This is a genomic window from Neobacillus camarae, from assembly GCF_054950115.1.
The window spans coordinates 791029-1021714 of the sequence record NZ_JBUCKX010000001.1 but is presented as its reverse complement, the minus strand read 5'-3'; the positions used below and the strand labels follow the sequence as shown (position 1 = coordinate 1021714).

Here is a 230686-nt window from a genome sequence, read left to right as displayed (position 1 = left end):
TTTCTCAAATGTTGCTAAATAAGCTGGATGGATTGGGAAGAGGTTAACATACATTTCTAAATCTTCACTTAACCGGGTATATAATGAAGAAAAAAGGCTTAGATGCTCACGGATAAGCGCTTTTTGTTTTTCATCCTTCTTAAGTAATCTTTGTGATACAACAAATGCAATATCTTCACGGACTATACGCACTTGCTCAAAACGTTCTTTAACTCTTCGTAAAGAATCCGCTACGAATCCAAATTTAGGATTATCAAAAAGCATTTCTTGAATACCTGCAATAAAACGCAAGCGGGTTTTACTGCAAACTTCCCCTACTTCCCGTAAAAAGCCAAGGTCTAATGTAAGTTCCTGTTCTTTCCTGCTTCTTAAGTAGTCTAGTAACTCATCTACCACAAGCATAAGCCCTTCATCTGGAAATGCCTCATGGAAAAGCCCCATCATTTCCGTAAGTGCATTTTTATTATTTCGGACTTCATCTATAGATGGGAATTTAAAATCAACCCCCATATCATAAAGTCCCTCTTCTAATGCTTCACATAATATGTCTCTTAGTGAAGTCCGAACGCTGCCAATTTCAGTACGTATAACTTTAAATTGCCCTTCTATTTCTTTTGCTTTTTGTGCAACCCGCTCATTCTTAATATAATTACTTGCACCATCAATTTCGGCAATAGTTGAAATTACACTCATTAAGTGTGATTTACCTGTTCCGTAATTACCGACAATGAATAATCCTTTATTGTCTACTGGCCGGTGGAACTGTAATTGTTCAATGACTGCTTCATCTAGCTGCTCCGCCATTCTTTCCGAAATAACATATGTATCAATTAAGTGAAATGCTCGTTCCTTATCATTTGCATCTGTTAACTGGATTACCGATTCAATTGGTTCAAATTGAACTAGATCACGATATTTCATTTGTCTCTTCCCCCTTTTTTACATCACTACAATTCCGTCGTATTCTTTGCACTCATAATATTCAGGATGCCCAGGCACCGCATACACAAAACGTCTGCCGTCATATTTCCCTTTCCAAGAGACCACCAACGTATAATTCCTGCTGAAAGACTGCAGAAGCTGAATAGCATCTAGTTTTAATATTGGATCAAACAATACCTCAATATGTTCTATGCAAAGGGTATTGTTTCCACCATTTTTTAAAATTTCACTCAATAAAGTATGCACTCTTCCGGCCATTCGCTTTCGTGGATACTCTTTTAATTTTTGACTTAACAAAAAATTAATATTTAGGAGTGGTACACCTATACTTTCAGCCACATTTTTTACAATTGTTCCTTTTGAATGCTCACAAACTAGAATTATTCTATAATATTTTGAATTGATAATTTCTAGTCCCTGCTCAATCCTATTCACCAGATCGGCACTCATATCAACACCTACAAACGTTTAATTCTTTAGTACTATTTTAATTATAGTTTATATTGAGGACAAATCCCACAGTGTTTTTTATGTCAAACAAATTTGATGAAATTCAGTTTATCATAATATTTGTAATTTTATTTATTAATTTGTAGTATGAATATGGTATCAATTCCAATTGTTACAAATTGAGGAGATGAATAAAATGGCAGATTACAGAAATATTGTAGAATTCCAAGCAAAATTGGAAGGAACCAGGGCAACTATAAAATCTTTAGCTGATAATGGGATTCCTGATGCTAGAGCTCTAATTGCAAGAGGACTTGGTGCACATAACCTCCAAGGACATGATGCTAGCATCCTGCCTTTAGCAGTTCTGTATTCTCAATACAATCCATCATTATTAACTGATTTAAAGAATTTAACCTCGTTAAACAATGACATGGGTGACCGTAGCAATGGAGAAGCAAGAAACAATTTTGCCTGGAACCCAATAAAAAGAGATTTAGCTGCTTTTAAAGCTGTTCATGGGTCAGATATTATTGCCCAAGAATTAAGAAGCGGAATTCCTCAAACTGTTGACGATGTCCTAAGAACTTATCTCTCAGATAATTATTTAGGGGGACATACCACTGGAGGAGCAGGAGACACTGTTTTAAAAAGAACTTTAAAACTGCTGGGACATATTTTTTATTAAATGCTTATAGCTTTTACCTAAATATTTAGAACTCTTGTACCGTTATTTAGTAATTGCTTTAAAGTTTGAATTATAACCAAAAACTTTATGGATTTATAAAGACAAAAAAGCACCTGACCTGAGGTGACCCCTAAAAGTTAGAGTTTTTATATTAAGCAGCTAGTTGGCTGGTATGGATACGGTAATGAACCGGACTCATACCGGCCAATTTTTGCTTTATGCGTTTGTTATTATAATAATCGATATAATCTTCAATTCTCTTTTTTAATTCCTCAAATGAGCACAGTGCTTCACCGTAATACATTTCTTGTTTGAGTAATCCGAAAAAATTCTCCATGGGGGAATTATCTAAACAATTTTCTTTTCGTGACATACTTTGGAACACCTTGTTTTCTTTTAGCGTTTTTACCCACTTATTATGCTGATAATGCCATCCTTGATCAGAATGTATAGTGGTTCTGTACCTAGAATCTTTAACAATTTCTAAAGCTGCCTCAAGTGGGTCGAGTGCTAATTCTAAGGTCGGGCGCATTCCTATCCCATACGAAAGGATTTCACCGTTGAACATATCCATAATTGGACTCAAATACAGTTTTACTCCGTCTGAACACTTAAATTCCGTGATATCAGTTGTTAATTTTTGATGACACACATTTGTTTGAAAACGACGATTTATGCGGTTTTTGGCCACAGTTCCTGTAGTGCCTTTATAAGAACTGTATTTTCGTGATTTTCTATTAAACTTGTCTCCTTTGAGTCCGAATTTATTCATAATTCGCTGTACCTTTTTATGATTCACATTATTACCACGGTTTTTCAATTCTAGTTTGATACGACGATATCCATAATTGCCGTTATTTTCATCAAAAATGGCTTGAATACCTTCTTCTAGCTCTTGGTTTGGGTTTTCTTTCTTCATCACTTTTATATGATAATGATAGGAGGATTCAGGAATACCGACTATATGTAAAACATCCTTTAATTTGAAGTTTTCTTTGAGTTCGAATGATAACGCTGTTTGTGCTTTTCTAGATAGCTTTTCGGATCCATCTGAAAAGCTCACAACTTTTTTAAGTATTCTACCTCTAAACGGAGAAGTTCGTTTTCTCTTTCTAACTTTTGTTCGTACGTCATTTCTTTTTCTTCTGCCGTTTTTTTATTTTTTCTGTTCTTAGCTTTATCAGACATAGGTGGACGTCCTTTCGGTCTATCAAGGGCTTCAGTTCCCCCCTCCAAAAATGCCTTCTTCCAGGAACTAATTATAGGAGGGTTGGCTAATCCAAATTTAAGGGCAGTTTCCATCAATGAAGAACCTGTTCTTTTCATAAAACTTAATACATCCAGCTTAAATTGAACAGAATAAGTTTTCTTATAATTTTTCCTCTTTAACCCTTTCTCTCCCCATTTCTCATACACATCTATCCACCTTTGAACCTGTGCGTGCCCCTTTATGCCATACTTTTTGGCCAAAAGTTTATGACCTAATTTACCTTCTTTGTATTCTCTTACAACCATCAACTTAAACTCTTCACTATACTTAGCCATAAATAAACACCCCAAAAGTCAGATTTTACTCTAACTTTTGGGGTGCAGTACAACCGGTGCTTTTTCCTATTAATTAAGAGTAGTATGATATAACGAAAATTTACTTGAAGGTGATTTGACAAGTGTTCCTTCTTTAATTGACTCGATGATCTTGGTAATTTTCTCCTCATCGATTCCATCTAAATCATCTGTGGTTATAAGCTTATCAATTACACCAATTTTTTCATAATCTTGTTTGCGTTTCTGCCAGTTTTGATAATATGTTTTCGAGTCAAGCATTACAAGATGTTCCCAATAGAAGACAGTGCCATCTGCAAGCTTGATGGTGAAATCCGGTTTAATGTTAAATCTTTGATGCGGCAGTTCAAGCAACTGTTCATATTTGAATTGAAGTCCTCTTCTTTCTAATGCTTTATAGATGATATATTCAACTTTTGATCTAACAAAGACACCTTTTTGTGGCTGGAATTTCTCATGCTTATCTTCAGGTTTCGTAAAAATTGAAGTATTCCTATGTTGAATGGCAGACCGATTTTTGGCAGTTTGTAATAAACTCTCTTCTCCCAGATCTTGAATAAACAGGAATAGCTTTTTTCTTGCCCTTGTTAATGTGATATTTTTATGTTTCCTAATGAGCAAGAGTATTATTCCCAAAAGCTTTCAAGCGGGAAACTAGATGGTGGTGGTCTTTCTGCTACATCGGTCAAACACCAATAACGGTTAATTTCCAAGGCATTGAATGATGCAGTAAAGTGGCAATTTATCGTTCGAAATGTGGCCAAAGCTGTTTCTCCGCCAAAAACTAAAAAAGCTGAAATGCAGATATGGGATAATGAACAAGTAAAAACCTTTTTAAATTCAGCGAAAACATCTGTTTATTATTCCATTTATTTCACAGCCATCTATACAGGTATGCGTCGTGGTGAAGTCTTGGCAATCCGCTGGCAGGATGTTGATTTTGAGAACAAAGTGATCTATGTGCGACAATCGTTGCAGCCGATAAAAAGGATCGGGTTAACATTTAAGGAACCTAAATCAGGCAGAAGCAGGTCCATCTCAATAACTTCAAGTGTAATAAAGGAATTGAAAAAGGTTTATAAGCAGCAATTTGAAAACAAATTATTGCTTGGACAGGACTACCATGATTATGATTTAGTTTTCGCTCAAAAGAACGGTAACCCGATTCAGCCATCCGAATTAGCTAAAGAATATCGTAAGATTATAAGTCGAACCCATCTGCCTTATATCCGGTTTCACGATCTTAGACACACCCATGCAACCTTAATGCTGCAGCAAGGTGTTCACCCTAAAGTCGTTTCCGAACGATTAGGACATTCGACAATTGGGATTACAATGGACACATACACACACGTATTGCCGAACATGCAAAAAGAAGCTGCCCAGCAGTTTGAGCAGCTCATTAAGTAAATAATATGTATGTTTGACCTTGTGTCCAATCGGTGTCCACTTGTGTAATTTTTACGTATTCTTGGACCAAAAAACCTTCTATTCTCAACTTCTAAAATTGCCTCAGAAGCATTGCTATAACTAGGTTGGCGGGACTGTGTGGGAATCGAACCCACCTGACCTGGCACGCAGGTCACAAGCAGTTTTGAAGACTGTGGAGGACACCAGTACCCCATTCAGCCCCGTAAATATTATTTTGAACTAGCATTTCTGTACCACTATATTACAACGGAAAATAGTAATAATCAATAGAAACAGCCTTATTGTCACTTTTCCGACAACTTCTCCCTAAAAGGTTGCTCTTTCCTATTTAATCGAATTGTGACAATTACTTGTCTTGAAGCCAAAAAACCGTCTATAATAAAAGAAGTATAAATTGGTTGTAGGTGAATGAGTATGCAGCTTGAAGGTTGGTTTTTGTGGTTTATCCTGTTCTGGGTTGTATTTCTAGTCGTGATGATGGGGATCGGCGGATTTTTTATGTTCCGTAAGTTTCTAAAAAAAATGCCGAAAGAAGACGGCAAATCCGTCATGGATTGGGAAGAATATTATGTCAATGAATCGCGCCATTTATGGGGCGACGTGGAGAAGGCGCTGCTTGAGGATTTAGTCAGCCCTGTTCCGGAATTGTTCCGCGATGTGGCCCGTCATAAAATTGCCGGCAAAATCGGTGAGCTGGCCATCAAGGAAAAGGTACCACGCATCAGCGAGGAATTGGTCATCCGGGGCTATATCCAAGCGACGCCCAAACGCGACCATAAATTCTTGCGTAAAAAACTGTTCGATAATCAAATCGATGTCACTCCATATGAGCATCTATTCTAAACCGCCTTTTTAGGCGGTTTTTTATTTTCATATAAAAAACACTGACCAAACTAGGTCAGTGCTTTAGACTAAGTTAATTTTAAACCATTAAGTTCCTTGTGGAGTTTCATATAGTTTCGATACATGGCCACTCGCCATGGGACAATCATGCTGAACGCCAACAGGAAGAACATGCCGCTAAGCTGTCCCACATTGATTGTGGCACTTAACACAGATTTCAATGCCACTCGGATGATTAACAATCCAATCAAAATAAAAATAAAGGCTTTCGAACGTTTTAAATAGATATCTTCACCTTGGATTTCGAACTTAGACGTTTTAATTAAAAAGATGGAGAAAAACATACCCAGCAAAATCGCTTCAATGATTTCTGCCGGTGTTAATCGAAACTGCGGTATGAAATACATGAAAGCACCGGTAGACATAAAGAACGGTGGCATGATAATTTTTCTGGCGTTGGTTGGCTTTTTGGAAGCTTTCAACCGCACAAATATCACCGAAACGCCCATAAAAACTGCAATAATGGTAGATATAATAACATAACTCATGATTAATCTTCCCTTACCATTAAAATATTCGCTTTCCCATTATAACGCAAAAGAATCAATTTGAATAACGAAAACCACTGTAATAATCTTGCCAAATATATAAACTGCAAAACCCATCCATTATGAAAGGAAAAACCATTGTAGGGATCTCCTAAATGGTTTTAATGCCAAATGGTTATTTAAAATCCAGTAAACCCGCCAAATAATGGGGATAAAATCTGGATTATTTTTGTCATCCAGTCAAAGAATAGCACGACTCCCATGACAATCATAATATAGCCACCGATTTTCACAATCTTTTGACTATGAGTCTTAATCCATTTCATCCTTCCGATAAAGAACGATAATATGAAAAATGGAACTGCGAAACCTAAAGAATAAGCGGTCATATAGAGAACACCGGATCCCGGATTGGATGCGGCTAGCACGATGACAGATGACAAAATCGGACCGGTACACGGTGTCCAGCCCGCCGCAAACGCCATTCCAATCAGCAAAGAGCCAACGAACCCCGAAGGCCGATGTTTGAATTCAATGCGCCGGTCCCTCATCATAAACTTCGGCTGGAACACACCGACGATAATCAAACCAAACAGGACAATGAAGATCCCGCCCAGTTGTCGAATCAAATCCTTATATTCCTGAAAGAAACTTCCAAGAAACGAAGTGCTAAAGCCAATGGCAATGAAAATAAAGGAAAAGCCAATTAGAAAGAATAATGTATGGAGTAAACTGCGCTTTTGCAGCATCGCATTATCACTTTTTAATTCTCCCACAGACATACCAGTTATGTATGATAAAAACGCCGGATAAAGCGGCAAGCAGCATGGAGAAATAAAACTTAAAAAGCCTGCTCCAAGTGCCAAGAAGAAATTCACATCTGCCATAATAACACTCCCACCAATGTCGATACCCTTTCATTCTAACAAAACAAGCCCAGAAAGGATATTGATGTGCATGAATATTTTGTGTCACTAGGCAATAAATCACGACAATTTTGCTTTAACTGCTTGTCATTTTTTACATGAAATTCTGCCATGAATGCCTTTGAAATAATTGACATCTTAGGTTATACTAGTAAACAGTTCCCTGTTAGGAGAAACAAATTCTACCAGTAAGATACCGACTCTTAGGAGATTTTCCGGAAAGGATAGCGGCCGTGATCAAACAGGATCTACTAGCTTTAATTGAAAAAAAACGTACCGAATTAATTAAAGTCGCCACCAGTAACGGTTTTACCTCCTCTTTGGCCATTCGCTATAGCCAAGAGCTCGATCACCTGATCAATGAATATAACCGAAAATATACTGAAAGAGTGCTTTCTTAAATAAAAAAGCCTGGTGGTTTAACGCCAGGCTTTTTCCTATTAAAGAATCATATCTTCTACGTGTTGGGAGAGACCGTTTTGAAGCAGATACATCTTGTGATAAAGTCCCCGTTGTGAGAGAAGCTCTTGGTGCGTTCCACGTTCCACAATTTCACCTTGATGCAGGACCAGGATTAATTCGGCATCCTGAATGGTGGATAACCGGTGGGCAATCGCAATGGTCGTGCGTCCCTTGCGCATTTTTGCCAGAGCTGTTTGAATCGCCTCTTCTGTTTCCGTATCTATATTCGCGGTTGCTTCATCCAATACCAATACTTTGGGATTGGCCGCAATGGTTCGGGCAAACGCAATCAGCTGCCGTTGACCGCTAGAAAACGTCGCGCCTCTTTCCACCACTTTCTGGTTGTAGCCCTCCTCCAGCTTCTCAATAAACGTATCCGCTTGGACAAATTGGGCTGCCTCTTTGATTTGCTCATCCGTTATCTCCTTTTGATGGAGACGAATATTATCTTTAACGGTTCCATAAAACAAGAATGGATCCTGCAGAACCAGCCCTAATTTCTCTCTAAGCTCCTGTTTGGAGTAATTCCGAATGGACTGCCCGTCAATTAAAATTTCACCGCGTTCAAACTCATAAAAGCGCATCATTAAGTTGATGATAGAACTCTTCCCGCTTCCAGTATGGCCCACCAATGCGACCGTTTCCCCGGGGTTAGCGGTAAAGGAAATATTTTTTAACACCTCCCGTTTACCGTCATAGGAAAAGCTTACGTTTTTAAATTCGATTTTCCCGTCCCTGATTGCAAGACGCTCGTCTTTCTGTGCAGGTGCCAGCCCATCATTATCCAACAGTTTAAACACGCGGGACCCCGCCACAATCGCCTGCTGGTATAAAGAAAGCCGCATCATCATTTGGTTCACGGGTTCAAAAAATCGGTCGATATAATTGATAAACGCATAAATGACCCCAATCTTAACCGAAGTATCAAATGATGTAATCCCGAAATACATTAATACAATGATTAAACCGAAAATGTAAATCAAGTCAATCGCGGGCCTTAACAGCAATGCATCGATTTTAATGTTTTTCATGCCGGCATCGTAATGTTTTTCATTGATGGCGGCAAATTCCGCCCGAAGCCGTTTTTCCTGACGAAATACCTGAATGATGGACATTCCCTGAAGCGATTCACTCAGCTTGGCGTTTAACTGGCTAAGCCTTTCCCGCATATCCAGATAGTACTTGGAACTAAATTTACGGTATAAAACCATCACCAACACCAGGATCGGAAGTATCACCACACAAAACAAGCCCAGTTTTACATCCAATATAAACATACTGATAAAAATGCCTGCTATAAAAACGCCGCTTTGGATAAATGTCGAGATCACTGTCACAAACATATCCTTTATCGCTTCCGTATCATTGGTCACCCGGGATACAATGCTACCTGCCGGCGTTTTATCAAAGTATTTCAAACCAAGTGACTGCACTTTTGAAAACACATCAATCCGCAGCTGCTGGATGATATACAGGGCAATTTTTTGAAACGCCACCAGCTGATAAAATAAGAGAATAGCTTTAACAATTTGGATTCCCATATAGGTGGAGCCAAGAATGACCAACGGTGTGAATTCTAGCTTTCTTGGAGTCAAATAATCGTCTATGAAAATCTTAACCAATATCGGAAGAATGATATCTCCGATCGTCGTTAACAACAGTAGCAAAAAGGCAAAGCTAATCTCTTTTTTATGGGGTTTGGCGTAAGAAAGAAGCCGGAATAAAACCTTTCTTTGTTGGCTGCTTGACAGCTGTGCTTTTTCTTCCATGCTACTGTCCTCCATGTTCCACCAGCTCTTCCAGCTGCTGGTGCATATACATTTCTTTATACCATCCGTCCGTTCCCATTAGCGACTCATGTGTGCCCCGCTCGATAATCCGTCCTTCTTCTAGAACTAAAATCAGGTCGGCATGCTGAATGGCACTTAAGCGATGGGAGGTAATCATCGTGGTTTTCCCCTCGCGATTTCCCCTCAATGAAGATAAAATGGCTTCCTCGGTTTTTGCATCCACAGCAGATAACGAGTCATCCAGAATTAGGACCTCCGGATTCATCAGCAATGCCCTTGCAATCGAAATTCGCTGCTTTTGACCCCCGGAAAGAGCAACCCCGCGTTCCCCGACGACTGTTTGATACCCCTCGGTAAATTGGAGGATATCCTCATGAATGTTAGCCAGTTTGGCAGCATTCTCGATTTCCTGTTTGGTGGCAGACGGGTTGGTGAAAGCAATGTTCTCAGCAACCGTTGCTGAAAATAAGAAATGGTCCTGGGGAACATACCCTACTGCTTCCCGCAATCGATCCAGCTTATAGGCCTTTAGTGGCTGTTCGCCAAACAGGATCTGCCCGTCATAGCCTTCAAACTCCCGAATGAGCAGTTTTAGCAACGTGGTTTTCCCTGCTCCTGTTTTTCCTACAATCCCCAAAGTCTGGCCCCTTTTTAATGAAAATTGAATATCACTTAAGACCGGACGGGATTCACCAGGATAGTGATACTCCGCAATATGGTATTCAATATCTCCACAAGGTATCTTATCCATCGCATCGGCGGTGTCATAAATCTCCACTTCCTCCCTTAACAGGGCGGAAACACGATCATAGGAAGCGCTTCCCCGCTCCATAATGTTGAAAAGCCAGCCAAATGCCAGCATTGGCCAAATCAATAATCCTAGATAAGTAGTAAACGAGATTAGTTGGCCAATCGTCAACTCCCCGTTAAGGACATACTTCGCCCCGAAAATAATCGATAAAAAATAGGAAATGCCAACTATGATCGAAATGGTCGGATCATATAGGGAGTCGATTTTCGCGACCACGATATTTTTCTTGACTACATCTTCTGATTGTTTCCGGAAATCTTCAATATCCTCTTGTTCTTGGCCAAATGTTTTAATGACCTTGATCCCCATGATACTCTCCTGGGTTTTATCATTTAGGGAGGAAAAAGCTTCCTGCGCCTTATAAAAACTTTTATGCAGCATCGTTCCGAACCAGCTCGTCAATATCGCCATCAGCGGCATCGGAATGAGGCAAATCAACGTCAACTTCCAGCTGATCGTAAACGCCATCGCGAGAATGACAAAACCGCCTGTCGATAACGAATCAACCAGTGTCAGTACTCCTGATCCTGCCGTCTGCTGGATCGCCGACAGGTCGTTAGTGGCATGTGCCATTAAATCCCCTATCCGGTTTTTCTGATAAAACGAAGGAGACATTTTCGTAAAATGCTGATATAACTGATTCCGTAAGATTTGGCTAAGCTTGACGGCAGAACCAAATATCCGAATTCGCCAATAATACCGGAGGACATACATGGCCAGCCCCGCCACAACAAGCACCAGCATCCATTCTGCCAGCAATCCTTTTGTCAGAGTGCCATCATGAATATGGTCGGCTATAATACCAATGACCTTCGGCGGCACCAATTGCAGCAATGCAACAAATAACAAGATTAAAACACCAGATATATATGCCTTTTTTTCTTGTTTAAAAAACCATCCTAATTCCAAAAATACTTTCATTCACACGCCCCCGAACCCTATGAAGTCAACTGCCATCTTTATCCGTCAAATTTACATTTTAACAAATCTTTATAAAATAATAAACATTTTAAAAAATAAAAAAGACGCCCCGTCATGAGTGATCCACAGTTAAAACAAAAACCACCTTTCCGTTTACGAATAGGTGGTTTGAAAGAATAGAGTATAATAGCTGTCAATCAACAAAATAAACGATTACAAAATATGGCTTATTTTGATTGCTGTTTGTTCATCGCATTCATCATTTGATTGATTTTCTTTTGCGAAGGCTTCATGCCCATCTGCATCATCATTGTTTTTAGCATTTGCTCATTGATTGGCGGATTTTTCTTTAAATAGCTCATCATATAACGGCGAGCAATGAAAAATCCTAGCGCTATACCTGCAGCCAAGCAGAGTATACCAACTAGAATGTACATACCCATTAAAACTTCCTCCTTCATGTTGTCTAACATACATCAGTTTACTAAATAAAACACAATTAGACAATATTTCATTGTAATTAGACAAATTTTCTTTCTTTAATCGGTTTCAACCAGCCAAACCGCTCATGTTCCAAGTCAATCGCCAAGAACGAAGATTCGCATTTTCGGAGCACTTCGAAGAATGCGGTCTCCGCCTCAAATGACCCGTTCGCTTCGATCGTAATCATTTCTTGGAACACTTCTACTTTTGCTCTACTTATTTTTCCACTTAATTCTAGTGTATATGCACCATTGACTGCTTTAAATCCGGATAATTTTCCTAATTGGTTTTGAATCAATTGATGGATTTTCAAAACTTCCAATCGTTTGGTTATGTAATGTATTTGTTTGCTAACTATATATTCAAGTTCACCGCGCGCCTGTTGTTGCTCCTGAAATAGTTGAAAAAATATACGCTCTCGTCCGAAGTAATGGGTGGCAAATTCATCTTCTATTAAATAAAGCTGATATCTTCTCACACAGACCTCTCCTTCGCTGACATGCCCTTTTATCTATTATAAAAAATCGTTCAGGAAACATTTGTCTTATAGCGGCAAAAACTTTCACTTTTTTTGTCGATTGTCAAGATGTGAATCTGTCCTTTTTTATACTTATTCAATAGATAAACCTCTATATCCTTTTAAATATGAAGATTTTCATATTTTTTTAATATTTTTGGTCAAAAAAAAAGAGACGGAAGATTCCGTCCCCTAACTCTTATTATTGAAGCAATGCTTTCACTTTTGAAACTACATTTTCTACTGTAAAGCCGTATTCACTCATAATTTTTTCGCCAGGTGCGGAGGCGCCAAATCTGTCAATGGCTAAAACATCACCTTCATCACCGGTGTATTTATGCCAGCCTAAGGATGCACCTACTTCGATTCCCAAGCGCTTTTTCACATTTCTCGGAAGAACAGATTGTTTGTACTCCTGTGATTGTTCTTCAAATTTATCCCATGAAGGCATGCTGACAACGGACACTTCAATACCTTCTCCAGCCAGCGCTTGTTGCGCTTCAACCGCAAGGCTTACCTCAGACCCTGAGGCCAATAATAGCGCATCCGGAGTTTCTTTAGATGCCGGTGAAACGACATAAGCTCCACGTTTCACACCTTCATAGGCGTTTTGGTCCGTATCTTTTAAGGTCGGTAAGTTTTGACGAGTTAACACTAATGCTGTTGGTTTGTCAGTCGATTCAATGGCAAGTTTCCAAGCAGCTGCCGTTTCATTTCCGTCCGCAGGGCGAATGATGGAAAGATTCGGCATAGCTCTTAATGCAGCCAGCTGTTCGATTGGCTCATGGGTTGGTCCGTCTTCCCCAACGGCAATACTGTCATGGGTGAATACATAGGTAACCGGAAGTCCCATAAGAGCCGCTAAACGAATCGCCGGACGCAGATAATCTGAGAATACAAAGAATGTACCACCGAATACTTTCACCCCGCCGTGAAGGGCAATCCCATTCATAGCTGCTCCCATAGCAAATTCCCGGACACCGAACCAGATATTACGGCCTTCATAAGAACCAGGCATATAGTCTTTTGTTCCTTTAATCGTGGTTTTATTCGAACCAGCAAGGTCGGCAGAACCACCAATTAATATAGGCAGGTTTTTGGCAATCCCATTTAATGCTTCTGCAGAGGAAGCACGGGATGCTAAACTTTTTCCTTCAGCATACACAGGAATGTCTTGATCCCAGCCTTCAGGCAACTGGTTGTTTAGGGCTTGTTCCAACTGAGTGGCCAATTCAGGGTACTGATTTTTGTATTGGGCGAACTGATCATTCCACTCTTTTTCTTTTTTCTCACCGTTTTCGCCAATAAGCTTACTGAAGTTTTCATAAACCCCATCCGGAACGTGGAAGTCTTCTTCAAATGTCCATTGATAGGTCTCTTTGGTCAACTTCAATTCTTCGGCTCCAAGTGGTGCTCCGTGGACTCCTGAAGTGCCAGCGCGATTTGGTGAACCAAAGCCAATTGTAGTTCTTACTTCAATGATGGCAGGATGTTCAAGGTCAGTACGGGCCTCTTCTAAAGCTTTTGAAATTTCCTCTAGATTGTTGCCATCTTCAACGCGAAGATATTGCCACCCATAGGATAAGAAACGGTTTTGGACACTCTCGGAGAAGGACTTGTTTAAATCACCGTCTAAAGAAATGTCATTGGAATCGTAAAGAACGACCAAGCGTCCTAATTGTAAATGTCCCGCTAAGGAAGCTGCCTCAGCAGAAACACCTTCCATTAAGTCACCGTCGCCGCAAATGCTGTATGTAAAGTGATTTACAATTTCATAATTGTCTTTATTATATACGCTGGCAAGATGACGTTCAGCCATTGCCATTCCGACTGCCATGGCAATTCCTTGTCCCAGTGGACCTGTAGTGGCCTCAACGCCTTCTGTGTGTTTATACTCAGGATGGCCTGGAGTCTTGCTGCCCCATTGACGGAATTGTTTTAGGTCTTCAATAGAAAGATTGTATCCGGATAAATGCAGCATGCTGTATAGTAAAGCAGAACCATGTCCTGCGGATAAAACAAAGCGATCCCGGTTGAACCATTTTGGATTCTTAGGGTTATGGTTCATAAACCTTGTCCATAATGTATATGCCATTGGTGCAGCTCCCATTGGCATCCCCGGATGACCCGAGTTCGCTTTCTCAACCGCATCAATAGCCAATGTACGGATTGTGGTTACAGATAAATCATCAATCGTGTTAAACATTTCTTACATCCTCTCTTTTTCACAGGATAATTAACCCAACAACATTAATATTATAGTTCAGTGGTGATTTATTCAACTAATTGTGCATAAAATGGCCGATAAAGTCAGTTTGTTTGATAATTTCCCTCAAATTGTCTCAGGATATGTAAAAAGGAATACAAATTTGTATTCCTTTAATGTAGGTTTTGTTTTTTCCTTTGTTTTATCTTTTCCGGTGTTACATCGTTTCCCTCTGGATCGATGACGGTGGTATGTGTTAACGTATCTAACATATGGGAACGAAAAACTGCTAGATATTCGCTTCTTAATGAGGATTGCTCTTTAGCTTCTGCTTCTGATAGGCCTGTTGTTTTCGCTTTTTTAGCCAACTCATTGATTCTCGCCAGTTTTTCTTTGGATAGCATGCATGCACCTTCTTTCATTAAGTTCTACATGAGAACTGATTTTACTAAAAAAAACACCTTCTGACAAGGCAGAAGGTTTACTCGATTTGGCTTTCAATATATTCTTGATATCTCCTATGGACAGTGGCCTTTGATATCGGGTAGCCGAATCCTCTCAAAGTGGCGGCGATTTCAGCGAAGGTAAGACCATTGGATCTCAATCTGGCAATTTCCTCTACTGGTACAACAATTTTATCGCGGCCGGAATTCTCCCCAAGATTTTTCAAGTTTTTTTGAGGCTTATACCCCTGCTGAACTGCACGTTTCATGCCGCGCTTGATTTTTACATTATGTAGTTTGCGCTGGTATTCCTCCACCATGCTGACAATTTGCAATACCATGGAATCAGATTCGGACAGCTGCAATTCCCCGTTGTGAGCAATACTATAAATTCTTTTACCCTCTTTCATAATACAATGAAGGATGGCGATTTTGGCATTTCCCCTGCCAATTCTGGTTTCATCCTGGATGAGGACTGCTTGTACCTCGGGACTTTTGATTTCTTCTAAAAGTTCAAGAATACCATCTCTATCAAAATCATAACCGCTGGCCTTTTCCTTTATTACAGCGGCCACTTCAAAATCATACTGGGCAGCCAATCGGGTCAGTTCCTCCTCTTGACGTTTTAATGAAGTTTCCTGTGTTTCTTTATTGGTACTGACACGGCAATAGATAATGGCTTTCATCGTTTCCCTTCCTACTCTTCCACGGCTCCGGCGTATTCCGTTACCGTTCCAACTTCGCTGTTGACAGGAATGATAATTTCTTCGCCAGGATAAATGTTATCATCGATTTGTTTATTGTGCTTTTTCACCCAATTAACGAATTCTTTATTCGACATGGAGTGCTGACCTGCATAGGCTTGTGAAATCTTCCAAAGCGAATCTCCTTCGGAAACCGTAATCTTCGTGTACGGGTCTTGATTAGTGTCCGGACTGTGTTGAATGGTATAGATAAGGGCAAAAGCACAGCTGATAAATAGAAGAATGATAGCATATGAGTATTGGATCCATATTTTTTTCATCACAAACACCTCTTATAGAATATACGTTCGCACTTATTACCTTAAGTATAATCCGAACGTTTGTTTGTTGTCAACACATATTCGAACTTATGTTTGTATAAAAATAACGAACATGCTATAATAAAGACAACATTAACCAGGCGAGGTGCAATTTATCATGGTAAAAATATCAAAGCGGCAGCAGGATATTTTGAATTTTATAAAAGACGAGGTTAAAAGTAAGGGATACCCTCCTTCCGTTCGGGAAATCGGGGAAGCAGTCGGGCTTGCCTCCAGTTCAACCGTACATGGTCATCTTGCTAGATTAGAAAGCAAGGGATTGATCCGGCGCGACCCTACCAAGCCAAGAGCCATAGAAATATTAGAAGCGGATGAAGCGGCTCATATTCCTAGGAACCAAGCGGTAAACGTCCCTGTGGTAGGAAAGGTTACCGCCGGTTTGCCTATCACAGCCATTGAAAATATAGAAGAGTATTTTCCATTACCTGAAAGACTAGTACCCTCTGATGAACAAGTCTTCATGCTGGAAATTATGGGTGAAAGTATGATTGAGGCCGGCATTCTGGATGGTGACTATGTGATTGTAAAGCAGCAGCAGACGGCTAATAATGGGGATATTGTTGTTGCGATGACAGAAGATGATGAAGCGACTTGCAAAAGGTTCTTTAAAGAAAAAGATTATATCCGTCTCCAGCCTGAAAACTCCACTATGGATCCAATTATTTTAAAAAATGTGTCCATTCTTGGGAAGGTAATTGGAGTGTATAGACAAATTCATTAAAGTCAATTGTCCTTTCGGCTGCAGCGTGAACGTGCCGCCTGGTTTTAGACTGGAAATTGATCATATATACATAAAAATGCTGGCAGTAAAACTGCCGGCATTTTTCTTCGAAAAAACAAAACACCCAGTTGCATGAAACTGGGTGTCTTGCAGATATATCAAATTCTTTCCTCAGATTAATACATGCTCATGTATTGTTCGCGTTCCCAAGGGTGTACTACTGTGCGGAACATATCCCACTCAATTTCTTTAGCTTCCACAAAGTGTTCGAAGATATGCTCGCCAAGGCCAGAAACGATGACCTCGTCAGATTTTAAGCTATCCAAAGCGGCCGCTAATGTTGCAGGAAGATCAATGATGCCTTCTTCGATTCTTTCTTCCTTGCTCATCACATAAATATTACGGTCAACTGGTGCAGGAGGAGTTAATTTATTTTTAATTCCATCAAGACCTGCTTTTAAAAGCACTGCCATAGCAAGATATGGGTTAGCTGCTGGGTCAACACTGCGCACTTCAACACGAGTGCTCAATCCGCGGGATGCTGGGATACGAATTAATGGTGAACGGTTTCTAGCTGACCAAGCCACATAACAAGGTGCTTCATATCCAGGAACCAGACGCTTATATGAGTTTACAGTTGGGTTCGTAACTGCTGTAAAGTTTGGTGCATGCTTAAGGACACCTGCAATGAATTGACGAGCAGTATCACTCAACTGAAGATCACCAGTTGGTTCAAAGAATGCATTTTGACCATCTTTGAATAGAGACAGGTTGCAGTGCATTCCAGATCCGTTCACGCCAAACAATGGTTTTGGCATAAAGGTTGCATGCAAGCCATGCTTACGGGCAATCGTTTTTACAACCAGCTTGAACGTTTGGATTTGGTCGCAAGCAGTTAGCGCATCGGCATATTTGAAGTCAATTTCGTGCTGGCCAGGAGCAACCTCATGGTGAGATGCTTCGATTTCAAAGCCCATCTCTTCAAGTTCAAGCACGATGTCACGGCGGCAGTTTTCCCCAAGGTCAGTTGGAGCAAGGTCAAAGTATCCGCCTTGGTCGTTCAGTTCAAGGGTTGGTTCGCCATTCTGATCTAATTTGAATAAGAAGAATTCTGGTTCCGGTCCAAGATTGAAGTTGGTAAAACCAAGCTCTTCCATTTCTTTTAATACTCTTCTTAAGTTGTTGCGAGGGTCCCCATCAAATGGAGTGCCATCTGAATTATAGATATCACAAATTAAACGGGCCACTTTTCCTTTTTCAGCTGTCCATGGGAAGACGACCCATGTATCCAAGTCTGGAAATAAGTACATGTCAGACTCTTCAATCCGAACAAATCCTTCGATAGAGGAACCATCGAACATCATTTTGTTATCGAGCGCTTTTTCTAATTGGCTGATTGGAATCTCCACGTTTTTAATGGTTCCCAGGATGTCGGTGAATTGAAGACGGATAAATTTTACATTTTCTTCACTTGCCAAGCGTTGAATATCTTCACGTGTGTACTTTGCCATCTTATTTCCCCTGCTTTCTAAAAATTATTATTAATGGAAAAAGCGAGATAAATCGCCTTGCCGTAAGTTGGCTCGGTTGTGCCGCCCTGAATGAAGCAATTCATTCCGGAGCAGATTTCGCAACTGATCATCAGTTAGCTCGCGTTTAGCTTTTTCCGATTGCTGCTGTTCCATGTTATTTTCTTGTTGTTGCTGTTTGACAAGGAAAATTTGCTTAATCCCGGCCATATTAATGCCTTGATCGATTAAGTCCTTAATTTCTAATAATCTATCAATATCATTTAGGCTATATAACCGGCGATTTCCTTGATTCCTTGCCGGAGAAATTAACTGGTGTTCCTCATAATATCGGATTTGTCTAGCCGTCAGCTCCGTAAGCTGCATAACGGTACCGATCGGAAATAGCGGCATAGAACGACGTATTTCTTTCCCACTCACCAAATTTCTCCTCCTTTTCCTATTTCATATTGCTATTATATTTCTTGTAAGAAAAGATGTCAATTGAATGTTAGATTTTCTTACACGATTTTTTATAAGAAAAAGAACAGCGTATTTTCTATACTGTTCTTTTAGGTTTTCCTATCAGAATGCAATTAATTCTTTTACCGCTAAATGATCAAGCGCAAGACAAATGGCGATTTTTACGTGTTCGTAGGTTAATCCGCCTTGAACATAGGCCACATACGGAGGACGGATCGGCCCGTCCGCTGTCAGTTCCAGACTTGCGCCCTGGATAAAGGTCCCCGCCGCCATAATGACATCGTCTTCGTAACCTGGCATGTAGCTTGGATACGGTGTGACATATGAATTAATCGGTGATGCAAATTGTATGGCCTGGCAAAAAGCCACCATTTTGTCCCGATCGTCAAACTGTACCGACTGAATTAAGTCCGTCCGTTGGGAGTCCCATTTTGGCGAAGAATTCATTCCCAATTTTTCGAGCATCGCCGCTGTAAATACGGCTCCTTTTAATGCCTGGCCCACTACATGGGGTGCCAGGAAAAATCCTTGGTACATTTCTTGGAGGCTATAAAGGGAGGCCCCTGCTTCCGCCCCGATTCCCGGCGAGGTCATCCGATAGGAACATGCTTCCACCCATTGTTTTTTTCCTACTATATAGCCGCCCGTTTTGGCGATTCCGCCGCCAGGGTTCTTAATCAATGATCCTGCCATTAAATCTGCCCCTGCATGACACGGCTCGATTTCTTCCACAAATTCACCGTAACAGTTGTCCACAAACACAACAACATCCTGCTTGATTTCTTTCACAAATTTAATCATGTCACCGATTTCCGAAACCGTAAACGACGGTCTCGTCGCATACCCTTTCGACCGTTGGATCCCGATCATTTTGGTTTTTGGGGTTATTTTTCGGGCTGCTGCTTCCCAGTCAATCCCGCCTTCATCAGTCAAAGAAACGCTGTCATAAGAAATCCCGAATTCACGCAAGGAACCGACGCCGCTTCCGCGGATCCCCACAATCTCTTCCAATGTATCGTAAGGTTTCCCGGTAATATACAGCAGTTCATCACCGGGACGGAGGACTCCGAATAAAGCAATCGATATCGCATGTGTGCCGGATATGATTTGCGGCCTAACCAGACCCGCTTCGCCGCCAAATACGTCGGCATAGACGCGCTCCAGAGTATCCCGTCCGATATCATCATAACCATAACCCGTGGACGGGATAAAATGAGAATCACTCACCCTGTGTTTTTGGAAGCTTTCGAGCACACGAAATTGGTTGGTCTCCATTCTCTCCTCGATTTGTTTATGTACTTCAGCGATTTGTTGTTCCACTTCTCTTACCAAAGGCTGAAGCTTTTCCCCATTTTTTAACTGTTGAAACATGTTGATATACTCCTATCTATGCTTTGAATTTCTGCAGTTTTCCCGTGATTTGATGGTCTTGCAACGAGTATCCCCTGCAACGGTACAGCTGTTTTTCCTCATCAAACGATAGCTCCCTTAAAATGGTCTCGTTTTTTAATTGGGACAGCAGCTTTCCTTCCGTTGAAGGGACCTCCACTTTATACGGCTCCATCATTTCCATCATGACTTGCTCAATCTTTAACTTTAGGGATTGTCGGTCCTCTTGGTCAAACGCGCTGATAAACGCGGTCGGTGTATCAGATGTTGGCACAAAATCAGGATGCTGGATATCCCGTTTATTATATACCGTTAATTGCGGAATGTCTTTCACTTCCAAGTCTTCTAGGAGCTTTTGAACGGTTTTTTCATGCTGATAATAATCCGGGTTCGACATATCTACGACATGGAGGAGCAGATCAGCTTCCCTTACCTCTTCAAGAGTCGAGCGGAAAGCGGCTATCAAAGCAGTCGGCAAGTCCTGGATGAAACCAACGGTATCGGTAATCAAGGCCAAAAAGCCGCTCGGCAAGATTAACTTCCTTGTCATTGGATCCAGTGTGGCAAACAGTTGATTTTCCTCATAGGAATCCGCTTCAGACAGACGGTTAAACAAGGTGGATTTCCCCGCATTGGTATACCCGACAATTGCCACTTGGAAGGTTTTATTTTTCTTGCGCCGCTCCCGGTAGCGTTCACGGTGCTGAACAATGACCGACAGCTGGCTTTTGATGTCATCAATCCTGCGACGGATATGGCGGCGGTCTGATTCCAATTTGGTTTCACCTGGCCCCCTTGTTCCAATTCCCGCTCCGAGTCTCGATAAAGCCGTACCTTGTCCCGCGAGACGTGGCAGCAAATATTGGAGCTGGGCAAGTTCCACCTGTAATTTTCCCTCTTTGGACCGGGCACGAACCGCAAAAATATCAAGAATCAGCTGGGTCCGGTCAATAATCCGGGCTTCAATTTCTGAGGCTAGATTGCGCTTTTGGCTTGGTGATAACTCATCATTAAAAATCACTAAATCTGCTTCCAACTCTTCGACTAATGCCCGCAGTTCCTCCACTTTTCCCTTTCCAATGTAAGTGGCAGGGTGAATTCTTTCCCGTTTTTGAACCAACGTCGCCACAGTCTTGCCTTTAGCTGTATCGGTTAAGGATTGCAGCTCATCCATTGAATATCGGAACCGCAAATCATCATCATCTGTTTGGCAGCCAACTAGAATGGCTTTTTCCTTTGTTTCCTGTTGTTCCAAAGACCATCCATTCCTTTCGTTATATGCTTTTACCATCATATCAAAAACTTACGGGATACTCTAATTTTCCGGCAAAATATAAAAAAATCGGCTCCAATAATGGCTCGCCGATTTATTCTAAACCCGCCCAAATTTCAGTCAAAGACTAATCTTCCTCAAACACCAGATCATTACTCCTTAAGGTCATCAGTTCATGCTTATCATAGCTGTTTAACATTAATAGCCTCATTGCCTGGGCCCGGATTGATTTTTCAATGATGTTTCGGATATATCGTCCATTGGAAAAATGATTGGGGACCAAAACCGATTTTACCCAGATTAAATGCTCCTTTAACTTTTTTTCAGCTTCCCTGCTGAACGTGTACTCTCTTTCCGCCAGCATTTTGCTTGCGATTTCCATTAATTGATCAATAGTATAATCGGGAAAATCGATGACTAACGGGAATCGCGAATGGAGCCCGGGGTTCAGCGATAAAAAATAATCCATTTCCCTGGAATACCCTGCAAGAATAAGAATGAATTCGTGCTGTTTATCTTCCATATGCTTCACTAAAGTATCGATGGCTTCCTTGCCAAAATCCTTTTCCCCGCCTCTTCCCAATGAGTATGCTTCATCAATAAACAGAATTCCTCCTTGGGCTTTTTTGACCAGGTCTCTTGTTTTTTGGGCTGTATGGCCAATGTATTCACCAACCAGGTCGGCCCGTTCCGCTTCAATTAAATGCCCTTTGGAAAGGACGTTCATTTTTTGAAATAATTTGCCAATCAGTCTTGCGACCGTGGTTTTTCCAGTTCCCGGATTTCCTTTGAACATCATGTGCAGGGCCTGCCTTTTTGCTTTCAGCCCCATTTCTTCCCGCTTTTTATTGACATATATCCAGGCGTAAATTTCCTTTATGGTTCGTTTCATTTCCTCCATTCCAACCAATGCTCCAAGTTCCTCTTCAATATCCTTAAGAGCTGAATGCTCAGGGGAAATGATCTTTGGAGCAACATGAAAGTCTGGTAACTCTCTTGCTATTGGTTTTTTTTCTTGATTCTTAAGAACGACTCTTATTTGACCATTGCTCTTCGTACGAATGGGTTGATCCAAAGCTTTCACCTCTCATTCTGCAGACAATACCCGTATTGGTCGTTTATGATGGCCGTATAGTGGATGTCCATAAACCATGTACATTGGCGGTTAAATGTTGAAAGCATAATCTTTCATACTATGTGTATTCAAGATTTTAGTATTTCATTAAAGGTTTTATTCCCGATAAACGAAAAAAGAGCCCAAGAATGGGCTCTGTTTTTTCTGAATCGTTTATTGGTTATCCAAATCAAGTTGCACATTTCTTTGCGGGGCAAAGGTGGAAATGGCATGCTTGTAAACCAGCTGCTGTTTCCCCTCTGACTCAAAAAGAACCGTAAAGTTATCAAAGCCCTTGATTTGGCCTCTTAATTGGAATCCATTTAACAAGAATACGGTAACGTGGGTGCTGTCCTTGCGGCATTGGTTTAAAAATTGATCCTGAATGTTGATCGTCGTTTTCATTTTGGTAAATCCTCCTCTTTTATCTCTACTAATATGTATTCGATTTTACTTGAAGCTTTCCTTCAACATAATGTGAAATTTCATCTATTTTTTTTGAGAAGTTGTTCACATTTGTTGTATCAAACCATTTTACATCCATTTTGTTCCGAAACCAAGTAAGTTGCCTTTTGGCATACCTTCTGGAATTTTGCTTGAGGTTTTCCACCGCCTGTTCCCAAGAAACCTGGTCATCCAGATAGTCATAAATTTCTTTATACCCTATTGCTTGAATGGACTGGCAGTCACGCAGCCCTTGATTGTATAAACCTTCAACTTCCTTTAACAAACCTTCCGAGGCCATTAAGTCAACCCGTGTATTAATTCTCTCATAAAGTTTCTCGCGGTCCATCGTCAGTCCGATAATCGCCGTATTGTAAAGAAGGCTGGGCTGCCGATCTTGTGCTGACCTCTTTTGACTGTCATTTTCACCTGACAAATAGTGAATTTCCAGAGCACGAATCACTCTTCTCACATTATTGGGATGAATTTTTGCAGCACTTTCCGGGTCAATTTCGACTAATTGTCGGTGTAACGCCTCGTTTCCAATTTCTTTTGCCTTTTCCTCCAGTTTGCTGCGGAATTCTTGGTTTCCTGTGACATCTGAAAATTGATAGTCATAAATAACCGATTGAATATATAATCCGGTACCGCCTACCATCATGGGAAGTTTTCCTTTTTGGGAAATCTCCATTATTTTGGCCCGGACCAGTTGCTGAAACTCCGCAACCGAGAAGCTCTCATCCGGTTCCTTAATATCGATTAAATGATGGGGAATGCCTTCCATTTCCTCCGGTTTTATTTTGGCTGTACCAATATCCATGCCGCGGTAAATTTGCATAGAGTCACCGCTTATGATTTCACCATTAAAACGCTTCGCAAGTTCAATACTCAATTTTGTCTTTCCGACTGCGGTTGGTCCGATGATGACTAGTAATTTTTGGTTAGCATCCAAACTTTTCACACTGCCTTTTTCATAAAAAATTCACCTTCGCCGACCGGAAAAGATTCTTTCCAAGGAGCCTAACCCTCTGGCTTCCCCCGGCAGGATCCGCCAATCGCCAAGACCATCTTTATCGTACCACAACTTAAACGCAGTTGAACACCAATCAAGTATAGTCAAAAATTTTCTTTTCTATGCGCAGATTCCATAATGATTTTCGTCTTTCGCTTCATTACAAAAATAGGTAAATATTTCTTACATGTTTACAAAAAGATAACGGTTATTTTACAAACGGCTTTTCACCCCCATATTCGTGTTAAGCTTATTCGTAGGTTATTTTGTAGAAAAAACTCAGTTACTGTCACGTTTTTTATTACGAGAGCTTCGTTCGATGCTCTATCAAAACGGTACAAAGTAAAAATAGGGAATAAGGTGAATATATGTTTTCTTCATATGATATTGGCATTGATTTAGGTACAGCAAATACATTGGTTTATAGTAAACATAAAGGGATTGTGGTGAATGAACCATCTGTCGTAGCCATTGATACTGATACGAAAAAAATCGTGGCTGTCGGGAAAGAGGCCAAAGAAATGATCGGGAAAACTCCCGAAAAAATTATTGCGATCCGCCCCTTAAAGGATGGAGTAATTGCTGACTTTGATGTAACAACCGAAATGCTTAAACATATTATGCGCAAGGCGTCTAAGAAAGGCGGTGTGGCACTGCGCAAGCCGAATGTGATTGTCTGCATTCCTTCCGGTTCGACTAGCGTGGAAAGACGGGCGATTCATGATACGGTGAAAAATGCCGGTGCTAAAAAAATTACCTTAATTGAAGAACCAGTTGCGGCTGCTATTGGCGCCGGCCTTCCTGTCGATGAACCAATTGCGAACGTGGTGGTAGATATCGGCGGAGGAAATACAGAGGTGGCAATTATCTCCTTTGGCGGGGTAGTGGCTTGCCATTCGATTAAAGTCGGCGGAGACCGTCTGGATGAAGATATTATCCAGTATGTCCGCAAAGAGTACAATGTGCTGATTGGGGAAAGAACAGCTGAGAACATCAAAATGGAAATAGGTTATGCGTTGATTGACCATGAGGAAAAGTTTATGGATGTACGTGGGCGTGACCTTGTTACAGGGCTCCCTAAAACCATTAAGCTATCATCCTATGAAATCCGGAACGCTATTAAAGAGGCCTTGCTTCATATTTTAGAAGCGGTCCGGGCCACACTGGAGGATTGTCCGGCGGAGCTTAGCGGTGATATTGTCGACCGCGGGGTCATTTTGACTGGCGGCGGCGCCCTTCTGAATGGGATGAAGGATTGGCTGAGCAAAGAAATCTATGTACCTGTCCAATTGGCTGAGGAACCATTGGAGTCGGTAGCGATTGGCACCGGGAAAGCAGTTCCTTATATCGAGAAGCTGCCTGCGACCGTTAGTAAGTAGAGATAAGCTTGTCGCAGTATACACATCTCTTATGGGGAAACTGGCAATTGGGACACCTCCTATTTACCCTGATCCCTTTTTTCTTGGACTAACGGGCATTAGGAGCGCTCCCTATTTACCCTCTACCCCTTTTTTTTGGGTTTTTGGGCATTAGGGGTGCTCCCTATTTACCCTCAAGCCTGTTCTGTTGAGTTCACGAGTAATAGAAATTTCCTCCGTTTACCCCAAAATACAAATCTACCACGTAGAAGAGCAATCAGAATTGAAGAGGTTATCAAAAGCACAAAAGTGAAACAGCTCCTTTCCAGTGGGAAGGGGCGTTTTTGATTATGCCAATTTTATTTCAATCGCTTCAATTCGTTTGGATTCCCCTGTGGTACCGGCAATCTCTCCGTTCCTTTTCCAATCGGTCCAGCCCGTATCCTGAAGATGTACTCGGTAAAAAACGTTGTGTTTATCGCATGAGATTTTAATTGCCTCAAGGCGCAGCGATTCTCCTATAGTTCCTACGACTTCCCCATTTGATCGTGGAGGTAACCACCCTTTGCTCTCAACATGTCCCTCTATTGTAAGCCTTGCATCGGAGTTCTCTAGCCTCACAGTTAATGCCTCTAATCGTAAAGACTGCCCCGTAGTTCCGGCTGTTTGGCCATCTCTTTTTTCATCTTGCCATCCAATATTTTGAAGATGTGCAGCGTAGACAATCGATGGCGTTTTTTTCCTTCTTAATCCAAAAGCTTTTGCCAATCCTTCCACATGCCCTATCGCAAGCTGTGATAAGAACTGATCAGATTTTAATTTTTCAGCATCGGCTGCATTATCAATGAACAGGTTTTCTGTCAAAATGGAGGGCATGCTTGTCTGCCGTAACACAGCATAATTGGCACGTTTCTTCCCTCGGTCTGTTACACCCCCGATTGATTTCAAGACCTCGGGATGAATAACATTTTGATAGGCAACGGACTGGGAATTAGCATTTGTATGAATGTAGGATTCCCAACCTGTCCCCCCTCCTGCATTGATATGGATGGATAGGAAATAGTCAGCTTTCTCACGATTCGCCATTTCCGCACGCTCGGAAAGCGATATAAATCGGTCATCACTCCGAGTATAGGAAACCTCGACGCCTTCATATTCCCCAAGCAGAGCACCCATTTTCTTAGCGATGGTTAAAGTCAAATCCTTTTCCTGCAAGCCATTGCCAACCCCACCTGGGTCATTTCCGCCATGTCCTGGGTCAAGTTTGATTTTTACCATTTTATCCTCTCCTTTACTTTAGTTAATGAAAGATCAGTGCTTTTTGACAGGGACTAATGGGTAAAAATTGTTTTTTCAATATACATTAAGCTTGGGATAGAAATAGAAACAGGCCGTGGTCTTATTTATTGATAACTTTGAAAACCGTATAAAAAAACTCCCTTCCATTAGAAAGGGAGTCATCGTACGGGTGAGAGTATTTTTCTTACAAAATATTTTTGTTTTGTTCCTAGTCCTTCTACATCACGCGTTTAAACATCTTTTCCATTTCATAAATGGAATAATGGACAATAATCGGCCTGCCATGCGGACATGTGAACGGATCGGACGCTTTCCTTAAATCATCCAAAAGTGTTTGGATTTCATCGTTCCTTAGGTGGCGGTTTGCTTTGATTGACGCCTTACAGCTCATCATAATCGCTGCCTCTTCGCGAAGCTTTTTAATATCAACTTTCTTCATTAAAAGCAGCTGTTCAATCATTTCTTCGATAATCTCTTTTTCCTGCCCCTTTGGAAGCCATGTCGGATGGGAACGGACAATAAAACTGTTAATCCCAAACTCCTCCAAGAACACGCCAACCTTCTCCAATTCATGCATGTATTCGATGATTTTTAAATATTCATCCGATGCATACTCAAAGGTTAATGGCATCAACATATCCTGAAGCTCCGAATCCACCCGGCCGACTTTTTCACGAAAATACTCATATTTCAAACGTTCTTGGGCGGCATGCTGGTCGATGATATATAACCCGTTTTCATTCTGGGCAAATATATACGTTCCATGCATCTGACCAATCGGATACATCCTCGGTACACGGCTCTCGCCAGGCACTGCCTCCCGCTCAGGATTAGGCTCATTTTCCAGTCCTGTTTCCATTTCAGCAAAAGTGGTATCACTCTCAAAAGGAGGCTCTCCCCCTCTGACATGTTCCGGAAACGTAGGTTGGAAAGAAGAAAATGGATTGATTTGCTCCCATGAAAATCCTTCTTTCGGCCTTTCTTCAGGGGCTTCTGACGATTCCTCCGCATTTTCAGCAAAACCAGCTGGATCTTTTACCTGGTTATTAAAATCGGAATGAGTGACTGGTTTTGTTTGAAAAACCGGTGGCCTCTCATTATACACGCTAGAAGGCAGGGTCCCTTCATCAAGTGCCAGCGAAGTTTGTTCTGTTTTGGGCATTTCCGCTTTAGAGGGTGTGTATCCTGTCGGAATTAAGATCTTTGATTTAAACGTATTTTTAATGACCGTGCTCACCAGTTCGTTCAACTCGGATTCTTTACTAAAACGGACCTCCATTTTCGATGGATGGACGTTTACATCGACCAGCAGCGGATCCATTTCGATATCAAGAAGGACAATTGGAAACCTCCCAATTGGAAGCAAGGTATGGTACCCTTCCTGAATCGCCTTCACTAATGGATAATTTTTTATAAACCGGCCGTTAATCATCGTCGAAATATAGTTTCTCGAAGCACGGGTCACTTCCGGCATCGAGGCATATCCGGTAATTTTATAATCCAAGGATGTCCCCGATATCGGCACAAGCTGCTTGGCTATCGCCAGTCCATAGATGGAGGCCAGCACCTGGCGGACGTCTCCATTGCCGTTGGTCTGCAAAAGCTTCCGCTCATTATGGATTAACCGAAAAGCGACTTCCGGATGGGCCAAGGCAAGCCGGTTTACCACGTCGGTAATATTCCCGAGCTCAGTATGGATGGTCTTCATGTATTTCAACCGTGCCGGTGTATTGTAAAATAAATCGGTAATCGTGATATCCGTGCCGCGCCTGCTCGACGCCTTTTCAAACGTCACGACCTTCCCGCCTTCAATCACAACCACATTTCCGGCCCCTTCACCGGTGGAGGTCTTTAATTCCAGTCTAGAAACGGAGGCGATACTCGGCAAGGCTTCTCCCCGGAATCCAAGGGTACGGATGCGGAACAAATCGTTTTCATCCTTAATTTTGGACGTCGCATGGCGCTGAAAAGCGACTAACACATCTTCCTCTTCCAGCCCGCTGCCATTATCGGTAATCCTGATTTTCGCCAGTCCCGCTTCTTCGACTTCAATTTCAATCACGGTACTTCCGGCATCAATCGAATTTTCTACTAGTTCTTTAACGACGGAGGCAGGGCGTTCCACAACCTCTCCCGCCGCTATTTTATTTGAAAGAGCATCGTCTAATTGAATGATCTTCCCCATGATTCTGCCTCCCTGTTATGTCAGACTTTTAACTTTTTTTGCAAGTCGTAAAGCATGTTCATGGCTTGCAATGGTGTCATATCCAATATATCAAGCTGTTTTATTTTTTCTAATACTTTTCGTTCTTTTCCGGCCGGTTCCTGCTTTTTCGGCTGTTCCGGTTCATCAAAGAAGGATAATTGAGCAGCTTCCGCAACCGTCTTTGGTTCCACTGGCTGTTCTGCCGGTAGTTCAGCAGACTTTAACGGCACAGACCCTTCTGATGAATGCTCTAAGGCTGTTAAAATTTCATTGGCACGCTTAATTAATTCCGGCGGGAGTTCAGCCAGCTGGGCAACATGTATCCCGTAACTCTTATCCGCCGGACCTTCTTTGATTTTATGAAGGAACACGACTTTGCCATTATGTTCAATCGCGCTGACGTGTATGTTTTTTAATTTGGCCAGTTCTTCATCCAACACCGTTAACTCATGATAGTGAGTCGAGAACAGCGTTTTCGACCCAATCCGGTTGTGGATGTATTCAATGATGGCTTGGGCTAATGCCATGCCATCGTAGGTTGACGTTCCGCGGCCAATTTCATCAAAAAGAATTAAGCTGTTTTGGGTCGCATTGGCAATCGCATTTTTCGCTTCGAGCATTTCCACCATAAACGTGCTCTGGCCGGAAATCAAATCATCAGCGGCGCCAATTCGGGTAAATACTTGGTCAAAGATTGGCAGGACAGCTTCCGCTGCCGGCACATAACAGCCAATCTGCGCTAATATCGCGGTCAATGCAATTTGCCGCATGTAGGTGCTTTTACCGGACATATTCGGACCGGTAATTAACAGAACTTCCCGGTCACTGTCCATATTGCAGTCATTTGGCACATATTCTTGTGAGTTTAATACTTTTTCAACCACCGGATGGCGTCCGTCATTGATGACAATCTTGCGCTCTTGTGAGAATACCGGCTTCACATAATGGCGATCCTCACTTACCTTGGCAAAGCTTTGCAGCACATCCAGCTCACTGACCGTTTTGGCCAAAGCCTGAAGGCGGGGGATATATTCCTTCACAATTTCGCGTATTTCAGTGAACAAATCATATTCGAGTTCGCCGATTTTTTCTTCCGCTTGTAAAATCAACGCTTCTTTTTCCTTTAATTCCGGCGTGATAAACCGTTCCGCATTGGTCAAAGTCTGCTTCCGCTCATATCGTCCTTCTTCGAGCAGATGAAGATTGGCTCTGGTCACTTCAATATAGTAGCCAAATACCCGGTTGTAACCGACCTTCAATGATTTAATCCCCGTCTTTTCCCGTTCTTCGCGCTCTAGTTGGGCAATCCAGGTTTTGCCGTTCCGGCTGGCATCGCGGTATTGATCGAGCTGCTCATTGTACCCATCACGGATCATATTGCCTTCTTTTAACGATAGCGGCGGATTGTCCACAATCGATTGCTCCAACAAATCCGTCACTTCTTCGCAAGGATCCAGCAATTCGGCTAAAATGTTCATCTCTTCCTGATTCATGGAGAGCAGGATTTCTTTTAAAAAAGGAATCTGCATCAAGGATCGTTTCAACTGGACCAAATCGCGGGCATTCACGTTACCAAAGGCAACCCGTCCGGCCAGCCGCTCCAAATCGTACACTTCTTTCAATTTTTCTCGCAGGTCCTGCCTTTCAAAGTAGTGACCCATCAATACTTCCACCAGATTATGGCGGTGTTCAATCTCTTCCCGGTTAATCAGCGGGCGGTCAATCCAGTGCTTTAGCATCCTTCCGCCCATTGCGGTCATCGTCTCATCCAGCAGCCAAAGCAAGGATCCCTTTTTCCCTTTGGAGCGAATTGTCTCGGTCAGTTCCAAGTTCCGCTTCGAATAGTAATCAATTTTTAAAAACTGTTGGATTTGATAGGTGGTAACCGGCTGCAGGTGGTCGAGACTCCTCTTTTGGGAGCGGAATAAATAGTTAAATAGTCTGGCAGCCGTTTGCTTCAACTTATCTTGGTTCAGGTTTTCGAGCAGCGGTGAAAAGTTCATCTCTATGGAACTATTATCTTCGAATGAGATGGTCAAGATTTCGCGCTCGCGCATTTTCTTTTGCAACTCGGCTTCAAAATCGCTGGCAACGACCACTTCTTTTGCATTTAATACGGAGAGTTCATTCAACACTTCATCAAAATCTTTCGTCAGCAACGTAACCTTGCTTTCACCAGTTGAAATGTCGTTATAAGCAAATCCATAGGTTTGGTCGTCAAACGCGGTGACCGAAGCGATATAGTTATTTTCTTTGTCAGCAAGTCCCTTGCCTTCCATCATCGTCCCTGGGGTGATGACCTGAATCACTTCCCGCTTTACGACACCTTTTGCCAGCTTGGGATCTTCTACCTGTTCACATATTGCCACTTTATATCCTCTAGAAACCAATGTTTCAATATAATTGGCGGCAGAATGGTAAGGAACTCCGCACATGGGGATTCGTTCCTCCAGCCCGCCTTCTCGGCTTGTCAGGGTAATCTCTAGTTCCTGGGATGCTTTCACGGCATCATCAAAAAACATTTCATAAAAATCGCCTAAGCGAAAAAATAAAAAGGCATCTTGGTAATCTGCCTTGACTTGTAAGTATTGTTGTACCATCGGAGTGTATGCCATATTTTCCTCCATTGTTTCTCATTCTCTCGAGTATCTTCGACAAATTATTATATCATATATTCCTTGAACTTTAGCAGACAGAAAAATCCTATTCTCTTAAAACGCGCTAGAAAATCGGCCATTGGTCCAATGTTTATTTTCTTAGATGGATGAGAAAATAATTGTATGAAAGCTTACAAGTGCGGCGGCATAAAATAGTTTTAAGGATGTCTGACAATGTGGGGGTCCGTGAATGTGGTTTGGCGGCCAAGTCGAAGGTTATCGTTTTGAAATGTTTTCAGTCAGCCATATCGTGAGTATTGCTATTCTATTACTGGGTTCCGCGTTCCTATTTTTATGGAGAGAAAAATTAAAACCAATCCATTGGGGCAAGTTCGAATTGGGGTTGGCCGTTTTTCTGCTTGTCTTTGAGGCGGTTTACCATCTTTGGATGGTTGTGAATAACAACTGGTTAGTCAGTCATTCCCTTCCATTGGAATTATGCAATATCAGTTGGTTTTTGACGATCTTTTTGCTGTTTACCAAAAAGAGAATTTTCTATGAGATTCTGTTATTTACGGCCCTTTTAGGCGCTTCACAAGCCATTTTCACACCTGTTTTGCATTATGATTTTCCCCATTTCCGGTTTTTTCACTTTTTCTTGACGCATTTAATCATGATCTGGGTGGCGCTGTTTTTTACCTGGGTGAAAGGGTACCGTCCCACCATTTGGTCGATTGTCAAACTGTTCGTTTTTTTAAATATGTTACTTCCTTTTGTTTTATTGATTAACAAATGGGTCAACGGGAACTATATGTTCTTAAGCCATAAACCTGGCAGCGCGAGTTTGCTGGATTATTTGGGTCCCTATCCTGTCTATATTTTCTCGTTGGAAGCTTTGCTCATTGTCCTCAGTTCCATTGTATGGTTACTGTTTCGCGAAAAAGCAGGGAACAAAATCAAAGAGACAAAAGATCTTTCTATTCGATAACATTTTTATTGACCTTTGCTGATTTACTCTTTATAATAGAAAACGTTCCTAATAGAACAAGAATAAATTTTCTACAAGCTCAGCACGCCCGAATATGATCCTTAGAATTAACTTCAGCGTGTGTGCGAAATTAATATTTTTATCTTTTGTCCCAGTAGCTCAGCAGGATAGAGCAACAGTTTCCTAAACTGTAGGTCGGAGGTTCGAATCCTCTCTGGGACGTACAAAAGCCCTTGCGATAGCAAGGGCTTTTCTGTGTTATCCTTTGCTAAACTTGTAAAACAGCTAATATGCTGACAAATTAAAGGCATCATTAGAAAGATTCAAATAGACATACTAATAATTATCATCTTACATACAAAAAACAAAAGGAGTGGGTTATTTGCCTCTAGATAAAGATACCTTAAAACGAGAAATAATCGATGCGTTTTATTTTAGACATGCAACCAAGGAATTTGATCCAGAAAAACAAATCTCCGACGATGACTTTCATCTTATTTTAGAAGCTGGACGGTTATCTCCTAGCTCTTTTGGATTTGAACCATGGCGCTTCGTTGTTGTTCAAAACCCTGAACTTCGTGAGAAAATTAAGCACACATCATGGGGAGCGTTTAGCAAGCTTCCCGATGCAAGTCATTTTGTCATTATCTTGGCCAGAACAAAACTGGACACCATATATCATTCCGATTATTTAAAGGACCATTTAATGAATGTTTCCCAAATGCCGGAAGAATTTCTGGGGAGGTTTTTACATAGAGTGGAAGAGTTTCAAAGAGAGGATTTTAACATGCTCGAGGGCGATCGTCCCCTATACGATTGGGCATGTAAACAAACCTACATAGCTCTTGCTAATATGATGACTGCCGCTGCCCTAATCGGGATCGATTCTTGTCCTATTGAAGGATTTAATATTGAAAAAATGAATCGGCTGCTAGATGAAGAAGGATTATTAGAAAAAGGGCATTTCAGTATCTCTGTTATGGCAGCCTTTGGTTATCGTAAAAAAGACCCTCGGCCAAAAACGCGTAGACCTTTCGATGATGTTGTTAAGTTTATTTATTAATTTTTTATTAAAGTTGTGGCCTTATCCCAATAGAATACAGAGCTATGGCCACACGTAATATAGATTATTTAATTACAGTGTCCACTTGAACGCAGGCCATTCAAGACAATTGGTATATGCATTTTTACTATCATATACTGCCTTAATCTTTCAAGGCTTTCATTATGTAGAAGATTCAATTACCAATTCCCTTTTAGTTTAAATAAGCCAAGCAATTCACCGACCGTCACATTCGCGGATGGATTGAACTCATCACTCATGAGAAAATGGATCGTTTCATGGAAAAGAGACTCCACTTCAGGGCGCTTCAGGTTCTTTACGATATTAAACGTTGATACATACAGCTTGCCTTCCCCTACTTTTATTTCAAAGGAATAGGCTAAATGCTTTCCTCGGTTGTGGTTATCAATCACTTCCACAATCGGTTTAATTTGTGGAACCGATTCTAGATTGATGGCTGTCGCCCTGTCAACCAAATGGAACCAATTCCAGTTGGACCGGCCATCATGCGGGAAATTTTCCAGTGATGGATGATCATGAATGATCATGCCCATGGTGGTGCCAATTTGCGCTGGGAACCAGAGATAATTCCAAAAGATAGGGAGAAACCTAGTGTTTACTTCGTCAAATTGGTTTCCTTCCTCCGCCATAATCCAAGCTTTACCACCATCAAGCAGAAACTGCAAAAGCTCTGTTGACAGATGATTGGAGATGGCAAGATCGATGTCCTTTTCCTCTTTATAACTAAAGCCTTCAAACCCAATTTTCCCGGTATATTTTGCTCCATAAAGTGAATTTCCCAACTGAGGGACATCCGACCATATCCTGCTTGCATCCTTATGAAGTGCCGGTCTCCTATACGTCCAAAATTCCCATTGATTTTCGATGATTTTATCGGCCGCTTTAAGCTTAACCGTTAATAACAGTGACTGGCTGATATTTGCAGGTGTATCTACGTCAATCACACCAATTGGAGTGACATTGCCCGGTATGATTTCAGCCACGGGAATCGAGCCGGATTGCAGAACCAGTTGATTGGCTGATAACTCCCATGTTAACTCACTTTTCCGGAATAAATCATTACTGTAATTCGAAACATCGATGGACACCCAAAGCTTTTCTCCTGCATAGTGTGTTCGATTCAACGAGCGCATGAGGATGACCACCTCATCATTAAAAGAGCGGAATTTTTCCGGCGAAATGGTCCCTTTATTGTCCCAGAACACATCCAATACCCCTGTCGTTGCATGGCCTTGGCCAGGAAAATCGCGGATGTCCAAAAGTTGAATTCCTGATAGCCCTGATGTTCTTCTCGCTCTTTCGATATTTTCCTTATAGGCTCTTGCTTGCAGTGTTCCAGATGCTTCGATAAATTCCTCAATCCGCCCAAGCAGCTCTTTCTTTTCTAATGTTGCCATTGTTGTTTCTAGCCAATGCGGACGTAATACCCCTTTATACTTCTCTGCTTCCTGTGGCCGAACATACATGGTGAACTGGCCATGTTCATGTGCAAGGATTGGTTTTGCTTCTTGCATGGTGACGACATTGTAATCCTCAAATGTGTTGGGTGTTCCGGCAAAATTATTATTCAAAGGCGGATGCGCATTCAATGACGGAATGTAAAAGTCACCTTCGCGATCATGGGCAGGAAGACGGCCGAAGCCTGTATTATCTGTATATAATCTTGTTGAATCCAGTTCCCTGCAAAGCCGCACCACTTCATTTAATTGTTCGTGCCCCTGGGGACTGATTAATTCATTCCCGGGTGACAGCAAGACAAACGAAGGATGCTCATTTAGTGATCCAATTACACGGTAAAGCTCTCTAACCAGGAAGTCGTGGACATCCTGGTCCGGCTGCTTCGCTCTGTCTTTATATAATGGTGACCAATGCGGCAGCTCCGTTTGAACCAGCATCCCTTCCTCATCGGCCGCTTCCCAAAATGGCTTTGGCGGGGTCCAGCCATGCAATCTCACATGATTAAAACCGTATTGCTTCACGGTTTTAAATTGTTTGATATAATCTTCCTTCTTCCAGCTCGGATAACCCGTTTGCGGGAATATACAGCAATCCACATAGCCTCTTAAAAATTTAGGCATTCCATTTAATAAAATCTGTTTGCCTTCAGCCTTTATCGATCGAATCCCAAGCGTTTGTTTTTGATGGTCAACTTTTTTATTAGAGTCGATGATAGACACAAATAATTGGTATAAGTAAGGATTTCGATCATCCCAATAAATAACATCTTCCCAAATGTCAATTTTAAGTTCTAATTTATCATGCAAGGCGTCGATTGGAGTTTGCAATTCACATACTATTCCTCCATCCTTATTAAGAATCTGAATGGAAAGGTAGCTGCTTGAATTTAGTAATCGGCTATTTTGCAGAACGACTTCCACTTCGATGTACTGTTCCTCTGTCCTTGGATACACCCTTACTTCCTGAATATTTGTTTTCGGAAAAGCCTCCAAATAAATACCACCTGTAATTCCGCCCCAATTCGTGGCGGTATGGTAGGAATGGATATGGCTGTCCTGGAGAGGGTATTTCATTTCATTGTTGACAAAGATGACGATTTTATTGTTCTGGCCAATTTTAATAAATTCCGATACATCAAAAACATGATCGCTTACCAGACTTTCCCCTTCCCCGACAAACTGTTCATTCACCCATACTTTTGTTATCCAACGAACCCCGGATAGGACTAATTTCATTGATTGACTTTTCAAATCCTCTGGGATAAAAACTTCCCGTGAATACCATGCTGTTCCCACGTATTCATGCAGCTTCTTCCACGTCCCAATCGGATGATGCTTGGACGGCTCTCCAAAGCCTTGCTCCTCCCAAGAACCAGGCACGTTTATCGCAGTTTTCGCAGGAGAACTAGCAATCTCCTTTGCCGGATATTTTTCCTCTGGATCTAACGTAAAGAACCATTCACCATTCAATGAAATCTTTGTTCTTGTTTTTGCTTTTAGCGCATCAATCAAGCTGTTTCTCCTCCCGCTATATCTCTATTTCTAGTTCACGAATCGCCGTGGCCTTAATCGATTTAATTTCAGCAATTTGGTTATTGATCACCTCTGCTCTTGCTGCCATTGGTGAATCACTCTTGACAAAGCTTCCCTCTTTTAATGGGGAAATGTAAATATACATTCCCTTCTCTAACAGGTCTTGTTTATGATTTTGCAGGCCGATTTCCCATGTGCCGTTATTGCAAAAATTATCATGGATCAACTCGCCATCGATAAACGCATAGCCAATATCGCCGACATAATCAATTTGCAGGAGAAGATCTTTTGCATCGTCAAAAGCCTCGGGCCGGAAATCAATCACGGCTTTATTTTGGTTCACCATTTTAACCTCTATGCCTGCATGACTGTCACTGATCTTTTTCTTATATTCCTTGAATAGTCCATGGTTCAGGCAAGAGATTTCCTCCCCTGCTATGTTGATCGTATCATTAAATCCTGGGAATGATAGTAGTTTTACAGTCTCTTGACCTTCACTTTCCAGTCTTATTTTCTCTTCGTCCACAAGCAGGGTTGCATTGGTAATGGAAACCTGTTCTTTCCCCCGATAAGAATACTTCCAAAAGTTTAAGCTTTGTTCATGCGTTAATGTACAAACATGAAGCCTTCTGCCCGATTTCAAGGTGATATCGACCCGGCTAATCTTTTCATCACTTACTTGTACTAACGTATTTTCATCAGAAAGGATGGTCCCGTTATCTACACTTATCTCTTGGATCTTATCGCTTTCAAAACAATACTCCCCATTCATTCCTTTGGGAGTGAAGAAGAAAAAGTAGGTTTCCCCCTCATGCTCGATGCTTGTGAGTAATTGTGTCGTTGAATACGTAAGAGTTAGCCCTTGTAAATCCAAGTTAAACGGAAGGATGCAGCATTCATCCTTCGCTAACGACATGCTGCCGGATTTAGGAAGACGTACCTCCTGATTCCCAAGGTTAACGGTGATGGCAAAGTCTTTTTGGTCCTTTGTCTCGACATGATCTTGATAGTTATTGATAAAAACAAATCCTGATTCCCCATTGGCTCTTACCGCGAACCGCAATGTTTCAACATCATACGGGTCCATGTCTTTCGTATCATATGGAAGGAAGGTTTTGGTTTGGCAAAAGCTTTCCTCCACTGTTTTATAAAAATAATGTTGGCGCTTTAATCGCTTATATGACTCTCTGATTTGTCCAAACTCTCCAATTGGCGCTTGATAGTCGTAAGATATTTTCGGTGTGGCATTTTCATTCAAGAAGGGTGTTCTTTTCCCCTTCGGATTGGAACCACCATGGAACACATAGTAGCCAACAAAATTACACCCGCCCGCTACCTTCATTTCTGTCATGGCATCCACACTTTCATACGGCAGCTTGAATCTATATTTATAGAAAACGGTCATCCCGCCCCCCATTTCGCAGCAAGCGAATGGCAGGCTCTCGGAAGGATAAGCGGGAGTAAACCCATAGTTTTTCTGTTCATCGTTATGATAGTCTCTAAAAATAAATTCAGGCGTGGCAGGGTGCTCCTTCACATCTCCATAGAAAATCCATGGCCAAAACGCATAGCCTCCCCATAATGGCAAAACCTCTTCAACCGGTGCTGCAGCGCCTCCCCAGCCAGTACTCGTATAGATGGGAGTTTGAATGCCAGCTTGAATGGCCAACTCCTTCAGTTTCCTAATATGCGCATCCCCGTCCCTGCCTGCGGGTAACCACTCATTCCCGGTTCCATTTGTTATTTCCCACGGTGCCCCTGCATGTTCATACTCATTCTCAATCTGGGTTCCGATGATGGGGCCACCTTCTTTAAAGAGGAGGCCATGAACCTGCCTTCCAATTTCTTGATAAAACCTTTCCACATATGTCAAATACTCTTGATCATTTGACCGCAGATCAAAAGGTCTTCCGAAGAGCCAATCGGGAATCCCGCCATTTCTTGCCTCCCCATGGGCGAACGGGCCGATTCTCAAGATCACGGGCAGCCCATGCTTGCCGCAAATCCCGACAAATCTTCTGAGGTTTTTATTTCCCTGCCAATCAAATTTTCCTTGCTCCTCTTCGTGATGGTTCCAAAAAACATAAGTTGGGACGATATTAATTCCCGCCATTTTCATTTTGATGATTTCATCTTCCCATTTTTCGCTATGATATCTACTGAAATGAAACTCGCCACTTATGCCGAAAAACGGGAGGCCATTTTTCTCCAGATAATAGTTTGTAAAACTATAACTGTCTCCTGCTTCATTGAATCCACCAAGCTTTGTTGCCAGCGGGTAAATCTCTTTCTGCGCATTTTTTACGTCAATCCTATACGCTCTCATGCGGGATTGCCTCCTTCATCAGTGATTGATGAATCCTTGCTCCTTGGTGGCTTGGGTCAAGATGTAAAGCTTGATCAAATTGTTCCTGGGCCATCTTGAATTGATTTAGCCCCAAGAACCCAAGTCCCCGCATATAATGACAATGGATCCGGTTTCGTTTATTAAGGTCATCCTCAAAGACTAGGAAATCCGGTAACGATACAGCAAAATAATCAATGATGACGTCATCAAATAGGTGTTTTTCCGCATAATCAATAAGTTTATGAAATCTCCGTCTTGCTTCCCTCTCATTCTTCAGCTTAAGCCAGGACATGCCTTGATAGAAAATCATTTCGGGCGGCTGATCATTGTAGTACATCGCACTCGTAGGCTCTTCCAATCCCCTTGATGCCATCGTAAAACATTCAATCGATTGCTCCATTTGATTAAGATGTTCGTAAGCCATACCAAGATAATAATAGATATTATTTTCCTGCGCCCCTGCTAATTTACCTTCTCCAAGATTAGGAGGATAAACAAGCGCCTTGTTTAATAATTGAATTGCTTGTTCATGTTTTTGATTTGCTAAATATCTTTTGCCAAGCTCGACATGCGCCCATACGTATTGACCGGTTACTTTCCCTTCCCCGCCTTCCCATGGATGAAAAATACGCTCAGACAATAAACCAATTGCCTTTTCATAATTTCCTAATGTATTTAAAAGGGTAATGTATTCCAGCAATAAATCATCCCGCTCTTCTACCAAATCCAGATGTGATTGAAGCCGGCTCAGGCGCTTTTCGGGTGAGCAGCCCAGCTTTTTGTATAGTTGGTCCAATTCAAATAACACCCGGGCATCCGAACTATTACAAGCCAAGGCCGTTTCAAGAGCTGTTTGGGCTTTTTCATCATCCCCAAGAACGTTGAAATATGCCAAACCTAAATTACGGTGGACCGTCGCAAAATAGGGATTAATGGATCTTGCTGCTTCCCAATGCTTCACTGCCTCTTTTTGCCTTTTTTTATCATAGAACAGGTTTCCTAAGTAATAGTGCGCTTTATCATCCTGTGGATTCATTGTAATCACATGCTCTAATACGATTATTTCAAACAAGCTGTTTGGAAAACAATAATCACTTGGAGATGCTTTCCCTTTCTTCCTATGAAAATCAGCTTTATCTGCTTGATTTAGTTTTTCATATAAATAGGCTAAAGTGTAATGCACCATTGGGTACACTGTGTTATCCTCTGCTATTGCGACTCGCTGAAGAACCTGGACCGCTTCCTCAAATAGCCCACTCTCTGCATAATCTGCCGCCAGGTGCAAATGATTATGAGCATCCTCACGCATCAACTGTTGAAGCTCAGCCAATATTTTCGCTGCCTTTTCCGTTTCCCCCTGCTCTTTTAACACCAAGTAAAGCTCGTTATAAGAACCAAAATCGGCGATATCATATTGGAGCGTTTCTTCAGCAAAACCAATGGCTTCATGCAAGCGCCGGCTTTTTCGCAATAATGCCGTTTTGAGATGACGCGCTTTATAATTACGGGTATTGCGAATCAGCGATTTTTCAATAAGCTCTAGTCCTTCCTCATATGAGCCGTTTTCACAGGCAATCTGGGCCAGTGAAAAATAACCACTATCCTGCCATGCGGAAGACCACACCGATTTATAAAAGCTTGCATAGGCTTCCTTTAATTTTCCTTGAAGCTTGAGTGCCAGTCCAAGCTGATAATACGCCTCAGAATCATATGGATTTGGGTTGCGCCATGTTAACGCCCCAATGGCTTTTCGGAAATATCCTTCACTCTCTTTAAACAATCCGCGGCGTAATAACAAGGTCCCGTATGCGACATTCAACCGAATATCCTTAGAGGCCCGCCTTAAGCCTTCCAAATAATAATCTTCCGGTGCAAATGTTGCATGACGATACTGCTCTAAGTGCAATCCAGCAAGGTATAGCTCCTCGGTCGTTTTTAATTCCGCAGGAATTGGCAGGGGCTTTGCTGGATCAGGGAGTGCTTCCGCCTTTTTCTCTTCCATCTGATAAGAGATTAATAGCCGCCCTTTATTGTCCATAACAGATAGAATTAAATCTTGGGATTTCTCTACTTGTTGCAATTGTACCTCGCACTCAAATGTCTTGATTGGTGATAATGTAGCTGTTTCATGGATATATACCTTGCTTTTGCCCGTTAATTCGATTGTCGCTTCTTCGAACAAAGATGTTGCGTAAACGGATACCTTTGTACGTTTTAACGTGTCATCAACCTCTACATTAACCGCAGCATCTATTGAAGCGTTTTTCACGATTCCAATGTCTTTATACGGCATGAAATATTGTTTAAATGTTTTTTCCTCATAAGGGTGCAGCCATGAGAAATCCGGTTGGTTATCGGTATAGACACCGGTCATAAGTTCAATATAAGGTCCGTCTTCATCTGTTAAATTTCGGTCCCAAGCTTGCCCAAATTCACCATTTCCCCATGTCCATTGTTTTTTCCCTGGCGCGATGTGGTGGTTAGCCACATGCAGCAAACCGGCTTTCACCCCATGATCATATCCGCCAACAAAATTATAATCAGACTTGTAAGCCATATAAGATGTCGGGACAGGGATATTTTTATACCTTGAAATATCGACTCCTTCCGAATAGTCCATTTTATAATAGGTACCGGTTGCAATGGGAAACTTGGAAACATCACGTTTTCCATGATCGAGCACCGCATGGACATCCGGCGGAAACACGGATTGGGTATGGTCATTCACCGAAACAGCGGGATTGGCCCACCACAGAAAGGTTTGCGGTACTGGTGTCCTATTATATAGTTGCACCGATATTTCTAAATACGCTTTTCCGGGATGCAAGGTAAATCCTGCCGTCACCTTCGTGCCATACATCCTGTCTATTTCGCTCACCCATACCGCCGCGCTGCCATCCTCATTTTCACTAATTCGATATTCTACCGGGCCAAATGTATTGGGGCGATGATGCTGGGGCCAATTAAATTCGATTCCCCCAGAGATCCAAGGCCCTGCCAATCCAACAAGTGCGGGTTTTATGACACGATTATAGTAAACAAAATCATAGTTGTTGGTCTTATCCAAGGCCCGGTAAATTCTCCCGCCAATTTCCGGCATGACTTCGATGCGCACATATTCATTTTCCAAAATGACTAGTTGATAGGTGACTAGTTCTTTATCGTCCTGGATTTTATCAATAACGGGGTGTGGATATACCTTTCCTGAACTTCCTTGATATACTCTCTTTTCAAGGAACATGGGATTCTTATTCGGCTCTCCGACACCATAGGTGGGGATGTCCCGCTTTTCTTCCCATACACAAACAGAACGCATTACTTTTTCCATGTTTTACTCCTCGTTTCTGCCAATTTATACTTCCACTTTACCGCGATAAACGCTTTCAAACAATAAATGAAATTCTGTTTATGATGGACTATATTCTGATTTTTCAATAGAATAATATTTAAGAATACAACTATACTCCGCCTTATCATAAATGATTTTCTTATAGCATTTTATTAGTCTCTGTTAAATATGGCTGTTGATTTCCGTTCGAGTCACTCAGAATCCGCTGGCGTGCCGGGGGTCAAGCGGCCGCGGGGTCTTCCCCTGCCCTGTTCCAACGCCTTCCGCTCCAATCAACAAGGGCTTAAAAATCAACTATATCGTTTGACAGAGCGATTTATTAACTAAAGGTTGTGGAAAAGATGATAAAAAAACAGGATGGATTTGAGTCAGAAAAGCTTTTTGTGCTTCCGGAATATGTATTGAGGGATATTTGTAATCAACCGCTTATCCGTCCTTTTTTTGTCACGGATATCGGCTATTTCCCGCATGCAAAATTTCATTATCGTGAGCGTCCGGAAGCTTGCGATACTCATATTCTAATCTATTGTGCAGCTGGAGAAGGGTGGGTCGAAATAAATAAAGAAAAAACCTTTTCTCTAAAAAGCCATATGTTTATTGTCATACCAGCTGGCACTCCCCATCGTTATGGTGCAGATGAACATAATCCGTGGAGCATTTATTGGTTTCATCTAAAAGGTGAGGATGTTTTAGCTTTTATTAATAGTTTTGGGTTAAGTGAAGGACCTTTGCAAATTCCGTTAAGCAACTATGTAAAATTTATCGAGTTATTTGATCAATGTTTCGTATCTCTATCTGACAAGCCCTATTCACTGCTTCATCATATTAAAACTTCACAGACCATGAGATATCTGCTCAGCACACTCGGTTTAGCAAGCATACGTACTGAACAAGAGGAAAGAAAGGATCGTTACTTAGAAAAGACGATTCAGTATATGGCCGATAAGCTTGATGGTTCCCTCAAGCTTTCAGAACTTGCAATGGTTGCTGGATTATCGATTCAACATTTAACTCACCTATTTAAACAAGAAACAGGCTTCCCCCCCATTGATTATTTCCTGCGCATGAAAATCCAACGGGCTGGCCAACTGCTCGACCTTACCGATCATACCGTCAAGGAAATTTCCAGTTCACTGGGCATTGAGGATTCTTATTATTTTTCCAGGCTATTTAAGAAAATCAACGGCTGTTCTCCTACAGAATATCGGAAAAGAAAAAAGGGATAATTCCTTTAATAAGGAAATTATTTCTATATGAAATATGGCAGAGGAATTTTATCCTCTGCCATATGATTCAATCCTCAGTTTATTTAAGATTGTCTACTGCTGCTCTTTCAATCGCCAGTCCCTTGGTGTAACGCTTCATAAATTGTTCAAAGCCGTCCACATCCTTAGGGTCAGGATACATCGTCATGCCTGTTTTTTCCGCAAATACTTTCTGGCTTAGATACTCTTCAAGTGTTTCATGATCCGCTTTGTTCATCATATAGGAAGCGAGCAGGGCGATTCCCCATGCTCCCCCATCTCCTGCCGTTTCCATACAGGAAACAGGTACATTCAGCGCAGCAGCCATGATGCTTTGCCCGACACCTTTGGTCTTAAACAACCCGCCATGACCCAAGATTTCATCCAATTTCACTTGTTCTTGTCTCAGAAGAATATCCATGCCGATTTTCAACGCACCCAATGCCGTAAGTAAATGAACACGCATGAAATTCGCCAGGTTGAACCGGCTGTCCGATGTACGGACAAACAATGGCCGGCCTTCTTCGAAACGGGTCATATGTTCACCGGAATGATAGCCATATGCGAGTAAGCCGCCACAATCCGGATCTCCTTGGAGAGCTAAATTATATAGCGTTCCATACAACTTATCCTTGTCCACTTCGATCCCCATGGCCATGGAATATTCTTCAAACAATCCGATCCATGCATTCAAGTCTGTCGAACAGTTATTAGAATGAGCCATGGCGACCAGGTTTCCGGTCGGTGTGGTAACAAGGTCAATCTCGGAATATACTTTGGACAGTTCTTTTTCCAGTACCACCATGGCAAAAACAGAAGTTCCGGCAGAAACATTTCCCGTACGTTTCGCTACGCTGTTTGTTGCGACCATTCCAGTGCCCGCATCACCTTCCGGCGGACAAAGAGGAATACCGGCCTCGAGCTGTCCGTTTACATCCAACAGCTTCGCTCCTTCTTCTGTCAGGAAACCGGCATTCTCACCCGCCGTTAAAACCTCAGGCAGAATATCTTCCAGTTTCCATGGCAGATAATGAGATTCAATCAATTCATTAAATTGTTGTATCATGGTTTGATTATAATTTCTCGTGTTCAAGTCAATGGGAAATACACCGGATGCTTCACCAACTCCCAGCACCTTCTGCCCTGTCAGTTTCCAATGAATGTAACCAGCCAGCGTTGTCTGGAAACGAATGTCATCCATATGTTCCTCCTGATTCAAGATTGCTTGATATAGGTGGGCAATACTCCATCTTTGAGGAATCTGGTAGTTAAATAGTTCAGTCAGTGCAGTTGAAGCTTGTTCGGTTATGTTATTACGCCATGTGCGGAATGGGACTAATAGTTTACCGTCTTTGCCAAACACCATATAGCCATGCATCATCCCACTAAAACCGATGCTTCCTATCCTTTGCAGGTTGACTCCATATTGCTGCTTTACCTCGTTTGCCATCTTTTGATAGCTGTCTTGCACGCCCTTCCATATTTCCTCTAAACTATAGGTCCATACATTGTTCTCATAGCTATTTTCCCAATCATGACTGCCAGATGCGATGGGCACATGATTTTCGTCAATGAGGACGGCTTTAATGCGGGTTGAACCCAGTTCTATGCCAAGTGCTGTTTTGCCACTTTGAATCGTGTTTTTTATATCGAGACTCATGAGGTTTCCTCCAATAAAAGACATTTCCGACTACTCACGCTTGGACAACAATCCATCTTAATTCTTGGCTCTGTTAAATTTGGCTGTTGATTTCCGCTCCAGCCGCTCAAGGAACCCGCGGGCGTGCGCCTTCCGCTCCAATCAACAGAGTAAAAAAAATCAACAGTATCGTTTAACAGAGCCTCTTTTCTTAAAAGATAGGGCTATTATTTCTAATAGCCCTATCTGATTCTATCTGTCTTTGTTTTTAGCGATAAATCAGTTCGTTCCAACGCAATTCATTATTGAAGGCATGGGAATCCGTGCCATTATTAATAACGACCATTTCGATACCGGCCAATTCAGCGAAGTCTCTAAGTTGTTCAATTGTTACCTTATAGGAAAAGACCGTGTGATGGGCACCTCCAGCCTGAATCCAATTTTCTACTGCTTGGCTTAAGGAAGGCTGGGTTTTCCATAATACCCGTGCAACCGGAAGATTTGGCATCTCTTTTTCTGGTTGTATGGCATCCACTTCATTCACAACCAGACGGAAACGATGTCCCAGGTCCACTACCGTTGCATTCAGCGCAGAACCGCCTCTTCCATCGAATACAATTCTCGCGGGATCTTCTTTGCCGCCAATTCCAAGCGGGTGTACTTCAATTCTTGGACGGGTAGCCGAAATGGTTGGGCAAACCTCCAGCATATGGGCTCCAAGCACCATTTCATTGCCAGGTTCAAAATGATAAGTGTAATCTTCCATAAAGGAAGTACCCTCATTGCCGGCAATGATTTTCATCAATCTTGTAAGAGCGGCCGTTTTCCAGTCCCCTTCACCTGCGAATCCGTAGCCTTGTTCCATTAAACGCTGGGCAGCAAGACCTGGAAGCTGCTTCATGCCATGCAAATCTTCAAAAGTGGTGGTGAATGCTGAATAGCCCCCTTCCGTTAAGAACGCTTTCATTCCTAGTTCGATTCTGGCTTGATATCGGATTGCCTCTCTTACCGGGCCTTCTGTCAATCCCTCCGGGGTAATTTCATACCTTTCTTCATATTCAGCCATTAACTGGTCCACTTCTTGATCAGTCACTTCATTCATCCGCTGCACCAAGTCACCTACACCATAACCGTCAACTGACCAGCCAAATTTAATTTGCGCTTCCACCTTATCCCCTTCGGTTACAGCCACTTGGCGCATATTATCACCAAATCGGCAAACCTTTAAGTTTTGGCTTTCCTGGAAAGCCGCCGCTGTCTTCATCCAGCTGCCAATCCGTTCCCTTACTTCAGGATTTTCCCAATGGCCAACCACAACCTTGCGTTTTACTTTCAATCGTGCCGCAATGAAACCATGTTCACGGTCGCCGTGGGCTGCCTGATTTAAATTCATGAAATCCATATCAATTGTCTCCCATGGAATATCACGGTTAAATTGCGTTGCCAGGTGAAGATATGGCTTTTGCAGATGCGTTAAACCGGCAATCCACATCTTGGATGGAGAGAAGGTATGCATCCAAGTAATGATTCCGGCACAATTCTCATCTGAATTCGCTTCCATAATCACTTTACGGATGGCATTAGAATCTTTGACAACCGATTTAAAGACCAATTTATAAGGAACGGAAGAATCATCATCCAAACCGTTTACAATGGTTTTTGAATTTTCTTCCACTTGACGAAGAACATCTTCTCCGTATAATAATTGACTCCCAGTAATAAACCAAAACTCATATGCTTTTGTCGTTAGCATCGTAAATCCCCCTTAGGTAAGTGAAAATATATTCAATAGAATAGTAAATAGTAAACTAGCAATTTATATGGACAAGTTAGCCGGCATCATGCGTTAATATTTTGCTGCTTTTGCCCGTAATAGGCATTAGCTCCATGTTTTCGAAGATAATGTTTGTCTAATAAGAATTGATCAATCGGCTTGATTTGCGGATTTAGCAGGAACGTATTGAAGGCCATTTTGGCCACTTCCTCCAACACCACCGCATTGTGGACCGCTTGGGTGGCATCCTTCCCCCAGCTAAACGGGGCATGCCCTGCCAAAAGGATACCTGGCATCGCCACGGGATCGAGTCCCTCATTTTCAAAGGTTTCAATGATAGCATGGCCTGTTTCAAGTTCATAACCGCGCTCGATTTCTTCCTTTGCCAGCGGCCGGGTACAAGGAATTTCCCCGTAAAAATAATCCGCATGAGTGGTGCCAAGAGCCGGTATCGGACGATGGGCCTGAGCCCAGCTGGTTGCCCATGGTGAGTGGGTATGGACAATACCCCCTATTTGGGGAAAAGCACGATAGAGGGCAAGATGTGTCGGCGTATCGGAGGAAGGCCTTAATAAACCTTCGACCATTTCACCATTCAAGTTCACTACAACGAGATCTTCCATTTTTAATTCTTCATAGGGGACTCCGCTTGGTTTAATAACCACCAAGCCTTTCTCGCGGTCGATACCGCTTACATTTCCCCATGTAAAGGTGACCAATCCATGTTTGGGAAGCTGAAGATTCGCCTCCCAAACCTCTTTTTTCAACTGTTCTAACACACTCGTTTCCTCCTTTTTGCAAGAAACTCTTTGATCGTACTTTTCTTCAATTCTTAGCGCTTAATATAAGATTTTCATACACTCATTAGTTATCCTTACAACTTCTTAAGTCTTTCAACTTGTACGGATAACCTCAATGTAAAGTTTACCATCTATTTATTTTTTTTCAATGGACTTTTTATTACAAATCTAATTGTTTTGATAAACAACCCGTTGATTGACACATCACAGGACATTTCGTTGCTATCCACAGATTAGGCTTATGAAAATGGTGTTGTACGTATAAGTGAAAAATATTGCCACTTTATTAAGTGGACATGCACACATTTTCTTCTTTTTGGGACAAGTACCGTTGCTATGAATTCCAATTTACATAGAATGGCATTAGTTAAAGAGGAAAGGGGGGAAACTAACAATGGCATGTTTAAATCAAACCCGATCCGTGACAGTTTGTGCGACGTTTCAGTTCAATGTAAACACTGGAGCGGTTACAACTACTGTTAACTGTGGTGCTTGTACGGGCCCTGCATTTGAATTCAACCCTGCAACAGGTGTGGTCACTATTCGCAGAACCTTAACTTATAACTTTGACATAGACATTCAAAACAATCTCACAGCAACATGTACACTTACAAGCGTCACATCGACTTAGTTTAGTCTCAGCAATAACCCACTAATAAAAAATCAGGGAGATAGAATATCTATCTCCCTGATTTCTATCAATTTCTCCATCCCTTTATAGAGTGTGTAGTCATCGACATTTTTGAAGTCGCCCTCTTCTTCCGATCCGCAAGTCGCCATAAAACATTTAAAAGCAACGGCTCCCTCATTGGCCAGTTCTTCTAACTGGTCAATATTACCGGGAACAAGCCCGCCGTAAAGGGCATAGTCGACAAAAGTCTTGTCTTTAGCCGCTTCCAGCTTTAATTGAAGGGCTTTTTATTGGTTGTGGCAGGCAGGGCATTTAAAGGCATATCAATAAATGTGGTAGTTCCCCCTGCAGCCAACGCTTTCGTTCCCGTTTCAAAACCTTCCCAATTAGTGCGGCCTGGTTCTGAAATATGTACATGAGCATCAACCATTCCAGGCATAACATACTGGTTCATGGCATCGACAATTTTTAGTGCCTTTTCATGGATACAATCTGCAATTTTTGCAATCTTGCCGTCCTTCACCGCAATATCCGCCTGAACAACAGAATCTTCCAATACAACATTCCCATTCTGGATAATTAAATCGAACATTTTACAGTATGAGCTCCTCACTTTTGTTCATGGTCTATAGAAATGATAAGCAATACTACAATCTTTGAAATAAGGTTTATCATAGCAAAAGAAGTATATTTTAGACAATTACGATTCTTCCAAAAAGGAATGTCTTTCTTATTTAAGTTAAACAAAAACGCTGTGGCTCACTTTTAATCACAAAAGTAATCCACAGCGTTCTAAGTTTAAGCCGGATGATTGGCCCTTTTTCTGGCCCTCAAGAATTTGACGATGTTTAACACAATGGTTTTTGAAACAGCGTAGGTTGGGACTCCCAAGACCATTCCGAGTATGCCTGCCAAGTTTCCTGCCGCAAGTAAAATGATGATAATCGTTGCGGGATGTGTATCCAAGGTTTTTCCGAGAATCATTGGAGACAATAGATTTCCTTCAATTTGCTGGGCAATCAAGATGACGACGACAACGAGCAGCGCTTTTGTCGGCGAATCAAAAAGGGCAATCAGCACTGCCGGCGCACCGCCCAAAAATGGACCTACATATGGAATGATATTGGTGAGAGCCACAATGAGTGCAAGGACTAGCGCATAAGGCATATCAATAATCAAATAGCCGATAAACGATAATGTCCCTACCGCCAAAGCAACGGTCACTTGGCCTTGGATATAAGCGGAAAGTGTTTCCCCTGTTTCTTTTAAAATCGAAAGTCCTTCCTCCCTATACTCGGAAGGGATAAACTTGCTGACGGCTAACGGAAACTTCTTTCCATCCTTGAACATGTAAAAAAGCAAAAAGGGAACCGTGACAAGAATGACCGCAATGTTTGTGATGACACCAATGATATTTCCCAGGCCACGGGTAATATTGTCCGGCAGGGTATTGGCAAACTTTATCAGCCTTTGTTGGACCGTTTCAATTAAATCACTTTGCTGGGTCATGATTCGTTTGAACTCTGACGATTTTGACAAATCATTAACAAAACCTCTGGTTTTTTCCACATAGACTGGTATATCGTTCGCTAGTGCCGTGATTTGCTTCGTTATAGCTGGCACGAGGTTACCGATAGCCAGGACCAGAATCCCGGCGAATACTACGTATATAATCAATATCGCTACGATCCGCGGAATCTTGCGCCGTTCCAGGAAATTCACGATTGGATTCAGCATAAAAAACAGGAAACCAGTAATCAGAATTGGAAAAAAGATGGTAGAGAAAAAGATGCCAATCGGTTTAAATAAAAACGATATCTTACTTGAAACAAAAATGATTGATACCATTAATAAAATTTGAATCAGCCAATACTGCAATTTTGACTTTGCCAAGACATGTACCTCGTATTCTATGTATTTTTATAGTAAAAGTATATCAAACCCACTGATTCAGGTACAATCATTTCCTAAGGTTTTCCATCACCTTGAATTAGTCTATCATAGAAAAAAGCGACCCAATCAGGCCGCTTTTGCTATGATAGACTAACAAATTATTTACTTAACGCACTAACTGCATTGATTAAGCCATTTCCTGAATAGGCATCATAACCTGGTTTAAATACATCTTCAGCTGATGTTAAAATCTTTTGTTTTACTTGGGCCGGTGACAAGACATCTTTTCCGTATTTAGCGATAATGACACCCGCTAATGCTGCGGTTTTTGGCGCTGCCATCGAAGTGCCCCCATACCAAGCATAGCCATGCCCAGTAAGGACGCCATTTGCATCATACACTGGGACTGAGCTTAAACATAAGTAAGTACTGTCTCTGCCAGCTCCAGTCGCAGGATCATAATTCGGGCCTAAATCGCCGCCTGGCGCCATGACATCAATTTTTCCAACTCCATAATTGGAATAAAAAGTGAGATTCTTGTCTTTTCCGCCTGCAGAAACACGAATCATGGTTTGACTGCTAGGGCTGCGATGGACAGAACCAGGATCACTGCCGGAAAGCTGGCCTGGGCTGGTAATATTCACACCGTCATTACCTGCAGAACCCACTACTGTAACACCCTTTTTAATGGCATATTGAATGGCCCGATTAAATAGGCGGACATCGGCCACGACATCTTTTGTTGCATAAGCCGGATCCTGGAACCAGTCATAGCCGCCAAGTGACATATTCACGACATCCACATTATCATCCGCAGCCGTCATTAACGCTTCCGCAATATGACTAGTTTCCGCTCCGCCTGTCGGACCAAACACACGATAGGCAGCAACCTTTAAGTCCGGCCCAACACCGAGAATTCTCCCTTTGCCGGCAATTGATCCAGCCACATGGGTACCATGCCCATCCTGGTCAAACGCGTCAGGGTAGCCTGGTACAAACGATTTACCATAAGCGTAATTGCCCTTAATATCGGGATGATTGTAATCAATACCTGTATCAATGACAGCAACAACGATTGGATCACCGGAAACCGGTTTTCCCGTACCGCCTGGAAGATTCCAAGATGCTCCATTTTTGGTTACCTGCTTGATATCCCACTGGTATTGATTATAAAGAGTGGCACCTGCTGTTAAATCATCCATTGCAGCTGATTCTTGGAATGCAGGTTTCTCAGGATACAACGTATTTTCAATTCCAGCCTCCAAAACAAGACCAGATTTATTGACAGTGGTCAAAAAGTCCGGATTCGTGGAACTAACCTCTACAGCTCCCAATTTCTCTAGCTTGCCTTGGATTTTCCCCCCTGCATCTTTAATGAGTTTTTCATAGCCTGCTGGCAATTGGGATTGGTCGTTAAAAATCACTATGTAGCTTTTGTTTATCGGTGCAGCACTACTTTTTACGGCACCGCCACTAAAGGCTAGCGATGCACCCAGAATGAGTGCCATTGCCCCTCCAAATACCTTCTTTTTCGTCCCCATAACCTGTCCCCTTTCTTTTGTCTTAATGTTCATTATATTTAAAATAGCCAGTCCGTTAAATCATACTTCTTCCTCATCTTTCGGACACAAATTGACCATGCCCGACAATTACCTGTTTTTATTTCTAAATACTCATTTTTAGTCATCCGAACAATGCAAAAAGCCCTCCCATTTCTAATGAGAGAGCTTCATAAAAAACTTACAATTATAGAGCGGAAACCCCGCCGAACGTTCATGATTTTTATACTCTAGCAAGCAATGGACGATTGTTCTGCCATGTTACCCTGACAGGGATTCCGAAATATTCGCTAAGCCGTTCATCGTTGAGCAAGTCACTTGTTTCCCCCGACGCAATGACTTGTCCCTGTTTTAACAAGAGAGTTTTATTGAATTCCGGTAATATTTCCTCTACATGATGCGTTACATAAATGATGGATGGCGGAACTGGCTGCTTCATAACGCTTGAAATGGATTCGAGCAGTTTTTCGCGGGCAATAAAATCCAGGCCGTTTGTGGGCTCATCGAGAATAAGAAGGGCCGGGTCGGCCATTAACGCCCTTGCAATCAGCACGCGTTGCTTCTCCCCTTGGGACAATGTTTCATAGTTTTGGTTGGCATACTCAATACAACCCAAGTCTTCAAGCAGCCTTACAGCTTTTTGCCGCATTTCGTCTGTGGGGACTTCGTATAGGCCTATGGATGCAAAGGCGCCGCTTAAAACCACTTCAAAGGCATTGTCTCCCGAATGAAGTTTGGCTTGAAGCGAGGAAGAAACGAACCCTATTTTCCTGCGGAGTTTTTCACCCAGATAAGTTTTCCCGAATTCCATTTCCAACACCGATACTTTTCCCTTAGTTGGAAAGTAGTAGGCATTCAGCAAATTTAAAATCGCCGTCTTGCCAGAACCGTTTAAACCGAACAGCACCCAGTGTTCGCCCGGTTGGATTGTCCAATGAATATCCTGTAAAATAAATTTCCCATTTCTCACTAAAGAGACGTTTTCTAGATGTACAATCATACGCTTCTCCCTTACTCATTTTGATAGTATCATTTTATTATCGTATCAAAATTTTCAGAAAATACAAGTGATTAACAGGCGTTTAAGAGAACCTAAAAAGAGGCCCTTTCTACTCGCAGGCCTCTGATTATACTTCGATTTAGATTTCAAACACTTGTGGATTAATCAAGTTAGGCGGCCTGTTCCCCTGCAAACCGTTCACTAGATTTTCCACTGCGAGCATCGCCATCTTTAATCTTGTTTCATGGGTGGCCGAACCAATATGCGGGACCGCCACTACGTTATCCATTTTCAACAGCTTATTATCCGGGCTAACAGGTTCCTGCTCGAACACATCGAGTCCCGCTCCCGCTATTTCCCTTTGTTCAAGCGCACGGATAAGCGCCTGTTCATCAACGGTTGCTCCTCGGGATGCATTGATAAAAAAGGCAGTGTTTTTCATTAGTTTAAATTCCTTTTCCCCGATAAGCTTCACGGTTTGCGGGGTCAGCGGGGTCATCAGGCAAACAAAATCAGAGCGTTGGCATAGCTCTTCAAGGGAACAATAGGCAGCATTTACCGTTTGCTCTGCCTCTACATGACGGGAGCGATTATGATAAAGAATAGGCATATCAAACCCAAAATGAGCCCTTTTGGCGATGCTCGTACCAATTCCCCCCATTCCGATAATCCCGAGCGTTTTATGATGAACGTCCGATCCATAAAGATTGACACCGTCTTCCCCCTTCCAGCGTCCTGCCTTTACATAATTGTCCAATTCCGATATTCTCCTTGAAGCGGCTAGGATTAAACCCATTACCGTGTCAGCCACTGTTTCATTCAGAACCCCAGGCGTGTTGGTCGCCATGACGTTTCTTTTGGTCATTTCCGGAATATTGAAATTATCATACCCAACCGAAATATTGCTGACAATCTTTAAATGGGGCGCTTGGTCCAATAACTCTGAATCTATTTTTAAACCTGCTGTCAGCAATCCATGCGCCTCTTGCAATTCCTTATAAAAGCGTGGTAGATTTTCGGCATCCAGCTTGGCAAAATTGATTACTTCAAAGGATTCCTCGAGAAAATCCACCACTTTTTGACTGACCTTATTATAAGCGATTACCACTTTTGGTTTCATGTGCACCACAGCCTTTCGTCAATTTTCAACCATTTCAATAGTCGCTATGTACAAATTCTATTTTATAGCTGTCCTCTCGATAAATCAGCCATTTTTCCAAAAATAATTTTTTGATTATTTTCACTTTAGTTCCCTAAAGTGAGAAAAATGTGGTACTATTCTAATAAATAAAAATTGGGAGTGTTATCTCATGAATCAACTCGTTCACCGTGCATATAACTTTAACGCCGGTCCATCTGCCCTACCCCTTCCTGTTTTGGAAAAAGCCCAACAGGAGCTGATTGACTTCCGTGGTACCGGCATGTCCGTGATGGAACTTAGTCACCGCAGCGCTGCCTATGACGAAGTACATAATCAAGCCATCGCACTGCTAAAAGAATTGTTGTCAATTCCAGAGAATTATGAGGTACTGTTTGTGCAGGGCGGTGCTAGTCTTCAGTTTTCGATGGTTCCGATGAATTTCCTTAAACCGGGACAAAATGCAGGGTATATTATGACAGGTTCATGGTCAGAAAAGGCCTTTGCAGAAGCGAAATTATTCGGAAACCCTTATCACGCTGCCAGCACGAAAGAAGGAAACTATCGCCGCATCCCTTCTCTGGATGAACTGCAATACAACCAGGATGATGCTTTCATCCATTTAACATCCAATAATACGATATATGGTACAGAGTGGCACGATTTCCCTGATACAGGGGACGTTCCGTTGGTGGCCGACATGTCCAGCGATATTTTTTCCAAACCATTTGACGTCAGCAAATTTTCGTTAATTTATGCCGGAGCCCAAAAAAACCTTGGCCCTTCCGGAGTAACCGTTGTGATTATTCGTAAGGACTTGTTGGAGAAGGCGAATACCAATATTCCAACGATGTTAAAGTACAGCACTTTCTCGAAAAACAACTCCTTATATAATACTCCACCTACTTTTGGCATTTATATGCTTGGCGAAGTGTTAAACTGGGCTAAAAGCATTGGTGGAATTGACGAGATTGCCAGAAGAAACGAAGAGAAAGCCAAGCTCATCTATGATGTGATTGACCAAAGCAATGGGTATTTCATTGGTCATGCGGAAAAAGACAGCCGTTCCCTTATGAATATTACATTCCGTTTAAAGGATGAGGAATTAGAGAAGAAGTTCTTAGCCGAAGCGAAAAAAGAAGGGTTTATCGGAGTCAACGGCCACCGGTCTGTCGGCGGATGCCGCGCTTCCACCTACAATGCCGTGCCATATGAAGCATGCAAAGCGTTCAGCGATTTCATGCTTCAATTCCAACGTGTAAATGGATAAAATGGATTTTGTTAAAACAGCCAAGTCTCCTGAAGAGACTTGGCTGTTTTCCTATTTGGTTTCAATTGCTTTCCCAAGAGCGAGTCCCACTTGATTAAAAAGCAACATCAGAACTGCCCCTATCGGAATGCTCCACCAAATCATTTTCCAATCAATGAAATGCCCACTGAGCAAGAAATGAAAAAAATAAATCGAGAAAGGGATCACCAAGATGATGGATGTCACCACACCCGGGGTGTACTTTTTGAAGAGCAGGCACTGTCCAATATGGGTAAAAGAGTGGATAAACAAAATCGTGACAACGGATAGAATCCCCAAGAAGGTCCAACCCTCTCCGTGACCATAGCTGGCCAAGAAGGTGACTTGCAATATCCCGATATATTCCACTAAAACGGCAACTGAAAATCCTGCTGTTCCATGCGGAAACACACGATTGATGTAAGGATGAAACCTTTTAGGAACCACTTTTAGTACGTCCTTTTCATTTTTCTTTAGCCAGCCCTCCACAGTAATGATTTCCTCGAAATCATGCAAAATAAATACGCTGGCCACCAACCAAATAAGCACTGTGATTGTCATTTTATTCTCCTCCTTTTTTGAGTATTTACTCAATTTTATTTTAAAAAAAGAAAGGCATAGCAGCCTTAACCAAGTTATCTAGCGTTCAATCCTTTCAAAAGTATGTCTACTGTTTCTTTAATGAAATCATCATGTTCAGCCATTGAGGAGTTTTTCATTCTGTCTCCCAAAAGCCCATAAGTCATGAGGCTGGAAAGAAACATCGATGCTGCTGTTTCTATTCTTGTACGGCCTATTTCCCGATCAATGGAATGGTTTAGGAGCCTAGCCGCCTGATGAGTCATGGTCTCAATAAGGCTGGAAACCTCTTCACTAACCTCCCGATTTTGGGTCATTTCAGGCGACCAAATAAAGGAAAGAAAAGATTTATTTTGCGATAAAAAGTTAAGGTACAGATGACCAAATTGTATTAACGCTTCATTAGGTTCCTTTTCATTAATTGGTTGGATTTCTTTTTTTATCGATTCGATAAAGGAAAATTGACGCGTCAACTCCTTTAAAAGTCCATTTTTATCTTTAAAGTAATAGAATAGTAATCCTTCTGCAACCCCGCTCCTGCCTGCAATTTCTTTTGTGGTAGTGGCACTAAAACCTTTTTCGCTGAATAGCTCTAGTGCGGCTTGCAGAATTTTCTCTTTCTTCGCTGTCACAAGGCCAACTCCTGGTTCATTTTTGAGTGTATACTCAAATTATATGCGGTTCCCATAAAATGTCAAGTTCGTTTTTAAAAAGCCCATATAAGCGAGATTATGTCCTTTTTCTTTTCTTGGCTATCCTTCTATACAATCGGTACCCTTTTCTAATCCCGTCCACCACAAAGAAAGGAATGGGTGGGTGATACTTATAAATCAATGGCCGGTACACCTTATAATACGCTTTTTTTAGGTCATCCCACTTTTTGTCATGTCCTTGCTTGTAAAAATCTGAAACATCCACGATATAGCCTCTGCCCTTATGCACAACCACATTTTTGCCATGAACATCATATGGATTAAGACCTTTGGTGCGGGCGTATTCCAATCCTTGATCAACGTCCTTAATCACGTTCTCCGGAATCTGCTGACCTTTTATCACGGCATCGAATAAAGTGATACCGGGTATCATTTTTAAGACAAGATAATGGTCACCATGGGTATATAGGAAAGAGAAAGCCGGATGGCTGCCCAACTTTTTATATACTTCGATTTCCTTGTAAATTTCTTCGTGGTTTCTCCCGTATACCTTCACCACATAGTCCGGATAGGAGGGATGGGCAAAGACTCCCGCGTAATTGCCCTTTCCAATGGTTTTCCAATGGTTGGATTGGTTTCTTACCTGGATGGGTTCAAAAGGGTTTTCTGTTGATAAATGAATGTGAGGCAGTAATTCTTGCTCGATTAGTTTGATAAACTGGTCCATTTGCAAATGCACACCTTCGTTATGATAACTAGTAAAATAGTAGCCGATGTTTTTTTTAAAAAAGTCAAGTTTCTCGTCCGAACGTACCTTTTCCTCAAATTATGGCTGTTCTTTGAAATTTAACTCTTTATTATTCTACCTTCTGATTATAAACTATTTAATAAGATATCAATTGAAAAAGGTGATCGTATGCATTTCCCTACTTTAGAAACAGAGAGGCTGAAACTAATTGAACTCACCCACCGGCATGTTGACAGTATTTTTGAAATCCTATCATTTGAACAAGTAACGCAATATTATGGTACGGAACGATTTGTCTTGCAGGCAGAGGCAGCAAAATTGATTGATATGTTCCGCAAAAATTATGTAGAAAAACGTGGGATCCGCTGGGGAATCAAACTGAAAGAAAATCAAAGGATTATCGGTTCTCTAGGCCTTAATGCACTTCAATTAAAAAATAAACGGGCTGAGATTGGCTACGAACTGCATCCCGCCTATTGGCGAAATGGATATACTTCCGAGGCAATTGAAAAGGTATTGCGATATAGTTTTGAAGAACTCGATTTATATCGAATCGGTGCAGTTGTCTATCCTGAAAATATCCCCTCCCTTCATTTACTGCAAAAATTAGGGTTTACTAAGGAAGGCTTGTTGAGGGGCTATTTCAAACAACAGGATCAATTTCACGATACCTATGTTTTATCGTTATTAAAACCTGAATGGGAACGAAGAGGATGACTCAAGAGGTTCAACTTCGACCTGAGCCATCCCGGCTTCCTTACTCTTCAAAATAATCCTTAAATTCTTTTAAATTTTTGGTTTCTCCTTCTTCATAGTAAGGATTTTCTTCTGTCGGTTCTTTAGGGTCTAAATTGGTTTTAATGACTAACATCGGGCTGGATGGACGATCTGCAATCATTCTGTCCGTTAGTTCATGAAAATCAGGCAGTTTTTTATTACCAGGCTGTTTTGGTTCCACATTCACACCTCCTGGTATTTAGGTTGCTGATTTCAACTTTAATTCATTCATTTGCCAGGCTAGCCCTAAATTGCAGAAGAAAAAAACTAGGAAGTAAATACCTCCTAGTTCATTTTATTCTTCTTCCCCGCCGACTAAGAAATCGGGATTCAATTCCTCAAATTCTTCGTCGTCGACATCCATGCCCCAATCTTCTTCATCGTCTTTGCAGCCGTCTGGATTAATGCGGACACAAACTTTTGTTTCTCCAATTACCTCCACAAGGAATTCCCTTTCCACGTGGACGATAATCCGATTGCCGTTCGGGGAGATGACTGCTTCTGTGCAATTAGGCTGTTGCAGTACACGTGCAACAATTTCATTGTCATCGAGGCAATCCTGGTCACGATACTTTAACTTTATAACATCGGTATATTGGACACGTTCGGTAACTACTTCCGTTTTGGTGTTTTCGTTATAGGAATACCAAACGTTGATGTCATAGGAGCCATGTATCTCTACGGTTTTGCCAACTTTTTTTGCGCTGTATTTATGGTTGATAATCCAGCACCCAAGAATACTTGTTGGATTATGCGCCGGGCTTATTGTATGATTGGACTGGGTAAATTTACGTCCTTTCGCTACTACGGCCTTGGTTATTATCTCTCTGTATTCTCCCATTTCGCGCGTACCCTCCTCATTTCTAATTCAATTCATCCTATGCGAATGTCTAGACTAGTGTGATATCTAATCTTTAATTCCTGGATAAATGTTAATTCATGATTCATAGTATGCTTAAAATTTAGGTATGTGCCTTATCAGAGTTTAATTACACCAGCCTAATCCACAAAAAAAAGGCTATTTCCACAGTGGGAAACAGCCTCATTCTTAATGATTGTGATGATGGTCATCGTGATCGCAGGCTCCAGAGCCATTTTGTAAACTGGCACCCGTTTCTCCGCGCAACAGGTCACCGCCTGTTGAAGTTATAATCTCATCTGTTACGGTATTGGATATGGTTGAAGCAATGATTTGAAGCAATTCATTCACTTCAAGCTGGGATTGCTTAAATTCTTGCACCACTGGGATATCATCTAATTCCTGTTCAATGGAAGCAATTTTTTCCTCTACTTTTTTCAAGGCTTCATGTTTTCCATAATGTTGAAGGTTTACCGCTTGTTTTTGTAATCCTTTAATGTCAGCGATTAATGTGCGGACTTTGGGATTATCATGAATATGTGCTTCAGCACGCTTAAAAAAGTCCACTTCGTCCGTTCCTGAAATCATGCGGGCCAATTGCCGCGCTGATGCGACAATATCATCTTTTGTATACTTCGCCACTTATTTCACCTCTACTGGTTGTAATTCTTCCACCATTTCCCCGTTTAACGACCATGTTTTTGCTTCTGTAATTTTCACCTTGACAATTTTGCCAATTGCTGTTTTCGGGCCTTTGAAGTTTACCAGTTTGCTCTTACTGGTATAACCAGCTAAAACATCCGGGTTATTTTTGCTTTCCCCTTCAACCAAAACTTCCACAATTTGACCCTTATATTTTTTCAATGCTTCGGCAGAAAGTTCATTAACAAGGCTATTTAAGCGCTGCAGGCGGTCTTTTTTCACTTGCAAAGGCACATTGTCCACCATTTTGGCTGCCGGTGTGCCTTCCCTTGGCGAGTAGATAAACGTATAGGCGGATTCGTAACCCACTTCACGGTATAGTGACATGGTTTCTTCAAATTGTTCTTCTGTTTCGTTTGGATATCCGACAATAATATCCGTTGTTAAGGCCACATCCGGAATGGCCGCTTTGATTTTCCTTACAAGCTCTAAATATTGTTCTCTTGTATACTTACGTGCCATTATTTTTAATACATCGGTAGAACCGGATTGGACTGGAAGATGAATATGATTCATCAAATTGCCGCCCTTAGCAAGAACTTCAATTAAATGATCGTCAAAATCACGCGGATGACTCGTCGTAAAACGAATTCTTGGAATATCGATTTTACGCAATTCATCCATTAAGTCGCCAAGTCCATATTTAAGATCCTCAAAGTCTTTCCCGTAGGCATTCACGTTTTGCCCTAGAAGAGTAACTTCCTGATAACCTTGTGCTGCAAGATGACGAACTTCTTGTATGATCTCATCCGGACGGCGGCTCCGCTCTTTACCGCGTGTAAATGGCACGATACAATACGTACAGAATTTATCACAGCCATACATAATGTTTACCCATGCCTTAATATTGCCGCGCCGTACCTTCGGTAAATTCTCGATGACATCGCCTTCTTTGGACCATACCTCAACGACCATCTCTTTTGACAAATAGGCTTCATTAAGGATGTGTGGCAAACGGTGAATATTATGCGTACCGAAAATCATATCGACATGATGGTAGGTTTTTAATATTTTATTGACTACGGATTCTTCTTGTGACATACAGCCGCAAACGCCCAGCAACAGATCCGGATTTTCCATTTTTAATGATTTAAGGTGACCAAGCTCACCAAATACCTTGTTTTCGGCATTTTCCCGAATGGCGCAAGTATTGAGAAGGATAACATTAGCGTCCTCTGTGCTGTCCGTTGCCTCGTATCCGAGAGCTTCGAAAATACCTGCCATTACTTCTGTATCATGCTCGTTCATTTGGCAGCCATAAGTGCGGATGTAAAACTTACGTCCTTCCCCCATCCCTCTGAATTCCTCTGGGATCGAAAAATCATGGTGATATTGAACTTCTTCTTTGCCGCGTTTCTTTGCATCTTTTAATGAAGGTGCGGTAATGACTCTTTCAAAATACTTGCTGTAATCCTTCTCGGATTTTTTGTCCGAAGAATTTGCAGCAGCTTGCCCTTCTAATCGTTGTTTTTCATTCATTTAGTTAACTCCTTTCCAACTATGTTCTAAAGTCGTAAAATCATATTATTTTTTCTTAGGTAATAAAGCTTTTTGCTTTATCTGCACATTATTATAGTATAAAGGTTTTACCGACTTGAAAACAATAGAAATTAAAAGGGCTGGACAGGTACAGATCCCTATTCACATCAAGGCTTTGAAACAAAAAATCCCAGGATAATCCTGGGAGTTTTTTTCATATTATTATACAAATTCTGCAACTAATTTATCAAAATAGGCTTGGTCAAGAGAAAGGTCGGCTTGTGTCAACGGAGCCTCGGAGTAGCCGTGCACCAATTCTTGATAAGATTTCTGCTCGGTGTTTTGATAAATAAGACCAGTTAATAAGCCTTTGTGCTTCATTAATGTTTGCATAGCCAATTCACGATTGCTAGGGTCGTAACCTTCAACATCGCTTAATTTTGTAAGGTTTTCTTTAAACCAGTCATATGTGTTGACCTTGTTGTACGTTACACAAGGACTGAACACGTTGATTAAAGAAAATCCTTCATGCTTAATTCCAGCTTCAATTAAAGCAGTCAGATCTTTTAAATCTGTTGAGAAGCTTTGCGCTACGAATGTTGCACCTGCAGTCAGTGCCAATTCCATTGGTGAAATGGCTTGTTCAATGGAACCAGCCGGTGTAGATTTTGTTTTAAATCCTGCTGCTGAACGTGGAGAAGTTTGGCCTTTCGTTAAACCATAAATTTGGTTATCCATAACGATATAAGTAATATTAATATTACGGCGAATCGCATGAACCGTATGTCCCATACCGATGGCAAAACCGTCACCGTCACCGCCTGAAGCGATAACCGTTAGATCACGATTAGCCATTTTGACACCTTGTGCAATTGGAAGGGAACGGCCATGGATTCCGTGGAAACCGTAAGAATTAATATAACCGGAAATACGTCCAGAACAGCCGATACCTGAAATGACCGCTAAATTTTCTGGTTCTAAACCAACGTTTGCAGCAGCACGTTGAATTGCCGCTTGTACAGAGAAGTCACCACAGCCAGGGCACCAGTTCGGTTTCACATCGTTTCGAAAGTCTTTAAAAGTGGCCATTTAGAACAACTCCTTACATTTTGTATAGACTTCATGAGGTAAGAATGGATTACCATCATATTTTGTATGATTAACGATTTTATCAGCATGTCCTACATTCATTTTAAGGATATTTGCTAATTGTCCAGTTGCATTGTTCTCCAACACAACAACCTTTTTGGCTGCTTGAACAAGCGGAAGAACTTCTTCAGCAGGGAATGGATGAATTAAACGAATATGAGCGTGGTTTACTTTCAACCCATCTTGTTCAAGACGGCTCGTCGCTTCTTCAATTACCCCACGAGTAGAGTTAAATCCAACAAATAATACATCAGGACTTTCGTGTTTCACATTTTTATAAACAGGGGTGTTAAAACGAATATTATTAAGTTTGCGCATCCGCTTATCCATTTGAGCTTGACGATTGGCTGTTGTTTCAGAAGGTTTACCAGTCTCAGCGTGTTCTACACCGGTTACATGGTGAATACCATTTTTCATACCAGGAATAACACGTGGTGAAACGCCATCTTCTGTTACCTCATAACGCTTGAAATAACCTTTAGCGCCAATGTCAGGCAGCTCACCTGTTACCAGCTTGCCGCGTCTAATTTCTACTTTTGAGAAATCAAGCGGTTCCACTGTCTGCTTGCCTAGTGATAATTGAAGGTCTGATAACACAATGACCGGACATTGATATTCTTCCGCAAGGTTAAAGGCTTCCGCAGTATCATAGAAGGCCTCTTCAACAGTACTTGGTGCCATAACGATTTTTGGAATCTCACCGTGTGTACCATAAATCATGGCCATTAGATCGGATTGTTCCTGTTTAGTTGGAAGACCAGTTGATGGACCACCACGCTGTGTATCGACGATAACAAGCGGAGTTTCCGTCATGCCTGATAAACCAATAGCTTCCATTTTCAAAGAAAGTCCAGGTCCGGCAGATGCGGTAATGGTACGAACACCGGCATAGTTGGCTCCAATAGCCATTGTTGCTGCAGCAATTTCGTCTTCCGTTTGGATAACCGTTCCCCCAAGATCCGGAAGCTTTTTAATCAAATATTCCATAATTTCTGAAGCTGGTGTAATTGGGTAGGCAGCCATGAATCGGCATCCTCCGGCAATCGCCCCAAGTGCAATCGCGTCGTTCCCGATCATAAACATCCGCTTTTTGCCATCCGCTTTTTCCAAATGCATTGGCTGGATTCCAGAATCAAGATTTGACTTCATATTGTCAAAGCCTGCTTGGATCGCATCCATATTTTTAGCTACAACCTGGTCGCCTTTTTTGCCGAAGATTTCACGAACTACTTCTTCGAACACGTGAATGTCCAAATCAAGAACAGCGGCAGTTGCTCCGATGGCAACCATGTTCTTCATTAATGATGTGCCAAGTTCAGTTGCAATTTCTGTAAATGGTACCGCATACATCGATGCTTGTGCATCTTCTGGCTTAACTGGGTTAAATTTGGAATCTGCTAGGATTAATCCTTGGCTATGAAGCTCTTTGTAATTTAAATCGATAGTTTCTTGGTCAAACGCCACCAGGATATCAAGATCATCCGAAATCGAACGGACCTGTGTTGTGCTTACCCGTATTTTATTATTGGTGTGTCCGCCTTTAATACGTGATGAAAAGTGACGATATCCATACAAGTAATATCCAAGGCGATTCAATGCAATAGCAAAGATCTCCCCAGTACTTTCTATACCTTCCCCTTGTTGTCCGCCAACTTTCCACGAAAGTTGATTGATCATGTCTTACACCCCTTTGGATATGTAAAAAGTTAATTGAATCATGATAAGTGTAGTACATTCCATAATTAATCACTAGAATTATGGCTTTTCCAAAAAGTCAAAAAACTAGATTAATGGATGGGTACTAAACGCTTTCAATTCTAGACCTATGGACAGAAAATTGCAACCCTTTCACACAAAATATTGTCTAAAATATGAATATTTTTTTATTATTTAAAAATCGAGCTTTTTCCACAACTAAATCAAGCCGAAAATTCATGAAAAACTGTTTATTTTTGTCAAAATTAAAGCGTTTTCTTCCAATTATCCCAGATTGATTGGATATATATAATACCTTTTTTCCTTTATTCCAGTATAATAATTTTATATTTCTAGTATTCTTGTTTCGTCTAAAATATACATAAAATGGCAAATAACACAAAAACACCTGCTTGTATTAAACAACCAGGTTCGAAAGTGTATTTCCTTTTGCCGCGATGGATGTCTGGACCGTTTTTTATCGCGGTTCTACAATTAATTTTATAGCTGTGCGTTCTTCTCCGTCGATCAGGATGTCGGTAAACGCAGGGATACAGATTAAATCCACTCCGCTAGGCGCTACAAATCCTCGAGCAATAGCTACTGCCTTTACGGCTTGATTTAATGCACCCGCTCCAATTGCCTGTATTTCTGCTGCACCTCTTTCACGCAGAACCCCGGCAAGTGCACCAGCTACAGAATTAGGATTAGATTTTGCTGAAACCTTTAATATTTCCATTCCTAGCTCCTCCTCGTTAAATCCCGATTCCGCATGAGCAGTTTCATGAACTAATCAGGTATGAACACTTCCACTGCTACTATATTCGGTGTGTAAATAACATATTCCGGCTTGGACAAAAAAATCCAAAACAAAAGCCCTAGATTCATAAAAAAAGAGCAAAGATTGTCTTTGCCCTTAAGAGTAAAACGGATGATCCTCATTAATCTGTATTGGTTCAATTTTTTTTGCCAGACCCGTTTTTTGATCCAATTCAATACTAACGGCACTTAATTGGGTTCTCCCGTCCTTGGTCACCTCAAACCGGGAGGGCAGGTTTGTGAGAAACCGTTTTAATACCGCTTCCTTTTCTACCCCAAGAATGCCGTCGTAGGGCCCTGTCATCCCAACGTCTGTCAGATAAGCTGTCCCTCCCGGCAAAATCCTATGGTCTGCTGTTTGGACATGTGTATGGGTCCCCACCACAGCTGAGACTCTTCCATCCAGATACCATCCAAGCGCCTGCTTTTCACTGGTTACTTCTGCATGAAAGTCGACAAAAATAAACGGTGTCCTTGCTCTTGCTTCCGCAACAAGTTCATCTGCTTTTCGGAATGGGTCATCGATAGGGTTCATGAAAGTCCTGCCTTGTAAATTGATAATTGCCACTTCTAATAGATTAAGCTTTAAAAAGATGATCCCTTGACCAGGATTGTCTTTTGGAAAATTAGCTGGCCTTACCAAGTATTTAGCATCGTTTATAAATTCAAAGATTTCACGATTATCCCATGCGTGATTACCGAGTGTTACAGCCTGTGCACCTTGCTCTAAAAATTGCCGATAAATTTTTTCGGTAATACCCTTTCCACCAGCTGCGTTTTCACCATTAATAATGGTTATATGAGGACGGTATTTTTCTTTTAATTTTGGCAGGTATTCTTTTACCATGTCCCTGCCAGGAGAGCCGACGACATCGCCGATAAATAGTAAATTCATGTTAAAAACCTTCCGAATAAATATTATTAATTAAAGTTTCCCACTGGAACAAACAAAAAATCCCTTTGATTGGGAAATGTTTCAGGGCCAAAAGAAAAGCGGTGCATTTGCACCGCTTATTTGGCGTATTCCACAGCCCTTGTTTCACGGATAACCGTTACTTTAATATGGCCTGGATAGTCAAGTTCTTCTTCAATCCGTTTTCGTATATCTCGAGCCAATCGATGTGCCTGCAGGTCATCGACAGCATCCGGTCTTACCATTATGCGAATTTCTCGTCCAGCTTGAATAGCAAAGGATTTTTCAACACCCTCAAAGGATTCAGAAATCTCCTCCAACTTTTCAAGACGGCGAATATAGTTCTCAAGTGTTTCACTGCGTGCACCTGGCCGGGCAGCTGACAGCGCATCTGCTGCTGCAACTAAAACGGCAATAATCGACGTTGGTTCAGTATCACCATGGTGAGAAGCAATACTGTTGATGACCACCGGATGTTCCTTGTATTTCGTAGCCAGTTCCACTCCGATTTCCACATGGCTTCCTTCCACCTCATGGTCAATCGCTTTCCCGATGTCATGAAGAAGTCCAGCCCGCCGTGCCAATGTTTCATCCTGACCCAGCTCAGCTGCAAGCAAACCGGACAATTGAGCCACTTCCATCGAGTGTTTTAATACATTCTGACCGTAGCTGGTCCGGAATTTTAATCGGCCCAGAATTTTAATGAGATCTGGGTGGAGTCCGTGCACACCCACTTCAAAGGTGGTTTGCTCTCCCACTTCACGAATGTATTCATCTACTTCGCGACGGGATTTTTCTACCATTTCTTCGATACGGGCAGGGTGAATCCGTCCATCTTGTACCAGCTTTTCTAGTGCTAAACGGGCGGTTTCCCGACGAATCGGATCAAAACCTGATAGTATGACTGCTTCCGGTGTATCATCGATAATTAAATCAATACCCGTTAATGTCTCAAGCGTACGAATGTTACGTCCTTCACGGCCTATGATCCGGCCTTTCATTTCATCGTTTGGAAGGTTAACAACCGAGACGGTCGTTTCCGCAACATGGTCGGCCGCGCAACGTTGGATGGCTAAGGAAAGGATTTCTTTCGCTTTTTTGTCAGCTTCTTCTTTCGCACGATTTTCGCTTTCTTTAATCATTACAGCCGTTTCATAGGATAGTTCATTTTCTGTACGGTCCAGAATGATTGATCTTGCTTCCTCACGGGTCAACCCCGAAATTCGTTCGAGTTCTGTCTGTTGTGCACGTACCAACTCGTCCACTTTGCTTTCCATCTCTTCAATATGCTGTTGTCTTTGGTTTAGAGAATCATCCTTTTTTTCTAGAAGAATTTCACGTTTGTTTAACGTTTCATCCTTCCGGTCTAAATTCTCTTCTCTTTGCAGTAAACGGTTTTCTTGTTTTTGCAGTTCATTTCTTCGTTCGCGAACCTCACGTTCTGCTTCTGTACGAAGCTTGTGAATTTCGTCCTTTGCCTCAAGCAGCGCTTCCTTTTTTAATGTGTCAGCATCACGCTTTGCATCTTCTAGAATTTGCTCTGCGGCATTTTTTGCCCCTGCAATCTTTGCTTCGGCAATGGATTTACGAATAAAATAGCCAACAACGGCACCGACGATAAGGCCAAGCAAAATGGAGATGATGAGTAAGATTGGTTCCATCGTTACACCTCCTCTTGCTATGAACTTTTGTTACATTTTTTTAAGTGTCGGCATGTACATTGTTTAGACTCAACATACAGCAAGCACTAAGGCTTTTCAAATTGTAATTTTGACAAAAATGTAAAATATACATGTTAATTGTAAAGGTGGGATTATCCATTGTCAAGGTTAGTCGATAAAGCATTTTGAAATATTTCGAATTTCGTAACAGTATTCCACTGGTTTTATAGATACTTTGCTGAATAAAGAATAGTAAAAATGAATAATTACTCATTTTTATAAAAAAGAGCAAAACCTAAACACGGGTTTTGCTCTGGAACATTAATCCAGTAATTCAATTTGGTCGTCATCTTCGGATTCGACAACGGTTTTTTCTCCATCCAAACCATAATGCTCGCGGATCTTTTTCTGGATATCCAAACGAATATCTGGATTTTCCTTTAGGAATAACTTAGCATTCTCACGTCCTTGGCCAACTCTTTCATCATTGTAGGAATACCATGCGCCGCTTTTTTGGACAATTTCCAGTTCTGATCCCATATCGATGATTTCGCCTTCTTTGGAAATGCCTTCACCATACATGATATCTACTTCAGCAGTACGGAATGGCGGAGCGACTTTGTTTTTTACTACTTTGATTTTTGTCTTGTTTCCGACCATTTCACTGCCTTGTTTTAATGTTTCAGCACGACGGACTTCAAGACGGATGGTGGAGTAAAACTTCAGGGCGCGTCCACCAGGTGTCGTCTCGGGGTTACCAAACATAACTCCGACTTTCTCACGAATTTGGTTTATAAAAACAGCGATGGTTTTCGATTTGTTAATTGCACCTGAAAGTTTACGAAGGGCTTGTGACATCAAGCGGGCTTGCAGGCCTACGTGTGCGTCACCCATTTCGCCTTCAATTTCTGCTTTAGGTACTAGTGCTGCTACCGAGTCGATAACAATAATATCGATAGCGCCGCTTCGTACTAATGCTTCCGCAATCTCAAGTGCCTGTTCACCAGTATCTGGCTGGGAAAGCAATAATTCATCGATATTAACGCCTAATTTTTGTGCATAAGCAGGGTCCAGGGCATGCTCGGCGTCGATAAACGCCGCTTGTCCGCCTTTTGCCTGTACTTCAGCAATGGCGTGTAATGCTACTGTGGTCTTACCTGAGCTCTCAGGTCCATAAATCTCGATTATCCGTCCGCGTGGATATCCCCCAACCCCTAGTGCCACATCAAGCGCTAGCGATCCGCTTGGGATGGTGGAAATTCTTGTTTCGGCCTGCTCGCCCATTTTCATGATAGAGCCTTTACCGAATTGTTTTTCTATTTGCTTTAGCGCCATTTCTAAGGCCGCTTTTCGGTCTGACACAAATAGTTCCTCCCTTTATTTATAAATTAAATTTCTGCTGGATTCTATCAAAATAAAAATAAAAATAAAACCTATTAATAATATAACCTCTTTTCAGCTTTTTGTCGAGAAAAAACACGAACATCTATTCGACCCTTTTCAAACCAATTATATCCGTTTCCAGAACAAAAATCCTACTTTTCTTCGTCTTTTCAATCCCACTCAAGCAGAAAAATCAGCTTTTCTAAAACTATCAGATAACTTACAAATGAGCCCCTTACAAAAAATCACAGAACGCCCTTATGCGTTCTGTGATTCCTTTAAGTGCTTTAGTATTAAATAACATCCATATTTGACGGAGCGGACCCGGATTTGCTCTCTGGTTCCGCCTAAAGACAATTTTTCCACATGTGTGGGCCTTCCCTTGATGGCGATCCCAATATAAACAGTACCAGCTGGCTTCCCTTCCAACTCATTAGGTCCCGCTACACCTGTAAAACTGACACCAATGTCGGTATGAAACATTCCGGCAATATTTTCTGCGAGCTCCCTTGCGCATTGCTCACTGACGGCTCCATGTTGGTCAAGTGTTTCCTGCTTCACATTTACAACCTGATGTTTGATTTCATTCGAGTAGCAGACAACGCCGCCTTTAAACACTGAACTGGCGCCCGAAACGGATGTCATGCCTTGTTGGAACATTCCTCCGGTCAAACTTTCAGCAGCCGTAATCGTTAACTTGGCATCTATTAACCGCTTCATCATCTCTCCCATGAGTGATGTTTGGTTATAACCGTAAAGAAATTCCCCCACTCGGTCTGTAATCTTTGTTTCTACTTCATCAAGCATTGACTCCGCTATTTTTCTATCTGAGTGTTTAGCCGTCAGCCTTAAAGTGACTTCCCCATCACCAGCCAGCGGGGCAATGGTCGGGTTGGATTGGGCATCAATTAAGTCGATAATTTCCGTTTCCAGTGCCGCTTCTCCAATTCCAAAGAACCGAAGAACTCTTGAAAAAATTTGTTCAGTAGAGCCAGTTTGCGAAATTAGTGCTCCCATGCCAAAGTCAATAAACATTGGTTCCATTTCTTTCGGTGGTCCCGGCAGAAGCATATAAATGTGGCGGTCCTTTGAAAGAACCATTCCTGGTGCCATTCCATGATTGTTAGGAAGAACCGTTGAGCCCTCGATGACAAGCGCCTGTTTCCGGTTATTTTCTGTCATCACACGATTCGATTTTTTAAAATATTCTTCAATATAAGCTAGTGCCGTTTGGTCCAAAACAAGCGCTCTTCCAAGATGTTTGGCAATGGTTTCTTTGGTCAAATCATCCTTAGTCGGACCAAGACCGCCTGTAAAAATGATGATGTCCGATCTTTTTTCCGCAATTTCTATGCTGGACTTTAACCTGTCTGGGTTGTCCCCGACGACGGTATGGAAAAATACATTAATCCCAGCCCCAGCCAAATGCTGAGACAGAAATCGTGCATTCGTATTAACTATTTGGCCCAATAGCAGTTCTGAGCCTACCGCAATGATCTCAGCATTCACATCCGACACCCCTATTTAGAATTTTTAAACACATGATTGTTTTTGGCAAAATAATCCCATCCGGACCAAATCGTGAAAATGAGCGCCACCCAGAGGGCCAATAAATCAAATCGAAACGGAATCATGGTAAAGAGAATATTATGTAATAGTAACGCTGATATCGCGATAATTTGCGTCCAGGTTTTAATCTTGCCCAGCATATTGGCAGCGACCACTTCCCCCTCGCCGGCCAGCAGGAGGCGAAGACCGGTCACAGCAAATTCCCGGCTGATAATGACAATCACAATCCATGACGGGGCAAACCCAAGTTCTACGAGAACGATCAGGGCTGCTGACACCAGCAGTTTATCGGCGAGCGGATCTAGAAATTTCCCCATATTGGTGACCATGTTATACTTTCGTGCATAATGGCCATCCACCCAGTCAGTCGTAGAAGCCAAAATAAAAATTAACGCCCCGGCTAAATGGGTAACAGGCATGCTGGCACCTAAAATCTTTATTTCTCCCCAGTCAAACGGAACCAGCATTACTATCAAGAATACAGGAATTAAACATATTCTTGAAACGGTGATTTTATTAGGTAAGTTCATACAAAAAATTCCTCCTAGTTGAAAAACCAAAACTAAATTCAAGCAAACCGAAGTTTTTCCACATGCGAAAAATAGTCATCACACAGATGACTATTCGGTCTTCGGAACATATTGGATCGTAATGTTCTGACGAACCACTTCATTCGGTGCCACGGCATACTCAATCTTTTGGTCATTCACATATATATCAGTATCAACGGCCCGGCCAACGACAATGACAGCCTCTTTTTCAGCAGATAAATCCACCGTCTGACTCTCCGTGGCAGCACCTGCAGTCAGCATTCCTTGAAAGAAGGATTTACCAAGCCCGTTTTTAATGCTGACCCAGCTTTGCCCTTTGGAAACAAGCTTAACGACAAACTTATCCGCATTGTTTACCGCAAAAGTGGTATTTTTGCCGCTGCTTTGGACCACCGTTATTTCCTGCTTAGTTTCTTGGGCCACGGGGGCTTCCTCGGTTTTCACGGTATCTTCCTGAGCCGTTTTCTTTTCGTCATCAGAAACGTTATTTGTGGTTTTATCTTTGGTCTGTTCATCGGTTTTAGCTTTTTGCAGGTCTTCTGATTTCACTAATTTCACTTGCTCATTATCTTTTGAGACACTTTCATTTGTATCTTTGTCAGCATAGCTGGATAAGAAATAATATAGCAAACTTGCGACACCAATGACAAAGACGCCGATTAAAACTCTCGGCAGTACATCAAAGACTTTCGAATTGCCCCTCGGTATAGTCTTATGCGTCCTCACTCTTGATAATTGCTGTGGCAGTTCCTCATTGTAGGAAGCTGGGATTTCACTCTTATAGGTTTCAAAAATCTCATCCGGATTTAATCCCAAAGCCTCTGTATATTGCTTAATAAAGGCCCGCACATAAAAATTTCCAGGCATGCTCGAATAATTGCCTTCTTCAATGCCCAGTAGATAACGCTTTTGTATTTTTGTCATGGATTGCAAGTCATCTAAACTTAATCCTTTGGCTAAACGGGCTTCTTTTAATCGATTCCCTAATTCAGTCACTCGTTAACACCTTCCAATTTTTAAAAATCAAAATCTCCAAATTCAGAACCCGAAAACATATTATTCTGATTGACCATTTCATATGTAATCTCTTCACCAGCATGATTCCTGAGTTCGATAATATAATCAAAATCATCTAGCGTGTACTCGGAATTTTGGACAAAGATATCCGGATGTTCAATCACCTTGACCGCAGGCAGCCGCATAATTTCCCGCACCAATTGCCAGTGCCGTTCATTTGCGCGTCTCGTCGAAACAATCCCATCCAAAATGAATAAGTTATCGGCATTGTACTCGTCTTCGATTAATTGATTACGGATCGTTTGTTTTAATAACGTGGACGAGACAAACAGCCAGCGTTTATTGGCACAAACACTCGCAGCCACCAGTGATTCTGTTTTGCCCACGCGAGGCATCCCGCGAATCCCAATCAGTTTGTGACCGTCCTGCTTAAATAATTCTGCCATAAAATCCACTAATAAACCAAGCTCATCCCTCACAAAACGAAAGGTTTTTTTGTCGTCGGCATCCCTTTGAATATATCTGCCATGCCTTACAGCCAGCCGGTCACGGAGTTTGGGTTCTCTCAGTTTAATTATTTTTATTGTGTCCATTGTATGTAAAATTGACTCAAGCCGTTTTATTTGATCATCATCTTTTGCTAAGATGAGCAGACCACGGCGGCCTTCATCCACACCATTTATGGTTACGATATTAATAGAAAGCATTCCTAAGAGGGAGGATATATCACCAAGTAAACCTGGACGGTTTTTCTGAATTTCGTACTCCAAATACCACTCTTTTTTCATCTCGATTTCGTGCCCCTTAAAAGAAATTTCGACATTTTTTTCACATACCTGCCTAAATTTAATCATAAATGATTTTCGTATAAGATGAAAGCAAAAACACATACATTCCTTTTTTTCTTTGTTTTTCCCTCTTTTTTGTTAGGGCCGCGGAACCGAAAAAAAAAGAGAGGAGAACCTCCTCCTCTCAAATTATTGTTCGTTACCATTATTTTGAACGAGTTTTACCATCATGTTAGCAATAGCTTGCTGCTCTTTCTCATCAGCTACAGACCAGAGGTCAGCTAATACTCTTTGTTGTTCATTCTTGGGATCCACATTAGTGGCAAGGTAATCCCCAACTTGATGAGCTAAGCTTGAGATGGCACCTTCACTCATACCTTTGTCTTGAGCCTGATGAAGTCTGTTGGCAAGGAAGTCTTCCCATTCCTTCCAATTATTTAACATAGACATATTTTTTTACCTCCTTAAGATTGGTACAAAGTTATTTTGCGATGGCAGAACTCAAACTATACATAAAAAAATATTGTTACATGTACCAGCCGCCATTAATGGCAAGTACTTGTCCGGTCATATAACTTGACTCCTCCGATAATAAGAAGGCAACACCCTTGGCAATTTCCTCCGGCTGTCCCAGCCTGCCCATTGGAATTTCATAGGCAATCCGTTCTAAATCTTCCTCCGTAAATCCTTCCAGCATCTTCGTGTCAATTGCACCTGGAGCGATGGCATTTACCCGGATTCCATTTAACGCCACTTCTTTACTGAGAGCTTTAACAAAAGAAATTTGGGCACCCTTTGCCGCTGAATAAGCAACCTCGCAAGACGCTCCTGTCTGGCCCCAAATCGAGGTAATCACGACGATATTGCCACACTTTTTACTGATTAACTTGGGCAGCAACTCTTTTGTTAACATTAACGGTGTTAAAACGTGGACGTTCAATAAGTCCACAGCTTCGTCAAGCTCCAAATCCATCAGCAAACCATATTTGCCCATCCCTCCGCAATGAATAATCGCGTCCAAGGAAAAAATTTGGGAAGCTAAGCTTTTATAGCCTTCCGGTTTGGATAAATCAGCATGGATGGGAAGATACTCCCCGCCAAACATGCCCAGCCTTTCCATAAGGTCATTCATCGCTTCTCTGTTACGGTTATAATGCAAGTATAAATTGTAGCCGTTCTCGGCTAATTTAACCGCCACTGCCTGTCCGATCCCTCCGCTGGCTCCTGTGATCAGTGCATATTTTTTCATTTTGTCCATCTCTTTCTTATTCTTTTTATTTCCTGTTTGCATGGAAAGAAGCGCCCCCCCAAAAAGGAGCAGCGCTTCTTGTTACGCTTGTTTGGGAATTACCTGGCAAATTGAAATCCTCTCTTCAGAGATCAATTCTTTGGCAAGTGACTGAACATCCTGTAATGATATGTTTTCCAATACTGGCACTACATCAAATAGGTTCATATCATTAAAGGCATAGCGGGTAAATTGATTGGCAATATACTCCGGAGAATTAAGTGCCCGTAAGAAAGCCCCAATTTTCTTCTTCTTGGCCCGCGCTAATTGTTCTTCTGAAATGGTTCCTGTTGATTTGGCAGCCATTAACATTTCTTTTAGCCGTTCCGCCAGCTGGTCAGGGTCACTGGTATCCCCGCCTATCATGGCAAACCCAAATCCCTGTTCCTGAGTATAGTCGTAGGAGAACGTATCGTCCACTAATCCAACCTTATACAGTTGATCATAGTTTTCAGAGCTCTTGCCAAACAGTAGATCAAGAAGGACATTCATCGTTAATTCATTTTTTAACATATCATTTCCTTGTTGGTCCACATGCAGTGCTTTAATACCGACTAAACACTTGGATGTTTGAACATTCATTTGCAGTATTTGTTTTTTCTTAGCGGCGTGTGGTGGTTCTTCTTCAAACTGCCGCTTGATTTCTGGCATTTCCTTGTAATCCTTTTTGGCTTGATTTTCTCTAACCTGATTCATGATATCTTCAGGATTTACCGGGCCAACAATAAACAGAAGCATATTGCTGGGGTGATAGAAAGTATTGTAGCACTCATACAGCCAATCTTTTGTGATATGGGAAATGGATTCAATCGTTCCAGCAATGTCAATGTTTACTGGGTGCTTTTCATATAGGTTGGCAATGAGGCCAAAGTACAGGCGCCAATCTGGATTATCGTCGTACATGGTAATTTCCTGGCCGATGATTCCTTTTTCTTTTTCAACCGTTTTTTCTGAAAAATAGGGATCCTGGACAAAATCAATTAGGGTTTCCAGGTTTTTTTCCAAATCAGAAGTACTGGAGAATAAATAAGCCGTTCTGGTAAACGAAGTAAAGGCATTGGCAGATGCCCCTTGTTTGCTGAATTGCTGAAATACGTCACCATCCTCTTTTTCAAACAGTTTATGCTCTAGAAAATGGGCAATTCCATCCGGTACCTTGACATAATCTGTTTTGCCAAGGGGGACAAAGGTATTATCAACCGAGCCGTACTTAGTCGTAAAAGTCGCATACGTTTTATTAAAGCCTTTTTTAGGCAGGATATATACATTTAGGCCATTTGGCAACTTCTCATGATAAATCTCTTCTTGAAGCTGGTCAAAATTTATTTTTTCCATTATTTGCCCGCCTCCGTTCCTGATAAAAAGTAAATCGTATCTAAACTAATTTTCTCTGCCACCGACACAATTTCTTCCTTAGCGGCTTTTTCCATACCATTCAACCATGCATCCAGGTTAATATCTGTTTGGGCAATGACATTATGATAAAGCAATTCCAGCAACCCTCTTGCCGTATCAATGGTCTCCAATATTTGGTTGCGGATGACCGCTTTTGTTTGGCTTAATTCCTCATCCGTAAAATCGCCCTTTTTCATGGCTTCCATTTGCTCATTAATGATTTTAACCGCTTGGTCATAGTTTTTGTTGTCAATCCCCGACATGACCATCATCAGACCCTTGTGGCTTTCCAGACGGCTGGCAGCATAGTAGGCCAAGCTTGCTTTCTCCCGGACATTGATGAATAACTTGGAGTGGGAAAAACCTCCGAAAATACCGTTAAATACCTGCAACGCGAAGTAATCAGAATCGCCGTATTTGATATTGGTGCGATAACCAATATTCAATTTTCCTTGCTTTACGTCCTGGGCTTCTTTTACCTCATGAACCTTTTCTTTCTGGTTAATCTCAGGTACCTTAGCCTGCTTTGGTGACCGGTTTTCGAATGTAAAAAGTGACGAGGCGAAAGTTTTCACTTCCTCTTCCTTGACGTCTCCGACAACGTATAGGTCCATTTCGTCCTCTGAAAAGGCTTGTTGGTAATATTCAAATAAGTTTTCAGGAGAGATGGCATCCACGTCTTCCGCTTCACCATTCACTTGTAATGCGTAGGGTTCTCCTTTGCACATTTCCTCAATCAATCTTGCGTTGGAATAACGCATTTTATCATCGTATACAGACTGGATCCGCTGTTTCAACGTACGTTTCTCTTTTTCAATGGTTTCCGGGTCAAACCCATTGCCCGTTTTATAAGGATTAGTAAGAATCTCTGCTAATAACTCAAATCCTTTCCTTAGCAGGGGGCTCGAATCCGTTAAAAACTTTTCATTGGCGATTTCAATTAGAAAACTGATGACATGGTATTCACCTTTTTTGGCCAAGTCGACATATAGAGTTGCCCCATATAAATCATCCAAAAAGGAACGAAGGGCAGTTGTAGTTGGATAGTTAGCTGAACTGCTTTGCAATACATGGGGAAGCAGTGCCCGTTTTGTAACGTTTTCCTTATCAAGTGGGGCTTTCATTCTCCAGACGATGGTGTTGGTTTTATATTTGTCTGTTTCAATTACATGAAGCTTATATCCTGGCATTTCTGTCGTTTTCTCTGAAACGGCTATCATTTACATTCCTCCTCATTCAAATCATTCAACCTGCACTTTTTCGGTTTATCCTATCATATGTAAACATTTTTCTTTCTATTTTTTCCTTTCCAATAAAACCTATACCATAACTATAATTTTTCGGGCTTGGTTATAGCAAACTTTTTATAAGAAAAGCGGAAGCGTCCCGGTCAGAGCTTTGTGGCCTCCTCCAAAAAGCTACCGGTTTTTGTTCGTTCGATGTCAATGCTGCCAAAGCTTTCCATGTGGAGCTGACTAATTCCCAAAGACCAAATAAAAATTTCCTATTTATACCAAAAAGCCCCTTCAGAACACACTGAAGGGACCTTAGCTGTATTAACGGCTACCCTTGATATAATGGGTACCCGATGCTTTAGGAGCATCCGCACGGCCAATAAATCCGGTTAGGGCAAGGATTGTTAATACATATGGAGCTATTAATAAATATACATTTGGAATTTCTTTAAGGAATGGCAAGCTGGAACCAATGATACTGATACTTTGGGCAAAGCCAAAGAAAATACCAGCACCGAGGGCTCCCAGTGGATGCCATTTACCGAAAATCATAGCTGCCATTGCCATGAAACCTTGACCGCTGATGGTTGCGTGACTAAAGTTAGAGGTAATCGATTGAGCATACACTGCCCCGCCGAGCCCGCCAAGCGCTCCAGAGATGATAACCCCTAAATAGCGCATTTTGGTCACGTTAATTCCCATTGTATCGGCTGCCATTGGATGTTCACCCACCGAGCGAAGCCGAAGGCCGAATGGCGTTTTAAACACGATATACCAAGCGATAAAGGCTACAACAATCGCAAGGAACGATGTCCAATACGTATCCTGGAAAAAGATTTTTCCGAGAATGGGTATATCTTTTAAGACAGGAATATCAATTTTACTAAAACCCTTACTGATAATCCCGGTTTCCCCTTTGCCATAAATCTGCTTAACAAGGAACAAAGTTGCTCCGGTTGCGAGCAGGTTGATGGCAACACCTGAAACGGTATGGTCCGCCCTAAACGTAATAGCTGCTACCGCATGCAAGATGGAGAACAGTCCCGCAGCAACCATCGCCACCAAAAGTGCTACCCATGGAGTGGCATTGCCGAACGTATCGACAAATGTCAGGTTAAATACAATAGATGTAAAGGCGCCGATCACCATTAGGCCTTCAAGTCCGATATTAACAACACCAGAACGCTCCGAGAAGATTCCTCCTAATGCAGTGAAGATAAGCGGAGCAGCCCACAATAACGTCGAAGGGACGACAATCGTTAAGATATCCATTAAGCTCAACTTACTTCGCCTCCTTCTTACCGAATCGATCAAGTAATTTTCTTATGATATAGCTGGAAGCTACAAAGAATACAATAAGAGCAATGATAATATCAACCAATTCATTAGGAACGCCTGCCTCAAGCGGCATGTTTAGCGCCCCGACTTTTAATGCGCCAAACAAAATCGCGGAGAAAAAGACACCCAGAGCGCTGTTGCCTCCAAGTAAAGCAATGGCAATTCCATCAAAACCAACCCCAGTAAAACCGCCTTTAACAGTCACATAACCGAAGGTCCCTAAGCCTTCCATGGCGCCTGCCAATCCGGCAAATGCACCGGAAATAACCATCGATAAGATGATATTGCGATTGACATTCATCCCCGCATATTGAGCCGCATGCTGGTTAAAACCAACAGCCCGCAATTCAAATCCTCTTGTTGTTCTTTCTAGTAAGAACCACATGATGAAGCAACAGATAACCGCAACAATAATTCCCCAATGCAGACGTGAATAATCCGTGATGCTTTGGAGCCACTCTGACCTTAAAGAGGCAGATTCTTTAACAAGATCGGTTTTATCTTTATGGTCAGTAAGCACATTCTTAATAATATAGTTACATACATGCAATGCTGTATAATTCAACATAATCGTAACAATAACTTCGTGCACACGAAGACGTGCTTTTAACAATCCAGGGATAAATGCCCAAAGTGCCCCTGCAAGTGCCGCCGCTATAATTGCTAGAGGCAGGTGAATAATCTTTGGCAAATCAAAGCTGATTCCCACCCATACGGAAGCTAACCATCCAACAAGAAATTGTCCTTCAACTCCAATATTGAACAGACCAACCCGGAACGCAAACGCCACTGCCAAACCTGCTAAAATATATGGCGTTACCTGCCTTATGACTTCACCTGTATAATATATCTCTCCAAATGCACCATTCCATAACGCGGTATAGGCTGCTACCGGGTCATAACCGCTTGCCAGCATGATGATGGTACCGACAATAATCCCTAACAATACGGCAATAATCGGTGTAAGGAAACCAATTAGGCGTTTAGACATTCGTACGTTCACCCGCTTTCTTTCTGCTCGATCCAGCCATGAGTAGTCCTAACTCTTGTTCATCTGTTTGTTTTGGATCCACGACTGCAACGATTTTCCCCTCATAAATGACAGCAATCCGGTCACTGACATTCATTATTTCATCCAATTCGAACGAAACAAGCAGGACTGCTTTTCCATTATCACGCTGTTCAATTAATCGTTTATGAATGAATTCAATTGCCCCAACATCGAGACCGCGGGTTGGCTGCGCAGCAATAAGCAAGTCAGGATTATCGTCCACCTCCCGGCCAATAATCGCCTTTTGCTGGTTACCTCCAGATAGGGCCCGTGCCAAGACGTACTCATTAGGAGTCCTTACATCAAATTCACTAATTAATTTTCTTGCCTGCTCGTAGATAGCCTTAAAGTTTAAAACGCCACTTTTGGAATACGGCTTTTTATAATAGTTTTGCAGGACCATGTTTTCTCCAATTGGGAAATTTAACACTAACCCATGTTTATGGCGGTCCTGTGGAATATGGCCTACACCTGATTCCTTTACCTTCCTTGGAGCTTGGTTCGTAATATCTTTATCATTTAATACTACACTGCCGCTATCCGCTTTTCGTAAACCTGTGATGGCTTCAATAAATTCCGATTGTCCGTTACCATCCACGCCGGCGATGCCAACAATTTCCCCGGCCCTGACATTTAAATCCAGGCCATTGACAACCGTAACCCCTCTAGAATCTTTGACGATTAAATTCTTAACATCCAACACATTCTGTTGTGGGTTAGCAGATTTTTTATCTACTTTAAAGACTACATCATGGCCAACCATCATTCTTGCTAGTTCATCTGGATTGGTCTCACTTACATTTACTGTGCCAATCCCCTTACCTTTTCGAATAACGGTACATCGGTCCGCAACTTCCATAATCTCTTTTAATTTATGGGTAATCAGGATGATGGATTTGCCTTCGTTGATGAGTGTTTTCATGATTTGTATTAATTCTTTTATTTCTTGGGGCGTTAGTACCGCTGTTGGTTCGTCGAAAATTAGGATTTCCGCTCCTCGGTACAATGTTTTTAAAATTTCTACCCTTTGCTGCATCCCTACGGAAATATCGGAAATTTTTGCTTGAGGGTCTACAGCCAAACCATACCGTTCCGAGATTTCTCGAACTTCTTGTTCAGCCTTTTTAATATCTATGCGTCCTTTTGAGGTAATCTCTCTGCCGAGAATGATATTCTCCGTAACAGTAAAAACATCAACAAGCATAAAATGCTGGTGCACCATACCGATCCCCAGATCATTTGCCACGTTGGGGTCTGTTATTTTTACAGGCTTGCCTTTTACACGGATTTCTCCTTGTTCCGGCTGGTACAAGCCAAAAAGAACATTCATTAAAGTGGATTTACCGGCCCCATTTTCACCAAGCAACGCATGAATTTCCCCTTTTTTTAATTGGAGGGTAATATTATCATTTGCAACGAAGCCGTTAAATTCTTTACGAATGTTCAGCATCTCAATAACATAATCCATTATGATTTCTCACTCCCTTGATAAAAGTAAGGAATTTTTAACCAATAGCTGTAAGAGGTCAGACCTTTTTGCTATAAAAAAACGGAGGAAACCCTCGCTGCTAAAATCCTAAATGAAAAGTAGAAATGCTTTCTACACTTCAGTTAAGATTTCAATAAGAAAGAATAAGAAGGAGGAAAATTCCTCCCACTTATTCCCTGATGTACTTATTATTTTGTGCTAAATGTTTTTAATTCTGCACGTGTTCCTGGAACTTTTACTTCTCCGGATTTAATTTTATCAACCCAAGTCTTAATGGCAGCGTCAATGTCAGCTTTATTAGCGGCTTTTGCATTAATTGGAGCCGCAGCCACACCGTCTTCAGCTAATCCGTACAGGGTTACTTTTCCGCCAGGGAAATTGCCTTCTTTTGCTTTTGTTGCTGTATCTTGAACTGCGACGTCAACACGTTTAAGTGCAGAAGTAAGAACGACATCTGGACCCATATCGGCTTGGTCACGGTCTACACCGATTGCCCAAATTGTTGCATCTGGATTTTTCGCCTTGCGGTCAACTGCTTCCTTGAATAAACCATTACCGGTTGCACCGGCAGCGTGGAATATTACGTCAGCACCGGAAGAGTACATCTTAGATGCAATGGTTTGGCCTAGTTCAGCTTTGTCAAACGCACCTGCATATTGGATATCAACAGTAGCATTTGGGTTAGCCGCTTTAACGCCAGCTTCGAAACCTGCTTCAAAGCGCTCAATTACTTCGCTTTCCACACCGCCAATAAATCCGATTTTATTGGATTTTGTTGCCATTCCGGCTGCAATTCCAACTAAGAAAGAAGCTTCTTGCTCTTTGAAGAGTATGCTGGCTACGTTTGGCTGGTCAACTTCGGAGTCGACAATTGCAAAATGGCTGTCTTTTTGTTGTTTGGCAATTTCTTCAACAGCACCTTGCATCATGAAACCAATACCAAATACTAAATCAAAATCTTGACGTGCAAGAGTATTTAAGTTTGTTGAATAATCAGCATCTGATTTAGATTGAAGGTAGTCATACCCGTTTTTACCTTTTTCCATGCTGTTTTCTTTACCAAAAGCCTGAAGACCTTCCCAAGCAGATTGGTTAAAGGATTTGTCATCAACACCGCCAACGTCAGTAACCATTGCTACTGTAAAAGCTTTTTCTTTGTCTCCGCTTTTTGCATCATCACCAGCATTGTCATTGCTTTTACCACAAGCACCCAACAGTGTACCAGCAGCAAGAACCAAGGATAGCGCCATTCCAATTTTACGCTTTTTCAAGGTATTTACCCCCTAAATATGTTGTTTGATAAAGTAGAAATGCACACAAATATATTCAGCTTCCAAGTTCAGTAGAGTTATACTCTTTTCCTTAACACGTGAAAACTGAATTTATCTGCTTTAAAATAGTTTACCGAAAAGAGTACAGGTTCATCCGTTTCATCGAAATGCATTTGTTTTAATACTAACAAAGCGGTTTCTGGTTCACATTCTAAAATGGGGGAAATTTTCTCATGATAGCCAACTGGCTCAATCTGTGCTATTGCGTATGTAATTCTTTTATTTGCTGCCCCATCCAAAATGTTAAAAATGGATTCTTCCTCATGAGAAAAGGTTTCGGGCAGGATATGTGACGGAACTTTATCGATACAATAAACGACTGGTTCCCCATTGGCCGTTCTAACCCGTTCTATTACTACAATTTCCTCATTTGGAGAACACTTGAAACGACGAACATCCTCTTCGGTAGGATTTTGTTTTGATGACCTTAGAAAAATCGTACCAGGTTTCATGCCAGCATGTTTAATCATGTCCGTCACGCTGTTTAGTTGTTCAATTCCTGAAGTAAATAATGGCTTCGCATTCACAAATGTTCCAACGCCATGACGCCTGATAATAACGTTTTCTTCCTCAAGAATCCGCAAGGCTTCCCTTAAGGTTGCCCGGCTCACCCCGAGCTGTTTAGCAAGATCGAATTCAGAGGGTAATTTTTCTTTTTCTTTATAGACTCCCGTTTCGATATCTTGCTTTAGGCGATCAATCACTTGCAAATACAAATGGCGATTATCTGACTTTATGGACATGCTGCTATCCCCCGCCTTTTTTCCTAAGACATCAGACATCTGATATCATTCCTACTAATCGTGATTTATATTATCATGTTTTATGGTATAAATAAATAGAAATTCTTGAATTTGTCGAAAAAAGGCACAATGAAAAATTTTGACTCGTATTATCGCTTTCAGACGCTAAAAAATCTGCTATAATTGAACAACTGCTTTAAAAAACCATATTAGGAAATTTTCCCTACCTATTACTATTTATTCAAAGTTTGGATAAATAATCATAAAAAAAGAGCCAATTGGCTCTTTTTTTCAATTCCACCTTTTATGAACTTTTTTCTTCATTCGGTTTTGACACGAGAACGGCCCGAGGCTTACTTCCCTCATAGGGACCGACGACACCTCTGACTTCCATTTCATCTATCAGACGGGCAGCTCTAGTATAACCGATTCGGAAACGGCGTTGCAGCATGGAAACCGAAGCGGTCTGCATATCGATAATCAGTTCAACCGCCTCATCATACAGTTCATCATCCACTTCACCTGCTACTTCAGGTACATCGTCCGGAATCATTTCCTCTTGATACTGGGCTTTTTGCTGGGAGATGACAAATTCCACCGTGTCCTCCACCTCTTGGTCCGAAAGGAACGCGCCCTGCACCCGTACTGGTTTTGTTGCCCCGACCGGCATAAACAGCATGTCCCCTCTTCCTAAAAGCTTTTCAGCTCCCCCCATATCAAGGATGGTTCGGGAATCCGTTGAACTCGATACAGCAAACGCAATCCTGGATGGGATATTAGCTTTTATAACACCAGTGATAACATCAACAGATGGCCGCTGAGTCGCAATAATCAAATGAATTCCCGCTGCACGGGCCATTTGGGCCAGCCTGGTAATCGAATCTTCCACATCAGATGATGCAACCATCATTAAATCGGCCAACTCGTCCACGATTACGACAATATACGGCAGCAACGGCTGTTTATCGTTCTCCTCAAGGTTATGTTTTCGTACATGATCATTATATCCTTCGATATTCCGGGTTCCAGTATGCGAAAATAGTTCATATCTCCGCTCCATTTCACTGACAACCTTTTTTAGCGCCTGTGATGCCTTTTTAGCATCTGTCACTACTGGTGCCAGCAAATGGGGAATCCCATTGTAAACATTTAGTTCGACCATCTTTGGGTCAATCATCATTAATTTGACCTCATGAGGCTTGGCGCGCATTAATAAACTGGTAATGATACCGTTGATACAAACACTTTTTCCGCTTCCTGTGGCACCCGCTACCAAAAGGTGGGGCATTTTATTTAATTCTGCTACTACAGCCTCACCAGTGATATCCCTGCCTAATACAACACTCAATTTGGCATCCGGCTTGTCATTTTGGGTGGCCTCTAAAACTTCCCGAAGTGAAACCATGGCCACTTCAGTATTTGGCACTTCGATTCCGATCGCCGACTTTCCTGGAATTGGGGCCTCAATCCGTATACCTTTCGCTGCCAAGGCAAGCGCAATGTCGTCGCTCAGGCTTACGATTTTGCTTACCTTTACTCCAACATCGGGATGCACTTCATATTTTGTGACTGCCGGCCCTAAATGTACCTGTGTTACCCTTGCCTTTACACCGAAACTTTGAAAAGTCCGCTCCAGTTTTGCCGCATTCTTATTAATGAGTTCATATTCTCCGCTTTGGTCGGTTTTCTTAGGCAACTTTAACAGTCTTAAAGGCGGTAATTCATAATCGGTATTCTCTACTTCCGTAAAGGTAATCGGTGGAGAATTATCCTCCTCCGGTTCGTCATCTTCCTGTTTCTTCCTTCTTCGTTTCACCTGGTCTTGATGACTTTGTTCGTTTACGGATTCCTCTAGATATGCCCGATCGGCGAAATTCGAAATTATCGGTTCAGGTGCGTTCGAAGTTTCTGTGGCATGAATGGCAGGGTCTATGTCCGTAGTTGCAGGGGCATTGCCCACAACGGCAGCTTGTCCCTCATTTCTTTGCGTACTTCGTTGATTCTTACGTTCTTGCTGCTTTTGCTTCCAATCTGACATGTCCGATTTGAATTCTTCCCATTGTGTTTTAAAAAAGCCCAAACCTACCGTCATTACTTTTGCAATCAGTTCCCCGAATGATTTTCCCGTGAGCAAAATAAAACCAATGATAATAAATATAAACGCGATTATTTTTGTCCCGGTTTCCGCGAATAAGTAATGGAATAAGGCATATAATATAGCTCCAAGAATCCCCCCGCCCAAGTCGGTAGTACTTGTTTCTCCGCGAAGCTCCATCATGAATAATTCCCATGTATTTTTAATCACGCTTGGATTTCTAAGTTTTCCATCGGCTAACAGCGGATGGAACAGGGCTACATGACTTAGAAGCAATATTGCGGAAACAATGAAATAACTTCCGGCTAATTTTACATGAAAGAGGTAAGGAAGCTCTCTCTTCCACATTAAATAAATGCTTAGTAAAACCAATCCAAGTAAACTAAGCATATACCATTCCCCCATCCAAAAACGGAAGAATAGAACCGTAGCCCTTCCTGCCGCTCCGAGCTTAGCGATGGAGATAATCGCCAGGGCCAGTAATGCCAGGGCCGATAATTCATATTTTAGGGTGCGTTTTAGCTGCGCTTCTCTTCGTTTCGGTTGTCTTTTCTTTTTTTTGGCCATCTAATCACCTTATACAAGATATGTTTATTTGACTGTCTTCACAATTTAACGAAAGGAATTATATAAAAAAAGGAAGAAAGCAGCCGATTTGGCTGCTCTTGTCTGACTACCCTGATTATACCATAATTTCTAGCTGGAGATTCTGCTAACCATTAAGATTGGCAAAAGAAATTTTGGTACCCGGACAAATTTGATCATTTAAAAAATGCTGTGGATCGCTGCTTAAAACCCGTACGACTTGCGCGTATTGAGATCCGTCGGTCTCCACAACCAGTGGGATGCCATTGTATGTTACCACTTGCTGTTTAGCATATCCGTCGGTCTCATAAGGAAACACCAGTTCATAAGGCATCATTGTGTATAGTATCATTGAATCAATCCTTCATCCTTTTCTTTTTGAAGATCAATCAATTCATTTAACTTTTTCATAGCTTGGCCAATTCCGCCTATTTCATCAATTAATCCGTATTTTACGGCATCCTCCCCAATGACATTCGTTCCGATATCCCTCGTTAAATTTCCTTTGGCAAACATTAAATCTTTAAATGTCTCTTCCGCAATTTTAGAATGCTTCATAACAAAATTAACGACCCGCTCCTGCATTTTATCCAAGTATTCAAATGTCTGCGGAACCCCAATTACCAACCCGGTAAGACGAATCGGGTGTATGGTCATCGTTGCCGTTTCGGTAATATAAGAATAGTTGCAAGATACCGCGATAGGCACGCCTATAGAATGCCCACCCCCTAACACAATGGAAACAGTAGGTTTAGAGAGTGAGGCGAGCATTTCTGAGATAGCCAGTCCAGCCTCCACATCACCGCCTACTGTATTCAGAATAATCAGCACCCCCTCAATGTTTGGGTTTTGCTCAATGGCAACCAATTGGGGAATAATATGTTCATACTTCGTCGTTTTATTTTGTGGGGGAAGTGCCAAGTGTCCCTCAATTTGACCGATAATTGTCAAACAATGAATTTTGGAATCTGAAGATAATTGCGGTACATTGGTTTGACCAAGCTGTTGTATTTTTTCTATTAATGGAGACACCGGCTTATCCTCTTTTGGAGGATTTTGCCCCTCCTGATTATCAGAGTTGTTTCTTATATAATCGTTATTCATTCGAATGCTCCCTTCACGCATGATATCTTTTATTATTTACCACCGTGGTAAATTCATGCCCTGAAGGGATAAAATTCACTTTCTGCATTTTTACTCAGGTACATAAAAAGGATGACTAAAGGGTTTTACCCTTATAGCCATCCTCAAATTTTTTATTTATTAAACTTCCATAATAATCGGGAGGATCATGGGCCTTCTTTTCGTCTTTTCATATAAATAGCGATTCAAATCATCCCTGATTTCCTGCTTTAGGCTGGCCCATTCAAAAACGGCTTTTGCCAGATTTCTTTCTACAATATCGCGGACCAATTTTGTCGAATCATCCATTAACTTCTCTGATTCCCGTACATAGACAAACCCTCTTGAGATAATTTCCGGTCCAGCTGCAATTTTCTTTTCATGTTGTTTTGTTAATGTAACCACGACTATTAAAATTCCGTCTTGTGATAACAGCTTACGGTCCCTAAGGACGATATTCCCAACATCACCGACACCGATTCCATCAATCAGGATATTGCCAGATGGGACTTTTCCCGCAATGGCTGCTTTTCCCTCTTTCCATTCGACCACATCACCACGGTCTGGAATTATAATCTGTTCATCTTTCAGCCCGCTTTCCAATCCCAGCTTCCGATGCGCTTTTAACATCCGATACTCACCATGCACAGGTATGAATAGTTTGGGCTGCATCAAGTTAATCATAAACTTTAATTCTTCTTGGCTGCCATGGCTTGAAACATGAATGGTGCGCTTGCCGGAAATGACATCCGCCCCTGCCCTAAATAACATATCAACAGTTCTAGCCAGGAGGATCTCACTTCCCTTAAGCGGAGAAGCCGCTATTAATACGGTATCGCCAGGTTGGATATTGACCAATTTATGCGTCTGTTTGGCCATTTTTTGAAGGGCTTCAATTGGTTCACCTTGATTGCCTGTCATAAGGACGACAATTTCACGGTCCTGATATTGGTTAATTTCCGTGATGGAAATAATCAAATCATCGGGCACTTCCAAGTAACCCAAGTCGAGGGCAATATGGAAGATCTGTTCCAGGCTTCTCCCTGCCACTGCCACTTTGCGGTTGTTTTCCTTTGCCGCATTAAATATATGCTGAATCCTGTTTATATCAGATGCAAAACATGCCGCCATAATTCGGCCGGGGGCATTATAAATGGCATTTGACAATTCCCGCTCGACGATCGCATCAGACGCCGTATAACCTGGCCTCTCGGCTTCCGTGCTGTCGGAAAGCAAACATAAAACGCCCGCCTCACCAATGGCGGCCATTTTGCCGATATCAGGTCTGTAAAGTTTGGATGCGCCTTGGTCAAATTTAAAATCACCTGTATAAACGATACTGCCTTCTGAAGTATGAACGCATACCCCTACTGAATCCGGGATACTGTGGTTCGTCCTAAAAAAGCTGACATCGACAGATTCAAATTCTATGACTGTATCGGAATCCGTCTCTTTAAAATTCACTTTGCCCGTGTAACCGAACTCTTTTAATTTGGCACTAGCTAAAGCCAATGTCAGCCTCGTTCCATACACCGGTACATCCAAATCACTCAATATGTAAGGAAGCGCTCCTATATGATCTTCATGTCCATGTGTTAAAAAAATCGCTTTTACCCGTTCCTTATTATCTTTTAAATAGGTAATATCCGGAATAACTACGTCGATGCCGAGCATTTCTTCCTCGGGGAACATTAGCCCGGCATCTATCACAAATATGTCCTTGTCCACTTCTGCAAGATACATATTTTTTCCGATTTCTCCTACCCCACCAAGCGCAATCACCTTAATGGATTGGTTTTTTTTCTTAATCACTATCCTTTTCCTCCTATGTTGACGTCCAATTTATCTTTCTTGATTACTATCAGCCAACAGCTTTCGAGTTGCTATCAGCCAAAAATATTTAGCCCGACCGAAATCAGTTATACTTATTATACTTTAGACTCGAAAGCCTTTACAACCAAAAAAGAAAAGGGACCCATCGAACGAAAATAAAAATGGCAGCTTTTTTCAGCTGCCATCCAGTTTTTATTGCTGATTATTATTTAGGACTGAGATTAGTTTACTGCGCTCTTGCTCGGTTAACCCAACTAGGGGCAATCTCACGGACCCTACATCCAATCCCTTCATTTGCAAGGCCGTTTTTACAGGTGCGGGACTCGGAGCGGCAAATAACTCCTGGAATATTGGAAGCAGCTGTTGGTGCAATTTTGCTGCTTCTTGTACTTTGCCTTCAAAAAATGCCGTAACCATTTTCTGTATCTCATTTCCAATCACGTGGGAAGCGACTGAAACAACTCCGGCACCGCCGATGGAAAGGATCGGGATGGTCATACTGTCATCCCCGCAATATAAAACAAACTCATGATCCGTACTTGCAATAATCTTAGTCATGGCAATTAAATCTCCGCTTGCTTCCTTAATTGCCACTATATTAGGTATTTTGGACAAACGAATGACAGTTTCAGGAGATATGGAAACAACTGATCTTCCGGGAATGTTATAAATCATAACAGGAAGCGTTGTTGCTTCCGCCACTGCTTTGAAATGCTGATATAAACCTTCTTGGTTCGGTTTATTGTAATACGGGGCAACCACCATGATTCCATCTACTCCAAGCTGTTCCGCTTTTTTGGTCAGTTCGATGGAGGCATAGGTATTGTTGCTGCCAGTGCCGGCAATGACAGGAATTCTTTTGTTGACCACCTTTACAACATGAGCAAATAAAGCCAGTTTTTCTTCTTTGGATAATGTTGGGGATTCCCCTGTGGTGCCTGCCACAACAAGTGATTCTGTTCCATTTTCAATTAAATAATCCACAAGCTTCGTGGTTTTGGCAAAATCAATATGCCCCTTACGATCAAAAGGGGTTACCATTGCCGTAGAAACTCTCCCGAAATGAACCATTATCTTACTCCTCTCAAACCTCTGGTTATTAGCCCGCTCGTCTTTAGTTATGCTCTTTAACCAGTTATATATCGGAAAGATTATATTCCATGGTCTCTTCCTCTAATTGAAAGGCATCGTGTAATGCGTTAACCGATTTTACCAGATCATCTTGCTTCACTAAGACCCAAATTGTTGTGTGACTATCAGCCGATTGCAGTATACGAATGCCTTGGTCGGATAAGGCAGATACAATTTTGGAGGTTACTCCAGGGACCCCCGCAATACCTGCCCCAACAACGGACACTTTCGCGCAATGCCTTTCCACAACAGGGTCGTGACCAAGGTTCTGTAATACGTTAACGGCGCGGTCAGCCATTTCATCCGTTACCGTATAAACGACACTGGTGGGAGAAATATTGATAAAATCCACACTGATCTGTTCATTGGCCATAGCCTTGAACACTTCAGCCTGCAGATAATATTGTTCTTTTTTCGCATAAACTTTAATTTGGGTGACATTTGATACATGGGCGATTCCGGTAACGAGCCGCTCTCTAATGTCACTGCCGCGATTTTGTCTATTTAAAGAGGTTACCAGCGTGCCTGGGGACTCGGAATAGGTTGACCGAATCCGGATTGGGACCTTCGCCTGCATCGCAATCTCCACCGCTCTTGGATGAATCACTTTGGCACCCTGATAAGCCATATTGCACACCTCGTTATAGGTGACAACGGTTAGCGGCCTAGCATTTTCAACAATTCGAGGGTCTGCCGTCATAATTCCTTCCACGTCGGTAAAAATATCAATCCACTCTGCATTTAACGCAGCTCCTAGCGCCGCAGCAGAGGTATCACTCCCGCCGCGGCCAATGGTTGTTACATCCCCGTTCTTTGCTGCCCCTTGGAAGCCGGCAACAACGACCACATCATGGTTCTCCAGTTCCCGCAGCAGACGATCGCATTTCATTTCAACGATTTTAGCATTTGTATGATCACTGTTAGTCCGGAATCCTGCTTGGCCCCCTGTTAATGCCGCTGCATGTATTCCGTCCTCCAAAAGCATATTCGTGAACACCACACTGGAAATAACCTCACCACAGGACAAGAGTAAATCATGTTCCCTCTTTGAGATTTTGCTTACATTCCCGCCTACCAAAGAAAGAAGGGTATCTGTTGCATATGGTTCCCCGCTCCTGCCCATTGCAGATACGACCACTACCACTTTATAGCCTTCAGCAATCGCTTTTTCTATGTGACGCTGTGCGTGTTTTCTGCTTTTTTCATCTCTCACAGATGTACCGCCAAATTTTTGTACAATGATTTTCATCGTGATCCCAAACCTGCCTTTATTGATGTTGCTTATTTTACTAAGCCTAATTTTATTAAACTTTCGGCAATTTGTACTGAATTCCAGGCTGCACCTTTCAGAAGGTTATCGGATACTACCCACATATGAAAACCGCGGTCCTCATCAATGTCTTTACGGATTCGTCCAACAAACACATCATTTTTTCCGACGCAATCAGCAGGCATTGGATATACTTGATTTTCTGGATCATCCTGCAACACGACACCAGGCGCATCCTTTAATAACGCTTTAACTTCATCCGCACTTACATTGTCAGCCTCAATCTCAAAATACACAGATTCTGAATGCCCTACAGCGACTGGAAGCCGGACACAAGTTGCGGAAACCTGAAGTTCTGGTAAATGCATAATTTTCTTTGTCTCATTTATCATTTTCATTTCTTCGAATGTATAACCATTTTCTTGGAATTTATCAATTTGCGGAATCGCATTAAAAGCAATTTGATAATGTTTATTATCTGATTTTACCGGAAGAATTTTTGGCTCAAATGGTTCTTCCGCTAAAATGGCCTTTGTTTCATCCATTAGTTCCTGGACTGCAGCAGCACCCGCTCCTGAAACCGCTTGGTAGGTTGATACAATCACTTTTTTCAAGCCGAACTTTTTACGGATTGGTTCCAGGGCCACAACCATTTGAATGGTTGAACAGTTCGGATTGGCAATAATCCCGTTATGAAGCTTCAAATCGTCTTCATTAACTTCAGGAACCACCAACGGTTTATCAGCATCCATACGGAATGCACTTGTGTTGTCCACAACGACAGCTCCACGTTTTGCTGCTTCTGGTGCCAGTTCTTTAGAAACACTGCCACCCGCGCTAAACAAGGCGATATCCACACCTTCAAAGCTTTCTGGTTTTGCCTCTTGTACTGTAAGTTCCTCACCATTAACGGTGATTTTTTTGCCTGCTGAACGTGATGATGACAAAAGAGTAAGCTTGCTTATAGGGAAATTCTGCTTAACTAGTGTATTAATCATTTGTTGTCCAACTGCGCCTGTTGCCCCTACTACAGCAACGTGAAATCCGTTTTGAAGACTCATTCTGTGTTCCCCTTCCTATACTAGCTGGTCACTTTTTTCGAATTTATCCAGCGTTTCATTTTTATTAACTCACCAGCGGGTCCTGCACTCAAAATGAACCCACTGATGAATGATTAATCTATTTTATCATATTCTATTAAAGAAATAACCATATTTATATAGGGCAATTTAATTAGTCGCCATCTTTATAACGCTCTACCAAAACAGGCTGGATTTGCTTTCCTTCTAAGGCCGCTTCCACTGTTTCAACCAACATGGTCATTCTTGCCACCATGGAATTCGGTTTCTTAACCGGATCATCCTGGCCGTAAGGAATGAAATATATATGTTTGGTTGCCATTAACCTCATTAAGTTTACACCATTTAAGCCAAGTGCGTCATTGGTCGATATTCCGAGCACCACTGGTTTCAGGTTTCTCAATGTGGCTTTTGCAGCCATTAATACAGGACTGTCATTCATGGCATTCGCGAATTTACTCATGGACACGCCCGTTAGAGGTGCAATCACCATGCAATCGAGCGGCATTTTCGGCCCCAGTGGTTCAGCCTTAACGATGGAATCAATGACTTTGTTGCCTGTTAGGTCCTCAATCCGCTCTACCCAATCCTCCCCTTTCCCGAATCTGGTATCCGTATTTTTAACAGTAAATGTGACTACCGGCACTACTTCAGCTCCAGCTTGCACAAGCTTTTCTATTTCGGGAAAAACCGCATCGTAAGTACAATGTGAACCGGTTAAACCAAACCCAATTCTCTTGCCCTGTAAACTCATTTTCCTTTCCCCTTTCGGTTGTAAAGCTCTTCTTGGAGTAGTTGTGAAAGAACATCGGCCAGTATTTGCCCTGCCGTTTTAGGAGCCACAATTCCTGGCAAACTGGGCGCCAGTAAAGCTTTAATGCCTCTTTTTTCTGCATAGCGGAAATCCGTCCCTCCAGGTTTTGAGGCAATATCAATGATCAAAGTGTGCGGTGGCAGCTTCGAAATGACGGCTGCACTGACAATTTGATAAGGGATCGTATTGATTAAAATATCAGTGTTGCTAACTTCTTTTACAATTTGACTCAGATGGAACGGGGTTACACCCATTTCCGTTATTCTAGCGAGGTGTTCACTTTTTCTTGCTCCAACTTTAACTTTTGCACCAAGGGCATGAAATGCTCTGGCAGTGCTCATTCCGCATCTTCCTAATCCCAGTACGGTAATTTGGGATCCATGGATTGTAAAGTCAGTATGCTGAATCGCCATCATAATGGTACCTTCTACAGTTGGAATGGAGTTATAGATTGCAACATCATCTCTTGAAAATAGTTGAATTAAAGTCCGTTTCGATTGCTTTACAATTCCATTTAAATAGGAATTGCTTATTCCAGAATAAATGGTGCAATGCTCTGGAGTTTTTGAAAGTATATCTTCCGTCAAAACAACCTTCTCATTGGAAAAAATCGTTTCTACCTGTCCTTCATGATTGGTACCTGCAACAGGCAAAATAATTGCATCTATATTAGCAAAATCAACCTCATCTAACTTTTCTTTGACTGCTCCTGTAAAAGCATGGTCAAGCTGCTCAAAACCAATCAGCGATAAACGTGCATCTAATTCCGTTAACTTCCGGATGATTTCCAGCTGTCTAGCATCCCCGCCGATAATGGCTATCTGCATTCCTGTCAGCATGAAAGCATTCACCTTCTTTTATTAAAATCCTGTAGAAATTCTTTTTGCTTTATCACTTCCACATCTTATGCAGAACCAATTAAACTGTGAGTTTTCCTGCCTAGGAAAATAAAAAAAGCCCAAGCAAAAGTTGTTTTGCTTGGGCTTTTTTCAAAATAATAAGAAAGTATAACTTTACTTCGAGTATTGTCAATCTCTATAAGGAAGACTTCGGCAGCATAAGCATCACACAAACAAAAGCGTTAGCTTCTGCAAGAGTCCTGTCGAGCGCTGACCAGGGCGCTTGCGCTTTTCTTGTTTATTCTTCCGGTACATCTATAATAATCATATCCGATCCAATTTTTTTTATATGCTGCCAAGGAACCCTGATTTCTTCCCCCTGTTTTCGGAAACCAAACCATTTTACTGATGGTATTAATAAGGCTTGGATTTGTCCTGTCGCCTCGTTGATTTCTAAATCGGTTTGACCGAGAACGCCTAAACGTTCAGCCTTTTTCACATCAACAATTTCCTTTCCACTTAATTCACTTAGTCTCATTTCAACCGGCCCCTCTCTTCTTTTCTACTAGTGTATAGCGGGAAGTCCAAGTTTAGACTAAGAAAAGCGACTGCAGCCGGTTCACTAAAACAAGATGGTTCTCATAAAAAAACAGTTCGAAAAAATTCGAACTGTTTTTCTTACATTAGTTTTTCGGGTAAGTTCCCATCTGGACTTACCAATGAGACAGAAAAATGGTTATTAAACACTTTTCTGGCCATCTCATCTACACTGTTTTTTGTGACCTGGTCAATTTCTTCGATAATCTCATCCAATGACCGATGACGTTTTAACAGAAGCTCATTTTTGCCATTTCTGCTCATTCGGCTGTTGGTACTTTCCAAGCTAAGCATCAATCCGCCCTTAAGCTGCTCTTTGCTGTTTGTCAGTTCCTTTTCGGTAATACCTTCTTGCTTCAATTTTTCCAATGTTTCTTGAATGGTATCGAACAGTACATTTAGCTGCTTAGCGCCTGTTCCTCCATAAATGGTGACAATCCCGCTATCCTGATAGGCAGAATGATAAGAGAAAATGGAATAAGCCAAGCCCCGTTGTTCCCGGACATCTTGAAATAATCTTGAACTCATGCTGCCGCCCAATATATTATTCAAGGTAATGAGACTATAAATGTCCTCATGCCCGACTTTTAACCCTTCAAAACCGATACATAAATGTGCCTGTTCTGTGTCCTTTTTTCTGGACTTGCGGTTAGCATGAAATACAGGGGTATTTTCAATGGCTTGTTGTTTTCCTCCCTCGTAGGACCCAAAATACTTTTCCACCTCATGGATAAAGGTTTCGGGTACGTTCCCCGCTATCGAGATGACCACATTCTCTGGTGTGTATCTTTGATGAATATAGTCCTTAAGTGACTGACCCGTGAAGGTGTTCAGTGTTTCTTCCGTGCCAAGTATGGGGTATCCGAGTGGATGGTCTTCATAGACCGCTTGACTGAGTAAATCGTGCACGATGTCATCCGGAGTATCTTCGTACATTTTAATCTCTTCGAGCACCACGTTTCTTTCCTTGTTCAATTCCTCTTCCACAAAGGTGGAATTAAAAAACATATCAGCTAACACATCCAGGGCAAATTTTGAATGTGTATCGAGAACTTTTGCATAGTAGCAGGTATACTCTTTCGAGGTGAAAGCATTCACTTGCCCGCCGATACTGTCAAATGATTCTGCGATTTCCTTAGCTGTTTTTGTTGTGGTGCCTTTGAAAAACATGTGCTCAAGAAAATGGGAGACCCCATTGGTTTCTTGATTTTCATTTCTAGAACCAGTTCCGATCCAGATTCCAATCGCAACCGATCGGACACTGGGGATTTGTTCTAAAACGATACTTACGCCATTTTGGCATTTGTATTTATTTATCAATCGACTTCCTCCTGTCTATACAGCGGATGCTCGTATTCAATACTTAATTATACCTATTATGACTATTTTATCCAACTTTTAGCTATGGTTTCCTCCTATTTCATAATTCTTTCTTCATTCATCAATTCTGATACCGTTCCGATTTTTAAATTTTTCTGTTCAATTTCTGTAATTAACCGATCCAGGGCTTTAGCGGTGGACTCGGTTGGATGCATGAGAATTATTGCTCCATTATCCACTTTTGTTATGACACGGTTTATTAGGGTATCAGGAGATGGCTTTTGCCAATCAATGGTATCGACTGTCCACAATACCGTTTTCATGTTTAATTCATTGGCAATCTTGACCGTTTCATCACGATAACTGCCGCTTGGCGGACCAAACCATTCAGATTTCTGCTCCGTAACGGCTTCTATTATTTCATTAGTCTTGCTGATTTGCTCCCTGGCTTGTGAGGCTGTTAACTTTGCCATATCAGGGTGTGTATAGGAATGATTCCCCACCTCATGTCCAGCGCTGACAATCATCTTTGCAAGTTCGGGATTTTTTTTAACCCAGTTTCCTTCCAGAAAAAAACTGGCCGATACATTATGCTTTTTTAGTGTTTTAAGCATATCAGGCAAATATTCATTACCCCACGCCACATTTATAATAAACGATATCATTGGTTTATCAGGATGACCTCTGTAAATAGGTGAAGGAGCTAAATCTTCCAAATGTATTTTGGGCTTAATTTGTGAAAATACCAGCTTATCTTTGTCAAAGATCCCCTTTTTTTTCATATTTTTATATGATGCTTCCACGTCAACCTTTACTCCATTATATCCAGGCATCGCCTTCCATACCTGATCAATTTTTGCGTCAGAAGGCGGTTTTTCGTATGTAGGTGCATTTTTCAAGATGCTTTGGTAAAGTGTATCCGCATCATTCCCTGCAGGCAATGCGGAATCTGATAAATCTGCCAAATAATGATGAACAATGGGATTGTTCACAAAAAACAAAGCAAACAGTCCAATTATCAATAAAACAAATGCGTTTTTCATCATCCTGTTCCCCCTTCCATACAGATTATGTAGGGAGGGGACAAGGTAGAACATAAAGAAAACTCGCCGATTGGCGAGCTTTCTTAAAGGTAAATCAGAAGGGCAATTTAGCCCCCTTCTGATTTATTGCTTTTCTTCTGCTTTTTCCCGTTGTTCTTTCAATACTGCTTTTCGGGATAAATTCACGCGGCCTTGCTTATCAATTTCGGTGACTTTGACAAGCATTTCATCACCAAGCTTGACCACATCTTCAACTTTACCGACTCTTTCCTCGGCCAGTTCTGAAATATGAACCAGACCATCTTTGCCGGCAAAAATCTCAACGAAAGCACCGAACTTTTCAATGCGTTTTACTTTACCGAGGTAATATTGCCCAACAACCACTTCTCGGACAAGATCTTCGATGATACTCTTTGCTTTTTGGTTCATTTCTGAATTGGCAGAAGCAATAAAGATGGTGCCATCTTGCTCGATATCAATCTTAACGCCAGTTTCCTCAATAATCTTATTGATTTGTTTTCCGCTTGGTCCAATGACATCACGGATTTTATCAGGATTAATGTTCATAGTTAAGATTTTCGGAGCAAATTGTGATAACTCAGACCGAGGCTCGGAAATAGTTGCCAGCATATGCTCCAATATTTGCATTCTTCCTTTTTTAGCCTGCTGGAGCGCTTCTTCTAAAATTTCCCGTGAAAGCCCTTCTATCTTAATATCCATTTGCAGCGCGGTAACCCCTTTGGCAGTCCCGGCCACCTTGAAATCCATGTCACCTAAATGGTCTTCCATTCCTTGAATATCTGTTAAGACCGTATAATGCTCACCAGATTTCACCAGTCCCATGGCAATACCGGCAACAGGTGCTTTAATAGGCACACCTGCATCCATCATCGCTAAAGTGCTGCCGCATATACTTGCCTGTGAGGTGGAACCATTGGATTCGAGAACCTCTGAAACAAGGCGGATTGTATACGGAAAATCTTTTTCCGACGGAATCACTGGTTCCAATGCACGTTCTCCCAACGCACCATGTCCAATTTCACGGCGGCCTGGTCCACGAATCGGCCCTGTCTCGCCTACACTAAAGGAAGGAAAATTATAATGGTGCATAAACCGTTTTTCCTCTTCGATACCCAGGCCATCCAGAATTTGCACATCTCCCATTGCTCCAAGTGTACAGATGCTCAAAGCCTGTGTCTGTCCTCTTGTGAAAAGACCAGAACCATGGGTACGGGGCAAAATTCCCACCTGAGAAGACAAAGGGCGGATTTCATCAATCTTACGGCCGTCCGGACGGATTTTCTCGACGGTTATTAAACGGCGCACTTCACCTTTTACAATCTTGTCCAGAATTTGTTTGACTTGTTTCAGGTCTTCATCTGCGGCTTCTTGTTCTACATATTTAGCCAATACCTGATTCTTCACTTCATTAATAGCATCTTCACGGGCATGCTTCTCTTGAACCTGAATGGCATTAATCATGTCCGCTTCGCATATTTCTCTTACTTCTGCTTCCAGCTCGGCGTCAATTTCATATAAACTGATTTGCCTTTTCTCTTTACCGATTTCAGTGGAAATTTTCTCTTGAAAATCAATAAGTCGTTTGATTTCTTCATGACCGAACATGATGGCTTCAAGCATAACTTCTTCAGGCACCTCATTAGCGCCTGCTTCAACCATGTTGATGGCATCTTTCGTGCCAGCCACTGTTAGGTGTATATCACTTTTTTCCGCCTGTTCTACTGTCGGATTGATGACAAATTGGTCATCAACTCTTCCTACCACCACTCCGGCTATAGGTCCTTCGAACGGTATGTCGGAAACACAAAGTGCCAATGATGATCCAAGCATCGCAGCCATTTCCGGAGAACAATCTTGGTCCACACTCATGACCATACTGATGACTTGGACATCATTGCGGAAACCATCGGCAAATAGCGGACGAATTGGCCGGTCAATGAGTCGGCTGGCCAAAATTGCTTTCTCACTTGGACGGCCTTCACGCTTGATGAAACCGCCAGGTATTTTTCCAACAGCATATAACCGTTCCTCGTAGTTAACGGTTAATGGAAAAAAGTCTAAATTCTTTGGCTCTTTTGAAGCCGTTGCTGTACTTAATACAGCTGTATCCCCAAATCGGACTAATACCGCGCCGTTTGCCTGCTTGGCCAGTTGTCCAATTTCAACTGTTAAAGTACGGCCGGCCCAATCCATGGAATACACATGTTTCATTTGTTCCATATTTTTATCCCTCTCAATCTAATCACTTGGGAGGATGATGCAAAATTTGAATTACTGCCATCATCTTGCCAAATTTCAATTATTAATAAAAAGCGGAATCGCTTATATTTTAGGAGCAAAGTCTATTTATATTATTGACAAAAAATCCTGACTTAAAAAATATGTATAATGGAAAATAATTTTATTCTTTTTAAGCTAATAAAAAAGCGGGAAAAATCCCGCTTCTGTAAACTAACGACGTAGGCCAAGCTTATTGATTAACACGCGGTAACGCTGTACATCTTTGTTACGTAGGTATGTTAAAAGATTACGACGTTTACCAACCATTTTTAAAAGACCGCGGCGTGAGTGATGATCTTTTTTGTGAGTACGCAAGTGGTCGTTTAAGTTGTTGATTTGTTCTGTAAGGACAGCGATTTGAACTTCTGCAGATCCTGTGTCGTTCTCATGAGTTTTGTACTCATTGATAATTTCATTTTTACGCTCTTGTGTGATTGCCATCCATGTTCACCTCCTAAAATTACAATCCCCATTTACCGAGCAAGCGTCGGTGACTCGACTTGCCAAGCAAAGGTTATTTTTAATACGTATTTAAGAATACCGTGTTTTGTTTAAAAATGCAAGTTTAATCGCGAATATATTACAGGAAAAATCCTTTTTTTATACTAATTTTAAGGTGTTTGTCGATTTTCTTTAAAGTATTGAATGGCGTTGTTCTTATCCTGTTCAATTTGACGGACCAGTTCCTCAATTCCAGAAAATTTTTGTTCCTGTCTCAGGTAGCGATGCCATTCAACGTATACCTTCTCCCCATAAATGTCTTGGTTGAAATCAAATAAATGAACCTCAACGGAAAGTTTTATGGATTCGTTATTGAAGGTGGGTTTATATCCAACATTACAAACCCCATTATACCAACACCCTTGCACTTTTAACCTGACCGCATAAACTCCAGTCGGCGGCAGAATGTATTCATCTGATATCCCGACATTTGCTGTGGGAAACCCAATCGTCCTGCCCCGTTTTTCGCCATGCACCACAGTCCCAGGGGTAGTATAAAATCTGCCTAGGAGTCCTGGCAGTTCCTCCATTTTTCCCTCAGCAAGCAGCTTGCGAATTCGAGTGGAGCTCACCTTTTCATTCCCTTCCGTATACTTGGGAACCACTGAGAAAGAAAACATTTCTCTTGAATGAAATGGCAAGGTCTCCATCGTCCCTTTCCCCATTCTTCCATAGGTAAAATCAAAGCCGGCTACCACATGTTTGACATTCAACCCAATGATATATTGGTCTACGAATTCTTGTGGAAGCAAATTTGCAAATTCTGGAGTGAAATGGACAATAAATAAATAGTCTGCTCCAAGCTCTGCAATTTTATTGATTTTTTCCGTTAGTGGCGTGATATACTGCACATGCCTTTCATTTTTCCCCAAGACCACAGATGGATGCGGGTCAAATGTCATAACGGCACATTGCAGTCCATTCTCGTTCGCTTGTTTTTTCGCTTCAGCAATGACTTGCTGATGACCCCGATGGACCCCGTCAAAATAGCCAAGGGCCATTGCCAGGGGAGGAAATTCGGTTTTTCCTGAGTTTAATGGAAAACTAAGCTTTAATACTTCCAATTGAACTTCACCTTTTCTATCCGTACCTTTTTCTAATCGTTCCTTAACACCTTAACCGGTTTAAGCAGACCGGGCTTATTGGGATGCTTAGAATAAATAGCCAGTGCCAGTCCATCTGCGCTTTCAGCGATGATAGGCTCGTCACATGTCTCTAAGTGATCAGGAATTGTTAACAGCGCACCGTTTTTCACTTTCACTGCTACTTTATCATTAATATGCATTTTCGGCAAATGAGAAAGTGCGGTTTCTAAGGGTCTTAAATAGTTCGCTATTTTTCCTTCCTCCACTAGGGACTCGATTTGTTCAAATGTCAAACAGTCGTCTAGCGTAAATGATGCGGACCGGATTCTGCTCAATGCTGACATGTGGGCCGGAAACCCCAAAGCTTCCCCAATCATGACAGCCAATGTCCGAATATAGGTCCCTTTACTGCAGCTGACACGAAATCGAAATCGAATGATATCACCGGAGAATTCGGTTCGCCCATCCAGCAATTCAATGGAATAGATTTTCACCTTTCTTGTTGGCCGTTCCACCTGGATTCCTTTACGGGCATATTCATACAAGCGGACTCCATTTACCTTAACTGCCGAAAACATGGGCGGTGTTTGCTCGATTTCACCCGTAAAAGCAGCAAGAACGTTCAGTATTTCTTCGCGGGATACGGTCCGGTCCACTGATTTTTGTTCAACCACTTCACCTGAGGAATCTTCAGTTGTCGTGGAATAACCAATGGTCACTTCGCCCTCATAGGCTTTTCCGGCATCCGTGATGTATTCAGCCACCTTTGTGGCCTTACCAATGCAAATTGGCAGAACACCGGTCACATCTGGGTCAAGAGTCCCGGTATGACCGATCTTTTTGGTTTTTAGGATCTTCCTTAATTTAAAAACACAATCATGACTGGTTAATCCAGCCGGCTTATATAGTGGTAAAATTCCTTCCAATAAACGGATACTCCTTTCAACCCGAAAAAAATGGATAGACAAGCGTCTATCCATTTCTCCCGTTTTTGTATGGGGTCAATTCATTCTTAGGAGATGCATTTTCCGACTAAAAAAGAGATTTACTCTTCGTCATTTGATTCTTGCTGTTGGTCACTAGATTGAATTTGATGAAGCAATGTTTCAATCCGGTTTCCATAATCAATCGACTCATCGAATTCAAAAATAATTTCCGGCGTTTTCCGCAAACGAATCCGATGGCCAATTTCCGTTCGGATAAAACCTTTTGCTTTTGCCAAACCTTTTAAAGTATTCTCTTTTTGCTCATCGTCGCCCAATACGGAAATAAATACTTTTGCTTGCTGCAAATCTCCTGTTACTTGAACATCCGTGACTGTTACAAAGCCAATCCGTGGATCCTTAATTTTACGGCCTATAATGTCACTCAGTTCTTTTTTCATTTGCTCTCCAACACGATTTGCTCTCAGGCTCATCACATTCACCTCTTATTTAAAGCCATTCTATTTCGGTGATTGTCCTCTCGATCTCTGGAAACGAGTCAATTAGCTTTAACGCATTTTGCAATTCTTGTTCGGCCCCAATCTTTGCTTGGGAAACCGCTGCAATGGCAATCTTTGTCCGTTGCCAAACATCTTGGAAGTCTACTTCTGCAGCTGAAACATTGAATTTTTGTTTCAGCCGGGTAAGAATTCGTTGCAAAACCGCCCGCTTCTCTTTCAAAGAATGGGCATCATAGATCATGCATTCGCATGCGGCGACGCCGATGATCATTTACGCTCGACTTCTTCCATCACGTACGCTTCAATCACGTCGCCTTCTTTGACATCATTAAAGTTTTTAATCGTGATTCCACATTCATATCCATGTGAAACCTCTTTAGCGTCGTCCTTATAACGTTTTAACGCATCCACTTCACCTTCAAAGATGACAATTCCGTCGCGGATGACCCGAACCCCACTATCGCGGGTAATTTTACCGTCTGTTACATAGGAACCAGCAATTGTACCCACCTTGGATACTTTAAAGGTTTGTCTAACCTCGGCTTGACCGATAATTTTCTCTTGGAATTCAGGGTCAAGCATACCCTTCATGGCTGCTTCCATTTCCTCAATGACTTTGTAAATGATTCGGTGCAGACGGACATCTACCTTCTCGGACTCTGCCGCACGTTTGGCATTGGCATCAGGACGGACATTGAAACCAATAACGATGGCATTTGATGCCGAAGCAAGGGTGACATCGGACTCATTGATGGCTCCAGTACCACTATGGATAATTTTAATTGCTACACCTTCAACATCTATTTTCAATAAAGATGCGGCCAAAGCTTCCGCAGATCCTTGAACATCGGCTTTGATGATGATATTTAAGTCCTTCATTTCACCTTGCTTTAATTGTTCGAATAAGTTATCCAAGCTCACACGAGTTTTTTCACCACGCTGGGCTGCAAGCGCCTGCTGTGCACGTGTTTCTCCTACCTGACGAGCCGTTTTCTCATCGTCAAATACAACGAAACGGTCCCCAGCCTGTGGAACTTCATTCAGACCGGTAATTTCAACTGGTGTAGACGGGCCAGCATCCTTGACGCGGCGTCCTAAATCGTTAACCATCGCCCTGACACGGCCATGTGTATTCCCCACGACAATCGGATCACCGATTTTTAAAGTGCCGTTTTGGACAAGCAATGTGGCTATGGAACCTCGGCCTTTATCCAATCTGGCTTCTATTACGGTACCAACCGCATTCCGGTTAGGGTTTGCTTTATATTCTTCCACTTCGCTGACCAAAAGAATCATTTCGAGCAGGTTATCGATTCCTTCGCCGGTTTTGGCGGATAGTGGAACAAAAATGGTTTCTCCGCCCCAGGCTTCCGCCACTAAACCGTGCTCGGTAAGTTCTTGCATGACACGGTCAGCATTAGCATCGGGTTTATCCATCTTATTGACTGCAACAATAATTGGCACTTCTGCTGCTTTGGCATGGTTGATGGCTTCGACCGTTTGCGGCATTACCCCGTCATCGGCAGCTACTACAAGGATGGTAATATCCGTAATTTGTGCTCCACGGGCACGCATGGTTGTAAAGGCAGCGTGACCTGGTGTATCCAAGAAGGTAATCTTCTTGCCATTTTCAACAACCTGATATGCTCCGATATGCTGGGTAATACCACCAGCTTCCCCTTCGGTTACTTTTGTATTCCGAATGGAATCAAGAAGGGTCGTTTTACCATGGTCAACGTGACCCATGATAGTGACAACGGCAGGGCGCTCCCCAAGGTTTTCGGGTGCATCTTCAGTAAAATAAATTTCTAGGTCAGTGGCATCGACTTTAATTTCTTCTTCCACTTCTACCCCATATTCACCGGCAATCAGTTCAATTGCGTCTTTTTCCAATACTTGGTTGATGGTGGCCATTACACCAAGCAGGAATAGCTTTTTGATAATTTCAGAAGGCTCGCGATGGAGCTTTTTAGCCAGTTCCGCTACTGTTAGCGACTCACTGAACGTAATTTTGGATGGCAATTCTTTTTCCTTCTTCTTCTGAGGCGCTGCTACTTGCTGTACAGGCGGCTGGTTTTTCCGCCTATTATTATTATGATTCCGATTTTGCTGTTGATTATGATTTGGTTTACTTTTACCCTTTCCTGCTTGAAAGGCTTTATTCTCTTTCGACTGGTATTCCTGGTCGTGTTTCTTGCCTTCCTTTGTTTTTGGCGGTGCCGCAACTTTCACTTTCCCAGGAACAGCCAATTTCTCATCGTCTTCCTCAAAAGCCTTAGGATTTGACTTTGGTTGCACTGCCGGTTTGTTGGTCATATTTTGTCCAGCAGGGCGCGGATTGTTGGAACTTTTTGGTTGGGAAGCATTCCCCTGTTTTTGCTGTGGGGAGTTGCTTTCTTTTTTAGTGTAGACTGAATCCAGTTTTTTAATGTCTCCTGCCTCCAATGTAGCCATATGGTTTGAAACCTCTATATTCATTTCTTTTAATTTTGTAATAATTTCCTTACTGGAAAGGTTATGTTTTTTTGCATACTCATAAACACGCATTTTACTCATTCATTTCACCCCCGCAAGATTTAATCGAGCAACGTCACCAGTTTCTTGGCAAATCCATCATCTAAAACAGCTACAACAACGCGGGCTTCTTTGCCAATTGCTTGGCCAAGAAGATAACGATTTTCTACTATTTTTATAGGAACAGCATAAGAATTACATTTATCTGTAATTTTTTTTGTCGTATTTTGAGATGCATCTGCAGATAATAAAACAACCTTTGCATTTCCACTGCGGATTTGCTTTACAGTCAGCTCTTCACCTGATATGATTTTCCGTGCTCGATTGGCCAACCCTAGGAGAGACATCCATTGATTTTGCTTCATTTGGAAGCCCCATTCTCCTTCTCGATTAGTCCAAGAAGTTCATCGTATAGAGATTCATCTATAGAAACTTCGAGATGATTGGATAGTATATTTTTTTTCTTTGCCAGCAGGACAGCATCCTTGTCTTTGGAAAGGTAGGCTCCCCTGCCGGACTTTTTCCCCGTTAAATCGATAGATACTTCGCCTTCTTTTGAGCGAACAATGCGAACGAGTTCTTTTTTCGGTTTCATTTCACCGGTTGCTACACATTTGCGCATCGGAACTTTTCTTTTTGTGTTCACGAATTATTCACCCCAAGCTTAGTCTAACTCTTCGTCAAAATCAAAATCCGATTCAGTGGAATCATCAAATAATCTGATTGGTTCCTCTCGAGGATAAATACCCTTTTCACGGGCTTCAGACTCTGATTTTATGTCAATCTTCCAGCCCGTTAGTTTTGCAGCGAGCCGGGCATTTTGTCCGCGCTTGCCAATGGCTAAAGATAGTTGGTAATCTGGCACGACCACGGTCGTTGCTTTTTCATCTTCATTGACCATTACGTCAAGGACTTTCGATGGGCTTAGTGCATTGGCAACGAAGACAACCGGGTCATCTGACCATTTCACAATGTCGATTTTTTCACCTTTTAATTCATTCACAACGGCCTGCACCCTTGCACCTTTTGGACCAACGCATGCTCCGACCGGGTCCACTTCCGAGTTATCGGAGTGAACGGATATCTTCGAGCGGTCCCCTGCTTCTCGGGCCACTGATTTAATTTCCACAGTACCATCATAAATTTCCGGCACTTCAATTTCAAATAGGCGTTTTAAGAGCCCTGGATGTGTACGGGATACAAAAATTTGCGGTCCCTTTGTGGTTTTTTCCACTTTAGTGATAAACACCTTAATCCGGTCATGCGGCTTGTACCGTTCATTTGGCATTTGTTCATTGACAGGCAGCAATGCCTCAATTTTCCCAAGACTGACATAAATAAACTTGGAATCAAGTCTTTGGACAATACCCGTCATAATGTCTTCTTCACGGTCAATAAATTCAGAATAGATAATGCCCCGTTCTGCTTCCCTTACACGCTGGGTCACCACTTGTTTGGCCGTTTGGGCAGCAATTCTCCCAAAATCTTTTGGAGTTACTTCCATTTCCACGACATCTTCCACTTGATAATTCGGATTAAGCCGTCTCGAGTCCTCTAAAGATATTTCTAAACGCGGATCATAGACATTATCAACGACTTCCTTACGTGCAAAGACACGCATGGTTCCTGTTTGCAGATTCAGATCGATTCTTACGTTTTGCGCCTGATTGAAATTACGGCGATAAGCAGAAATAAGTGCAGCTTCAATGGCGTCAATTAATACGTCTCTGGAAATACCTTTCTCTTTCTCCAGCACGGTAAGAGCATCTAATAATTCGCTGCTCATTTGTTTGTATCCCCCTAACCTTATATTAAATTTTCAACTTTAAGAATTGTCCAGCTCCACCCTAGTGCGCTTTCCGCTTTTCTCTATGAAAAAGTTACGGCCAAGCGGGCGCTAGCTAGTTTTTCAACGGGAATTTCAACGGTCTTTTTACGGGTCTTTATTTTGACTTCCAATTTTACAGTCTGGCCGTCATATTCAAGTAAGGTACCCTCAAACGTTTTTTCCCCATTAATGGGTTCATATGTTTTGATAAAGACATTTTTCCCGATAGCTTTTTGAAAATCTTTTTCTTTTTTTAATGGGCGCTCTGCGCCGGGTGATGATACTTCTAGAAAATAGTTATGAGGAATAGGATCTACTTGATCAAGCTTTTCGCTTAATCGTTCACTGACAAGACCGCAGTCTTCAATATCTACTCCAGTTTCTTTATCGATATATACGCGAAGGAACCAGCTTTTTCCTTCCTTCACATACTCAATATCGACTAATTCCATGCCAAGTTCTTGAAAAATTGGTGCAGCCAGCTCTTCTACTACTTCTGTTATTTTGCTCATGCTAGACCTCCTTTTCCACCATATTCTATGTAGTTGCTCTAAATGCCATTAAAAAAATCAAAAAAGAAAACCATTTAAACAAACGAAAGAGTGGGAGGGTTCCCACTCTTGAACACGAGAGTATTTCTTAGTATTTCCAATAAAACTATAACATAATCACCTATGAAGTGCAAATGTTATCCCTGTAATGCGTGTTTCACTACCCTAGAAAAGGGAAAGCTGATTCTGTTCTGGCAATGATTCCAGACAGCCTTGTTTGTCTAGATATTCAAGAATTGTTTTCGAAACTTTTCCACGCTGCTGCAGATCCTCTTTGGAAAGAAACTCCCCTTCCGCCCTGGCCTTCACTATGTTAACAGCAGCATTGGTACCAAGACCCGGAATCGAATTAAACGGAGGAATCAACGTATTCCCCTCAATGATAAATTCTGATGACGCTGACTTGTAAAGATCATAGTTTTGGAAGGAATATCCTCTCTCCGTCATTTCCAGGGCAAGTTCAAGAACTGTCAACAAGCTCTTTTCTTTATTAGACGCGTCCAAGCCTTTGACATTGATTTCTTCAATTTTCCCCCGAATCGCTTCAGGACCCTTCGTCATAATTTCAAGATCGAAATCTTCGGCACGGACTGTGAAATATGCTGCGTAGTACAGTAATGGCAAATGGACTTTAAAGTAAGCAATCCTTACAGCCATTAGCACATAGGCTGCTGCGTGGGCTTTCGGGAACATGTATTTAATTTTTTTACATGAATCAATATACCATTCCGGCACTTCGTTCCTGCGCATTTCAGCTTCCATGTCTTCTGTTAAGCCTTTCCCTTTACGGACTGACTCCATAATTTTAAAGGCAAAGGATGGCTCAAGTCCCTGATAAATTAAATAAACCATAATGTCATCGCGGCATCCAATTACTTCGCTCAAGTTACAAGTCCGGTTTTGAATCAGTTCTTGAGCATTTCCCAGCCATACATCTGTACCATGTGATAATCCGGATATTTGCACGAGCTCAGAAAAAGTGGTCGGTTTTGTATCTTCCAGCATCTGCCGGACAAACCTTGTTCCGAACTCAGGAATTCCTAATGTTCCTGTTTTGCACATGATTTGTTGTTCCGTTACTCCCAGTGATTCGGTACTGCTAAAAATCTTCATCACTTCAGGATCATCCGTCGGTATTGTTTTCGGGTCGATTCCACTCAAATCTTGAAGCATCCGAATCACAGTTGGATCATCGTGTCCCAGAATATCCAGTTTAAGCACGTTATCATGGATTGAATGGAAGTCGAAATGGGTTGTCCGCCATTCAGAATTTCGGTCATCTGCCGGGAATTGAATAGGGCTAAAATCAAATACATCCATATAATCAGGAATAACGATGATGCCTCCAGGGTGCTGGCCGGTCGTTCTTTTTACGCCTGTACAACCTGAAGCAAGTCTTTCCACTTCAGCATTACGGATTTGCAGATTATTTTCCTGCTGATAGGCCCTTACATATCCAAATGCCGTCTTATCCGCAACTGTGCCGATTGTTCCTGCCCGATACACATTATCCTCACCGAACAACACCTTTGTATAGTTATGTGCCCTTGGCTGATATTCCCCTGAAAAGTTTAAGTCAATATCTGGAACCTTATCCCCTTTAAAGCCAAGGAACGTTTCGAATGGAATATCGTGCCCATCCTTTTTATAGACGGTGCCACATTGTGGACAGTTTTTATCCGGCAGGTCAAATCCCGAACCGACTGAGCCGTCATTAAAGAACTCAGAATGCTTGCAATTCGGACAGATATAATGTGGCGGAAGCGGATTTACCTCGGTAATTTCCGTCATCGTGGCGACTAATGAGGAACCGACCGATCCCCGTGATCCAACCAGATAACCGTCGTTCAATGACTTTTTAACAAGTTTATGGGCAATCAAATAAATGACCGCAAAACCGTGGCCGATAATACTCTTCAATTCTTTTTCCAAGCGGGCTTCCACTATTTCCGGCAGCGGGTCACCATATATTTGGTGCGCCATAACATAACTCATCCGGCGCATCTCCTCTTCTGCTCCTTCAATCTTTGGAGTATAGAGTTCGTCTTTAATCGGCTTGATTTCCTCGATCATATCCGCAATTTTATTGGTATTCGTCACCACAATCTCTTTTGCTTTGTCCTTCCCTAGGAAAGCAAAGGCATCGAGCATATCATTTGTGGTCCGGAAATGAACATCCGGCAGTTTATGGCGGTTTAGCGGATTGGCCCCGCCTTGTGAATTGATGAGGATTTGCCGATAAATTTTATCATTCTCATTTAAGTAATGGACATTTCCTGTTGCAACGACTGGAATTCCCAATTTTTCACCTAAGAAAACAATGTTGCCGATAATTTTTTCTAATGATTTTTCATCACGGACCAATTCCATTTCTAGTAATGGAGCGTATACTTCCTTCGGCATTACTTCAAAATAGTCATAAAAACGGGCGGTCTCCTCCACTTCTTCAGGAGATTTTTGCATCATGCCCTCAAACACTTCTCCTTTGTCACAAGCGGATCCGACCAAGATTCCTTCCCTGTATTTTTGCAATACGGACCTTGGAATGCGCGGCACTCGGTAAAAGTACTCAAGATGGGCAATGGATATAATTTTAAACAGGTTTTTTAATCCCGCCTCCGTTTGGGCCATCAACGTGCAATGATACGGCCTGGCCCTCTGGTAGGCGTTTCCTTGCCCCATATGCTCATTAAATTGATCGTGATATTCGATGTCCTTTTCCGCAGCATCCTTTAGCATCTTCAACAGCAGGTAGCCGGTGGCTTCGGCATCATAAATCGCCCGGTGATGCTGGGTTAGTTCGATGTCAAACTTTTTCGCCAATGTATTTAACCGGTGGTTTTTTAATTCAGGGTAAAGGAAACGTCCCAATTCAAGTGTGTCGATGACAGGGTTTTTTGCCTTTTCAAGCCCCATATTTTTGTATCCGACATTTAGGAATCCCATGTCAAAAGACGCATTATGTGCAACTAGCACGGAATCCCCAGCCCAATCATAGAACCTTTGCAGCACTTCGGGCACATCTGGCGCCGTTTGTACCATATCATCGGTAATCCCTGTCAGATTAATGGTTGTCGCACTAAGCCGATGATGCGGATTGGCGAACGACTCAAATCGGTCGATGATTTCCCCGCCTTTTATCTTAACAGCCGCAAGCTCGATGATTGTGTCAAATACTGCCGAAAGCCCGGTTGTTTCAACGTCAAAGACAACATAGGTATCGTCTGTAAGTAACCGATGGGCATCATTATAAACGATTGGCACACCATCATCGACTAGATTCGCCTCAACCCCATAAAGGATTTTAACGCCGTTTTTCTTCCCCGCGCTGAATGCCTCTGGAAATGATTGGCCAACCGCATGGTCTGTAACCGCAATCGCTTTATGTCCCCATTTCGCCGCCTGGGCTACGAGTGCACTTACAGGGGTAACGGCATCCATCTGACTCATAGGGGTATGAAGGTGGAGCTCCACTCGTTTTTCGCCTTCCGGTGCGGTATCCTTCCGTCCCATTGGCTTAAATTCATTTATATCGTTTGCGATCATTACAAGGTCACGGACGAATGTATCGTTCTGGATACTTCCCCTTACCCTCACCCACATGCCTTTTTTCACACGTGCAAATTGAGCGGCATCTTCTTTATCCCGCGAAAACATTTTAACCATGATAGAACTTGTATAGTCCGTCATTTTAAAGGTTAATAGTGAACGGCCGCTTCGTAATTCCCGGATTTCTGCATCAAAGATGTAACCTTCCGCGACAATCCGGCGTTCTTCGTCAACAATTTCAATTAAACTGCGAAGTTCATTGTCATCTTTAATCGTAAGACCAATAGATAGAGGGCCATCGTGTGCTTCTGTTCCGCCTTGTTCTTTCTCAGCCTCTTTCTTTTGCATTTCAACCATTGCCAAAAGGGCACGTTCAGAGTCTTCCTTTTGCTTGGCCTCTAAAAACTTCTCGTATTCCTCATTTGATTCTTCCTGTTTTAGGTCTGTCTCAAAAACAAGGGGAGGAAATCCAAAGGATTGATAGACCTCACTAATCATCGTTCCATACTTTCGTTTTAATGTGAGCCCCTCTGCATCATTGTGCACGAAGATGGTCAGCTTGTTTCCGCTGATTTGCGGCATTCGGCCAGTAAGTAATTTTAATAGAGGTGGTGAAATCCCATCGATTTGCTGGATGCAATAATTCCAGTAATCCAAGACTAATTGCGGTGTGATGGTTTTATCCAATATATTTAAATCGTAGGAGACTTTGGCTATTTCAGCAAAAGCTCTCTCCAATCTGGTTGTAAATTGCATGTACACCTGATAAGGAAGGATTTTTTCAAACAAAAATTGAAAATGCCATTTCCTTGATTTTTTTTCAACTAACAGCCTTTCAATCTGTGCATTGTTGAAATGGTTCATCACAGCATCCTCTGTTAATTGAATCTGCTGGAGCAAGAGTAAGAATCGCTCTTTATTCCCTAAGGCAAGACCGCTCAACGTTCTCTCTCCCATCTATATCTAAATCTCTACTTATAGTTATTTCTAAAATGTAATTATAACATATGTTGATGCAGCATTCGGCTTTATTCGACAGAAAACTTCTTCCTGTTATTAGAAAAGCGCAAGCGCCCTCGGAACAAGCACAAAACACTTGTTCCTGCGAAGCCTATTCTTAGGAAGCTTTCCTTAATGGTCAGCTCGCGACAGGCCTCCTCCAAAAAGCTTACGCTTTTTGTTCATGCATGCCTATGCTGTCGAAGCCCCTTCTTGTGGAGCTGGATAATTCTCAAAGTCCCAAATCATTATATACTTCACAAAAAACGCCCCTGCTTAGTCAATCTGCAAGGGCGTTTTTTGTTTTCACTATTTTAAGAAGAATCTTTGGATATCGTTCCAAGTGACGACCAACATCAATAACATCAGGAGCGCAAATCCAATAAAATGAACCATTCCTTCTTTTTGGCGATCGATTGGTTTTCCCCTTACGGCTTCTAAGGCAAAAAACATTAATCTGCCGCCATCTAGCGCAGGAATTGGCAGCAAGTTCATGATTCCTAAGTTGATACTTAAAATCCCGGCCCATTTCATTAAATAAAAAATGCCGGACTTCGCTACTTCATCCGTGGAAACATATATGCCCACTGGACCTGAAAGGGCATCAATGGAAAATTGCCCGGTAACTAATTTACCAAGACTGACAAATATTTGGGTGGTCCAGAAATAGGTTTCTTTTCCAGCGGACGTAACAGCTTGGACAGGTGATTTTTCAACGGGGCTGTAAACGCCAATCATTCCCATTTTCTGTTTATCAACCGTTTTTTCTTCCGGTGTTACTTGAATGTCCATCTCTTTCCCGTTACGGATAATTGAAAAATCCAATTTGTTATTCGGATTTTCCCTTATTATTTCAACGACATCATTCCAGCTTGAAATTTCTGAACCATCTATGCTTTGAACAATATCACCTTCCTGAAGTCCGGCTGTTTTTGCCGCACCATCAGGGGTGATTTCCCCAAGTTTAGGTTCGTTGGTCGGAACACCTTGCAATAGGGCAATCACAATAAATACAACAAAAGCCAAGATGAAGTTATTCATTGGACCCGCAAAAATCGTCATGAACCGATGTCCCAAAGTTTTTGATGCGAATTGACGGTCAATAGGCGCAATTTGTGACTCCACGCCATTTTCAACAAGAACTGCCTGCGGATTGACATAAAAGGTGGTCAACTGTTCTTCGTCATCTTCTGGAAATCCTTTTATCACTAAATCCTTTTCAATGTCGGCATACTCCACTTCCACAATGCGGCAATTAGGGTATTTCTCTTTGTTATTAAGAATAATCTTTGATACTCTTTCCTCTTTGTCTAATAAAAGGCCAATTCGGTAACCGGCTTTGATTTCTACCATTTCCGGATCCTCGCCTGCCATCCTTACATAACCGCCAATTGGCAATAACCGGATGGTATAGGTAGTTTCCCCTTTTTTATGGGAGAAAACCTTTGGACCCATTCCAATCGCAAACTCGCGGCAAAGAATACCTGCTCGTTTTGCAAAAACAAAATGCCCTAATTCATGAAAAAAAACGAGTGCGCCAAAAATCACTATAAAAGCTAAAACTGTACTCAACGTAAAAACCACCTTTTTTTAGGTTAAAAAGTTTCACTTTTGCCATCATACATTCTAGCTCCGCCGCCCCGCTTGTGCGCTCTGTACTTTTTTACAGAAGTGAATGTACATACTGCCTAGTTTCTTTGTCAACCTCTTGAATCACATTTAAGTTCGGATGTTCCATCGGCTGATGTCGAATTAATGCTTTTTCGATTAAATCTTCAATTTGTAAAAATTTTATTTTCCCTTGCAAAAACGCTGCTACCGCGGCCTCATTAGCGGCATTTAACACAGTGGGCATGGTTCCACCCGTTTTCCCTGCAGAATAAGCAAACTGTAAACACCTGAATCTTTCAAAACTCATTTCCCGAAAGTGCAGTGAGGCTATTTTCGCCAAATCCAAGCGGTTGGCTGCAGGAAGCGGCATTCGGTCCGGATAGGTAAGTGCATATTGGATTGGCACCCGCATATCAGGAGTACCCAGTTGGGCAATGATACTGCTGTCATGGAATTCAACCATCGAATGTATAATGCTTTCCTTATGCATTAACACATCAATCTTGTCATATGGCATGTTAAACAACCAATGTGCTTCAATTACTTCCAAGCCTTTGTTCATCATCGTGGCCGAATCAATGGTAATTTTAGCACCCATGGACCAGTTAGGGTGGTTTAATGCCTCTTCCACCGTCACATCAGCTAGCTCTTCTCGCGTACGGTCCCGAAAGCTTCCTCCGGATGCTGTCAAAATTAATCTTTCAATGTTTTTTTCCTTTTCACCCTGAAGGGCTTGAAAGATGGCTGAATGTTCACTGTCTACCGGCAAGAATGCGACATTATGCTTTTTGGCTGCCTCCATGACTAAATGGCCGGCTGTTACCAATGTTTCTTTATTGGCAATGGCAATGGTTTTTCCTGATTCAATTGCTTGTAAAGTCGGATTCAAACCGACGCTGCCAAGGACGGCATTGACAAGTATATCAGACTTGTCAAACACAGCTGTTTCAATCAGTCCTTCATCACCATATGTAACTTTCATCAGAGGGAACTCTTCTTTTAATATATGATAATCACTTTTAGTTTGTACAGAAACTAGCTCTGGTTGAAACTCAAGGATGATTTTGCGGGCAAAATCAATATTTTTCCCTACAGAAAAAGCTGCCAGTTTAAAATCCTCTGGATGCTGGCGGATAATATCTAAAGTTTGGGTGCCAATCGATCCTGATGCACCCAACAAACTGATTGTTTTCAAATTGTTCATCTCCTAATGTAATAAGGCAAAACAATCTACCATAAATGGAACAAGTGCAATAATGGCCAAACAAATAATAAACTGTCAAAACGGTCTAGTATTCCTCCATGGCCTGGCAAGATATTCCCGGAATCCTTTACATTGAAATGGCGCTTATATGCGGATTGAACAAGGTCGCCAATTTGTCCAAAAATCGATAACACGAGGGTTGCCCCCAATAGGGTAATGGGTGCTGCATCAATATCTGAGAATACAAGAAACAGTGCGGCAACTACCATGGCGCAAACAACGCCGCCAATAGACCCTTCCACCGTTTTATTGGGGCTGATTTCCGGAAGCAACTTCTTCTTACCAAGCGCTTTTCCAATGAAATACGCTCCCGAATCGGTTGCCCAAATAATAAATAGGGAGTAGAAGATATAGATAAGCCCAGCCTCTCTGGTTTCGATTAAAAAGTAAAACCCTATCCCCACATAGATAGCGGATTGTATACAAAAAGCAGCATCTTCAAAGGTAAAGCGGTTTTTGGTAATCACTGTATAGGTTAATAACAACAGAATAAATGCTATCGCTATGTCTATCCTTGAATAATAAAAGTACTTAATATATTCATCATATTGCAATGGAAATAGTACAATCCATAAAAATAAAAGAGATAGGAGCCCATAAGGTGAAAAGATGGTTAATCCCTTCATCTTTAGTAATTCATACAAACCGACGCTCGCTAGCAAGTAGGTTACCAACACGAAAGGAAGTCCGCCGTAAATAATGATTGGCAGAAAAAGCGCGGCTGCTACAACCCCTGTTATAATTCTTTGCTTCATCTAAAAGTTCAACACCTTTTCGGTACTCGTATTAGATTCCCCCAAACCGGCGCTGCCGGCTTTGGTACGCCTCGATGGCTTCAATTAAGTGTTCCTCACTGAAATCCGGCCATAAAACATCCGTAAACCAAAATTCCGAATACGCCAGTTGCCAAAGCATAAAGTTACTTAAGCGAATCTCACCACTCGTCCTAATTAACAGATCCGGATCCTTGAAGTCTGAAGTCATTAGATAAGATGAAAAAACTTCTTCATTTATACCTGTTTCATTTAGTATACCATTATTATAATCGTTTAAGACTTGTTTTACCGCATCGAGAATTTCCGCCCTGCTGCCGTAATTCAAAGCAAAATTAAGTACTAGTCCATTGTTATTTTTGGTTTGCTCCATTGCTTGTTCGATTGCTCTTCGCGTGTGTGGAGGAAGCTGGTCTATATAGCCCATCATTTTCACCTGAACATTATTGGCCACGAGTTCAGGAAGAAATGTACCCAAAAATTCTTCCGGTAATTTCATAATATAATCCACTTCATTTTTTGGGCGTTTCCAATTCTCAGTCGAAAATGCATAAAGTGTTAAGGTTTTGATTCCTAAGTCATTTGCCAGCATGGTGGTTTTACGTACAACCTTCATCCCCTCATGATGACCGGCTATCCGCGGCAAGGCCCGTTTCTTGGCCCAACGTCCGTTTCCATCCATAATTATGGCCACATGCTCTGGTACGGGCCTTTCTTTTATCTGTTCGATTTTATCTCGGAGTGTGGAAGAGGTTTTTTGGTTCTTCCAAAGCTTCATTTTATTTAACATAATTTTGCTCCCCCAATAATGTAGTGTTTCCTCCGATAATAAACTGAAACTTAAGATTTTGACGGTTATGTAAAAAACAAAAACGAATATGCTTTCATCATACCAAAAATGCAGGAAGATTTCTCTTAAATTAACATATGTACAAGAGGACGAATTAAGAATAACGATTAGTAACTTTCAGAACTTCGTTTTGGTTAAAAAAAAACGCCTATAATAGTTAAAAAACCCCCTAAAAAGAGGGTTGCTTGCATTGGAATTACACTTCCATAATTTCTTTTTCTTTATCTTTCGTAATTTGGTCGATTTTATTAATATGCTCATCCGTTAACTTTTGGATATCATCCGAAAAACCACGCAGTGCATCTTCGGTGATCTCACCTGATTTTTCCTGCTTTTTCAAATCATCATTGGCATCACGGCGGATATTGCGGACAGCTACTTTGGCTTCTTCAGATTCTTTCTTAACCACTTTTACTAGCTCTTTGCGGCGCTCCTCCGTCAATTGAGGGATGGCAAGTCGAATGACAGAACCATCATTCGTCGGATTTAAGCCTAAATCTGATTTAAGAATCGCTTTTTCAATTTCACCAAGAACGGTTTTATCATAGGGCTGGATGACTAGCAATCTGGCCTCAGGAGTTGTGATTCCAGCTAATTGATTGACCGGAGTTGGCGCTCCGTAGTAATCAATCGTAATTCGGTCCAGCAACGATGCACTTGCACGTCCGGCACGAATGCTAGCAAGTTCACGAGTATAAGCTTGAATTGCTTTTGTCATTCTTTCTTTTGCCTGAGTAATGACTTGATTTGCCATCAGTTTTTCCCCCTCACAACAGTTCCAATTTTTTCGCCCAAAACGGCTCTTTTAATATTGCCTTGTTCCATAATTGAGAAAACAATAAGCGGAATATCATTATCCATACATAGGGAGGAAGCTGTGGAATCCATGACAGCTAAACCTTCTTTAATGACATCCAAGAATGATAAATCATCATATTTCTTGGCATTGGCATCCACACGAGGGTCTGCAGAATATACACCATCCACATTATTTTTGGCCATCAGGATCACTTCGGCATCAATTTCCGCTGCTCTTAACGCTGCTGTTGTGTCTGTTGAAAAATATGGGTTACCAGTGCCTGCAGCAAAAATGACAACGCGGCCTTTTTCAAGGTGACGAATGGCCCGGCGTCTTATGTATGGTTCAGCTACCTGGCGCATTTCGATGGAGGTTTGAACTCTTGATTCCACTCCAAGCTGTTCCAAACTGTCCTGGAGCGCCAGAGAATTCATGACAGTAGCGAGCATCCCCATGTAATCAGCTGTTGCCCTGTCCATCCCCATCTCGCTGCCGATTTTACCGCGCCAAATATTTCCGCCACCGACAACTACTGCCACTTCTACATCGAGTTCGGCAATTTCTTTCACTTGAGTGGCAATTGATTTGATGATTGAAGGTTTAATCCCAAAGCCTGTTTCACCAGCCAGCGCCTCTCCACTTAATTTTAACACAACGCGTTTGTACTTAGGACCGTTCATATAAACCTCCATTAAATAATAGCTTTTACTTTAAAAATAGGGAACACGCTCCGTGTCCCCTATTCAAAAATTATTGCAGTAACATTCCCATGTGGTAAGAGCCCGAGAATAGTTGACTATTGTCTATTTACTTGGTTCATTACTTCTTCAGCAAAGTTATCTTCACGCTTCTCGATGCCTTCGCCTACTTCGTAGCGGATAAATTCGCGAACAGTTGCACCTTTTGATTCAACGAATTTGCGAACTTTTTGATCCGGATCTTTAACGAATGCTTGATCAAGCAAGCAAACATCTTCGAAGTATTTGCCAAGACGGCCTTCTACCATTTTTTGGACAATGTTCTCAGGTTTGCCTTCATTTAGAGCTTGCTGAGTTAACACTTGACGTTCGTGCTCCACTTCTTCCTGTGAAACTTGGTCACGGGAGACATACTTCGGATTTAAGGCTGCAATATGCATGGAAACATCTTTAGCAGCATCTGCATCTGTAGTGCCTTCTAAAACAGATAATACAGAAATACGTCCTCCCATGTGCAAGTATGCACCGAAAGCATCGTTATCAGATTTGGAAACAATTGTATAACGACGGAGAGTCAATTTCTCACCGATTTTAGCAATAGCGGCATTAATATGGTCAGCAACAGTAGCGCCATTATCCATAGTTTGAGCTAACGCTTCTTCAACAGTTGCCGGCTTCTTAGCAAGCAAATGCTCGGCGACTTCTTTAACAAGTGTTTGGAAGCCTTCATTTTTTGCAACGAAGTCAGTTTCAGAGTTTACCTCTAAGATTACGGCATCGTTTCCGTTTGTTACGATAGAGGTTAAACCTTCAGCTGCGATACGGTCAGCCTTTTTAGCTGCCTTTGCAATTCCTTTTTCACGAAGGTAATCGATTGCTTTATCCATGTCTCCGTCTGTTTCAGTTAATGCCTTTTTGCAGTCCATCATTCCTGCGCCAGTTTTTTCACGCAGTTCTTTTACCATTTGAGCAGTAATAGCCATTATTTATTTCCTCCTTAAACTATCTTATGTACTATACTCCTATCATAGCCATTGAGGCATAAGATAAACATTCAACTCTTCAATTCAGTCAGTGAGTTTTTCTTTAAAAAAAGGTGATAAAGGGTCTCCCTCTTATCACCTTTTCTAAGAAAGCTTTAATTAAGCTGTAGGTTGTACTTCTTCACCTTGTTTAGCTTCAAGGATGGCATCAGCCATTTTACCAGTTAAAAGCTTAACCGCACGAATAGCATCGTCGTTAGCTGGAATTACAACATCGATTTCATCCGGATCGCAGTTTGTATCAACGATACCGACGATTGGGATGTTTAATTTTCTAGCTTCTGCCACTGCAATTCTCTCTTTGCGAGGGTCGATAATGAACAGTGCATCTGGAAGCTGTTTCATATCTTTAATTCCGCCTAAGAATTTTTCAAGACGCTCTTGTTCTTTTCTTAATTGTACAACCTCTTTCTTAGGTAGTACATCGAAAGTACCGTCTTCAGCCATTCTCTCAATATCTTTTAAGCGGCCAATACGCTTTTGAATGGTTTCGAAGTTTGTTAATGTACCACCTAACCAGCGATGGTTTACGTAGTACATACCAGAACGTTGTGCTTCTTCTTTAACAGAATCTTGAGCTTGTTTCTTAGTACCTACAAATAGCATTGTACCGCCATTAGCAGAAAGTTCCTTCACCCAGTTATAAGCTTCTTCAACCTTTTTAACTGTTTTTTGAAGGTCGATAATGTAGATGCCGTTACGCTCTGTGAAGATATATTTCTTCATCTTAGGGTTCCAACGGCGAGTTTGGTGTCCGAAATGCACACCAGCTTCAAGCAATTGCTTCATTGAAATTACTGACATGATAGTTCCTCCTATTGGTTTGTTTTCCTCCGCTCAGCTCATTTTTGCCCAGAAACTGTTCTTCGCACAGCACCATCCGGACAAATCCCCAAGCGTGTGTATTAACACCATGAACTAATATAGCATATGGCTTTTAAACAATCAAGGTTTAGTTTCGAAAAAAATTCCCAGCCATGGCTGGGAACACAGAAAATATATTAATGAGATTTAAGCTTTTCAAGTTCCACTAGGAATTTATCGTTCAGAACTTTAATGTAAGTTCCTTTCATTCCAAGGGAACGTGATTCAATAACTCCGGCACTTTCGAGTTTCCGAAGCGCGTTCACGATAACCGAACGGGTGATGCCTACGCGATCCGCAATTTTTGATGCAACCAACAATCCTTCTTGACCGTTCAACTCTTCAAAGATATGTTCAATTGCTTCTAGTTCACTGTAGGATAGAGAGCTGATGGCCATTTGAACAACAGCTTTGCTCCTTGCTTCTTCTTCGATTTCTTCTGACTTTTCACGCAGAATTTCCATACCGACAACTGTTGCGCCATATTCAGCAAGAATGAGATCATCATCATGGAATTTTTCATGCAATCGGGCAAGAATCAGCGTGCCGAGGCGTTCACCGCCGCCAATAATTGGAACGATGGTGGTTAAGCCTTCTTTAAACAAATCCTTATTTTCTACAGGAAAAGCGGTATGTTCGCTTTCGATGCCGAGGTTTGGTGATGTTTCTTTAATATTGAATAAGCTATTGGTATACTCTTCAGGAAATTGACGGTCTTCGAACATTTTTTTAATGCGCTCATTTTCAATTTGCTGATAGATGGAGAAGCCTAGCAGTTTCCCGCGGCGGCTTACGACATAAACATTTGCTTCAATTGTTTCGCTTAAAGTTTCAGCCATTTCTTTAAAGTTCACTGGCTTTCCTGCAGCTTTCTGCAGTAATACATTAATTTTTCGTGTCTTTGATAGTAAATCCATCTGTTTCTTCCTCCTAGTTAACAACAACCATTATTAAATTTTTAGTTTACAACCTTGGTCTCGCTTCATCATATAAAAGAAAGCTTTAGAAAATCTTTATTTATAAGATAAACTGACTTAGGTCTTTGTTTTTGGATATGGCTCCGAGTTTATCGTCCACATACTGAGGGGTGATGGTGACTTTCCCCATGGAAATATCAGGGGCTTCAAAAGATAGATCCTCCAATAATTTTTCCAAAATAGTATGCAGGCGTCTTGCTCCGATATTGTCGGTATTTTGGTTCACCTCAAAGGCGATTTCAGCAATTCTACGAATAGCATCGTCAGAAAATTCAATTTGTATACCTTCTGTTTCCAATAATGCTTGATATTGTTTAATCAGAGCGTTATCCGGTTCCACTAAAATCCGATAAAAGTCCTCAACCGTAAGCTTAGTCAGCTCGACACGGATTGGGAATCTTCCCTGAAGCTCAGGAATTAAATCCGACGGCTTAGCGATATGAAATGCCCCAGCAGCAATGAATAACACATGGTCCGTCTTGATTGAACCGTATTTGGTTACCACTGTCGAGCCTTCCACTACAGGCAGAATATCTCTTTGAACGCCTTCCCTGGAAACATCCGCTGAAGAACCAGCATGATTTTTGCTGGCGATTTTATCAATTTCATCGATAAAAATAATGCCATTTTGTTCCGCACGAAAGATTGCTTCACTGGTTACTTCATCCATATCAATCAGTTTAGAAGCCTCTTCATTCGTTAAAACCTTTCTGGCCTCACGGACCGTCAACTTTCTTTTTTTCCGTTTTTTCGGCATAAAGTTGCTAAGCGCATCCTGCATATTCATCCCCATTTGTTCAATGCCCGATCCTTGAAGCATATCGAACATGGAAGGGGTCTGTTCTTCTACTTCTACCGTCACAATTTCATCTTCCAATTGACCCAAAGCCAATTTCTCTTTGACAATTTTCCGTTTTTCATAAACAGAATAATCCTCTTGAGGAGTTTCTTGCTCCTGTGCGGAATTCCCGCCGCCAAACAGCATTTCCAGCGGATTTTTATAGTTGGATGTTTTTTTGGCAGAAGGAACTAACAGTTCCACAAGACGGCTATTCGCATTTTCTTCCGCCCGTTCCTTGACATTTTGCATCCGCTCTTCTTTGACAAGTCGAACGGAAGTTTCAGCCAAGTCACGCACCATGGATTCCACGTCGCGGCCAACATAACCTACTTCGGTAAATTTTGTGGCTTCCACTTTAATAAATGGGGCACCAACCAGCTTGGCAATCCTTCTGGCTATTTCGGTTTTTCCTACCCCAGTAGGACCAATCATTAGAATATTTTTAGGAATGATTTCGTCACGTAGATTCTCCGGTAACAATCCTCTTCTATATCGATTGCGGAGCGCGACTGCTACCGCTTTCTTCGCATCCTTTTGCCCAATGATATACTGATCAAGTCTTTCTACAATTTGACGGGGGGTTAAATCGGTTGTTCTGGCCATTTTCAATCTCCTTCCCGTTATAATTCTTCAACAATGATATTATGGTTTGTGTAGACACAAATATCTGCAGCTATTTCCAAAGCAGCCTTTGCGATTTCCTTGGCTGACAGATGATCCCCGGAATAGCCTTTTAAAGCGCGGCCGGCTGCCAATGCATAATTGCCGCCAGAGCCAATCGCTAGAATTCCATCATCCGGTTCAATCACTTCCCCGGTGCCTGAAACCAGTAGCAAACTTTCACGATCCATGACAATCAACATGGCTTCAAGCTTTCTGAGGACTTTATCGCTTCTCCACTCTTTTGCCAATTCCACAGACGCTCTTTGAAGATTTCCGTTAAATTCCTCCAGTTTTCCTTCGAACAGTTCAAACAAAGTAAACGCATCGGCGACAGAGCCCGCAAACCCTGCCAAAACCCTGCCATTAAAGATTTTTCTGACTTTTCTTGCTGTGTGTTTCATTACTACTGCATTTCCCATCGTTACTTGTCCGTCTCCGGCCATTGAACATTGCCCGTTATGGTGAATGGCAAATATCGTTGTCGCATGAAATTGATCCATACTGCTATTCCTCCTTTTTGGGAGTATTTTCTTCCACTCTGCTGTATAGGTTATGTAACAAAAATATTATATTCCCATGATTAACAAAACATTTATTCATTTATCTCCACGGTAAAATAAAGTAAACGTTTTACATATAGTGATTGTTACACTCTATGTTCAGCCTTGAACAAAGGAATTTACTGATATCACGTTGATAATATTCAATTTGAATTTTGAGGATATTGGGCTCATTTGTAAATACATAAACCATAAAGTTTAAAAAATATTCACAAATTGCAGAAATCTCCCTCAGTCAATGGCTACTAAATAGTACCACACTTCGATTACCCTTGCAACAAATTTTACAAAACCTTCACAAAGTTCTGAATTGTTTCTGATTCATATTCTTTAATAAAGTCCATCCTGCATTTTACTATACGATTGAAAAACAAAAAAGTTTTATGTTTGAAGAAAAATTCGAAAAACATTTTTATCGGTGAAACAAATGGAAAAGAGTGGAGAATATCCACTCTTATGCTTGAGGCTCCTCCTTGTAATCGCAGGAAATACATTGAACTTGGACACCTTTTTTCAATTTTTTCTCAACAAGAAGCCCTTCGCATTTCGGGCAGCTTCTTGGCAGCGGCTTATCCCAAGAGATAAAATCACATTCCGGGAACCGACTGCAGCCGTAGAAAATTCGTCGCTTCTTACTTTTCCTCTCAACAATGGCACCTTCATGACAATTCGGGCATGTAACCCCTATTTCCTTCACAATTGGTTTCGTATTGCGGCAATCCGGAAAATTGCTGCAAGCCATAAACTTGCCATAGCGACCCATTTTAAACACCATCGGGCTGCCGCAGAGATCACAGTCCTCGCCCGCCGGCTCATCTTTTATCTCTACTTTTTCCATTTCCTGTTCCGCTATTTTTAAATGCTTTTCGAATCCCTTATAAAATTCGTCAATGACCTGTACCCATGGAACCTTGCCTTCTTCAACATAATCCAGGCCTTTCTCCATCCTAGCCGTAAATTCTACGTCAATAATTTCCGGGAAGAATTCAAGCATTAGTTCATCAACAATTTCTCCCAATTCAGTAGGGACAAACCGTTTATTATCTAAAGCCACATACCCCCGCTTTTGAATAGTGTCCAATGTTGGGGCATACGTTGAAGGACGGCCGATTCCTAGCTCTTCAAGCGTTTTCACCAGTCTTGCTTCAGTATATCGCGGCGGTGGCTGAGTAAAGTGCTGTTTCGGCTCAATATCCTTCTGGAACACTTCGTCGCCCTCATTCAAATCAGGGAGCATTTTGTTGGACTCTTCAACCTGATCGTCCGTTCCTTCCACATAGACCTTCATAAATCCCGGAAACTTAATTTTTGAACCCGTAGCTCGAAATACGACATTGCCATTTTGCAGATCCACGCTCATGGTATCCATTACGGCCTGTGCCATTTGACTGGCTAAAAACCGCTCCCATATTAACTTATAAAGCCGAAGCTGATCCCTGGACAAATATTCCTTTAAGCTGCTCGGGTCCTTGAACGTGCTCGTTGGTCGAATCGCCTCATGGGCATCTTGGGCATTTGCCGACTTTTTCTCTTTCTTTTGTTCCGTCTTTAAGTATTGCTCACCGAATTCTGCTTTGATATAATCAACAGCTTCCGTCTGGGCTACTTCAGATACCCGGGTGGAATCCGTTCTCATGTAGGTAATTAAACCAACCGTCCCCTCTTTCCCAAGCTCAATCCCTTCATACAATTGCTGGGCAAGCATCATCGTTTTCTTGGCCCTGAAATTTAATTTCCGGGCTGCTTCCTGCTGAAGTGAAGAGGTCGTAAATGGCGGGGCCGGATTTCTTCTCCGCTCCTTCTTGGAAACAGAAGTGACAGTAAATTTATTCCCCTCTAATTGCTTTAAGATATTTTGAACTTCTTGTTCTGACTTTAGCTCGATTTTATTTTGACCCTCAATGGCGTAAAAGCCCCCGCTAAAATGATCTTTTCCCTTTAAAAAATCGGCGTCAATAGTCCAATACTCTTCTGGAATAAATGCTTGGATCTCTTTTTCCCGGTCGATTATTAGTCTCACTGCAACTGACTGGACCCGTCCGGCACTTAAACCTTTTTTTACCTTTTTCCAAAATAATGGACTAATATTGTAGCCAACCAGGCGGTCTAAAATCCTCCTTGCTTGTTGGGCATCCACTAAATCCATATTAATCGGCCTTGGGTGTTTAAATGACTCCTTTATTGCATCCTTGGTGATTTCGTTGAAAACCACCCTGCAATCCGTGTTTATATCCACATCCAAACTATGGGCTAAATGCCAGGCAATCGCTTCCCCTTCGCGGTCAGGGTCAGCTGCAAGATAAACTTTTTTTGCTTTTCTGGCTGCCGTTTTTAAATCCTTTAATACAGGGCCTTTCCCCCGGATTGTGATATATTTCGGTTCGTAGTTATTTTCAACATCAACACCTGTTTGGCTGCGCGGCAAATCCCGCACATGCCCCATGGATGCTTTCACTTTATACTTACTGCCTAAATATCGTTCTATTGTTTTCGCTTTCGCAGGCGACTCAACAATTACAAGATAATCTGACATTCCAAAAAGTCCTCCTTAAGAGGGAAATGTTAAGCGAATAGATCTGGCAAATGCCTTTCATCTAGTATGCTTATCGTGGGAAGGTTTCTAAATTCAGTTATTACAACTTTACTTAAAAAAAATACCTTTTACAAAACTCCCCTATCCCAGTCCAGTTAAATTCTATATTTATGACTTAATTATTTACTTAATTTCTCCAATTCTTTTTTTCCGGATATCTGTTGGAAAATGTAATACATATTAGCAAGAATTTCAACCTTTTTAGTTGATTTTTTTTCATTTTTTTCGAAAAAGCATCCAAAAATTGAAAAAAATTCATATTTACATGTCCCATTTTATTGTAATTCCACTAATATATCCTCCGCAGATGTGACTAATTTTGCGCCTTGTTGAATTAATTCATTCGCGCCAACGGAAAACGGGTTAAAGATACTTCCCGGTAGTGAAAACACATCCCGTCCCTCATTCACGGCATAATTGGCTGTAATCAGGGAGCCACTTTTCCTTTTTGCTTCAATAATAAAGGTTCCACGGGACATCCCACTAATAATACGATTTCTGGCAGGAAAATGCCATCTTTGCGGCTTGGTATCCGGAGGGTATTCAGAAATCACAAGCTGAGTTTTCATTAGTTCCTTTGCCAAATCGAGATTTTCCTTTGGATATATATGATAGAGTCCCCCTGCTATTACCGCTATTGTATGGCCTCCGTTTTTAACAGCATATTCATGGGCTAGCGCATCAATTCCTCGGGCTAACCCGCTGACAATGACAATACCATTGTTTATTAATTCCGGAAAGATTAACCGGATGGCATTCTTACCATATTCAGTTGCCTGCCGGGAACCCACTACAGCAAGCAAGCGTTCTTTTTTAAGCAAGGCAACATCCCCTTTAGCAAATAAGGCCCATGGCGGCTGGTAGATTTCTTTTAAATAGGATGGATATTCGGGGTCAAAGATTGTGATAACGGATATTTGATTGGATTGATATTGATGGATTTGCTCATGAAGAATTTCGGAAAAAGAAGAAGAAGTGATAGGATTGTAAGAAGGGTTAGGAACAGAAGAAAGATTCAGTTGGTAACTGCCACGGTAAGGGGGAAAGGATTGAAGCATCGGGTCTTTTTTCAAGGTTTGATAGACAAAGTTCCAGGTGCAGTTGGGATAATGAAGCAAAGCAATTAGTTTTTCTTTAAATTCATCCATAACATACCTGCCTCCATAATCTAAAACAAATAGCCCCTCACATTCCGAGGGACTATCTGCTGTAATCTTGCAGTCTTATTTTTATTAGTGCGTTTTACATGTTTCGTAAAGTCCTTTTTCCTTTAGGACTTCGATTAAGGTTTCACCCATTACCGAAGGTGTTTCGGCAACTTTAATTCCAGCCGCATTCATTGCTTTGATTTTCTCATCTGCAGTTCCTTTGCCGCCGGAAATAATTGCGCCAGCGTGGCCCATACGTTTTCCTGGAGGTGCTGTGCGTCCTCCGATAAAGCCGACAACCGGCTTAGTCATATTTGCTTTTACCCATTCTGCTGCTTCTTCTTCCGCAGTACCGCCGATTTCACCAATCATGATGACGGCATAGGTTTCAGGATCTTCGTTAAAGGCTTTTAGCACATCGATGAAGTTTGTTCCGTTAACAGGGTCGCCGCCAATACCAACTGCGGTTGTTTGTCCGATTCCTGCCTGGGTTAATTGGTGAACTGCTTCGTATGTCAATGTACCAGAGCGGGAAACAACTCCCACATGGCCTTTTTTGTGAATGTATCCAGGCATAATGCCAATTTTGCACTCATCTGCCGTAATAACACCAGGGCAGTTAGGGCCAACCAGACGAGTCTTTTTGCCTTCCATATAGCGTTTCACTTTTACCATGTCGAGTACTGGAATATGTTCGGTAATACAGATAACCAAGTCGAGTTCCGCATCAACCGCTTCGATAATCGAATCAGCTGCAAACGGAGCTGGCACATAAATAACTGAAGCGTTGGCACCAGTTGTATCCACTGCTTCTTGCACCGTGTTAAATACAGGAACCCCTTCTACCTCTTGACCGCCTTTGCCAGGAGACGTGCCTCCAACAATTTTGGTACCGTATTCCAGCATTTGTTTTGTATGGAACCGAGCAGTTCCGCCAGTGATTCCCTGAACAATTACTTTTGTATCTTTATTAATAAATACACTCACGATTATTTCCCCTTTCGTTCGATCCTATTTCACTAATGAAACGATTTTTTGTGCACCGTCAGCCATGGATTCTGCCGCAAGGATGTTAAGTCCTGACTCGGAAAGGATTTTCTTGCCCAAGTCCACGTTTGTTCCTTCTAAACGAACAACGAGAGGAATGGAAAGTCCAACCTGTTTGGCTGCTTCCACAACACCTTCAGCAATAACATCACATTTCATGATTCCGCCAAAGATATTAACAAAAATACCTTTTACGTTTGGATCTGAAAGGATAATTTTAAATGCTTCCGTTACTTTTTCAGCTGTCGCGCCGCCGCCAACATCAAGGAAGTTTGCGGGATCCCCGCCGTAATGTTTAATGATATCCATGGTTGCCATAGCCAGCCCGGCACCATTAACCATACAGCCGATATTCCCATCTAAAGCGATGTAGCTTAAATCATATTTAGAGGCTTCGATTTCTTTTGGATCTTCCTCTTCAAGATCGCGGTATTCCAATACATCTTTTTGACGGAACAGGGCATTGGAATCGAAATTCAACTTGGCATCAAGCGCCATTACTTTTCCATCTCCGGTTACAACAAGAGGGTTAATCTCAGCGATTGAGCAATCTTTATCAATATAGGCATTGTATAATCCAGTCATAAACTTGACTGCTTGATTTACAAGTTCTTTAGGAATATTAATATTGAAGGCCAAGCGGCGTGCTTGGAATGGCATTAAACCAAGAACCGGATCAATTTCTTCTTTAAAAATTTTCTCTGGTGTATTGGCTGCCACCTCTTCAATTTCAGTGCCGCCTTCTTCAGAGCCCATCAGAACCACGCGGGATGTAGCACGGTCCAAGACCAAGCCCACATAGTATTCCTTCTTAATATCACAGCCTTCTTCAATCAGCAGGCGCTTGACTTCTTTTCCTTCAGGGCCAGTTTGGTGAGTTACCAGAGTTTTGCCTAAAATTTCGCTGGCATATGTACGAACCTCGTCCAAGTTTTTCGCCACTTTAACCCCGCCGGCTTTTCCCCTGCCGCCGGCATGAATCTGCGCTTTAACCACACATACCTGTGTGCCTAATTCTTTTGCGGCTTCTACTGCTTCTTCAACCGTGAATGCCACTTTACCATTTGGAACGGCAACCCCATATTTTCTGAGGATTTCTTTCCCCTGATACTCATGGATATTCATTTCCCATCCTCCTAAGTTCATACTCTTTGAAAACTTGACTCCGTTTTCATTTTATAAAATGAAACATACCTTGTCTACTTTTATGTGCAAAAAATTATACTCATCTTAATATTGTGAATAGTCCAATTGGCAAAAAAGTATGTAAAAATGGCTAAACAATAGGATTTCAGTATTTTTTGACCATAATAAAAAACGGGCTAGATGCCCGTTTTTTATTATGTTATTTTTGGCTGACAAGATAATCCTTCACCGGTGCGAAACTCTTTCTATGGTAAGGGGTAATGCCATGCGCATGAATAGCTTCAATATGTTCCTTTGTTCCATAGCCCGCATTATGGTCAAAACCATATGCCGGGTATGTATGGGCAAGCTGCTTCATCCAATCATCCCTGGCCACTTTCGCCACAATAGATGCAGCAGCAATCGAGACACTTTTAGCGTCCCCTTTAACAATTGATTCGGAAGGAAACGGTGTCTCCAATTTCATGGCATCAATCAGCAAGAAATCCGGTGCAGGGTCGAGAGAGGCTATGGCGGTTTTCATCGCCTTTTTTGTTGCCTCGTATATATTGATTTCATCAATTTCTTGGGCGTGAATCAGGGCCACACTTATTGCCAAGGCCTGTTCCCTAATGATGGCATCAAACTCCAGACGCTTTTTTTCTGTAAGCTTTTTAGAGTCATCAATGCCAGGCAGATAAAAGTCCTCAGGCAAGATGACGGCTGCCGTCACCACAGGCCCGGCAAGAGGTCCCCTGCCTACTTCATCGACCCCGGCAATCATATGGAAACCTTGGCTGCGATACATGCGCTCAAAACGGGTCATTTCGGAGTATTTTTCCTTAAGTGACTTTTCCTGTTCCTGTTGTTTCTTCCATTTCATTAGGAGCGCTTGCACACCTTTGCGTTCGTCTTGTTCGAGTTCCCGGATCAACGAGTCCGTGACTCCCCTTTTGGTTTTTAATGTTTCTTCAATTTCTGGGATGGATTTGATTTTCATTTTTTCACACCTTTTTTTAGGCACTGTTAATTGGCTGTGATTGGCTGTTGATTGCAGCGAACCCGCAGGCGTGCCGGAGAGCCTCCTCCTCGACGCTGGAAGCGCCTGATGAGTCTCCCCAGCCCCGTATTCCCGCAGGACACTGAAATTCATCCTCGAGTCCGCCAACGCACGAAAATATCCAATAGCATAATTAAGGATTTTCGAGGAGTCGAAGGCTTACAGTCCAATCAACAGAGTAATAAAACAAAATGATCTTTACACAGAGCCTTTCTCAAAGAAAGCTCCCCATAAGCATAGGGAGCTTGGACATTTAGTTTTCATTCTGAGTGAACAGAACGCTTGGCCGTTCAAATGACAACGGCCCGAATTTTTCGGAGCGGATTTCTCTGATGACCAACTCTGCCACTTTATCGTAATCAACAATCCCACCGCCAGTAAGACAGCCCCGCAATTTGCCAATATGATCAAACAAGGCTACCACGTCAGCGGGTATTTCAGTCAGCTTATACCGTTCCTGCAGCCGTTCAGGATAGTGGCGTTCCAAAAACCTTATGGCGTAGATAGTTAAATCCTGAAGATTTAGCAAGGTATCTTTAATAGCGCCTGTGATGGCCAGTTTCATGCCGACCTCTTGATCCTCAAACTTTGGCCAGAGAATTCCCGGTGTATCCAATAGCTCCATTTCTTTTCCAACCTTTATCCACTGCTGCGCTTTGGTCACACCAGGTGTATTCCCCGTTTTCGCAATATTTCTTTTCGCTAACCTATTAATTAAGGTGGATTTGCCGGCATTGGGAATCCCGACGATCATGGCCCGGATTGCCCGCGGTTTTACACCCTTTGACCTCATCCGGTCAAATTTTTCTTTTAACAATTCTTGAGCGGCCTGAGTGATTTTTTTCATACCTTCGCCTGCTTGAGAGTTAATTGCGATTGCCTTTACACCTTGTCCCTCAAAATAGGCGATCCACTCTCTGGTGGCTTCTTTATCGGCCATGTCGGCCTTGTTTAATAAAACAAGCCTTGGTTTATGCTGAATAATCTCGTCAATCATCGGATTCCTTGATGAATATGGAATCCTTGCATCGACTAGTTCAAAAATAATATCAACCAGTTTTAATTTTTCCGTGACCTCTCTGCGAGCCTTGGCCATATGGCCAGGAAACCACTGGATCGTCAAAGCAGCCACCTCCCAAACTTTCTATTTTACCGATACTATATGGGCATCCTTTAACGGCCAATACACAACGCTTGTTTTGCCGATCACCTTATCCATCGAAATCGTTCCAATATGCCTGGAATCTTTACTGAACCGGCGATTATCACCCATAACAAACAATTCTCCTTCTGGAACAGTCTTTCTTCCAATTATTTCTTCCAGTGTAAATGGATCTGTAAGCGGGCTTCCTTGCACTTGCTTTTTATATTCATCCAGGTACGGCTCTTTATAGGCTTTACCGTTTACATATAAAGTATCATTCTTATACTCGATCGTATCACCCGGCAGACCAATGACCCTTTTGATATAGTCCTTATTTTCTGGTGCATGAAAAACGATAATATCGAATCTATTAGGTTCGCCCATTTTATAGCTTAATTTATTGACGATCATCCTGTCTTGGTCTTTTAGCGTCGGCATCATGGATAATCCATCTACGACTATAGGTGCAAACAAAAAGTATCGGATAACAGCTGCCAAAACAACAGCAATTAACAGTGCCTTTGTCCATTCCCATAGTTCATTTTTCTTCTTTGCCATCTTTGTCCCCACCATTCCTGCACAAAATGTTATATAAAGCCTATTTTACATAACTTACATTCATTTAACACGATGGGATAAGTATTTTAATGAAACTTTAATATTTTTGCCAATATCGTTCCTATTATCCCACACTCTCAGTTTAGCTTAGCAGGATTATGTATAAAAAAAGAGCCTGCAGAGCAAGCTCTTTTTTTCATATTAGCGAATTTCTTTAATACGAGCTTTTTTACCGCGAAGGTTACGCAAGTAGTAAAGTTTAGCACGACGGACTTTACCGCGGCGAATTACTTCAAGCTTCGCAATTTTTGGTGTGTGTACAGGGAATGTACGCTCTACGCCTACTCCATAAGAAACTTTACGCACTGTGAAAGTTTCGCTGATTCCACCACCACGACGCTTAATCACAACACCTTCGAAAATCTGGATACGCTCACGAGTACCCTCGATAACTTTAACGTGTACACGTACAGTATCACCAGGTCGGAACTTAGGAAGATCTGAACGAAGTTGTTCTTTTGTGATTTCTTCAATTAGTTTATGCATCGTTTTTTCAACTCCTTCCAACAGATGCTCATACATAACAATCTTAGTAAAATGCAGCGGAACATCGTTATAAGACCCAGCCTGAAAAGTATCAGTTCAAAGTCACAAGATGTATCTTACCATAATTGTTGCAAGTGTGCAATACTACTTGGATTCTTTTTTAACTTCATTCAGCCATTTTTCCTGTTCCGGAGTCAATTCGATTTGGTCCAATAAGTCCGGTCTTCTTTCTAAAGTCCTTTTCAAGGCCTCTTTATTCCGCCACTCTTCGATTAGCCGATGGTTACCGCTCATCAGCACTTCCGGCACCTTCATGCCCCGAAAATCAGCCGGTCGGGTGTAATGCGGATGCTCCAAGAGGCCTGTTGAGAACGAATCCTTGACATGTGATTCCTGATTTCCCAACACTTCAGGCAGCAGCCGGACCACACTGTCTATCACCACCATTGCCCCCAGTTCGCCACCGGTCAAGACATAGTCGCCAATCGAGATTTCATCCGTAACGAGATGTTCCCGAATCCGCTCATCATAGCCCTCATAATGGCCGCAAATAAAAATAAGATGATCTTCTTTGGCCAGTTCCTCAGCTTTTTTTTGGTCATACCTTGTCCCTTGCGGACACAACAGAATCACGCGCGGTTTGCTTTGCGCTTTTTCCTTGAGGGCTTCCACCGCATCAAAAATCGGCTGGGGCATCAACACCATCCCCGCGCCTCCCCCATAAGGATAGTCGTCAACAGATGAATGCTTGTTATCGGCAAATTCGCGAAAGTTAACCAGATTATACTCGACAGCTTCCTTTTCTGCTGCCTTATGTAACATGGATGAACCTAAGACTCCGGTAAACATTTCCGGAAAAAGCGTCAGGATGTCAATCTTCATCATGATAACAATCCTTCCATTGGTTCAATAAGGACAAATTTTTCTTGGATGTCGACTTTCTTTACCACATCCTGAATATAAGGGATTAAGATTTCTTTGCCATCCTGATTTTTGACTACCCAAACATCATTGGCCCCAGGAGTCAAAATTTCTGTTATTTTTCCTATTTCCTCTCCAGAGACCGTCACAACACGGCATCCGATGATTTCGTGAAAATAGAATTCGTCCTCTTCAAGCTCGGATAACTGTGACTCAGGCACTTTTAAAATTCCTTCTTTGAATTTTTCGGCCTCGTTTATATTTTCATAACCTTCAAATACCAATAAATTAAAGTTTTTATGGGTCCGGTGGCTTTTAACTGTCAATTCAATCGGGGAGGGGGATTTGGGTAAAAATAAGTACAGTTTATTTCCCGGTTGGTATCGCTGTTCAGGAAAATCTGTTTTGGAGATGACCCGTACCTCACCTTTCACCCCATGGGTATTGACAATTTTGCCGACATTAAACCATTTTTCCATCCACTAATCACCCTCTATCTGATTTCCTCTACAATTCCATCTTTCACAATAATTGCATGCGGTTTGGAAACAGCATCCCAAACATCGCCCGCCTTGACCTCTATCATGGCCTGAACTTCCTTTTCTGTTAATTCGCTTCCTATTGGTAGGATATGTAGTTGATCGATTTGAAACTCAAGAAGCTTCACTTTTTCCTTTCTTGCTTGAAGCTCTTTATCAAAATGTTTTTTTAGGGACTCGGCCGAATAGGTTTTTGTTTTCTCCAACCGTTTATATTCAAACAGTAGCTGGTCACATTCTTTCTGCAATTGCAGCCTTTGTGACCCGAATTTTCCCAACAGCTCCTGCTTGCTTTTTTTGGTTAAAATTTGCTTCACCACAACCGTTTGAATGATTTGCATGAAACAGCCTCCTTCACGAATCATAATCTTGATTTTCCATAAAGGTTATAGCAAAAAAGGGGGGAATTTATCCCCCCTTTCTCTAGATGCAAAAAGCTATTCACCAATTTCCAGAAAAATTTTCTTTTGTTGTGAAGATCCTGCTGCATAAACAACAGTCCTAATGGCCTTTGCAACACGCCCTTGCTTTCCGATTACTTTGCCAATGTCTGTTCTGTTAACAGTCAAATGGTAAGTAATCCGGGTTGGTTCCTCGATCGTATCCACTTGAACGTCTTCAGGAAAATCAACAAGGGGCTTAACGATTGTTTCAATCAGTTGTTTCATGTTCTAAATTATTTGCCTAACTTTGCATTGTGGAATTTTTCCATAATGCCTTGCTTGGAGAACAGGTTACGAACTGTATCAGATGGCTTAGCGCCGTTTTGTAACCATTGAAGAGCCAATTCTTCGTTGATTTCAACTAAAGCTGGTTCAGCAACTGGATTGTAAGTTCCAACTGTATCAATGAAACGTCCATCACGTGGTGAACGAGAATCAGCTACTACAATACGATAAAAAGGAGTTTTCTTTGCTCCCATACGTTTTAAACGAATTTTTACTGCCATGATTAATAGCACCTCCGAATAGTTTCACACAAGATAGTATAATATCAATTGTTAATTGATTTGTAAAGTGTTTTTTCTTTACACTTCATTATTACCGTAAATTAACATCTTCAAACAGACATCCGTCTTTCCAACTGCTGTTTTTAAAATGGTTTAAACGGGAACTTAAACCCGCCTTTTTTCTTAGCCTTCATCTGCATGCCGGACATTTGTTTCATCATCTTTTTCATATCCTCGAACTGCTTTAACAGCCGGTTTACTTCAGCTACCGGCCGCCCGCTGCCTTTGGCAATCCGGCGCTTGCGATTCGAATTCAGGATTTCCGGTTGATTTTTTTCTGCCTTAGTCATCGATTTAATAATGGCTTCAACATGGGCAATTTGCTTTTCATCAATTTGCAGGTTATTCAGCCCTTTTATTTTGTTGGCCCCAGGCATCATTTTCAGCAATTCATCGAGAGGTCCAAGATTGCGCACCTGACCTAGCTGATCAAGAAAATCATCCAACGTAAATGTGGCAGTGCGCATTTTTTGCTCTAATTCTCTTGCCTTTTGCTCGTCCACAGTGGCCTGTGCTTTTTCAATCAGTGTTAGCACATCACCCATGCCGAGGATTCTCGATGCCATCCGTTCAGGGTGAAACGGTTCAAGCGCGTCCATTTTTTCACCCAAACCGACAAATTTAATCGGTGTCTGGGTTACAGCCCGAATGGAAAGCGCAGCACCACCCCGTGTGTCACCATCCAGCTTTGTCAGCACTACCCCCGTAAGGCCAAGCTGTTCATTGAAGCTTTGGGCGACATTGACGGCGTCCTGTCCTGTCATTGAGTCAACCACAAGGAAGATTTCATCCGGCTTGGTCAGCTCTTTAATATCCTTTAACTCGCCCATTAGAGCCTCATCCACATGGAGGCGTCCGGCGGTGTCAATCAGGACATAATCATGATGCTCATCTTTTGCTTTCTGGATTGCTTGTCTGGCAATTTCCACCGGGCTTATTTGGTCGCCAAGTGAAAAAACCGGCATATCCAGCTGTTTACCGAGCGTTTCGAGCTGTTTAATTGCTGCAGGGCGATAGATGTCAGCTGCAACCAACAATGGCTTACGGTTGTACTTTTTCCGAAGCAAAAGCGACAGTTTACCAGTTGTTGTGGTTTTACCCGCACCCTGAAGCCCGACCATCATGATTACCGTCGGGGGACGATTGGAAACGGCAATTTTGCTCTGCTCGCCCCCCATTAGAGCGGTTAATTCCTCATTAACGATTTTAATAATTTGCTGGCCAGGGGTTAAGCTTTTTAACACCTCTTGCCCAACAGCTCGTTCGCTGACTTTTTTGACGAAGTCCTTGACGACTTTAAAGTTTACGTCTGCTTCCAATAAAGCAAGACGGACTTCACGCATCATTTCCTTAACATCCGCCTCGGAGACCTTGCCTTTGCCGCGGATTTTCTGGATTGTACTCTGCAGTCGGTCGGCTAATCCTTCAAATGCCATTTATGCCGCCTCCTAATCTAATTTTCCAAGCTCCGCAATGAATTCTTGCATCGCTTGTTTGGATGGGTTCTCCTCATTTAGCAAATCATTTAATTTTTTAATGAGGACGGAACGCTGCTGAAATTTTTGGAATAATAAGAGTTTTTCTTCATACTCCTCGAGCATGGCCTCGGTCCGTTTAATATTATCATAGACGGCCTGACGGCTAATTTCGTATTCTTCCGCAATCTCGCCAAGCGAATAATCATCTAAATAGTAGAGAGACATATAGCTTTGCTGTTTGGGAGTCAGCAGCGAATAATAAAAATCATACAGATAATTCATCCGCGTTGTCTTTTCTAGCATGCTAATCCCCCCCGTGTTAGGTGTAACACCATTACACAGTAGTTTATCCGGTTACACAACTACTGTCAAGAAAATTCTCTTTACAGTTATTCATTTGTCTGTTCCACTTGCTCAGCAAATAAACCGTAAACGTATTTTTCTGGATCAAATTCTTGCAGGTCGTCCATTTTTTCACCCAGGCCCACGTATTTCACCGGAATTTGCAATTCATTCCGAATGGCCAGCACGATACCGCCTTTGGCCGTTCCATCCAGCTTCGATAGAACGATGCCAGTGACGTTGGTTGCTTCTTTAAAGGTTTTCGCCTGAACCAGCGCGTTTTGCCCTGTGGTGGCATCCAAAACGAGCAAGACTTCATGCGGTGCCCCGGGGATTTCCCTTTCAATCACCCGTTTTACTTTTTCCAGCTCTTTCATAAGATTAACCTTGTTCTGAAGGCGTCCAGCCGTGTCACAGAGCAAGATGTCGACATTCCGGGATTTTGCGGCCTGGATGGCATCATACATGACTGCAGCCGGGTCAGACCCTTCTCCCTGCTTAATGGTCTCCACCCCGACGCGGTCACCCCAGACTTCAAGCTGCTCGATCGCCCCGGCCCGAAAGGTATCACCTGCAGCCAGGAGAACTTTCTTGCCATCATTTTTAAACTTATAGGCAAGCTTACCAATGGTGGTTGTTTTCCCGACACCATTGACGCCGACAAAAAGGATGACGGTTAAACCCTCTTGCTGCATATTCAACCCGGTGGATTTATCCGCACCAGCGTTATAAATGTCAACCAGCTTTTCCGAAATGACGCTTTGCACCTCTGCCGGGTCTTGGATATTGCGGCGCTTAACTTCTAATTTTAATTCATCAATCAGCTTCATGACCGTATCAAACCCGACATCGGCCTGAATTAAGATTTCCTCAAGCTCTTCAAAAAACTCTTCGTCTACCTTACGATATCGCGCAACAAGGTCATTTACTTTCCCCGAGAAGCTATCTCTCGTTTTGGCTAAACCTTCCTTAAACTTTTCAGTCACGTTATCTGTGGATTTCGTAATCTTTTCCTTCAGTTTCTTAAAAAAACTCATTGTCTCACATCCTACTCCTTATGATTCCACCAGTTCTTTTGTATCCTCCAGGCGAACAGAAACCATCTTGGAAACACCGGATTCCTGCATCGTTACTCCATAGAGGACATCGGCCCCTTCCATTGTCCCTTTTCTATGGGTAATCACGATAAATTGCGTTTCTTTACTGTACCGCTTCAAATATTGGGTAAAGCGATGGACGTTGGCCTCATCAAGCGCAGCCTCCACTTCATCCAGGATGCAGAATGGGACAGGCCGCACCTTTAGAATCGAGAACAGCAAGGCAATAGCCGTTAAGGCCCGTTCACCGCCTGATAGTAACCCTAAATTTTGGAGTTTTTTTCCTGGCGGCTGCGCAACAATTTCCACTCCAGTGTTCAGAATATCTTCCGGCTCCGTCAAAATCAGATCGGCTCTTCCCCCACCAAATAAGGCGCGGAACACCGGTTCAAAATGTTCACGGATTCCTTCAAACGTTTGGGTAAACCGCTTCTTCATCTCCTCGTCCATTTCATCAATGACTTGGAATAGAGTGTCTTTGGCTTCTTGAAGGTCCTGCTTTTGTTCACTAAGGAATTCATAGCGCTCGGAAACCCGCTCATACTCCTCAATGGCCCCGAGATTGACATTCCCTAATTCGTCAATTGCCATTTTCACGAGTTTAACCTTTTTACGTGCTTCCTCAAGTGGCACGGTGAGCGGGTACTGTTCCTTGGCTGCCTCAAAGGATAACAAGTACTCTTCTCTTAAGTGGGTAAGACGCGTCTCCATCTCGACATCCAGCCTCGTCATTTTGACTTCCTCATCCTTGGTCGTCACCGTTAATCCTTTATGGAGCCGTTTTAGCTCTTTAATCTCGAGTTCCATATTTTCAAGGGCATCCTGAAGTTTGAGGCGTTCATCCCTTCTCGTGGCAATCAGCTTGAGGGTTGCTTCCTTATCCTGCTGCTTTCGTTTGGCAGCGGCTGTTAGTTGTTCCTCGCCAGTTGTGCTGTTGGTCATTTCTGAAGTTAACAGTTGAAGGTCCTCGGTATGCTCGGCAAGTTTTTGTTCACTTTCTTGCAAATCCTGCTCCGTCAACTGCAAACGTTCTTTAGCATGCAAAAATTGCTCATTCTTGGATGCGTACTCTATCTTTAATTCATTAATTTCAACAGTCAATGCCTCTTTGGAGGAGGTATCCTGCGTCCTTTTATCGGTCAGTTTTTGAATCTCGTTTTCCAGTTCTGCAATGCCCGTCCGATAACCTTCCATGTCCTTGGTCAGTTCTGTTTTTCGTTTTTGCAAAGAGGATTGCTCACTGGAAATTTGTTCTTTTTCCAAGTCATAAATCGTCAATCGCTCATTGATATTTTTCTCTTCCAACTCGGCACCCCGGAGGTCCCCTTTAACAGTTTGTTCCGAGATTCTCAACTCTTCCCCTGTTTTACGCATTTCCTCATTCAGGGTTTCGGACTGCTGTAACTCTCCCTTTAATGACTTAACGGTTCGTTCTAAACCGGCTGTTTTCTCTTGCATAATGGCCAGCTTGTTTTTCAACTCTTCCAGTTCCGCTTTACGGGATAAAAGGGAAGTCGATTTTTGCTTGACTGCCCCACCCGTCATAGAGCCTCCAGGATTTACAACATCCCCATCAAGCGTCACGATGCGGACCCGGTATTGCAGCAGCTTGGCCAGTTCATTGGCACCTTTTAAGTCCTTAGCAATGACTACACTGCCCAATAGATTATTCATGACTTCTGTATAGCGGTCGGCATAGGATACCAGACTGACAGCCGTTCCAATGAGCGATGGATGGTTTTGTATAAGTGATAATTGGGCTGAAGAAAGGGGTCGCCCCTTGATGACGCTTAACGGTAAAAAGGTTGCCCTCCCGTAGGAATGCTGTTTTAAAAATTGGATTGCTGCCCGTGCGTGGTTTTCTGTCTCCACCACTACGTGCTGCAAGGAGGCACTAAGAGCCGTTTCAAGAGCAGTTTGGTATTCTTTCGGGACGGTCACCAGTTCCGCGACCGCACCTTCTATCCCCTGCAGCCTTTTCCCACGTTCCTTAAGCACCTCTTTGACACCTTGATAGAAACCGGAAAAGTCCTCTTCCATCTCCTCTAGCATGTCCTTTTTTGATTTCGCCTGTTGAAGCAGCTGATAGGCTTGGTATAAAGTGGTCTCCTGTTTTTGGTACTGGTTTTTCAGGGACTCCAGCCTCCGTTGCTGCTCCCGATATGCAGCCACTTGATCGGATAGTTTTTGCCCAATCTGCTTTAACGATGATTCAATATCTGACTTTTTCTGTTCAATCTCCTGTCTGTCCTGCAAATATTTTTCATTTTCAGAATCAAGCCGGGAGCTTTTCCGTTCATGTTGGGCAAGTTGTTCTTCAATATATCGAAGCTCGTTTTTCGCCCCTGCTTGGCTGTTTAATGTTTCGATGTACTCACTTTTCAGGCTTTCGATTTTTTCATCGATGCCTTCTGTGTACAATAATAGCCCTTCCTGTTTTTCCTTCAATGAACTTTGCAGAGATTTCACTTGGGTTTCCAGATTATTGGCGGCAGCCTCATGAGTTTCCTTGTTGGTTTTCAACTGGGAAATCCGGTCGGTCAGTTCAGCAATCGCCAAATTTAACTGCTCTTTATTTTGCGAGGCATTTTTCTTCCGTTCAATTAAGACTTCTTTTCTGCCTTCCAATTTCTCGAGTTCCTCGGTAGCGCGAAGGAGAACGTTTTGGAGATCGGTTACCGACTCATCCAAGGCGGCCATCTGATCTCTGATCTCGGCCACTTTCGCTTCCTTTACCTGCAAATCAGTAGAAAACATCAGTTCTTGCTGTTGGTGTTCCTCAAGCTGTTTAGAGAGGTTTTGCCATTTTTGATGCAAATCCTCAATTTCATATACAGTTAAAGCCACCTCGAATTTTTCCAGTTCATCCTTCTTTTCCAGATAATCCTTTGCCATGGAGGCTTGGATTTTTAATGGCTCCACTTGGCTTTCCAATTCATAGATGATATCGTTGACCCGATTTAAATTCTCCTGGGTCTCCGATAGCTTCATTTCCGCCTTTTTCTTGCGGGTTTTATATTTTAACACACCGGCCGCTTCCTCAAATATCGTTCTTCTATCCTCGGCCTTACTGTTTAGGATTTCTTCCACTTTCCCTTGGCTGATAATTGAAAAAGCTTCCCGTCCCAGCCCTGAATCCATAAACAAATCAATAATATCCTTTAGGCGGCAGGATTGTTTATTAATATAAAACTCACTGTCACCGGACCGAGATACCCGTCTTGTGACACTGACTTCGTTGTAATCAATGGACAACCCTTGGTCCTGATTGTCTAAAGTCAGAGTCACTTCCGCAAAATTCAGTGCCCGCCTCGTATCACTTCCCGCAAAAATGATATCCTCCATTTTGCTTCCTCTAAGTGATTTGGCTGATTGTTCCCCCAATACCCAACGAATGGCATCGGTAATATTACTTTTTCCGCTGCCATTGGGTCCGACTACTGCAGTTATTCCTGGGACAAAATCGACACCGATTCGTTCAGCAAATGATTTAAAACCGATTATGTCCAAACGTTTTAAAAACATTCAAACTCCTCCCTAAATGCCAAGGGATTTCTCCTCTCAACCATTATGTCATTCTTAAGTTGTCTTAGTTTTTAGGACTTCCAACGCCATTTGGGCAGCGTGCTGCTCTGCTTCTTTCTTGGATTTGCCTGTGCCGATTCCCAGTTCTTCCCCATTCAGGGTCACCTTTGAGACAAATTCCTTGTTGTGGGCAGGCCCTTTTTCTTGCAGTACCCGGTATTCGATGACGCCGATTCCATCTCGTTGAATAAATTCTTGTAATTGGCTCTTAAAATCCATCACATGAGAAAAAGCACCAGCATTAATTTTAGGAAAGACAACCTGCTCGAGAAACTGAAGGACAACATCTAACCCTTTGTCCAAAAAAAGTGCCCCAATGAATGCTTCAAAGACATCCGCCAATAGGGCAGGTCGTTCCCGGCCACCCGTCATTTCCTCCCCTTTCCCCAACAATATCAGCTTGCCGAAACCAAGCTCACTGGCAAATGCCACCAGTGCCGGTTCACATACGATGGCAGCCCGGAGTTTGGTTAATTCCCCTTCGGTCATCGTTGGGTATTTTTTAAAGAGAAATTGGGATATTGTCAATTCCAAAACTGCATCTCCTAAAAACTCAAGCCTCTCATTATCTTCAAAAGGCTTTCTGCGATGCTCATTCACATAGGATGAATGGGTAAAAGCCTGTTTTAATAATTTTTCATTGGTAAAAATAAATCCAATGGAATTTTGCAATTCTTTAAATAAATGTCCATTTGCGCGACTCAAATCTGTTTCCTTTCCGTTTTTGCGCATTGAATTCTCCACCTTGCATCAAATTTACACTTTCTCTTATTTTAAGTAAACCTCGTTAAAAACACAAAGAAACCTGGCAAAAAGTTCTGCCAAGTTCTATCATACAATAAGACTAGCGGCGGCGCTATGGGAATAGCGGTAAACTTAACAATTAAGCACTGTTGATTACCGCTCCAGCTGCTCAGCAATCCAGCGGACATGCCAGGGAGCCTCCTCGGCCCCGTACTCCTGCAAGAGTCGAGCTTATCCGTTAATCAGCAGAGTTTACAAAATCAACAATCCCTTAACAGAAACCATAATTAAAGCCCCGTTTAAAACGGAGCTTTAAATCACATCCAATGAATTACTTGCGGCTATTTATGTAGTTAACAGCATCGCCAACTGTGCCGATATTTTCAGCATCTTCGTCAGAGATCTCCATATCAAACTCATCTTCTAGTTCCATAACTAGTTCAACTACATCAAGGGAATCAGCACCAAGGTCTTCTTTGAATGAAGCTTCAAGCGTTACCTGCGATTCGTCAACTCCCAAACGGTCAACGATAATTTTAGTAACACGTTCTAATACATCTGCCATGCTCGTTCACCTCCCCTCAAGATATTATAGAGCATTTCTCAAAAAAGTACATAGTTTTTATGAATTACATGACCATTCCGCCGTCGATATGGAGGGTTTGTCCCGTCATATAGGAGGAATCATCCGAAGCAAGGAAGGCTGCCACTTTCGCAATATCCTTAGGTTCACCGAATCGCGCTAAAGGAATCTGCTTTAACATTTCCTGCTTAACCTCTTCGGAAAGTTGATCCGTCATATCTGTTGAAATAAAGCCTGGAGCTATGGCATTAACTGTAATATTGCGTGATGCCAGTTCTTTTGCTGTCGTTTTAGTTAATCCAATGACACCCGCTTTGGCCGCCACATAATTGGCTTGCCCAGGATTGCCGCTCACCCCCACGATTGAAGCTACATTGATGATCCGGCCAACACGCTGCTTCATCATTTGCCTTGTAACGGCCTTCGTGCAGAGGAAAACACCTTTAAGGTTAATATTAAGCACATCGTCCCATTCTTCTTCTTTCATCCTCATCAATAAATTGTCTTTGGTAATCCCGGCATTATTCACCAAAATATCCAGTTTGCCAAAACGGTCAATCGCGGCTTTCACCATTGCGGTCACTTCTCCCGAATTGGAAACATCACATTTGATTGAAAAGGCATCCCGGCCAAGGGCCGTAATTTCGTCTACCACTTCATTCGCTTTTGCTTCGCTGCCGGCGAAATTAACCGCTACATTGGCTCCAAGTCTAGCCAGTTCGAGGGCAATCTCACGACCGATTCCCCGCGATGCCCCTGTTACTAGAGCCGCTTTACCTGCTAAACTCATAATCGCTCCTCCTTCAATGCATCCATGACAGCTAGTGCACTTTCTTCATCCGAGACAGCATGGGTTTTAACGGTTTTGTCAATTTTTTTAATCAGTCCCGATAATACCTTTCCTGGACCAATTTCCACAAAGGTATCCACACCGAGCTCAATCATTTTTCGGACAGAATCCTCCCATAAAACAGGGGAGTAGAGTTGTTCGATCAATTTATCTTTTATTTGTGTGGCCGCAACTGTTGGTTCAGCCGTTACGTTAACGACAACCGGAATCGTTGCTTCCGCCATCGGAATTTCATTTAATACAGATTGCAGTTGACCTGCAGCCGGCTTCATTAACGGGGAATGAAAGGGTCCCGACACTTCCAAAGGCAGAACCCGTTTTGCCCCCGACTCCTTGGCCTTAGAACCAGCAAGTTCGACCCCTTTTCTTGTACCGGAAATGACTATTTGTCCAGGACAATTTAAATTTGCAAGCGCAACAGTGAATCCGGATCTTGTTACTTCATCCGTTATTGCCGAGAGCTTATCCCGGTCCAGGCCAAGTACAGCAGCCATGGAGCCTTCGCCGTTAGGAACGGCACTTTCCATAAACTCGCCGCGTTTTCTTACCAAGTATACCGAATCTTTAAAGGAGAGTGCTCCCGCAGCTGCCAGCGCTGTATACTCCCCTAAGCTGTGGCCGGCCGTATAATCAGGTTTGATTCCTGATTTACGGAAAAAATCCAAAATCGCCAAACTTGTCGTCAGTAATGCTGGCTGGGTATTCATCGTCTGTGTCAGTTCTTCTTGCGGACCCTCGAAAATCAGCTGGCTTAATGGATGATTTAATGTTTGGTCCGCTTTTTTGAAATACTCCATCACCTCAGGGTATTTTTCAGCCAATTCCTTCCCCATGCCTACTGTCTGTGACCCCTGTCCTGGAAACACAAATGCTATTTTGCCCAAAGCGCATCCCCCTTAATTATTTAATTCAACTGTGGCTGATTCTTCAACAGATTGTTTGATTAATGCAATGACATCATTGCTGACCATTTCTCTCGTCTGTTTTACCGCGCTGTAGATTGCCTGTGCATTCGATGATCCGTGCGCTTTAATGACCGGTGCCTTTAAGCCAAAAAGTCCTGCACCGCCATATTCGGAGTAGTCCAGTTTCCTTTTCAGCGAACTAAATTCAGGCTTCAAAACCGCTGCCGCCAGTTTACTTTTTAAGCTTGACATCAGCGAAGCTTTTAGCATTTTAAACATGCCAAGTGCGGTACCTTCTAAGGTTTTCAATACCATGTTCCCTGTAAAGCCATCCGTAACCACCACATCCGCTACACCATCAAGCAAATCGCGGGCCTCGACATTGCCGACAAAATTTAGATTCGCCTGCTTGAGAAGGCCAAAGGCATGCTTTGTCAGTTCATTGCCTTTCTTTTCCTCCGTACCGATATTAAGGAGCCCGACTCTTGGATTCGCAATACCTCTTACTTTATTACTGTAAACCGAGCCCATGATGGCATATTGCAATAGGTGTTCCGGCCTTGCATCAGCATTTGCTCCCACATCCAATAATAGAAATCCTTCCCCGCCAATCGTGGGAAGGGTAGGCGCTAATGCCGGACGGTCAATTCCTTCAATTCTGCCTACTACAAACAATCCGGCGGCCATTAAAGCTCCGGTATTCCCCGCGGACAAACAGGCATCTGCCTTTCCTTCGGCTACTTGTGACGCCGCAAGGACCATTGAAGCGTTTTTCTTTCTCCGGACCGCCCGTACCGGCTCATCGGTACCTAATATGACATCTTCGGTATGTATAATGCTGATTCTTTCATGATTGGTCAGTGTGCCTTTTATTTTATTTTCATCACCTACAAGAGTAATATGTAAATCCGGAAATTCGTTTACGGCCTTCATCGCGCCCAAAACAATCTCTTTTGGCGCATTGTCGCCGCCCATTGCGTCAATGGCAAGTTTCATCGGTCTCATCCCTTATTGATTATTCGAACGGTACATTTCAAAGTCTCCGGTAAAAACCAGTTCATTATTGACAAAACTTTTCACTTGGACTAACGTTCTGTCCTTGATTTCATCAATCTTTACTACCTTTGCTTTGGCAATGACCCGTTCATGCAGTTTTACTGAGCGAATAAATTGAATATTCGCCTTAGCTGTCAACGCCAATTCATCATTAATGACTGCCACCGCAAGAGAATTTGCCTGGGCAAAAACATGGTGTCCACGGGCAATTTGATTTCTTTTAAATACGTGCTCTTCCCTAACATCAAAAATGGAGATAGCATTATGGTCGAGTTCTATATCAATAATTTCCCCGATTACCTCATCAAGCGGCAATGACTTGACCTCATCATCAAACCGCTTTTCCGCTACTGATTTAATGCGTTCCCTTAGCTCGGGGATTGATAACTCCAAGCGGTCCAAACGGATCGTTTGCACACTCACTTGAAACTTTTCTGCAAGATCCTCGTCCGTAATGAATGGATTGTCATGAATCGTGGACAATAACAGTTGTTGGCGTTCTTTCTTACTTCTTCTCATCTTTCCACACCGTCCGAGTTCTTATGACTAGGTACTAAGAGTAGTATAAAATTTAAAAAAGCAGAATGCAAGAATTAGTTTCCCATTCCTGCATCTGCTTTATGTGTTTACCAGGTTGAATTAGCTAGAGGTATAATGGTCAATCGAGCTTTTCCCCTTCCAACACTCCTGAATTCTCTAATCTGCTCCGTAGATATCCATATTCCGGCGAACTCCAGAAACTATTCGATTCAAGCAGCATCGCTGCATCGTTTCGGGCTGTCTCGAGGGCACGGTAATCATGTACCATATCGGCAATCTTAAATTCCGGTATCCCGCTTTGTTTTCTGCCAAAAAAGTCCCCAGGACCCCTTAGTTCCAGATCCTTCTCGCTGAGTGCGAATCCATCGTTTGTTTCTGTCATAATCCGCATCCGTTCCTGACCGGTTTCCGACTTTGGATTGGCGAGCAAAATGCAATAAGATTGGTCACTGCCCCGGCCAACCCGGCCCCGAAGCTGGTGAAGCTGGGATAATCCAAATCTTTCGGCATCATAAATCACCATCATGGTCGCATTGGGTACATTAACCCCTACCTCGACCACAGTTGTGGAAACAAGTACTTGGACCTCATTGGAGCTGAATTGTTTCATGACGAAATCCTTTTCTTCAGCCGAAAGCCGTCCATGCATCAGCCCTGTTTTAAAGCGATTCTGGAAATATTGACTTAGGGTCACATGCACATCAATCGCGTTTTGGACATCAAGTTTATCGGATTCTTCAATCAATGGACAAATCACATAGGCCTGATGCCCTTTCCTCAGTTCTTTCTCAACCATTGCCAGAACCCGTTCCAGCATTTCCGGCCTTGCCCAGTAGGTCTCAATGGACTTTCTTCCCGCTGGCAACTCATCAAGGACCGAAACATCCATTTCCCCAAAAACGGTAATGGCCAATGTTCGTGGAATCGGCGTTGCTGTCATGAACAGCACATCCGGGTTTTCCCCTTTTTCCCTTAACACCCGCCGTTGCTCGACTCCAAATCGGTGCTGTTCATCGGTAATAACCAGTCCTAATTTCTTAAAGGCCACCTCATCTTGAATGAGCGCATGGGTACCAATAAGAATATCCACATGACCTTCCCTAAGTTCCTGCAATACTTCTTTCCGACGCTTCCCTTTAATGGAGCTGGTCAATAGTTCGCACCTGACGTTGAAAGGCTCTAGCAAACCTTTTAGCGATTCAGCATGCTGTTCGGCCAATATTTCCGTTGGCACCATGAGTGCCCCCTGAAACCCTGCGGTCACACTAGCATACAAACCAATTGCCGCGACTACTGTTTTTCCGGACCCAACATCGCCTTGCAGCAGTCGATTCATGCGGTAAGGTGATTTTAAATCCTTTACAATTTCATTCACCACCCGTCTTTGGGCATTGGTTAACGGGAAAGGAAGCTGGCCTAGAAACTCTTTCAATTTCTTTAAGTCATAGTTTTGGCTTATTCCCGGTGAATGCTCCCGTTCAAACTTCCGTAATCCTTGCATCTTCAATTGAAAAATAAGAAATTCTTCATACACAAACCGGCGGCGCGACTGCTTGACGTCTTCCTGACTGGAGGGAAAATGCAAGGCCCGAAAGGCATCCTTTCGGTTAAGCAGCCGGTATTTTTGCAAAATGTCCGTTGGCAAGACTTCTTCTATATAGCTGCCGTATTGTTGAAAGGCAAGCCGGATAAATTTTCTCATTCCTTTTGTCGTTAGACTGCCACGGACAGAATATACAGGCTCAAATTCGGCTGTTTTGGAATTGGTGCCAAGTTGCAGTTCATTCGCTGTAATCGTCTGTCGATGGGCATCCCACTTGCCGGTCACCGTAATGGTTTCATTTATGGCTATTTTGCTTTTTAAGTACGGCTGGTTAAAAAACACCACTTTTATCAAGTAGCGGCCGACCAAAACCCGAATCGTGAGCTTTGATTTTTTTCTTCCATAATAGACAAGAGAAGGCTCGCTATGAACCTTCCCTTCCACCGTCACTTTCTCATCATGCTGTACCTCCGCTAAATCGCGGAGACGGTAGTCTTCATACCGATAGGGGAAATATTCCAATAAATCCTGTATGGTAAAAATATTGATTTCCGAAAGGCTGGCTGCAGTTTCTTCCCCAATTCCCTTTAGAGCGGTTACTGGTTCGTTCAATTCATTCACTGTTTTTTAAGCGGCAGACCGAAGATTTTGGATTCGAGTGCTCGACCTGTAGGTGTTGCCGCCAACCCTCCCTGTCCAGTTTCTTTTAATGCGGTCGGCATCGATTGGCCGATTCTATACATAGCATCAATGACCTCATCACACGGAATCCGGCTTTTGATTCCCGCCAAGGCCATATCGGCAGCCACCATGGCATTAGCCGCCCCCATGGCATTCCGTTTTACGCATGGCACTTCCACCAGTCCGGCAACAGGGTCGCAGACTAAGCCAAGCATATTCTTTAATGTAATGGCCATTGCATCGGCACACTGCTCAGGGCTTCCCCCGGCCATCTCGACAATGGCTGCGGCAGCCATTCCTGCCGCAGAACCCACTTCCGCTTGACAGCCTCCCGCAGCCCCTGAAATAAACGCATTGTTCGCCACCACAAAGCCAAATGCCCCTGCAGTAAATAAAAACGAAATCATTTGTTCTCTAGTCGGATTAAGTTTCTTCTTTACGGCAAACAAAGTTCCTGGAACCACGCCTGCTGAACCGGCTGTCGGTGTGGCGCATATTGTTCCCATTGCGGCATTTACTTCGTTTGTTGCCACTGCTTTACTCACTGCGTCAAGAATCGTCTCTCCTGATAGAAAATTGCCTTTTTGAATGTATGCTTGCATGAGTACGGCATCCCCACCGGTTAACCCCGAGTGGGAGGTGACACCGTTGATTCCCCGCTCCACGGCATTTTCCATAACGGTCAGGTTGCGGTCCATTTGTGTGATAATTTCCTCTCTCGACCGTCCTGTTAAGGTTATTTCCTGTTCAATCATAATTTCGGAAATCTTTTTATTTTGACTGACGGCGAGTTCCACTAATTCTGCAACATTGCGGAACATAGAGGTCCCCCCTTACTTTCCATAAATTTTTTAAATAGATAACTGCCATGTATATGGCACGTTCGTTATCCCGTTTCCTAGTGCTTATCCTTTTTACTCCACAATTTTTGTTACTTTTAGTATGTTGGGGAGCTTTTCAAGCTCTTCAATCAGTTGGCCACTGATATTTTGGTCCACTTCAATGGTCATTAAAGCCATTTTACCGACATCTTTACGCGCAACTTCCATGTGGCCAATATTAATTTCATATTTTGCCAGAGTATTAGCCACACTTGCAATGGCACCAAACCGATCGTTGTGGACAACGAGAATCGCTGGGTGGTTTCCGGAAAGCTTTAGCTCGAAACCGTTTAACTCCGTAATTTCAATTTTTCCGCCGCCAATGGAAATCCCCGTCAATTCAAGTTCCCCATTATGGTCACCAATGATAATCCTAGCGGTATTCGGGTGATCGGGTACGGCATCCTCTTCAATAAAACTGTATTTTATGCCATGCTCTTTTGCGATATCAAGCGCATGGATGATTCTAGGATCATCGGTATCAAAATCCAGTATCCCGCCAATAATAGCCACATCCGTTCCATGGCCTTTATAGGTTTGGGCAAATGAGCCGTACAAAGAAACATTGGCCCATTTAGGCTCCCGGCCAAATAGGCTCCTGGCCACCCGGCCAATTCGGGCAGCCCCAGCGGTATGGGAACTGGAAGGCCCAATCATCACCGGTCCGATTATATCAAACACGCTTCTAAACTTCACAAATAACTCTCCCTTGGATCAACCGGATGTTTAATATAGTATATTCAGCATTAAAAAAGAAGGGATAACTCCCTTCTATTTTAGCCGTTCCTTATTCGATTGAAAAGATATAGGAATATAATGGCTGCTGGCCATTATGCACTTCAATTTCGACATCACCGTAGTTTTCTTCCACAAATTGTGTAAGGCGTTCCACGTCTTGTTCAGTGACATCTTCACCGTAAATGATCGTTAATATTTCTGATTCGTCATCAAGCATTTGGCCAAGGAGCTCCTCTGCCACTTTTCCTTTATCCTTATTCTTGACGACAATTTTACCCTCAGAAATTCCCATAAAGTCATCTTTTTCAATATCCAGCCCATCGATTTGTGTGTCGCGGACAGCGTATGTGATTTGACCGGATTTGACTTGGTTTAACGCTTCGTTCATGGCATCAACGTTTGCATTTACATCTGTTGATGGATTGAACGCCAATAGTGCGGCAAGACCTTGCGGTACTGTTTTTGACGGGATGACGTAGATTTCTTCTTCCGTCACGTCAGCAGCCTGCTGGGCAGCCATGATAATATTTTTGTTATTTGGTAAGATAAATACCTTTTTGGCATTTACTTGTTTGACTGCTTTTACGATATCCTCCGTGCTCGGATTCATCGTTTGACCGCCTTCAATGACAGCATGGGCTCCAATGCTATTAAACAGTTCGGCAATTCCGGAACCCATTGATACGGTAACAATACCGTATTCTTTTTGTTCTTTTGGCTGCTTTTCTGCCACGAGAGGAGTTTGCGTGCCAACAATTTCCGAATGCTGCTGGCGCATGTTTTCAACTTTTATTTTAATGAGACTTCCGTATCGCTGGCCATATGTGAGAACCTCTCCTGGCTGTTCGGAGTGGATATGCACCTTGGCAATCTCTTCATCCGAAATAACCAACAAAGAATCTCCGTAGTTACTTAAATCATTCCGAAATTTTGTTTCATTAAAAGGAAACTTTTCGGTTTTTTCCTTTTCAAGACGAACCATAAACTCCGTGCAATAACCATAGACAATCTCTTCCGTGTTCATAAAGCCTTGAACACTTTTATGGTGTTCGGCGTTGACCATCTCATCCATAGAAGGCAGCTCCGCCGGTAAATCAGGAAGGTCTTCTCCTTTTAACTGAGCCAGGAAACCCTCATAAACGCAAACTAGCCCCTGTCCGCCGCTGTCAACAACACCAACCTCTTTCAAAACCGGAAGCAGGTCAGGTGTCCGTTTTAACGAAGCCTTCGCTTCCTTTAAAATTTCCTCCATTACGACAATGATATCGTTTGACTTTTGGGCAGCCAGAACTCCTTTTTTTGCGGCATCCTTGGCAACTGTCAAGATGGTCCCCTCTACTGGTTTCATGACAGCCTTATATGCCGTTTCAACCCCCGCTTCGAAAGCCTGGGCAAATTCTTTTGCTGTCAAGGTTGCTTTTGCTTCCATTGCCTTCGAGAAACCACGGAATAATTGGGACAAGATAACTCCTGAGTTTCCGCGCGCTCCCATTAACAGCCCTTTGGAAAGAGAGATCCCTACTTTACCAATGTGTTCCTGTACATTATTTTTTACTTCTTTTGCCCCAGAGGTCATGGATAAATTCATATTTGTCCCTGTATCACCATCGGGAACTGGAAAAACGTTCAATGCATCAACCATTTTTGCATTCATTGCCAAGTTATTGGCACCTTGAATCACCATCTCGGCGAAGCGTTTTCCATCTAATGCTGTAATTGACACAAACCTTCCTCCTTACTACGGGTTCGTCACACGAACTCCCTGAACAAAAATATTAACCGAGTCAACGGATAGTCCGACCGTTTGATCGAGGGTATATTTTACTTTCGATTGCACGTTGTGAGCGATTTCGGAAATTTTGGTTCCATAGCTGACAATGATGTACATATCAATATGTATTGCCTCGTTTTCTTGACGAACGATTACACCTCGAGTGAAGTTTTCTTTTCTTAAAATTTCAGTAAAACCATCTTTAATTTGGTTCTTAGAGGCCATTCCAACGATTCCATAGCATTCGATTGCCGCTCCTCCAGCAATGGTTGCGATTACTTCGTTTGAAATATCAATTTGTCCGTACTTTGTTTTTAATTCAATGGACATGAAACGTTCCCCCTTCGGTTAATTGCTCCATAACTACAGTCATTTTACTATACTGGCAAAAATAAAGCCATACCTGTCTATTATAAACCATTTATATGAAGCAATTGTCAAGGCTTTTTTCTTGAAAGCTTTTGACACAACTATTGCAATCACATCACTTGTATGATAAATTATTAAGGTATCTTTAGGCTAGAGAATTTGGCAAGGCCATTTTTCTATATCCAATGATTTTTTTTGATTAAGTGATTGGTAAGTTAAGGAGGGAAAATAGATGCCACGCAAATGTGTAGTAACTGGAAAGAAAACCAAAACTGGTAACGCACGTTCACACGCTATGAACGCTAACAAGCGTACTTGGGGTGCTAACTTGCAAAAAGTTCGTATTCTTGTTGATGGAAAACCAAAACGTGTTTGGGTTTCTACAAGAGCACTTAGATCCGGTAAAGTTGAGCGCGTATAATAAATCGTGTAAAAGCATCCTAAATTAGGATGCTTTTTTCATTTCCCATCTTATTATATTATGTTTCCCAATAACCCAAAAATTAAAAAGCACCCAAGTCAGGGTGCTGTCTGTTTACAGATTCGACTTTTGTTTCATTGATCGCATGGTTTATTCTATTCTTTTTTATTAAACACACCAATCATCGCCCGGACAATTCCGCCTAAAAATCTCGGCAGTTTAATCGTATAAAATTTCATACTGTCCCTCCTCACCAATCTCACAACTCTTTATTCACGATAGCTGTCGCTGCCCCTACCATACTATTCAAATGATTGAAATCAGTACCAGAAAAAAATCAGGCCAAAAGCACTTCAAGCAGGGCGCCAAGTTTTCTTCCAAGAGTGCTTAAGTAAGCAATGAACATATTAATCATGACTTCTTATCACTATTAATATGCCTTCGGAAAATGAAAAAGTACCATATTTGCTAATAAGTTCATTACTTATACATAGTGTGGACCCGAGTGAGATATGACGATTTTTCAAAGGGTACTTAAATCCTTCGAGCGTAAGATTGTGAACATTTAATGTTAATGGGACAAATGAGACGTACTTTAATTTATCCAGTTTCGGTATCACATAAGTGCCGGGTCCTCGTAAAAAAGCGGTATTATTTCGGTCAATCAAGAACACCTCCGACGGACTCCCTTTCTTCAGGGGTTCAACCAATAACTGTATATTGGCTAAAAAGTGATCCAACCTGCCTCCGGTTGCACCAAACAGGCGGATGACTTCAGCGTTTTGTTCTAGTGCCCAGTTCAAAGCAAGCTCCATATCGGTTTCATTTTTTTCCGCCTTAAACCGTTTTAATTCACTCACGGAGTTTTCGATATACTCCAGCTCCTGCGGTGATACCGAATCAAAATCACCAAAGGCAATGTCAGGGTTTATTTTTCTTTCCAACAAATGAAAGACCCCCCGGTCGACGCCTACCCAAACCGTATTCTTTTCATTATATTCCGTTAAATCAGGAAGAAGGTCTTCAGGGCCGCCTGCTAAAATATTGATAATCATTACTGCTCCCCTTTCAGATAAAGAAAAGCGCAAGCGCCCTAGTCAGCGCCGTATGGCCTCCTCGAAAAAGCTAACGCTTTTCCTTCGTGCGATGCTTATGCTCCGAAGCCTTCCTTTGTGGAGCGCTCCAACTGAGATAAGGTGAAACTTCAATCAGCGAACGTTTTTCTCGCTGATTGTAAGTTGAACCAATCGAGTTCTTACGGGCAGTTGAGAATCTACTGCCCGTTGAACAGGATAAAGGAAACACGATGAGCCAAGCAACTACCTGAATAAGCTTCTAGGGCTTTGCGACGAGCTGAACAGCCGCTTCCTCGAATATGCTTTGGCGCAGGAGCAGGAGGTGGATCGATGTAGACTTATCGTAGGGCGGAGAGCGAAGGACACTAGGCGCTAGGGCGCTCCTCGAAAAAGTTAACGCTTTTTCTTCGTGCGATATCTATGCTGACGAAGCTTTCCTTGTGGTGCTAGACAATTCTTAAAGTCGAAAAATAGTTATTTCTTTTCTTCACAAAAAGCCGGCTCGTGCCGGCTTTTTACGTTTATCCTCTTATACTCAAAATCGCCTCAGCATAATCCGGTTGATTATAGATGGCGGAACCCGCTACCAGAACGGTGGCTCCGGCCTCCATACATTGTTTGGCGGTCTCGGGATTGACTCCGCCATCAATTTCAATTTCCACGGCAACTCCCTTTTGATCGGCTAGTTCTTTTACCTTTTTAATTTTGGGGAGTACTTCGGGAATGAACTTTTGCCCGCCAAACCCCGGGTTCACTGACATTAATAAAACCATGTCCACGTCACGGATAACATGTTGGATAGACTCCACAGGAGTGGCTGGATTTAAGACAACGCCGGCTTTCACACCAAATGATTTTATATTTTGAATCGTCCTGTGAAGGTGGCGGCATGCTTCCACGTGAACAGTTATGTAGTCCGCTCCAGCCTTTGCGAACGCCTCAATATATTGGTCCGGATTTTCAATCATTAGATGGACGTCTAACGGGAGCTTTGTGACAGGGCGGGCAGCCTCCACAACTAAGGGCCCAATCGTTATATTTGGAACAAAATGTCCATCCATTACATCAATATGGATATAGTCCGCCCCTGCCTTTTCAACCGCAGTAATCTCTTCCCCTAATTTTGAAAAATCCGCGGATAGGATTGATGGCGCTATTTTCACCATAGTTAATACCTCGGCTTTCTTTCTTTTATTTCCTGCAGGAAACTCAAATAATGCTCATAGCGGTAATCTGGAATTTGCCCGGATTCCACTTCAGCTTTCACGCCGCATTTTGGCTCACTGACATGCAGGCAGCCACGAAATTTACAATTTTCGCTGGCACTCAATAATTCAGGGAAGCAGGCTGTTAAATCTTCCGCTTCCATCTCAGTGAATTCCAATGAACTAAATCCGGGTGTGTCTGCCAACAGGCCATTTCCAACATGAATAAGTTCCACATGTCTGGTTGTATGCTTGCCCCTGCCTAGGTGGGACGAGATATCATTTGTTTTTAATTCAAGATCTGGCCGCAATACATTCAATAGAGAAGATTTCCCAACACCCGATTGTCCGGCAAACACCGAAATTTTGTTCTCTAAATGCGGTTGCAGTCGTTCTATTCCGGTTTCCGTCTCCGAGGATGTCAGAATGACCTCATATCCCGCTCGTTGATAGTGTTCAGCATATACTAATATTTGCTTTTCTTGCTCTAGATTCGTTAAATCCATTTTACTGATACAAATAATCGGGGTGATCTGGTTAAATTCCACAAGGACTAGAAACCGGTCCAACAGGATTGTGCTAAAATCGGGCTCTACTGCCGAAAAAACAAGGATGGCCTGGTCAACATTTGCCACTGGAGGACGGACCAATTCATTTTTTCTTTCTTTTACTTCCAATATATATCCTTCCAGTTCATTTTCAGCTTGAAATACAACGTTATCCCCCACAAGAGGGGTTACCTTGTTTTTACGGAAAACCCCTCTGCCGCGGCATTGGATTAACTGGTCATGATGAAGAACATAATAAAAACCGCTAAGCGCTTTAATAATTTTACCTTCAGGCATAGCAGCCCTCCTTGACTTTTCATTGAATCTTTTCCAACATATAGCCTATTACTCCACATCTGCATAGTTGACTTTACCTTGGTCAATCACTTTGTCCCCACGAATGACTTGGTAACCTGCTACGCCGTTATAAGGGATTTCCAATTGAATAGGTACGACTTTTGACTCCGTTATTTCCAATACCTGTGCAGGTTCAGTCATCGTGTGCTGCATATCATCAATATAAATCAGCACCGTCTGCTTTTGTCCTGGCGCCCCGGGTACCGTTGGGTCATATGGGATATTGACGTCAATATTTTTGATTTTGGGCGGTTTTTCTTCTACGCCTTTTGAAATGATGACTTTTACTTTATCTCCCTTATTCATTGCGGTAGTCGGTGCAGGGTTTTGAGAGATGACCATCCCTTTCGGTATTGTTTCACTATATTGTTCTTCGGAGGCGTCAAGGACTAAACCAACCTGTGAAGCATAATCCTGGGCACTCTTTAAAGTGTATTCCTTGAGATCGCGCAACACAATTTTCTCAGGGCCTTGACTTACCTCAAACTCTAAAACCGTTTCCTCGGGAACCACTTTTTGGCCTTCTTCCGGAGTTTGGCTGATAATGGTTCCAGGTTCACTGTCATCATATACCTCTGTTTTCTCGATATCTTTAAAATTTAATTCAGCCAATAACTCCACCACATCATCATATTGTCTGTCAGTGTAATCGGATAATTCATATTTTTCCTTGCCAAGGCTAACATATAGAGTAACCTTTGAGTTTTCTTTTACTGTCGTCCCAGCTACCGGGTCAGATTTGATGACTTGTCCCTTTTTGTATTCGTCATCGGTCATTTCTATTTTTTTGCTGACACCAAGTCCCTCAAGCTTCAGCTTTGAAACGGCATCATCCACATTCATTCCTGAGACATCGGGAATTTTCATTTCTTTAGCAGCTAACATGCCAGGTAGAAAGACATAGGATAAAATGGCAATGATGGCAAGAACAACAATAGTGGAAATGAGAATGATGGGCCATCTTTTCCGCCTTTTCTTTATTGGTGACCCATTATCGTCTTGATCACTTAAAGAATTCGTGTGCTTTTCGTTGCTGTGCACCAAAGTTTCATCCAAATTTTTTAAGGGTTTGTCATTGGTGATAATTGGAATAGCCTTAGTTGCTTCATCATCTATTGGAATCATAAATTTTGGTTCATTCATCCGCTCGGGGTTAAGGGCGGTCCGTAAATCCTCCCCCATTTCATCCACACTGTTGTATCGATGAAACGGGTCCTTCGCCGTTGCTTTCAAAACGATGTTCTCGACACTTTGCGGAATGTCTGGATTCCATCTTCTGACAGATGGTGTTTCTGAATTAAGATGCTTTAGGGCAATGGACACTGCTGATTCCCCGGAGAAAGGCAGCCTGCCGGTCAGTAATTCAAACATGACAATTCCTACAGAATAAATATCGGATTTTCGATTTGCCATTCCGCCGCGCGCCTGCTCCGGGGACAAATAATGAACCGAACCCATTACAGAGTTAGTTTGGGTGATCGCCGTTGCACTTAAAGCCATGGCAATACCAAAATCCGTGATTTTTACATTCCCCTCATGGTCAATTAAAATATTGTGAGGTTTAATATCCCGATGAATGATATGGTTATGATGCGCGTGAGATATAGCAGAGGTTAACTGCTTCATAATCTCAATGGCTTCCTCCACTCTAAGGGGGGAATTCTGTTGTATGTATTGTTTCAAGGTTTGGCCGTCGACAAATTCCATGACAATATAATACAGGTCATTTTCTTCACCGACATCATATATATTGACAATATTTGGATGGGCTAAGCTTGTGGCGGATTGCGCCTCTCTGTGAAACCGGCGGATAAATTCCTCATCATTAGCGAAATCAAGCCGCAGCATCTTAACCGCGACATCTCGGTCAAGAATCATGTCATGGGCTAAATAAACATTGGCCATGCCGCCGCCGCCAATCATATCCAATATTTTATAGCGGCCGCTTAATCGCTTACCGATTAACATCTATACATCACCCTCACTGCTCCCAGAAAACTCGACAATTACCAATGTAATATTATCCTCGCCACCATATTGGTTCGCTAGTGAGACTAATGTACTTGCTTTTTGTTCAAGTTCATCATCCATTAAGAGAATATCTGTCATTTCTTTTTCACTGACTTTGTTAGAAAGCCCATCCGAACATAACAGAAGAACGTCCCTTTCTTCAAACATAATGGTTGAGATATCCATTTCGACCATTTTCTCAGTGCCCAATGCCCGAAGCAACACATTTTTCCGTGGGTGATGCTCAGCATCTTCTTTACTGATTTGCCCCGTCTTTACCAGCTCATTCACAAGGGAGTGGTCTTCCGTTATTTGCTTGAATCCGGTCTCATTTAACAGATAACCGCGGCTGTCGCCAATATGGGCAACCGTGGCAAACCGGTCGGTAATGATGGCAGCCACAATGGTCGTTCCCATGCCATCACAATCACTGTTATTGGTCGCATGGTCCAACAGAAGGCCATTTACTTTGGTAATATGGTCTTTTAACCATGCCTCCGCCATCCCGGCTGTGTCAATACCGGATGCTTTTTCCCATTCCACTTTGAGTTGGGTTAATGTCATCCCACTCGCCACATCACCAGCACGGTGACCGCCCATTCCATCCGCAACAATGGCAAGACGGATGCCGTCAGGATTTAAAAACACCCCTCCGGCATCCTCATTGTGAAGACGTACTTTTCCTTGGTCTGTTAAGAATATTGCTTTCATACCTACCTCGTCTCCTCTTTCCGCTCCTTTGCACGAAGTTGTCCACATGCTGCATCAATATCATGACCGTGCTCCCGGCGAATTGTTACATTAATTCCGCGATTTTTTAATGTCCGTTCGAACGCAAAAATTTTATCCCTAGGTGTGCGGACATAATCCCGTTCCGGAACATAATTGACCGGAATTAGGTTAACATGGCACTTCAACCCATTGATTAACTCGGCCAGCTCTTCAGCATGCTCAGTCGAATCATTCACCCCGCCGAATAACCCATATTCAAAGCTAATGCGTCGTCCCGTCTTATCGATATAATACCGCACCGCTTTCATTAAGTCATCAAGTTTGTATGCTTTATTGATTGGCATGAGTCTTGATCGCAGCTCGGTATTCGGGGCATGGAGAGAAATAGCAAAGTTTATTTGCATATTTTCATCCGCAAATTGATATATCTTTGGAATAATTCCGCTTGTGGACACGGTAATATGACGCGCTCCAATGTTTAGCCCTTTATCATGATTGATGATTTTCAGGAAAGATAGCATGTTATTGTAGTTATCAAAAGGTTCACCGATTCCCATGATGACTACTGAATCCACACGTTCCCCTGTTTCATCAAGAGCTTTTTGAACTTTGACCACCTGTGCCACAATTTCTCCGGCTTCTAGGTGCCTTTTTAATCCTCCCAGTGTCGAGGCACAAAAAGTACAGCCTATTCTGCAGCCAACCTGAGTCGTCACACACACCGAATTTCCATAATCATGCCGCATCAACACGGTTTCTATTGAGTATCCATCATGAAGTTCAAAAAGAAACTTGATTGTACCATCGGAGGATGTTTGCTGGATAACCGTATTCAGGGTCGTGATTTGATATTGCCCATCCAGCTTATCCCTTAATTCTTTTGATAAGTTACTCATATCCTCAAAGGAGGTTACTCTTTTTTTATACAGCCAATCAAAGATTTGTTCGGCACGGAAAGGTTTTTCTCCATTTTCCGAAAGCCAATCCTTCATTTCTTGTAGCTGCAATGAATAGATTGATTTTTTCTCCATCTCTAATGTTGGTTTTGTCTTGGTTGTTGTTGATTGTTCCAACAGTTACACCTTCTTCCTTATAGCTGCCATATAGAATCCATCAGAGCCAAAATCCTGAGGGAATATCTGCAAATCATATCCGATTATCAAAGGCTGAATGGCTTCCGGCATTCTGTTTTTAAAAGCCAAATCCCCCTCGAATTCAGGGTGGTGGTCTAAAAATGTGGCGATTGTCTGTTCATTCTCCTGTTTATCGACTGTGCAGGTGCTGTAGACAAGAGTTCCCCCAAGTTTTATTAGGGGCGCTATTGCATTCAGCAAATCTTGTTGAATCTTACTTAGTTGCTCGATATCCTGTTCTTTTTTAGTATATTTCATATCCGGTTTGCGGCGCATGACGCCAAGTCCTGAGCAGGGAGCATCGAGCAGGATTTTGTCAAAGGATTCCACGGCAAACCGCTCTTGCACTTTTCTGGAATCCAATGTGATTGTTTCAATATTCTCCAAGCCCAATCGGTTCGCGTTATCAGAGATTAATTTCACCTTATGTTCGTGAAGGTCAATGGAGACAACTCTGCCCCCGTCCTGTAATTTTTCTGCTATATGGGTACTTTTGCCCCCTGGAGCCGCACAAGCGTCCATTATGGTTTCATTGCCGGTAATCCCCAAAGCGTGGGCTACAAGCATGGAGCTCTCGTCTTGGATGGTGAGCATGCCGTTTTGAAATGCCTGGGAAGCCGCCATATTTCCTCTTAAGGACCGGATGGCCTCGGGAATGATTGGGCTTTCCTCGATTTGGAAGCCTTCCTCTTCCAAAAGTCGAACACATTCATCCCTTGTCGCTTTAGTCAAATTGACGCGCGCTGTTTGAAGCGGGGCAGTTAGATTAACCTCACACATTTCTTTTGTTTTTTCATAACCAAATTGGCCTGCCCATCTTGTTACCAGCCAAATGGGGTGACTGGTTTCTATGGATAACCGCTCAAGTTTATCAGCAATTTTATCCAGCGGCGGGAGACCTTCCCGCTGCAACGATCTAAGGACCCCGTTCACCACCCCCGCGATTCCCTTATGCCCTCGTTTTTTTGCAATTTCGACGGCTTCGTGGATGGCCGCGCGATCAGGTATTCTATCTAGAAACACCATCTGGTAAACGGTCAGCCGCAAAAGTTGCCAGACCCACTGCTCCAGCTTTTTAGGATTCTTGACAAACGGCTTCAAATAAAAATCCAGTAAAGCTCTTCTTTGCAAGGTGCCATAGGTCAACTCGGTTAATAATCCTGTATCCTTTTGCGGTATTTGGTTATTTTTGATAGTCTGATTGAGCAGCAAGTTACTGTAAGACTGATTTTTTTCAATTGCTACAAGGAGATCCATAGCTGTCTCACGTACATTTTTTCCTGTTTTTGTTGTCATTTCATTCTCCCAGTTTAGTGCCTATGGAAATTTTTGCGCCCGCTCCCCGAATAAATTGTTCACTCGTCATTTTTGTCTTTCCTGAAGGCTGAAGTTCGGTAATTTTTATGGACGTATCATCGCCGGTACCCACTAGGAAACCATCCGGCTCGATATGCACGATGGTTCCGGGTGTATCGCCAGAAAACCCAGATTTCTTTTCCGCACGCCAGATTTTTAATACCTGTCCATCCATGGTGGTAAACGCAACAGGCCATGGATTTAATCCGCGAATTTGGTTATATATTTCCAGCCCTGTTTTTTCCCAGTTGATTTTCTCCTGCTCCCGTTTAATATTTGGAGCGTAGGTGGCTAATGCATCATTTTGCGGAATTGGCGTGAGCTTGCCTTCAAGCAGCAACGGAAGCGTCTCCGATAATAACTTGGCTCCAGCTTTGCTCAGCTTGTCATGTAGTGTTCCCACATTGTCCACATCCGTAATCGGGACTTCAACAGTTGTTAAAATATCCCCTGCATCTAACTTCTCTGCCATATACATAATGGTTATGCCAGTTTTCGGTTTTCCTTGGAGAATCGCATAGTGAATGGGGGCCCCTCCCCGCAATTCCGGAAGCAGGGAAGCATGGACATTGATACAGCCATGTTTTGGAGCCTCCAGCAGTTCCTTTGGCAAGATTTGGCCAAAAGCGGCCGTAATTACCAGATCCGGTTTTAGGGCAAGAATTGGGTTAAGTTCTTCCGGTCGCCTGATTTTTTCAGGCTGATATACGGGAATGCCTTGTTTTAGGGCTTCCACCTTAACAGGAGGGGGTGTTAACACTTTTTTTCTGCCTACCGGCCGGTCTGGCTGGGTTACGACAGCGATCACCTCATAACCCTCTTCTATGATTTGCCGCAAAACTGGAACCGAAAAGTCCGGTGTTCCCATAAAAACAATTTTGGTCATTCCACTTCTACCCCTTTTAACTCTTCGTCGGTTAGATACCTCAATACTTTGGAAGTAAACAGGACACCGTCGAGATGGTCGATTTCATGCTGGATCGCTCTCGCGAGAAATTCTTCCGCTTCTAACGTATATTTCCTGCCTTTCCTGTCAAATGCCTCAATTTTAACATAATTTGGCCGAGTGACTTCCCCGAACAGTCCGGGAAAGCTTAGGCACCCTTCCGGTCCGGTTTGTTCCCCGGCTGTTTCGAGTATCCGCGGGTTAATCATTTCAATGGTGCCTGATTCATCATCAATATCCACCACAGCCACTCGGGCATCTATGCCGATTTGCGGTGCGGCAAGTCCGACCCCATCATATTCGATCATGGTATCGTACATATCATCAAGAAGCCTGGCAAGTTTTTTATCAAACTTCTTAACCTCTTCGCATTTTTTCTCTAATATTTCATTAGGATGCATTACTATTTTCCGTATGGCCAATTTTGTTCCTCCAGTGGTTTCTTTCGCATAACCATTTATTGTTACTGCCCGGCAACAACCTGCCGAAGCACTTGCGCTTTTCTATTCATTTTCGCCCGTTTTACATCATGATAAACGGGTTCACGTCTATTGATACCTGAGGTCCATTTTTTGCGGTCGTTTGATACTGGTCAAGTATCTTTTTCAGAGTCTTGTAGAGGTTCGGTTCCCGCTTGTATTTTATCAGACATTGGTAACGATATCTATTATTTATCCTGGCAATCGGAGATACCGTCGGACCCAAAATAACGGCCTCACTTGACACCTGGGAGGAAACAAACTGAACAATTTTCTCAGTTTCGGAAACCACTGTCATGAGCTGCTCGTGATTAATCGTAATAAGGGCTAGGTAATAGAATGGCGGATAATGATGCATTTTTCGGACCATCATCTCCCGCTGATAAAATAGATTGTAATCTTGGGTTCCCGCCATTTCAATACTATAGTGCTCGGGCGTATAAGTTTGGATGATGACTTCACCGGGGAGCTTATGGCGGCCTGCTCGCCCGCTGACTTGAGTGAGTAATTGGAACGTTTTTTCGGAAGATCGGAAATCAGGCAAGTGCAGCATCGTGTCAGCCGACAAAACTCCGACTAGAGTAATATTGGGGAAGTCGAGTCCCTTGGCGATCATTTGTGTCCCTAAAAGGATATCTGCTTTCCCATCTTTAAAATCCGTTAATAACCTTTCATGGGATCCTTTTCTTCCGGTTGTATCGACATCCATCCGAATTACCCTTGCTTCTGGGAGGATTTTTCCAAGTTCATCCTCCACCTTTTGGGTTCCCGTTCCAAAATAACGGATATATTCACTGGAGCATTCCGGGCATATTTTCGGGACAGGAGCTTCGTAGCCGCAATAATGGCACCTCATTCGCTCTCCAGCCCGATGGTAAGTCAGCGAGATATCACAGTTTGGGCAGTTGACGACATATCCGCAATCCCGGCACATGACAAAAGAAGAATGACCACGCTTATTTAAAAATAAAACCGATTGCTGTTTTTTCTCTATCCGGTCCTTCAACAAGTCCAAAAGCTTTGTTGAAAACATGGAGCGATTTCCAGCGCGGAGTTCTTCGCGCATATCGATGATTTCAACCGAAGGGAGGGCCTGGTTATTCATGCGCGACGGGAGTGTTAGCAGGTGGTACACCTTTTTTTGCGCCCGTGCAAAAGATTCCAAAGAGGGTGTCGCGCTGCCTAACACGACCGGGCAATTGTAAGTTCGTGCCCTTCTGATGGCTACATCTTTTGCATGATAGCGCGGCATGTCTTCCTGTTTATAGCTGGTTTCATGTTCTTCATCAATGATAATAATGCCGATATTTTCAAACGGGGCAAAAATGGCGGACCTGGCCCCCACAACCACTTTTACCTCTTTACGCTGAATTTTTCTCCACTCATCGTATTTCTCACCCGCTGACAATCCGCTGTGCATGACCGCGACCAAATCACCGAACCTGCCTTTAAAACGGTTGACCATTTGAGGGGTTAATGAAATCTCCGGAACAAGAACAATCGCTTCCTGCCCTTTATTAATTACTTCTTGGATGGATTGGAGATAAATTTCTGTTTTGCCGCTTCCGGTTACCCCATAAAGCAAAAATACCTCATGACGGTCATTTTCGACTGCATACAATATCGGTGTAATGGCCTTTTCTTGGTTTTCGGTTAATGGCAATGGCTCCGTTTTTTGAAAAGTCCGATGTTCAAATGGATCACGGTATACTTCCATCTCCGTCTCTGCCAGAATGCCTTTTGCCACTAATGCCTTTATGGCAGCGGCAGATAATTGCTCTTCTGAGGTCAGCCGCTTATATTCGGTTTCCTGAAACTGTTCAATAAAATAACTCAAAACCTGCTTTTGCTTTTCCGCATGGGCCGAAAGCAGGTCCACTTCTTCTTTTAATCGGGCAAGCGAAACGGCGGGGCGGATGATTTTTACATGTTTTTTCCTCACCCGTTCCTTCACTAGGTAGAGAACTTCAAGATTTCCCTTAACCGCCTCCCGGTGCAGGAGCGGAACGAGACCTTCTTTTACGGCCTCATCCCAGTCAAGCATTGCCCCCTGGTCTAATAGCCGGGAAAGAGGGGACGGCAGGTCAGAGGGATTTACTCCCGGTGTCAGTTTTACCTTTTTTTCATATTTGGCTTTTAGTGCTGCGGGAAGCATCACCTGAAAGGCAAAAATTTTAAAGCACAAAGTCGTGTCAGTCAGCCAGTCACCGAGTTCGAGCAGCTCTTCGTTTAATACAGGCTCGAGATCCATCGGTTCAATGATTTCCCTCAACTGCTTGAATTCCGAATGCGATTTGATTTCAGTAACAAACCCTTGGATATTGCGCGGGCCAAATGGCACAATTACCCGCATTCCCGGCACGATTAAATTTTCCCATTGTCCAGGAATTTGATAATCAAACGTTTTATCAGTTTGCTTTGTTGGTACATCCACAATAACACTAGCAATTTTCATGGTTACCCAAATCCTTAAGGAGGGAAGTGATTTCCTCAATTATTTTTCCTGCAGCCGCCGCTTTGGACATCAAAGACAGCTCTTTCTTCGAGCCATCCCGTTTAAACAATGTGACAATATTGGTATCAGCACCAAAGCCGGCTCCTTGTTGTTTCACATTGTTGGCTACAATCATATCGGCATTTTTTGTATAGAGTTTCTTTTGGGCATATTCCTCCACATTATCGGTTTCGGCGGCAAATCCGACCAGTAGTTGATGGGATTTCCTCCGGCCCAGGTCAAGCAAAATGTCTTTTGTCCGCTCTAGTTCCAATACCGAATCTCCAGCCTGTTTTTTTATCTTATGGTCAAAGGAAGATTTCGGACGGTAATCGGCCACTGCTGCTGTTTTTATCACCACATCGGCCTGTTCAAACCGTTCAATAACGGCATTATACATTTGCTCCGCACTTTCCACCTTGATTAGCTCAACGCCTTCTGGGGCAGGGATTTGCACGGGACCGGAGATTAATTGGACGCGTGCTCCTTGTTTTTTTGCTTCTTCCGCCAAAGCATACCCCATTTTGCCTGTTGAATGGTTAGAAATAAACCGGACGGGGTCAATTCTTTCCCTTGTAGGTCCTGCCGTAACTAAAAATGTTTTTCCTTCAAGAGGCGTGTTTTTATTATCGAGAAAATAAGTTTGAATCAGTTTTACGATGGTTTCAGGGTCTTCCAAACGACCCTTTCCGACATAACCGCAAGCAAGATAGCCTTCCCCGGGCTCAATAAAGCGGTACCCATATTCTGCCAAAAGGGCTATATTTTGTTTTACGGCAGGATGGTCGTACATGTGCACGTTCATAGCCGGCGCTATCCAAACTGGAGCCGTAGCAGCCAAAAGGGTAGTTGTGATCATATTATCTGCGATGCCGTGAGCCAGTTTCGCAATGGTATTTGCTGTGGCAGGAGCCACCAAAATCAAATCTGCCCAGTCCGCCAAATCAATATGGGCAATGACCTGAGGATTTTTTTCATCAAACGTATCTGTATAAACGGCGTTACGCGACAAAGCTTGAAAGGTTAATGGGGTCACAAATTTTGCAGCGGAATCACTTAAAATCACTTTTACTTGCGCCCCGGTTTGAACTAGTTTGCTTGTCAGGGCAGCCGCCTTATAAACAGCAATCCCGCCTGTTACACATAAAAGGATGTTTTTTTCTTTAAGCATTTAATATCCCCCGCTTTTAGCCAACATTAATTCGTTTTCTTTATTATGCTAGAATCATGCTTTTTTTTCATCAATTTCTGCTTGAAGCCGACAAATATCTTGCCTGAGATGTTATTTTAATGGCTCAGTTAAATATGGCAGTTGGTGGCATCGAAAGGAGCTCAGCAGCCCACGGGGTGCCGGAGAGCCTTCTCGCCCCGTACCCGTAGGAGGCTAGTTATCCGCTCCATCAACAAATTTTCAGAAAAATCAGTAATATCATTTAATGAGCATTAAAAATAAAAAAGGCTGACATGTAAAGGATATTTCCTAAACGTCAGGCCCTTCTTGTAAAAATCATTCATTTGAAATCTTTTATCAGACGGTTTCAGCAGAAGTGTCTGCTTTTTTGGCAATTCGGTAGGTTAATTCACCTTTATAAATTTCCTCCAGCGCTTTACCGACATACTTATGGGACACATATTTTGGAAGCCGCTCATCTTTTACCTGTGACATCAAACGGGCACGTTTCGCTGCAACCGAAACCAGTGAATATTTTGAGTCTATTTTTTCTAATAAAGAATCTATAGAAGGATATAACATTTTATTCTGCCTCCAGTAACTTTTTATAGCGTTGTTCGACTCGTTCCCTGCGGCAATGCTCAGCGGTCACGATTGCTTTAATCCGCTCGCAAGCGAGTTCAACTTGGTCATTTTCGACGACATAATCATATAATTCCATCATTTCTATTTCTTCACGTGCTGTCAACATCCGGTTGGTTATAATGTCTTCAGTTTCGGTTCCCCGGGTAACAATCCGGTTTTTTAACTCACCGAGGCTAGGTGGCATCAGAAAAATAAATAGCCCTTCAGGGAATTTTTCCCGAACTTGACGCGCTCCCTTTACCTCAATTTCTAAAAAGACATCCTTGCCGGCATCCAGCGTCTGCCGCACATAATCAACAGGAGTGCCATAATAATTACCAACAAATTGAGCATACTCCAGTAATTTCCCCTGTTCGATTAGCTCTTCAAATTGTTCTCTTGTTCTGAAAAAATAATCGACCCCATCGACTTCTCCTTCGCGGGGTTTGCGGGTAGTTACCGAAATCGAATATTCGAAAGCTGTGTCAGGATGTGAAAAAATCTCTTTTCGAACCGTTCCTTTACCTACACCGGATGGTCCAGAAAGTACAATTAGCAAACCTTTCTCTTGCATTTTGGAAAAATCCTACCCTTCCTCAATAGTATCATCACGGTCCGTCAAGCGGTGAGCAACTGTTTCCGGCTGGACGGCTGAAAGGATTACATGGTCACTGTCCATCACAATCACAGCACGGGTCCTTCTTCCGTATGTAGCGTCAATCAATGATCCCCGGTCCCTGGCATCTTGAATAATCCTCTTAATTGGAGCAGATTCCGGACTGACGATGGAAATTATCCGGTTAGCCGAAACAATATTTCCAAAACCAATATTAATTAATTTAATCGACATTGCTTATCATCCAATCATCAATAATATATTTTGACCGTGTAAAGCCGTTTCTAAACCATGCTTACTCAATATTTTGAACTTGCTCCTTCAGCTTCTCAAGCAGGCTTTTTATTTCCACGACTTTTTTTGCGATAGCTGAATCATTTGCTTTTGATCCGATGGTATTAGCCTCACGGTTCATCTCTTGAACTAGAAAATCCAATTTTCTGCCGATAGGTTCCTGTGCTGCCAATGTTTGGGTGAATTGCCCGATATGGCTTTTTAATCTTGTAATTTCTTCATTAATATCCGCCTTCTCGGAAAAAACGGCGGCTTCGGTTAACAATCGGGTTTCATCAAGTTGTCCATTGGTAAATTCCAGCATTCTTTTCATTAAACGTTCTTTAAATACCTCAACTACCTGCGGGGCATAGGTTTCAAGTTCCGTAAGATTGGACTCTATCTGACTGATAATTACTTGCAAATCCTTATTTAATTCTTCCCCTTCTGCTTGCCTCATTCGCTTAAGCAAAACAGCTGCTTGCTCCGTAGCGGCAAGCACCAATCGGTTTAATTCCTCATTTCCCGCTTCACTTTCTTCAATATGTATAAGTTCAGAATAGCTTAACAAATCTTTAAGTGACACAGTTTCTCCGACCCCGTACTTTTCACGGGCCTGGATGATAAATTGATAGTATTGATCGACCAAATTCCAATCAACATGCAGTTTGCGGGTGACGGCGCCCTCTCCCTCTAAACTCACATAAACTTCCGCTCGGCCACGCCGGATATACTGGTTTAATGTTTTCTTTATCTTATCCTCTATTTGTAAAAGCTGCCTGGGCATTCGGACATTTATTTCGCAAAACCGGTGATTGACTGTTTTCACTTCCACATTCACAATATACGACCCGGATTCAGCCCTTCCTCTTCCAAAGCCCGTCATACTGATAACCATCTGCGCACATCCAATCTTTTAAAAAATGACTGGGTCTATTCAAAAAAAAAATCAAAAGGTAATAGATTGGATTCTATTACCTTTTGGATTATAACATACTTTATTTCGTTTTTCTTAACAAAAATGTTCCAGCCAGTAAAAAAGTTGGTATCGAAGATAAACCAAGAATGAGCAGCCAGTCCTTGGCCGCGATTGGCAGCGTATGGAAGATTGGCTGCAGCGGCGGGTAGTAAATGACGGCCAGCATTAAAATCAGGGACGAAATAACAGCCCATACTAAATATTGATTTCCAAACGGGTTTCTGGACAACACTGATTTTTCACTGCGGCAGTCGAATACATGGATAAGCTGTGCCATCACCAGTGTGGCAAAAGCCACTGTCTGGGCATATGGCAATTGTTGCGGGTCACTATGATAAACAATCATAAACGCGAGTAGCGTGACTATTCCAATCAAAAATCCACGTGATACAACCTTCCAGCCCAAACCGCGCGAAAAAACTCCCTCATTTGGACTTCTAGGCCCTCGCTTCATGACATTTTCTTCCGGCCTATCCAGACCAAGGGCCATTGCTGGAAGTCCATCCGTTACAAGGTTTACCCATAAAATCTGGATTGGCAATAGTGGAAGCGGCAATGCCAAAATCATCGCAAACAGCATCACCAATATTTCCCCAACATTGGAAGCAAGCAGGTAACGAACGAATTTCCGGATGTTTTCGTAAATATTCCGGCCCTCTTTAATAGCGCCTTTGATGGTGGCAAAGTTATCGTCCAATAATATCAAGGCAGAAGCTTCCTTGGCGACATCCGTGCCGGTGATGCCCATGGAAACTCCGATATCTGCTGCTTTTATTGCAGGAGCATCATTTACCCCGTCGCCGGTCATGGCGACAATATGGCCTCGATTTTGAAGCGCATTGACAATTTTCAGCTTATGTTCGGGTGAAACTCGCGCAAACACCGCCACATCCTCCACAATATCTTCCAATTGCTCTACTGACATGGCAGAAAGGGCATTTCCATCAAGAACCTTGCTCTTTTTCGTCAAGATTCCCAAATCCGAAGCAATCGCTTTTGCCGTTATCACATGATCACCGGTAATCATGATGGTTTTAATTCCAGCCTCTTTACATTCTTTAACGGCAGTTTTTACTTCAGGCCTTGGCGAATCGATCATTCCCTGGATCCCGATAAAGGTCAGTTTTTTCTCCGCTTCCTTTTCGCTTAAAATAACTGTATTTGCTGGAATTGGCTTAAAGGCTACCGCAATCGTCCTTAGTGCCTTTGAAGCGAGGCTTTCTGTGGCTCCTTGAACCTTTGCTTGCACTTCCTTTGCCAGGAATTGTGTTCTCCCATCCCAAAGAATCGATTCACATACTCCCAAAACAACATCAGGGGCCCCTTTTGTGACAATAAAATGCCTGCCTTGCTTATCTTTCACATGAACACTCATCATTTTCCTCGCGGAGTCAAATGGAAATTCGTGAATAATTTGAAAGTCTTCAAGTAATTTAGGACGGGTAAAACCGGCTTTCATGCCGCTCACCATCAGCGCTCCTTCGGTTGGGTCGCCATCCAGCATGTACTCATTGTCTTTAAGATTTATTTCCGATTGATTGCATAACATCCCAAAGATCAACATTTGTTGCAAGGGTTTTTCGTCTTTAGGGGATATTTTCTGTTCACCGCGATAAAAATCCCCCTTCGGTTGATAACCTACACCATCTACCGTCCAGGTTTGCCCGCCGCTCCATAAATGGGTCACCGTCATTTTGTTTTGGGTCATGGTCCCCGTTTTGTCGGAACAGATGACAGATGCGCATCCTAATGTCTCAACGGCAGGCAGTTTGCGGACAATCGCATTTTGTTTTATCATTTTCTGCACACCAAGGGATAACGCAACGGTAACAATAGCCGGAAGCCCTTCCGGTATAGCTGCCACAGCCAATGAAACTCCGGCCAAAAACATGGTGTAAAGCTCGTGTCCCTGCAAGACGCCAATCGCGACAACGAGTACTGTCAAGACTAAGGCCACCGTAATCAGTATTTTTCCTAATTGCTCCAGCCTTTTTTGCAGTGGTGTATCTTGGGATTCAGCATTTTGAAGCAGTCCAGCAATTTGCCCCATGGCTGTATCCATCCCGGTTGCAATGACGGTTCCGATCCCATTGCCCCTAGTAATCATCGTTCCCATGAATGCGATATTTTCCATATCGCCAATGCCGGGATTGGGATTTTTTAAACGATCCACGTGCTTGGTGACGGGTACCGATTCCCCAGTAAGTGCCGATTCTTCAATTTCCAGGCTTTTTGACTCAATAACACGGACATCGGCTCCAATCCGGTCGCCGCTGGTAAACTTCATGACATCTCCAATCACTACTTCTTTTGAAGGGATTTTCACCCATGTCCCGCTTCTTAATACGGTAACCTGTGGTGCTGAAAGCTCCTTTAGCGCCTGCAGGGATTTTTCGGCACGTCTTTCTTGATAAAATCCCAGAAACCCATTTAAAATCACAATGGCAATAATCGCAATTGCATCAATATATTCACCCAGCAAACCGGAAATCAGGGTGGCTGCAAGCAAAACCAACACCATAAAGTCTTTAAATTGGCTGAAAAATAACAACAGGGCTGATTGCTTCTCCCCTTCATCCAATTCATTGTAGCCGTAACGCTTGATTCTTTTTGCTGCTTCTTCCTGTGACAATCCGGAAGAAAAGTCGGTTTCTAAAGCCTTTTCTACTTGATTAATCTCCATCTCATGGAACCTCATCCGACCATCTCACATCCCCCTTATAAAGCTAATCTAAAGAAAGCTTATTCAGGGTCGTCCAAAAAAATGCTATGATTATATAGAGACTTAACGGAAACTATCCGGAGAGTTGAAATTAGGACAGAAGTCCAAAACGGGATATACTTATTAAATCAATATGTTCCAAGTAAAGGATGTTTTCCATGTCATTTGATGGTTTATTTACAAAAGCAATGAGCAATGAATTATCACAGTCGTTAACAGGCGGCCGTATTAATAAGGTCCACCAGCCTTATAAAAATGAAGTGATCTTAATAATCCGGGCAAACGGGGTAAACCACAAGCTGCTGCTGTCGGCCCACCCAAGCTACGCAAGGGCGCAGCTTACCCAGGAGGGGTATGATAATCCCAGCGAGCCTCCTATGTTCTGCATGTTGCTGCGTAAGCATATTGAAGGGCATATTGTGGAGAATATTCATCAGATTGATAATGACCGGATTGTTATTTTCGAAATCAAGGGCCGAAACGAGATTGGCGATATCAGTTATAAGCAGCTGATTGTTGAAATCATGGGCCGGCATAGCAATATCATATTAGTGGATAAGGACAAGAATTTGATTCTGGATTCTATTAAACATATATCTTTTGCCGTGAACAGCCATAGAGCCATATTGCCGGGCCAGCCCTATATTTCCCCTCCTGAGCAGCATAAATACAATCCATTTCAAGCAAGTCCTGAAGTTGTCCTAAGCGTTTTGGATTTTAACGGAGGAAGGTTGGACCGGCAACTGGTGGAACAATTTGCAGGGATTTCTCCCCTGTTTGCCAAGGAAGTCATCTTTCAAAGCGGCCTTGCCAACCGGACAACAGTCCCGGATACTTTTACTCGGTTAATCGGGAAAATTGCAATCGGTGAAATTACTCCGTCCATTATGGCTGCTGATGGGAAAGAAAACTTCTATCTTCTCCCGCTTGAGCATCTTCAAGGGGAAGTCACCCAATTTTCGTCCTTAAGCGAAATGCTGGACCGGTTTTACTTTGGTAAAGCCGAACGCGATAGAGTAAAACAGCAGGCACATGATATTGAACGCCTTATCTTGAATGAAAAAGAGAAGAATGAAAACAAAATTATCAAGCTCGAGGCCACCTTAAAACATGCAGAGCAGGCAGAAGAGTTTCAACGGTACGGTGAATTGTTGACAGCCAATCTGTATGCCGCCAAAAAAGGGATGCAGGAAATTGAGGTTTTAAATTATTATGATGAGGCGGGCGGTAACTTAACCATTCCGCTTGATCCTCGGAAGACACCATCGGAAAACGCCCAAAAATATTTTTCTAAATACCAAAAGGCCAAAAATGCGGTTTCCGTAGTGTTGGAGCAAATCGAAAAGGCACAGGAAGAAACGGCGTACTTTGATACGTTGTACCAGCAAGTTGTAAACGCGGCCCCCAAGGACATCCAAGAGATTCGCGACGAACTAGTCGAAGGCGGCTATATTCGGGAGCGCCAAAAAAAGCAGGGTAAAAAACCCCATAACGCAAAGCCTATTCTTGATTATTTTCATGCCTCTGATGGAACGGAAATTGTCGTAGGCAAAAATAATAAACAAAATGATTATTTAACCAACAAGCTGGCGGCCCGTGATGAGATCTGGCTTCACACGAAAGATATTCCGGGTTCCCACGTCGTGATTCGCAGCAAGGAGCCGAGCGAGCAAACGATTAAAGAAGCAGCCATGCTTGCCGCTTATTTTAGTAAAGCAAGAAATTCCAGCTCTGTCCCGGTTGATTTTACGAAGGTACGCTATGTAAAAAAACCAAGCGGTGCCAAACCTGGTTTTGTGATTTATGATAACCAGCAGACGGTATATGTCACACCGGACGAAGAATTGGTCCTTAACCTGAAAAAGAGTTAACCAAAAATAAAGCCCCGGGTTGGTCCGGGGCTTTATTTTTGGTTTTTATATATTGATTCCTTGCTGCTCGATTCGCTTGCTCCATTCGGCAGGGTCATTGCTCCATTCAAGCAGACTTTCCTTGTCATTTCCACTAATATATTCTTTTTCAATTGCCGTTTCAATTAACGTTGGAAAGTCCGTCAGTGATTGACTGATAATACCTGCCTCTTCAAAGGCTTGTCTCCCTTTTTGCAGGCCATAGGTAAAGATGGATATAACCCCCAGAACCTCACAGCCTGCTTCCCTTAATGCTTGGACTGCGGTAATCACACTGCCGCCTGTTGAGATTAAATCTTCCACTACAACTGCCTTCTGCCCCGGTTCAACCTTGCCTTCAATTTGATTCCCCTTGCCATGGCCTTTTGCTTTAGAGCGTACGTAGCACATAGGCAAGTCGAGTATTTCACTTACCCACGCGGCATGTGGAATTCCTGCGGTTGCCGTACCGGCAATCACTTGCACCTCAGGGAAGTTTTCACGAATGAGTTCAGTTAGTCCTTGGGCAATTTCTTTTCTAATAGTAGGATACGATAACGTTAGACGGTTATCACAATAAATCGGGGACCGGAGTCCAGATGTCCAAGTAAATGGATTATTAGGTTTTAATGCTACCGCTTCGATGCTTAGTAGTCTTTCAGCTATTATTTTTTTCATGATTGTACTCCTCCCCATGCTTGTATCCATTGTTGATAACTTTTAAACGGGTCCGCTTGCTTAGTAATCGATCGGCCGACCACTATGGCACTCACACCCGCACTTCTAGCAAATTCCGGGGTGGCAATTCGCTTTTGATCTCCCGTCTGATCGGATTGTAAACGAATCCCCGGGCAGACCGTTAAAAAGTCCGGACCCCTATGATTGCGAATGGTAAAGGACTCTTGTGCAGAGCAAACGACACCGTCCAACCCAGCAGATTTTGTTAAGTCAGCATAGTGCAGGACCGATTCAATTAATGATACTGGAATCAGCTGTTCTGTTTGCATCTGTTCCTCTGACGTACTCGTCAATTGAGTAACGGCAATGCAGGCTGGACGCTTCCGGCCGTCGCTTGTACCGGCTTGGAGGCCTTCGATGGCGCTCTCCATCATGTCCCTTCCGCCTGCTGCATGAACATTGACCAAATCAACGTTGAGCCGGGCCAGCCCTTTCATTGCCCCATAAACTGTATTCGGAATATCATGGAGCTTCAAATCCAGGAAAATTTTGTGACCATGCTCTTTTAAAAGAGAAATGATCGATGGACCTTCCTGATAATATAATTCCATGCCGACTTTTACAAACAGCTGCGTTCCTCTAAACGGCTGCAAAAACGATTCAACTTCCACCCTGCTGGGGAAATCAAGCGCGATGATAAGCGGGTGTTCCATGTTGCTTCCAGCTCCTTCCTGTACATTCACTGATGTGTTCAATCCCTAGTTTATCCAACAATTCCGGAAGTTCGTTTATAATGGAAGGACAGATAAATGGATCGACAAAATTGGCTGTGCCTACCGCAACCGCACTGGCGCCTGCATAAAAGAATTCTATCACATCCTCAGCAGATTGGATGCCGCCCATGCCTATAATTGGGAGCGATACGGCCTGGCTCACTTCATAAATCATGCGAATTGCTACTGGTTTAATCGCAGGACCCGACAAACCGCCTGTCCGATTGGCTAGAATGGGCTTCCCTGTCTTTAGATCCAGCCTCATCCCTACGAGTGTATTGATCATGGTGATTCCATCTGCGCCGCCAGCCTCAACTGCCTTGGCCATTTCCACAATATTGGTCACGTTTGGCGATAGCTTTACGTAAACAGGTACCTCCGAAACTTGCTTCACTTTACGGGTCAATTCCTTTGCCACCTCTGGTATGGTGCCAAAGGCAATGCCTCCAGTTTTAACGTTTGGGCATGATATGTTTAACTCAAGAGCGTGAACATTGGGAGCAGTTGATATTTCCTTTGCAACTTTCACATAATCCTCTTCAGTAGAACCGGCAACATTGGCAATGATCGGCACATCATATTGTGACAACCACGGAAGTTCTTGTTCGATGATTTTCTTCATACCCGGATTTTGTAAGCCAATCGCATTTAACATACCTGATGAGGTTTCTGCCACCCGCGGTGTCGGGTTCCCGAAACGAGGTTCTGCCGTTGCAGCTTTAATCATGATGGCACCAAGTACACTTAGGTCATAAAATTGACTGTATTCCTTACCAAAGCCAAAGCAGCCTGATGCTGGCATAACCGGATTTTTCAGTTTCAGCCCCGGCAACTCAATATTCAATCTGCTCATATGAAAACCTCCCCGGCCCGGAAGACTGGACCATCCGTACATACTTTTTTATACGAGGTCCCTGATGGGTCATCCTTCTCTTTGCATACACAGGCAAAACAGGCCCCGATGCCGCAGCCCATCCGCTCTTCAAGGGATAAAAACACCTTTTGATCAGGGTAGCCTTGCTGTAGTGCTCTGAGCATCGGTACCGGTCCGCATGCATATAGACAATCAAATTGGATATCTTTTAACACATCTGTTACAAATCCTTTTGTTCCATATGTTCCATCAACTGTGGCGATGAATGTTGTTCCGTATTTTTCAAATTGCTGTTCATAAAATACAGCGGCGACCGTTTGAAAACCTAAAACATGAATGACCTTTACCCCTTTTGCCGTCAGCTGTTTGGACAATTCATAAAGCGGCGGAACTCCAATTCCTCCACCAACAAGGACTGCCGTTTCCCCGGGAGAGACCTCATCAACCGGGAATCCATTTCCCAGCGGTCCAAGGATATCTAACTCCATTCCTGCCCTCATTTCGGATAGCATTTGCGTGCCTTTTCCATCTTTTCGATAAATTAGCGTCATTTGGTTGGAAACGGGATTATAGGAAGAAATACTGATTGGTCTCCGTAAAAGAGGGTCCCAATGATTTGAGACCCGAATGTGAACAAATTGACCCGGAGCGGTGATTTCACGGACTAATTCCGCTTGAACAATCAGTTCATAAATATCGGCTGCGATTTCGGTTTGGCTAAGAATTTTACAGATTTCCTTTTTCATCATGCAAACACAGCCTCCCTTTCAGGAGTATTCATGGCTTCCGTAGAGAAATTCATCGACTCAATTACCTTTAGGATGGCATCGGCTGTATCAAGCGATGTTAAACATGGAACTCCGTTCTCAACTGCTTCACGGCGGATTCGGAATCCATCTCTCTCTGGCTGTTTGCCTTTGGTCAGAGTATTAATGATAAACTGGGCTTCACCCTGATGAATGACATCCAGCACGGTTTGGCCGTCTGCGCCAATTTTCTCCACTACCTTAACAGGAAGTCCTGCTTGAGTAAACAATGCTGCGGTTCCGCTGGTGGCCATCAGTCTATAGCCGTTTGCGAAAAACCTTGCGGCAATCTTAAGGGCTTCTTGTTTATCCTTATCGGAGACTGTAAACAAGACCGTTCCGAATTTCTGAATGGAAATCCCTGATGCAACTAAGCCTTTATATAATGCTTTTTCCAGTGTGGAATCCTTGCCCATCACTTCCCCGGTCGACTTCATCTCTGGCCCAAGAGTGATATCCACATCTTTTAACTTTGCGAATGAGAAGACTGGGACCTTGACAAAAACCCCTTTCTTCTCAGGAACCAAACCTGGATTGTACCCTTGGTCGGCTAAAGAGAACCCTAAAATCGCTTTGGTCGCAATTTTAGCCATTGGAACATTCGTAATTTTGCTTAAGAATGGAACGGTCCTGCTTGATCTTGGGTTAACCTCAAGAACATATACTGAGTTGTCCGCTACCACATACTGAATATTCAACAGCCCGACAATCCCAAGTCCTAAGGCTAATTTTTCCGTATAGTTCACCAAAGTTTGTTTTATGTCTTCCGATAACGTCTGTGGCGGGTATACAGCAATGGAATCTCCCGAGTGGACTCCTGCCCGCTCAATATGCTCCATGATACCTGGAATGATTACTTGTTTCCCGTCACAAATCGCATCCACTTCAATTTCTTTCCCAGTGATATAACGGTCAATTAACACTGGATGCTTAGGATTAATTTTTACTGCATTTTTCATATAATGGAGCAGTTCTGCCTCGTTGTATACAATTTCCATTGCCCGGCCGCCAAGTACATAGGATGGTCGTACTAACACAGGGTAGCCAATTTGCTCTGCAATGACGAGTGCTTCTTCCACCGATAATGCTGTTTTTCCAAGCGGCTGTGGTATATCGAGTTCTTCCAGTGCCTGTTCAAACTTATCACGGTTTTCCGCACGATCTAATGCTTCTAAGCTGGTACCTAGAATCTTCACTCCGTTTTCAGAGAGTTTTGCCGCTAGATTAATAGCCGTTTGTCCGCCAAACTGCACGACAACGCCCATTGGTTTTTCTAAATCTACGATGTGCATCACATCCTCGATGGTCAGCGGCTCAAAATAAAGCTTGTCAGAGATACTAAAGTCAGTTGAAACCGTTTCAGGATTATTATTGATTATAATTGCTTCATAGCCTGCTTCTTTAATGGCTTTAACAGAATGGACTGTTGCATAATCAAATTCAATCCCCTGACCAATCCGGATAGGGCCGGAACCGAGAACAATCACGCTTTGCTTCTTTGTGACCAGGGACTCATTTTCTTCTTCATAGGTACCGTAGAAATATGGAGTTTCCGACTCAAATTCGGCTGCACAGGTATCTACCATTTTATATACTGGAATAATATTCAGATTCTTACGGAATTCGTAGATATCTGTTTCGTTTGCTCCCCATAGCTCGGCAATCTTCTTGTCCGAAAATCCCTTCTGTTTTGCCTCTTTAAGCAGGTCCCCATGGAACGGATTTGCGGTTAACTTTGTTTCAAGCTCAATGATTCTTTCAAATTTCTTTAGGAAAAATAAATCCATTTCGCTCCAGTCATGGATCGTTTCAATCGTTACTCCACGCTTTAGGGCTTCAGCGATGTAAAACAACCGTTCATCTCCTGCTTTGCGGATGCGCTTTTCGATTAAGGAATCATTAATTTCAGCCGCACCGTTTAATTCAAAATGATAAACACCAGATTCAAGCGAGCGAATTGCTTTTAATAAGGATTCTTCAAATGTCCTGCCAATGGCCATAACCTCGCCGGTAGCCTTCATTTGTGTTCCCAGTCTTCTGTTTCCTGATTCAAACTTATCAAACGGCCATCTTGGAATTTTCGTTACAATATAATCAAGAGCCGGTTCGAAGCTGGCATAGGTTTTCCCCGTTACCGGGTTCAGCATTTCATCTAATGTTAAACCGACGGCAATTTTAGCTGCAAGCTTGGCGATTGGATAACCGGTTGCCTTTGATGCGAGGGCAGAGGATCGGCTTACCCTTGGATTTACCTCAATCACATAGTAGTTATAACTGTTTGGGTCCAGTGCGAGCTGCACATTACAGCCACCCTCAATACCGAGCGCACGAATAATTTTCAATGAAACATTACGGAGCAGCTGATATTCTCTATCTGCAAGAGTTTGGCTTGGTGCGACGACAATGGAATCCCCTGTATGTACGCCGACAGGATCAATATTTTCCATATTACAAACGACAATCGCATTATCTGCACTGTCACGCATGACTTCATATTCAATTTCTTTAAAGCCTGCTATGCTCTTTTCGAGCAGGCATTGATGAACCGGGCTGTTTTTCAATCCGCTTGTGACAATTTCCTCAAGTTCCTCTCGATTGTTGCAAATACCACCGCCAGTGCCGCCTAATGTGAAGGCAGGGCGGACGATCACCGGAAAGCCAATTTTGTCAGCAAAAGCAATCGCTTCGGCTACCTGATGAACGATTTCACTTTCAGGTACCGGCTGTTCTAGTTCGTTCATTAGCTCGCGGAATAATTCACGGTCCTCAGCCTGATTGATGGCTGACAACTTGGTACCTAGAATCTCAACGCTACACTCGTCTAGGACTCCCGATTTTGACAATTCCACAGCTAAGTTCAACCCCGTTTGGCCGCCAAGCGTGGCTAAAAGGGCATCTGGCCGCTCTTTGCGAATGATTCGGCTGACAAAATCGACTGTCAATGGTTCAATATAGACCACATCCGCCATCTCTGTATCGGTCATAATGGTGGCAGGGTTAGAGTTTACAAGAATCACACGGTAGCCTTCTTCTCTCAGAGCGATACACGCTTGTGCACCGGCATAATCAAATTCCGCTGCTTGGCCGATAATGATGGGTCCTGATCCGATTACTAAAATGGAGTGAATATCTTTACGTTTAGGCATGGGATGCAACCTCCTGTTTTTGTGATTCCATTAATGCGAGAAATTGATCAAATAAGGCATTGGCATCTTCCGGTCCTGGTGAAGCCTCCGGATGGTATTGAACCGTAAAGGCAGGGAAATCCAAATGCTTTAAGCCTTCAATTGATTCATCATTGACTGCAATATGTGTAACCGCTAATCTAGTATTTTTTATGGATTCCATCTCAACTGTATATCCATGGTTTTGTGAGGTAATCGCCACTTTTCCAGTTTCGAGGTCCCTTACAGGGTGATTGGATCCGCGATGTCCGAACTTCATTTTGACTGTGTCGGCGCCGCATGCAAGTGCGAATAATTGATGCCCCAAGCAAATTCCAAACAACGGAACTTTTCCCAGAACTCCTCTCAACATATCGACTGCTTCTGGTACATCCTTGGGGTCCCCAGGTCCATTGGAAAGCATGATTCCGTCCGGACTTAAGTTTAGGATTTCTTCTGCTGTTGTATAGTAAGGAACCACCACAACATCGCAGCCACGTTCATTTAGTTCACGTAATATTCCATGTTTCATGCCAAAATCCACAAGGACTACTCTTTTCCCTCGACCCGGACTTGGGTACGCATTTTTAGTTGATACTTGCCGCACTTGATCGATAGGAAGTTTTGTTGAACGCAGTTTGTTCATCACTTCCTGTGCATCGGCTTCCATACTGCAGATGGCCCCTTTTAAAGTGCCATACTGACGAATGATTCTTGTTAATTTTCGTGTATCAATCCCGGCAATGCCTGGTATCTTTTTCATTTCAAAGTATTCGTTTATGGTAAATTCGCTTCTCCAATTAGAAGGAAACTCAGCCGCTTCTTTTACGATAAAGCCTTTTACAGCCGGATGAATGGATTCAAAATCATCCCGGTTAATCCCGTAGTTCCCGACCAATGGATAAGTAAGAGTAACTAGTTGGCCGCAATAAGAAGGGTCTGAAAGAATTTCCTGGTAACCTGTCATACCAGTATTGAATACGACTTCTCCTATTGTTTCTGTGTCACTCCCAAAACCTTCGCCTACAAAGATTGTACCGTCTTCAAGAATTAATTGTTTCTTCATACTGTAACAGCTCCCTTTTCCCAAACGATGTTTCCTTCTGCGATTGTTAATACAGGCCACCCTTTACAATTCCATCCAGAAAATGGTGTATTTTTACCTTTTGATAAAAATTCATCCGGGCTGATCATCCGCTCTTCATTCAAATCCAGCAGTACTAAATCGGCCGGAGAACCCACTTCTAATGTTCCATATGGAAGTCCGAAGCTTCGAGCAGGTTTTATTGTCATCCAGTCAATCAGCTGCTCTAATGAAATAATGTTTTTTAATACAAATTTCGTATAGAGCAATGGAAAGGCTGTTTCTAGTCCAACAATACCAAATGGTGCCAAGAGCATTCCTTCATTCTTCTCTTCGGCCGTATGCGGGGCATGATCCGTCGCAATAAAATCAATCGTTCCGTCTAAAAGACCCTCGATTAACGCCTGCTTATCAGCGTCGTCGCGAAGCGGGGGATTCATTTTAAAGTTAGGGTCAAGTCCTGGAATGTCATCTTGACTTAATAATAAATGGTGTGGTGTTACTTCCGCAGTGACATGAATCCCCGCCCGTTTTGCGTCACGCACCGTCCGGACCGATTCCTTTGTACTGATGTGGCAGACATGATAATGGCAGCCAGAAGCTTCAGCCAACAGGACATCTCTAGCGATTTGCACCGACTCACAAACGGAAGGTATGCCATTTAAACCATGCTGTTTTGCGAATGTCCCTTCATGAACACTGCCCTTATTAATTAAGGAATTGTCTTCGCAGTGCGCTACAATCGCCATATTTACTTCTTTTGCTTTCTTCATGGCCTCAAGCATTTTTGCGGCCGATTGAACGCCAACCCCGTCATCGGTAAATGCAAATGCTCCCGCCGCTTTTAAGGCCTCAAAATCTGTCAAATCCTGCCCTAGTTGTCTGGTGGTAATCGATGCATACGGCAGGACTCGGACATTTGCAGTTTCCTTAATCCGTTTCTGCAGGTTCTCCATTTGTTCCTTTGTATCTGGTACCGGTCTTGTATTTGGCATCGCTGCTACGGTAGTAAAACCGCCGCGTGCTGCTGCCTTTGTGCCAGTCGCGATCGTCTCCTTTTTCTCTCCCCCTGGCTCTCGAAGGTGGACGTGAAGATCAACAAATCCTGCAGAGACCAACAGCCCTTCAGCATTGATAGACCTGTCTGCACTCTCAGTAACTTTTTCTTGTATTTTAGTAATAATCCCGTTTTCTATTAAAATATCGTTTTGTTTCTTTTCCCCATTAGATGCTATGTAACATGCGTTCTGAATAAGTAGTTTCATATTGTTTTCCTCCTTGTAAACTTTCAAGTGCGCGTTTTAAAACCGCCATCCTGACAAACACACCGTTTTCCATCTGTTTAAAGATTCTTGAACGGCTGCATTCAACCAGGCTGTCAGCTATTTCAACATTACGGTTAACGGGTGCCGGATGCATAATGATGCTATGTGGTTTCATCCTCTTTTCTCTTGCTGTTGTTAAACCAAATTGCTGATGATATTCACCTGCTGAAAAACTTTCTCCCTTTTGATGCCGCTCATGCTGAACACGGAGCAGCATAACAACATCCGCTTGCGTCATCGCTTCGTCAATGGGGCGATATTTCGAAAAATTAAAGCCCCTTGTGTCAAACCATTGCTCAGGTCCTGAGAAAATAACTTCGGCACCCAGTCTTGTCAGGACGTCAGCATTAGATCGAGCTACCCGGCTATGCCGGATGTCACCGATAATCGCAATTTTCAGCCCGTCAAAGCGGCCAAATTCTTGATAAATCGTCATTAAATCGAGAAGGGATTGGGTTGGATGGTGTCCACAGCCGTCGCCGCCATTTATGATTGGGATATTCACTTTTCCTGTCAGTTCGTCGAAGTAGCGGTCTTGATCATGACGGATCACTATCGCTTTTACCCCTATAGCTTCCAATGTTTTCACCGTATCGTAGAGGGTCTCCCCTTTTTTTACACTCGATGTCTGCACTTCAAAAGGGATGACTTCTAAGCCTAACTTCCTTTCGGCCATTTCGAAGCTGCTTTTCGTTCTCGTACTTGCCTCAAAAAATAGGTTTGCGGCAAATATCTGTTCTTCCGGACACCATTTCATACCGCGTTTAAATTGTCCAGCATCATTCAATATTTGATAAATTTCCTCAACAGTTAACTCATTTGTGGTTAATAAATGATGCAACATTCCATCTCCACCCTTCTAATTTGACTAAAAAACACCCTGACGCTTATGTCAGGGTGTCAATTAGATGTACTCAGTCAGAGGAACGGAAGTTTATCATTCCTCTAACTTTGAGCACGAACACCCTTATAAGCCTCTCCGGACTTCATTTAAAAGGTTTTCTTATTTTATGCGGTTTTCTTACCATCTCCTGAACTGGTCTCAAACATATTATCATCGGCAATCTGACGTCCAGGGAGAATCAGATTCAGCAGGACTCCGATAATGGCCGCCAACGCCATCCCTTGAATTTCAATATTAAACGGAAGTTTTACAATGGCTCCGCCAATCCCGATTACTAATATGACAGAGGAAACCACGAGATTCCGGTTATTGGCAAAGTCAATTTGACTGTCGACTAACATTCTCAAGCCCGATGAAGCAATGATTCCAAAGAGCAGAATGGACACACCGCCCATAACTGGAGTTGGGATTGTACTGATAAGTGCGGTGATTTTTCCGACAAAACCAAAGATAATCGCGAACACTGCCGCACCGGCAATGACATATACACTATAAACCTTTGTAATCGCCAAGACACCAATATTTTCTCCATAGGTTGTTTTTGGAGGGCCGCCGATTAACGATGAAATCAGTGTTGCCGTCCCATCTCCAAGGATGGATCTGTGCAGTCCTGGCTCTTTAATATAGTCTTTTCCCACTACCTTGCTCAGCACAAGCTGATGGCCGATATGTTCTGAAAGAGTCACTACAGCGACAGGCACCATAAGGGCTGCTAAATCCCATGTGAATTTCACTTTATAGCTGACAAAAGGAAAGAGAAAATCCGGCATTTCGAACCAGTGTGCTTTTAAAACCGGCGTAAAATCCACAATGCCAATGATTAACGAGTAAATGTATCCGATAATAATACCGGCCAAGATTGGAATAATGCTTAACATTTTCTTTGCATAAATCGTAAAGATGATCGTTGCTGCCAATGTGACCAAGGCGGCGGAAAAGTGCAGCATACTGTATTTGCCTGCGGGATTATTCATGGCCATACTCACCGCAGTTCCTGAAAGGGCCAAGCCTATAACAATGATGACAGGACCGACAACGATTGGCGGCAAAAGATTCATAATCCACTTGTGCCCAGCACGGCTAATGACAAGGGATACCAGACCGTAAACTAAGCCAGCCAAGAAAGTACCGGCCATGGCTGCTCCCGGCCCGCCTGCGGCCTTAGCGGCTATAACCGGCGCAATAAACGCGAACGATGAACCTAGGTAGGCAGGAACCTGCATTTTGGTAATCAATAAGAAAGCCAAGGTCCCCAAGCCGCTTGATATCAAGGCAATTGCCGGACTTAGGCCGACAAGATATGGGACGAGTATGGTGGAACCAAACATCGCAAATAGGTGCTGGAGGCTTAATGTCAGCCATTGCGACAGTTTTGGTCTATCATTAACATCTAAAATGATTTTGTTATTCATATACAATCTCCCCGGATTTGATTTATATAATTTTTGTTTAGCATTTGCTTTATCTTAAAAAAATAACCCTCTTAATCCATGAGGGACAAAGAGGGTTTAGAAAAGCCATCAATCGCTTGCGGCAATTCCCCTTTGTCAGCCTCACGGGACTGAAATTAAAAGGGCGGTATTTATTTGTCGTAAATGCTGACTTGGTCAATCTGGTCCACTTCGGACAGCTCCACCATAATTTTTTCTTCACTCGATGTTGGGATGTTTTTCCCCACGTAGTCTGCCCGAATCGGGAGCTCACGATGGCCACGGTCGACTAAGACAGCCAACTGAATCGCTGCCGGCCGGCCGATATCTATCAGCGCGTCTAACCCGGCTCTTACTGTACGGCCTGTATACAGAACATCATCCACTAAAATCACTTTTTGATTGTTAATGTTGTACGGGACGTCGGAACCTTTCACCACCGGTTCTTGATTGGCAGTTTTAACGGTTAAGTCATCTCGGTATAGCGTGATGTCCAGTTCACCAACCGGAATGGGAGTGCCTTCAATTTCTTCAATTTTAGCGGCCAAACGCTTTGCTATGTAGATTCCCCTGGTGCGAATTCCCACTAGGATACAATGATCGATGCCTTTATTTTTTTCGATTATTTGATGCGAAATTCTCGTTAAGGCCCTGCTGATTGCTTGCTCGTCTAGAACAATCGCTTTTTGACTCATATGTTTGCACCTGCTTTTAGAAGAATTAAAAAACCTCTCAACCGATGATGGCGAGAGGAAAGAGTTAGTTTTAAATCACAGGCATTCCCATGCCTGTTAACCGTTCCTTCTCAGCCTCACGGGACTGACTTAAAGGCTTATTTGACTAAAGCTATCTTACTGTAAATCCTAACCCCTGTCAACGATTATTTCTCAAGGAATCGAGCAATTGTTCCATATACTCGGGCAAAGGGGCTGAAAACTCCAAATATTCATTTGTTCTCGGATGGATAAATCCGAGAATGCCAGCATGCAAAGCCTGCCCGCCCAAATCCAGCGTCTTCTTCGGGCCGTACTTAGGGTCACCTGCCAGCGGATAGCCAATGTATTTCATATGAACCCTGATTTGATGGGTTCTGCCTGTTTCCAATTGGCATTCAATAAAAGAAAAATCTTTAAACCGTTCCAGGACATGAAAATGAGTGACTGCGTGCTTCCCATTATCTACCACTGTCATGCTCTGCCTGTCCTTCGGATCCCTGCCAAGGGGTGCGTCAACGGTGCCAAAATCATGAGGAATGATTCCATGGACCAAGGCCAAATATTTTCTGGTAACCGTTTTTTTAACTAATTGGTTGACTAAACTTTCATGTGCCATGTCATTTTTAGCCACCATTAATAAACCGGAGGTGTCTTTGTCAATCCGGTGGACAATCCCTGGCCGGAGCACTCCGTTAATTCCCGATAAATCTTTACAGTGAGCCATAAGGCCATTTACCAATGTTCCAGTCAAATGTCCAGGTGCAGGATGGACCACCATTCCCTTAGGTTTATTGACAACCAGTACATCCCGGTCTTCGTAATAAATATCCAAATCCATTTCTTCAGGTAAAACATCCAGTTCTTCCGGTTCAGGGATGTTAATCTCCAGCCGGTCATTGAGACTGCATTTATAATTAGGTTTTACCTTCTTGCCGTTCACAACGACATTTCCATCTTTTATCCATTCTTGGACTTGTGTCCTAGACCATTCCTCATTCAGGCTGGAAACGACTTTATCGATCCGGTCACCTGCTTGTTCTTCAAGAATGGTTTGATCCATTTTCTCCATACGACTTCTCCTTTGACGACTTCTCTTCCAACAGCATTTGAATAATCAACAATCCTACTCCAATTACCAACGAGGAATCGGCAATATTAAAAACAGGAAAGTTATATCCAAAAATAAACGAATGAATAAAGTCGACTACTTCTTTCCTGAATACCCGATCTATAAAATTCCCAATGGCTCCCCCTAGCATAAATGCGAGGGATACGCCTAACAGCCGTTTTCCTTTAGCATGTGTCTGCATGTAATATATAATGGCGGCAATGACAATGATGGTAATTAAATAAAACAGCCACATTTGTCCTTGCAAGATTCCCCATGCAGCCCCGCGATTGCGATGGGATGTAATATACAATACATTCTCAATGACAGGTATACTTTCTCCAAAATACATTTTGGTTAAAATCAACCATTTGGTAAACTGATCCAACAAAATAATAAAGATCGCGATTAAGTAATAAAACACCAAAAATTACCCCCACAAAATAGCCTAAACTCATTCTTTTGAATTTTAGCATACTTAATCGCTTGTTCACAATGTTACTTACTTAAAATGAGGGTAAAATTGGTTTTTTGAGATAGCTGATCATATCCTCTGTATCTTTGGCCGACCTGATGGTGGGAATCATTTTGATCAGGTCGGCCGGAAGCAATTCCCCTGATAGTTCACATTGACCGTATGTACCATCGGTTAATTTTTGCAGAGCAATTTGTACATCCTGCAATTCCTCTTGCAACAATGGTGTCATCCAATCATACGTGTGTTTATTTCTTAATGACTGTTCAATTTCAAATTTGGTTTGACGGAGTTCCTTTAACATCTTTTCCTGCAAAGCATTCATAGTGTTGTTACCTCCGTTTCGTCATTTGTTTTATTATTTGCGCCTTCCTTTAACAGACACAGTAAAACTTTTGACAACTGCTACAACAATTAACGGAGGTGGTAAATATGTGAACAAAATGGAAAAAGTCCCGATTTATCGGGACTTTTCCGCTATATTAATTCATGTGCGAATAGTTCTTTTTGACTACATGTGAACAACGCGGGCAAAGTGTTGGGTGTTCAGGGTCTTTGCCAACCTCTTTTGTCACTGTCCAGCAGCGCTCGCATGTTTCTCCTTCTGCCTTAGTCACAACAATGGCCGCTGTATCCAGTTTAACGGCATCTTCAGGGGCATCCTCATAGGAACCTGCCACTTCAAATCCGGACACAATAAACAATTGCTGAAGATTTTCTTCTATCGAGTCTAACAACTGTTTTGATTTATCATTTACGTATAACGTAACTTTGGCCGTTAATGATTTTCCAATGACTTTTGCATTTCTGGCTTCTTCTAGTGCTTTCAACACATCGTCGCGCAGTTTCATGAAGGAATTCCATTTTTCCTCGATTGCTTTAGCATCCGGAAGTTCCTGATATTCAGGCATATCGGTCAGCTGCACGCTTTCTTCTTCCACTCCAGGAATGTACTGCCAGACTTCATCAGCCGTATGGGAAAGAATTGGTGAAACTAGTTTGGCCAATGAAAGCAGCGATTCATATAAAACGGTTTGAATTGCCCGACGTTCAGGATGATCAGCCGATTCAATGTAAAGGACATCCTTGGCAAAATCCAAATAGAAGGCACTTAAATCGAGTGTACAGAAATTATTGATTGCATGATAAATATTGGAAAACTCATAATTTTCATAAGCATTATGAACATATTTAATTAGCTTATTTAACTTAACCAGGATAAATTGATCCACTTCCCGCAGGTTTTCATAGGACACCTTATTTGCCTTCGGATCAAAATCCGCCAAGTTTCCTAGTAAGAAACGGAATGTATTACGGATTTTACGGTAAACCTCAGCCACTTGCTTTAAGATGGCATCAGAAACACGGACATCCGCTTGGTAATCCACAGAGGAAACCCAAAGACGTAAAATATCGGCTCCTAGTTGATTCATTACTTTAGCCGGGACCACCACATTCCCGATTGACTTACTCATCTTCCTGCCTTCACCGTCAAGCGCAAATCCGTGACTTAAAACCCCTTTATATGGAGCTTTACCTGTTACGGCAACTGCTGTGGACAGGGACGAGTTAAACCAGCCGCGATATTGGTCAGAACCTTCGAGATAAAGGTCTGCCGGACGTGTTAAATCTTCTCTTTCAAGTAAAACCGCCTGATGGGAAGAACCGGAATCAAACCAAACATCCATGATATCTGTTTCCTTGGTAAATGTGCCGTTAGGACTTCCAGGGTGCGTAAAACCGGCAGGGAGCAGGTCTTTCGCTTCCCGTTCAAACCAGATATTCGATCCATGCTCTCGGAATAATTCTGATATATGGTTAATGGTTTTATCAGTAATGATTTCTTCCCCGTTTTCCGCATAAAAGACAGGGATTGGAACGCCCCATACACGCTGACGGGAAATGCACCAGTCACCACGGTCACGGACCATATTATAAAGCCGAGTTTCTCCCCAGGCCGGCACCCATTTTGTTTCCTTGACGGCATCCAGCAATTGCTCCCGGAAATCTTTAATAGAAGCAAACCACTGTGCAGTGGCACGGAAAATTACCGGTTTTTTCGTTCTCCAATCGTGTGGATAAGAGTGGGTAATGAATGATAGCTTTAATAAGGCTCCGGCTTCCTCTAATGCTTGGCCGATTGGTTTGTTGGCTTCCTCATAAAATAGACCTTCAAATCCTGGTGCCTCATTTGTCATATGTCCTTTATCATCAACAGGGCAAAGAACATCCAAGCCGTACTTCTGACCAATTATGAAGTCATCTTCCCCATGGCCTGGAGCGGTGTGAACACAGCCGGTACCGGCATCTGTTGTGACGTGCTCACCCAGCATCACCAAAGAATCGCGGCCATATAACGGATGGGAACAGATGATATTTTCCAGTTCATTCCCCTTCACTTTTTTAATTACCGAAGCATCTTCCCAGCCGATTTCCTTTGAAGCTGCTTCTAAAAGGCTTTCTGCCACCAGATATTTATGGCCATTTACCGCCACCACTACATATGTGAGGTCAGGATGGACAGAAATGCCCAAGTTTGCAGGAATAGTCCATGGAGTTGTGGTCCAAATGACAATCTCCGTGTCAGTGTCAAGGACTTGTTTGCCGTCTTTTACTTTAAAAGCCACATAAATTGACGGCGACCGCTTATCCTGATATTCAATTTCAGCTTCAGCTAATGCAGACTCACTGGACGGAGACCAATAAACCGGCTTCTTGCCTTTATAAATATAGCCCTTCTTGGCCATCTCACCAAAGACCTTGATTTGCTGTGCTTCATATTCCGGCTTAAGGGTAATGTATGGATTCTCCCAATCCCCCCGGACCCCTAAACGTTTAAACTGTGACCGCTGGTTCTCAATTTGTTCATAAGCATACTTTGTACACAATTCACGAAATTCCGCGACGGTCATCTCTTTACGTTTTACACCTTTATTGGTCAACGCTTGCTCAATCGGAAGACCATGAGTATCCCATCCTGGCACATAAGGGGCTTGAAATCCACTCATTGATTTATAACGGACGATGAAGTCCTTTAAAATTTTATTTAAGGCATGGCCCATATGGATATCCCCATTGGCATATGGAGGTCCATCATGCAGGACAAACATTGGACGGCCTTTTGTACGTTCCTGCACCTTTTGGTAAATATTCATTTCCTCCCACTTCTCCTGGATTTCAGGCTCGCGTTTTGGAAGGTTGCCGCGCATCGGAAATTCCGTCTGCGGCATTAATAACGTATCTTTGTATTCCATGTTCTTTCTTCCTCCTGTACACTTTCATAAAAACAGAATTGCCATTTGACCAATAAAAAAAACCCTCTCATCCCCAAAAAGGGACGAGAAGGTTTATTTATTCCCGCGGTACCACCCTGGTAGACAGAACAAATGTTCCATCCTCTCAAGTTTCGTAACGTGAAATTAAACGCTAAAGTCTACTGTCCTAAAAGAAGTTCGGCTTTAGAACTCAAGGGTGATTTTCCAATTCTACTGCTTTACCGGACTTCCACCCTCACCGGCTCGCTTTTGAAAGCATAAAGAATCGTACTGTCCCTGTCATCGTCAATGGTTATTCATTAGATGCTTGTTAACAAATTATATGCTACAAATTCCTTATTCGTCAAGCCAATGAATCTTCCTCTTCCTGAAGCTTCAGCTCAGTAGCATCCACTTCATACTCCAGCAGGTGGTCCCAATCATCCGTATTAAGCATATCAAGCTGCGCTTCAATAAGCATCTTAAACCGCGTACGGAACACCTTTGATTGTTTCTTTAAGTCCTCGATTTCCATCGCGACTTTTCTTGCCTTGGAAAGTGATTCATTGACAATACGGTCGGAGTTTTTTTCCGCTTCTTTAATGATCAGTTTTGCTTCTTTATGTGCATTGCGCTTGACTTCCTCACCGGCTTCTTGGGCAATGATTATGGATTTATTAAGTGTTTCTTCAATATTGGTAAAATGGCTTAACCGGTCTTGCATTTCATTCAGACGCTCTTCCAATTCTTTCTTCTCACGAAGCACTAATTCATAGTCCTTAATGACCTGGTCTAAAAACTCGTTTACTTCATCTTCATCATAGCCCCTGAACCCTTTATTAAACTCTTTGTTGTGAATATCCAACGGCGTTAACGGCATAATGCCACCTCCATGCAATCTCTACACTATATGTATTAACTTCTATTCGACAAGTTTTTTTAAAATCCTCCAAAAATCTCAAATTATTTTTGGACACCAATCAAAATTTTCCACTTATCCTTTTTGGTCTTACCTTCTATCCCCATTAATTTGGTTCTGCCATGGCCACGGACTGAAATTAAATCCCCTTCAGCACATGGAAACGAGGGGTTTTCCTGTTGGGTCCAGTTTACTTTGACAAGACCATGCTGGATAAGGGTAAGCGACTTTTGCCTCGACAGATGGCAGGCACCCGAAATGATGGTATCCAGCCGTAACGAGGAAACAGTCAGTTCATGGCTCTCCCACATTTCATTTGAAATGATCGCTTGTTCCATTGGGATTTCTACTAATTTCACTCCTGCCCTGCCTATAGAATCGACATTAAGTTTAATATAATCACTTATTTCTTTGGCCGCAAAAAATTGGATGCGACCGTCATGAATTAAAATGTCACCAAACTTGCCGCGCTTTAATCCAAGGGACATAAGCGTACCTAATACCTGCCTGTGTTCAATCGTAACAAATTTTTTAGGGTAGTCGACTTCAAATAAACTAATCTGAAAATCATTAGGTTCCATTGATAAATAATCGGGGAAAAGCAAGGCCCTGTTTCGTTCCGTTTCTTCCCTTCCCCCAAAAAACCCGTATTTGACTTCAGAACTTTCACCAATGATTGTCTTCAGGATATGCTGCTCCCGGGGGTCAAGGAAATCGGTGATTTTAGGACTATATTGACGGTCAACATAGCTTTTCCATTGTAGTACTTGATCAATATATTCCCGTTCTTCGGGGCGAAAATGCTGATAAATATTCATAGATACACACACAACCTACAACTTGAATTCTTACGCGAGCCAAAGATAAACGCTGTGCAATCCGCTGCTGGCAAATTTCAGAACAAGGAACGCAACAATTGGAGAGATATCAATCATCCCAATTGAAGGGATAATTTTTCGAAACGGTTCCAAATAAGGCTCACAAATATTTGCGAGGAACCGACCTATCGATGTCTCTCTTGCATTTGGAAACCAGGACATTAAGATATATATAATTAGCGCCCAAGAGTACAGGGAAATCAGTTGCTGCAATAGACTAAAAATAAGTGCCATGATCATTACCACCTTGTATTTGGATTCTCCGGTTCAGGTAAAAGGTCAGAAATATTCCCCGACACCTCTACATTATCGGGAGTACACAAAAAAATGCTCAAGCCGATTTTCTGGATGTCCCCACCGAGCGCATACACAGCACCACTTAAAAAATCGACAATTTGTCTTCCTTGCTCCTTATCAATCCGCTGCAGATTCACCACAACAGCACGGCGGTTTTTTAAATGATCAGCAATTTCCGGCGCCTCTGAACTCGAGTGCGGCTCGACTAAAATCACTTTCGAAGCCTTTCCCGGTTTGGCGGATTGCTGATGCACGCTTTGGATACTGACAACATTCTGAGCTTTAACAGGCTGCTTCCTCGATTTGATTGGTTCTGCCGGTTCCGTGTATTCACTGGTAGTTTCATCATTATAATCATCATCTAAAAAGAAAAATGTCTTTATTTTTGATTTAATCGTCATTTTCTTCTCTCCTAACCATCTTCACCAACTAGTGCTGTCCCTATTCTTACCATTGTTGCTCCTTCCCCGATCGCAATGGGATAATCATTGGACATTCCCATGGAAAGTTCCGTGCATGGAGCAAAAGGTAACTGACAGTCTTGAATTTCATCACGAAGTTCTCTTAATTTGCTGAAACATGAACGAATCACCTGTTCCTCATTTGTTAAGGGAGCCATTGTCATCAACCCCTGAACACGGATCTTTTCATAAGGGCGAAGTGATTTTATAAAATCCAGTACCTCATCGGGATGTATTCCATGCTTGGATTCTTCATGTGATACATTTACTTGCACCAAGCAGTTGATTTCACGGTTTGCCCGTTTATTGATTTCTTGAGCAAGGGACAGGCGGTCCAAAGAATGGATATAATCCACTTTATCAATGACATTTTTCACCTTTCGGGTTTGCAGTGTCCCGATATAATGCCAAACTGGCTTGTCCTGTAAGACTTCCCATTTTTCAAGCAATCCTTCATCCCGGTTTTCTCCAAGATGCCGGATTCCTGCTTCCAGGGCCTCTTTTGCCCTTTCGGTACTGACATACTTCGTTACCGCAATTACTGTGACTTCATCAGGATTTCGTCCCACTTTACGGCATGCCTCATTTATCTGCTGTCTTATTGGTTCGAGCTTTGATGTAACGTTCATAGATAGATTTAAATCTCCTTCCAGCCAATAAAGCTTAACATTCTCCCGGTTTTTCCTTGATCTCCGCGATGGGAAAAAAATAGGTCATCACAGCTGGTGCAATATCCGCTAATCAGGATATTTTGCTCGGGAATACCAGCCTTCAGGAGAACTTGCTTATTTAATTGACGTAAATTTAATGAATATTGCCCATCACTAATTAAATTATAGGGTTTTACGTCGACATCTTCTAGTATATTTTCCACCAAGTTAATGACACGATTATCCACAATATAACATTCTTCGCAAATGGAGGGTCCGATAGCTGCGAAAATTTCCTCAGGTGGAACCCCTTCATTTCCCAAAGCCTGAATCATGTGTCTTGCTATTTCGCCAACCGTCCCTTTCCATCCAGCATGCGCCAAGCCAATCATCCTAAACTTGGGAGCAATAAAATACAAGGGAACACAGTCTGCAAAGCAAAGGGTTAACAGGATACCATCCTCATTTGTATAGAAACCATCAGTTCCTTTGTACGCATCCTGATAGGAATCGGCGCCTGTTCCACGATCTGACTTGGTCACTTTTTTTAAAACGATATCATGGGTTTGCTCAGCGCCTACCCAGCAGTTTAGCGGAAACTTGAGCAAATTTGACAAGGTTTGTCTATTTTTGACTACATCGTCATTAGAATCTCCAACATGAAAACCCATATTAAAGGATTCAAAATATCCCTTACTGGTCCCGCCGTGTTTTGTTGTCATACCGGCGAGAAGTTCAGGAAAATGATCTGTCCAGCTTTCAATCGTTAAATAGGATGGATGATGTATAGCAAAAGGCTCCATAATCATACCTCTTATGTTTTTCTTTAGTTTACCATGAAAAAGATAAATGGTCACAATAAAATACCGGGTTCCCTCTCAAGCTTCATCAGGAACTTGTTCATCAATTGGGCGGTAACGGACCAAGATGACATCATGACCGATTTTAATAATATTTTTCCATGGAATGACAATATCATCATCTTTTCCAAAAAAGCCGAGAACCCTGCCGTTTCCGGATATGACGACTGCTTCTATTTTTCCTGTTGATACATTGATTTCTATGTCCCCGATATTGCCCAATCTTTTTCCATCTGATACGTTAACGACATCTTTTATCTGAAACTCGGAAATCCTAACCATGATCACCACTCCCAAATATCGTACTATAACAAAATATATGATTGCAGTGATCAATTTATTAAATCAAAACAACTGTTATATGATATTGTTGTTTTTTTTACCTCTGTTGATTGGAGCGGATATGCTCGACTCCTCGAAATTTCTCAATTATGCTATCGGATTTTCTTCGTGCATGGGCGATTTCGAGGAAGAAATTCGGTGTCCTGCGGGAGTACGGGGCAGAGGAAATGCCGCAGGCCCGGTACTCCCCAAGGAGGTTCCCTGCAAGCCCGCGGATTCGCTGAGCTTCTTTCGCTCAATCAATAGCCAAATTTAACAGGGTCAATTAAAAAAATAAGCTGTCCAACCGGACAGCCTAACTCTGGATATTTTTATTCATTTGTCTGATGGCCGCTTTTTCTAGGCGGGAGACTTGCGCTTGGGAGATTCCAATTTCATCTGCAACCTCCATTTGCGTCTTCCCTTGAAAAAAGCGCTTTCGCAAGATTAATTTTTCGCGTTCATTTAGCCGCCGCATTCCTTCTTTTAAAGCGATCTCTTCAATCCAGTTTATATCTTTATTTTTTTCATCACTTAATTGATCCATCACATAGATGGGGTCGCCGCCATCATTATAGATTGGTTCAAAAAGGGAAACCGGATCTTGAATGGCATCAAGGGCAAAAACGATTTCCTCATGAGGTACCTCCAATACTTTGGCGATTTCCTCCGCAGTAGGTTCACGGGAGGTTTCGCTCATTAATCGCTCCCTCACCTGTAGTGCCTTATAGGCGATATCTCGTAATGAGCGGGATACCCGAATCGGATTATTATCACGCAGATACCGGCGGATTTCTCCAATGATCATTGGCACAGCATACGTCGAAAACTTGACGTTCTGTCCTAAATCAAAATTATCAATTGATTTCATGAGTCCAATACAGCCAACCTGAAACAGGTCATCCACAAACTCGCCGCGGTTATTAAACCGCTGGATCACACTTAAGACAAGTCGTAAGTTGCCGTTTACGAGTTTTTCCCTTGCAGATAAATCGCCTTCATGCATTTGTTTGAAGAGAATTCTCATCTCTTCGTTTTTCAATACAGGAAGTTTTGATGTGTCCACACCGCAAATTTCAACTTTATTTCGAGTCAAATCTTTTCCCTCCTTGAGAGAGCTGCTGTACAAAAAACAGTATCTCCTTGAGAAGGAAAAATATGCACCTGTCCATCGCCGCGGACAGGTGCATATGTTCGGAAATCCAATTGAAACCATTATAGTAATAAGGTTTTTTGGGCGGTAAAAATTTTCCACTTTTGTTAATTAAAAATGTTTCTTGTCTTCGAAAATTGTCCAGCTCCACAAAGGCTTCGGAAGTAAAAGCATATCGTGAACATAAGTGTTAGCTTTTTGAATGAGGCCTGTCGAGCGCTGACCACTAAGGAAGGCTTCTTAGAGAATAGACTTCGCAGGAACAAGCGCTTTTTGCTTGTTCCGAGGGCACTTCCGTTTATCTTATACCATTTTATTAAATTCTTTCCTTAGCCGTTTAATGATTCGTTTTTCCAGACGGGAAATATAGGATTGGGAGATGCCTAGCATATCGGCAACATCTTTTTGTGTTTTCTCCTCCCCGTTTGTCAGGCCAAACCTCAGCTCCATGATTTGCTTCTCCCGGTCTGAGAGTTGATGTAATGCTTTGGTCAGCAATTTGCGGTCAACATTTGCTTCCAGATCTTTTGTAATGATATCATCATCTGTTCCTAAAACATCCGATAATAATAGTTCATTCCCATCCCAATCAATATTTAATGGTTCATCAAATGAAACCTCGGACCTGATTTTATTATTTCTCCTTAAGTACATAAGAATTTCATTTTCGATACATCTTGATGCATATGTAGCCAATTTTATTTTCTTCTCAGGGTTAAAGGTATTTACCGCCTTAATTAAACCAATGGTTCCAATACTAATCAGGTCTTCAATATTAATTCCTGTGTTTTCGAATTTGCGAGCGATATATACAACTAACCGGAGGTTACGTTCAATCAGTATGGAACGTGCTGCTTTATCGCCGGCAGGCAATTTTTTTAACAGCATCTCTTCCTCGTCTTTACTTAAAGGAGGCGGCAGGGCTTCGCTTCCACCAATGTAAAAGACTTCATCTGTTTTAAAACCTAGTTTAATTAATATTTTATTCCAATAGTAGGATAAGCGAAGTCTCCAATTTTTCATTTGTTTTCCTCCTTCTAAATTATGTTTTTCTGAGTATAGTATTATTAACTTACCTTCTCGCTATCATCTTGCTGCTTATGACCTGTCAGCATTTTGGGATGGACAATGCACTGGTAGGCATCCTCCGCTGAAAGCTCCTGCATGGTAAAGGATACTAATCCCTTTTCATAAAAATATTGAGTCCCGTGGTGTTCAATCAAAATATGGTCTGGTTTAATTGCGAATATTAGTTGATGTTCTTGTCCCACCACCTTGTAAGGAACAATTCTCAGCCTGTGCTGCCACTGTTCAGGCAATGTGTTATCGTTCCATTCCAATGGATTGGGATTTCCAGCTAACATTCGAATCGGCTCAGGGGTATTCTCCCATTGCTTTTTTACGGAGACAAACATGACCGGCATCTTTGAAACAGGATCATATAGTTGATTGCCGCTATCGACCAATCCTTTATAAGAAAAAGCTTGGCCATCCACACTCAGACTTACCGATACAATTTGATCATAACGGATTTTCGTCATTTCCATGGTTTCAATATTCTTCTTGGAAAAATGCCAGGCAATCGGAAAGCCGATTAGAACAAATATCCAGCTAATGGGGTCACCAAAGCCTTCCACACTGGACCGTAGGACTTCCGCTGTAAGCTCGGAATCATATTGGATAAAGAAATGGACACCCATTAAAGCACCGCCAATTAAAAAGGTCGCCACATAAAATGTCATTAACGCTTTGATAAAAAAGGATATGCGGTAATAACCAAAGACCATTAACACCATTATCACGGAAAATAGTAGTTTTGAAATTGGATGGCTTGAGTAAATGTTTAAGGGTGTAAAGTTTAATATGATAATAATGGAACCAATCAGACCTCCGGATAAAACCCTCCAAAACCGAACCTTCCTTTTTAGGATGATCGCAGTTAAATAAAGGAGAAGGCTGTCAAACAATAAATTGAGAGACCAAATCACATCCAAATAAACCGTCACATTGCTTCCTCCTTTATCCAGGAAGGAATCCCGCCATTTGCTATTCTGTTTATGGAAAAGTATATCCTACTTAACGGCTTGAAGTGTGTCACTTTGTGGTATCAAAAAAACAGAAATTTTCACTATTCTAAACGTAATTTGTCATAGAAAACCTGGAAAGTGCTTGGAAACAGCCTAATCGCTCAAAATAAAGGGCCTGTTAAATATAAGTTGATTTCCGTTACAGCCGCTCAGAGAACCGGCGGGAGTGCCGGGGAGCCTCCACGGCGATGGAAGCCGACTGTGCGGGGTCTCCCCAGCCCCGTCCCGCAGAAGTCGAGCTTATTAGCTCCATTCAGCAAAGTAAAAGGCTCAAAATATCGTTTAACAGAGCAAAAAAAAGCATGACCCATAACAGGATCATGCTTTTTCCATTTTCTTATCTTCTACGGTTTCTGTTGCGAAGGAATGTTGGAATATCCAATGTTTCCTCCGGATAAGGAGTGGTGTTGGTGGTGCGTGGAGGTTCCTGTTGCTGAACCTCTTCGCGCTTTGGTTCTCTTTTGATTGCACCACTAGGCGTCTTTGGCTGCCCAAAAGTGGGACGGACTGGTTTCGGCTGAGCGGCTTCCTCATTAAAGCCTGTCGCAATAACGGTTACAATGATTTCATCTTTTAAACTTTCATTAATGACCGATCCGAAAATCATGTTTACTTCCTGATCTGTCGCAGTAGCAACGATATCAGCGGCTTCTTGCACTTCATAAAGACTCAAGTTTGAGCCCCCGGTAATATTCATTAACACCCCTTGAGCACCATCAATGGAGGTCTCCAAAAGTGGGGAATTAATTGCTTTTTTAGCAGCTTCTGCAGCGCGGTTTTCACCGGAAGCCACACCGATGCCCATTAAAGCGGAACCTTTGTTGGACATGATTGTTTTTACGTCTGCAAAATCCAAGTTAATTAATCCAGGAGTGGCAATCAGGTCGGAGATCCCCTGAACCCCTTGGCGAAGAACATTGTCTGCTTCGCGGAACGCCTCCAGCATTGGAGTGCTTTTATCAACTATTTCGAGCAATCTGTCGTTAGGAATCACAATAAGTGTATCCACAGCTTCTTTCATTGATCCGATTCCACCTTGAGCTTGGGTGGAACGCTTTTTTCCTTCAAATGTAAACGGCCGGGTGACAACCCCAACAGTTAGTGCACCAAGATTACGGGCAATCTGGGCAATGACCGGTGCGGCACCGGTACCAGTACCACCACCCATTCCAGCGGTAACGAATACCATATCTGCCCCGCGCAATGCTTCCTCAATTTGCTCCTTGCTTTCCTCAGCTGCTTTTTTGCCAACCTCAGGGTTTGCCCCTGCTCCCAGGCCGCGGGTTAATTTTGCGCCAATTTGCATTTTTACTTCTGCCTTCGAAAGGTTTAAGGCTTGAGCATCAGTGTTCACAGCGATAAACTCTACCCCTTGTACCCCGTGCTCAATCATCCGGTTGACGGCATTATTACCGCCTCCGCCAACTCCGATAACCTTGATAGTTGCGAGCGAATCTAAATTTGTATCAAATTCTAACATGAAAAATCCTCCTAATTCGTCACTTTTCCTTTTCGAAAGGTCCCCTATTCGAAAAAGTATCCCAGGAATTTTTTGACTTTTGATGACATTTTTTCTTCTGGATGCTTCTCTGGCTTCGCTTTTGGCTGATGCTGTTTTTGGACCCGTTTTTCAACCGGTTCCGAGACAGAAACATGTGAACTGGAAACGCTCCCTGGTAATCTGGAATTTTTGTAAGCATATTTTATTAAACCAACTGCTGTTGTATATTGCGGTTCCCTAACGCCTATGTAGTCAGGCTGGGCAATACGGACAGGATTTTGAAAAATATCCTGGGCCAGTTCCAATAATCCTTGCATTTTAGCAGTACCTCCGGTTAACACAAAGCCCCCAGGCAGGTCCATCACACCTAAACGTTTTAACTCTTTGGCAATTAACTCAAAGATTTCTTCCATTCTAGCTTCAATAATTTCAGAAATATAAAGCTGGTTAAATTGTTGGTGCTGATCACTGCCAATAACTGGTACGCTAAAGAATTCATCTTCTGATGCATGGTCGTAGAAGGCATGTCCATATTTGACTTTTATAGCCTCCGCATCCTCAGTAGAAGTGTGCAGAACTTTTGAGAGATCGTTAGTAAGAAGGTCTCCCCCAACCGGGATTACGCTCGTTGCTTTTAAATATCCATCTTCAAAGACGGCAATGGTAGTAGAACCGCCTCCGATATCAAGGAGCGCAGCACCGAGGTTTTTTTCATCCTTGGACAAAGCATAATCTCCTGCGGCAAGCGGCTGGAGGATGATATCCGAGAAATTAAGGCCGGCTCGTTCCACACAGCGGATGATATTAGCGAGAATCGCATTGGAACCAGTCACAAGTGTACCTTCCATTTCCAAGCGCACGCCGATCATGCCACGAGGGTCGTTTATTTCATCTTTGCCATCTAAAATAAATTGCTTTTGAATGACTCCCATATTAACTCTTTCAGGGGGGATGGACCCGGCATAAGACGCTTCAATCACTCGAATGACGTCATCGTTTGTAATCTCAGGGTTTTGTCCGGAAACAGCGACAATCCCATGGCAAGGTTGAAGGCTAATGTTGTGTCCAGGTATCCCGACAACTACCTCATTAATCTCTAAACCTACCATTCTTTCTGCCTGCTCAATTGCCCTTCTAATAGAATGAACGGTATCGTCCATGTCAACGATTGACCCTTTGCGAAGGCCTTCAGATTCCACATTTCCCACACCAATTATATTTAAAGAGCCTTTTCCCGAGTCATTGACCATTTCCCCGATGATTACTTTTACACTGGATGTACCGATGTCAAGGCTAACATATATTTCATTGCTGTTCATTCTCTGGCACCTCCTTTAATATCCTTCAGTCGAACAACAATTAAGGTTCAGGTAAATTCCTAAGTAATATATTATAAAATTATTCGTCACAACTGAATGATTCCCTTTAAAAAATTTAACTTTTTTCTAATTTTTCTTTGTTCGATGCCCATTTTGTCAATAAAATTCGACGAATTACAGCAATATTCTGAAATAATCTGACACCAAATGCAAAAACTGCTGCTAAATACAAGTCTACACCAAGATGGACACCGAGAAAAGCTAAACTTGCAGCTAAAATGATATTAAAAAAGAAACCTGATACAAATACTTTTTCGTCATAAATATTTTGCAGATAGGCACGAATCCCTCCAAATAATGTGTCGAAAGCAGCCAAGACAGCAATCGACAAATAATTGGAATATTCTTCAGGTATTCTTATATCCGTCAGCAGTCCAAGCACGATTCCCGCAATCAATCCTACGACAGGAAGCCACATCAGGAACCGCCTCCTTCCTTAACCGGCTCCATATATCGGACCCGAATTGGATTTTCGTAAGCAGGAATGGTAATCTCCGCAGATGGTTTTGTAACATTAAGCCTTAGGCTTTCAGTAAAAAATTCATCTTTCGCTTTCGAGACGTTCATCCGATTATAGATTTTCTCTGCCGTATTAAGGTCTTTCACGACTACTTTAATTTCAATGGGAAGACTCTTAATCACGTGACCATCAATTTTGGTTTCTGAGTTGATATCTCGGATAACGGTTGTATTAATAACCCTTTGGCCGTCAATGGAAATGGACTCTGCTTCATACATGTTCAATTCATTCACTAACCTTTTCAACAACTCGGGTGATACGGTTAATGTGGGAGTGTAGCCAAGCTTGATATCCTCGATCACAGGTTCAATTTCAAGGATAACTCCGGGACCGGTAACTTCCGTTAATCCTATCTCGGATTTTAATTCTTGAAAACTATCCTTTAACGCCTGCTCCTTGCTTTGTTTTCGCTCAGATTCATAGGCTGTTAGTTTTTCTTCATTGGACCGGATTTCTGTCAACAGCTCGTATTGCTGTTCTTTTTCTTTCAGCAATGCCTCCCGCAGCTGCCAGATATCTCTTGTATCTCTCACTTCCGGCTTTGTTACGGTTTGAAATTGCACGGCAATCATAAATCCTATAAGGACCGTTATCAAAGTAAATCGTAAGGTTACTTTTTGCTTGTCCACTATACCACCTGACCTTATTCTAATATAACGTGGACATTAACTTCCTAAAACGGGATTCAGCGAAATCTCATTTTCTTTTTCTAGGGTAAAAACAATATTGTCATTAACAAGTTGGTCCTTTACCCCACCCGAGAGGTTAATCGAAGATGCCAGCACTTCGGGGTCCCCAATGGCGGTTATGATAAATGGAGCAGGATGGGGCACGCCATCTACTGTTATAACCGGTCCATTGCACACGATATAAGAACGGCTTGTCAGCCTTTGCCCATTTATGGCCACGGCAGCTGCCCCGGATATGTAAAGTTCATTTACCACCTTAAATACGTGGTGTTCGTGCACAAGATAGTTGTTCATATTCCCTTCTGCAGGGTTATAGGCCCCGTCGGCTAGAGTAATCTTTACCCCTTTTCCTTTAACCTTAACCTTCCCTAAAAACATGCGGTATTTTTCAGTATCATTGGCAAGGCTGGTAAAGTCCTCAGTCTCTTTCGCCAGTTCTTTTTCATTCTTTTGTACTTTATTTTGTTTTTCGTATAATTCCTTCTGCAGCTTCCGGTTCGTTTCCTCCAGTGCGATCAATTCATTCCTTAATGATAGGGTTTCTTGATATTGGCTGTTCGTCAAGTCCCGTTTGGTCTGCTGATTTTTTAGGTCCGTCAAATGGTAGGAAAAAGCCAAGATAACTCCCAAGACAAGGCACACTAAGGATAAAATCACATGATTACCCTTGACCTTCATCATTTTCAACCTCTTTTTCGTCAACTTCCGGTTCAAACGCCTTAAAATAAGACCCGACTTCCAAATCGATGATCCCTTTTTTATTGGGGTCCAATTGACTGATAATAGAAGGATAATGAATCATTTTTTCGGAAAAACTCCTGATTGTGGCACTTACTTCAAAACCATCATTCATATACAAGGAAATATGGTATTGATCGGTTTTTTTAGGTGTATGGTGAATTTCCGAGATGGAATTGTTAATGCTTGCCGGAAGAGCATCCAATTCCTTAACCATTTCATTAAGGACTGCCCCTTCTTTGAAATCATACAGTATCGGTGCATTATCAGGAGCCTGCTCAAGCTTTTTCGTTGTAATAATTTTGCCAGTTTCCATTACAGGATAATAAAACTTTTCTTGCTTCAAATAGGCAATCCGTTTATATTCCTTAATCTTGATTTGGACCGTGTTCGGAAGCCGGAGTTGGACTTGTGTGCTCTTAACTTCGGATAGCCGGCCTATTTGGGCCGCAACATCAGCTTCTTTTACTTCCCAAATATTGGTGTCTTTTAAAATTCCGGACTTATTAATGACTTCCTCTTGTGAATAAACATGGTTTCCCGTTACAGCAATCTTTTTTATATGGCTTAACGGTGATTGAGTGTAAGCAATGACCGCAATCATGGCAAAAAATAAAAACAGCAAAATGATAAGCCGTTTGTTTGCTTTCTTGCGTCTCTGCTCCTTTAATTTCGGTATACGGTCCTCAAGAGCAACGATTTTACTTTTCTCCATTCCAATTCCCCCAAATAAAAGCAGCTGCTCCATTTTCCATAAGGCTTGTCCCTAAACCCCTTTCGTCCAGCCTATAAAGAGAAAACAACGGCATGAAAAATCATGCCGTCTTTCATACTTTCACTACATTTTCAACTATAATATTATCGATAATTATAACACAATATTTGTCATTCGTAAGAAAATTCTTTTGTGAAATTAAGGATAAAAATGGGTAATATCGGTTACTTTCTCCCGATAATCTCCACTTCTGTTTCCATGGTTACCTGGTAGAGATTATAAATAGTCTCTTTAATATGTGTGATTAAAGCCAGCACATCTTCTGCAGTGGCATTACCGGCGTTGACTATAAAGTTCCCATGCATATCGGAAATCTTAGCCCCGCCAATGCTATAGCCTTTTAAACCAGCCTGTTCAATTAACCTGCCGGCATAGTTGGGGAGTGGATTGCGGAAAATACTGCCTGCACATGGATAGTTCCACGGCTGGGTCTCTTTTCGGTAGTCTTTATTTTTCTGCATTTGGGCTACAATGCTTTCCCTGTCGCCAAGAGTAAGCTGAAACACCGCTTCCACAACAATCCCAGGACGTTTTTTCTGCAGAATCGACGTTCTGTACGAAAATTCCATTTCCTCATTCGTAAGCCACTCGATGCTGCCGTCTTCGAAAAGAATATGGGCCTTTGTCAGAATCTTACTGATATCTGAGCCATGTGCCCCAGCATTCATATAAACAGCACCGCCCACCGATCCAGGAATACCACTGGCAAACTCGAGTCCAGAAAGCCCTCTTTTGCTGATCTGTGTGGATAGGCTAACCAATGAATGCCCGCCGCCAACAGTAATTTCCGAATCGGACACTTCAAGGTGGTTGTTACCTGAACCAAGCTTAATAACAACCCCGTCGATTCCTTTATCGGAAACCAAAAGATTCGAGCCCCTGCCGATTGCCCGCCAATTTGCCTGATACTTATTAATGACATCCATCACTTTTTTTAAATTTTCTACAGATGATGGTTCAACGAAAATTTCCGCCGGGCCGCCAATTTTAATTGTGGTATGTTGACTCAGTGGTTCATTTTGCTTTACTTTACCTATATTTAACTCCTGCAACTCTTTCAGGATCCTATCCATTCCTAACCACCCAACTTTCAATCCTGTGTATAGTTTTAGTTTATGCTCATAACTTGGGTTGGGCTACCTGTGTTTTTCAATCAGTACCTCTTCAATCAGCTTATATAGTCTGCCAGCTGAATCAGGAACACCCATTGTTTTCGATTTTTGTTTCATTTCGGTAAGTGTATCCGAGTTTAATAAAATGCGATCCATCTGATTAATCAAGCTATTGCTGGATAAATCTTTTTCTAATAATACCACGGCTGCACCCTGGTCCCCCAGTGAACGGGCATTTTTCTCCTGGTGGTTATTGGTGACATATGGGCTGGGGATTAAAATGCTGGGAATCCCCAATGAAGTGATCTCAGAAAGTGTAGTAGCTCCAGCCCTTGAAACAACCAAATCAACACCGGCAAGGACTTCAGGCATGTTATGGATAAAGGGTTTAATCACCACATTTTTAGGGTTACCTGTTAATTCCACTTCCTTTTTAACGTCCTCGAAGTGAACATCCCCTGTAACATACAATACTTGATAAGGTTTACCTGCTAATTCCGGCAATGCTTTCACTACCGCCTCATTGATTGGCCTGGCACCACGGCTGCCGCCAAAGATTAACACGGCTGGCTTTGTGGTGCTTAACCCTACAGACAGGCGCCCCTTGATTCCATCCTTGCCTACCACCTCAGAAGCGCGCGGATTTCCTGTAAAAACAATCTTCTGTTCGGGGAAGTATTCCTTTGCTTCTTCAAAACAGATGGCCACTTTGTTAACATAGCGGCTTAAAAATTTATTTGTGAGCCCCGGAACACTGTTTTGCTCGTGTATAATCGTTGGGATTTTGAGCTTGGACGCCGCATATACTACCGGGCCGCAAACATACCCCCCCGTTCCAATGACAACATCGGGCTGAAACTCCTTGAGAATTCGCCTGCTGTCCCGAACTCCCTTCAGGAACCGCACGACCGTTTTGACATTTTCAAATGAAAGCTTTCGTTTGAATCCCGTTATATAAATGGATTCAAACGGGATGTTCTCCCGTGGGACAATTTTACTCTCCAAACCATTTTTAGTACCTATGTATAAAAACTTGGCATCTTTATTGTATTTTTGTATTTCTCTTATAAGCGCAAGAGCGGGATAAATATGGCCCCCTGTCCCTCCGCCTGAGACTGCTATCTTCATCTTCTCACCTCAGAAAAGTTCTAAACACATTCTACTATAAAAACACATGAAATAAACCCAATGAAAAAAGAATGTTATTGAATTGTAATGAAACCCGCCCATAATCATAAAGCTCCCGGCTGATTTTTTCAACAAAAAAACCCTGCTTTGCACAGGGTATGCCTATTAATATCTGGAATAGCGGCTTATGTTAAGCAGCACCCCTATGGCCATTAACATGAGGGTCAGTGATGATCCCCCGTAGCTTAGGAACGGGAGGGTAATCCCCGTTACGGGCATTAGCCCAGTAACAACGCCAATATTAATCATCACTTGTATGGCCACCATGGCAATAATCCCAACCGCCAGAAAACTGCCATACAGGTCAGGGGCACCCAACGCGATTCGAATTCCTCTCCATAGCAATAATGCGAACAGCAAGAGGATAAACGATCCGCCAATGAACCCTAATTCTTCAGACAAAATGGCAAAAATAAAATCGGTCTGCGGCTCCGGCAGATAAAAAAACTTTTGCCGGCTTTCACCCAACCCAAGACCGAATAATCCGCCTGGTCCAATGGCATACAGGGACTGAATGATTTGAAACCCACTTCCTAATGGATCGGACCACGGATCTAAAAACGATGTAATCCGTTTAATCCGATAAGGGGCGGAAATGATCAGCCCGACAAAACCAGCTACTCCTAACAGGCCCAAGAAAACAAAGTGACTCACCCTTGCCCCGGCAATAAAGATCATGACGACACAAGTACCCATCATGACTGTACCCGTACCCAAGTCCGGCTGAAGCATGATCATGGCAAAAGCGACAAACGCAAGTCCCAATGAAGGGACCAATCCTTTTTTAAAGGAGGTAATATGCTTCTGCTGATCAGAGAGATACTTGGCCAAGAAAGCAATCATCGCCAGCTTCATGAACTCGGAGGGCTGAATCGAAAAAGCTCCTACACCGATCCAGCTTCTTGACCCGTTTCGAACATTTCCAATGCCCGGGATTAACACTAAAACCAATAAAACAAAGCAGGCAATTAGAATGGTCTTCGACCATGTTCTCCATGTCCAGTAATTAATGTTCATGATAAAAAACATTGCCAGAATCCCGACTCCGGCAAATAAGGTTTGCCTTTTGGCAAAGAAAAAGGAATCCTGAAATTTATATTCAGCCCAAACCGCACTTGCACTATAAACCATAATAAGGCCCACTGCCAAAAGTGTAAATGTTACAATCATCAGAATAAAATCAGGAGTCGTTCTCTTTGTCGGCACCGTAAACACCTCAACTGCAAGTTTTAGGGCCGTCTTTTAACCCGAAGCTCGTATCCTAAACTTCGATAATTGTCCAGCTCCTGTGCCCAAGCGACGCGACACCTTTGCTCTCCGCCCTACGATAAATGAAGCACGAATGCGCTCGCTCTTCGTGTTTCCTTTATCCCGATTGGAGGACTCCAGGCCATACGACTGCCTTAGGGCACCTGCACTTTTCCTTGGACAAGCCCTTACTTAAGCTTATGCACGGCTTCGATAAAAATGTCTCCCCTTACTTCAAAACTTTTATACTGATCCCAGCTTGCGCAGGCAGGAGATAACAAGATAACGTCACCCGGTTCAGAAAAACCAAAGGCAGCCGGCACGGCCTTTTCAACATTATCGACACGCTTTACCACATTTATTCCTGCTTCCGCTGCAACCCGCTCAAGCTTGGCAGCCGTCTGACCAAAGGTAATCAGAGCCTTTACATTTTCTAACGCAGGAATCAACTCATCAAACTCATTCCCGCGGTCCAAGCCCCCGGCAAGCAAAATGACCGGAATGTCAAAAGCCTTAAGAGCTGTCTCTGCTGCCAGTATATTAGTCGCTTTTGAATCATTGTAAAACTTTCTGCCATTGATTTCGGTCACATATTGGAGCCGGTGCTTAACACCCGTGAAAGTCTCAAGCACTTCTTGAATAGCATGATTTTCCACACCAGAAAGTTTGGCAGCGGCCATGGCTGAAAGAATATTTTCTAGGTTATGTACCCCTGGCAATGCAACTTTTTGAATTTGCATGACCCGTTCATGTTGAAACCAGATCCATCCATCTAAAATATAAGCACCTTCTGGCAAAACCTTCTTCGTCGAGAAAGGAACAATTTTGGCTTTGGAGTTGGCGGCTATATTAAGTGTTTCTTGTTGGTCCGCATTGACTATCAAATAGTCTGTTTCCGATTGATTCCTGGTAATATTCGCCTTAGCTTTAATATACTCGGCCTTAGTCCCGTGATAGTCCAAATGGGCATCGTAGATATTAGTAATAATTGCGATTTTCGGCTTAAACGATTTAATTCCCATCAGCTGGAAGGACGATAATTCGATCACAATTGTATTGGCCTTTGTCGTGGTTTGGGCCACACCAGATGCAACCGTTCCAATATTGCCGGCAATTAATGGGGATTTTTTACCCGCATTTAGCATCTCATAGACAAGTGTGGTAGTGGTTGTTTTTCCATTGGTTCCTGTAATTCCGATAAAGGGTGCCTCTGAAATTTCATAGGCAAGCTCCACCTCTGTAATAACGGGTATATCCCGTTCCACTGCTCCTTCGATCATCGGGTTGTTATAAGGAATTCCTGGATTTTTTACGATTAGTTCAAATCCTTCATCCAAAAGTTCTACCGGATGTTCTCCGCAAATAACCTTAATCCCTTGCTCCAATAACCCCTGTGCCTCCGGATTTTCGGAAAAAGGTTTCCGGTCATTTACCGTAACAAAAGCACCAAGCTTATGCAGCAAGGCTGCCGCGGTAACTCCGCTTTTTGCCAAACCCAGCACTAAAATTTTTTTATGACGGTACGTATCTATCTGCTTCAATTACAACCACACCTCGATATAGATTCCTAGAATAGCAAAAATTAAACCAACACTCCAAAAAGTTACAACCACCCGCCATTCAGACCAGCCCGCAAGCTCGTAATGATGGTGCAGGGGACTCATGCGAAAAATTCGCTTGCCTGTTGTTTTAAACGACGCCACCTGAAGGATAACGGACAGTGTCTCAATGACAAAAACCCCGCCAATGATGATAAGAAGTATTTCCAGTTTAGTCAAGATTGATATCGCAGCAATGGCACCGCCCAGTGCCAGTGAACCTGTATCCCCCATAAAAACTTTGGCAGGATGGGCATTAAACACCAAGAATCCCAAGACAGCCCCGACAATGGCTACTGAAAAAATGGCAATTTCCATTTGCGATTGGTTCCATGCCAAAACAGCAAATGCCCCAAAGGCAATTGCCGCCGTTCCGGATACCAAACCATCCAATCCATCCGTCAAGTTAACCGCATTGGAAAAGCCAACTAGCCAAAAAACAATGAACAGGACGAAAAACCATCCCAATTCGATGGTATTGTCTGTAAACGGGATGCTGATATGTGTAGGAAATCCACTTTGTTTATAAACAAGATAAAAAATAACCGAAATAATAATTTGTCCCAGTAACTTTTGTTTAGATGTTAACCCAAGATTTCGCTTCAAAGCCACTTTGATAAAATCATCTAAAAATCCAAGCAAACCAAACCCAATCGTCACAAGGAGAAGAAGATAAGTTTCCACTGTCGGTTCAGAAAATTTCCCGGTCATGACCATGGTGGTAATGACTATGGAAAATAAAATCATGATTCCGCCCATTGTAGGTGTCCCCGATTTTTTTTGGTGGGATTTAGGACCTTCTTCCCTAATGCTTTGTCCAAATTTCAACCTTCGCAAGAAGGGGATAAAGATTGGAGAAAGTAAAACTGAAATTAAAAACGCCATTATAATTGTGAAAAAAATAACTTGCTCCAGCATGTTATCCCCTCCTTTCCATATTGTTTTCCGGTTCGTTAGATATTGCATTAAGCATTACAGCAATATCATATGTTTGTTTATTTTCTTTAAGAAGTTTTTCGTCTGAAAATTTAAATTTCGTAATACTCATATTCTTTTCAATTTCTCCATTTATTTTCTCAATATAATTTCTTAAAATGTCTGTTATCGCGACCGCCACATTCTCTGTATAGTACACAGGAAAATGATTAGGGGTGTATGGAGGAAGGGGTTTTGTTTTATCCCAAATTACCGCAACAGCTCCGTTTGCAATCGCCTCGGAAAGTTCACCTGATTTCCCATTAAGCGGCACAAATAGCCCTCTCCGCTGGGGGACAGCAGCGGTATCACACACTGTTTGGAATAAAATATCGTCCTCGACCCCTCGCCTGTCAAGAAAAATTTTAATTAAATCTTTGCTTGATAACAGCATGCTTATCTCTCCTCAATTGCCTTCCGGGCAACAAGCCGGTCATCAAAATCATGAACCGTTTGGCCAATTATTTGATACGTTTCATGCCCTTTTCCGGCAATTAATATCACATCACCGGCGGACGCTTGATTTACAGCCGATGTGATCGCTTCTTTGCGGTCAGGGATAACTTGATACGTTTCTCCTTGAACCCCGGCTTCCATCTCGTTTAAAATCGCAATCGGGTCTTCGCTTCTCGGATTATCCGACGTAAATATCGGATCAGTAGACAAGCGGCAGGCAATCTGGGCCATCAATGGCCGTTTTGTCCGATCTCTGTCCCCGCCGCAGCCAACGACAGTAAAAATTCTTTTCTTAGCGAATTGCCTAACCGTGTTTAAAACATTTTCAAGGCTGTCAGGTGTATGGGCATAGTCGACGATGACAGTAAATTCCTGACCCGCTTGAACCAGTTCAAACCTCCCCGCGACTCCTTCCAATCCTTCGAGTGAAGGAATGATTTCCCTTATAGGAATCCCCGAAACCAATGCAGCTGAAATGCTGGCCAAAACGTTATATATACTGAATTTCCCAATAAGGTTTATTTTAATCGGGTGCTTTTCCCCGCCCTGCACAATATCGAAACGCGTGCCTGATGCCGTCATATTGATATTTATGGCACGAATGTCGGCACTTGAGTCAATCCCATAGGTGACCACATGCGCCGCGGCAGCCTTTTTAAACATTTCTGAAGCTGGGTCATCGGCATTTAACACGGCAAATTTCGGCTGATTTGTGTCATAGGTATTGCCCAGCTGGGAAAACAACAAGCTTTTTGCCCACCGATATTCTTCCATGGTTTTATGATAGTCCAGATGGTCTTGGGTCAGGTTGGTAAAAACCGCAACGTCATAATCACATCCATGTACCCTTCCTAAGTCAAGGGCATGTGAGGATACTTCCATCACAGCTGTTTGTACCCCCTCCTCTGCCATCTGATAAAAAGTCTTCTGGAGCGTCAAACTCTCCGGGGTCGTATTTTTTGTTTCCATTATTTTACCGGCGATTTTTGTATACATAGTACCTATTAAACCGGTTTTTTGGCCATAATCAAAGAATATTTTTTCAATCATATGACTGGTGGTGGTTTTTCCATTTGTACCTGTTATTCCTATCAGATGCAGTTTTTTTGTGGGCTGGCCATAAAACGCATCCGCCAAGACTGCCATTGCCCTCATCGTGTCTTTTACAATTATGACCGGCACTTCTAGTGCAAGCGGCCGCTCTGCAAGGATGGCGGCTGCACCATTTTGTACGGCAGATTCAGCAAAATCATGGCCGTCTACTGTGTAGCCTTTAATACAGATAAATAAGCTCCCGGGTGTGACTTTCCGGTTATCATTTTCAATTGACGTGATCTCAATGTCTGAACCCGAGTAAGGAGTTAACGGATGCAATGACTTTAGGAGCTGTTTAAGCTTCATGTTAATCTCAAATCCTCTCATGACCATACATCTTTTTTACAAATATTGACTTATGCCAGATACCTGACGAAGTGTCACCTTATTTTACATGAAAATAAATATTTTTGCTATTGACTTCTTAGCTGTTTTTTAAGAAAAGCGCAAGCTCCCTGGTTAGGGCCCTTTGGCCTCCTCCAAAAAGCTAACGCTTTTTGTTCGTGCGATGCCTAATGCTGCCGAAGCCTTCTTTGTAGAGGGCTCCAACTGAGATAAGGTGAAACTTCAAACAGCGAGTATTTTTCTCGTTGTTTGTTAGTTCACGGTTCTTACGGGCGCGTTGAACAGGATAAAGGATACACGAAGAGCCGAAAGTCGCATTCCAGCTTGACTTATCGTAGGGCGGAGACCGAAGGCATCTCGTCGGCTAGGGCGCTCCTTGAAAAAACTAATGCTTATCTTCGTGCGATGTTAATGCTGTCGTAGCTTTTCTTGTGGTGCTGGACAATTCTCAAAGTCAATATTTTTATCATTTCTTTATTTTTCAGGTTCTGTTAAACATGACTGTTGATTTCCACTCCAGGCACTCGCTTTCCGCGGGCGTGCCGGGGAGCCTCCTCGGCCCCGTACTCCCACAGGAGTCGAGCGCCTTCCGCTCCAATCAACAGAGTGTTATAAAAATCAACAATATCCTTTTACAGAGCTATTTTTTAAAAAGACTTGCCGCTTGCGGGCGGCTGGTCTAATCGCCTTTTCCAAAATAAAGCCGGATTTTGGATCCTTCCTTCACTTTCGTTCCAGGCGCCGGGGATTGGCTAACGACAACATCCCCTTCTCCGCTTGCATCTATTCTTAAATTGTATAGCTGTTCGTTTAGTTCAAGCTTTGTCATACCAACAAAATCAGGCAATGTAATGGGGGCTGTTTCCGGCCATTTTATTTCTTTTTCAATTTGATTTTTTCTAGGTTCCACTCCCATCGCGCTTAGACCATCTTTTATGATATTCCCTACGATTGGCGCGCTGACAGTACCCCCGAATGCAGTGACCCCTTTAGGATTATCTACTGCTACATACACGACAATTTGAGGATCGTCCGCCGGAGCAAATCCAATAAACGATACGATATAATTATTTTCCAAGTAACGGCCGCCTTGGGCTTTTTGCGCTGTCCCTGTCTTTCCCCCTACCCGGTAAGATTCCACAAATGCTTTTCCTCCTGTACCTTGTGCAACCACACTTTCAAGTGCGTTCCGGATCTCTTTTGAGGTCTTTTCAGAAATCACCCTCCTTTTGGCAACAGGAGTATTTCTCATCACGACTTCGTTCGTAACAGGATCAATTAATTCCTTGGCAATATAGGGTTTATACAAGGTACCGCCATTAACGGCTGCTGACACGGCTGCCACCTGTTGAATTGGAGTAACGGAAACCCCCTGGCCAAAAGCGGTAGTCGCCAATTCAACCGGACCTACCCGGCTCAAGTTAAATAATATTCCTGTTCCTTCTCCTTGTAAGTCAATCCCAGTTTTTTGCCCAAATCCGAAGTCCTTAATATATTGAAACAATTTCTCTTTTCCAACACGCTGCCCCAGTTCCACAAAACCTGGGTTACATGAGTTTTGGACAACTTCTAAAAAGGTTTCGTCACCATGGCCGCCTCTTTTCCAGCATTTTAATCTGGCTCCAGCCACTTGAACAGAACCGGAATCATGGAAGCGCTCTTTCTCCAAGTTCACTTTCCCTTCCTCAAGCGCTGCGGCAAGTGTAATAATTTTAAAAGTAGAACCTGGTTCATAGGTCATCCAAACGGGAAGATTTCGATTATAAACCTCCTGAGAAACATTCTGAAAGTTATCAGGGTCAAAAGTAGGCCGGCTGGACATGGCCAGTATTTCCCCATTATTGGGATTCATGGCAATGGCAATAATTCCATCTGGATTATATTTTGCCTGCGCTATATCCAATTCTCTTTCCACGATGGTTTGGATCTTGCTGTCTATTGTTAATTTCAAATCCAACCCATTAACTGGCCGCTCATAGTCATCGGCCATATCGTTCATTCTTTCTCCTTTGGCATTGGCATAAAATTTAACTGATCCCCGTTCGCCGTTTAACTCTTTATCATAATACTTCTCCAATCCCATTAAACCTTGGTTGTCCACTCCGGCAAAACCAAGAACATGGGACAAATAGCTGCCAAATGGATAATACCTTTTAGAATCTTCACCAATATAAACTCCATCCAGACCAAGGGCCCTGATTTCTTTTGCTTTTTCATGGGAAATTTTTCTGCCCTCTTTAATTCTGACAATCCTTTCTTTTTGGGTAATGTCCCGATAGGCTTTTTCTTTTGTCATATTCAAAACGCTGGCTAGCTTTTCGGCAGTTGTGGCCGGATCTTTTATTTGCCTCGGAACTACCCATACTGTGGGGGCACTGACATTTGTCGCAAGCGGCACTCCATTCCTGTCGACAATTTCCCCTCGTTCCGGTTCAAACGGTATATTTCGGCTCCACGAGTCTTTGGCGCGGTCTGTCAACATATCCCCAAGGTAAAATTGTACATAACCAAGCCGAACATCGATTATCAAAAAAATAAGTATTCCAACGAAAAGTGCAGTCAGTAACCGTTTACGGACAGTAACATTTGAAACACGCTTCACTCTTTAGCGCCTCCTCATACAGTATCGTTCATTTATATGCTTGTACATTAGCAATTTAGAACGTACCCGGTAAGTTGGAAGCCAAAGAAAAAGACCGACTTTTAAAAGTCAGCCTTTTCCCATTTAATCCTGTACCTTCTCTTCAGTTTCATCTGCTGTCGTTTCGTCATTTTCCTTAGCATTTTGCTGGTCATTCCATTGTTCTTCAGGGGTTTTTAAATCGACAATTAAATAATCCCCTTCTTTTAGCGGCTCTTTTGGTTTGATGCTCTGCTGAGCCACATAACCCTTGCCTTTGGAACTTAATTTCAAGCCCGAAAGATTGGCTACTTTCATGACATCCCTTAGGGACCATCCTGTCATATCTGGCGCCGTTAAATCACCATCGGTCTTTAATATCACTTTTTCCCCTTCTAAAATGGTCGTCCCTGCTTCAGGGAGCTGACCTGAAACCTTGGACCCATTACCAAGTAAAATGGCATCGAACCCTTGATCTTTTAGCTGTTTTTCAACCTCTGCAACAGATTTCCCCGTTAAATCAGGCAGTTTATTGACGGTTGCCTTTTCAACCTCAGATGGTTGAATATTTAAATAGTGAAGGCTGTTTTGCATCACCGGGTTAAAGATGGCAGAAACCGGTATTGCCCCTTGCCCCGCTTCGTCCCCTTGCAAGTCAGGCTGCTGTACTGCCACGTAGACGATTAATTTCGGATCGTCTTTAGGCGCCATTCCTAAAAACGAAAACATATAATTATTGACCCCTTTTAAATATCCTCCAGGTCCTGGTATGTTGGCTGTACCGGTTTTCCCCGCGACACTATAACCGTCCAGTTTATATCTGCCGCCAGTTCCGTTAGGTGAGGTAACAACAGTTTCCAGGTAATCCCTCACTTTTGCGGCGGTTTGTGCCGATATTGGTGTCCCAGCCACTTCCGGAGAAGTCTCTTGAATGGTTTCTTTTGTATCATGATTAACAATCTTCTGGATGATATGCGGCTGTAACATTTTTCCGTCATTTGCTATAGCCGTGGCCGCTTGGATTTGCTGAATGGCTGTAATAGCCGTACCTTGTCCATATGCCGTGGTAATTTTCTCACTTGGATAGGTATATTGGATTTTGCCGGTTGTTTCATTTGGCAATTCAATCCCGGTCGGTTTGTCAAAACCAAACTTGGTTAAATAGTCTCTGAATCTATCAAATCCCAGTTTTTCATTAGCAATTTTAGCAAACGCAACATTGGAAGAGCGCTGAACACCTTCCAAATAGGTAATCGTTCCCCACCCGGAACCGTTATGGTCATGAATTGGGCGATCCTTGTCGGTTACCCGATAAGACCCTGATTGATAGGTCTCATTAGGATCAAAAACACCCTCTTGCACCGCCGCAGCCAAAGTGAATATTTTCATGGTCGAACCCGGTTCATAGGATGTTTCGATGGCTTCATTGTGCCAGCTATCCTCAATCCCTTCCTTTGTTTTTGGATTGAACGACGGCCGTTGTCCCATCGCCAAAATATTACCGGTTTTCGGATCGGCAACGATGGCAATAATTTTCTTCGGCTTATATTCTTTTTCCACGTTGGTCATGGCATCTTCCAAAAAGGTTTGAATCTTTTGGTCAATCGTTAAATAAACATCGTTCCCATTTTGAGCCGCTGTCACTTTTTCTTTCCCGTCAGGAAGGATGTATCCCCAAAAATCACTTTCGTAATTAATCTTTCCATTCTTCCCTGTCAAATTGTCATTCAGCGATTGCTCAATTCCCATTTTTCCTATCGTTTTATAGGTTCCATCTTTTTGCTCCACTTTGTCGGCGTACCCCACTACATGGGAGGCGAAAACGCCATTAGGGTAAAAGCGTTTCGAATCACGTATAAATGTGATTCCCGGCAGTTTCAGCGACTCAATTTTTGTCTTTGTTTCCTGAGTGAGATCCCGGCCAGCTTTTCCAAACTCCACTTGGAATTTTCCCTTTTTCGATAAGGTGCTATAAATCTCGGATTCATCCATATCAATATATTTGGCCAGTTCTTTTGCCGTTTTACTCGGGTTGGTCACGTGCTTCGGATTTTTCGGGTCAGTTGTCATCTTCTTATCCAATATGGCAACCAATTTGTATGACGAGGTATCCTCGGCGATTACTTCACCATTCTTGTCATAGATAATCCCTCTTGATGCCGGCAGGACATCTTTTCGGATATATTTTTGTTCCGCTTTGGCTGCCAAAGGCTGCCCTTTGACTTCCCCGGTGATTTGAATGGTAAAATATCTGACGAGTAATACAAAAAAGAGCAGGCCGAATATCGCAAATAATATGGCTGCTCCTGCATTCATATAGGGCTGTTTCTTGTTCATTTCTCCTGCACAACCTTGACGTTATTTTCGTTTAGGACAAGACCCATTTCTTTGGCTTTCTGGTAAATTCGCTCATAGGTACTTAATTCACTCACTTGAACTTGCAAATCACTATTGACCTTCTGTTGTTCCTTTACTTTGGCCTCAACGGTTTGTATCCCTTTATTTACCTCATAAATTTTGGCTTGGGTGGAAATAATCATTACCCCTCCAAAACAAACCAGCCCGGCAAAGGCCACTCCAATAATCTTTTCTCCCGGAGTAAGCCAGGATTTTCTTATTTTGATTTGATGCTGTTTTTCAGTCTTTTGCGTCGTCACTCTCTGTTGCAATTCCCTGGCAAGATTACTCATTCTTTCCCCTCCGTCTTATACAATTTCTATAAAATTAGTCAGGCGAAAGCGCCAAGCAAGGCACTTTGCCTCTTATATTTTCTCAGCAATTCTCAGTTTTGCAGAACGGGCACGATTATTATTTTCCAATTCGACTTCCGAAGGAACTATAGGTTTTCGGGTGACCAGTTTTAAAATTGGCTTATACTCATCCGGAATGACCGGCAAGCCATGAGGCAGATCGGGCGTTTCACTGGCGCTTTTAAAAGCAGCTTTACAAATTCTATCCTCTAGGGAGTGAAAGGTAATGACGCTGATTCTCCCCCCTGGTTTCAACAATTGAATGGCTTGATTTAATGATTTTTCAAAAACAGCCAATTCATCATTTACAGCAATTCTTACAGCTTGGAAAATCCGTTTCGCGGGGTGTCCGCCTTTCCTTCTCGCCGGAGCTGGTATTGCTTCCTTAATAATATCCACCAGCTGTGCGGTTGATTCAATCGGTTTTTCCTGACGAATCGTTTCAATTCTCCGGGCAATTTGTTTGGAGAACTTTTCTTCACCATACCTAAAAAAGATGCGAACTAACTGTTCATATGACCACTCGTTAATAACCTCATAAGCAGATAAGGACGCTTCCTTATCCATTCGCATATCCAACGGGGCATCATGATGGTAGCTAAAACCTCGTTCAGGGGTATCAAGCTGTGGGGAAGATACGCCAAGATCATAGAGAATTCCATCTACTTGGGTAATTCCTAGTTTGTTAAGCTCCTCCGTCAAGAATAGAAAGTTACTCTTAATGATCGTTAAACGATCTTTGTACTGCGATAATTTTTCTTTTGCATGTGCTATGGCTGTTTCGTCCTGGTCAAAAGCAAATAGTTTCCCTTTGTCCCCAAGCCTCGTAAGGATACGGGAACTGTGCCCTGCACCTCCCAAGGTACAGTCCACATAAATCCCATCTGGTTTTATGGCTAATCCATCTACAGCTTCCTCTAATAGCACAGTTGTATGTTCAAACATTAACTTACCACCTTTTCCAATCGCAACGAATATCGGGGTGCTAATTTTCACACCGCAGAAAATATATTAACATAATTTAACCATTAAATATCAAAACCAATCATATTTTCTGCAATTTCTGCAAAGGAATCCTCAGATTGTGAAAAATAGTCTTCCCATATTGACTTGCTCCATATTTCGATACGATTAGAAACACCTAACACAACACATTCTTTTTCCAGCTTGGCATATTGCATCAGTGGCGCTGGAATGTTCACTCTTCCTTGTTTATCAAGTTCACTCTCTGTTGCACCGGAAAAGAAGAAACGGGTAAAGGCACGGGCATCCTTCTTTGTCAGAGGTAAAGCCTTTAATTTCTGTTCAATCTCTTTCCACTCTGATAATGGGTAACCAAATAAACATTGATCCAAACCCCTTGTTAATACAAAGGTGTCACCTAAGTCTTCACGGAATTTGGAGGGCACAATAATTCGGCCTTTAATATCAATGCTGTGATGGTATTCACCCATGAACATACCCACTACCCCCACTTTCTATTAAAAATGTACCACATTCCCCCACTTTCCACCACTTATTTTTTAACTATTCGTCTAAAAATTAAAAAATCCTCTTAAAAGGGCAAAGAAAATAAAAAAAGGACGACATTTAGTCATCCTTTAGATTTTTACAACCTTATGATACCCGTCGAATTCAAATGGAAGCATCATAAGTTCGTTTATAAAATTTAATCCGTACAGATTCAGATAATAAAACAGGTTCCAAACCCGCTCTTGAGGGTTGTTATCTGGTCGCAGCGCCAAATCGACCCGGGTAAATTTATTTAAAATAACATCGTGTCTACGTCTGATTGAATCTTCTAGTTTTGCCTGCATAAAACCTATTTCCTTAAGTAAATATTGTTCATTCTTTTTTAGCAGACTATGCAACCCTTTATCTATCTCGAGTGTTTTTGCTTCTATAAGCTGGTACTGATTGGCCAATTGCTCTTTTACACCGGCAAACAAACCTTCCAACTCTTTGTCTTTAATCATATCAAGAAATTCTTCTTTGCCCTTTTGTGTTCCGGTTTGCAGCACAGACGATAAGTCCAGATTCAGCTCGTTGACGAGAGTTTCAATGGCACGATCTAAAAATGTGATATTCAACCGCGGAACAATCGGCGGCAGTTTAATATGAAAGAGTTCAAATACTAGTTTTAATTCAGCCCAATAAGCGATTTCACCCGGCCCGGCAATAAAGGCAAGAGTCGGAAACAACCATTCCTGCATTAAGGGCCTGGTCACCACATTATTGCTTAAAAATTCAGGTTTTTCCTTAGCAAGCTCCAGCAACTGCTCTTTTGTTAACGAAACTTTCCCACTTTTCCCCACAAATCGGTGCGATTCATGATCAAATTCCAGTAAAATCCGTTCACCTTTTGCCTGGTCATAATAAAATAAATTGGCCGCCCGTTCATTCGCATCAATGGTTAAAGAAAAGCCTTTTCCAGCAATTTGCTTTTGCTGTTCCAATAAGGAGGAAGTAATCTGCTCATGGGCACTAATTTGTTCAGAAAGAAATTCCTTCTGCAGTTGGCGAAAACGGAAGTTACCGGAGTCCACCAGCAGCAGCCCATAGTCCTTAAATAATTCCATGGTCAAATGAGCAAAAAACTCCACAAAGGTGGTGGACTGATGAATGATGTTCTTGGCAAAATCCCTCAGTTTATTGGTATGGTTTGTTTCACCAAAATTCCCGATTAAGTTTTCAACCCATTCCCAACACACTTCTTGGTTTATTGAAATATCGGATACCATTTTCTTCTGAATTACTCTTTCCGGGTAGGTCCACTTATCCGCTTTCCCTTCAACTGGCACGTACACGTGGTTGACTTCTTGAAAGTCGTGGTCTTCCCCTGCTATCCAAAAGACAGGAACCACGGGCACTCCAAGCTGTCTTTCCTTTTGTTCGGCCAATTTAATAATGGAAATGACTTTATGTATCGAATAAAGCGGACCAGTTAAAATTCCTGCCTGTTGTCCTCCAATGACAACCACACTGTTTTCTTCCCTTAGTTTATCCTGTGATTTTTTGACCGCATTGGAAGTCGGCAGCCCTTCCATAAATTCCTCTATATGCGCTGCAACCTCTTGCCTAGGGAATTTTCTAGCCTTGAGTTCAGCCAAGCGTTTTGTGTCTTCAGTTATATCGTTCAGACGGTAATGGAAAAATGGCAATATTTCAGCTGATTGTTCTAAATATTTCGAAGCAAACCGATTGGTTGCCGGAACCGAGAGATTGAAAATCTCCATTTATGTACTCCCTTTCTGATTAAACAAATTCATTCTTTTAAAGAGTATACCATCTCCTGCCCGTTTCAAAAAAAATTTTTGCTTCAAATTTTCCATCATAATGCAAATACGAGTGCACGATAGATTAATCCAAATACAGTTAAAGCAATATAGGCAGTAAAAAATAATATAAAATTAAAGCGCCAGAAACCTTTCCATACTCGTTTGAAGGTTATTTCTTGCTTAACCTTCCAGTTCATTATGACCAAAACCATGGCAGTCACAATCATAATGAGGAAAATCAACCAAGTAAATGACCGGTGCCAGATGGTCTCCATTAAAAAATAAACAGCGATAATAAATAGAATGGTCGAGTAATCAAGGGCCTTATGTATGGATTTACGAATATTCTTCGTGGCCAATTGAAAGATAAACAGAACAAGGAAAAACCCCAAAAAAGGCATGGTGAATAGGACGGATAAAATGGCGGCAAGAAAGGCACTCATCGATTCGCTTCCCTTCCATCCAGTTCTTTTCCTTGAATTATCCAATAAAAGGATTCCAATAGCGGTGCTGACTTCTCTTCCTTTGCAGCTTCTCTCAGTAAGTAACCAAGTATAGCATCTACCTCCGTCTTTCGACCGGACTCTAGGTCTTTCAGCATTGAAGAACGGTTAGTGGCGGTATTCTTACATACGCCAAGGACTTTCTTCAGTTGGGCATCCATATGAACAATTTTTAAAATAGAACAAATTTCGGAATTAAGCTTTGATACGTTTTGCAGATAGAATGGATTGGATAACAACTGGCCATTTGTTATCTTCAGGACTGCGGTTAATGGATTTATAACGGCATTGACCACTAATTTATTTACGAGCATCTCGTAAAAATCGTCTTGAAAAATGACAGGAAACCCTTCTGGAACCGCTGACGAAAATTCGTTCAGTGTCTCAGGACTGCCTTTAAATACTGCCACATTTGTTACTCCTTCCCCATTATGGCGGACCGTATTCATGCCCTCTCTCATGGCCCCGTGTTCAACCGTTCCGACAAAAAGATTATGGCCCTGAATCAGTTGCAGCTGCTCTATGTGCCCCATGCCATTTTGTAAAAATAATAGATTACTTGGCCGATCTGTGAATTTGCGAATTTTTTCAATTATTGGCTGAAGCTGATATTGTTTTACTGTAATAATCGTAAGTTGTTCGGAAGCCTCCCACTCTGCTGCCATCCTGGCCAGGGGCTCACCGGTGATCTGTTCTGAACCTTTTTTAGCACATACTCCATTTTGGTTAATTTCCGCAGCTTGCTCTTTTGTTCTTGTATAGAGGGTTACCTCAAATTCCTTACAAAGATAGGAGGCAAATAATAGTCCAATGGAACCTGCACCAATAATTCCAACCTTCATTGATAACCCCTTCTTTTAGTTTGTTATTCCTATTTTATCAGAAAAGACCCGTTTCTGTTATAAGGATTTTATGTTCGGTGCTAAAGAGACTAGGATAAATAGTAGAGGCTGCCTTAACTGACAGCCCCCCGAGATCAAACTATACCGGATATACCGGATGTTTTCGCACACTGAAGTGCATTTCTTTTGTTTCATAAACAGCAAATCGGTGGATTAGTACCTCTCTCAATTCGGAGGGGGCGGCAATCTCATCGATGATTAATTCAGATGCTAATTTATAGATATCAATATGTTCCTTGTACTCTTTTTGCCTAGTTTGAACAAAGGCCATTCTTTCCTTGGGGTCGGTTATTTCGTTAATTTTATTGGAATAGACGGCGTTAACGGCCGCTTCTGGTCCCATGACGGCTATTTGGGCCGTCGGCAGGGCGATACAGCAGTCAGGCTCAAATGCTGGACCTGCCATGGCATAAAGGCCTGCACCATATGCTTTTCGAATAATAACAGAAATTTTTGGAACGGTAGCTGAACTCATCGCGGCGATTAGTTTGGCTCCGTGCCGAATAATCCCGGCACGCTCAACCTTGGTTCCAATCATAAATCCCGGCACATCAGCCAAGAAGAGCAGCGGTATATGAAACGCATCGCAAAGCTGGATAAATCTTGCCGCTTTATCAGAGGAGTCAACAAACAAGACACCGCCTTTTACCCTTGGCTGATTCGCAATAATTCCTACGGCTCTTCCGTCCATCCTTGCGAGACCAGTAATGATTTCTGAAGCAAAGAGTTTTTTGATTTCATAAAAGCTGTCTTGGTCCACCAAATTGTCGATACACTCATACATATCAAACGGTGCGTTTTGATTCTCTGGAATAATTTCCTCCAGCCTGCGCTTCGGTTTGGCATCCTTTCCTGCTATGATTCCAGGCTTTTCTTTAAAACTGGCAGGGAAATAACTGATATATTTTTTTGCAGATTCAATGGCTTCTGGTTCACTGCTGGCGAGTACATCTCCACAACCACTTATCGTACAATGCATCCGGGCACCGCCCATTTCCTCAAGGGTTACCTTTTCACCAATTACTTTTTCGGCCATGCGAGGCGAACCCAAATACATGGAGGCATTTTTGTCCACCATAATCACAATATCACAAAAGGCCGGGATGTAGGCACCACCAGCAGCAGAAGGACCGAATAACAGGCATACCTGCGGAATCATTCCGGAAAGTTTCACTTGGTTATAGAAGATCCTACCGGCCCCACGCCTGTTTGGAAACATTTCCAGTTGGTCAGTAATCCTTGCTCCTGCCGAATCCACGAGATAAAATAACGGGACCTTCAATTTTCCCGCGGTTTCTTGGATGCGGATAATTTTTTCCACCGTTCTCGCACCCCATGATCCCGCTTTAATGGTCGAATCATTAGCCATCACACAAACGGTCTGGCCATTTACCTTGCCAATGGCTGTTACGACACCATCCGCTGGGAGGTCACCGGCTGAGAAATTGGCAAACTTCCCATCCTCCTCATATTTTCCCTCATCAAACAATAAAGCAAGCCGTTCGCGGACAAATAGCTTATTTTGCTCTTTTGCTTTCTCATGGTATTTCGGATGGCCGCCTGCATTAATTCTCTTTCTGTAATCATTTAATTGATTGATTAACGTCATATCATCTGCCAAGGAAGACCCTCCTTTCCAAAATATCAAACTAGCACAATCAGACAATCGCCTTCGTTGACAAAATCGCCAACGTTCACCCGCATTTCCTTTACTGTCCCCTCTGTCTCACTCTCTATTGGTATTTCCATTTTCATTGATTCCAGCATCAAAACTTCTTGCCCGGGTCTAACCACGTCTCCTACTGCCGCAAAAATATTTAATACGGTACCTGCCATGGTAGCGGTAATTTCTTTCATTTCTCTCACTCCTAGTTCACTAATTTTTTCTGAAGAAAGTGTGTTGTATAATTCCCATTTTGAAACTCACTGTCAGACAAAATGGCTTCAAATAGAGGGGCATTCGTTTTTATGCCTTCAATTTGAAGACTTTGAAAAAATCCTCCGGCCCTGGCCAATGCTGCTTTACGTGTTCCACCGTAAAAAACACATTTGGCAATCATCGGGTCATAAAAAGGGGTGACCACTCCGCCTTCGTCATACCCATTGTCAATACGTACCCCGTCTTCTGCCATCCAGTTTAACGTGGTAATTTTTCCAGGTGAAGGCAGAAACCGTACAGGGTCTTCCGCATAAAGACGAAATTCGATCGCATGTCCTGAAGACACGATTTCTGATTGGAGAAGCGGTAACGGCTTGCCTTGGGCAACAAGAATTTGCCATTTTACCAAATCCAGCCCGGTTATCATTTCGGTTACTGGGTGTTCGACCTGCAGCCTAGTGTTCATCTCCAGAAAGTAAAAATTTTCCTGGCCATCCACGATAAATTCGATGGTCCCGGCATTGGTGTAGTTGACTGCCCTTGCGGCTATCACAGCGGTTTCAAACATTTTTTGTTTCACATTCCGTGACAAAAACGGTGAGGGGGACTCTTCCACCACTTTTTGATGCCTTCTTTGAATCGAGCAATCCCGCTCAAATAGATGAATGATATTGCCGTGGCTATCACCAAAAATTTGCACTTCAATATGTCTTGCATTGCCAATGTATTTTTCGATAAACACCTCTTCTGACCCAAAATAGGATAGGGCCCTTGCTTTCGTTGAAGCATAAGACTTAACAAGCGCTTGTTCATTGTCACATAGCACCATTCCGATGCCACCGCCCCCGCCGCTTGCTTTGAGCATGACCGGGTATCCAATTTCTTCTGCTAGTCCGCATGCTTCCTCTAATGTTTTTAATCCGCAACTGCTCCCCGGCACAACAGGAACGCCGGCATCTTCCATCGTTTGGCGTGCGGCAATTTTACTTCCCATCAATTCGATGGTTTCGGGCTTTGGTCCGATATAGGCAATACCTGAATCCATCACCTGTTGGGCAAACTCGGCATTTTCCGATAAAAATCCATAACCAGGATGAATGGCATCCACTTTTTCTTGTTTTGCAATGCTGATAATTTTTTCGGCCTGCAGATAGGATCTTTGGACTGGCGGTTCGCCAACACGGACAGCCTTATCCGCTTGTTTGACAAATGGCATCTCTTTATCTGCATCCGAGTAAATAGCCACTGTTTCGATCCCCATCTCCCGACAGGTTCTTATAATCCTTAAGGCAATCTCTCCCCGATTAGCAATTAAGATTCGCTCCACACCATTACCCCTTTCTCCTGCATTTCACTCCCAAATATTATGTTTCTACATTAAAATGATGTTCTCCTGCTATACTTTGAAAACGCTTCCTTTGATTATTGGGAGAATTTTTTGTCAATTTGTTATATAATGAGCTTAATAGCAAATGAAACAAATCCATTCATTACTCACTTCATGTTATTCAAATTTTTTTGGATATATACTGATTTCAATATGCCAGGAGGCCGACTAATGGGGACAAAGGTGGAGAAATTAAAAATCAATTTTAAAACCCTGGAGGAGTTCAAAAAATTTAAAGAATATGGACTTCAGGAGCTTTCAATGCTCGAGGATTTAGAAGCCAATATAGTGGATAATGATAGTGAGTCGCCGTTTTATGGTATTTATTTTGGGGATAAATTAGTGGCTCGCATGAGTTTGTATCAAATTGATGCTAAATTTGACCGGTACTTTTATCCTCCACAGAATTACATGGAATTATGGAAACTTGAAGTATTGCCAGAATATCAAGGTAGGGGATATGGCAGCCAGTTAGTCGACTTTGCCAAAAGTTTCGGTTTTCCCATCAAAACAAACCCAAGAATGCAATCACGGGATTTCTGGGGGAAAATGGGGTTTTCCAGTGTCAACTATGACATGGAACGGGACCGTGGCGAAAATCCGCTTGTCTGGTATCCTGAAGGTGTGGAAGGACAGAAACATCAATAAACTTAGAGCGCCTGGCGTTAGTGCTCCAGGCGCTTTTTGCATTCATTAATGGCAGACCAAAAAAGCGAAGCGCATTAAAAAGCAGCTTTTTTATTGATCTAAAGATGACCAATCCGCCCTTTCTACTTGATACTATTTTTCTACCCTTTCGAGGTTGCCATTTTTGTCCATCTGGAATTTGACTTTCTTTTGTCGGTCCTCATCTTGCAACACAACCATTTTTCTTGCCCGTTCCATAATTTCCATTAACGACCGATAATCCTCTTCCATAGCCTTTAAATTTTTAGTGAGTCTTTCATTTTCTGCCGCTAAATAGTAAGTTTTCTTTTCTAATTCTTTTACTTTTTCAAGGGCTATGTTTTTTTCATCCTCTGCTTTCACTGTTTCTTCCGCTTTCTTTTGAAGTTCTTCTAAGAAATGGATGACCTCAGAATAGGTTAGACTTATACCAGTTTGACTGCCATTTGACTGGTTCTCTTCCATTGGGGATTCACCTGTATCGGGTGCTGGAGGCACGGAGCTTGAAACCACTTGTTTTTTCAATTCTTTTCGTTGCTTTTTTGCCAGCTCAATTCCTGATTTATATTGTTTCCTGACAAAGGAATTCCAGCGAAATCCGCAGGCGGCAGCAGTTCGCGACAGTTGTTTACCCACTTCCTCAAATGCTTGCAACTGGGTTCCGCCTTCACGGATATGCCGTAAAACTACCTCTGCGAGTAACAAATCCTCGTCTTGCGACCAAGCATCTTGTCGGGTTGGCGACATAGGAACATTCCCTCCTAGTAGTGTTTTTATCATACATATGCATCTACTAGAAAAGATAGACTTAAACAAAAGTAGTGTTTTAATCTTTATTTTAATTCATTTGTTTGTTGAGAAAGGCCCTTACATGGTTATGGTGGGCTTCACTCTCCCATAACCGTGAACAATTCTTTGCTTCCCCTTCCATTCTGCTGCGCAGATTTGTTTCCTCCCATTTTTGTATCCAGATTTTTTTATAGGCCTCCAGCACAGCATGATCTGTAAGAAGTAGTTTTTCTAAGAAACTTTCGCAGGCGTCAAGCGGGTTCTGTTCATATAATTCATTGAAAATGCCTGTTTTGTAAAAGAATTCTGCCGGTTGCAGTTCCGCTTCCATCAGTATTTTCATGGCAACAGTGTGAGGAAACTTTTCAGACAGAAGCGTTCCCCCGCCCCATCCGGTTGTGATCGCTTGCCTGCCTTGGACAAAACCAGCCATTATTCCTTTTCTGGCAACTCGAAAATCGCATGCACAAGAAAGTTCCATGCCTCCTCCAAGAGCGGTTCCATTAATCAGAGCGACAGTCGGTACAGGTAGTGTCGCTAGAGAATATAGAATATCCGCCATTTTAGCCAGCATGGGATACGCATCCTCTTGGGTATGCAATAAATGGAAAATAGACAAATCTCCTCCTGAACAAAACGCCTTTTCCCCTTCCCCCGTAACAACGAGTGCCTTAACATCACTTTCTCCTGCAAGTTGAATCGCCTTCGATAATCCTTCCATTACCTCATAATTAATGGCATTTCTTTTTTCATTTCGAGCAATCGAAAATAATAAATAGCCCTTGCCTCGTTTTTCGATTTGATAGGACAATCCTCTTCGCCCTCCTTGGAAAACTTGTATATGTATATGGTAAAACGACAAAAGCACAAGGGCATTTTCGCTCCTTGTGCTTTTTAAGTCAAGTTGAAATTAGTCGTTAACAACTTCTTTTCCTTTGTAAGTTCCACATGCTTTACATACGCGGTGAGCCAATTTCATTTCACCACAGTTTGGGCATGCTACCATACCAGGAACATTTAATTTAAAATGAGTACGACGCTTTCTTTTCGCAGTTTTAGAAGTTCTTCTAAAAGGTACAGCCACATCAAACACCTCCTTAAAGAGTATAAAGCTTCTAATTTCCGTTATGATTCGGAAGAAGATTTGTTTTCGTCAAAAAACTTGGCAAGTCCTGCTAGTCTGGGATCAATCTTATTGGACTGGGCTTCCTCGGAAATGACTTCCCAATCCTTACCGGATTGCGGTGCAGCATCCTCCGATTCCACTTCATCACAAAAGACTTGCATTGGAACCTCGAGTAATAGAATTTCACGAATAATTGGTGTTAAATCAATTACTTCACCTTTTACCCGATAGGTTTCCTCTTCTGATTGAAAAACAGAATCTTGCAGGAGGAATGTTTCAGTTGTTTCGACATTAATTGGAACTTTTACATCTACTAAAGTACGAGAACAAGGAAGGACAAGATATCCCTCAATTTGCAAGTGGAAGGTTACTTTTGCTGAATCAATGTCTCCATGGCCAGTAATATGCATAGGAGAGACTTCCCGGATAGTTGAATCGTCGTTTTTGATGTCATCCATCCCTACCGTTTCATCAATCGGAAATTCCTTGTTTCGGTATTTTTGTAATTGATTTAATGTCCATTTCAAATGAATCACCCCAAGGCAACAAAGGTAATTATAGCCTTCGATAATATTTTTGTCAATGTTTTTTCTTTACACCACTTTATGAGATTTTATTATTAATCATAAAGGAATTTCCTTATTAGTCTTTCCAATGAAGGACTTGAACAAACATCCATTCCATTTTGCCCCAATCATGATTGGTTGTCAAAGAATTTTGTTATAATGGTAATAAAAATTGGAAACGGCAAAAGGAGAACATGAATGAAGGCTGTTGGAGTTATTGTCGAATATAATCCATTTCATAATGGACACGCATACCATTTGCAGGCTTCCAGACAGGCTGCAAATGCGGATATTGTGATTGCTGTCATGAGCGGAAATTTCTTGCAAAGGGGCGAGCCTGCACTAGTTTCAAAATGGTATCGGACAAAAATGGCGCTGCAGGGTGGTGCCGACCTGGTTTTTGAGCTGCCTTACCGATTTGCTGTACAGAAAGCGGAAACCTTTGCAAACGGGGCTGTGTCCCTGTTAGATGCGGCAGGCTGTGACTTTATGTGTTTCGGAAGCGAAAGTGGAGAACTTTCCAGCTTTCACCAAACCATCAATTACTTAAATGAACAGCAATCTCTCTTCGATTCTCATATAAAGCAGGCGATGGATACCGGATTCAGCTATCCAAAGGCAGCCGCCTTATCTTTTCAACAATTGGCCCATTCTGGTACTTATATCGATTTGTCAAAGCCGAATAATATTCTTGGATATCAGTATATAAAGTCCATTATGGACCAAAAAAGCCATGTAAAACCACTGACGATTTCAAGGAAAAGTGCCGACTACCACGACATTGAATTTTCTTCAGCCACCATTGCCAGTGCCACTAGTATCCGCAAAGCAATTTTTGAAGATCAATCCGATAGTGGAAAGATTCAGCAATATATACCCGCGGCAACCCTGGAACTTCTCGAAGAATACCAATCACGATATGGCCTTTTTCATCAATGGGAAAGTTACTGGCCATTGCTGCAATATCGTTTAATTCAAGCTAGCCCGCAAGAATTAAATGATATATATGAAGCGGAAGAAGGCTTGGAAAATCGATTAAGACAAGCGGCATTAGTTTCTGATAGTTTCGAGGAGTTTATGCAAGCCATTAAAACCAAAAGGTACACTTGGACAAGATTACAGCGATTGTGCGTTCATATCTTGACCAATACCAAGAAATCCGAAATCTGGGGACTCCAGGAAAAAGCATCCTACCTGCGTCTTCTTGGCATGACCGGAGCTGGGAGAAATTATTTAAACAAGCAGAAAAAACATTTTGCCCTGCCCCTTATCGCAAAGCTATCCTCTTTGACTAACCAAGAAGTTACACTTGATATAAGGGCGGCCCGGACTTATGTGCTTGGGGTGTCCGCACATAAAAAAAAGGTTTTGTTAAAACAGGAGTTTGACCAACCGCCAATTATGATTAACGAGAAAAGCTGATGCGCTGGCATCAGCTTTTCTTTTTGTCAGGCAATTTCTCTAAGTAAGCAATTGCGTCATCAAAAGTATCGACCGGAATAATTTTCATTTTTGTTTTAATGTCACGGGCTGTCTTCACCGCCGCCCTATAATTGGAATTCTTCGCGCCTTTTTCATTAGGGGCAAAAAAGATTTCCGCCCCCGCCTGATCAGCGGCGACAATCTTTTGTTCAATTCCGCCAATCGGCCCCACGGTTCCATCGACATCGATTGTCCCAGTCCCCGCTATTTGATAGCCTTTTGTATAGTCCTCTTTTGTTAACTGATTGTAAATTTCCAAAGTAAACATTAACCCCGCTGAGGGCCCGCCAATCTCTTCCGTATTAACTTTCACTTCCGGTTCGACATTGATTTCTTTATCGTCCACCAGTGAAATGCCTATTCCCACACGGTTAGGATCATCCTTAAAGGCTTGAAGGGACATTTCGGCAGTTTTTTCTTTTTTATTTCTTATATAAGTGACTGTTATTTTGTCTCCAGCTTGTTTTTTACCGACATAATCAATAAATTCCGTCGAGGAGGGAAATGGGTACCCGTCCACTTTAAATATCCTGTCTCCCGCCTGAAGCTTTCCCGCAGCTGGCATATCTGGAATGACCTGCATCACGTATATGCCTTTGTATTTATAATTGACCTCTAGCCCCGCCTTGCGATAGGCTGTTTCAATGGCATTCTGTTTGGAGGCAGCCATTAAGTGCAATTGTCTTAGGTTATACTCATCTTCTGTTTCCTTAGGATTCAGAATTTCTTCTACAGGGTAAATTTCCCGATAGTCTCTTATCTTTGCTTCCACATAGGAGTAAATATTAGCCCTTCCCATGCGGACTGTCGTCAACATAAAATTACCTTTTTCTTTATAGCCATTTTCTACCTTAATGATTGGAGCCAGCTCTTTGGCCATGCCTGGTTTCGAAACATAATAGGGTAAGGAAAAGTACATTCCTCCTATTAATAGAAAGGCAATAATGAAGAAGGATGCAAAATAAAATTTTTTACGCAAGCTTTAAGTCACCGCTTCCATTGATTAATAACATTTTTAATTTGGTCTATGTTTTTTTTTGCTTCTTCCTCACCGATTTTAATAATTTCTTCAATGTTTGTGAAGGCTTTCGAACTGAAATTTTCCACTGGCGGGCGGATCATGATATCGGCCGTCATTTCCCGATAATAGATCACTTCCGTTTGCATGATGTCAATGGTTTGCATGATTACATCATAAATAGAAGCAATCTCGGCATTTCGTTTGACTCTTGATACATCCACGGCAATCACAATATCTGCCCCCATCTCCATGGCAACCGAAATGGGAACACGGTCTGAAACCCCTCCATCCACTAGAATTCGTCCCTGGTATTTTTCTGGGACGAATATTCCTGGAATCGACACACTTGCCCTTACTGCCTCAGCCACCGGCCCCTTCCTAAAAACCACCTTTTCCCCTGACATTAAATCGGTAGCAACAATTCCAATCGGCAGAGACAAATCTTCAATGTTTTTCCCTTGAGTAAACATTCTAATAAAATCTTTCAGTTTTTTTCCAGTAATAAACCCCATTCTTGGGACTGTAAAATCCAAAAAATACTTGCGCTTAAAAGCGGCCGAAAGTTTATATAACCGGTCCATGTCTATGCCTGCCCCGTAAAAACTGGCTACCAGGGCTCCCATACTGCTGCCGGCAATTAAATCAATGGGTATCCCTTCATCCTTTAACACTTTGATGACACCCAAATGAGCAAACCCTCGTGCACCGCCGGAACCAAGTGCCAAGCCAATTTTAGGGTGCTCCATATTCGATACCTCCTGCTGATACACGATTTGATTTTCCCAAACCAACTTGGTTCATTCTTATGGTCTAAAATAACGTCCTATGAGTATATTTATGTTATATGAGGACAAGGCATCTTGGAAGGAATTATCGTTATCTTACCACCCATTATACTTTATTGTATAGACATCCCTCTACAAAGGAGGCCTCTAGATTGTTTCGGTCAAAACTAAAAACCATTTTTTTAGCCTTCACCATAACTTTAATGGCCCTTTCGCTTATTACTTATCCGCAGGAAGCTCTGGAAGCTTCGATCCGCGGCCTCAAGATGTGGTGGGAAATTGTGTTTCCGTCTTTACTGCCTTTTTTTATTGTCTCCGAACTGTTAATCGGATTTGGGGTTGTAAAATTTATCGGGGTTTTGTTGGAGCCACTGATGAGACCCTTATTTAAGGTGCCTGGTGTCGGTGGTTTCGTTTTGGCTATGGGCTGGGCTTCTGGGAACCCGGCAGGAGCAAAATTTTCAGCCAGGATGCGCCAAGAAGGCCATTTAACCCGAATTGAGGCTGAACGGCTGGTATCCTTTACGAACTCCTCCAATCCATTGTTTATTTTCGGGGCTGTTGCGGTTGGATTCTTTAATAATCCAAAACTGGGTATTCTATTGGCTTTGGCCCACTATTTAGGCAACATTGCAGTTGGACTGATTATGCGGTTTTATGGAAAGGAGACTCCTGAGGAAAGTAAGCGCGGCAGCAGGTTCAATATCCGTTCTGCTTTTTCAGCCTTGCACCAAACTAGAATTAAAGATAACAGGCCGATTGGCAAACTTCTCGGGGATGCGGTGCAATCTTCTTTTCAGACCTTGTTAATGGTGGGTGGATTTATTATATTATTCTCCGTTATTAATAAATTACTCTATCATTTACATATAACCGCAGCCTTGGCAAAAGTAGTGGAGGTTTTGTTTGGTGCCTTATCTTTCCCCGATATGTTAAGCATTCCATTTATTTCAGGATTATTTGAAATCACGCTGGGCAGCCAGCTGACCAGTGAAGTTCAAGAAGCTACTTTACTGCAGCAATCCATACTGACAAGCTTTATTTTGGCATTTGGAGGGTTTAGCGTTCAAGCACAGGTGGGAAGTATTCTTTCCCAAACGGATATCCGGTTCAAACCTTTTTTTATCGCCAGGATTCTACAAGGGGTCTTTGCCGCCTTGTTTACGGTGATATTTTGGAATCCCATTTATGTCAAGTTCAATGGTCATGAACAGCCCTCTCATGCATTGCCGGTATTTGGTGACGGAACACTTTCGCAAGATGTATATCAACGGATGGCAGAAGCGGGTCCTTTGATTACCATTTTGTCCCTTTCCTTTTA

The 230686-nt window shown here is 42.4% G+C and carries 212 protein-coding genes, 2 tRNA genes, 1 pseudogene and 1 other annotated feature (2 of these 216 running past the window's edge); of the genes and pseudogenes, 18 read left to right on the top strand and 197 right to left on the bottom strand.

Going from position 1 to position 230686, the window contains the following annotated elements; all coding sequences use genetic code 11:
* Window positions 1-921: the start of a DUF6079 family protein gene (locus ACY8D0_RS04930; protein ID WP_462409360.1), read on the bottom strand. It extends 2781 nt beyond the left edge of the window; 921 of the gene's 3702 nt are visible here — the first part of the coding sequence; the start codon lies at window positions 919-921; the stop codon falls past the left edge of the window.
* 18 nt (window positions 922-939) lie between these two features.
* Complete coding sequence (brxF, locus tag ACY8D0_RS04925) at window positions 940-1392, bottom strand: BREX-3 system P-loop-containing protein BrxF (protein WP_462409359.1); 453 nt, start codon at window positions 1390-1392, stop codon at window positions 940-942.
* Window positions 1393-1588: 196 nt separating this feature from the next.
* Here brxF and ACY8D0_RS04920 point away from each other — a divergent pair, with 196 nt between their 5' ends.
* The gene (locus ACY8D0_RS04920; protein WP_462409358.1) at window positions 1589-2080 is read left to right on the top strand and encodes a hypothetical protein; all 492 of its coding nucleotides are present in this window, start codon (window positions 1589-1591) and stop codon (window positions 2078-2080) included.
* Between the two features lie 151 nt (window positions 2081-2231).
* Here the strand turns inward: ACY8D0_RS04920 and ACY8D0_RS04915 are convergent, their stop codons facing one another.
* The 3 genes from ACY8D0_RS04915 to ACY8D0_RS04905 all read right to left on the bottom strand — a co-directional run bounded on the left by ACY8D0_RS04915 (window position 2232) and on the right by ACY8D0_RS04905 (window position 4264).
* On the bottom strand, window positions 2232-3143 hold the full coding sequence (locus ACY8D0_RS04915) for an IS3 family transposase (protein WP_462409357.1): 912 nt from the start codon (window positions 3141-3143) through the stop codon (window positions 2232-2234).
* Window positions 3140-3625, bottom strand: a complete 486-nt coding sequence (locus ACY8D0_RS04910; protein WP_462409356.1) for a helix-turn-helix domain-containing protein — start codon at window positions 3623-3625, stop codon at window positions 3140-3142. The genes ACY8D0_RS04915 and ACY8D0_RS04910 overlap by 4 nt, the downstream gene beginning before the upstream one ends.
* A 69-nt stretch (window positions 3626-3694) precedes the next feature.
* Complete coding sequence (locus tag ACY8D0_RS04905) at window positions 3695-4264, bottom strand: hypothetical protein (RefSeq protein ID WP_462409355.1); 570 nt, start codon at window positions 4262-4264, stop codon at window positions 3695-3697.
* Between the two features lie 96 nt (window positions 4265-4360).
* On the opposite strand from ACY8D0_RS04905, the gene ACY8D0_RS04900 reads away from it, so the two are divergent.
* Entirely contained in the window at window positions 4361-5053 is a 693-nt protein-coding gene (locus ACY8D0_RS04900) for a tyrosine-type recombinase/integrase (protein WP_462409354.1), read from the top strand.
* A gap of 126 nt (window positions 5054-5179) precedes the next feature.
* Here the strand turns inward: ACY8D0_RS04900 and ACY8D0_RS04895 are convergent.
* A tRNA-Sec gene (locus ACY8D0_RS04895) sits at window positions 5180-5276 on the bottom strand.
* A gap of 206 nt (window positions 5277-5482) precedes the next feature.
* On the opposite strand from ACY8D0_RS04895, the gene ACY8D0_RS04890 reads away from it, so the two are divergent.
* On the top strand, window positions 5483-5917 hold the full coding sequence (locus tag ACY8D0_RS04890) for a DUF2621 domain-containing protein (RefSeq protein WP_462409353.1): 435 nt from the start codon (window positions 5483-5485) through the stop codon (window positions 5915-5917).
* 68 nt (window positions 5918-5985) lie between these two features.
* On the opposite strand, the gene ACY8D0_RS04885 is transcribed toward ACY8D0_RS04890, so the two are convergent.
* On the bottom strand, window positions 5986-6465 hold the full coding sequence (locus tag ACY8D0_RS04885) for a CcdC family protein (protein WP_462409352.1): 480 nt from the start codon (window positions 6463-6465) through the stop codon (window positions 5986-5988).
* Window positions 6466-6644: 179 nt separating this feature from the next.
* Window positions 6645-7352 (bottom strand): cytochrome c biogenesis CcdA family protein, encoded by a 708-nt coding sequence (locus ACY8D0_RS04880; RefSeq protein ID WP_462409351.1) that lies wholly within the window; start codon window positions 7350-7352, stop codon window positions 6645-6647.
* A 272-nt stretch (window positions 7353-7624) separates the two neighbouring features.
* Here ACY8D0_RS04880 and ACY8D0_RS04875 point away from each other — a divergent pair, with 272 nt between their 5' ends.
* Window positions 7625-7792 (top strand): Spo0E family sporulation regulatory protein-aspartic acid phosphatase, encoded by a 168-nt coding sequence (locus ACY8D0_RS04875; protein ID WP_462409350.1) that lies wholly within the window; start codon window positions 7625-7627, stop codon window positions 7790-7792.
* 39 nt (window positions 7793-7831) lie between these two features.
* Here the strand turns inward: ACY8D0_RS04875 and ACY8D0_RS04870 are convergent, their stop codons facing one another.
* The 8 genes from ACY8D0_RS04870 to yneA all read right to left on the bottom strand — a co-directional run bounded on the left by ACY8D0_RS04870 (window position 7832) and on the right by yneA (window position 16048).
* Complete coding sequence (locus ACY8D0_RS04870; protein ID WP_462409349.1) at window positions 7832-9622, bottom strand: ABC transporter ATP-binding protein; 1791 nt, start codon at window positions 9620-9622, stop codon at window positions 7832-7834.
* Window position 9623: 1 nt separating this feature from the next.
* A complete protein-coding gene (locus tag ACY8D0_RS04865; protein ID WP_462409348.1) occupies window positions 9624-11375 on the bottom strand; it encodes an ABC transporter transmembrane domain-containing protein in 1752 nt (583 codons plus the stop codon).
* Window positions 11376-11602: 227 nt separating this feature from the next.
* Window positions 11603-11818 (bottom strand): YneF family protein, encoded by a 216-nt coding sequence (locus ACY8D0_RS04860; RefSeq protein WP_042456629.1) that lies wholly within the window; start codon window positions 11816-11818, stop codon window positions 11603-11605.
* A gap of 77 nt (window positions 11819-11895) precedes the next feature.
* Window positions 11896-12336, bottom strand: a complete 441-nt coding sequence (gene sirA, locus ACY8D0_RS04855) for a sporulation inhibitor of replication protein SirA (RefSeq protein WP_462409347.1) — start codon at window positions 12334-12336, stop codon at window positions 11896-11898.
* A gap of 241 nt (window positions 12337-12577) precedes the next feature.
* Entirely contained in the window at window positions 12578-14581 is a 2004-nt protein-coding gene (gene tkt, locus ACY8D0_RS04850; protein ID WP_462409346.1) for a transketolase, read from the bottom strand.
* A 173-nt stretch (window positions 14582-14754) separates the two neighbouring features.
* Window positions 14755-14985, bottom strand: a complete 231-nt coding sequence (locus tag ACY8D0_RS04845) for a DUF896 domain-containing protein (RefSeq protein WP_462409345.1) — start codon at window positions 14983-14985, stop codon at window positions 14755-14757.
* Window positions 14986-15062: 77 nt separating this feature from the next.
* On the bottom strand, window positions 15063-15710 hold the full coding sequence (locus ACY8D0_RS04840) for a YneB family resolvase-like protein (protein ID WP_462409344.1): 648 nt from the start codon (window positions 15708-15710) through the stop codon (window positions 15063-15065).
* Between the two features lie 11 nt (window positions 15711-15721).
* A complete protein-coding gene (gene yneA / locus ACY8D0_RS04835) occupies window positions 15722-16048 on the bottom strand; it encodes a cell division suppressor protein YneA (RefSeq protein WP_462409343.1) in 327 nt (108 codons plus the stop codon).
* 157 nt (window positions 16049-16205) lie between these two features.
* Here yneA and lexA point away from each other — a divergent pair, with 157 nt between their 5' ends.
* Entirely contained in the window at window positions 16206-16829 is a 624-nt protein-coding gene (gene lexA, locus ACY8D0_RS04830; protein WP_462409342.1) for a transcriptional repressor LexA, read from the top strand.
* A gap of 176 nt (window positions 16830-17005) precedes the next feature.
* On the opposite strand, the gene glnA is transcribed toward lexA, so the two are convergent.
* The 7 genes from glnA to miaA all read right to left on the bottom strand — a co-directional run bounded on the left by glnA (window position 17006) and on the right by miaA (window position 23992).
* Window positions 17006-18340, bottom strand: coding sequence for a type I glutamate--ammonia ligase (glnA, locus tag ACY8D0_RS04825; RefSeq protein ID WP_462409341.1), 1335 nt, complete (start codon window positions 18338-18340; stop codon window positions 17006-17008).
* A gap of 30 nt (window positions 18341-18370) precedes the next feature.
* A complete protein-coding gene (locus tag ACY8D0_RS04820; protein ID WP_462409340.1) occupies window positions 18371-18778 on the bottom strand; it encodes a MerR family transcriptional regulator in 408 nt (135 codons plus the stop codon).
* 144 nt (window positions 18779-18922) lie between these two features.
* Window positions 18923-20191 (bottom strand): methionine gamma-lyase family protein, encoded by a 1269-nt coding sequence (locus tag ACY8D0_RS04815; protein ID WP_462409339.1) that lies wholly within the window; start codon window positions 20189-20191, stop codon window positions 18923-18925.
* Between the two features lie 16 nt (window positions 20192-20207).
* Window positions 20208-21500 (bottom strand): GTPase HflX, encoded by a 1293-nt coding sequence (gene hflX, locus ACY8D0_RS04810; RefSeq protein WP_462409951.1) that lies wholly within the window; start codon window positions 21498-21500, stop codon window positions 20208-20210.
* Window positions 21501-21609: 109 nt separating this feature from the next.
* Entirely contained in the window at window positions 21610-22557 is a 948-nt protein-coding gene (spoVK, locus tag ACY8D0_RS04805) for a stage V sporulation protein K (RefSeq protein ID WP_462409338.1), read from the bottom strand.
* Between the two features lie 213 nt (window positions 22558-22770).
* Entirely contained in the window at window positions 22771-23001 is a 231-nt protein-coding gene (hfq, locus tag ACY8D0_RS04800; RefSeq protein WP_462409337.1) for an RNA chaperone Hfq, read from the bottom strand.
* A gap of 28 nt (window positions 23002-23029) precedes the next feature.
* The gene (gene miaA, locus ACY8D0_RS04795; RefSeq protein ID WP_462409336.1) at window positions 23030-23992 is read right to left on the bottom strand and encodes a tRNA (adenosine(37)-N6)-dimethylallyltransferase MiaA; all 963 of its coding nucleotides are present in this window, start codon (window positions 23990-23992) and stop codon (window positions 23030-23032) included.
* 428 nt (window positions 23993-24420) lie between these two features.
* Here miaA and mreBH point away from each other — a divergent pair, with 428 nt between their 5' ends.
* On the top strand, window positions 24421-25431 hold the full coding sequence (mreBH, locus tag ACY8D0_RS04790; protein ID WP_462409335.1) for a rod-share determining protein MreBH: 1011 nt from the start codon (window positions 24421-24423) through the stop codon (window positions 25429-25431).
* Window positions 25432-25758: 327 nt separating this feature from the next.
* On the opposite strand, the gene ACY8D0_RS04785 is transcribed toward mreBH, so the two are convergent.
* The 3 genes from ACY8D0_RS04785 to mutS all read right to left on the bottom strand — a co-directional run bounded on the left by ACY8D0_RS04785 (window position 25759) and on the right by mutS (window position 31530).
* Window positions 25759-26688, bottom strand: a complete 930-nt coding sequence (locus tag ACY8D0_RS04785; protein ID WP_462409334.1) for an N-acetylmuramoyl-L-alanine amidase — start codon at window positions 26686-26688, stop codon at window positions 25759-25761.
* Window positions 26689-26926: 238 nt separating this feature from the next.
* On the bottom strand, window positions 26927-28894 hold the full coding sequence (mutL, locus tag ACY8D0_RS04780) for a DNA mismatch repair endonuclease MutL (RefSeq protein WP_462409333.1): 1968 nt from the start codon (window positions 28892-28894) through the stop codon (window positions 26927-26929).
* Window positions 28895-28914: 20 nt separating this feature from the next.
* Window positions 28915-31530: a DNA mismatch repair protein MutS gene (mutS, locus tag ACY8D0_RS04775; protein ID WP_462409332.1), complete on the bottom strand. Its 2616-nt coding sequence runs from the start codon at window positions 31528-31530 to the stop codon at window positions 28915-28917.
* Window positions 31531-31762: 232 nt separating this feature from the next.
* On the opposite strand from mutS, the gene ACY8D0_RS04770 reads away from it, so the two are divergent.
* The 3 genes from ACY8D0_RS04770 (at window position 31763) to ACY8D0_RS04760 (ending at window position 33563) form a co-directional block, all read left to right on the top strand.
* On the top strand, window positions 31763-32500 hold the full coding sequence (locus tag ACY8D0_RS04770; protein WP_462409331.1) for a YwaF family protein: 738 nt from the start codon (window positions 31763-31765) through the stop codon (window positions 32498-32500).
* Window positions 32501-32648: 148 nt separating this feature from the next.
* Window positions 32649-32722 (top strand) — tRNA-Arg (locus tag ACY8D0_RS04765).
* A 160-nt stretch (window positions 32723-32882) separates the two neighbouring features.
* Window positions 32883-33563, top strand: coding sequence for an NAD(P)H-dependent oxidoreductase (locus ACY8D0_RS04760; protein ID WP_462409330.1), 681 nt, complete (start codon window positions 32883-32885; stop codon window positions 33561-33563).
* A 179-nt stretch (window positions 33564-33742) separates the two neighbouring features.
* Here the strand turns inward: ACY8D0_RS04760 and ACY8D0_RS04755 are convergent, their stop codons facing one another.
* The 3 genes from ACY8D0_RS04755 to ACY8D0_RS04745 are packed head-to-tail and all read right to left on the bottom strand — an operon-like array spanning window position 33743 to window position 42249.
* Window positions 33743-36553, bottom strand: coding sequence for a glycoside hydrolase family 2 protein (locus ACY8D0_RS04755; RefSeq protein WP_462409329.1), 2811 nt, complete (start codon window positions 36551-36553; stop codon window positions 33743-33745).
* A 16-nt stretch (window positions 36554-36569) separates the two neighbouring features.
* On the bottom strand, window positions 36570-38900 hold the full coding sequence (locus ACY8D0_RS04750) for a beta-galactosidase (RefSeq protein ID WP_462409328.1): 2331 nt from the start codon (window positions 38898-38900) through the stop codon (window positions 36570-36572).
* A complete protein-coding gene (locus tag ACY8D0_RS04745; protein WP_462409327.1) occupies window positions 38887-42249 on the bottom strand; it encodes a tetratricopeptide repeat protein in 3363 nt (1120 codons plus the stop codon). Before ACY8D0_RS04745 ends, ACY8D0_RS04750 begins: the two co-directional genes overlap by 14 nt.
* Window positions 42250-42611: 362 nt before the next feature.
* On the opposite strand from ACY8D0_RS04745, the gene ACY8D0_RS04740 reads away from it, so the two are divergent.
* Complete coding sequence (locus ACY8D0_RS04740) at window positions 42612-43496, top strand: AraC family transcriptional regulator (protein ID WP_462409326.1); 885 nt, start codon at window positions 42612-42614, stop codon at window positions 43494-43496.
* Window positions 43497-43575: 79 nt separating this feature from the next.
* Here the strand turns inward: ACY8D0_RS04740 and ACY8D0_RS04735 are convergent, their stop codons facing one another.
* The 3 genes from ACY8D0_RS04735 to araD form a co-directional block, all read right to left on the bottom strand.
* Window positions 43576-45174 carry a xylulokinase gene (locus ACY8D0_RS04735; protein ID WP_462409325.1) on the bottom strand — a complete coding sequence of 533 codons (1599 nt, stop codon included), beginning with the start codon at window positions 45172-45174 and terminating at the stop codon, window positions 43576-43578.
* Between the two features lie 247 nt (window positions 45175-45421).
* Complete coding sequence (gene araA / locus ACY8D0_RS04730; RefSeq protein WP_462409324.1) at window positions 45422-46906, bottom strand: L-arabinose isomerase; 1485 nt, start codon at window positions 46904-46906, stop codon at window positions 45422-45424.
* An 86-nt stretch (window positions 46907-46992) separates the two neighbouring features.
* The gene (gene araD / locus ACY8D0_RS04725) at window positions 46993-47706 is read right to left on the bottom strand and encodes an L-ribulose-5-phosphate 4-epimerase (protein ID WP_462409323.1); all 714 of its coding nucleotides are present in this window, start codon (window positions 47704-47706) and stop codon (window positions 46993-46995) included.
* Between the two features lie 415 nt (window positions 47707-48121).
* On the opposite strand from araD, the gene ACY8D0_RS04720 reads away from it, so the two are divergent.
* Window positions 48122-48358 carry a hypothetical protein gene (locus ACY8D0_RS04720; protein WP_462409322.1) on the top strand — a complete coding sequence of 79 codons (237 nt, stop codon included), beginning with the start codon at window positions 48122-48124 and terminating at the stop codon, window positions 48356-48358.
* Between the two features lie 271 nt (window positions 48359-48629).
* On the opposite strand, the gene ACY8D0_RS04715 is transcribed toward ACY8D0_RS04720, so the two are convergent.
* The 5 genes from ACY8D0_RS04715 to ACY8D0_RS04695 all read right to left on the bottom strand — a co-directional run bounded on the left by ACY8D0_RS04715 (window position 48630) and on the right by ACY8D0_RS04695 (window position 53930).
* On the bottom strand, window positions 48630-48950 hold the full coding sequence (locus ACY8D0_RS04715; RefSeq protein WP_462409321.1) for an amidohydrolase family protein: 321 nt from the start codon (window positions 48948-48950) through the stop codon (window positions 48630-48632).
* 206 nt (window positions 48951-49156) lie between these two features.
* Complete coding sequence (locus ACY8D0_RS04710) at window positions 49157-50251, bottom strand: AI-2E family transporter (RefSeq protein ID WP_462409320.1); 1095 nt, start codon at window positions 50249-50251, stop codon at window positions 49157-49159.
* A 158-nt stretch (window positions 50252-50409) separates the two neighbouring features.
* Entirely contained in the window at window positions 50410-51792 is a 1383-nt protein-coding gene (locus ACY8D0_RS04705; RefSeq protein WP_462409319.1) for a S8 family serine peptidase, read from the bottom strand.
* 241 nt (window positions 51793-52033) lie between these two features.
* Window positions 52034-52810: an ABC transporter ATP-binding protein gene (locus tag ACY8D0_RS04700; RefSeq protein ID WP_462409318.1), complete on the bottom strand. Its 777-nt coding sequence runs from the start codon at window positions 52808-52810 to the stop codon at window positions 52034-52036.
* A gap of 139 nt (window positions 52811-52949) precedes the next feature.
* Window positions 52950-53930 (bottom strand): 2-hydroxyacid dehydrogenase, encoded by a 981-nt coding sequence (locus ACY8D0_RS04695; RefSeq protein WP_462409317.1) that lies wholly within the window; start codon window positions 53928-53930, stop codon window positions 52950-52952.
* Between the two features lie 190 nt (window positions 53931-54120).
* Here ACY8D0_RS04695 and serC point away from each other — a divergent pair, with 190 nt between their 5' ends.
* Window positions 54121-55218 (top strand): 3-phosphoserine/phosphohydroxythreonine transaminase, encoded by a 1098-nt coding sequence (gene serC, locus ACY8D0_RS04690; RefSeq protein ID WP_462409316.1) that lies wholly within the window; start codon window positions 54121-54123, stop codon window positions 55216-55218.
* A gap of 51 nt (window positions 55219-55269) precedes the next feature.
* On the opposite strand, the gene ACY8D0_RS04685 is transcribed toward serC, so the two are convergent.
* The 3 genes from ACY8D0_RS04685 to ACY8D0_RS04675 all read right to left on the bottom strand — a co-directional run bounded on the left by ACY8D0_RS04685 (window position 55270) and on the right by ACY8D0_RS04675 (window position 57195).
* A complete protein-coding gene (locus ACY8D0_RS04685) occupies window positions 55270-55797 on the bottom strand; it encodes an HXXEE domain-containing protein (RefSeq protein ID WP_462409315.1) in 528 nt (175 codons plus the stop codon).
* Between the two features lie 74 nt (window positions 55798-55871).
* Window positions 55872-56447 (bottom strand): TetR/AcrR family transcriptional regulator, encoded by a 576-nt coding sequence (locus ACY8D0_RS04680; protein ID WP_462409314.1) that lies wholly within the window; start codon window positions 56445-56447, stop codon window positions 55872-55874.
* A 97-nt stretch (window positions 56448-56544) separates the two neighbouring features.
* Window positions 56545-57195: a protein kinase family protein gene (locus ACY8D0_RS04675; protein WP_462409313.1), complete on the bottom strand. Its 651-nt coding sequence runs from the start codon at window positions 57193-57195 to the stop codon at window positions 56545-56547.
* 189 nt (window positions 57196-57384) lie between these two features.
* On the opposite strand from ACY8D0_RS04675, the gene ACY8D0_RS04670 reads away from it, so the two are divergent.
* Window positions 57385-57933: a GNAT family N-acetyltransferase gene (locus tag ACY8D0_RS04670; protein WP_462409312.1), complete on the top strand. Its 549-nt coding sequence runs from the start codon at window positions 57385-57387 to the stop codon at window positions 57931-57933.
* A gap of 40 nt (window positions 57934-57973) precedes the next feature.
* Here the strand turns inward: ACY8D0_RS04670 and ACY8D0_RS04665 are convergent, their stop codons facing one another.
* From ACY8D0_RS04665 to ACY8D0_RS04240, 86 genes are all read right to left on the bottom strand, one after another.
* Window positions 57974-58174 carry a hypothetical protein gene (locus tag ACY8D0_RS04665; RefSeq protein WP_462409311.1) on the bottom strand — a complete coding sequence of 67 codons (201 nt, stop codon included), beginning with the start codon at window positions 58172-58174 and terminating at the stop codon, window positions 57974-57976.
* Window positions 58175-58288: 114 nt separating this feature from the next.
* Window positions 58289-58834: an outer spore coat protein CotE gene (locus tag ACY8D0_RS04660; RefSeq protein WP_462409310.1), complete on the bottom strand. Its 546-nt coding sequence runs from the start codon at window positions 58832-58834 to the stop codon at window positions 58289-58291.
* Between the two features lie 207 nt (window positions 58835-59041).
* Entirely contained in the window at window positions 59042-59494 is a 453-nt protein-coding gene (locus ACY8D0_RS04655; protein ID WP_462409309.1) for a YlbF/YmcA family competence regulator, read from the bottom strand.
* Window positions 59495-61033 carry a tRNA (N6-isopentenyl adenosine(37)-C2)-methylthiotransferase MiaB gene (gene miaB, locus ACY8D0_RS04650; RefSeq protein ID WP_462409308.1) on the bottom strand — a complete coding sequence of 513 codons (1539 nt, stop codon included), beginning with the start codon at window positions 61031-61033 and terminating at the stop codon, window positions 59495-59497.
* 222 nt (window positions 61034-61255) lie between these two features.
* Window positions 61256-62122, bottom strand: a complete 867-nt coding sequence (locus tag ACY8D0_RS04645; RefSeq protein WP_462409307.1) for a 2-oxoacid:ferredoxin oxidoreductase subunit beta — start codon at window positions 62120-62122, stop codon at window positions 61256-61258.
* On the bottom strand, window positions 62123-63859 hold the full coding sequence (locus ACY8D0_RS04640) for a 2-oxoacid:acceptor oxidoreductase subunit alpha (protein WP_462409306.1): 1737 nt from the start codon (window positions 63857-63859) through the stop codon (window positions 62123-62125). It lies immediately after the preceding gene.
* 496 nt (window positions 63860-64355) lie between these two features.
* Window positions 64356-64616: a stage V sporulation protein SpoVS gene (gene spoVS, locus ACY8D0_RS04635; RefSeq protein ID WP_003211281.1), complete on the bottom strand. Its 261-nt coding sequence runs from the start codon at window positions 64614-64616 to the stop codon at window positions 64356-64358.
* A gap of 177 nt (window positions 64617-64793) precedes the next feature.
* Window positions 64794-65591, bottom strand: coding sequence for a TIGR00282 family metallophosphoesterase (locus ACY8D0_RS04630; RefSeq protein WP_462409305.1), 798 nt, complete (start codon window positions 65589-65591; stop codon window positions 64794-64796).
* A 116-nt stretch (window positions 65592-65707) separates the two neighbouring features.
* The gene (rny, locus tag ACY8D0_RS04625; protein WP_462409304.1) at window positions 65708-67270 is read right to left on the bottom strand and encodes a ribonuclease Y; all 1563 of its coding nucleotides are present in this window, start codon (window positions 67268-67270) and stop codon (window positions 65708-65710) included.
* Between the two features lie 321 nt (window positions 67271-67591).
* On the bottom strand, window positions 67592-68632 hold the full coding sequence (gene recA / locus ACY8D0_RS04620) for a recombinase RecA (protein WP_462409303.1): 1041 nt from the start codon (window positions 68630-68632) through the stop codon (window positions 67592-67594).
* A 279-nt stretch (window positions 68633-68911) separates the two neighbouring features.
* A complete protein-coding gene (locus tag ACY8D0_RS04615) occupies window positions 68912-70162 on the bottom strand; it encodes a competence/damage-inducible protein A (protein ID WP_462409302.1) in 1251 nt (416 codons plus the stop codon).
* An 11-nt stretch (window positions 70163-70173) separates the two neighbouring features.
* Window positions 70174-70752, bottom strand: a complete 579-nt coding sequence (pgsA, locus tag ACY8D0_RS04610; RefSeq protein WP_462409301.1) for a CDP-diacylglycerol--glycerol-3-phosphate 3-phosphatidyltransferase — start codon at window positions 70750-70752, stop codon at window positions 70174-70176.
* A 90-nt stretch (window positions 70753-70842) separates the two neighbouring features.
* Window positions 70843-71769, bottom strand: coding sequence for a helix-turn-helix domain-containing protein (locus tag ACY8D0_RS04605; RefSeq protein ID WP_462409300.1), 927 nt, complete (start codon window positions 71767-71769; stop codon window positions 70843-70845).
* Window positions 71770-71789: 20 nt separating this feature from the next.
* The gene (locus ACY8D0_RS04600) at window positions 71790-72578 is read right to left on the bottom strand and encodes a DUF3388 domain-containing protein (protein ID WP_462409299.1); all 789 of its coding nucleotides are present in this window, start codon (window positions 72576-72578) and stop codon (window positions 71790-71792) included.
* Between the two features lie 189 nt (window positions 72579-72767).
* Window positions 72768-73028 carry a DUF3243 domain-containing protein gene (locus ACY8D0_RS04595; RefSeq protein WP_462409298.1) on the bottom strand — a complete coding sequence of 87 codons (261 nt, stop codon included), beginning with the start codon at window positions 73026-73028 and terminating at the stop codon, window positions 72768-72770.
* Window positions 73029-73104: 76 nt separating this feature from the next.
* The gene (gene ymfI, locus ACY8D0_RS04590; RefSeq protein ID WP_462409950.1) at window positions 73105-73827 is read right to left on the bottom strand and encodes an elongation factor P 5-aminopentanone reductase; all 723 of its coding nucleotides are present in this window, start codon (window positions 73825-73827) and stop codon (window positions 73105-73107) included.
* Window positions 73828-73908: 81 nt separating this feature from the next.
* Complete coding sequence (gene yfmH, locus ACY8D0_RS04585) at window positions 73909-75201, bottom strand: EF-P 5-aminopentanol modification-associated protein YfmH (RefSeq protein WP_462409297.1); 1293 nt, start codon at window positions 75199-75201, stop codon at window positions 73909-73911.
* Entirely contained in the window at window positions 75201-76481 is a 1281-nt protein-coding gene (yfmF, locus tag ACY8D0_RS04580; RefSeq protein ID WP_462409296.1) for an EF-P 5-aminopentanol modification-associated protein YfmF, read from the bottom strand. Before yfmF ends, yfmH begins: the two co-directional genes overlap by 1 nt.
* Window positions 76482-76817: 336 nt before the next feature.
* Complete coding sequence (locus tag ACY8D0_RS04575; RefSeq protein WP_462409295.1) at window positions 76818-77777, bottom strand: ABC transporter permease; 960 nt, start codon at window positions 77775-77777, stop codon at window positions 76818-76820.
* Window position 77778: 1 nt separating this feature from the next.
* On the bottom strand, window positions 77779-78825 hold the full coding sequence (locus tag ACY8D0_RS04570) for an ABC transporter permease (RefSeq protein WP_462409294.1): 1047 nt from the start codon (window positions 78823-78825) through the stop codon (window positions 77779-77781).
* On the bottom strand, window positions 78818-80353 hold the full coding sequence (locus ACY8D0_RS04565; protein ID WP_462409293.1) for an ABC transporter ATP-binding protein: 1536 nt from the start codon (window positions 80351-80353) through the stop codon (window positions 78818-78820). Before ACY8D0_RS04565 ends, ACY8D0_RS04570 begins: the two co-directional genes overlap by 8 nt.
* A gap of 209 nt (window positions 80354-80562) precedes the next feature.
* Entirely contained in the window at window positions 80563-81645 is a 1083-nt protein-coding gene (locus ACY8D0_RS04560) for a BMP family lipoprotein (protein WP_462409292.1), read from the bottom strand.
* Window positions 81646-81722: 77 nt separating this feature from the next.
* Window positions 81723-82448, bottom strand: a complete 726-nt coding sequence (locus ACY8D0_RS04555) for a GntR family transcriptional regulator (protein ID WP_462409291.1) — start codon at window positions 82446-82448, stop codon at window positions 81723-81725.
* A gap of 304 nt (window positions 82449-82752) precedes the next feature.
* On the bottom strand, window positions 82753-85110 hold the full coding sequence (locus tag ACY8D0_RS04550) for a DNA translocase FtsK (RefSeq protein ID WP_462409290.1): 2358 nt from the start codon (window positions 85108-85110) through the stop codon (window positions 82753-82755).
* Window positions 85111-85255: 145 nt separating this feature from the next.
* On the bottom strand, window positions 85256-85480 hold the full coding sequence (locus ACY8D0_RS04545) for a YlzJ-like family protein (RefSeq protein ID WP_462409289.1): 225 nt from the start codon (window positions 85478-85480) through the stop codon (window positions 85256-85258).
* On the bottom strand, window positions 85477-86232 hold the full coding sequence (locus ACY8D0_RS04540; protein ID WP_462409288.1) for a ClpP family protease: 756 nt from the start codon (window positions 86230-86232) through the stop codon (window positions 85477-85479). The genes ACY8D0_RS04545 and ACY8D0_RS04540 overlap by 4 nt, the downstream gene beginning before the upstream one ends.
* 159 nt (window positions 86233-86391) lie before the next feature.
* Entirely contained in the window at window positions 86392-88062 is a 1671-nt protein-coding gene (locus tag ACY8D0_RS04535) for a ribonuclease J (protein WP_462409287.1), read from the bottom strand.
* Between the two features lie 213 nt (window positions 88063-88275).
* Window positions 88276-89154, bottom strand: coding sequence for a 4-hydroxy-tetrahydrodipicolinate synthase (dapA, locus tag ACY8D0_RS04530; protein WP_462409286.1), 879 nt, complete (start codon window positions 89152-89154; stop codon window positions 88276-88278).
* 64 nt (window positions 89155-89218) lie between these two features.
* Window positions 89219-90463, bottom strand: a complete 1245-nt coding sequence (gene dapG / locus ACY8D0_RS04525; RefSeq protein WP_462409285.1) for an aspartate kinase — start codon at window positions 90461-90463, stop codon at window positions 89219-89221.
* Between the two features lie 32 nt (window positions 90464-90495).
* Entirely contained in the window at window positions 90496-91545 is a 1050-nt protein-coding gene (asd, locus tag ACY8D0_RS04520; protein ID WP_462409284.1) for an aspartate-semialdehyde dehydrogenase, read from the bottom strand.
* A gap of 172 nt (window positions 91546-91717) precedes the next feature.
* Entirely contained in the window at window positions 91718-92317 is a 600-nt protein-coding gene (gene dpaB, locus ACY8D0_RS04515) for a dipicolinate synthase subunit B (protein WP_462409283.1), read from the bottom strand.
* The gene (gene dpaA / locus ACY8D0_RS04510) at window positions 92314-93216 is read right to left on the bottom strand and encodes a dipicolinic acid synthetase subunit A (RefSeq protein ID WP_462409282.1); all 903 of its coding nucleotides are present in this window, start codon (window positions 93214-93216) and stop codon (window positions 92314-92316) included. Before dpaA ends, dpaB begins: the two co-directional genes overlap by 4 nt.
* Before the next feature lie 298 nt (window positions 93217-93514).
* Entirely contained in the window at window positions 93515-93754 is a 240-nt protein-coding gene (locus ACY8D0_RS04505; RefSeq protein WP_462409281.1) for a YlmC/YmxH family sporulation protein, read from the bottom strand.
* Window positions 93755-93894: 140 nt separating this feature from the next.
* Window positions 93895-95133, bottom strand: a complete 1239-nt coding sequence (locus ACY8D0_RS04500; RefSeq protein ID WP_462409280.1) for a M16 family metallopeptidase — start codon at window positions 95131-95133, stop codon at window positions 93895-93897.
* 95 nt (window positions 95134-95228) lie between these two features.
* Window positions 95229-96176, bottom strand: coding sequence for a polysaccharide deacetylase family protein (locus ACY8D0_RS04495; RefSeq protein ID WP_462409949.1), 948 nt, complete (start codon window positions 96174-96176; stop codon window positions 95229-95231).
* Between the two features lie 123 nt (window positions 96177-96299).
* Window positions 96300-98417, bottom strand: a complete 2118-nt coding sequence (gene pnp, locus ACY8D0_RS04490; RefSeq protein WP_462409279.1) for a polyribonucleotide nucleotidyltransferase — start codon at window positions 98415-98417, stop codon at window positions 96300-96302.
* A 231-nt stretch (window positions 98418-98648) separates the two neighbouring features.
* Window positions 98649-98918: a 30S ribosomal protein S15 gene (rpsO, locus tag ACY8D0_RS04485; RefSeq protein WP_042456420.1), complete on the bottom strand. Its 270-nt coding sequence runs from the start codon at window positions 98916-98918 to the stop codon at window positions 98649-98651.
* A 170-nt stretch (window positions 98919-99088) separates the two neighbouring features.
* Window positions 99089-100042 (bottom strand): bifunctional riboflavin kinase/FAD synthetase, encoded by a 954-nt coding sequence (gene ribF / locus ACY8D0_RS04480; RefSeq protein ID WP_462409278.1) that lies wholly within the window; start codon window positions 100040-100042, stop codon window positions 99089-99091.
* A gap of 32 nt (window positions 100043-100074) precedes the next feature.
* Window positions 100075-100989, bottom strand: a complete 915-nt coding sequence (gene truB / locus ACY8D0_RS04475; protein ID WP_462409277.1) for a tRNA pseudouridine(55) synthase TruB — start codon at window positions 100987-100989, stop codon at window positions 100075-100077.
* A gap of 119 nt (window positions 100990-101108) precedes the next feature.
* A complete protein-coding gene (gene rbfA, locus ACY8D0_RS04470; protein WP_462409276.1) occupies window positions 101109-101480 on the bottom strand; it encodes a 30S ribosome-binding factor RbfA in 372 nt (123 codons plus the stop codon).
* Between the two features lie 16 nt (window positions 101481-101496).
* Window positions 101497-101778: a DUF503 domain-containing protein gene (locus ACY8D0_RS04465; protein WP_462409275.1), complete on the bottom strand. Its 282-nt coding sequence runs from the start codon at window positions 101776-101778 to the stop codon at window positions 101497-101499.
* Window positions 101775-104063 carry a translation initiation factor IF-2 gene (gene infB, locus ACY8D0_RS04460; protein WP_462409274.1) on the bottom strand — a complete coding sequence of 763 codons (2289 nt, stop codon included), beginning with the start codon at window positions 104061-104063 and terminating at the stop codon, window positions 101775-101777. Before infB ends, ACY8D0_RS04465 begins: the two co-directional genes overlap by 4 nt.
* Window positions 104064-104083: 20 nt before the next feature.
* On the bottom strand, window positions 104084-104386 hold the full coding sequence (locus tag ACY8D0_RS04455) for a YlxQ family RNA-binding protein (protein ID WP_462409273.1): 303 nt from the start codon (window positions 104384-104386) through the stop codon (window positions 104084-104086).
* Window positions 104383-104667, bottom strand: a complete 285-nt coding sequence (gene rnpM / locus ACY8D0_RS04450) for an RNase P modulator RnpM (RefSeq protein WP_462409272.1) — start codon at window positions 104665-104667, stop codon at window positions 104383-104385. The genes ACY8D0_RS04455 and rnpM overlap by 4 nt, the downstream gene beginning before the upstream one ends.
* Before the next feature lie 18 nt (window positions 104668-104685).
* Entirely contained in the window at window positions 104686-105807 is a 1122-nt protein-coding gene (gene nusA, locus ACY8D0_RS04445; RefSeq protein WP_462409271.1) for a transcription termination factor NusA, read from the bottom strand.
* An 83-nt stretch (window positions 105808-105890) separates the two neighbouring features.
* Complete coding sequence (gene rimP, locus ACY8D0_RS04440; protein ID WP_462409270.1) at window positions 105891-106361, bottom strand: ribosome maturation factor RimP; 471 nt, start codon at window positions 106359-106361, stop codon at window positions 105891-105893.
* A 204-nt stretch (window positions 106362-106565) separates the two neighbouring features.
* Window positions 106566-110906: a PolC-type DNA polymerase III gene (locus ACY8D0_RS04435; protein ID WP_462409269.1), complete on the bottom strand. Its 4341-nt coding sequence runs from the start codon at window positions 110904-110906 to the stop codon at window positions 106566-106568.
* A 351-nt stretch (window positions 110907-111257) separates the two neighbouring features.
* Entirely contained in the window at window positions 111258-112520 is a 1263-nt protein-coding gene (gene rseP, locus ACY8D0_RS04430; protein WP_462409268.1) for an RIP metalloprotease RseP, read from the bottom strand.
* Window positions 112521-112611: 91 nt separating this feature from the next.
* Window positions 112612-113754, bottom strand: coding sequence for a 1-deoxy-D-xylulose-5-phosphate reductoisomerase (gene dxr / locus ACY8D0_RS04425; RefSeq protein WP_462409267.1), 1143 nt, complete (start codon window positions 113752-113754; stop codon window positions 112612-112614).
* Window positions 113755-113789: 35 nt separating this feature from the next.
* Window positions 113790-114578: a phosphatidate cytidylyltransferase gene (locus ACY8D0_RS04420; RefSeq protein WP_462409266.1), complete on the bottom strand. Its 789-nt coding sequence runs from the start codon at window positions 114576-114578 to the stop codon at window positions 113790-113792.
* A 31-nt stretch (window positions 114579-114609) separates the two neighbouring features.
* Window positions 114610-115386, bottom strand: a complete 777-nt coding sequence (locus ACY8D0_RS04415) for an undecaprenyl pyrophosphate synthase (protein WP_462409265.1) — start codon at window positions 115384-115386, stop codon at window positions 114610-114612.
* Between the two features lie 256 nt (window positions 115387-115642).
* On the bottom strand, window positions 115643-116200 hold the full coding sequence (gene frr, locus ACY8D0_RS04410; protein ID WP_462409264.1) for a ribosome recycling factor: 558 nt from the start codon (window positions 116198-116200) through the stop codon (window positions 115643-115645).
* Window positions 116200-116925, bottom strand: coding sequence for a UMP kinase (gene pyrH / locus ACY8D0_RS04405; RefSeq protein WP_462409263.1), 726 nt, complete (start codon window positions 116923-116925; stop codon window positions 116200-116202). Before pyrH ends, frr begins: the two co-directional genes overlap by 1 nt.
* Window positions 116926-117041: 116 nt before the next feature.
* Complete coding sequence (gene tsf, locus ACY8D0_RS04400; RefSeq protein WP_462409262.1) at window positions 117042-117926, bottom strand: translation elongation factor Ts; 885 nt, start codon at window positions 117924-117926, stop codon at window positions 117042-117044.
* Window positions 117927-118085: 159 nt separating this feature from the next.
* Window positions 118086-118790, bottom strand: coding sequence for a 30S ribosomal protein S2 (gene rpsB, locus ACY8D0_RS04395; protein ID WP_462409261.1), 705 nt, complete (start codon window positions 118788-118790; stop codon window positions 118086-118088).
* A 197-nt stretch (window positions 118791-118987) separates the two neighbouring features.
* Window positions 118988-119767, bottom strand: coding sequence for a GTP-sensing pleiotropic transcriptional regulator CodY (codY, locus tag ACY8D0_RS04390; RefSeq protein ID WP_462409260.1), 780 nt, complete (start codon window positions 119765-119767; stop codon window positions 118988-118990).
* Window positions 119768-119867: 100 nt separating this feature from the next.
* Complete coding sequence (gene hslU / locus ACY8D0_RS04385; protein WP_462409259.1) at window positions 119868-121271, bottom strand: ATP-dependent protease ATPase subunit HslU; 1404 nt, start codon at window positions 121269-121271, stop codon at window positions 119868-119870.
* A gap of 17 nt (window positions 121272-121288) precedes the next feature.
* Window positions 121289-121831 carry an ATP-dependent protease subunit HslV gene (hslV, locus tag ACY8D0_RS04380; protein WP_462409258.1) on the bottom strand — a complete coding sequence of 181 codons (543 nt, stop codon included), beginning with the start codon at window positions 121829-121831 and terminating at the stop codon, window positions 121289-121291.
* 514 nt (window positions 121832-122345) lie between these two features.
* Window positions 122346-124424 (bottom strand): type I DNA topoisomerase, encoded by a 2079-nt coding sequence (gene topA / locus ACY8D0_RS04375; protein WP_462409257.1) that lies wholly within the window; start codon window positions 124422-124424, stop codon window positions 122346-122348.
* A gap of 335 nt (window positions 124425-124759) precedes the next feature.
* Window positions 124760-125632 (bottom strand): DNA-processing protein DprA, encoded by an 873-nt coding sequence (dprA, locus tag ACY8D0_RS04370; protein ID WP_462409256.1) that lies wholly within the window; start codon window positions 125630-125632, stop codon window positions 124760-124762.
* Between the two features lie 84 nt (window positions 125633-125716).
* Window positions 125717-126619 carry a succinate--CoA ligase subunit alpha gene (sucD, locus tag ACY8D0_RS04365; protein WP_462409255.1) on the bottom strand — a complete coding sequence of 301 codons (903 nt, stop codon included), beginning with the start codon at window positions 126617-126619 and terminating at the stop codon, window positions 125717-125719.
* Window positions 126620-126643: 24 nt separating this feature from the next.
* Window positions 126644-127804 carry an ADP-forming succinate--CoA ligase subunit beta gene (gene sucC / locus ACY8D0_RS04360; protein ID WP_462409254.1) on the bottom strand — a complete coding sequence of 387 codons (1161 nt, stop codon included), beginning with the start codon at window positions 127802-127804 and terminating at the stop codon, window positions 126644-126646.
* 220 nt (window positions 127805-128024) lie between these two features.
* Window positions 128025-128804, bottom strand: a complete 780-nt coding sequence (locus tag ACY8D0_RS04355) for a ribonuclease HII (protein ID WP_462409948.1) — start codon at window positions 128802-128804, stop codon at window positions 128025-128027.
* Window positions 128805-129117: 313 nt separating this feature from the next.
* Window positions 129118-129987, bottom strand: a complete 870-nt coding sequence (gene ylqF / locus ACY8D0_RS04350; protein WP_462409253.1) for a ribosome biogenesis GTPase YlqF — start codon at window positions 129985-129987, stop codon at window positions 129118-129120.
* A gap of 21 nt (window positions 129988-130008) precedes the next feature.
* On the bottom strand, window positions 130009-130566 hold the full coding sequence (lepB, locus tag ACY8D0_RS04345; RefSeq protein ID WP_462409252.1) for a signal peptidase I: 558 nt from the start codon (window positions 130564-130566) through the stop codon (window positions 130009-130011).
* A gap of 201 nt (window positions 130567-130767) precedes the next feature.
* Window positions 130768-131112: a 50S ribosomal protein L19 gene (rplS, locus tag ACY8D0_RS04340; protein WP_462409251.1), complete on the bottom strand. Its 345-nt coding sequence runs from the start codon at window positions 131110-131112 to the stop codon at window positions 130768-130770.
* 144 nt (window positions 131113-131256) lie between these two features.
* Window positions 131257-131994, bottom strand: a complete 738-nt coding sequence (gene trmD / locus ACY8D0_RS04335; protein WP_462409947.1) for a tRNA (guanosine(37)-N1)-methyltransferase TrmD — start codon at window positions 131992-131994, stop codon at window positions 131257-131259.
* Complete coding sequence (rimM, locus tag ACY8D0_RS04330; RefSeq protein ID WP_462409250.1) at window positions 131994-132512, bottom strand: ribosome maturation factor RimM; 519 nt, start codon at window positions 132510-132512, stop codon at window positions 131994-131996. The genes trmD and rimM overlap by 1 nt, the downstream gene beginning before the upstream one ends.
* Window positions 132513-132526: 14 nt before the next feature.
* Window positions 132527-132913: a YlqD family protein gene (locus ACY8D0_RS04325; RefSeq protein WP_462409249.1), complete on the bottom strand. Its 387-nt coding sequence runs from the start codon at window positions 132911-132913 to the stop codon at window positions 132527-132529.
* Window positions 132914-133009: 96 nt separating this feature from the next.
* Window positions 133010-133240: a KH domain-containing protein gene (locus tag ACY8D0_RS04320; protein WP_462409248.1), complete on the bottom strand. Its 231-nt coding sequence runs from the start codon at window positions 133238-133240 to the stop codon at window positions 133010-133012.
* A gap of 8 nt (window positions 133241-133248) precedes the next feature.
* On the bottom strand, window positions 133249-133521 hold the full coding sequence (gene rpsP, locus ACY8D0_RS04315) for a 30S ribosomal protein S16 (RefSeq protein ID WP_462409247.1): 273 nt from the start codon (window positions 133519-133521) through the stop codon (window positions 133249-133251).
* A gap of 143 nt (window positions 133522-133664) precedes the next feature.
* A complete protein-coding gene (gene ffh, locus ACY8D0_RS04310) occupies window positions 133665-135017 on the bottom strand; it encodes a signal recognition particle protein (RefSeq protein WP_462409246.1) in 1353 nt (450 codons plus the stop codon).
* Between the two features lie 12 nt (window positions 135018-135029).
* Entirely contained in the window at window positions 135030-135362 is a 333-nt protein-coding gene (locus ACY8D0_RS04305; RefSeq protein ID WP_462409245.1) for a putative DNA-binding protein, read from the bottom strand.
* 86 nt (window positions 135363-135448) lie between these two features.
* A complete protein-coding gene (gene ftsY, locus ACY8D0_RS04300; RefSeq protein WP_462409244.1) occupies window positions 135449-136438 on the bottom strand; it encodes a signal recognition particle-docking protein FtsY in 990 nt (329 codons plus the stop codon).
* Window positions 136439-136456: 18 nt separating this feature from the next.
* Window positions 136457-140023: a chromosome segregation protein SMC gene (smc, locus tag ACY8D0_RS04295; RefSeq protein ID WP_462409243.1), complete on the bottom strand. Its 3567-nt coding sequence runs from the start codon at window positions 140021-140023 to the stop codon at window positions 136457-136459.
* A 54-nt stretch (window positions 140024-140077) separates the two neighbouring features.
* Entirely contained in the window at window positions 140078-140815 is a 738-nt protein-coding gene (gene rnc / locus ACY8D0_RS04290; RefSeq protein ID WP_462409242.1) for a ribonuclease III, read from the bottom strand.
* 343 nt (window positions 140816-141158) lie between these two features.
* Window positions 141159-141392, bottom strand: a complete 234-nt coding sequence (acpP, locus tag ACY8D0_RS04285) for an acyl carrier protein (RefSeq protein ID WP_042456305.1) — start codon at window positions 141390-141392, stop codon at window positions 141159-141161.
* A 64-nt stretch (window positions 141393-141456) separates the two neighbouring features.
* A complete protein-coding gene (gene fabG, locus ACY8D0_RS04280; RefSeq protein WP_462409241.1) occupies window positions 141457-142200 on the bottom strand; it encodes a 3-oxoacyl-[acyl-carrier-protein] reductase in 744 nt (247 codons plus the stop codon).
* Window positions 142197-143144, bottom strand: a complete 948-nt coding sequence (gene fabD / locus ACY8D0_RS04275) for an ACP S-malonyltransferase (RefSeq protein ID WP_462409240.1) — start codon at window positions 143142-143144, stop codon at window positions 142197-142199. Before fabD ends, fabG begins: the two co-directional genes overlap by 4 nt.
* 12 nt (window positions 143145-143156) lie before the next feature.
* Entirely contained in the window at window positions 143157-144161 is a 1005-nt protein-coding gene (gene plsX, locus ACY8D0_RS04270) for a phosphate acyltransferase PlsX (protein WP_462409239.1), read from the bottom strand.
* Between the two features lie 12 nt (window positions 144162-144173).
* Entirely contained in the window at window positions 144174-144740 is a 567-nt protein-coding gene (gene fapR, locus ACY8D0_RS04265; protein WP_462409238.1) for a transcription factor FapR, read from the bottom strand.
* Between the two features lie 139 nt (window positions 144741-144879).
* Window positions 144880-146925: an ATP-dependent DNA helicase RecG gene (gene recG / locus ACY8D0_RS04260; protein ID WP_462409237.1), complete on the bottom strand. Its 2046-nt coding sequence runs from the start codon at window positions 146923-146925 to the stop codon at window positions 144880-144882.
* Entirely contained in the window at window positions 146922-147806 is an 885-nt protein-coding gene (gene sdaAA, locus ACY8D0_RS04255) for an L-serine ammonia-lyase, iron-sulfur-dependent, subunit alpha (protein WP_462409236.1), read from the bottom strand. The genes recG and sdaAA overlap by 4 nt, the downstream gene beginning before the upstream one ends.
* A 93-nt stretch (window positions 147807-147899) precedes the next feature.
* Window positions 147900-148562, bottom strand: coding sequence for an L-serine ammonia-lyase, iron-sulfur-dependent subunit beta (gene sdaAB / locus ACY8D0_RS04250; RefSeq protein WP_462409235.1), 663 nt, complete (start codon window positions 148560-148562; stop codon window positions 147900-147902).
* Window positions 148563-148653: 91 nt separating this feature from the next.
* Window positions 148654-150327, bottom strand: a complete 1674-nt coding sequence (locus ACY8D0_RS04245) for a DAK2 domain-containing protein (protein WP_462409234.1) — start codon at window positions 150325-150327, stop codon at window positions 148654-148656.
* Between the two features lie 15 nt (window positions 150328-150342).
* Window positions 150343-150705, bottom strand: coding sequence for an Asp23/Gls24 family envelope stress response protein (locus ACY8D0_RS04240; protein ID WP_462409233.1), 363 nt, complete (start codon window positions 150703-150705; stop codon window positions 150343-150345).
* A 271-nt stretch (window positions 150706-150976) separates the two neighbouring features.
* Here ACY8D0_RS04240 and rpmB point away from each other — a divergent pair, with 271 nt between their 5' ends.
* Complete coding sequence (gene rpmB / locus ACY8D0_RS04235) at window positions 150977-151165, top strand: 50S ribosomal protein L28 (RefSeq protein ID WP_462409232.1); 189 nt, start codon at window positions 150977-150979, stop codon at window positions 151163-151165.
* A gap of 155 nt (window positions 151166-151320) precedes the next feature.
* Here rpmB and spoVM read toward each other — a convergent pair whose 3' ends face one another.
* The 17 genes from spoVM to ACY8D0_RS04150 form a co-directional block, all read right to left on the bottom strand.
* Window positions 151321-151404: a stage V sporulation protein SpoVM gene (spoVM, locus tag ACY8D0_RS04230; RefSeq protein ID WP_042356285.1), complete on the bottom strand. Its 84-nt coding sequence runs from the start codon at window positions 151402-151404 to the stop codon at window positions 151321-151323.
* A gap of 168 nt (window positions 151405-151572) precedes the next feature.
* Window positions 151573-152220, bottom strand: coding sequence for a thiamine diphosphokinase (locus ACY8D0_RS04225; RefSeq protein ID WP_462409231.1), 648 nt, complete (start codon window positions 152218-152220; stop codon window positions 151573-151575).
* 542 nt (window positions 152221-152762) lie between these two features.
* Window positions 152763-153407, bottom strand: a complete 645-nt coding sequence (gene rpe, locus ACY8D0_RS04220) for a ribulose-phosphate 3-epimerase (protein ID WP_462409230.1) — start codon at window positions 153405-153407, stop codon at window positions 152763-152765.
* A gap of 2 nt (window positions 153408-153409) precedes the next feature.
* Window positions 153410-154291 (bottom strand): ribosome small subunit-dependent GTPase A, encoded by an 882-nt coding sequence (gene rsgA / locus ACY8D0_RS04215; RefSeq protein WP_462409229.1) that lies wholly within the window; start codon window positions 154289-154291, stop codon window positions 153410-153412.
* A gap of 48 nt (window positions 154292-154339) precedes the next feature.
* Complete coding sequence (pknB, locus tag ACY8D0_RS04210) at window positions 154340-156319, bottom strand: Stk1 family PASTA domain-containing Ser/Thr kinase (RefSeq protein ID WP_462409228.1); 1980 nt, start codon at window positions 156317-156319, stop codon at window positions 154340-154342.
* The gene (locus ACY8D0_RS04205; RefSeq protein ID WP_462409227.1) at window positions 156320-157072 is read right to left on the bottom strand and encodes a Stp1/IreP family PP2C-type Ser/Thr phosphatase; all 753 of its coding nucleotides are present in this window, start codon (window positions 157070-157072) and stop codon (window positions 156320-156322) included. It lies immediately after the preceding gene.
* 2 nt (window positions 157073-157074) lie between these two features.
* Entirely contained in the window at window positions 157075-158124 is a 1050-nt protein-coding gene (gene rlmN, locus ACY8D0_RS04200) for a dual-specificity RNA methyltransferase RlmN (RefSeq protein WP_462409946.1), read from the bottom strand.
* Between the two features lie 45 nt (window positions 158125-158169).
* Window positions 158170-159522, bottom strand: coding sequence for a 16S rRNA (cytosine(967)-C(5))-methyltransferase RsmB (rsmB, locus tag ACY8D0_RS04195; RefSeq protein ID WP_462409226.1), 1353 nt, complete (start codon window positions 159520-159522; stop codon window positions 158170-158172).
* Window position 159523: 1 nt separating this feature from the next.
* Window positions 159524-160468 carry a methionyl-tRNA formyltransferase gene (gene fmt / locus ACY8D0_RS04190; RefSeq protein WP_462409225.1) on the bottom strand — a complete coding sequence of 315 codons (945 nt, stop codon included), beginning with the start codon at window positions 160466-160468 and terminating at the stop codon, window positions 159524-159526.
* Complete coding sequence (def, locus tag ACY8D0_RS04185; RefSeq protein WP_462409224.1) at window positions 160465-160950, bottom strand: peptide deformylase; 486 nt, start codon at window positions 160948-160950, stop codon at window positions 160465-160467. Before def ends, fmt begins: the two co-directional genes overlap by 4 nt.
* A 100-nt stretch (window positions 160951-161050) precedes the next feature.
* Window positions 161051-163462: a primosomal protein N' gene (gene priA / locus ACY8D0_RS04180; protein ID WP_462409223.1), complete on the bottom strand. Its 2412-nt coding sequence runs from the start codon at window positions 163460-163462 to the stop codon at window positions 161051-161053.
* Window positions 163449-164672: a bifunctional phosphopantothenoylcysteine decarboxylase/phosphopantothenate--cysteine ligase CoaBC gene (gene coaBC / locus ACY8D0_RS04175; protein WP_462409222.1), complete on the bottom strand. Its 1224-nt coding sequence runs from the start codon at window positions 164670-164672 to the stop codon at window positions 163449-163451. Before coaBC ends, priA begins: the two co-directional genes overlap by 14 nt.
* A gap of 357 nt (window positions 164673-165029) precedes the next feature.
* On the bottom strand, window positions 165030-165254 hold the full coding sequence (gene rpoZ, locus ACY8D0_RS04170; protein ID WP_462409221.1) for a DNA-directed RNA polymerase subunit omega: 225 nt from the start codon (window positions 165252-165254) through the stop codon (window positions 165030-165032).
* A gap of 1 nt (window position 165255) precedes the next feature.
* Window positions 165256-165870: a guanylate kinase gene (gmk, locus tag ACY8D0_RS04165; protein ID WP_462409220.1), complete on the bottom strand. Its 615-nt coding sequence runs from the start codon at window positions 165868-165870 to the stop codon at window positions 165256-165258.
* Window positions 165871-165882: 12 nt separating this feature from the next.
* Window positions 165883-166146 carry an extracellular matrix/biofilm regulator RemA gene (gene remA, locus ACY8D0_RS04160; RefSeq protein ID WP_042456244.1) on the bottom strand — a complete coding sequence of 88 codons (264 nt, stop codon included), beginning with the start codon at window positions 166144-166146 and terminating at the stop codon, window positions 165883-165885.
* A gap of 61 nt (window positions 166147-166207) precedes the next feature.
* Window positions 166208-167083: a YicC/YloC family endoribonuclease gene (locus ACY8D0_RS04155; RefSeq protein WP_462409219.1), complete on the bottom strand. Its 876-nt coding sequence runs from the start codon at window positions 167081-167083 to the stop codon at window positions 166208-166210.
* A 100-nt stretch (window positions 167084-167183) separates the two neighbouring features.
* Window positions 167184-169862, bottom strand: coding sequence for a cation-translocating P-type ATPase (locus tag ACY8D0_RS04150; RefSeq protein WP_462409218.1), 2679 nt, complete (start codon window positions 169860-169862; stop codon window positions 167184-167186).
* Window positions 169863-170044: 182 nt separating this feature from the next.
* Between ACY8D0_RS04150 and ACY8D0_RS04145 the strand changes: the two genes are divergently transcribed.
* Window positions 170045-171757: an Rqc2 family fibronectin-binding protein gene (locus ACY8D0_RS04145; protein WP_462409217.1), complete on the top strand. Its 1713-nt coding sequence runs from the start codon at window positions 170045-170047 to the stop codon at window positions 171755-171757.
* A gap of 45 nt (window positions 171758-171802) precedes the next feature.
* On the opposite strand, the gene pyrE is transcribed toward ACY8D0_RS04145, so the two are convergent.
* The 48 genes and pseudogenes from pyrE to ACY8D0_RS03905 form a co-directional block, all read right to left on the bottom strand.
* Window positions 171803-172453 (bottom strand): orotate phosphoribosyltransferase, encoded by a 651-nt coding sequence (gene pyrE / locus ACY8D0_RS04140; protein ID WP_462409216.1) that lies wholly within the window; start codon window positions 172451-172453, stop codon window positions 171803-171805.
* Complete coding sequence (gene pyrF / locus ACY8D0_RS04135; protein WP_462409215.1) at window positions 172450-173166, bottom strand: orotidine-5'-phosphate decarboxylase; 717 nt, start codon at window positions 173164-173166, stop codon at window positions 172450-172452. The genes pyrE and pyrF overlap by 4 nt, the downstream gene beginning before the upstream one ends.
* A complete protein-coding gene (locus ACY8D0_RS04130; protein WP_462409214.1) occupies window positions 173138-174079 on the bottom strand; it encodes a dihydroorotate dehydrogenase in 942 nt (313 codons plus the stop codon). The genes pyrF and ACY8D0_RS04130 overlap by 29 nt, the downstream gene beginning before the upstream one ends.
* Window positions 174076-174849 (bottom strand): dihydroorotate dehydrogenase electron transfer subunit, encoded by a 774-nt coding sequence (locus ACY8D0_RS04125; RefSeq protein ID WP_462409213.1) that lies wholly within the window; start codon window positions 174847-174849, stop codon window positions 174076-174078. Before ACY8D0_RS04125 ends, ACY8D0_RS04130 begins: the two co-directional genes overlap by 4 nt.
* A complete protein-coding gene (gene carB, locus ACY8D0_RS04120) occupies window positions 174846-178052 on the bottom strand; it encodes a carbamoyl-phosphate synthase large subunit (RefSeq protein WP_462409212.1) in 3207 nt (1068 codons plus the stop codon). The genes ACY8D0_RS04125 and carB overlap by 4 nt, the downstream gene beginning before the upstream one ends.
* Complete coding sequence (locus ACY8D0_RS04115; RefSeq protein ID WP_462409211.1) at window positions 178045-179136, bottom strand: carbamoyl phosphate synthase small subunit; 1092 nt, start codon at window positions 179134-179136, stop codon at window positions 178045-178047. The genes carB and ACY8D0_RS04115 overlap by 8 nt, the downstream gene beginning before the upstream one ends.
* Window positions 179133-180419: a dihydroorotase gene (locus ACY8D0_RS04110; RefSeq protein WP_462409210.1), complete on the bottom strand. Its 1287-nt coding sequence runs from the start codon at window positions 180417-180419 to the stop codon at window positions 179133-179135. The genes ACY8D0_RS04115 and ACY8D0_RS04110 overlap by 4 nt, the downstream gene beginning before the upstream one ends.
* Window positions 180379-181320 carry an aspartate carbamoyltransferase catalytic subunit gene (locus ACY8D0_RS04105; RefSeq protein ID WP_462409945.1) on the bottom strand — a complete coding sequence of 314 codons (942 nt, stop codon included), beginning with the start codon at window positions 181318-181320 and terminating at the stop codon, window positions 180379-180381. Before ACY8D0_RS04105 ends, ACY8D0_RS04110 begins: the two co-directional genes overlap by 41 nt.
* A gap of 167 nt (window positions 181321-181487) precedes the next feature.
* On the bottom strand, window positions 181488-182795 hold the full coding sequence (locus ACY8D0_RS04100) for a solute carrier family 23 protein (protein ID WP_462409209.1): 1308 nt from the start codon (window positions 182793-182795) through the stop codon (window positions 181488-181490).
* 170 nt (window positions 182796-182965) lie between these two features.
* Window positions 182966-183511: pseudogene (pyrR, locus tag ACY8D0_RS04095) on the bottom strand (bifunctional pyr operon transcriptional regulator/uracil phosphoribosyltransferase PyrR); the annotation flags it as partial.
* A gap of 175 nt (window positions 183512-183686) precedes the next feature.
* Window positions 183687-184598, bottom strand: a complete 912-nt coding sequence (locus ACY8D0_RS04090; RefSeq protein WP_462409208.1) for an RluA family pseudouridine synthase — start codon at window positions 184596-184598, stop codon at window positions 183687-183689.
* On the bottom strand, window positions 184570-185061 hold the full coding sequence (gene lspA, locus ACY8D0_RS04085; RefSeq protein WP_462409944.1) for a signal peptidase II: 492 nt from the start codon (window positions 185059-185061) through the stop codon (window positions 184570-184572). The genes ACY8D0_RS04090 and lspA overlap by 29 nt, the downstream gene beginning before the upstream one ends.
* An 82-nt stretch (window positions 185062-185143) precedes the next feature.
* On the bottom strand, window positions 185144-185437 hold the full coding sequence (locus ACY8D0_RS04080; protein ID WP_462409207.1) for a hypothetical protein: 294 nt from the start codon (window positions 185435-185437) through the stop codon (window positions 185144-185146).
* Between the two features lie 157 nt (window positions 185438-185594).
* A complete protein-coding gene (ileS, locus tag ACY8D0_RS04075; RefSeq protein WP_462409206.1) occupies window positions 185595-188366 on the bottom strand; it encodes an isoleucine--tRNA ligase in 2772 nt (923 codons plus the stop codon).
* Window positions 188367-188442: 76 nt separating this feature from the next.
* Window positions 188443-188679: a binding site (T-box leader), on the bottom strand.
* Window positions 188680-188730: 51 nt separating this feature from the next.
* Entirely contained in the window at window positions 188731-189246 is a 516-nt protein-coding gene (locus tag ACY8D0_RS04070; RefSeq protein WP_462409205.1) for a DivIVA domain-containing protein, read from the bottom strand.
* Window positions 189247-189329: 83 nt separating this feature from the next.
* The gene (locus ACY8D0_RS04065; protein WP_462409204.1) at window positions 189330-190103 is read right to left on the bottom strand and encodes a YlmH family RNA-binding protein; all 774 of its coding nucleotides are present in this window, start codon (window positions 190101-190103) and stop codon (window positions 189330-189332) included.
* 30 nt (window positions 190104-190133) lie between these two features.
* Window positions 190134-190403: a YggT family protein gene (locus tag ACY8D0_RS04060; protein ID WP_462409203.1), complete on the bottom strand. Its 270-nt coding sequence runs from the start codon at window positions 190401-190403 to the stop codon at window positions 190134-190136.
* A complete protein-coding gene (locus tag ACY8D0_RS04055; RefSeq protein WP_462409202.1) occupies window positions 190403-190861 on the bottom strand; it encodes a cell division protein SepF in 459 nt (152 codons plus the stop codon). Before ACY8D0_RS04055 ends, ACY8D0_RS04060 begins: the two co-directional genes overlap by 1 nt.
* 11 nt (window positions 190862-190872) lie before the next feature.
* Window positions 190873-191550 carry a YggS family pyridoxal phosphate-dependent enzyme gene (locus tag ACY8D0_RS04050; protein WP_462409201.1) on the bottom strand — a complete coding sequence of 226 codons (678 nt, stop codon included), beginning with the start codon at window positions 191548-191550 and terminating at the stop codon, window positions 190873-190875.
* Window positions 191551-191558: 8 nt separating this feature from the next.
* Window positions 191559-192374 (bottom strand): peptidoglycan editing factor PgeF, encoded by an 816-nt coding sequence (pgeF, locus tag ACY8D0_RS04045; RefSeq protein ID WP_462409200.1) that lies wholly within the window; start codon window positions 192372-192374, stop codon window positions 191559-191561.
* Window positions 192375-192449: 75 nt separating this feature from the next.
* Window positions 192450-192713, bottom strand: a complete 264-nt coding sequence (locus ACY8D0_RS04040) for a YlmC/YmxH family sporulation protein (RefSeq protein ID WP_462409199.1) — start codon at window positions 192711-192713, stop codon at window positions 192450-192452.
* Window positions 192714-193068: 355 nt separating this feature from the next.
* On the bottom strand, window positions 193069-193848 hold the full coding sequence (gene sigG, locus ACY8D0_RS04035) for an RNA polymerase sporulation sigma factor SigG (RefSeq protein WP_462409198.1): 780 nt from the start codon (window positions 193846-193848) through the stop codon (window positions 193069-193071).
* 360 nt (window positions 193849-194208) lie between these two features.
* On the bottom strand, window positions 194209-194928 hold the full coding sequence (gene sigE / locus ACY8D0_RS04030) for an RNA polymerase sporulation sigma factor SigE (protein ID WP_462409197.1): 720 nt from the start codon (window positions 194926-194928) through the stop codon (window positions 194209-194211).
* 44 nt (window positions 194929-194972) lie between these two features.
* Complete coding sequence (spoIIGA, locus tag ACY8D0_RS04025) at window positions 194973-195911, bottom strand: sigma-E processing peptidase SpoIIGA (RefSeq protein WP_462409196.1); 939 nt, start codon at window positions 195909-195911, stop codon at window positions 194973-194975.
* A gap of 418 nt (window positions 195912-196329) precedes the next feature.
* Window positions 196330-197472, bottom strand: coding sequence for a cell division protein FtsZ (ftsZ, locus tag ACY8D0_RS04020; protein ID WP_462409195.1), 1143 nt, complete (start codon window positions 197470-197472; stop codon window positions 196330-196332).
* A 44-nt stretch (window positions 197473-197516) separates the two neighbouring features.
* Window positions 197517-198812, bottom strand: a complete 1296-nt coding sequence (gene ftsA, locus ACY8D0_RS04015) for a cell division protein FtsA (protein ID WP_462409194.1) — start codon at window positions 198810-198812, stop codon at window positions 197517-197519.
* 115 nt (window positions 198813-198927) lie between these two features.
* Window positions 198928-199290, bottom strand: a complete 363-nt coding sequence (locus ACY8D0_RS04010; protein ID WP_462409193.1) for a small basic family protein — start codon at window positions 199288-199290, stop codon at window positions 198928-198930.
* Window positions 199290-200021: a DUF881 domain-containing protein gene (locus tag ACY8D0_RS04005; protein ID WP_462409192.1), complete on the bottom strand. Its 732-nt coding sequence runs from the start codon at window positions 200019-200021 to the stop codon at window positions 199290-199292. The genes ACY8D0_RS04010 and ACY8D0_RS04005 overlap by 1 nt, the downstream gene beginning before the upstream one ends.
* A 36-nt stretch (window positions 200022-200057) precedes the next feature.
* Entirely contained in the window at window positions 200058-200762 is a 705-nt protein-coding gene (locus ACY8D0_RS04000; protein ID WP_462409191.1) for a DUF881 domain-containing protein, read from the bottom strand.
* Window positions 200743-201534: a cell division protein FtsQ/DivIB gene (locus ACY8D0_RS03995; RefSeq protein WP_462409190.1), complete on the bottom strand. Its 792-nt coding sequence runs from the start codon at window positions 201532-201534 to the stop codon at window positions 200743-200745. The genes ACY8D0_RS04000 and ACY8D0_RS03995 overlap by 20 nt, the downstream gene beginning before the upstream one ends.
* A 224-nt stretch (window positions 201535-201758) precedes the next feature.
* Complete coding sequence (gene murB, locus ACY8D0_RS03990; protein ID WP_462409189.1) at window positions 201759-202667, bottom strand: UDP-N-acetylmuramate dehydrogenase; 909 nt, start codon at window positions 202665-202667, stop codon at window positions 201759-201761.
* 63 nt (window positions 202668-202730) lie between these two features.
* A complete protein-coding gene (gene murG / locus ACY8D0_RS03985; RefSeq protein ID WP_462409188.1) occupies window positions 202731-203834 on the bottom strand; it encodes an undecaprenyldiphospho-muramoylpentapeptide beta-N-acetylglucosaminyltransferase in 1104 nt (367 codons plus the stop codon).
* A gap of 165 nt (window positions 203835-203999) precedes the next feature.
* Complete coding sequence (gene spoVE / locus ACY8D0_RS03980) at window positions 204000-205100, bottom strand: stage V sporulation protein E (protein ID WP_462409187.1); 1101 nt, start codon at window positions 205098-205100, stop codon at window positions 204000-204002.
* A 230-nt stretch (window positions 205101-205330) separates the two neighbouring features.
* Entirely contained in the window at window positions 205331-206683 is a 1353-nt protein-coding gene (gene murD / locus ACY8D0_RS03975) for a UDP-N-acetylmuramoyl-L-alanine--D-glutamate ligase (protein WP_462409186.1), read from the bottom strand.
* On the bottom strand, window positions 206684-207658 hold the full coding sequence (mraY, locus tag ACY8D0_RS03970; RefSeq protein ID WP_462409185.1) for a phospho-N-acetylmuramoyl-pentapeptide-transferase: 975 nt from the start codon (window positions 207656-207658) through the stop codon (window positions 206684-206686).
* Between the two features lies 1 nt (window position 207659).
* Window positions 207660-207989 (bottom strand): hypothetical protein, encoded by a 330-nt coding sequence (locus ACY8D0_RS03965; RefSeq protein WP_462409184.1) that lies wholly within the window; start codon window positions 207987-207989, stop codon window positions 207660-207662.
* A gap of 122 nt (window positions 207990-208111) precedes the next feature.
* On the bottom strand, window positions 208112-209572 hold the full coding sequence (locus tag ACY8D0_RS03960; protein ID WP_462409943.1) for a UDP-N-acetylmuramoyl-L-alanyl-D-glutamate--2,6-diaminopimelate ligase: 1461 nt from the start codon (window positions 209570-209572) through the stop codon (window positions 208112-208114).
* A 718-nt stretch (window positions 209573-210290) separates the two neighbouring features.
* Window positions 210291-212213 carry a stage V sporulation protein D gene (locus tag ACY8D0_RS03955; protein ID WP_462409183.1) on the bottom strand — a complete coding sequence of 641 codons (1923 nt, stop codon included), beginning with the start codon at window positions 212211-212213 and terminating at the stop codon, window positions 210291-210293.
* 123 nt (window positions 212214-212336) lie between these two features.
* Window positions 212337-214568, bottom strand: coding sequence for a penicillin-binding protein (locus ACY8D0_RS03950; RefSeq protein ID WP_462409182.1), 2232 nt, complete (start codon window positions 214566-214568; stop codon window positions 212337-212339).
* Entirely contained in the window at window positions 214565-214921 is a 357-nt protein-coding gene (gene ftsL, locus ACY8D0_RS03945; RefSeq protein ID WP_462409181.1) for a cell division protein FtsL, read from the bottom strand. The genes ACY8D0_RS03950 and ftsL overlap by 4 nt, the downstream gene beginning before the upstream one ends.
* A gap of 72 nt (window positions 214922-214993) precedes the next feature.
* Complete coding sequence (gene rsmH / locus ACY8D0_RS03940) at window positions 214994-215926, bottom strand: 16S rRNA (cytosine(1402)-N(4))-methyltransferase RsmH (protein ID WP_462409180.1); 933 nt, start codon at window positions 215924-215926, stop codon at window positions 214994-214996.
* 83 nt (window positions 215927-216009) lie between these two features.
* A complete protein-coding gene (gene mraZ / locus ACY8D0_RS03935) occupies window positions 216010-216441 on the bottom strand; it encodes a division/cell wall cluster transcriptional repressor MraZ (RefSeq protein WP_462409179.1) in 432 nt (143 codons plus the stop codon).
* Window positions 216442-216582: 141 nt separating this feature from the next.
* Window positions 216583-218217: a bacillithiol biosynthesis cysteine-adding enzyme BshC gene (gene bshC / locus ACY8D0_RS03930; RefSeq protein ID WP_462409178.1), complete on the bottom strand. Its 1635-nt coding sequence runs from the start codon at window positions 218215-218217 to the stop codon at window positions 216583-216585.
* Window positions 218218-218312: 95 nt separating this feature from the next.
* Window positions 218313-218702 carry a DUF3397 domain-containing protein gene (locus tag ACY8D0_RS03925; protein ID WP_462409177.1) on the bottom strand — a complete coding sequence of 130 codons (390 nt, stop codon included), beginning with the start codon at window positions 218700-218702 and terminating at the stop codon, window positions 218313-218315.
* A complete protein-coding gene (locus ACY8D0_RS03920; RefSeq protein WP_462409176.1) occupies window positions 218699-219604 on the bottom strand; it encodes a 2-dehydropantoate 2-reductase in 906 nt (301 codons plus the stop codon). Before ACY8D0_RS03920 ends, ACY8D0_RS03925 begins: the two co-directional genes overlap by 4 nt.
* A gap of 139 nt (window positions 219605-219743) precedes the next feature.
* Complete coding sequence (locus ACY8D0_RS03915; protein ID WP_462409942.1) at window positions 219744-221273, bottom strand: acyl-CoA carboxylase subunit beta; 1530 nt, start codon at window positions 221271-221273, stop codon at window positions 219744-219746.
* Between the two features lie 35 nt (window positions 221274-221308).
* Entirely contained in the window at window positions 221309-221521 is a 213-nt protein-coding gene (locus ACY8D0_RS03910) for an acetyl-CoA carboxylase biotin carboxyl carrier protein subunit (protein WP_462409175.1), read from the bottom strand.
* Between the two features lie 11 nt (window positions 221522-221532).
* Window positions 221533-222870, bottom strand: coding sequence for an acetyl-CoA carboxylase biotin carboxylase subunit (locus ACY8D0_RS03905; RefSeq protein ID WP_462409174.1), 1338 nt, complete (start codon window positions 222868-222870; stop codon window positions 221533-221535).
* A gap of 231 nt (window positions 222871-223101) precedes the next feature.
* Between ACY8D0_RS03905 and ACY8D0_RS03900 the strand changes: the two genes are divergently transcribed.
* A complete protein-coding gene (locus ACY8D0_RS03900; protein WP_462409173.1) occupies window positions 223102-223578 on the top strand; it encodes an N-acetyltransferase in 477 nt (158 codons plus the stop codon).
* A 132-nt stretch (window positions 223579-223710) separates the two neighbouring features.
* Here ACY8D0_RS03900 and ACY8D0_RS03895 read toward each other — a convergent pair whose 3' ends face one another.
* The 4 genes from ACY8D0_RS03895 to ACY8D0_RS03880 all read right to left on the bottom strand — a co-directional run bounded on the left by ACY8D0_RS03895 (window position 223711) and on the right by ACY8D0_RS03880 (window position 226038).
* Window positions 223711-224343 (bottom strand): RsfA family transcriptional regulator, encoded by a 633-nt coding sequence (locus ACY8D0_RS03895; protein ID WP_462409172.1) that lies wholly within the window; start codon window positions 224341-224343, stop codon window positions 223711-223713.
* Window positions 224344-224434: 91 nt separating this feature from the next.
* Window positions 224435-225196 (bottom strand): enoyl-CoA hydratase/isomerase family protein, encoded by a 762-nt coding sequence (locus ACY8D0_RS03890; protein ID WP_462409171.1) that lies wholly within the window; start codon window positions 225194-225196, stop codon window positions 224435-224437.
* Window positions 225197-225295: 99 nt separating this feature from the next.
* Window positions 225296-225469, bottom strand: coding sequence for a 50S ribosomal protein L32 (gene rpmF / locus ACY8D0_RS03885; RefSeq protein WP_007086250.1), 174 nt, complete (start codon window positions 225467-225469; stop codon window positions 225296-225298).
* Between the two features lie 41 nt (window positions 225470-225510).
* Window positions 225511-226038: a YceD family protein gene (locus ACY8D0_RS03880; protein ID WP_462409170.1), complete on the bottom strand. Its 528-nt coding sequence runs from the start codon at window positions 226036-226038 to the stop codon at window positions 225511-225513.
* Window positions 226039-226275: 237 nt separating this feature from the next.
* On the opposite strand from ACY8D0_RS03880, the gene ACY8D0_RS03875 reads away from it, so the two are divergent.
* Window positions 226276-227499, top strand: a complete 1224-nt coding sequence (locus tag ACY8D0_RS03875) for a nucleotidyltransferase (RefSeq protein WP_462409169.1) — start codon at window positions 226276-226278, stop codon at window positions 227497-227499.
* 10 nt (window positions 227500-227509) lie between these two features.
* Here the strand turns inward: ACY8D0_RS03875 and ACY8D0_RS03870 are convergent, their stop codons facing one another.
* Together ACY8D0_RS03870 and ACY8D0_RS03865 are read right to left on the bottom strand one after the other, a co-directional pair.
* The gene (locus ACY8D0_RS03870) at window positions 227510-228538 is read right to left on the bottom strand and encodes a SepM family pheromone-processing serine protease (protein ID WP_462409168.1); all 1029 of its coding nucleotides are present in this window, start codon (window positions 228536-228538) and stop codon (window positions 227510-227512) included.
* 8 nt (window positions 228539-228546) lie between these two features.
* Window positions 228547-229326 carry a patatin-like phospholipase family protein gene (locus tag ACY8D0_RS03865; RefSeq protein WP_462409167.1) on the bottom strand — a complete coding sequence of 260 codons (780 nt, stop codon included), beginning with the start codon at window positions 229324-229326 and terminating at the stop codon, window positions 228547-228549.
* 191 nt (window positions 229327-229517) lie between these two features.
* Here ACY8D0_RS03865 and ylbJ point away from each other — a divergent pair, with 191 nt between their 5' ends.
* On the top strand, window positions 229518-230686 hold the 5' portion of the coding sequence (gene ylbJ, locus ACY8D0_RS03860) for a sporulation integral membrane protein YlbJ (protein ID WP_462409166.1). Its footprint extends 52 nt past the window's final position; only the first 1169 of its 1221 coding nucleotides appear in the window; it begins with the start codon at window positions 229518-229520; its stop codon lies off the right edge, out of view.

Coding starts and splice junctions, on each gene's coding strand:
- brxF (WP_462409359.1), bottom strand. CDS start 1,392: ATGAGTGCCGATCTGGTGAATAGGATTGAGCAGGGACTAGAAATTATC.
- ACY8D0_RS04920 (WP_462409358.1), top strand. CDS start 1,589: ATGGCAGATTACAGAAATATTGTAGAATTCCAAGCAAAATTGGAAGGA.
- ACY8D0_RS04910 (WP_462409356.1), bottom strand. CDS start 3,625: ATGGCTAAGTATAGTGAAGAGTTTAAGTTGATGGTTGTAAGAGAATAC.
- ACY8D0_RS04890 (WP_462409353.1), top strand. CDS start 5,483: ATGAGTATGCAGCTTGAAGGTTGGTTTTTGTGGTTTATCCTGTTCTGG.
- ACY8D0_RS04885 (WP_462409352.1), bottom strand. CDS start 6,465: ATGAGTTATGTTATTATATCTACCATTATTGCAGTTTTTATGGGCGTT.
- ACY8D0_RS04880 (WP_462409351.1), bottom strand. CDS start 7,352: ATGGCAGATGTGAATTTCTTCTTGGCACTTGGAGCAGGCTTTTTAAGT.
- ACY8D0_RS04870 (WP_462409349.1), bottom strand. CDS start 9,622: ATGGAAGAAAAAGCACAGCTGTCAAGCAGCCAACAAAGAAAGGTTTTA.
- ACY8D0_RS04865 (WP_462409348.1), bottom strand. CDS start 11,375: ATGAAAGTATTTTTGGAATTAGGATGGTTTTTTAAACAAGAAAAAAAG.
- ACY8D0_RS04860 (WP_042456629.1), bottom strand. CDS start 11,818: ATGGGTATGTACATTCTAGTTGGTATACTCTGCTTGGCTGCAGGTATA.
- tkt (WP_462409346.1), bottom strand. CDS start 14,581: ATGTTTAACACGATTGATGATTTATCTGTAACCACAATCCGTACATTG.
- ACY8D0_RS04845 (WP_462409345.1), bottom strand. CDS start 14,985: ATGCTATCCAAAGAAAAACTGGCGAGAATCAATGAGTTGGCTAAAAAA.
- ACY8D0_RS04840 (WP_462409344.1), bottom strand. CDS start 15,710: ATGAAAGCCATTATCTATTGCCGTGTCAGTACCAATAAAGAAACACAG.
- yneA (WP_462409343.1), bottom strand. CDS start 16,048: ATGAAAAAAATATGGATCCAATACTCATATGCTATCATTCTTCTATTT.
- lexA (WP_462409342.1), top strand. CDS start 16,206: ATGGTAAAAATATCAAAGCGGCAGCAGGATATTTTGAATTTTATAAAA.
- glnA (WP_462409341.1), bottom strand. CDS start 18,340: ATGGCAAAGTACACACGTGAAGATATTCAACGCTTGGCAAGTGAAGAA.
- ACY8D0_RS04815 (WP_462409339.1), bottom strand. CDS start 20,191: ATGTTTCAACAGTTAAAAAATGGGGAAAAGCTTCAGCCTTTGGTAAGA.
- hflX (WP_462409951.1), bottom strand. CDS start 21,500: ATGGTAAAAGCATATAACGAAAGGAATGGATGGTCTTTGGAACAACAG.
- hfq (WP_462409337.1), bottom strand. CDS start 23,001: ATGAAAACGACGATCAACATTCAGGATCAATTTTTAAACCAATGCCGC.
- mreBH (WP_462409335.1), top strand. CDS start 24,421: ATGTTTTCTTCATATGATATTGGCATTGATTTAGGTACAGCAAATACA.
- ACY8D0_RS04785 (WP_462409334.1), bottom strand. CDS start 26,688: ATGGTAAAAATCAAACTTGACCCAGGACATGGCGGAAATGACCCAGGT.
- mutL (WP_462409333.1), bottom strand. CDS start 28,894: ATGGGGAAGATCATTCAATTAGACGATGCTCTTTCAAATAAAATAGCG.
- mutS (WP_462409332.1), bottom strand. CDS start 31,530: ATGGCATACACTCCGATGGTACAACAATACTTACAAGTCAAGGCAGAT.
- ACY8D0_RS04770 (WP_462409331.1), top strand. CDS start 31,763: ATGTGGTTTGGCGGCCAAGTCGAAGGTTATCGTTTTGAAATGTTTTCA.
- ACY8D0_RS04750 (WP_462409328.1), bottom strand. CDS start 38,900: ATGAGAGCGTATAGGATTGACGTAAAAAATGCGCAGAAAGAGATTTAC.
- ACY8D0_RS04745 (WP_462409327.1), bottom strand. CDS start 42,249: ATGGAAAAAGTAATGCGTTCTGTTTGTGTATGGGAAGAAAAGCGGGAC.
- ACY8D0_RS04740 (WP_462409326.1), top strand. CDS start 42,612: ATGATAAAAAAACAGGATGGATTTGAGTCAGAAAAGCTTTTTGTGCTT.
- ACY8D0_RS04735 (WP_462409325.1), bottom strand. CDS start 45,174: ATGAGTCTCGATATAAAAAACACGATTCAAAGTGGCAAAACAGCACTT.
- araA (WP_462409324.1), bottom strand. CDS start 46,906: ATGCTAACGACAAAAGCATATGAGTTTTGGTTTATTACTGGGAGTCAA.
- ACY8D0_RS04720 (WP_462409322.1), top strand. CDS start 48,122: ATGGCATGTTTAAATCAAACCCGATCCGTGACAGTTTGTGCGACGTTT.
- ACY8D0_RS04715 (WP_462409321.1), bottom strand. CDS start 48,950: ATGTTCGATTTAATTATCCAGAATGGGAATGTTGTATTGGAAGATTCT.
- ACY8D0_RS04705 (WP_462409319.1), bottom strand. CDS start 51,792: ATGGGGACGAAAAAGAAGGTATTTGGAGGGGCAATGGCACTCATTCTG.
- ACY8D0_RS04700 (WP_462409318.1), bottom strand. CDS start 52,810: ATGATTGTACATCTAGAAAACGTCTCTTTAGTGAGAAATGGGAAATTT.
- ACY8D0_RS04695 (WP_462409317.1), bottom strand. CDS start 53,930: ATGAAACCAAAAGTGGTAATCGCTTATAATAAGGTCAGTCAAAAAGTG.
- serC (WP_462409316.1), top strand. CDS start 54,121: ATGAATCAACTCGTTCACCGTGCATATAACTTTAACGCCGGTCCATCT.
- ACY8D0_RS04685 (WP_462409315.1), bottom strand. CDS start 55,797: ATGACAATCACAGTGCTTATTTGGTTGGTGGCCAGCGTATTTATTTTG.
- ACY8D0_RS04675 (WP_462409313.1), bottom strand. CDS start 57,195: ATGGACCAGTTTATCAAACTAATCGAGCAAGAATTACTGCCTCACATT.
- ACY8D0_RS04670 (WP_462409312.1), top strand. CDS start 57,385: ATGCATTTCCCTACTTTAGAAACAGAGAGGCTGAAACTAATTGAACTC.
- ACY8D0_RS04660 (WP_462409310.1), bottom strand. CDS start 58,834: ATGGGAGAATACAGAGAGATAATAACCAAGGCCGTAGTAGCGAAAGGA.
- miaB (WP_462409308.1), bottom strand. CDS start 61,033: ATGAATGAAAAACAACGATTAGAAGGGCAAGCTGCTGCAAATTCTTCG.
- ACY8D0_RS04645 (WP_462409307.1), bottom strand. CDS start 62,122: ATGGCCACTTTTAAAGACTTTCGAAACGATGTGAAACCGAACTGGTGC.
- ACY8D0_RS04640 (WP_462409306.1), bottom strand. CDS start 63,859: ATGATCAATCAACTTTCGTGGAAAGTTGGCGGACAACAAGGGGAAGGT.
- spoVS (WP_003211281.1), bottom strand. CDS start 64,616: ATGGAAATATTAAAGGTTTCAGCAAAATCTAATCCTAATTCTGTAGCT.
- ACY8D0_RS04630 (WP_462409305.1), bottom strand. CDS start 65,591: ATGAATTTACTATTTATCGGCGATGTCGTCGGCTCTCCTGGCAGGGAC.
- rny (WP_462409304.1), bottom strand. CDS start 67,270: ATGGAACCAATCTTACTCATCATCTCCATTTTGCTTGGCCTTATCGTC.
- pgsA (WP_462409301.1), bottom strand. CDS start 70,752: ATGAACTTACCTAATAAAATCACCGTTTCAAGAATATGTTTAATTCCT.
- ACY8D0_RS04600 (WP_462409299.1), bottom strand. CDS start 72,578: ATGAAAAAAGAGTGGTATTTGGAGTACGAAATTCAGAAAAACCGTCCA.
- ACY8D0_RS04595 (WP_462409298.1), bottom strand. CDS start 73,028: ATGTCTATGTTAAATAATTGGAAGGAATGGGAAGACTTCCTTGCCAAC.
- ymfI (WP_462409950.1), bottom strand. CDS start 73,827: ATGAAAAAATATGCACTGATCACAGGAGCCAGCGGAGGGATCGGACAG.
- yfmH (WP_462409297.1), bottom strand. CDS start 75,201: ATGGAAAAAATAAATTTTGACCAGCTTCAAGAAGAGATTTATCATGAG.
- yfmF (WP_462409296.1), bottom strand. CDS start 76,481: ATGATAGCCGTTTCAGAGAAAACGACAGAAATGCCAGGATATAAGCTT.
- ACY8D0_RS04570 (WP_462409294.1), bottom strand. CDS start 78,825: ATGTCTAAACGCCTAATTGGTTTCCTTACACCGATTATTGCCGTATTG.
- ACY8D0_RS04565 (WP_462409293.1), bottom strand. CDS start 80,353: ATGGATTATGTTATTGAGATGCTGAACATTCGTAAAGAATTTAACGGC.
- ACY8D0_RS04555 (WP_462409291.1), bottom strand. CDS start 82,448: ATGTCCATAAAGTCAGATAATCGCCATTTGTATTTGCAAGTGATTGAT.
- ACY8D0_RS04550 (WP_462409290.1), bottom strand. CDS start 85,110: ATGGCCAAAAAAAAGAAAAGACAACCGAAACGAAGAGAAGCGCAGCTA.
- ACY8D0_RS04545 (WP_462409289.1), bottom strand. CDS start 85,480: ATGATACTATACACAATGATGCCTTATGAACTGGTGTTTCCTTATGAG.
- ACY8D0_RS04540 (WP_462409288.1), bottom strand. CDS start 86,232: ATGAATAACGATTATATAAGAAACAACTCTGATAATCAGGAGGGGCAA.
- dapA (WP_462409286.1), bottom strand. CDS start 89,154: ATGGTTCATTTCGGGAGAGTTTCTACGGCAATGGTAACCCCTTTTGAT.
- dapG (WP_462409285.1), bottom strand. CDS start 90,463: ATGAAAATCATTGTACAAAAATTTGGCGGTACATCTGTGAGAGATGAA.
- asd (WP_462409284.1), bottom strand. CDS start 91,545: ATGAGTCTTCAAAACGGATTTCACGTTGCTGTAGTAGGGGCAACAGGC.
- dpaB (WP_462409283.1), bottom strand. CDS start 92,317: ATGAGTTTACAGGGCAAGAGAATTGGGTTTGGTTTAACCGGTTCACAT.
- dpaA (WP_462409282.1), bottom strand. CDS start 93,216: ATGCTGACAGGAATGCAGATAGCCATTATCGGCGGGGATGCTAGACAG.
- ACY8D0_RS04505 (WP_462409281.1), bottom strand. CDS start 93,754: ATGAGACTAAGTGAATTAAGTGGAAAGGAAATTGTTGATGTGAAAAAG.
- ACY8D0_RS04495 (WP_462409949.1), bottom strand. CDS start 96,176: ATGAAAAACGCATTTGTTTTATTGATAATTGGACTGTTTGCTTTGTTT.
- pnp (WP_462409279.1), bottom strand. CDS start 98,417: ATGGAACAAATGAAACATGTGTATTCCATGGATTGGGCCGGCCGTACT.
- rpsO (WP_042456420.1), bottom strand. CDS start 98,918: ATGGCAATCACACAAGAGCGTAAAAATGAAATTATCAATGAGTACAAA.
- rbfA (WP_462409276.1), bottom strand. CDS start 101,480: ATGAGCCTGAGAGCAAATCGTGTTGGAGAGCAAATGAAAAAAGAACTG.
- ACY8D0_RS04465 (WP_462409275.1), bottom strand. CDS start 101,778: ATGATCATCGGCGTCGCCGCATGCGAATGCATGATCTATGATGCCCAT.
- infB (WP_462409274.1), bottom strand. CDS start 104,063: ATGAGTAAAATGCGTGTTTATGAGTATGCAAAAAAACATAACCTTTCC.
- ACY8D0_RS04455 (WP_462409273.1), bottom strand. CDS start 104,386: ATGAAGCAAAATCAATGGATGTCTCTCCTAGGGTTGGCCAATCGAGCA.
- nusA (WP_462409271.1), bottom strand. CDS start 105,807: ATGAGCAGCGAATTATTAGATGCTCTTACCGTGCTGGAGAAAGAGAAA.
- rimP (WP_462409270.1), bottom strand. CDS start 106,361: ATGAGCAAAATAACAGAAGTAGTAGAAGAGCTGGCTGCACCAATTTTT.
- ACY8D0_RS04435 (WP_462409269.1), bottom strand. CDS start 110,906: ATGGGAGAGAGAACGTTGAGCGGTCTTGCCTTAGGGAATAAAGAGCGA.
- ACY8D0_RS04420 (WP_462409266.1), bottom strand. CDS start 114,578: ATGAAGCAAAGAATTATAACAGGGGTTGTAGCAGCCGCGCTTTTTCTG.
- ACY8D0_RS04415 (WP_462409265.1), bottom strand. CDS start 115,386: ATGTTAAATAAAATGAAGCTTTGGAAGAACCAAAAAACCTCTTCCACA.
- frr (WP_462409264.1), bottom strand. CDS start 116,200: ATGGCAAATCAAGTCATTACTCAGGCAAAAGAAAGAATGACAAAAGCA.
- pyrH (WP_462409263.1), bottom strand. CDS start 116,925: ATGAACGGTCCTAAGTACAAACGCGTTGTGTTAAAATTAAGTGGAGAG.
- tsf (WP_462409262.1), bottom strand. CDS start 117,926: ATGGCTATTACTGCTCAAATGGTAAAAGAACTGCGTGAAAAAACTGGC.
- rpsB (WP_462409261.1), bottom strand. CDS start 118,790: ATGTCAGTAATTTCAATGAAGCAATTGCTTGAAGCTGGTGTGCATTTC.
- codY (WP_462409260.1), bottom strand. CDS start 119,767: ATGGATTTACTATCAAAGACACGAAAAATTAATGTATTACTGCAGAAA.
- hslU (WP_462409259.1), bottom strand. CDS start 121,271: ATGGCCAGAACAACCGATTTAACCCCCCGTCAAATTGTAGAAAGACTT.
- hslV (WP_462409258.1), bottom strand. CDS start 121,831: ATGGATCAATTTCATGCGACAACGATATTTGCCATTCACCATAACGGG.
- topA (WP_462409257.1), bottom strand. CDS start 124,424: ATGTCAGATTATCTTGTAATTGTTGAGTCGCCTGCGAAAGCGAAAACA.
- dprA (WP_462409256.1), bottom strand. CDS start 125,632: ATGGATGAATTTAAAGAAAAACTAATTGCTTTGCTTCATTATCCCAAC.
- sucC (WP_462409254.1), bottom strand. CDS start 127,804: ATGAATATCCATGAGTATCAGGGGAAAGAAATCCTCAGAAAATATGGG.
- ACY8D0_RS04355 (WP_462409948.1), bottom strand. CDS start 128,804: ATGAAAATCAAATCCATCCCAGAAATTGAAGAAACATTAAAAACCAAA.
- lepB (WP_462409252.1), bottom strand. CDS start 130,566: ATGGCAAAGAAGAAAAATGAACTATGGGAATGGACAAAGGCACTGTTA.
- rplS (WP_462409251.1), bottom strand. CDS start 131,112: ATGCATAAACTAATTGAAGAAATCACAAAAGAACAACTTCGTTCAGAT.
- trmD (WP_462409947.1), bottom strand. CDS start 131,994: ATGAAGATTGACATCCTGACGCTTTTTCCGGAAATGTTTACCGGAGTC.
- rimM (WP_462409250.1), bottom strand. CDS start 132,512: ATGGAAAAATGGTTTAATGTCGGCAAAATTGTCAATACCCATGGGGTG.
- ACY8D0_RS04325 (WP_462409249.1), bottom strand. CDS start 132,913: ATGCAAATCATTCAAACGGTTGTGGTGAAGCAAATTTTAACCAAAAAA.
- ACY8D0_RS04320 (WP_462409248.1), bottom strand. CDS start 133,240: ATGAAACAACTGATTGAAACAATCGTTAAGCCCCTTGTTGATTTTCCT.
- rpsP (WP_462409247.1), bottom strand. CDS start 133,521: ATGGCAGTAAAAATTCGTTTAAAACGTATGGGAGCAAAGAAAACTCCT.
- ffh (WP_462409246.1), bottom strand. CDS start 135,017: ATGGCATTTGAAGGATTAGCCGACCGACTGCAGAGTACAATCCAGAAA.
- ACY8D0_RS04305 (WP_462409245.1), bottom strand. CDS start 135,362: ATGCTAGAAAAGACAACGCGGATGAATTATCTGTATGATTTTTATTAT.
- ftsY (WP_462409244.1), bottom strand. CDS start 136,438: ATGAGTTTTTTTAAGAAACTGAAGGAAAAGATTACGAAATCCACAGAT.
- smc (WP_462409243.1), bottom strand. CDS start 140,023: ATGTTTTTAAAACGTTTGGACATAATCGGTTTTAAATCATTTGCTGAA.
- rnc (WP_462409242.1), bottom strand. CDS start 140,815: ATGCGCAAAAACGGAAAGGAAACAGATTTGAGTCGCGCAAATGGACAT.
- acpP (WP_042456305.1), bottom strand. CDS start 141,392: ATGGCAGATGTATTAGAACGTGTTACTAAAATTATCGTTGACCGTTTG.
- fabG (WP_462409241.1), bottom strand. CDS start 142,200: ATGAGTTTAGCAGGTAAAGCGGCTCTAGTAACAGGGGCATCGCGGGGA.
- plsX (WP_462409239.1), bottom strand. CDS start 144,161: ATGAAACTTGCCATTGACGCAATGGGCGGCGACAATGCGCCAAAAGAG.
- fapR (WP_462409238.1), bottom strand. CDS start 144,740: ATGAGAAGAAGTAAGAAAGAACGCCAACAACTGTTATTGTCCACGATT.
- sdaAA (WP_462409236.1), bottom strand. CDS start 147,806: ATGTTCCGCAATGTTGCAGAATTAGTGGAACTCGCCGTCAGTCAAAAT.
- ACY8D0_RS04240 (WP_462409233.1), bottom strand. CDS start 150,705: ATGTCCATTGAATTAAAAACAAAGTACGGACAAATTGATATTTCAAAC.
- rpmB (WP_462409232.1), top strand. CDS start 150,977: ATGCCACGCAAATGTGTAGTAACTGGAAAGAAAACCAAAACTGGTAAC.
- spoVM (WP_042356285.1), bottom strand. CDS start 151,404: ATGAAATTTTATACGATTAAACTGCCGAGATTTTTAGGCGGAATTGTC.
- ACY8D0_RS04225 (WP_462409231.1), bottom strand. CDS start 152,220: ATGATTATCAATATTTTAGCAGGCGGCCCTGAAGACCTTCTTCCTGAT.
- rpe (WP_462409230.1), bottom strand. CDS start 153,407: ATGGTGAAAATAGCGCCATCAATCCTATCCGCGGATTTTTCAAAATTA.
- rsgA (WP_462409229.1), bottom strand. CDS start 154,291: ATGCCTGAAGGTAAAATTATTAAAGCGCTTAGCGGTTTTTATTATGTT.
- pknB (WP_462409228.1), bottom strand. CDS start 156,319: ATGTTAATCGGTAAGCGATTAAGCGGCCGCTATAAAATATTGGATATG.
- ACY8D0_RS04205 (WP_462409227.1), bottom strand. CDS start 157,072: ATGAAAGCAATATTCTTAACAGACCAAGGAAAAGTACGTCTTCACAAT.
- rlmN (WP_462409946.1), bottom strand. CDS start 158,124: ATGGAGAAAAAATCAATCTATTCATTGCAGCTACAAGAAATGAAGGAT.
- rsmB (WP_462409226.1), bottom strand. CDS start 159,522: ATGACAACAAAAACAGGAAAAAATGTACGTGAGACAGCTATGGATCTC.
- fmt (WP_462409225.1), bottom strand. CDS start 160,468: ATGACCAAAATTGTTTTTATGGGAACACCGGACTTTTCGGTTCCAGTT.
- priA (WP_462409223.1), bottom strand. CDS start 163,462: ATGAAAATTGCTAGTGTTATTGTGGATGTACCAACAAAGCAAACTGAT.
- coaBC (WP_462409222.1), bottom strand. CDS start 164,672: ATGCTTAAAGAAAAAAACATCCTTTTATGTGTAACAGGCGGGATTGCT.
- rpoZ (WP_462409221.1), bottom strand. CDS start 165,254: ATGTTATATCCTTCTATAGATTCTTTATTAGAAAAAATAGACTCAAAA.
- gmk (WP_462409220.1), bottom strand. CDS start 165,870: ATGCAAGAGAAAGGTTTGCTAATTGTACTTTCTGGACCATCCGGTGTA.
- remA (WP_042456244.1), bottom strand. CDS start 166,146: ATGTCGATTAAATTAATTAATATTGGTTTTGGAAATATTGTTTCGGCT.
- ACY8D0_RS04155 (WP_462409219.1), bottom strand. CDS start 167,083: ATGGTTATCAGTATGACGGGCTTTGGAAGAGGAAGGGCTGAATCCGGG.
- ACY8D0_RS04150 (WP_462409218.1), bottom strand. CDS start 169,862: ATGAGGTTCCATGAGATGGAGATTAATCAAGTAGAAAAGGCTTTAGAA.
- ACY8D0_RS04145 (WP_462409217.1), top strand. CDS start 170,045: ATGTCATTTGATGGTTTATTTACAAAAGCAATGAGCAATGAATTATCA.
- pyrE (WP_462409216.1), bottom strand. CDS start 172,453: ATGAAAAAAATAATAGCTGAAAGACTACTAAGCATCGAAGCGGTAGCA.
- pyrF (WP_462409215.1), bottom strand. CDS start 173,166: ATGGAACACCCGCTTATCATCGCGCTTGATTTCCCCAGCAGGGTGGAA.
- ACY8D0_RS04130 (WP_462409214.1), bottom strand. CDS start 174,079: ATGAGCAGATTGAATATTGAGTTGCCGGGGCTGAAACTGAAAAATCCG.
- ACY8D0_RS04125 (WP_462409213.1), bottom strand. CDS start 174,849: ATGATGAAAAAGGAAATCTGTAAAATTCTTAGCCAAACCGAAATCGCA.
- carB (WP_462409212.1), bottom strand. CDS start 178,052: ATGCCTAAACGTAAAGATATTCACTCCATTTTAGTAATCGGATCAGGA.
- ACY8D0_RS04115 (WP_462409211.1), bottom strand. CDS start 179,136: ATGAAGAAACAATTAATTCTTGAAGACGGTACAATCTTTGTAGGCGAA.
- ACY8D0_RS04110 (WP_462409210.1), bottom strand. CDS start 180,419: ATGAAACTACTTATTCAGAACGCATGTTACATAGCATCTAATGGGGAA.
- ACY8D0_RS04100 (WP_462409209.1), bottom strand. CDS start 182,795: ATGAATAACAAAATCATTTTAGATGTTAATGATAGACCAAAACTGTCG.
- ACY8D0_RS04090 (WP_462409208.1), bottom strand. CDS start 184,598: ATGGAGAAAATGGATCAAACCATTCTTGAAGAACAAGCAGGTGACCGG.
- ACY8D0_RS04080 (WP_462409207.1), bottom strand. CDS start 185,437: ATGAATGCTTTGCAGGAAAAGATGTTAAAGGAACTCCGTCAAACCAAA.
- ileS (WP_462409206.1), bottom strand. CDS start 188,366: ATGGAATACAAAGATACGTTATTAATGCCGCAGACGGAATTTCCGATG.
- ACY8D0_RS04070 (WP_462409205.1), bottom strand. CDS start 189,246: ATGCCGTTAACGCCGTTGGATATTCACAACAAAGAGTTTAATAAAGGG.
- ACY8D0_RS04065 (WP_462409204.1), bottom strand. CDS start 190,103: ATGAATATTTATCAGCATTTTCGCCCCGAAGAACGGGAATATATTGAT.
- ACY8D0_RS04060 (WP_462409203.1), bottom strand. CDS start 190,403: ATGATCATGGCACTTATTTTTAGTCTATTGCAGCAACTGATTTCCCTG.
- ACY8D0_RS04055 (WP_462409202.1), bottom strand. CDS start 190,861: ATGACGATTAAATCAAAAATAAAGACATTTTTCTTTTTAGATGATGAT.
- ACY8D0_RS04050 (WP_462409201.1), bottom strand. CDS start 191,550: ATGAACGTTACATCAAAGCTCGAACCAATAAGACAGCAGATAAATGAG.
- pgeF (WP_462409200.1), bottom strand. CDS start 192,374: ATGGAGCCTTTTGCTATACATCATCCATCCTATTTAACGATTGAAAGC.
- ACY8D0_RS04040 (WP_462409199.1), bottom strand. CDS start 192,713: ATGGTTAGGATTTCCGAGTTTCAGATAAAAGATGTCGTTAACGTATCA.
- sigE (WP_462409197.1), bottom strand. CDS start 194,928: ATGAAAAATTGGAGACTTCGCTTATCCTACTATTGGAATAAAATATTA.
- ftsZ (WP_462409195.1), bottom strand. CDS start 197,472: ATGTTAGAATTTGATACAAATTTAGATTCGCTCGCAACTATCAAGGTT.
- ftsA (WP_462409194.1), bottom strand. CDS start 198,812: ATGAACAGCAATGAAATATATGTTAGCCTTGACATCGGTACATCCAGT.
- ACY8D0_RS04010 (WP_462409193.1), bottom strand. CDS start 199,290: ATGTGGCTTCCTGTCGTAGGATTGATTGCGGGAATCGTGCTTGGACTG.
- ACY8D0_RS04000 (WP_462409191.1), bottom strand. CDS start 200,762: ATGATGAAGGTCAAGGGTAATCATGTGATTTTATCCTTAGTGTGCCTT.
- ACY8D0_RS03995 (WP_462409190.1), bottom strand. CDS start 201,534: ATGGAGAAAAGTAAAATCGTTGCTCTTGAGGACCGTATACCGAAATTA.
- murB (WP_462409189.1), bottom strand. CDS start 202,667: ATGGATAGGATCCTGAAAGAGTTGCAGGAGTTAAATATAGGTAAAGTA.
- murG (WP_462409188.1), bottom strand. CDS start 203,834: ATGAAGATAGCAGTCTCAGGCGGAGGGACAGGGGGCCATATTTATCCC.
- mraY (WP_462409185.1), bottom strand. CDS start 207,658: ATGCTGGAGCAAGTTATTTTTTTCACAATTATAATGGCGTTTTTAATT.
- ACY8D0_RS03960 (WP_462409943.1), bottom strand. CDS start 209,572: ATGAAGCTTAAACAGCTCCTAAAGTCATTGCATCCGTTAACTCCTTAC.
- ACY8D0_RS03950 (WP_462409182.1), bottom strand. CDS start 214,568: ATGAACAAGAAACAGCCCTATATGAATGCAGGAGCAGCCATATTATTT.
- ftsL (WP_462409181.1), bottom strand. CDS start 214,921: ATGAGTAATCTTGCCAGGGAATTGCAACAGAGAGTGACGACGCAAAAG.
- rsmH (WP_462409180.1), bottom strand. CDS start 215,926: ATGTTTGAACATACAACTGTGCTATTAGAGGAAGCTGTAGATGGATTA.
- mraZ (WP_462409179.1), bottom strand. CDS start 216,441: ATGTTCATGGGTGAATACCATCACAGCATTGATATTAAAGGCCGAATT.
- bshC (WP_462409178.1), bottom strand. CDS start 218,217: ATGGAGATTTTCAATCTCTCGGTTCCGGCAACCAATCGGTTTGCTTCG.
- ACY8D0_RS03925 (WP_462409177.1), bottom strand. CDS start 218,702: ATGAGTGCCTTTCTTGCCGCCATTTTATCCGTCCTATTCACCATGCCT.
- ACY8D0_RS03920 (WP_462409176.1), bottom strand. CDS start 219,604: ATGAAGGTTGGAATTATTGGTGCAGGTTCCATTGGACTATTATTTGCC.
- ACY8D0_RS03915 (WP_462409942.1), bottom strand. CDS start 221,273: ATGACGTTAATCAATCAATTAAATGATTACAGAAAGAGAATTAATGCA.
- ACY8D0_RS03910 (WP_462409175.1), bottom strand. CDS start 221,521: ATGAAAGAAATTACCGCTACCATGGCAGGTACCGTATTAAATATTTTT.
- ACY8D0_RS03900 (WP_462409173.1), top strand. CDS start 223,102: ATGGGGACAAAGGTGGAGAAATTAAAAATCAATTTTAAAACCCTGGAG.
- ACY8D0_RS03895 (WP_462409172.1), bottom strand. CDS start 224,343: ATGTCGCCAACCCGACAAGATGCTTGGTCGCAAGACGAGGATTTGTTA.
- ACY8D0_RS03875 (WP_462409169.1), top strand. CDS start 226,276: ATGAAGGCTGTTGGAGTTATTGTCGAATATAATCCATTTCATAATGGA.
- ACY8D0_RS03865 (WP_462409167.1), bottom strand. CDS start 229,326: ATGGAGCACCCTAAAATTGGCTTGGCACTTGGTTCCGGCGGTGCACGA.